Annotated in this window: 223 protein-coding genes and 1 pseudogene (2 of these 224 cut by a window edge); 118 read left to right on the plus strand and 106 right to left on the minus strand. The window is 46.9% G+C overall.

Annotation, left to right across the window (positions count from 1 at the left end; translation table 11 throughout):
- Positions 1 to 141, plus strand: the final stretch of a protein-coding gene (locus LEPBO_RS0102220; protein ID WP_026148359.1) for a hypothetical protein. The gene continues 543 nt to the left of window position 1, outside the view; 141 of the gene's 684 nt are visible here — the last part of the coding sequence; its start codon lies beyond the left edge, outside the window; its stop codon occupies positions 139 to 141.
- A 59-nt stretch (positions 142 to 200) separates the two neighbouring features.
- Here LEPBO_RS0102220 and LEPBO_RS0102225 read toward each other — a convergent pair whose 3' ends face one another.
- The 3 genes from LEPBO_RS0102225 to LEPBO_RS0102235 form a co-directional block, all read right to left on the minus strand.
- A complete protein-coding gene (locus LEPBO_RS0102225; protein ID WP_017285897.1) occupies positions 201 to 1,478 on the minus strand; it encodes a glycosyltransferase family 4 protein in 1,278 nt (425 codons plus the stop codon).
- A gap of 335 nt (positions 1,479 to 1,813) precedes the next feature.
- Entirely contained in the window at positions 1,814 to 2,695 is an 882-nt protein-coding gene (locus LEPBO_RS0102230) for an NAD(P)-dependent oxidoreductase (RefSeq protein ID WP_017285898.1), read from the minus strand.
- Between the two features lie 39 nt (positions 2,696 to 2,734).
- A complete protein-coding gene (locus LEPBO_RS0102235; RefSeq protein WP_017285899.1) occupies positions 2,735 to 3,664 on the minus strand; it encodes an Hpt domain-containing protein in 930 nt (309 codons plus the stop codon).
- 314 nt (positions 3,665 to 3,978) lie between these two features.
- Here LEPBO_RS0102235 and LEPBO_RS39710 point away from each other — a divergent pair, with 314 nt between their 5' ends.
- A complete protein-coding gene (locus LEPBO_RS39710; protein WP_017285900.1) occupies positions 3,979 to 5,013 on the plus strand; it encodes a type IV pilin-like G/H family protein in 1,035 nt (344 codons plus the stop codon).
- A gap of 27 nt (positions 5,014 to 5,040) precedes the next feature.
- Here LEPBO_RS39710 and LEPBO_RS0102245 read toward each other — a convergent pair whose 3' ends face one another.
- Together LEPBO_RS0102245 and LEPBO_RS0102250 are read right to left on the minus strand one after the other, a co-directional pair.
- The gene (locus tag LEPBO_RS0102245) at positions 5,041 to 5,565 is read right to left on the minus strand and encodes a DUF456 domain-containing protein (protein WP_017285901.1); all 525 of its coding nucleotides are present in this window, start codon (positions 5,563 to 5,565) and stop codon (positions 5,041 to 5,043) included.
- Between the two features lie 67 nt (positions 5,566 to 5,632).
- Positions 5,633 to 6,058: a hypothetical protein gene (locus LEPBO_RS0102250; RefSeq protein ID WP_017285902.1), complete on the minus strand. Its 426-nt coding sequence runs from the start codon at positions 6,056 to 6,058 to the stop codon at positions 5,633 to 5,635.
- 130 nt (positions 6,059 to 6,188) lie between these two features.
- Between LEPBO_RS0102250 and LEPBO_RS39715 the strand changes: the two genes are divergently transcribed.
- On the plus strand, positions 6,189 to 6,773 hold the full coding sequence (locus tag LEPBO_RS39715; RefSeq protein WP_017285903.1) for a hypothetical protein: 585 nt from the start codon (positions 6,189 to 6,191) through the stop codon (positions 6,771 to 6,773).
- On the opposite strand, the gene LEPBO_RS0102260 is transcribed toward LEPBO_RS39715, so the two are convergent.
- Positions 6,751 to 7,875, minus strand: a complete 1,125-nt coding sequence (locus LEPBO_RS0102260; protein WP_036045162.1) for an extracellular solute-binding protein — start codon at positions 7,873 to 7,875, stop codon at positions 6,751 to 6,753. The two genes, LEPBO_RS39715 and LEPBO_RS0102260, sit on opposite strands and share 23 nt — an antisense overlap.
- Before the next feature lie 132 nt (positions 7,876 to 8,007).
- On the opposite strand from LEPBO_RS0102260, the gene LEPBO_RS0102265 reads away from it, so the two are divergent.
- The 3 genes from LEPBO_RS0102265 to LEPBO_RS0102275 all read left to right on the plus strand — a co-directional run bounded on the left by LEPBO_RS0102265 (position 8,008) and on the right by LEPBO_RS0102275 (position 12,134).
- Positions 8,008 to 9,837: a DNA/RNA helicase domain-containing protein gene (locus LEPBO_RS0102265; RefSeq protein WP_026148361.1), complete on the plus strand. Its 1,830-nt coding sequence runs from the start codon at positions 8,008 to 8,010 to the stop codon at positions 9,835 to 9,837.
- Between the two features lie 357 nt (positions 9,838 to 10,194).
- Positions 10,195 to 11,439 (plus strand): RNA polymerase sigma factor SigC, encoded by a 1,245-nt coding sequence (gene sigC / locus LEPBO_RS0102270; RefSeq protein WP_017285906.1) that lies wholly within the window; start codon positions 10,195 to 10,197, stop codon positions 11,437 to 11,439.
- A gap of 233 nt (positions 11,440 to 11,672) precedes the next feature.
- Positions 11,673 to 12,134, plus strand: coding sequence for a Fur family transcriptional regulator (locus LEPBO_RS0102275; RefSeq protein WP_017285907.1), 462 nt, complete (start codon positions 11,673 to 11,675; stop codon positions 12,132 to 12,134).
- A 15-nt stretch (positions 12,135 to 12,149) separates the two neighbouring features.
- Here the strand turns inward: LEPBO_RS0102275 and LEPBO_RS0102280 are convergent, their stop codons facing one another.
- Positions 12,150 to 13,211 carry a peptidoglycan-binding domain-containing protein gene (locus LEPBO_RS0102280; protein WP_017285908.1) on the minus strand — a complete coding sequence of 354 codons (1,062 nt, stop codon included), beginning with the start codon at positions 13,209 to 13,211 and terminating at the stop codon, positions 12,150 to 12,152.
- Between the two features lie 215 nt (positions 13,212 to 13,426).
- Between LEPBO_RS0102280 and LEPBO_RS0102285 the strand changes: the two genes are divergently transcribed.
- The 4 genes from LEPBO_RS0102285 (at position 13,427) to LEPBO_RS0102300 (ending at position 16,950) form a co-directional block, all read left to right on the plus strand.
- Positions 13,427 to 14,779: an APC family permease gene (locus tag LEPBO_RS0102285; RefSeq protein ID WP_017285909.1), complete on the plus strand. Its 1,353-nt coding sequence runs from the start codon at positions 13,427 to 13,429 to the stop codon at positions 14,777 to 14,779.
- Between the two features lie 20 nt (positions 14,780 to 14,799).
- Positions 14,800 to 15,411 carry an SAM-dependent methyltransferase gene (locus LEPBO_RS0102290; RefSeq protein WP_017285910.1) on the plus strand — a complete coding sequence of 204 codons (612 nt, stop codon included), beginning with the start codon at positions 14,800 to 14,802 and terminating at the stop codon, positions 15,409 to 15,411.
- A gap of 206 nt (positions 15,412 to 15,617) precedes the next feature.
- Positions 15,618 to 16,574, plus strand: coding sequence for a DUF362 domain-containing protein (locus LEPBO_RS0102295; protein ID WP_017285911.1), 957 nt, complete (start codon positions 15,618 to 15,620; stop codon positions 16,572 to 16,574).
- A gap of 160 nt (positions 16,575 to 16,734) precedes the next feature.
- The gene (locus LEPBO_RS0102300; RefSeq protein WP_017285912.1) at positions 16,735 to 16,950 is read left to right on the plus strand and encodes a hypothetical protein; all 216 of its coding nucleotides are present in this window, start codon (positions 16,735 to 16,737) and stop codon (positions 16,948 to 16,950) included.
- Here LEPBO_RS0102300 and ribD read toward each other — a convergent pair.
- The gene (gene ribD / locus LEPBO_RS0102305; RefSeq protein ID WP_017285913.1) at positions 16,942 to 18,030 is read right to left on the minus strand and encodes a bifunctional diaminohydroxyphosphoribosylaminopyrimidine deaminase/5-amino-6-(5-phosphoribosylamino)uracil reductase RibD; all 1,089 of its coding nucleotides are present in this window, start codon (positions 18,028 to 18,030) and stop codon (positions 16,942 to 16,944) included. The genes LEPBO_RS0102300 and ribD overlap by 9 nt on opposite strands.
- Positions 18,030 to 18,566 carry a hypothetical protein gene (locus tag LEPBO_RS0102310; RefSeq protein ID WP_017285914.1) on the minus strand — a complete coding sequence of 179 codons (537 nt, stop codon included), beginning with the start codon at positions 18,564 to 18,566 and terminating at the stop codon, positions 18,030 to 18,032. Before LEPBO_RS0102310 ends, ribD begins: the two co-directional genes overlap by 1 nt.
- Before the next feature lie 243 nt (positions 18,567 to 18,809).
- On the opposite strand from LEPBO_RS0102310, the gene LEPBO_RS0102315 reads away from it, so the two are divergent.
- Together LEPBO_RS0102315 and LEPBO_RS0102320 are read left to right on the plus strand one after the other, a co-directional pair.
- The gene (locus LEPBO_RS0102315; RefSeq protein WP_017285915.1) at positions 18,810 to 19,052 is read left to right on the plus strand and encodes a hypothetical protein; all 243 of its coding nucleotides are present in this window, start codon (positions 18,810 to 18,812) and stop codon (positions 19,050 to 19,052) included.
- 81 nt (positions 19,053 to 19,133) lie between these two features.
- Entirely contained in the window at positions 19,134 to 19,943 is an 810-nt protein-coding gene (locus tag LEPBO_RS0102320; protein ID WP_017285916.1) for a prepilin peptidase, read from the plus strand.
- Between the two features lie 90 nt (positions 19,944 to 20,033).
- Here the strand turns inward: LEPBO_RS0102320 and LEPBO_RS0102325 are convergent, their stop codons facing one another.
- The 5 genes from LEPBO_RS0102325 to LEPBO_RS0102345 all read right to left on the minus strand — a co-directional run bounded on the left by LEPBO_RS0102325 (position 20,034) and on the right by LEPBO_RS0102345 (position 23,560).
- Positions 20,034 to 20,489, minus strand: coding sequence for an NUDIX domain-containing protein (locus tag LEPBO_RS0102325; RefSeq protein ID WP_017285917.1), 456 nt, complete (start codon positions 20,487 to 20,489; stop codon positions 20,034 to 20,036).
- A gap of 71 nt (positions 20,490 to 20,560) precedes the next feature.
- Complete coding sequence (gene bcp, locus LEPBO_RS0102330; RefSeq protein ID WP_017285918.1) at positions 20,561 to 21,019, minus strand: thioredoxin-dependent thiol peroxidase; 459 nt, start codon at positions 21,017 to 21,019, stop codon at positions 20,561 to 20,563.
- Positions 21,020 to 21,024: 5 nt separating this feature from the next.
- Entirely contained in the window at positions 21,025 to 22,431 is a 1,407-nt protein-coding gene (argH, locus tag LEPBO_RS0102335) for an argininosuccinate lyase (RefSeq protein ID WP_017285919.1), read from the minus strand.
- A 102-nt stretch (positions 22,432 to 22,533) separates the two neighbouring features.
- Complete coding sequence (locus LEPBO_RS35905; protein ID WP_017285920.1) at positions 22,534 to 22,773, minus strand: hypothetical protein; 240 nt, start codon at positions 22,771 to 22,773, stop codon at positions 22,534 to 22,536.
- A gap of 76 nt (positions 22,774 to 22,849) precedes the next feature.
- Positions 22,850 to 23,560: a response regulator gene (locus LEPBO_RS0102345; RefSeq protein WP_017285921.1), complete on the minus strand. Its 711-nt coding sequence runs from the start codon at positions 23,558 to 23,560 to the stop codon at positions 22,850 to 22,852.
- Positions 23,561 to 23,827: 267 nt separating this feature from the next.
- Between LEPBO_RS0102345 and LEPBO_RS0102350 the strand changes: the two genes are divergently transcribed.
- Positions 23,828 to 25,309: a dolichyl-phosphate-mannose--protein mannosyltransferase gene (locus LEPBO_RS0102350; protein ID WP_017285922.1), complete on the plus strand. Its 1,482-nt coding sequence runs from the start codon at positions 23,828 to 23,830 to the stop codon at positions 25,307 to 25,309.
- On the opposite strand, the gene LEPBO_RS0102355 is transcribed toward LEPBO_RS0102350, so the two are convergent.
- From LEPBO_RS0102355 to LEPBO_RS0102370, 4 genes are all read right to left on the minus strand, one after another.
- Positions 25,293 to 25,631: a helix-turn-helix domain-containing protein gene (locus LEPBO_RS0102355; RefSeq protein WP_017285923.1), complete on the minus strand. Its 339-nt coding sequence runs from the start codon at positions 25,629 to 25,631 to the stop codon at positions 25,293 to 25,295. The genes LEPBO_RS0102350 and LEPBO_RS0102355 overlap by 17 nt on opposite strands.
- Positions 25,632 to 25,796: 165 nt before the next feature.
- Complete coding sequence (locus tag LEPBO_RS0102360; protein WP_017285924.1) at positions 25,797 to 26,171, minus strand: hypothetical protein; 375 nt, start codon at positions 26,169 to 26,171, stop codon at positions 25,797 to 25,799.
- Between the two features lie 88 nt (positions 26,172 to 26,259).
- Positions 26,260 to 26,529: a hypothetical protein gene (locus LEPBO_RS0102365; protein ID WP_017285925.1), complete on the minus strand. Its 270-nt coding sequence runs from the start codon at positions 26,527 to 26,529 to the stop codon at positions 26,260 to 26,262.
- A 59-nt stretch (positions 26,530 to 26,588) separates the two neighbouring features.
- The gene (locus tag LEPBO_RS0102370) at positions 26,589 to 26,927 is read right to left on the minus strand and encodes a hypothetical protein (RefSeq protein ID WP_017285926.1); all 339 of its coding nucleotides are present in this window, start codon (positions 26,925 to 26,927) and stop codon (positions 26,589 to 26,591) included.
- 402 nt (positions 26,928 to 27,329) lie between these two features.
- Here LEPBO_RS0102370 and ahcY point away from each other — a divergent pair, with 402 nt between their 5' ends.
- Positions 27,330 to 28,607 (plus strand): adenosylhomocysteinase, encoded by a 1,278-nt coding sequence (gene ahcY, locus LEPBO_RS0102375; RefSeq protein WP_017285927.1) that lies wholly within the window; start codon positions 27,330 to 27,332, stop codon positions 28,605 to 28,607.
- Positions 28,608 to 28,656: 49 nt separating this feature from the next.
- On the opposite strand, the gene LEPBO_RS0102380 is transcribed toward ahcY, so the two are convergent.
- Together LEPBO_RS0102380 and LEPBO_RS0102385 are read right to left on the minus strand one after the other, a co-directional pair.
- Complete coding sequence (locus LEPBO_RS0102380) at positions 28,657 to 29,001, minus strand: HepT-like ribonuclease domain-containing protein (RefSeq protein WP_017285928.1); 345 nt, start codon at positions 28,999 to 29,001, stop codon at positions 28,657 to 28,659.
- Entirely contained in the window at positions 28,991 to 29,326 is a 336-nt protein-coding gene (locus tag LEPBO_RS0102385; RefSeq protein ID WP_017285929.1) for a nucleotidyltransferase family protein, read from the minus strand. The genes LEPBO_RS0102380 and LEPBO_RS0102385 overlap by 11 nt, the downstream gene beginning before the upstream one ends.
- 97 nt (positions 29,327 to 29,423) lie before the next feature.
- Between LEPBO_RS0102385 and LEPBO_RS43260 the strand changes: the two genes are divergently transcribed.
- Entirely contained in the window at positions 29,424 to 30,428 is a 1,005-nt protein-coding gene (locus tag LEPBO_RS43260; protein ID WP_017285930.1) for a GUN4 domain-containing protein, read from the plus strand.
- A 184-nt stretch (positions 30,429 to 30,612) separates the two neighbouring features.
- Here the strand turns inward: LEPBO_RS43260 and LEPBO_RS0102395 are convergent, their stop codons facing one another.
- Together LEPBO_RS0102395 and LEPBO_RS0102400 are read right to left on the minus strand one after the other, a co-directional pair.
- On the minus strand, positions 30,613 to 30,939 hold the full coding sequence (locus tag LEPBO_RS0102395; RefSeq protein WP_017285931.1) for a type II toxin-antitoxin system PemK/MazF family toxin: 327 nt from the start codon (positions 30,937 to 30,939) through the stop codon (positions 30,613 to 30,615).
- Positions 30,927 to 31,190: an AbrB/MazE/SpoVT family DNA-binding domain-containing protein gene (locus LEPBO_RS0102400; protein WP_017285932.1), complete on the minus strand. Its 264-nt coding sequence runs from the start codon at positions 31,188 to 31,190 to the stop codon at positions 30,927 to 30,929. The genes LEPBO_RS0102395 and LEPBO_RS0102400 overlap by 13 nt, the downstream gene beginning before the upstream one ends.
- 124 nt (positions 31,191 to 31,314) lie before the next feature.
- On the opposite strand from LEPBO_RS0102400, the gene LEPBO_RS0102405 reads away from it, so the two are divergent.
- Positions 31,315 to 32,115 carry a mechanosensitive ion channel family protein gene (locus tag LEPBO_RS0102405; RefSeq protein ID WP_017285933.1) on the plus strand — a complete coding sequence of 267 codons (801 nt, stop codon included), beginning with the start codon at positions 31,315 to 31,317 and terminating at the stop codon, positions 32,113 to 32,115.
- A gap of 351 nt (positions 32,116 to 32,466) precedes the next feature.
- Positions 32,467 to 33,312: a 3-deoxy-7-phosphoheptulonate synthase gene (gene aroF / locus LEPBO_RS0102410; protein ID WP_017285934.1), complete on the plus strand. Its 846-nt coding sequence runs from the start codon at positions 32,467 to 32,469 to the stop codon at positions 33,310 to 33,312.
- Between the two features lie 456 nt (positions 33,313 to 33,768).
- On the opposite strand, the gene LEPBO_RS0102415 is transcribed toward aroF, so the two are convergent.
- The gene (locus tag LEPBO_RS0102415) at positions 33,769 to 35,511 is read right to left on the minus strand and encodes an Rqc2 family fibronectin-binding protein (protein WP_017285935.1); all 1,743 of its coding nucleotides are present in this window, start codon (positions 35,509 to 35,511) and stop codon (positions 33,769 to 33,771) included.
- A gap of 60 nt (positions 35,512 to 35,571) precedes the next feature.
- On the opposite strand from LEPBO_RS0102415, the gene remA reads away from it, so the two are divergent.
- Together remA and gmk are read left to right on the plus strand one after the other, a co-directional pair.
- A complete protein-coding gene (gene remA, locus LEPBO_RS35915) occupies positions 35,572 to 35,817 on the plus strand; it encodes an extracellular matrix/biofilm regulator RemA (protein ID WP_017285936.1) in 246 nt (81 codons plus the stop codon).
- Between the two features lie 135 nt (positions 35,818 to 35,952).
- Entirely contained in the window at positions 35,953 to 36,525 is a 573-nt protein-coding gene (gene gmk / locus LEPBO_RS35920) for a guanylate kinase (RefSeq protein WP_017285937.1), read from the plus strand.
- Positions 36,526 to 36,629: 104 nt separating this feature from the next.
- On the opposite strand, the gene LEPBO_RS0102430 is transcribed toward gmk, so the two are convergent.
- Positions 36,630 to 37,154, minus strand: coding sequence for a photosystem I reaction center subunit XI (locus LEPBO_RS0102430; protein WP_017285938.1), 525 nt, complete (start codon positions 37,152 to 37,154; stop codon positions 36,630 to 36,632).
- A 373-nt stretch (positions 37,155 to 37,527) separates the two neighbouring features.
- Between LEPBO_RS0102430 and LEPBO_RS0102435 the strand changes: the two genes are divergently transcribed.
- The 3 genes from LEPBO_RS0102435 to LEPBO_RS0102445 are packed head-to-tail and all read left to right on the plus strand — an operon-like array spanning position 37,528 to position 40,890.
- A complete protein-coding gene (locus tag LEPBO_RS0102435; RefSeq protein WP_017285939.1) occupies positions 37,528 to 37,836 on the plus strand; it encodes a hypothetical protein in 309 nt (102 codons plus the stop codon).
- A 55-nt stretch (positions 37,837 to 37,891) separates the two neighbouring features.
- Entirely contained in the window at positions 37,892 to 39,418 is a 1,527-nt protein-coding gene (locus LEPBO_RS0102440; protein ID WP_017285940.1) for a M16 family metallopeptidase, read from the plus strand.
- A 5-nt stretch (positions 39,419 to 39,423) separates the two neighbouring features.
- Complete coding sequence (locus LEPBO_RS0102445) at positions 39,424 to 40,890, plus strand: M16 family metallopeptidase (protein WP_017285941.1); 1,467 nt, start codon at positions 39,424 to 39,426, stop codon at positions 40,888 to 40,890.
- Positions 40,891 to 41,040: 150 nt separating this feature from the next.
- On the opposite strand, the gene LEPBO_RS0102450 is transcribed toward LEPBO_RS0102445, so the two are convergent.
- Positions 41,041 to 41,394, minus strand: a complete 354-nt coding sequence (locus LEPBO_RS0102450) for a HepT-like ribonuclease domain-containing protein (RefSeq protein ID WP_017285942.1) — start codon at positions 41,392 to 41,394, stop codon at positions 41,041 to 41,043.
- Positions 41,384 to 41,728 carry a nucleotidyltransferase family protein gene (locus LEPBO_RS0102455; protein WP_017285943.1) on the minus strand — a complete coding sequence of 115 codons (345 nt, stop codon included), beginning with the start codon at positions 41,726 to 41,728 and terminating at the stop codon, positions 41,384 to 41,386. The genes LEPBO_RS0102450 and LEPBO_RS0102455 overlap by 11 nt, the downstream gene beginning before the upstream one ends.
- Positions 41,729 to 41,913: 185 nt before the next feature.
- On the opposite strand from LEPBO_RS0102455, the gene LEPBO_RS0102460 reads away from it, so the two are divergent.
- Complete coding sequence (locus LEPBO_RS0102460) at positions 41,914 to 42,786, plus strand: alpha/beta fold hydrolase (protein WP_017285944.1); 873 nt, start codon at positions 41,914 to 41,916, stop codon at positions 42,784 to 42,786.
- Between the two features lie 97 nt (positions 42,787 to 42,883).
- Here LEPBO_RS0102460 and LEPBO_RS0102465 read toward each other — a convergent pair.
- The 4 genes and pseudogenes from LEPBO_RS0102465 to LEPBO_RS0102480 form a co-directional block, all read right to left on the minus strand.
- Positions 42,884 to 43,072, minus strand: a pseudogene (locus tag LEPBO_RS0102465) (NAD(P)H dehydrogenase subunit NdhS); the annotation flags it as partial.
- Positions 43,073 to 43,175: 103 nt separating this feature from the next.
- On the minus strand, positions 43,176 to 44,462 hold the full coding sequence (gene rodA, locus LEPBO_RS0102470; RefSeq protein ID WP_017285946.1) for a rod shape-determining protein RodA: 1,287 nt from the start codon (positions 44,460 to 44,462) through the stop codon (positions 43,176 to 43,178).
- Between the two features lie 12 nt (positions 44,463 to 44,474).
- Positions 44,475 to 45,545 (minus strand): Mrp/NBP35 family ATP-binding protein, encoded by a 1,071-nt coding sequence (locus LEPBO_RS0102475; RefSeq protein ID WP_017285947.1) that lies wholly within the window; start codon positions 45,543 to 45,545, stop codon positions 44,475 to 44,477.
- A 50-nt stretch (positions 45,546 to 45,595) separates the two neighbouring features.
- A complete protein-coding gene (locus LEPBO_RS0102480; RefSeq protein ID WP_017285948.1) occupies positions 45,596 to 46,102 on the minus strand; it encodes a hypothetical protein in 507 nt (168 codons plus the stop codon).
- Between the two features lie 328 nt (positions 46,103 to 46,430).
- Here LEPBO_RS0102480 and hemF point away from each other — a divergent pair, with 328 nt between their 5' ends.
- Both hemF and LEPBO_RS0102490 read left to right on the plus strand, forming a co-directional pair.
- Positions 46,431 to 47,492, plus strand: coding sequence for an oxygen-dependent coproporphyrinogen oxidase (gene hemF / locus LEPBO_RS0102485; RefSeq protein ID WP_017285949.1), 1,062 nt, complete (start codon positions 46,431 to 46,433; stop codon positions 47,490 to 47,492).
- A gap of 192 nt (positions 47,493 to 47,684) precedes the next feature.
- Positions 47,685 to 48,044 carry an STAS domain-containing protein gene (locus tag LEPBO_RS0102490; protein WP_197693294.1) on the plus strand — a complete coding sequence of 120 codons (360 nt, stop codon included), beginning with the start codon at positions 47,685 to 47,687 and terminating at the stop codon, positions 48,042 to 48,044.
- 72 nt (positions 48,045 to 48,116) lie between these two features.
- On the opposite strand, the gene LEPBO_RS0102495 is transcribed toward LEPBO_RS0102490, so the two are convergent.
- Entirely contained in the window at positions 48,117 to 50,309 is a 2,193-nt protein-coding gene (locus LEPBO_RS0102495; RefSeq protein ID WP_017285951.1) for a DEAD/DEAH box helicase, read from the minus strand.
- Between the two features lie 207 nt (positions 50,310 to 50,516).
- Positions 50,517 to 51,122 carry a hypothetical protein gene (locus LEPBO_RS0102500; RefSeq protein ID WP_017285952.1) on the minus strand — a complete coding sequence of 202 codons (606 nt, stop codon included), beginning with the start codon at positions 51,120 to 51,122 and terminating at the stop codon, positions 50,517 to 50,519.
- Between LEPBO_RS0102500 and LEPBO_RS42170 the strand changes: the two genes are divergently transcribed.
- On the plus strand, positions 51,097 to 51,609 hold the full coding sequence (locus tag LEPBO_RS42170; protein WP_144056124.1) for a hypothetical protein: 513 nt from the start codon (positions 51,097 to 51,099) through the stop codon (positions 51,607 to 51,609). The two genes, LEPBO_RS0102500 and LEPBO_RS42170, sit on opposite strands and share 26 nt — an antisense overlap.
- A gap of 173 nt (positions 51,610 to 51,782) precedes the next feature.
- Here LEPBO_RS42170 and LEPBO_RS0102510 read toward each other — a convergent pair whose 3' ends face one another.
- Entirely contained in the window at positions 51,783 to 53,705 is a 1,923-nt protein-coding gene (locus LEPBO_RS0102510; RefSeq protein WP_017285954.1) for a S9 family peptidase, read from the minus strand.
- 236 nt (positions 53,706 to 53,941) lie between these two features.
- Here LEPBO_RS0102510 and LEPBO_RS0102515 point away from each other — a divergent pair, with 236 nt between their 5' ends.
- The 5 genes from LEPBO_RS0102515 (at position 53,942) to LEPBO_RS0102535 (ending at position 58,488) form a co-directional block, all read left to right on the plus strand.
- Positions 53,942 to 54,262 carry an RNA recognition motif domain-containing protein gene (locus tag LEPBO_RS0102515; protein WP_017285955.1) on the plus strand — a complete coding sequence of 107 codons (321 nt, stop codon included), beginning with the start codon at positions 53,942 to 53,944 and terminating at the stop codon, positions 54,260 to 54,262.
- Between the two features lie 70 nt (positions 54,263 to 54,332).
- Positions 54,333 to 54,635: a hypothetical protein gene (locus LEPBO_RS0102520; RefSeq protein WP_017285956.1), complete on the plus strand. Its 303-nt coding sequence runs from the start codon at positions 54,333 to 54,335 to the stop codon at positions 54,633 to 54,635.
- Positions 54,636 to 54,770: 135 nt separating this feature from the next.
- Positions 54,771 to 55,970, plus strand: a complete 1,200-nt coding sequence (locus LEPBO_RS0102525; RefSeq protein WP_017285957.1) for a saccharopine dehydrogenase family protein — start codon at positions 54,771 to 54,773, stop codon at positions 55,968 to 55,970.
- A 3-nt stretch (positions 55,971 to 55,973) separates the two neighbouring features.
- The gene (gene nspC, locus LEPBO_RS0102530) at positions 55,974 to 57,113 is read left to right on the plus strand and encodes a carboxynorspermidine decarboxylase (protein WP_017285958.1); all 1,140 of its coding nucleotides are present in this window, start codon (positions 55,974 to 55,976) and stop codon (positions 57,111 to 57,113) included.
- Positions 57,114 to 57,474: 361 nt separating this feature from the next.
- Positions 57,475 to 58,488: a methyltransferase gene (locus tag LEPBO_RS0102535; protein ID WP_017285959.1), complete on the plus strand. Its 1,014-nt coding sequence runs from the start codon at positions 57,475 to 57,477 to the stop codon at positions 58,486 to 58,488.
- Positions 58,489 to 58,557: 69 nt separating this feature from the next.
- Here LEPBO_RS0102535 and LEPBO_RS0102540 read toward each other — a convergent pair whose 3' ends face one another.
- Positions 58,558 to 59,172, minus strand: coding sequence for a TetR/AcrR family transcriptional regulator (locus LEPBO_RS0102540; protein ID WP_017285960.1), 615 nt, complete (start codon positions 59,170 to 59,172; stop codon positions 58,558 to 58,560).
- 116 nt (positions 59,173 to 59,288) lie between these two features.
- Between LEPBO_RS0102540 and LEPBO_RS0102545 the strand changes: the two genes are divergently transcribed.
- The 3 genes from LEPBO_RS0102545 to LEPBO_RS0102555 all read left to right on the plus strand — a co-directional run bounded on the left by LEPBO_RS0102545 (position 59,289) and on the right by LEPBO_RS0102555 (position 62,203).
- Positions 59,289 to 60,566, plus strand: coding sequence for a glycosyltransferase (locus tag LEPBO_RS0102545; RefSeq protein WP_225885716.1), 1,278 nt, complete (start codon positions 59,289 to 59,291; stop codon positions 60,564 to 60,566).
- Between the two features lie 103 nt (positions 60,567 to 60,669).
- Entirely contained in the window at positions 60,670 to 61,203 is a 534-nt protein-coding gene (locus LEPBO_RS0102550; RefSeq protein ID WP_017285962.1) for a GNAT family N-acetyltransferase, read from the plus strand.
- A 325-nt stretch (positions 61,204 to 61,528) separates the two neighbouring features.
- Positions 61,529 to 62,203 (plus strand): DUF6602 domain-containing protein, encoded by a 675-nt coding sequence (locus LEPBO_RS0102555; RefSeq protein WP_017285963.1) that lies wholly within the window; start codon positions 61,529 to 61,531, stop codon positions 62,201 to 62,203.
- Positions 62,204 to 62,486: 283 nt separating this feature from the next.
- Here the strand turns inward: LEPBO_RS0102555 and LEPBO_RS0102560 are convergent, their stop codons facing one another.
- Entirely contained in the window at positions 62,487 to 63,269 is a 783-nt protein-coding gene (locus LEPBO_RS0102560; RefSeq protein WP_017285964.1) for a pantothenate kinase, read from the minus strand.
- Between the two features lie 115 nt (positions 63,270 to 63,384).
- On the opposite strand from LEPBO_RS0102560, the gene LEPBO_RS0102565 reads away from it, so the two are divergent.
- From LEPBO_RS0102565 to LEPBO_RS0102575, 3 genes are all read left to right on the plus strand, one after another.
- Positions 63,385 to 65,121 carry a diflavin flavoprotein gene (locus LEPBO_RS0102565; protein WP_017285965.1) on the plus strand — a complete coding sequence of 579 codons (1,737 nt, stop codon included), beginning with the start codon at positions 63,385 to 63,387 and terminating at the stop codon, positions 65,119 to 65,121.
- Positions 65,122 to 65,247: 126 nt separating this feature from the next.
- On the plus strand, positions 65,248 to 66,969 hold the full coding sequence (locus tag LEPBO_RS0102570) for a diflavin flavoprotein (protein ID WP_017285966.1): 1,722 nt from the start codon (positions 65,248 to 65,250) through the stop codon (positions 66,967 to 66,969).
- 94 nt (positions 66,970 to 67,063) lie between these two features.
- Positions 67,064 to 68,011 (plus strand): glycosyltransferase family 2 protein, encoded by a 948-nt coding sequence (locus tag LEPBO_RS0102575; RefSeq protein WP_017285967.1) that lies wholly within the window; start codon positions 67,064 to 67,066, stop codon positions 68,009 to 68,011.
- On the opposite strand, the gene LEPBO_RS0102580 is transcribed toward LEPBO_RS0102575, so the two are convergent.
- Together LEPBO_RS0102580 and LEPBO_RS0102585 are read right to left on the minus strand one after the other, a co-directional pair.
- Positions 68,008 to 68,274, minus strand: a complete 267-nt coding sequence (locus LEPBO_RS0102580; RefSeq protein WP_017285968.1) for a DUF3143 domain-containing protein — start codon at positions 68,272 to 68,274, stop codon at positions 68,008 to 68,010. The two genes, LEPBO_RS0102575 and LEPBO_RS0102580, sit on opposite strands and share 4 nt — an antisense overlap.
- A gap of 87 nt (positions 68,275 to 68,361) precedes the next feature.
- Positions 68,362 to 68,994: a J domain-containing protein gene (locus tag LEPBO_RS0102585; protein WP_017285969.1), complete on the minus strand. Its 633-nt coding sequence runs from the start codon at positions 68,992 to 68,994 to the stop codon at positions 68,362 to 68,364.
- A 174-nt stretch (positions 68,995 to 69,168) separates the two neighbouring features.
- Between LEPBO_RS0102585 and LEPBO_RS0102590 the strand changes: the two genes are divergently transcribed.
- Positions 69,169 to 69,789 (plus strand): Crp/Fnr family transcriptional regulator, encoded by a 621-nt coding sequence (locus LEPBO_RS0102590; protein WP_036045169.1) that lies wholly within the window; start codon positions 69,169 to 69,171, stop codon positions 69,787 to 69,789.
- Here LEPBO_RS0102590 and LEPBO_RS44760 read toward each other — a convergent pair.
- Positions 69,783 to 70,961, minus strand: coding sequence for a septal ring lytic transglycosylase RlpA family protein (locus LEPBO_RS44760; protein ID WP_017285971.1), 1,179 nt, complete (start codon positions 70,959 to 70,961; stop codon positions 69,783 to 69,785). The two genes, LEPBO_RS0102590 and LEPBO_RS44760, sit on opposite strands and share 7 nt — an antisense overlap.
- A gap of 199 nt (positions 70,962 to 71,160) precedes the next feature.
- Here LEPBO_RS44760 and LEPBO_RS0102600 point away from each other — a divergent pair, with 199 nt between their 5' ends.
- Genes LEPBO_RS0102600 through crcB form a run of 3 tightly spaced genes read left to right on the plus strand, consistent with a single transcriptional unit; the run spans position 71,161 to position 72,982 of the window.
- On the plus strand, positions 71,161 to 72,045 hold the full coding sequence (locus LEPBO_RS0102600) for a PhzF family phenazine biosynthesis protein (RefSeq protein WP_017285972.1): 885 nt from the start codon (positions 71,161 to 71,163) through the stop codon (positions 72,043 to 72,045).
- 51 nt (positions 72,046 to 72,096) lie between these two features.
- Complete coding sequence (locus tag LEPBO_RS0102605; RefSeq protein WP_017285973.1) at positions 72,097 to 72,567, plus strand: hypothetical protein; 471 nt, start codon at positions 72,097 to 72,099, stop codon at positions 72,565 to 72,567.
- Between the two features lie 31 nt (positions 72,568 to 72,598).
- The gene (gene crcB / locus LEPBO_RS0102610) at positions 72,599 to 72,982 is read left to right on the plus strand and encodes a fluoride efflux transporter CrcB (RefSeq protein ID WP_017285974.1); all 384 of its coding nucleotides are present in this window, start codon (positions 72,599 to 72,601) and stop codon (positions 72,980 to 72,982) included.
- Here crcB and LEPBO_RS0102615 read toward each other — a convergent pair.
- The 3 genes from LEPBO_RS0102615 to LEPBO_RS0102625 all read right to left on the minus strand — a co-directional run bounded on the left by LEPBO_RS0102615 (position 72,974) and on the right by LEPBO_RS0102625 (position 77,321).
- Entirely contained in the window at positions 72,974 to 73,423 is a 450-nt protein-coding gene (locus LEPBO_RS0102615; protein WP_017285975.1) for a ferritin-like domain-containing protein, read from the minus strand. The two genes, crcB and LEPBO_RS0102615, sit on opposite strands and share 9 nt — an antisense overlap.
- A gap of 136 nt (positions 73,424 to 73,559) precedes the next feature.
- Positions 73,560 to 74,942: an oligosaccharide flippase family protein gene (locus tag LEPBO_RS0102620; RefSeq protein ID WP_017285976.1), complete on the minus strand. Its 1,383-nt coding sequence runs from the start codon at positions 74,940 to 74,942 to the stop codon at positions 73,560 to 73,562.
- Between the two features lie 9 nt (positions 74,943 to 74,951).
- Entirely contained in the window at positions 74,952 to 77,321 is a 2,370-nt protein-coding gene (locus tag LEPBO_RS0102625) for a glycoside hydrolase family 9 protein (protein ID WP_017285977.1), read from the minus strand.
- Between the two features lie 401 nt (positions 77,322 to 77,722).
- Between LEPBO_RS0102625 and LEPBO_RS35930 the strand changes: the two genes are divergently transcribed.
- From LEPBO_RS35930 to LEPBO_RS0102645, 4 genes are all read left to right on the plus strand, one after another.
- Positions 77,723 to 78,997: a glycosyltransferase gene (locus LEPBO_RS35930; RefSeq protein ID WP_017285978.1), complete on the plus strand. Its 1,275-nt coding sequence runs from the start codon at positions 77,723 to 77,725 to the stop codon at positions 78,995 to 78,997.
- A gap of 75 nt (positions 78,998 to 79,072) precedes the next feature.
- Positions 79,073 to 79,873 (plus strand): class I SAM-dependent methyltransferase, encoded by an 801-nt coding sequence (locus LEPBO_RS0102635; RefSeq protein WP_017285979.1) that lies wholly within the window; start codon positions 79,073 to 79,075, stop codon positions 79,871 to 79,873.
- Between the two features lie 33 nt (positions 79,874 to 79,906).
- Positions 79,907 to 80,728: a carbohydrate ABC transporter permease gene (locus LEPBO_RS0102640; protein ID WP_017285980.1), complete on the plus strand. Its 822-nt coding sequence runs from the start codon at positions 79,907 to 79,909 to the stop codon at positions 80,726 to 80,728.
- A 56-nt stretch (positions 80,729 to 80,784) separates the two neighbouring features.
- Positions 80,785 to 81,237, plus strand: coding sequence for a MarR family winged helix-turn-helix transcriptional regulator (locus LEPBO_RS0102645; protein WP_017285981.1), 453 nt, complete (start codon positions 80,785 to 80,787; stop codon positions 81,235 to 81,237).
- A gap of 15 nt (positions 81,238 to 81,252) precedes the next feature.
- On the opposite strand, the gene LEPBO_RS0102650 is transcribed toward LEPBO_RS0102645, so the two are convergent.
- Positions 81,253 to 81,873, minus strand: a complete 621-nt coding sequence (locus tag LEPBO_RS0102650; protein WP_017285982.1) for a chromophore lyase CpcT/CpeT — start codon at positions 81,871 to 81,873, stop codon at positions 81,253 to 81,255.
- 7 nt (positions 81,874 to 81,880) lie between these two features.
- On the opposite strand from LEPBO_RS0102650, the gene LEPBO_RS0102655 reads away from it, so the two are divergent.
- A complete protein-coding gene (locus LEPBO_RS0102655) occupies positions 81,881 to 82,840 on the plus strand; it encodes a M48 family metallopeptidase (protein WP_017285983.1) in 960 nt (319 codons plus the stop codon).
- Between the two features lie 112 nt (positions 82,841 to 82,952).
- Positions 82,953 to 84,539, plus strand: coding sequence for a glucose-6-phosphate isomerase (locus LEPBO_RS0102660; RefSeq protein ID WP_017285984.1), 1,587 nt, complete (start codon positions 82,953 to 82,955; stop codon positions 84,537 to 84,539).
- Here the strand turns inward: LEPBO_RS0102660 and csaB are convergent.
- Positions 84,519 to 85,568, minus strand: coding sequence for a polysaccharide pyruvyl transferase CsaB (gene csaB / locus LEPBO_RS0102665; RefSeq protein ID WP_017285985.1), 1,050 nt, complete (start codon positions 85,566 to 85,568; stop codon positions 84,519 to 84,521). The genes LEPBO_RS0102660 and csaB overlap by 21 nt on opposite strands.
- 212 nt (positions 85,569 to 85,780) lie before the next feature.
- On the opposite strand from csaB, the gene LEPBO_RS0102670 reads away from it, so the two are divergent.
- The 4 genes from LEPBO_RS0102670 to tsaB all read left to right on the plus strand — a co-directional run bounded on the left by LEPBO_RS0102670 (position 85,781) and on the right by tsaB (position 87,598).
- Entirely contained in the window at positions 85,781 to 86,206 is a 426-nt protein-coding gene (locus LEPBO_RS0102670; protein ID WP_017285986.1) for a Uma2 family endonuclease, read from the plus strand.
- Positions 86,207 to 86,257: 51 nt separating this feature from the next.
- Positions 86,258 to 86,563: a DUF2499 domain-containing protein gene (locus LEPBO_RS0102675; RefSeq protein WP_017285987.1), complete on the plus strand. Its 306-nt coding sequence runs from the start codon at positions 86,258 to 86,260 to the stop codon at positions 86,561 to 86,563.
- Complete coding sequence (locus tag LEPBO_RS0102680; protein WP_017285988.1) at positions 86,560 to 86,868, plus strand: DUF3593 domain-containing protein; 309 nt, start codon at positions 86,560 to 86,562, stop codon at positions 86,866 to 86,868. The genes LEPBO_RS0102675 and LEPBO_RS0102680 overlap by 4 nt, the downstream gene beginning before the upstream one ends.
- 130 nt (positions 86,869 to 86,998) lie before the next feature.
- A complete protein-coding gene (gene tsaB / locus LEPBO_RS0102685; RefSeq protein WP_017285989.1) occupies positions 86,999 to 87,598 on the plus strand; it encodes a tRNA (adenosine(37)-N6)-threonylcarbamoyltransferase complex dimerization subunit type 1 TsaB in 600 nt (199 codons plus the stop codon).
- On the opposite strand, the gene LEPBO_RS39730 is transcribed toward tsaB, so the two are convergent.
- Positions 87,595 to 88,035, minus strand: a complete 441-nt coding sequence (locus tag LEPBO_RS39730; protein WP_017285990.1) for a hypothetical protein — start codon at positions 88,033 to 88,035, stop codon at positions 87,595 to 87,597. The genes tsaB and LEPBO_RS39730 overlap by 4 nt on opposite strands.
- Positions 88,036 to 88,139: 104 nt before the next feature.
- Between LEPBO_RS39730 and LEPBO_RS0102695 the strand changes: the two genes are divergently transcribed.
- The gene (locus tag LEPBO_RS0102695) at positions 88,140 to 88,610 is read left to right on the plus strand and encodes an ureidoglycolate lyase (protein ID WP_017285991.1); all 471 of its coding nucleotides are present in this window, start codon (positions 88,140 to 88,142) and stop codon (positions 88,608 to 88,610) included.
- Here the strand turns inward: LEPBO_RS0102695 and LEPBO_RS42175 are convergent.
- The 3 genes from LEPBO_RS42175 to LEPBO_RS0102710 form a co-directional block, all read right to left on the minus strand.
- A complete protein-coding gene (locus LEPBO_RS42175) occupies positions 88,603 to 88,875 on the minus strand; it encodes a hypothetical protein (protein WP_144056127.1) in 273 nt (90 codons plus the stop codon). The two genes, LEPBO_RS0102695 and LEPBO_RS42175, sit on opposite strands and share 8 nt — an antisense overlap.
- Positions 88,876 to 89,289: 414 nt before the next feature.
- Positions 89,290 to 91,557 carry a PBP1A family penicillin-binding protein gene (locus tag LEPBO_RS0102705; RefSeq protein WP_017285993.1) on the minus strand — a complete coding sequence of 756 codons (2,268 nt, stop codon included), beginning with the start codon at positions 91,555 to 91,557 and terminating at the stop codon, positions 89,290 to 89,292.
- Between the two features lie 117 nt (positions 91,558 to 91,674).
- Complete coding sequence (locus LEPBO_RS0102710) at positions 91,675 to 91,962, minus strand: YiaA/YiaB family inner membrane protein (protein ID WP_017285994.1); 288 nt, start codon at positions 91,960 to 91,962, stop codon at positions 91,675 to 91,677.
- Between the two features lie 384 nt (positions 91,963 to 92,346).
- Between LEPBO_RS0102710 and LEPBO_RS0102715 the strand changes: the two genes are divergently transcribed.
- The 7 genes from LEPBO_RS0102715 (at position 92,347) to LEPBO_RS0102740 (ending at position 98,434) form a co-directional block, all read left to right on the plus strand.
- Complete coding sequence (locus tag LEPBO_RS0102715; protein WP_017285995.1) at positions 92,347 to 93,687, plus strand: NAD(P)/FAD-dependent oxidoreductase; 1,341 nt, start codon at positions 92,347 to 92,349, stop codon at positions 93,685 to 93,687.
- Positions 93,688 to 93,754: 67 nt separating this feature from the next.
- Entirely contained in the window at positions 93,755 to 94,468 is a 714-nt protein-coding gene (locus LEPBO_RS0102720) for a 16S rRNA (uracil(1498)-N(3))-methyltransferase (RefSeq protein WP_017285996.1), read from the plus strand.
- A gap of 24 nt (positions 94,469 to 94,492) precedes the next feature.
- A complete protein-coding gene (locus tag LEPBO_RS0102725) occupies positions 94,493 to 95,590 on the plus strand; it encodes a tetratricopeptide repeat protein (protein ID WP_017285997.1) in 1,098 nt (365 codons plus the stop codon).
- A gap of 45 nt (positions 95,591 to 95,635) precedes the next feature.
- Positions 95,636 to 95,785 carry a DUF433 domain-containing protein gene (locus tag LEPBO_RS40780; RefSeq protein WP_239741264.1) on the plus strand — a complete coding sequence of 50 codons (150 nt, stop codon included), beginning with the start codon at positions 95,636 to 95,638 and terminating at the stop codon, positions 95,783 to 95,785.
- Between the two features lie 95 nt (positions 95,786 to 95,880).
- A complete protein-coding gene (locus tag LEPBO_RS0102730; RefSeq protein ID WP_017285998.1) occupies positions 95,881 to 97,317 on the plus strand; it encodes a hypothetical protein in 1,437 nt (478 codons plus the stop codon).
- 165 nt (positions 97,318 to 97,482) lie between these two features.
- On the plus strand, positions 97,483 to 97,842 hold the full coding sequence (locus tag LEPBO_RS0102735; RefSeq protein WP_017285999.1) for a helix-turn-helix domain-containing protein: 360 nt from the start codon (positions 97,483 to 97,485) through the stop codon (positions 97,840 to 97,842).
- A 25-nt stretch (positions 97,843 to 97,867) separates the two neighbouring features.
- Positions 97,868 to 98,434 (plus strand): IS630 family transposase, encoded by a 567-nt coding sequence (locus LEPBO_RS0102740; RefSeq protein WP_017286000.1) that lies wholly within the window; start codon positions 97,868 to 97,870, stop codon positions 98,432 to 98,434.
- 50 nt (positions 98,435 to 98,484) lie between these two features.
- Here LEPBO_RS0102740 and LEPBO_RS0102745 read toward each other — a convergent pair whose 3' ends face one another.
- The 6 genes from LEPBO_RS0102745 to prfC all read right to left on the minus strand — a co-directional run bounded on the left by LEPBO_RS0102745 (position 98,485) and on the right by prfC (position 106,650).
- Positions 98,485 to 100,308: a ShlB/FhaC/HecB family hemolysin secretion/activation protein gene (locus tag LEPBO_RS0102745; RefSeq protein ID WP_017286001.1), complete on the minus strand. Its 1,824-nt coding sequence runs from the start codon at positions 100,306 to 100,308 to the stop codon at positions 98,485 to 98,487.
- Between the two features lie 396 nt (positions 100,309 to 100,704).
- Positions 100,705 to 101,583 carry a hypothetical protein gene (locus LEPBO_RS35945; protein ID WP_017286003.1) on the minus strand — a complete coding sequence of 293 codons (879 nt, stop codon included), beginning with the start codon at positions 101,581 to 101,583 and terminating at the stop codon, positions 100,705 to 100,707.
- A 100-nt stretch (positions 101,584 to 101,683) separates the two neighbouring features.
- The gene (locus LEPBO_RS0102760; RefSeq protein ID WP_017286004.1) at positions 101,684 to 102,139 is read right to left on the minus strand and encodes an RNA recognition motif domain-containing protein; all 456 of its coding nucleotides are present in this window, start codon (positions 102,137 to 102,139) and stop codon (positions 101,684 to 101,686) included.
- Positions 102,140 to 102,453: 314 nt separating this feature from the next.
- Positions 102,454 to 102,624, minus strand: coding sequence for a hypothetical protein (locus LEPBO_RS42765; RefSeq protein ID WP_154660819.1), 171 nt, complete (start codon positions 102,622 to 102,624; stop codon positions 102,454 to 102,456).
- A 77-nt stretch (positions 102,625 to 102,701) separates the two neighbouring features.
- Positions 102,702 to 104,891, minus strand: a complete 2,190-nt coding sequence (locus tag LEPBO_RS0102770) for a zinc metalloprotease HtpX (RefSeq protein ID WP_017286006.1) — start codon at positions 104,889 to 104,891, stop codon at positions 102,702 to 102,704.
- Between the two features lie 130 nt (positions 104,892 to 105,021).
- Positions 105,022 to 106,650: a peptide chain release factor 3 gene (prfC, locus tag LEPBO_RS0102775; RefSeq protein ID WP_017286007.1), complete on the minus strand. Its 1,629-nt coding sequence runs from the start codon at positions 106,648 to 106,650 to the stop codon at positions 105,022 to 105,024.
- Positions 106,651 to 106,766: 116 nt separating this feature from the next.
- Between prfC and LEPBO_RS0102780 the strand changes: the two genes are divergently transcribed.
- From LEPBO_RS0102780 to LEPBO_RS0102795, 4 genes are all read left to right on the plus strand, one after another.
- Positions 106,767 to 107,114: a DUF4870 domain-containing protein gene (locus LEPBO_RS0102780; RefSeq protein WP_026148376.1), complete on the plus strand. Its 348-nt coding sequence runs from the start codon at positions 106,767 to 106,769 to the stop codon at positions 107,112 to 107,114.
- A 409-nt stretch (positions 107,115 to 107,523) separates the two neighbouring features.
- The gene (locus LEPBO_RS0102785) at positions 107,524 to 109,674 is read left to right on the plus strand and encodes an FG-GAP repeat domain-containing protein (RefSeq protein ID WP_017286009.1); all 2,151 of its coding nucleotides are present in this window, start codon (positions 107,524 to 107,526) and stop codon (positions 109,672 to 109,674) included.
- Between the two features lie 363 nt (positions 109,675 to 110,037).
- Entirely contained in the window at positions 110,038 to 111,528 is a 1,491-nt protein-coding gene (locus LEPBO_RS0102790) for an MBOAT family O-acyltransferase (RefSeq protein ID WP_017286010.1), read from the plus strand.
- Positions 111,529 to 111,590: 62 nt separating this feature from the next.
- Positions 111,591 to 111,959 (plus strand): phosphomannose isomerase type II C-terminal cupin domain, encoded by a 369-nt coding sequence (locus LEPBO_RS0102795; protein WP_036045191.1) that lies wholly within the window; start codon positions 111,591 to 111,593, stop codon positions 111,957 to 111,959.
- Between the two features lie 84 nt (positions 111,960 to 112,043).
- Here LEPBO_RS0102795 and shc read toward each other — a convergent pair whose 3' ends face one another.
- Positions 112,044 to 114,065, minus strand: coding sequence for a squalene--hopene cyclase (gene shc / locus LEPBO_RS0102800; protein ID WP_017286012.1), 2,022 nt, complete (start codon positions 114,063 to 114,065; stop codon positions 112,044 to 112,046).
- A gap of 223 nt (positions 114,066 to 114,288) precedes the next feature.
- Between shc and LEPBO_RS0102805 the strand changes: the two genes are divergently transcribed.
- On the plus strand, positions 114,289 to 115,410 hold the full coding sequence (locus tag LEPBO_RS0102805; RefSeq protein WP_017286013.1) for a glycosyltransferase: 1,122 nt from the start codon (positions 114,289 to 114,291) through the stop codon (positions 115,408 to 115,410).
- A 75-nt stretch (positions 115,411 to 115,485) separates the two neighbouring features.
- Here the strand turns inward: LEPBO_RS0102805 and LEPBO_RS0102810 are convergent, their stop codons facing one another.
- On the minus strand, positions 115,486 to 116,253 hold the full coding sequence (locus tag LEPBO_RS0102810) for a TIGR00297 family protein (RefSeq protein WP_017286014.1): 768 nt from the start codon (positions 116,251 to 116,253) through the stop codon (positions 115,486 to 115,488).
- 54 nt (positions 116,254 to 116,307) lie between these two features.
- Between LEPBO_RS0102810 and LEPBO_RS0102815 the strand changes: the two genes are divergently transcribed.
- Entirely contained in the window at positions 116,308 to 116,733 is a 426-nt protein-coding gene (locus LEPBO_RS0102815; protein ID WP_017286015.1) for a VOC family protein, read from the plus strand.
- Here the strand turns inward: LEPBO_RS0102815 and LEPBO_RS0102820 are convergent.
- From LEPBO_RS0102820 to LEPBO_RS0102835, 4 genes are all read right to left on the minus strand, one after another.
- The gene (locus tag LEPBO_RS0102820; RefSeq protein ID WP_144056128.1) at positions 116,711 to 117,496 is read right to left on the minus strand and encodes a hypothetical protein; all 786 of its coding nucleotides are present in this window, start codon (positions 117,494 to 117,496) and stop codon (positions 116,711 to 116,713) included. The two genes, LEPBO_RS0102815 and LEPBO_RS0102820, sit on opposite strands and share 23 nt — an antisense overlap.
- Before the next feature lie 386 nt (positions 117,497 to 117,882).
- Entirely contained in the window at positions 117,883 to 118,272 is a 390-nt protein-coding gene (locus LEPBO_RS0102825; RefSeq protein ID WP_017286017.1) for a DUF2267 domain-containing protein, read from the minus strand.
- Positions 118,273 to 118,286: 14 nt separating this feature from the next.
- A complete protein-coding gene (locus LEPBO_RS0102830; protein ID WP_017286018.1) occupies positions 118,287 to 119,462 on the minus strand; it encodes a baeRF3 domain-containing protein in 1,176 nt (391 codons plus the stop codon).
- Between the two features lie 9 nt (positions 119,463 to 119,471).
- A complete protein-coding gene (locus tag LEPBO_RS0102835) occupies positions 119,472 to 119,669 on the minus strand; it encodes a hypothetical protein (protein WP_017286019.1) in 198 nt (65 codons plus the stop codon).
- Positions 119,670 to 119,856: 187 nt separating this feature from the next.
- Between LEPBO_RS0102835 and LEPBO_RS35950 the strand changes: the two genes are divergently transcribed.
- From LEPBO_RS35950 to mnmA, 4 genes are read left to right on the plus strand one after another with little or no spacing between them, the layout of a single operon-like run.
- Positions 119,857 to 121,089 carry an alpha/beta fold hydrolase gene (locus LEPBO_RS35950; RefSeq protein ID WP_017286020.1) on the plus strand — a complete coding sequence of 411 codons (1,233 nt, stop codon included), beginning with the start codon at positions 119,857 to 119,859 and terminating at the stop codon, positions 121,087 to 121,089.
- Between the two features lie 53 nt (positions 121,090 to 121,142).
- Positions 121,143 to 122,957 carry an aspartate kinase gene (locus LEPBO_RS0102845; RefSeq protein ID WP_017286021.1) on the plus strand — a complete coding sequence of 605 codons (1,815 nt, stop codon included), beginning with the start codon at positions 121,143 to 121,145 and terminating at the stop codon, positions 122,955 to 122,957.
- Entirely contained in the window at positions 122,954 to 123,847 is an 894-nt protein-coding gene (locus LEPBO_RS0102850; protein ID WP_017286022.1) for a hypothetical protein, read from the plus strand. Before LEPBO_RS0102845 ends, LEPBO_RS0102850 begins: the two co-directional genes overlap by 4 nt.
- 2 nt (positions 123,848 to 123,849) lie before the next feature.
- On the plus strand, positions 123,850 to 124,968 hold the full coding sequence (gene mnmA, locus LEPBO_RS0102855; protein WP_317135180.1) for a tRNA 2-thiouridine(34) synthase MnmA: 1,119 nt from the start codon (positions 123,850 to 123,852) through the stop codon (positions 124,966 to 124,968).
- Here mnmA and LEPBO_RS0102860 read toward each other — a convergent pair.
- Both LEPBO_RS0102860 and LEPBO_RS0102865 read right to left on the minus strand, forming a co-directional pair.
- Complete coding sequence (locus LEPBO_RS0102860) at positions 124,936 to 125,610, minus strand: M15 family metallopeptidase (protein ID WP_017286024.1); 675 nt, start codon at positions 125,608 to 125,610, stop codon at positions 124,936 to 124,938. The two genes, mnmA and LEPBO_RS0102860, sit on opposite strands and share 33 nt — an antisense overlap.
- A gap of 55 nt (positions 125,611 to 125,665) precedes the next feature.
- Positions 125,666 to 126,322 (minus strand): endonuclease III domain-containing protein, encoded by a 657-nt coding sequence (locus LEPBO_RS0102865; protein ID WP_017286025.1) that lies wholly within the window; start codon positions 126,320 to 126,322, stop codon positions 125,666 to 125,668.
- A 50-nt stretch (positions 126,323 to 126,372) separates the two neighbouring features.
- Here LEPBO_RS0102865 and LEPBO_RS0102870 point away from each other — a divergent pair, with 50 nt between their 5' ends.
- Positions 126,373 to 126,861: a crossover junction endodeoxyribonuclease RuvC gene (locus LEPBO_RS0102870; RefSeq protein ID WP_017286026.1), complete on the plus strand. Its 489-nt coding sequence runs from the start codon at positions 126,373 to 126,375 to the stop codon at positions 126,859 to 126,861.
- 59 nt (positions 126,862 to 126,920) lie between these two features.
- Here LEPBO_RS0102870 and LEPBO_RS0102875 read toward each other — a convergent pair whose 3' ends face one another.
- From LEPBO_RS0102875 to LEPBO_RS0102890, 4 genes are all read right to left on the minus strand, one after another.
- Positions 126,921 to 128,111 carry a M28 family metallopeptidase gene (locus tag LEPBO_RS0102875; protein WP_017286027.1) on the minus strand — a complete coding sequence of 397 codons (1,191 nt, stop codon included), beginning with the start codon at positions 128,109 to 128,111 and terminating at the stop codon, positions 126,921 to 126,923.
- A gap of 91 nt (positions 128,112 to 128,202) precedes the next feature.
- Entirely contained in the window at positions 128,203 to 129,861 is a 1,659-nt protein-coding gene (locus LEPBO_RS0102880; protein ID WP_036044347.1) for an ABC transporter permease, read from the minus strand.
- A gap of 2 nt (positions 129,862 to 129,863) precedes the next feature.
- The gene (locus LEPBO_RS0102885; protein WP_017286029.1) at positions 129,864 to 130,835 is read right to left on the minus strand and encodes an ABC transporter ATP-binding protein; all 972 of its coding nucleotides are present in this window, start codon (positions 130,833 to 130,835) and stop codon (positions 129,864 to 129,866) included.
- Positions 130,836 to 130,953: 118 nt separating this feature from the next.
- Positions 130,954 to 131,292 carry a hypothetical protein gene (locus tag LEPBO_RS0102890; protein WP_017286030.1) on the minus strand — a complete coding sequence of 113 codons (339 nt, stop codon included), beginning with the start codon at positions 131,290 to 131,292 and terminating at the stop codon, positions 130,954 to 130,956.
- 232 nt (positions 131,293 to 131,524) lie between these two features.
- Between LEPBO_RS0102890 and LEPBO_RS0102895 the strand changes: the two genes are divergently transcribed.
- Positions 131,525 to 131,926, plus strand: a complete 402-nt coding sequence (locus LEPBO_RS0102895) for a hypothetical protein (protein WP_017286031.1) — start codon at positions 131,525 to 131,527, stop codon at positions 131,924 to 131,926.
- 63 nt (positions 131,927 to 131,989) lie between these two features.
- Positions 131,990 to 133,393, plus strand: a complete 1,404-nt coding sequence (locus LEPBO_RS0102900; RefSeq protein ID WP_239741266.1) for a RecQ family ATP-dependent DNA helicase — start codon at positions 131,990 to 131,992, stop codon at positions 133,391 to 133,393.
- On the opposite strand, the gene LEPBO_RS0102905 is transcribed toward LEPBO_RS0102900, so the two are convergent.
- The 3 genes from LEPBO_RS0102905 to LEPBO_RS0102915 form a co-directional block, all read right to left on the minus strand.
- Positions 133,390 to 134,007, minus strand: a complete 618-nt coding sequence (locus LEPBO_RS0102905; RefSeq protein WP_017286033.1) for a hypothetical protein — start codon at positions 134,005 to 134,007, stop codon at positions 133,390 to 133,392. The two genes, LEPBO_RS0102900 and LEPBO_RS0102905, sit on opposite strands and share 4 nt — an antisense overlap.
- 30 nt (positions 134,008 to 134,037) lie before the next feature.
- A complete protein-coding gene (locus tag LEPBO_RS0102910; RefSeq protein ID WP_017286034.1) occupies positions 134,038 to 134,790 on the minus strand; it encodes a hypothetical protein in 753 nt (250 codons plus the stop codon).
- 123 nt (positions 134,791 to 134,913) lie between these two features.
- Positions 134,914 to 135,783, minus strand: a complete 870-nt coding sequence (locus LEPBO_RS0102915; RefSeq protein ID WP_017286035.1) for a tRNA (5-methylaminomethyl-2-thiouridine)(34)-methyltransferase MnmD — start codon at positions 135,781 to 135,783, stop codon at positions 134,914 to 134,916.
- Between the two features lie 53 nt (positions 135,784 to 135,836).
- On the opposite strand from LEPBO_RS0102915, the gene LEPBO_RS0102920 reads away from it, so the two are divergent.
- Positions 135,837 to 136,115: a hypothetical protein gene (locus LEPBO_RS0102920; protein ID WP_017286036.1), complete on the plus strand. Its 279-nt coding sequence runs from the start codon at positions 135,837 to 135,839 to the stop codon at positions 136,113 to 136,115.
- 120 nt (positions 136,116 to 136,235) lie between these two features.
- On the opposite strand, the gene LEPBO_RS0102925 is transcribed toward LEPBO_RS0102920, so the two are convergent.
- The 4 genes from LEPBO_RS0102925 to LEPBO_RS0102940 form a co-directional block, all read right to left on the minus strand.
- Positions 136,236 to 137,306 (minus strand): fatty acid desaturase, encoded by a 1,071-nt coding sequence (locus LEPBO_RS0102925; protein ID WP_017286037.1) that lies wholly within the window; start codon positions 137,304 to 137,306, stop codon positions 136,236 to 136,238.
- 220 nt (positions 137,307 to 137,526) lie between these two features.
- Positions 137,527 to 139,746, minus strand: a complete 2,220-nt coding sequence (gene glgP, locus LEPBO_RS0102930; RefSeq protein WP_017286038.1) for an alpha-glucan family phosphorylase — start codon at positions 139,744 to 139,746, stop codon at positions 137,527 to 137,529.
- Between the two features lie 218 nt (positions 139,747 to 139,964).
- Positions 139,965 to 140,225, minus strand: coding sequence for a helix-turn-helix domain-containing protein (locus LEPBO_RS0102935; protein ID WP_017286039.1), 261 nt, complete (start codon positions 140,223 to 140,225; stop codon positions 139,965 to 139,967).
- 326 nt (positions 140,226 to 140,551) lie between these two features.
- The gene (locus tag LEPBO_RS0102940; protein ID WP_017286040.1) at positions 140,552 to 141,208 is read right to left on the minus strand and encodes a cytochrome b N-terminal domain-containing protein; all 657 of its coding nucleotides are present in this window, start codon (positions 141,206 to 141,208) and stop codon (positions 140,552 to 140,554) included.
- Between the two features lie 183 nt (positions 141,209 to 141,391).
- On the opposite strand from LEPBO_RS0102940, the gene LEPBO_RS0102945 reads away from it, so the two are divergent.
- Genes LEPBO_RS0102945 through LEPBO_RS0102955 form a run of 3 tightly spaced genes read left to right on the plus strand, consistent with a single transcriptional unit; the run spans position 141,392 to position 143,220 of the window.
- Positions 141,392 to 142,114, plus strand: a complete 723-nt coding sequence (locus LEPBO_RS0102945; protein WP_017286041.1) for a pyridoxine 5'-phosphate synthase — start codon at positions 141,392 to 141,394, stop codon at positions 142,112 to 142,114.
- A gap of 39 nt (positions 142,115 to 142,153) precedes the next feature.
- Positions 142,154 to 142,480 carry an MgPME-cyclase complex family protein gene (locus tag LEPBO_RS0102950; protein WP_017286042.1) on the plus strand — a complete coding sequence of 109 codons (327 nt, stop codon included), beginning with the start codon at positions 142,154 to 142,156 and terminating at the stop codon, positions 142,478 to 142,480.
- Positions 142,481 to 142,494: 14 nt separating this feature from the next.
- Entirely contained in the window at positions 142,495 to 143,220 is a 726-nt protein-coding gene (locus LEPBO_RS0102955) for a hypothetical protein (protein ID WP_017286043.1), read from the plus strand.
- 20 nt (positions 143,221 to 143,240) lie between these two features.
- On the opposite strand, the gene LEPBO_RS0102960 is transcribed toward LEPBO_RS0102955, so the two are convergent.
- From LEPBO_RS0102960 to LEPBO_RS0102970, 3 genes are read right to left on the minus strand one after another with little or no spacing between them, the layout of a single operon-like run.
- The gene (locus LEPBO_RS0102960) at positions 143,241 to 143,870 is read right to left on the minus strand and encodes a TetR/AcrR family transcriptional regulator (protein WP_017286044.1); all 630 of its coding nucleotides are present in this window, start codon (positions 143,868 to 143,870) and stop codon (positions 143,241 to 143,243) included.
- Between the two features lie 3 nt (positions 143,871 to 143,873).
- Positions 143,874 to 144,182: a type II toxin-antitoxin system RelE/ParE family toxin gene (locus LEPBO_RS0102965; protein WP_017286045.1), complete on the minus strand. Its 309-nt coding sequence runs from the start codon at positions 144,180 to 144,182 to the stop codon at positions 143,874 to 143,876.
- Complete coding sequence (locus tag LEPBO_RS0102970) at positions 144,179 to 144,436, minus strand: ribbon-helix-helix domain-containing protein (RefSeq protein WP_017286046.1); 258 nt, start codon at positions 144,434 to 144,436, stop codon at positions 144,179 to 144,181. The genes LEPBO_RS0102965 and LEPBO_RS0102970 overlap by 4 nt, the downstream gene beginning before the upstream one ends.
- Positions 144,437 to 144,587: 151 nt before the next feature.
- Here LEPBO_RS0102970 and LEPBO_RS45235 point away from each other — a divergent pair, with 151 nt between their 5' ends.
- The 5 genes from LEPBO_RS45235 to LEPBO_RS0102990 all read left to right on the plus strand — a co-directional run bounded on the left by LEPBO_RS45235 (position 144,588) and on the right by LEPBO_RS0102990 (position 147,391).
- Positions 144,588 to 144,809, plus strand: coding sequence for a Rieske 2Fe-2S domain-containing protein (locus tag LEPBO_RS45235; RefSeq protein WP_394374101.1), 222 nt, complete (start codon positions 144,588 to 144,590; stop codon positions 144,807 to 144,809).
- Positions 144,704 to 145,525 carry a Rieske (2Fe-2S) protein gene (locus LEPBO_RS35955; protein WP_394374098.1) on the plus strand — a complete coding sequence of 274 codons (822 nt, stop codon included), beginning with the start codon at positions 144,704 to 144,706 and terminating at the stop codon, positions 145,523 to 145,525. The genes LEPBO_RS45235 and LEPBO_RS35955 overlap by 106 nt, the downstream gene beginning before the upstream one ends.
- 568 nt (positions 145,526 to 146,093) lie before the next feature.
- Positions 146,094 to 146,318, plus strand: a complete 225-nt coding sequence (locus LEPBO_RS0102980; RefSeq protein WP_017286048.1) for a DUF2811 domain-containing protein — start codon at positions 146,094 to 146,096, stop codon at positions 146,316 to 146,318.
- Between the two features lie 51 nt (positions 146,319 to 146,369).
- Positions 146,370 to 147,164, plus strand: a complete 795-nt coding sequence (locus tag LEPBO_RS0102985; protein ID WP_026148383.1) for a RecB family exonuclease — start codon at positions 146,370 to 146,372, stop codon at positions 147,162 to 147,164.
- A gap of 29 nt (positions 147,165 to 147,193) precedes the next feature.
- Entirely contained in the window at positions 147,194 to 147,391 is a 198-nt protein-coding gene (locus LEPBO_RS0102990; protein WP_144056130.1) for a hypothetical protein, read from the plus strand.
- A 62-nt stretch (positions 147,392 to 147,453) separates the two neighbouring features.
- Here the strand turns inward: LEPBO_RS0102990 and LEPBO_RS0102995 are convergent, their stop codons facing one another.
- Positions 147,454 to 148,899: a serine/threonine protein kinase gene (locus tag LEPBO_RS0102995; protein WP_017286050.1), complete on the minus strand. Its 1,446-nt coding sequence runs from the start codon at positions 148,897 to 148,899 to the stop codon at positions 147,454 to 147,456.
- Positions 148,900 to 149,200: 301 nt separating this feature from the next.
- Between LEPBO_RS0102995 and LEPBO_RS0103000 the strand changes: the two genes are divergently transcribed.
- Positions 149,201 to 149,452, plus strand: coding sequence for a hypothetical protein (locus tag LEPBO_RS0103000; protein WP_017286051.1), 252 nt, complete (start codon positions 149,201 to 149,203; stop codon positions 149,450 to 149,452).
- 466 nt (positions 149,453 to 149,918) lie between these two features.
- Entirely contained in the window at positions 149,919 to 153,935 is a 4,017-nt protein-coding gene (locus tag LEPBO_RS35960; protein WP_017286052.1) for a non-ribosomal peptide synthetase, read from the plus strand.
- A gap of 35 nt (positions 153,936 to 153,970) precedes the next feature.
- Here the strand turns inward: LEPBO_RS35960 and LEPBO_RS0103010 are convergent, their stop codons facing one another.
- The 3 genes from LEPBO_RS0103010 to LEPBO_RS42770 all read right to left on the minus strand — a co-directional run bounded on the left by LEPBO_RS0103010 (position 153,971) and on the right by LEPBO_RS42770 (position 156,159).
- On the minus strand, positions 153,971 to 155,050 hold the full coding sequence (locus tag LEPBO_RS0103010; protein ID WP_017286053.1) for a peptidoglycan-binding domain-containing protein: 1,080 nt from the start codon (positions 155,048 to 155,050) through the stop codon (positions 153,971 to 153,973).
- Positions 155,051 to 155,201: 151 nt separating this feature from the next.
- The gene (locus tag LEPBO_RS0103015; protein WP_051077757.1) at positions 155,202 to 155,846 is read right to left on the minus strand and encodes a DUF3318 domain-containing protein; all 645 of its coding nucleotides are present in this window, start codon (positions 155,844 to 155,846) and stop codon (positions 155,202 to 155,204) included.
- A gap of 136 nt (positions 155,847 to 155,982) precedes the next feature.
- The gene (locus LEPBO_RS42770) at positions 155,983 to 156,159 is read right to left on the minus strand and encodes a hypothetical protein (RefSeq protein WP_154660820.1); all 177 of its coding nucleotides are present in this window, start codon (positions 156,157 to 156,159) and stop codon (positions 155,983 to 155,985) included.
- Between the two features lie 368 nt (positions 156,160 to 156,527).
- Here LEPBO_RS42770 and LEPBO_RS0103025 point away from each other — a divergent pair, with 368 nt between their 5' ends.
- Both LEPBO_RS0103025 and mutY read left to right on the plus strand, forming a co-directional pair.
- Complete coding sequence (locus tag LEPBO_RS0103025) at positions 156,528 to 156,851, plus strand: DUF760 domain-containing protein (RefSeq protein WP_017286055.1); 324 nt, start codon at positions 156,528 to 156,530, stop codon at positions 156,849 to 156,851.
- 55 nt (positions 156,852 to 156,906) lie between these two features.
- Positions 156,907 to 157,965 (plus strand): A/G-specific adenine glycosylase, encoded by a 1,059-nt coding sequence (mutY, locus tag LEPBO_RS0103030; protein ID WP_017286056.1) that lies wholly within the window; start codon positions 156,907 to 156,909, stop codon positions 157,963 to 157,965.
- Here mutY and LEPBO_RS0103035 read toward each other — a convergent pair.
- Together LEPBO_RS0103035 and LEPBO_RS0103040 are read right to left on the minus strand one after the other, a co-directional pair.
- Positions 157,942 to 158,667 (minus strand): ABC transporter ATP-binding protein, encoded by a 726-nt coding sequence (locus tag LEPBO_RS0103035; protein WP_017286057.1) that lies wholly within the window; start codon positions 158,665 to 158,667, stop codon positions 157,942 to 157,944. The two genes, mutY and LEPBO_RS0103035, sit on opposite strands and share 24 nt — an antisense overlap.
- A 195-nt stretch (positions 158,668 to 158,862) precedes the next feature.
- Positions 158,863 to 159,090 (minus strand): indolepyruvate ferredoxin oxidoreductase subunit alpha, encoded by a 228-nt coding sequence (locus LEPBO_RS0103040; RefSeq protein WP_017286058.1) that lies wholly within the window; start codon positions 159,088 to 159,090, stop codon positions 158,863 to 158,865.
- A gap of 228 nt (positions 159,091 to 159,318) precedes the next feature.
- On the opposite strand from LEPBO_RS0103040, the gene LEPBO_RS44300 reads away from it, so the two are divergent.
- From LEPBO_RS44300 to LEPBO_RS0103055, 3 genes are all read left to right on the plus strand, one after another.
- The gene (locus LEPBO_RS44300) at positions 159,319 to 159,447 is read left to right on the plus strand and encodes a hypothetical protein (RefSeq protein WP_263970820.1); all 129 of its coding nucleotides are present in this window, start codon (positions 159,319 to 159,321) and stop codon (positions 159,445 to 159,447) included.
- A gap of 46 nt (positions 159,448 to 159,493) precedes the next feature.
- Positions 159,494 to 160,666: a sugar phosphate nucleotidyltransferase gene (locus LEPBO_RS0103050; protein WP_017286060.1), complete on the plus strand. Its 1,173-nt coding sequence runs from the start codon at positions 159,494 to 159,496 to the stop codon at positions 160,664 to 160,666.
- A 194-nt stretch (positions 160,667 to 160,860) separates the two neighbouring features.
- On the plus strand, positions 160,861 to 161,649 hold the full coding sequence (locus LEPBO_RS0103055) for an ion transporter (protein WP_017286061.1): 789 nt from the start codon (positions 160,861 to 160,863) through the stop codon (positions 161,647 to 161,649).
- On the opposite strand, the gene cobS is transcribed toward LEPBO_RS0103055, so the two are convergent.
- Complete coding sequence (cobS, locus tag LEPBO_RS0103060; RefSeq protein WP_017286062.1) at positions 161,623 to 162,345, minus strand: adenosylcobinamide-GDP ribazoletransferase; 723 nt, start codon at positions 162,343 to 162,345, stop codon at positions 161,623 to 161,625. The genes LEPBO_RS0103055 and cobS overlap by 27 nt on opposite strands.
- A gap of 179 nt (positions 162,346 to 162,524) precedes the next feature.
- Here cobS and LEPBO_RS42185 point away from each other — a divergent pair, with 179 nt between their 5' ends.
- Genes LEPBO_RS42185 through leuB form a run of 4 tightly spaced genes read left to right on the plus strand, consistent with a single transcriptional unit; the run spans position 162,525 to position 165,177 of the window.
- Entirely contained in the window at positions 162,525 to 162,980 is a 456-nt protein-coding gene (locus LEPBO_RS42185) for a hypothetical protein (protein WP_017286063.1), read from the plus strand.
- Positions 162,981 to 162,983: 3 nt separating this feature from the next.
- The gene (locus LEPBO_RS0103070) at positions 162,984 to 163,928 is read left to right on the plus strand and encodes a metal ABC transporter solute-binding protein, Zn/Mn family (RefSeq protein WP_017286064.1); all 945 of its coding nucleotides are present in this window, start codon (positions 162,984 to 162,986) and stop codon (positions 163,926 to 163,928) included.
- Entirely contained in the window at positions 163,925 to 164,047 is a 123-nt protein-coding gene (locus tag LEPBO_RS44305; RefSeq protein ID WP_017286065.1) for a hypothetical protein, read from the plus strand. The genes LEPBO_RS0103070 and LEPBO_RS44305 overlap by 4 nt, the downstream gene beginning before the upstream one ends.
- A gap of 50 nt (positions 164,048 to 164,097) precedes the next feature.
- Entirely contained in the window at positions 164,098 to 165,177 is a 1,080-nt protein-coding gene (gene leuB, locus LEPBO_RS0103080) for a 3-isopropylmalate dehydrogenase (RefSeq protein ID WP_017286066.1), read from the plus strand.
- 103 nt (positions 165,178 to 165,280) lie between these two features.
- On the opposite strand, the gene LEPBO_RS0103085 is transcribed toward leuB, so the two are convergent.
- From LEPBO_RS0103085 to LEPBO_RS35970, 5 genes are all read right to left on the minus strand, one after another.
- Positions 165,281 to 165,985 (minus strand): lipoate--protein ligase family protein, encoded by a 705-nt coding sequence (locus LEPBO_RS0103085; protein WP_017286067.1) that lies wholly within the window; start codon positions 165,983 to 165,985, stop codon positions 165,281 to 165,283.
- Between the two features lie 11 nt (positions 165,986 to 165,996).
- Entirely contained in the window at positions 165,997 to 168,756 is a 2,760-nt protein-coding gene (gene treY, locus LEPBO_RS0103090; protein WP_017286068.1) for a malto-oligosyltrehalose synthase, read from the minus strand.
- An 8-nt stretch (positions 168,757 to 168,764) separates the two neighbouring features.
- Positions 168,765 to 170,555, minus strand: a complete 1,791-nt coding sequence (gene treZ / locus LEPBO_RS0103095) for a malto-oligosyltrehalose trehalohydrolase (RefSeq protein WP_017286069.1) — start codon at positions 170,553 to 170,555, stop codon at positions 168,765 to 168,767.
- Positions 170,556 to 170,620: 65 nt separating this feature from the next.
- Positions 170,621 to 173,326 carry an ATP-binding protein gene (locus tag LEPBO_RS39740; RefSeq protein WP_017286070.1) on the minus strand — a complete coding sequence of 902 codons (2,706 nt, stop codon included), beginning with the start codon at positions 173,324 to 173,326 and terminating at the stop codon, positions 170,621 to 170,623.
- Positions 173,323 to 174,513: a hybrid sensor histidine kinase/response regulator gene (locus LEPBO_RS35970; protein WP_017286071.1), complete on the minus strand. Its 1,191-nt coding sequence runs from the start codon at positions 174,511 to 174,513 to the stop codon at positions 173,323 to 173,325. The genes LEPBO_RS39740 and LEPBO_RS35970 overlap by 4 nt, the downstream gene beginning before the upstream one ends.
- A 365-nt stretch (positions 174,514 to 174,878) precedes the next feature.
- On the opposite strand from LEPBO_RS35970, the gene LEPBO_RS0103110 reads away from it, so the two are divergent.
- Positions 174,879 to 177,251, plus strand: a complete 2,373-nt coding sequence (locus LEPBO_RS0103110; RefSeq protein WP_017286072.1) for an endonuclease MutS2 — start codon at positions 174,879 to 174,881, stop codon at positions 177,249 to 177,251.
- Positions 177,252 to 177,898: 647 nt separating this feature from the next.
- The gene (locus LEPBO_RS39745; RefSeq protein WP_081614716.1) at positions 177,899 to 181,348 is read left to right on the plus strand and encodes a PA14 domain-containing protein; all 3,450 of its coding nucleotides are present in this window, start codon (positions 177,899 to 177,901) and stop codon (positions 181,346 to 181,348) included.
- A gap of 101 nt (positions 181,349 to 181,449) precedes the next feature.
- Here the strand turns inward: LEPBO_RS39745 and ilvN are convergent, their stop codons facing one another.
- A complete protein-coding gene (gene ilvN, locus LEPBO_RS0103120; protein ID WP_017286074.1) occupies positions 181,450 to 181,977 on the minus strand; it encodes an acetolactate synthase small subunit in 528 nt (175 codons plus the stop codon).
- A gap of 236 nt (positions 181,978 to 182,213) precedes the next feature.
- Here ilvN and LEPBO_RS0103130 point away from each other — a divergent pair, with 236 nt between their 5' ends.
- On the plus strand, positions 182,214 to 182,591 hold the full coding sequence (locus LEPBO_RS0103130) for a BON domain-containing protein (RefSeq protein ID WP_026148387.1): 378 nt from the start codon (positions 182,214 to 182,216) through the stop codon (positions 182,589 to 182,591).
- Positions 182,592 to 182,641: 50 nt separating this feature from the next.
- Here LEPBO_RS0103130 and LEPBO_RS0103135 read toward each other — a convergent pair whose 3' ends face one another.
- On the minus strand, positions 182,642 to 184,087 hold the full coding sequence (locus tag LEPBO_RS0103135; protein ID WP_197693293.1) for a phosphoglucomutase/phosphomannomutase family protein: 1,446 nt from the start codon (positions 184,085 to 184,087) through the stop codon (positions 182,642 to 182,644).
- A gap of 276 nt (positions 184,088 to 184,363) precedes the next feature.
- On the opposite strand from LEPBO_RS0103135, the gene LEPBO_RS35980 reads away from it, so the two are divergent.
- Both LEPBO_RS35980 and LEPBO_RS0103145 read left to right on the plus strand, forming a co-directional pair.
- Positions 184,364 to 185,521, plus strand: coding sequence for an MFS transporter (locus LEPBO_RS35980; RefSeq protein ID WP_051077759.1), 1,158 nt, complete (start codon positions 184,364 to 184,366; stop codon positions 185,519 to 185,521).
- Between the two features lie 114 nt (positions 185,522 to 185,635).
- Positions 185,636 to 185,920 (plus strand): hypothetical protein, encoded by a 285-nt coding sequence (locus LEPBO_RS0103145; RefSeq protein ID WP_017286078.1) that lies wholly within the window; start codon positions 185,636 to 185,638, stop codon positions 185,918 to 185,920.
- Here LEPBO_RS0103145 and murQ read toward each other — a convergent pair.
- Positions 185,917 to 186,825: an N-acetylmuramic acid 6-phosphate etherase gene (gene murQ / locus LEPBO_RS0103150; protein WP_017286079.1), complete on the minus strand. Its 909-nt coding sequence runs from the start codon at positions 186,823 to 186,825 to the stop codon at positions 185,917 to 185,919. The two genes, LEPBO_RS0103145 and murQ, sit on opposite strands and share 4 nt — an antisense overlap.
- Before the next feature lie 168 nt (positions 186,826 to 186,993).
- Here murQ and LEPBO_RS0103155 point away from each other — a divergent pair, with 168 nt between their 5' ends.
- The gene (locus LEPBO_RS0103155; protein ID WP_017286080.1) at positions 186,994 to 187,338 is read left to right on the plus strand and encodes a hypothetical protein; all 345 of its coding nucleotides are present in this window, start codon (positions 186,994 to 186,996) and stop codon (positions 187,336 to 187,338) included.
- Between the two features lie 82 nt (positions 187,339 to 187,420).
- Here LEPBO_RS0103155 and LEPBO_RS39750 read toward each other — a convergent pair whose 3' ends face one another.
- Together LEPBO_RS39750 and LEPBO_RS0103165 are read right to left on the minus strand one after the other, a co-directional pair.
- Positions 187,421 to 187,828: a hypothetical protein gene (locus tag LEPBO_RS39750; RefSeq protein WP_144056131.1), complete on the minus strand. Its 408-nt coding sequence runs from the start codon at positions 187,826 to 187,828 to the stop codon at positions 187,421 to 187,423.
- Between the two features lie 77 nt (positions 187,829 to 187,905).
- Positions 187,906 to 188,760 (minus strand): transglutaminase family protein, encoded by an 855-nt coding sequence (locus LEPBO_RS0103165; RefSeq protein ID WP_017286082.1) that lies wholly within the window; start codon positions 188,758 to 188,760, stop codon positions 187,906 to 187,908.
- Between the two features lie 362 nt (positions 188,761 to 189,122).
- Here LEPBO_RS0103165 and LEPBO_RS0103170 point away from each other — a divergent pair, with 362 nt between their 5' ends.
- The 3 genes from LEPBO_RS0103170 to ctpC all read left to right on the plus strand — a co-directional run bounded on the left by LEPBO_RS0103170 (position 189,123) and on the right by ctpC (position 192,117).
- The gene (locus tag LEPBO_RS0103170) at positions 189,123 to 189,311 is read left to right on the plus strand and encodes a hypothetical protein (RefSeq protein ID WP_026148388.1); all 189 of its coding nucleotides are present in this window, start codon (positions 189,123 to 189,125) and stop codon (positions 189,309 to 189,311) included.
- Between the two features lie 99 nt (positions 189,312 to 189,410).
- The gene (gene ispG / locus LEPBO_RS0103175) at positions 189,411 to 190,634 is read left to right on the plus strand and encodes a (E)-4-hydroxy-3-methylbut-2-enyl-diphosphate synthase (protein ID WP_017286084.1); all 1,224 of its coding nucleotides are present in this window, start codon (positions 189,411 to 189,413) and stop codon (positions 190,632 to 190,634) included.
- A gap of 199 nt (positions 190,635 to 190,833) precedes the next feature.
- Complete coding sequence (gene ctpC, locus LEPBO_RS0103180) at positions 190,834 to 192,117, plus strand: carboxyl-terminal processing protease CtpC (protein WP_017286085.1); 1,284 nt, start codon at positions 190,834 to 190,836, stop codon at positions 192,115 to 192,117.
- Between the two features lie 35 nt (positions 192,118 to 192,152).
- Here ctpC and LEPBO_RS0103185 read toward each other — a convergent pair whose 3' ends face one another.
- Positions 192,153 to 192,350: a hypothetical protein gene (locus tag LEPBO_RS0103185; protein WP_017286086.1), complete on the minus strand. Its 198-nt coding sequence runs from the start codon at positions 192,348 to 192,350 to the stop codon at positions 192,153 to 192,155.
- A gap of 157 nt (positions 192,351 to 192,507) precedes the next feature.
- Between LEPBO_RS0103185 and LEPBO_RS0103190 the strand changes: the two genes are divergently transcribed.
- From LEPBO_RS0103190 to serS, 6 genes are all read left to right on the plus strand, one after another.
- Positions 192,508 to 193,968: a type IV pilus twitching motility protein PilT gene (locus LEPBO_RS0103190; protein WP_017286087.1), complete on the plus strand. Its 1,461-nt coding sequence runs from the start codon at positions 192,508 to 192,510 to the stop codon at positions 193,966 to 193,968.
- 143 nt (positions 193,969 to 194,111) lie between these two features.
- Positions 194,112 to 195,806 (plus strand): ArnT family glycosyltransferase, encoded by a 1,695-nt coding sequence (locus LEPBO_RS0103195; protein ID WP_144056132.1) that lies wholly within the window; start codon positions 194,112 to 194,114, stop codon positions 195,804 to 195,806.
- A 3-nt stretch (positions 195,807 to 195,809) separates the two neighbouring features.
- The gene (locus LEPBO_RS0103200; RefSeq protein WP_017286089.1) at positions 195,810 to 197,378 is read left to right on the plus strand and encodes an ArnT family glycosyltransferase; all 1,569 of its coding nucleotides are present in this window, start codon (positions 195,810 to 195,812) and stop codon (positions 197,376 to 197,378) included.
- Between the two features lie 264 nt (positions 197,379 to 197,642).
- The gene (locus LEPBO_RS0103205; protein ID WP_144056133.1) at positions 197,643 to 198,188 is read left to right on the plus strand and encodes a CAP domain-containing protein; all 546 of its coding nucleotides are present in this window, start codon (positions 197,643 to 197,645) and stop codon (positions 198,186 to 198,188) included.
- Positions 198,189 to 198,280: 92 nt separating this feature from the next.
- Positions 198,281 to 198,910 (plus strand): ribonuclease H-like domain-containing protein, encoded by a 630-nt coding sequence (locus tag LEPBO_RS0103210; RefSeq protein WP_017286091.1) that lies wholly within the window; start codon positions 198,281 to 198,283, stop codon positions 198,908 to 198,910.
- A gap of 70 nt (positions 198,911 to 198,980) precedes the next feature.
- A complete protein-coding gene (gene serS, locus LEPBO_RS0103215; RefSeq protein WP_017286092.1) occupies positions 198,981 to 200,252 on the plus strand; it encodes a serine--tRNA ligase in 1,272 nt (423 codons plus the stop codon).
- A 7-nt stretch (positions 200,253 to 200,259) separates the two neighbouring features.
- Here serS and LEPBO_RS0103220 read toward each other — a convergent pair whose 3' ends face one another.
- Entirely contained in the window at positions 200,260 to 201,195 is a 936-nt protein-coding gene (locus LEPBO_RS0103220) for a beta-1,6-N-acetylglucosaminyltransferase (protein WP_017286093.1), read from the minus strand.
- A 2-nt stretch (positions 201,196 to 201,197) separates the two neighbouring features.
- Positions 201,198 to 202,064 carry a WecB/TagA/CpsF family glycosyltransferase gene (locus tag LEPBO_RS0103225; RefSeq protein WP_017286094.1) on the minus strand — a complete coding sequence of 289 codons (867 nt, stop codon included), beginning with the start codon at positions 202,062 to 202,064 and terminating at the stop codon, positions 201,198 to 201,200.
- A 533-nt stretch (positions 202,065 to 202,597) separates the two neighbouring features.
- Between LEPBO_RS0103225 and LEPBO_RS0103235 the strand changes: the two genes are divergently transcribed.
- The 7 genes from LEPBO_RS0103235 to LEPBO_RS0103265 are packed head-to-tail and all read left to right on the plus strand — an operon-like array spanning position 202,598 to position 210,445.
- The gene (locus LEPBO_RS0103235; RefSeq protein ID WP_017286096.1) at positions 202,598 to 203,584 is read left to right on the plus strand and encodes a glycosyltransferase family 2 protein; all 987 of its coding nucleotides are present in this window, start codon (positions 202,598 to 202,600) and stop codon (positions 203,582 to 203,584) included.
- Positions 203,581 to 204,999 carry an oligosaccharide flippase family protein gene (locus LEPBO_RS0103240; protein WP_017286097.1) on the plus strand — a complete coding sequence of 473 codons (1,419 nt, stop codon included), beginning with the start codon at positions 203,581 to 203,583 and terminating at the stop codon, positions 204,997 to 204,999. The genes LEPBO_RS0103235 and LEPBO_RS0103240 overlap by 4 nt, the downstream gene beginning before the upstream one ends.
- Positions 205,000 to 205,009: 10 nt before the next feature.
- Positions 205,010 to 205,924: a DUF6625 family protein gene (locus LEPBO_RS35990; protein WP_017286098.1), complete on the plus strand. Its 915-nt coding sequence runs from the start codon at positions 205,010 to 205,012 to the stop codon at positions 205,922 to 205,924.
- Positions 205,925 to 205,928: 4 nt separating this feature from the next.
- Positions 205,929 to 207,053 carry a glycosyltransferase family 4 protein gene (locus tag LEPBO_RS0103250; protein ID WP_017286099.1) on the plus strand — a complete coding sequence of 375 codons (1,125 nt, stop codon included), beginning with the start codon at positions 205,929 to 205,931 and terminating at the stop codon, positions 207,051 to 207,053.
- The gene (locus LEPBO_RS35995) at positions 207,046 to 208,182 is read left to right on the plus strand and encodes a glycosyltransferase family 4 protein (RefSeq protein WP_017286100.1); all 1,137 of its coding nucleotides are present in this window, start codon (positions 207,046 to 207,048) and stop codon (positions 208,180 to 208,182) included. Before LEPBO_RS0103250 ends, LEPBO_RS35995 begins: the two co-directional genes overlap by 8 nt.
- Before the next feature lie 2 nt (positions 208,183 to 208,184).
- Positions 208,185 to 209,366, plus strand: coding sequence for a glycosyltransferase (locus LEPBO_RS0103260; protein ID WP_017286101.1), 1,182 nt, complete (start codon positions 208,185 to 208,187; stop codon positions 209,364 to 209,366).
- Complete coding sequence (locus LEPBO_RS0103265; RefSeq protein WP_017286102.1) at positions 209,363 to 210,445, plus strand: family 43 glycosylhydrolase; 1,083 nt, start codon at positions 209,363 to 209,365, stop codon at positions 210,443 to 210,445. Before LEPBO_RS0103260 ends, LEPBO_RS0103265 begins: the two co-directional genes overlap by 4 nt.
- Here the strand turns inward: LEPBO_RS0103265 and LEPBO_RS0103270 are convergent.
- On the minus strand, positions 210,442 to 211,752 hold the full coding sequence (locus tag LEPBO_RS0103270) for an O-antigen ligase family protein (protein ID WP_017286103.1): 1,311 nt from the start codon (positions 211,750 to 211,752) through the stop codon (positions 210,442 to 210,444). The two genes, LEPBO_RS0103265 and LEPBO_RS0103270, sit on opposite strands and share 4 nt — an antisense overlap.
- A gap of 193 nt (positions 211,753 to 211,945) precedes the next feature.
- Here LEPBO_RS0103270 and LEPBO_RS0103275 point away from each other — a divergent pair, with 193 nt between their 5' ends.
- On the plus strand, positions 211,946 to 213,994 hold the full coding sequence (locus LEPBO_RS0103275) for a GumC family protein (protein WP_017286104.1): 2,049 nt from the start codon (positions 211,946 to 211,948) through the stop codon (positions 213,992 to 213,994).
- On the plus strand, positions 213,960 to 215,378 hold the full coding sequence (locus LEPBO_RS0103280; RefSeq protein ID WP_017286105.1) for a GH39 family glycosyl hydrolase: 1,419 nt from the start codon (positions 213,960 to 213,962) through the stop codon (positions 215,376 to 215,378). Before LEPBO_RS0103275 ends, LEPBO_RS0103280 begins: the two co-directional genes overlap by 35 nt.
- A 23-nt stretch (positions 215,379 to 215,401) precedes the next feature.
- On the opposite strand, the gene LEPBO_RS0103285 is transcribed toward LEPBO_RS0103280, so the two are convergent.
- Together LEPBO_RS0103285 and LEPBO_RS45240 are read right to left on the minus strand one after the other, a co-directional pair.
- The gene (locus LEPBO_RS0103285) at positions 215,402 to 215,668 is read right to left on the minus strand and encodes a hypothetical protein (RefSeq protein ID WP_017286106.1); all 267 of its coding nucleotides are present in this window, start codon (positions 215,666 to 215,668) and stop codon (positions 215,402 to 215,404) included.
- A 73-nt stretch (positions 215,669 to 215,741) separates the two neighbouring features.
- Positions 215,742 to 215,996: a PAAR-like protein gene (locus LEPBO_RS45240; protein WP_081614717.1), complete on the minus strand. Its 255-nt coding sequence runs from the start codon at positions 215,994 to 215,996 to the stop codon at positions 215,742 to 215,744.
- 232 nt (positions 215,997 to 216,228) lie between these two features.
- Between LEPBO_RS45240 and LEPBO_RS45245 the strand changes: the two genes are divergently transcribed.
- Positions 216,229 to 216,810, plus strand: a complete 582-nt coding sequence (locus LEPBO_RS45245; RefSeq protein ID WP_394374102.1) for a sensor histidine kinase — start codon at positions 216,229 to 216,231, stop codon at positions 216,808 to 216,810.
- Positions 216,811 to 216,845: 35 nt separating this feature from the next.
- On the opposite strand, the gene LEPBO_RS36005 is transcribed toward LEPBO_RS45245, so the two are convergent.
- From LEPBO_RS36005 to LEPBO_RS0103320, 6 genes are all read right to left on the minus strand, one after another.
- Entirely contained in the window at positions 216,846 to 217,568 is a 723-nt protein-coding gene (locus LEPBO_RS36005; protein WP_017286108.1) for a sulfite exporter TauE/SafE family protein, read from the minus strand.
- 8 nt (positions 217,569 to 217,576) lie between these two features.
- The gene (locus LEPBO_RS0103300; protein ID WP_017286109.1) at positions 217,577 to 218,647 is read right to left on the minus strand and encodes a YeiH family protein; all 1,071 of its coding nucleotides are present in this window, start codon (positions 218,645 to 218,647) and stop codon (positions 217,577 to 217,579) included.
- 98 nt (positions 218,648 to 218,745) lie between these two features.
- A complete protein-coding gene (locus LEPBO_RS0103305) occupies positions 218,746 to 219,843 on the minus strand; it encodes an Mrp/NBP35 family ATP-binding protein (protein WP_017286110.1) in 1,098 nt (365 codons plus the stop codon).
- On the minus strand, positions 219,836 to 220,804 hold the full coding sequence (locus tag LEPBO_RS0103310) for a HEAT repeat domain-containing protein (protein ID WP_017286111.1): 969 nt from the start codon (positions 220,802 to 220,804) through the stop codon (positions 219,836 to 219,838). Before LEPBO_RS0103310 ends, LEPBO_RS0103305 begins: the two co-directional genes overlap by 8 nt.
- Positions 220,805 to 220,813: 9 nt before the next feature.
- Positions 220,814 to 221,041: a 4Fe-4S dicluster domain-containing protein gene (locus LEPBO_RS0103315; RefSeq protein ID WP_017286112.1), complete on the minus strand. Its 228-nt coding sequence runs from the start codon at positions 221,039 to 221,041 to the stop codon at positions 220,814 to 220,816.
- Positions 221,042 to 221,066: 25 nt separating this feature from the next.
- The gene (locus LEPBO_RS0103320) at positions 221,067 to 222,770 is read right to left on the minus strand and encodes a fumarate reductase/succinate dehydrogenase flavoprotein subunit (RefSeq protein ID WP_026148391.1); all 1,704 of its coding nucleotides are present in this window, start codon (positions 222,768 to 222,770) and stop codon (positions 221,067 to 221,069) included.
- 267 nt (positions 222,771 to 223,037) lie between these two features.
- On the opposite strand from LEPBO_RS0103320, the gene LEPBO_RS0103330 reads away from it, so the two are divergent.
- A complete protein-coding gene (locus LEPBO_RS0103330) occupies positions 223,038 to 224,996 on the plus strand; it encodes a LysR family transcriptional regulator (protein WP_017286115.1) in 1,959 nt (652 codons plus the stop codon).
- A gap of 243 nt (positions 224,997 to 225,239) precedes the next feature.
- Here LEPBO_RS0103330 and LEPBO_RS0103335 read toward each other — a convergent pair whose 3' ends face one another.
- Positions 225,240 to 226,055, minus strand: a complete 816-nt coding sequence (locus LEPBO_RS0103335; protein WP_017286116.1) for an ABC transporter ATP-binding protein — start codon at positions 226,053 to 226,055, stop codon at positions 225,240 to 225,242.
- A 29-nt stretch (positions 226,056 to 226,084) separates the two neighbouring features.
- Positions 226,085 to 226,672 carry the 3' portion of an ABC transporter permease gene (locus LEPBO_RS0103340; protein ID WP_144056136.1) on the minus strand. Its footprint extends 291 nt past the window's final position, so the window shows 588 of its 879 coding nt (coding positions 292–879); its start codon lies beyond the right edge, outside the window; the stop codon is at positions 226,085 to 226,087.

The following is a 226,672-nucleotide window of genomic DNA, read 5'->3' on the forward strand; positions in this document are numbered from 1 at the left end:
GGCTTTCGGGTCTATCTCGTTGCAAAAGATGGCACGCAGTCCTACTATTTGCACATGATCTGGAGCGATCGCGGAACGGCTTATATCCGTGATGATAACTTACTGTCTTATGATCAAATCACAGCAATAGCACAACTATAAAAAATGCCCTCGTTGCTAAAGTGAGGGCATCAAACTATTGGAAATACGTAGCCTAAAAGCTAGCTGCTCGACTTATTGACACTGAACATATAGGCAGGTTTTACGGCAGGCGTTCTCACAACTTTCTCAAACAACGCCTCATATTGATTCAAAGCTTGCTCAAAGGAGTAACGTTCGATCGCATATTGTCTTCCCTGCTTCCCTAGCTTGCTCGTCAGTTCAGGATTGTTGTACAACTCCAAAATCTGATCTGCAAGTGCTTCAGGATTTTCTGGCTCGACAACTACGCCACCGCAACTTTTCTTGATTGCTTTTGCTGCACTGCCAGTACTCGGAACAGAAGCAATGACTGCTCGCCCACTCGCGAGTAATACCTGAGTTTTTGATGGCATGTTAAACGACACTACATTGCGTTTCTGCACAATCAAGCCTACATCAGCCGCAGCGAGCATTTCTGGCAATTTCTCACGCGGTTGAAATGGCAACAGTCTTACATTGTCTGCACCGTGGGCTTCACAATGCTGTCTGAGGTTTTCGATCGCTTTTGGCTCTCCAACAATTGCAAAAGCAATATCACGCTGATGCTTCAAGCGTGCCGCAGCCTCAATCACTGTTTCCAGCCCTTGGGTCAGGGCAATATTACCGGCATAAAGCACAACAAATTTTCCATCTAGCCCGTTCTCTAGCCGAAAAGCATTATTTTCTTTTGATAGCGGGCGAATGAAGCTCGTATCGACCCAGTTTGGAATACAAGTGAGCTTACTGGACGACACACCTTTACCTTCTAAATTCTCAACAAACCCATCTGCAATCACACTGATGGTATGAGCCGTGCGGTAAGCAAACTTCTCCAGCGCTTCAAACACGCGAATCATGGTTCTATTCTTGAGCAGTCCTACATGAACGGCAGCTTCTGGTAAGATATCCTGAACATTCAGCACGATCGGACAGTTGTGGAACCAGCTTAGGAGTGCTGCAGGCACACAGACAGGCAAGGGCGGAACCGTTAGGAGAATGACATCGGGTCGCCAGCCTTTCAGAGCTTGTAGGAAACTCGTGACAACAAAACTACTATCTAGTAAAACACGATCTATTAGACTCGGCTTTGGTTTTACCCACATATAGCTTCGCTGAATGATCACTCCATTACGTTTCTCAGTCATGTAGAGCTTGTCCCGATAACCCTCATAAATCTGACGTTGGGGATAGTTCGGCATTCCAGTGATGACTCTAACTTGATGTCCCCGGCGGACTAAACCTTCCGCGAGTTCTGTCATTAATGGTGCAATTCCAATCGGCTCTGGGTAGTAGTTGTAGGAATAGATCAAAACACGCATAATTTTGGTGAACCCAAACGGCAATGGTCACGATGTGCATAAAACTCAGTCGAACTCAACCTGCTGGAGACTGAAGATGCGCTAGGGGGTCACATATCACCGGCAAGAAACTGTCCTGTGAGTTTCTAGACTTGAAATCGAAGATAAATTTAGGGACGCTAACTCTAGGTTGCCCACAAATGATGACTCGTTACATCGCTTTATAGAAATGCCGAGAATCTAGCGTTGAGATATAAATTTCAGTGAAAAGTCAGGAATGAACCTTTTACGGGGGCGGTCTATATTAAATTTCAACGCTGCGCGCCAATTTCCGGAGAGTGCTGAAAATTATACTTTCAATGAATTTTTGATTCTTCAGGAACAATTACCGAAAACAATGCAGCGTAGTCGAGGTCAGCTAGATTGAGGTCGATCGCAGTTTGTAAAATCTGCTGCACTCCTTCAATAGAAGCCGTATCTAAATTTGACGACTTTGCAGTTTCAACAAACAAGTTCATGTCTTTCTGCAAATGCTTCGTTGGAAAGTTTGGATGTTCAAAATCTCGATCGATCATCCGCTGTAATTTTTTGTCAAATGTCGGCGCATACAAGGCACTCTGCCGCACAATCTGCATAAACGCTTCAACATCAACGTTTTGTCGTAAGACAAGCCCAAGGCTTGCAGCAAATGCACTCGTTAACGAACCAATCAATTGATTCAGTGCCAATTTGACTGTTGCAGCTGAACCGACAGATCCGATCAGAACTGGATTTTCGCCCAAGGTTTGCAGCAAAGGTTTCCATTGTTCAAATTGTTCTGGCTCTGCGCCGACCATGACAATGAGTTTTCCCGATTTTGCTTCAGGAATACTTCCTAGAACTGGCGCTTCTAAATAAGTTCCACCTGCTGCCATCACTTCAAGGCAAATCTCGCGACTTTCATCTGGTGAAATCGTACTCATTTGGATGACAGTCCGATCGCTTAAATCAGCTTGATGTAAAACATCTCGAATGGCTTGGGCATTGGTTAACATCAGCACGACACAATCAGAAGCCGCGATCGCTTCTGCAGGAGTGTGTGCGATCGCGATGCTGCCCTTTGGGTTTACGACTTCAGAGAGCTTTTCTAATTTTGTAGCGGTGCGATTGTAAGCAGTCACGGAATAACCTGCACCGATGAGACGTTGCGCCATTGGTAATCCCATCAACCCGATGCCCAGAAAGCTAACCTTCACCATGAGCGCGACTCCAGACTGTGCCTTTCACAGTCTAATGGACTATTGAATCGCTTTCATCAGGAACTCAGCAATTTCGATCAGTTCCGACTTGTTAAACACGTCAAGCAGAGTCCGAGCTGCCGCTCTCGGTTCGAGTGGAATCGTAACCTGCTGCTTCACGGCTGGAGATGGGGCAGCTTTTGCCGAAGCAGGCTGTGCAGATGCTGGATTGAGCAGTTTTTGCAGATTAGCCGTAATGCTGATTTGCTCGGCTTGACCTAAGAGTAAAAGATCACTCGCTTGTTTGAGGTCTTTAATGACGATGGGGGCAAGAGATGCGTAGGTATTTTTGGGATTTGCGATCGCCCGCTGAGCGGTTTGCAGTAATGTCACCCAGGGTTTTGTGGTACTGCTGACTTGAATCAGACGATTGCAGAGTGCGACGAGCTGCTGGCGACCTTTTTGAGAATCACCTTGTTTGAAAAGCTGCAACATGCCCTTGAGAATCGTTGTAATCTGAGTCGCAGCATTTTGAGGCAGCAGAGTGCCTTTCGAGGGAGAAGCTTTTCCGGTTTTGAGCGCTTCGAGATAAGCCTGCAATTCTCGGAAAGTTGGTTCTGAAGCAGCAACGGCTTGCTGAGCATCTTCTTCACGTAAGCCAAATGGGCTTTGTAAAGCTTCGATTAATTCTTTGAGTGTGTCAAACCCCTTGAAAAAGAGATCTTCGAGACGTTGGTCAATTTTGACCGGATGTTCTTTGAGAATTTTGAAACAATCTTCAAAGTGGTGCGCAGTTCTCTGAATGCTGTCAAAGCCGAGCATTGCTGCCCCACCTTTAACGGAGTGAGCGGCACGAAACAGTTCATTGACCCGCTCTGAATCCGCCATCGTAGCAGCGAGATCGACTAAGCCTTGTTCGATCGTGTCGAGATGTTCTTTTGCTTCTTCGATGAAATAACCGAGAATTTGCTGCTGTTTAACCGATTGCACCGCCCTGCTCCTGAAAGTGACAGATTCCAGTTCGGGAGATTCTCCCTTTACCTTTTCAGTGTTCCCAGGGACGGTAAGAATTCACGTCAAAAATAGGCTAAATTGCTTTTAAGACAATTCTTTGCCGCAATTTTACAAGATGCAAGTTTAATGAAATTATTTCTTCACAATTCCAATTCAGATTTTTTCAAAATCGGTCAGTTCTTATCCTGAAGCATCTACGATTTCAGTGGATAACGCTATGGATTACGGTAAAGTAAAGGCAATTCGTTCGCGGCTCGTTGAGATCTGAAGCTTGAGATTAGTTTGTGTCTATGGAACAGTCGAACCTTTTAGAGCTTGCAAAACAAGGTGAGCCAAGTGCGATCGCAGCGTTGATGAATGCAGTATTGTCTCCCAAAGGCATCACAGCGCGAGCGGGCATTGAGGATGACTGTTTGTGCATTTTTTTAGAGTCTCAAAAGCCGCTGAATCAGGAAACGCTCGTAGCGTTCATTCAGAAGGGATTGATTGAGTTAGGCAATGACTCAATTCGATCAGTACGGGCACAAGGAAAAAGAGCCGGAGATGAGGCATTTGCCTGGACACGTGAGTTTTCCCTGCGATCGACGGAATCAGCTTCGCGAGTTGCAACCTTAACGCCACCGATTGAGGGCGAGCTTCCTGAAATGGAATCCGCAGTTGCGATCGATGACAAAATTGAGGAATCAGCTTCGCGAATTGCAACCTTAACACCACCGATTGAGGACGAGCTTCCTGAAATGGAATCCGCAGTTGCGATCGACGATGAAGAAATTGAGGAAGAAGAAGAAACGCTTTCATTCCGAGGTTGGGTGAAGAAGCGGTGGAGAGTCTATGCACTTCCGGTCGCGTTGGTTGTCATCGGTGGATTTGTCGTGGGTGGAACGACGGCGTTCTGGTCTACCTCGAAGCAACAGGGTTCCAAGTCGGTTGAGGCGGTCATGAAACCGCAAAGTGATTCACCTGAGGCGAAGCAGCAAGAGGCAGAAACCTATCTGAAGGCGATGACAACTGCCCAGGAAAATTTTTACACGCAGAATAATCGCTTTGCGCGTAGCTTAGAAGAATTAGAGCGATCGACGAATGTGATTTCTCAAAGCTATAGTTATGCTTATCGCCTGCGAGTCGGAACAGATTCCGTGATGACTGCTATTCCTCGGGAAGCAAATTTACAGAGTTACATCAGTGTGGTCAGCCTGAGTCCATCGGGAACGACTCGTGTAATTTGCCAATCTCTAAAGCCATCGGTGCAAGCTCCAGAAAAGCCGAAAACAGCAAAAGGCTCTAAGGCTTTAGAGTGTGGAGCGCGATCACAGAAATTGCCTTAAATTGCAAGACTGGCGAGCGTGGTTTTTCTAACCTCCCATCACGGTCGGGAACGTTGTGAAAATGAAGACGGTCACTGCAATAACGGCAAGAACGCCCTGGATGAGATTGCCAACGATCGAACCTACGACAATTCCCAAGCCAGCTTTGACCGCGATCATTAAATCCTTTCGGTAGAGATATTCACCAACGATCGCACCCACCAGAGGACCAAAGAAAATTCCGATGATGGGTCCGAGTGGTCCTCCGATTGGCAAAGTTGGCAAAAAGCCTAAAAATCCGAGCACAAATCCCACGAACGCACCAATCTGTCCCCAATTACTCGCCCCTGCCTTTTTAGCACCCCAGTAGGTTGCGAGAAAATCAATGCCTAAGCTCATCAGAAAGACGAGCACACCCACTGCTAACGCGATCGTAATATCTGAAAATCCTTTAACTGCACCCCAAATGACGATCGCTGCCAAAATGAGACTTGTTCCTGGAATGCCCGGAACGATCGCGCCCACAATGCCAACGAGCATGGCAACGACTAAAACCCAATACAGAGCAACCATCACGAGCGTCCTTTGAGTAAGTAAAAGCTTTTGAGACTACGGTAGCGTATTCAAGCGACAAATTGAATCATCGCCAATAGGGTTTTCCCTTCCAAAACACCCCTAAAATTATACAAATTACGGCATTCATCCCTAGAACCGGAGTCAATAGCTGCGGAAAAATCGAGTCTGGCAAAAACGATCGCAGCCACAGCCACAGTGCCAAACACGGCACTAATGCCCAGAGAACCGAGTTCGTAATTAAAATTCTCCGGCGGAACCAGCGTTCCATGATAGCAACTGCTAATGCTCCAATTCCAACGGCTGCTGCTAATTCGAGCAAAAATCCAAGCGGTGACTGTAGAACTCGTGCAGCAATGGGTCGTAGAGCAGGAGTACTTGCTGCCTGAAAAAACGCCCAATCTAATAAAACTGTAAATCCGATCGTGACAAGTGCAACTTGCAGCAATTCTATCCAAGGAAGATATTTCAACGGGCGGAGCGGATCAAACATAGAATATTGAGGGTTTTAATTTTTAAACAGATAGACTACAACAGATTGAGAGGCACTTTTGCTCAGAGTTCAACGTCGATTAGCCAGCTAGATTGGAACATTTCGTTCAGCTCAATTCGCTCAACTCAATATGACACAGCAACACGTTTTCTCAACTGGCTTACACTACTTCATTCGCATCAGTTTGATGCTGGGTCTAGGGAGTCAAAGTGTTGTCGCAAAACCTGCGCTTGAACCTTCAACCACTCCATTTAATCCGAAGATGATCCAGCAGGGGATGTGTAGCTCTAATATCGCTGGAATTACAGATACAAATATTCAGCAGACAGAATTGACAGAGCCGAGTCTATGGTGGATTCGGGATCAGCTTGCGGCTCAAAATAAATACGGCGATCGCTTAGTCAATGGGTGGCTTGCCTGTCCTGGCATCGAAGAACCCAACCGAGTCGATGTAGTTGTGAATGCTCAGCTTTGGAGTTCGCTGGATTTCTTCGATCGCTATGAGTTCATCCAAAAATTTGGCACAGCGACAACAGGCTATGGCTATAATCTGCGAGTGTTTGATCCGCAAGGCAGCATAGTCGCAGCCTATACCTGTAACTTCAATTCAGAGATTGCGGCAAAAGATGCAGATGAAAGACTTGCTTGTGCTTCTTTTGATAATTTAGCGAGTACGAACTTCTGGTCTCCAACTAAGCCGACCCTCGGATTTTAGCCCAGAGAGAACGGTATTGTTCAATCGTAGCGTCGGGAATGGGTTCTAGAAATTCACTACGAGCAAGGACTTCTGGCTGCGGAACCAGCAGCGGATTTTGCCGAAGTTTTTCTGGAAAAGTATTGGCATCCAATGTGGAAAGCATTGGGGATGCAGCTTGACTGATCAGGGAAAGTTGGGGCGCGATATCGGGCTGCCAACAGAAGTTAATCCAATCTGCAATCGGCGCTTTTGAACTAACCGGAGCAGGACGAACCCACAAGTCAGTAAATAAAGCAGAACCAGACTTGGGGAAAATCGCAGCGATCGTCGGATTACGGTTTACTGCTTGTAGAAAATCAGTAGACCAAGTGACTGCAACCCAGACATCATCCAGGATCAGGGATTGCAAAGCCGTACTAGAACTGTAGGCTCTGGCTTGTCGGTTTAACGCGACTAACTCCGGTTCTAAATTTGGAATTTTATTGAGATCAGCGGTGTTGTAGGATTGACCAAGCTTTTTCAGTGTGAGTCCGATCGTTTCTCTCGGCTGATCGAGTAAGGCAATTCGACCCCGTAAATCTTCGCGCCACAGATCTGCCCAATCTTGAGGCGGCTGGAGATTACGATCGCGGAAAATATCCGTTCGATAAGCAATGACCGTTGCACCCCACCGATAGGGCGCACCCCAAACTTGATTGTCGCGAGTGACAATCTTTTTCCAGCGATCGGGCAGTTGTGCCCAAAGCTGCCAAGCTTTCGGGTCAAGCGGTTGAATGAGGTTTTGGCGAATCGCAGTGGAAAGCCAGTAATCGCCCATTGTGATCAAGTCTGGAATTGGCTCAGAAGACTGACTGATGAAGGGTAAACCGGGTGATGATGTTTGATTACGACTTGGCTTCTGTTTCCAAGCCTGCAAGTCATTAAACAGGTCTTGCAGCTGATTGGCAGGCTTGAAATCGAGCTTGATATCTTGCTTGAGTTGTCTGCGAAACTCGTTTGGAAGCTGGCTTGGAATGGAATTTTTCAGCAATCTCACTCGAAATGCTGAGGGGTCAGAACTGCATCCGCTCAGCGTGGTTCCTAATGCTGCCATTCCTAGTATGAAACTGCGTCGATCCATTTTCCCTAACCCTTCCATCACAGCAATCTTAGACTTTATTTGCCAAGATTGCTGGGAATTCTTTCCATCGCAATCGAGATGCCGTGTTCCCGATTTTTTGCAACAGTAGGGAAAGTTGCGCTCGCAAAAACGATGTCGAATTACGGTTGGATGGGGTCACTTGATGAATTTCTCACCTGTTCTCAAGCAGATTGGCTTGAAACACTCAAAACGAATTATCAAAGGCTCTATCATCAAAATTCAGCCGGAACCCAACAACAGGCTTGGCAAGACTGTGGAGAAATTTTGCGATCGCAATTGTCTGCTCTGACTCGCAAATCCTGGACATTGATTTTTGAATACGAACTGCCGGGTGAAGGCGGTCGTCGTCCTGATTTAGTGATGCTCGGTTTCGGACACATTGTCGTCTTTGAATTCAAACAAAATACTTCAGCCTCCAATGCAGATTGCGATCAAGTTGCTGCCTATGCACGAGACTTATCCGAATATCATCAAGCATCGGCACAACATCCAGTCAGCGCAGTTCTAATTCCCACTCGCTCCGTCAAAGAGAATGCAGCCCGTAACGCAGTTCAAATTCTCAAGCCCACTCAAATTTCAACCTATTTGGAATCCTTACCTGCAAAGCAACCGGAAATCGATCCGACAAGTTGGGTGAATTCAGATTATGCACCCTTGCCTACGGTGATCGAAGCAGCGCGGCGAATTTTTCAGCAAGAGCCATTGCCAAATATCAGACGCGCCCAAAGTGCGGGCATTCCAGAGATACTTGAATTTCTCGATCGCTTAGTGCAGCAAGCCTCAGAGAAAAAAGAACGCCATCTTGTTCTGATCACAGGCGTTCCAGGTTCAGGGAAAACGCTCGTCGGCTTACAGTTCGTCTACCAAACCGATCACAATGCCCTTTTTCTATCTGGAAACCGCCCACTGATTAACGTTCTGCAATATGCTCTCAAAAGCAAAGCCTTCGTTCGAGAAATTCGGAATTTTTATATCCAGCATGAAGCTCGTCGCCAATCTGCCCCTAGAGAGCAAATTATTGTTTTCGATGAAGCTCAAAGGGCTTGGGATAGCGATCGCATGTCCGAAAAATATGGCATTCAAAGTGCTGCTCCTGGTACAGTTCTACGGATCTGTGAACGCACCCCAGATTGGTGTGTACTGGTTGGTTTAATTGGCGAAGGGCAAACGATCCATGTCGGAGAAGAAGGCGGAATCGAGCAATGGAATCAGGGGTTACAAATCTCGATCGAGTCTTGGCAAGTTCACTGTTCACCAGAACACGCAAAATTCTTTGATCAGCCCACTCATACCAATCCCTTGCTGAATCTGACTACTTCTTTGCGATCGCATCTTGCCCAATATGTTCAAACCTGGGTCTCTCATGTTTTAGCCGGTGAGATTGAACAAGCTAGGGCTATCATGCCCTTGATGATTGCAGAAGGATTTGATTGTTACCTGACTCGTGATTTGGAAGTTGCGAAAATTTATTGTCGCGATCGCTACCAGAGTCAACCTGACAAACGCTACGGACTAGTTGCCTCGTCTCGTGCCAAAAATCTCACTCAATATGGCATCCGAAACGACTATCTCTCGACTCAAAGACTCAATGTTGGCGCATGGTATGTCGAACCACCTGATACGGAAACCTCTTGCTGCATGTTTGATCGAGTCGTCACTGAGTTCAGTTGCCAAGGGTTAGAATTAGATCTGCCAATTTTGGGTTGGGGAGACGATTTGATTTGGCAGAACGAGGATTGGAAAACAACAAATCGCCAAAAAAATGTGCAGAATCCCCGACAATTACGCCTCAATAGCTATCGAGTTTTACTTACCCGGGGACGCGACGGATTCATTGTATTTATTCCGCCTGAGAGCAAGATGGACAGTACTTTTGACGCTTTAGAATCAGCCGGATTACAGAGGCTAGATTCGATCCGGATGACCAAACCCGAGTTGTGAAAAAGGTAATGTCATCAATCACACATCATTTTAGCCCCCGTTGAAACGTGATCTGGGTCAAAACACGGAATGATCTCAATCACTTTATATCCCTTTTATCGTCACTATACTGACTCCAACTTGATGACACGGGAAAGTTTTCCTGTGTAAATTCCGAATTGCACCCGCGATCGCGTGTAGTCCCTATCAAGAACTGAGGAGATTGCAGACTGCAATTTTCAAAAACCTGCTCGAATCCAATGTCATCGGTAGTTTCTACGTTTCCTGGAACTTTAAACTCTGTTTCAGAGTCCCGAAGCACGGGAACACTAGCAAAGCAACCAACAGAACGATTTCCACATAGCGCACAAACGGAACATGATGCCAGCAACTTCTTTCTACGCTGATGCAGAGTTTGATCCCTCTACACTAGAGCAACCCTCAACCCTATCAGAAACCGAATTTGATCCCAATGCGGATCTCGCTGAACTTGAAGCGGAACTGGCAGGGCAAATGGAAATGCGCGCCGCTGGACGGAAAACCACTGACTTAGTGAGGCTCTACCTGCAAGAGATCGGCCGCTACCACTTACTTGGACGCGACGAGGAAGTGGCTGAGGCGCAAAAAGTTCAACGCTACATGAAGCTATTAGAACAGCGCAATGATGCCGCTAACAAAGGCAATGATTCTATCCGTCAATTTGTAGACCTAATGGATGCCCGCGATCGCTTGGTGTCCACACTGACCCACCGCCCGTCTCTCGAACGCTGGGCTGCCGAAGCAAATATCGAGGTCGCTAACCTCAAACCTCTCTTGGCAGAAGGCAAACAACATTGGGCACAAGTTGTGAAACTCAGCGTTGCCGAACTCGAGCAAATTCAAAGTCAAGGACTCACTGCGAAGACTCGCATGATCAATGCGAACCTGCGGTTAGTCGTCTCCGTTGCCAAGAAATATCAAAATCGCGGTTTAGAACTCCTAGATTTGATCCAAGAGGGCACACTCGGCTTAGAGCGAGCCGTTGAGAAGTTTGATCCAACCAAAGGCTACCGATTCAGCACCTATGCGTATTGGTGGATTCGGCAAGGCATCACGCGCGCGATCGCCACTCAAAGCCGGACAATCCGCCTGCCCGTCCACATTACGGAAAAGCTGAATAAGATCAAAAAAGCTCAGCGCAAGATTTCTCAAGAAAAGGGGCGAACTGCCACGATCGAAGATATTGCAACAGAGCTAGAAATGACACCGCCTCAAGTTCGGGAAGTGTTGTTGCGAGTTCCGCGGTCTGTATCGCTAGAAACTAAAGTGGGCAAAGAGCGAGACACCGAACTCGGCGACTTGCTGGAAACAGAAGAAGTCACGCCTGAAGAGACGTTGATGCGGGAATCACTGCGCCGAGATTTGCTGCAATTGCTTGCCGATTTAACCACTCGTGAAAGAGATGTGATTCAAATGCGCTTTGGTCTAGGAAGCGATGGACATCCTTATTCTTTAGCAGAGATTGGACGCGCGCTCGAATTGTCTAGAGAGCGAGTGAGACAAATCGAAGCGAAGGCGCTGCAAAAACTTCGTCAACCGAAACGGCGCAATCGCGTTCGGGACTATCTCGAATCGCTGAGCTGAGGAATTGCCCTCGGATTTATGTGCAGCGAAGCCGAAACTCGCTGTACGTAAATCCAATCAATGGGGACTTTCTCAAGACAGATATAGCCATCGACTCCGCTTAGTCAAGCAAGGCAGGCGGGGTAATTTTTTGAAAAAGTTAATTGCAGATTATTTTCAATAAGGCGAACTTGTTGCAAATCGCCTATTATTTTTATATGCTATGATTCTCAAGAAAGGAGGCTTTGTTGACAATGCTAAACGCTCCTGTATATACCAGTGCCTCGCTAAAGGCGGAACTGAATGAAAAAGGATGGCGGCTCACTCCGCAACGTGAAACTATTCTGAATGTTTTTCAAAAGCTTCCTGAAGGTCAACACCTCAGTGCTGAAGATTTGTATCATGAGCTTCAGGAAAAGAATGAGGGAATTAGTTTATCGACGATCTATCGCACGCTGAAATTAATGTCGCGAATGGGAATCCTGCGCGAGCTTGAATTAGCAGAGGGTCACAAGCATTACGAGATTAACCAGCCTTTCCATCATCACCATCATTTGATTTGCGTACGCTGTAATAAAACGATCGAATTCAAAAGTGACCCGATCTTAAAAATCGGTACAAAAGCAGCCCAGAAAGAGGGATACCACATTCTAGACTGCCAGTTAACAATTCACGCCGTTTGTCCGACCTGTCAGCGATCGCTCTTACCGCTCTAAGTTATCGAAAAATCGTTATCGAAAAATTACACGAGCATCGGGAAATCCTTGCGATCGCAAATTTGCGGCAATTCTCTCTGCTGCTTCGGGTGTCGTGTAACGATTCACTTCAGCGTAGTCTCCTAATCGATCCTTGCGAGGAGTAGCACTAGGCGCAATGTTGAGTACCCGACTCCACTCTGTTGTTGTAGGGATCGGAACAATGACCACATAGCGACGAACATTCAGCGAGGCAGAAGATTCTGCACTTTGTCTGATTTGATTCAGCGTTCGTGCATCTGCCTCACCCGTCGTTGCAAGCAGGTTCCTCTGCTGAAAATCTAAGACGGCTGCTTCTGTACTTGCCCCAAAAATACCGTCTACTCGAACTGAATACCCTAATCGGTTGAGTTGTTGTTGGAGTTCGCTCACTTGGGTTCCCCTATCTCCACGCTGTAAGCCTGTTCCGGGTCTGTTCGTCGGGGAGGTAGGCACACTTCCTCGATCTAATACTGCATAAACTGAAGCATCAGCCTCGCCTGTTTCAGGCAATCTGAAGTCTCTCTGAAGCTGAATCACAGCGCTTTGAGTAGCAGAGCCAAATACGCCATCGATCTCGCTGTAATAGTATCCGGCAGCTTGTAATTGCTGTTGTAACTGTTGTACACGTGACCCTCGATCGCCCACTCGTAATCGATCGCCGAACTGATTCTCAAAACCTGTATCGGGATTTACAGTCGTTCCAATCCCCAAAGCGTTATACGTTGATGCACCAACAATTCCATCGGCTTCAATTCCAAATTGTTGCTGGCATCGAATGACCGCTGTTTCGGTCTGATCGCCAAAGTATCCAGTTATGGAACCGTCATAGCAATTTAGCTCTTGTAAGCGATTCTGCAATTCGACCACTGCTTGCCCCGAACTTCCTTTTCTCAGAAGCTCCTGTGCCATTGCGATTTGAGTGAATCCAGCGATCGCGCATCCCATCAACACGCTCAAAATCCGAACGCAGAGGTTCCCAGAACGGATTTGCTTGATCTGCGCGTGGTCTGGGGACTTATTTTCGCCAGCTCGATGCAAGTATGCGATCATTTTCATAATTTTGTGAGCAATTTTCGTGAATGGGAGTAGAATGGGAAATTTTTGCTTCTGAAACTATATTACCCATACCATAGAGTGATCGCTTTTCCTAAGGATGGAGATTGTAGAAAAGCTCTTGATCTCTATCGAAAGTTAGATCGCGTCCGTTCCCTCAGTACATTAAAATCCGGTGCTAAGGTTGCGATAGCAATCATTGTTAATTAGGTGTCGCTATGGGTTTACCCAACTCTTCTGGCTCGATTGCTTCTACTACCCAAGTTGAGTCTGCTAGACCCAAGACTACATTAAATTTGTTTGATGCGATCGCGTTGATTGTTGGGATTGTGATTGGAGCAGGGATTTTTGAAACCCCTGCATTGGTTGCAGCGAATACTGGAACAAATTCGGCTGCTCTGTTGGCGTGGATTGCAGGAGGCGTTGTGTCTCTGATTGGAGCATTGTGCTATGCGGAGCTAGCAACGAATTATCCTCATGTGGGTGGTAATTACTACTACTTACAGCGAGCTTATGGAAACGCGATCGCGTTTCTGTTCGCTTGGGCAAGAATGACGATTGTGCAAACTGGCTCGATTGCTCTCCTTGCTTTTGTTTTTGGTGATTATGCCTCTGAGATTTTTTCGTTGGGTAACTTCTCGACTCCGATCTATGCCGCAGGCGCAATTGTTCTTTTTACTGTGATCAATTTAGCAGGATTGCGCTTGGGCAAGGGAGTACAGAATGCTTTAAGTGCGGCAAAAGTCGTTGGGCTGATCTTAGTTGTCATAATTGGACTCTTCACATCGCCGACTGCTGCACCTGTTGTAACCGAGTCAAAATCCTCACTCAGTTGGGGACTCGCAATGATTCTCGTCTTGCTGTCTTATGGAGGCTGGAATGAAGCCGCCTATATCTCTGCTGAGATTCAGAATCCTCGGCGAAATATTGTGCGATCGCTGCTTTGGAGTATTGGCATTATCACAGCGATCTATGTTGCAATTAATGCAGCTTATCTGCATGGACTCGGCATCAGTGCAATGGCAAACTCGCCTGCGGTAGCAGCAGAACTCATGCGACGAGCATTTGGACAACCTGGAGTTGTGTTTATTAGCGTCCTCGTTGCTATTTCAGCATTAGGAGCGATGAATGCAACGATTTTTACTGGAGCACGGACAAACTATGCTTTGGGACAAGATTTCTCAGTATTTCGGGCTTTAGGAACTTGGCGATCACAGCAGAATACTCCAACCACCGCTCTACTTGTACAAGGCGCAATCTCCTTGTTTTTGATTGGACTAGGAGTACTAACACGCAAGGGTTTTGAAGCAATGGTGGATTATACAGCTCCAGTGTTTTGGTTCTTTTTCTTGCTGGTTGGGATTTCCGTATTTATTTTGCGATCGCAGGAGCCACTTCAGGAAAATGGATTTCGCGTTCCGTTTTATCCCATCACGCCAATCTTGTTCTGTCTAATTTGTGGGTACTTGCTGTATTCGAGCTTGGTGTATGTGAAAACGGGTGCGATCGCAGGCGTAGTTGTTCTAGCATTGGGAATTCCAGTGCTATATCGGCAAAATCAACTTCGATAAAGCTCTAGGAGAACTGAGATATGACGATTAAGACTTTCATGATCACTATCAGTCTTGTCAGTTTGGCATTGACTGGATGTGCTCAAACTTCTACTCCAACTGCAACCCCTGAACCTTCCGCAGCACCGCAACAAGCTCAAGTCGAAGAGTCTCCGCAGCTTGATGTGCCTTACGTGCCTACTCCCACTGAAGTGGTTGATGCCATGCTCAAAGTTGCGAAAGTTGGGAAGAATGATGTGCTGTATGACCTGGGAAGCGGAGATGGTCGGATTCCTATTACCGCAGCAAAACGATTCGGAACTCGTGGATTTGGAGTAGATATCGATCCGCAACGGATTCAAGAAGCAAACGCAAATGCCCAAAAAGAAGGCGTGAGTGATCTGGTGAAGTTTGCTCAGCAAGATTTATTTAAAACAGATCTAAGCAAGGCGACTGTGATTTCGCTCTATCTTTTACCTCGGATCAATCTCGAATTGCGTCCTAAATTATTGCAGTTGAAACCAGGCACACGGATTGTGTCTCATGCTTTTGATATGGGCGATTGGAAACCTGATCAAGTCGTGAACGTTGGCGGAACAACGGTTTATTACTGGGTTGTACCTGAAGAGGTTCCAGCGAATCTGAAAAAATGACGGTTTGGTTTCAGCAGGTTTGCTGATTGATCGTTAGTCTAGCACTGCACTCTAGAATTGCCTTCTTGTCTGCATCCGTTTGCGCTTCCACAAGGTAACTCGACCTCACTCAGTCAGCACTCCCAAAAAATGTGCAAAATTCTGAGCGTGCTTTTGCAATAGGATTTTTCGATCGCGGTTAAAGTAATAAAAAACCTTCTAAGCGTATGAAACCAACCGTTAGTCTGCTGCGTGCTACCTCTTACGATTTAACAGAACTTCGGGCTGCACTCGAAGCATTGCTTGAACCTCTGGGCGGAATCAGCAGCATCGTCAAATCGGGCGATCGCGTTTTACTCAAACCCAATCTCCTGACGGGTGCCCGCCCCGGAAAAGAATGCGTGACGCGTCCTGAGATTGCCTACTGCGTTGCGAAAATGGTGCAGGAAGCAGGTGGAAAGCCATTCTTAGGAGATAGTCCCGCCTTTGGCAGCGCTCTAGGAGTCGCAAAGGCAAGTGGTTATCTCGAACTCACTGAGTCGCTCAATTTACCGATCGTTGAATTCAAAGGCAAACGGTATGAAACAGTTGGTGAAGAATTCAATCATTTATTGCTCTGTAAACAAGCGATCGAAGCGGATGTCGTGATCAATCTACCTAAAGTCAAATCGCACATGCAATTGACTGTCACAATGGGTGTGAAAAATTTATTCGGATGTGTTCCAGGCAAAATGAAAGCTTGGTGGCACATGGAAGCGGGGAAAGATCAATCTCGTTTTGGCACGATGTTAGTTGAGACAGCGCGAACAATCGATCCAGATTTAACGATCGTAGATGGCATCATCGGACACGAAGGTAATGGACCAAGCGGCGGTGAACCAAAAGATTTAGGCGTATTGGGAGCATCGCGTGATATATTTTCTCTTGACCGAGCGATCGTTGACATTCTACAAGTCGATCCCAACACTGTACCGACGATTGTAGCTAGCCAGCGATTAGGACTCTGTTCGGACATTGATGCAATTGACTTTCCACTGCTTCAACCCGTAGATCTACAGATTTCAGATTGGCAGCTTCCTGACAAAATGATGCCCATTGATTTTGGTGCGCCTCGCGTTCTGAAATCAACTTTCAAACATCTGTATATCCGCTTCATCAAAGAACCGATAGCAGCCTACCGCTAATGTGTGAAAGGATGAAGGAAAGTCACAATATTTTCGACTGTCCTGTCGATATACAGGCGCAGAATAATCTTTTAATAACTGTTATTTCAGCTTGTAATGTCTGGCTTTCAGGATAGGCAGATTCAGTATTGTGGAAACAGCAACCTCATCCTTTGTTCCTATGAACCCATCTTTGATTCGTCAACTCTGGGCGCTGGTAGAGACGACCCAAGCCACTCATCTGGTTAACCTAGATGATGCAAACTTGGTGCAGTCTCTTCTGCGCCAAGTGAATACGCAGCAACCCCTCAACTCAGAAGAGAATTCGCTGCTCTCGACTTATGTTTATTCTCGGCTCGCTTTGATTCGGGATTTAGCCTATGAACGCTTAGCCTAAATAGCCTTCGATTAGTAAATCTGATTCGATCGTGCTCCAGGTCACCCGCGTTAACGGAATCGCATCGGTCATCTGATTGAGTCCTAATTCTGCAATCGGCGTTGGTGCGTGCTCTCCACCAATAATTTTCGGCGCAACAAATGCCCATACTTTTTGCACACAACTTTGGCGAATTGCTTGCGCTGCTAGATTTCCACCACATTCCCAAAGCACAGTATTCATTCCGCGATCGTAGAGATTCTCCATCACCGCAGCAGGCGTAGTCGTCTCCAAATTCACAACTTCAACACCTTGCTGGCTCAATTTTTCTTGAATGTCTGAATTGGCATTCAGCCCTGTAAATACGACAGTTCGAGCAATCTCAGTCTTCCAGAGATTCGCCAGTGTTGGTAAATCCAAATTGCGGCTCATGACGACCCGCAAGGGTTGCCACTCTGAAAGTCCATGCGTGGTTAATTCAGGATTATCTTTGCGAACTGTATTGCCACCAATGACGATCGCATCACACTGCGTCCGTAACTGGTGAACACGCCGCCGCGACATTTGCCCAGTCACCCAGCTACTATGACCCGATGTTGCCGCAATTTTTCCATCCAAGGTCATGGCATATTTGAGAATCCCAAACGGGCGACGATTTAAAATTCGATGCACAAAGGCTTCATTTAACGTCTGACATGCTTCTTCTTCAACACCAACCGTGACTTCAATCCCTGCATTCTCAAGCGTTGCAATTCCCTTGCCTGCAACTTGCGGATTCGGGTCAACCATGCCGACGACCACTCGCTTCAGTCCAGCTTTCACGACTGCTTGAGAACAAGGCGGAGTTCGACCAAAGTGATTACAGGGTTCTAGATTGACATAGAGAGTCGCGTTGCGCGATCGCGCACCCGCTTGCTGCAGCGCAAACACCTCAGCGTGAGGCTCTCCCGTTTTCGGATGAAACCCCTCGCCCACAATTTCACCATCTGCCACAATCACACAGCCGACCATGGGATTTGGAGCCGTACGCCCAATTGCTCGCCTCGCCAACTCCAGACACCGCTGCATCATTGCCCGATCGAATTCGTCTGCTGTTGCCATCAATACAAACTACTAGAGGTTGAATAGTGGCTTAAGATTTCTTGTCCCCAGCGCACAAGCCGTTCGGAGCCTTCGATCATCAGCAAATACTGCCCACGATCGAGATGATGTCGATAAATACTCGCCGTCGTTCCTTCACCAAACAGCCCGAATAATGCGCCAATGACTGCGCCAAAAAATCCGCTGACGATCGATAAAGCTGGTACTAAAAATGGCGATTCTAATTCTGTCATCTGAATCAGATCGAACTGGGCAGCAAGAAACAAACCCAATCCAGCGATCGCGCCCAAGGTGCCCAAGATAATGCTGAGAAATCGAGCTTTGCGGATAGCAAGCTGCATCGGTTTAAGCAAACCGACATGTTCGGGATTGCTATAACCCGCGCCCACGATCGCGAGATGTTCGGGCGAAATACCGTGATAATGCAGCAAACGATAGGCTTGAAACACTGAGGCTTCGTCTGGGAAGACCATCACAGCGAGGAAAGTCTGGCGACGAATGAATCCGCTTTTGCGGAGGAACCGAGTAACTGACACTGGAGTAGCTCAGGATTGGCAATGGTATCTCTGAATTCTAAACTGTTGTCATCGCTTTCCTCACTAACCGTTAGGTGAATTTAATCTAATTTCAATGAACTTCGTGAGGAGAACATTACATTTGTGAAGATGAGGAGTAGAGAGTGGCAAGTAGGAAGATACTCAGGCTCAATAAACTAACTTTTTTTGCGCTCCAGTTGCAATTTTTGGCATAGTATACAGTCAATCTCTATGTGACTGAAGATGGATGTTTTGACGAAAGTTGATCAAGAAATGGATGTAGATGATTTTTCAACTTATCTGGATCCGACTCTCATTCAATCGGCGCGACTGATCTATGAAACTTATTTTTCGGTACATCCCGATATCGATCGACCATTAGGGGTCGCGATTAATCGGATTACGCATCGCGGCAAAATTATTTTTTCGGGGAAACCGATTTTGCTGCCTCAAGAATGTTTTGTGCCGTTTGAATTGATTGAGTAAAAATACGAGAATTGAAGGGTTAGGGCGCTGAATTGAATTCGATCGAGTTAAATGAAGTTGCCCTAATACTTGTCTCAAGTGATGGACATTCTCGCAATTCCAGCTTTTCTGATTGTCTTTTTTATCGGTGCATCGATCGGTAGTTTTCTCAATGTGGTCATCTACCGTTTACCTGCTGGTTTATCTTTGATCTATCCGCCTTCGCGCTGTCCGCATTGTCTAACTCGCTTGAGAAAACGCGAGAACATTCCGGTGTTTGGATGGCTCAGACTAAAAGGAAAATGTGGACATTGTAAGAGTCCGATCTCCCCTCGCTACCCATTGATAGAAGCCACAACCGGGATGCTTTTTGTCCTAGTCTTTGCGGTTTTCAATCTTTCGCTGCAAACGCTGGGATTTTGGGCATTTATTAGTTGGCTCTTGGCGCTGTCGATGATCGACTTCGACACCATGCTGTTGCCCAATTCCTTGACGCAATCAGGATTAGTGTTGGGATTGGTGTTTCAAGCGATCGTTGGGTTCTCGATCGCAGGAATACCAGGAGCAATTCAGCATTTTATGACGGGAGTGATTGGAGCAATTGTCGGAATTTGGCTATTGGATGCGATCTCAATTGTGGCATCGATGATGCTCGGACAGACCGCAATGGGAGCAGGTGATTCAAAGCTGATGGCAATGATAGGAGCTTGGTTAGGGTGGAAGCTGTTGTTATTGACGGGTTTCTTGGGTTGTTTGACTGGATCAATTGCTGGACTTTGGGCACTCTCGCTTGGAAAATTGGCGCGGCGGCAAGCGATGCCGTTTGGTCCATTTTTGGCTTTGGGAGCGGGGTTAAGTCTCTTTTGGGGAGAGCAATGGATATCAAGCTATTTGCAACTGTTTCAGATTTAACCTGGAACCGTTCGGATGCAAGCTTCGCGTGCGATCCAACTCATTTCCGCCAGGATTTGAAATCATTGAACTCAGTTTAAATTCCTTGCTTTAGGCGAGCGTAGTGCGTCCTGCAAAGTAATCTTGCAGTTGCTGACCATGGTCATGAGAAAGCTTTCCGGGCGGCAACTGCGAACAATGGAAAGCTTTCACATCCAAGACTTCATTGACATCTTTCGGCTTAAACTTGCCTGTTGCTTCGACCTCAACGACCACACAGATCGAATGCATTCTCGGATCGCGATCGGGAGCCGAATAAATTCCAACTAAGCGGCGAATTTTGGTCAGTTCTAACCCTGTTTCTTCAAATAATTCACGCCGAATCGCCGTTGGTAAATCTTCCCCCCAATCGACAATTCCCCCCGGCAAGCCCCATAAGCCATTGTCACGGCGACGAATCAACACAATGCGATCGTCTGGCAACACCGTAATAATGCTTGTGCCAGTCACAGGATGACGGAAAACCACCCCTAAAACAGTTTGAAAAAAGTGCCACAACCGACTCATAAACTTAGGGAACAGAATTTGTAGGGATGTCTGAGTAATACCCTGAGCACAAAGAAATCTAACGTTGTAGTTCAGGCTAGATCCGCGAGAACTTGAGCCGCATGAAACTCTGGCTTAACTTTGAGGTAGATTTTCTCGATCGTACCATCTGGACTAATCACAAATGTATTCCGGGTAATGCCTAAATACTCTTTACCCATAAATTTCTTTAGACCAAAACTATCGTAAGTCTCCGCAACTTTCCCGCCTTCATCACAAAGTAAGGGGAATGGAAGATTGTGCTTTTTAACAAACTTCGCATGCGATTTTGCATCGTCTGTACTCACCCCTAACACTACGAAGTCTTGAGCTTGATAATCGGCATAGGCATCCCGAAAACCACAAGCTTCTTTGATACAGCCTGGTGTATTATCGCGAGGGTAGAAATATAAGATCACCCGTTTGCCGCGTAAATCCACTAGATTAACGAGATTTCCATCGGTATCAGGGAGTGAAAAATCAGGAGCGCGATCGCCCACTTTCAGCGCCATAGTTGTTACCCTAATCGTTGTTTTGCCGACGCGATCGCCCGTTCAACCTGCTCAAATCCTGTTCCCCCGAAACTATTTCGAGCCGCAACCACTTGAACAGGGGCAATCGCTTCGTAAATATCTTCCTCAAAGGCTGGATGCAATTCCTGCCATTCAGTGAGCGACAGATCTTTGAGCAATTTATTTTCTGCTAAACACGATCGCACGACTTTACCGACCAGATTATATGCCACTCGGAAAGGCACACCTTTTGCCGCTAAATAATCTGCCACGTCTGTCGCGTTAGAAAAGTCCTCAGATACGGCTTGATTTAGCCGCGTCGTCTTAAATTCCAATCCTTCACGGAATAGAATGGTCATCGCTTCTAGACATGCCCGGACTGTTTTCACCGCGTCAAACAAGGCTTCTTTGTCTTCTTGCAAATCCTTGTTGTAAGCGAGAGGTAAGCCTTTCATCAGCACCAACATGCCTTGCAAATGTCCAAACACCCGTCCTGTTTTTCCGCGCACTAATTCTGGAACGTCGGGATTCTTCTTCTGGGGCATGATACTCGAACCCGTCGCACAGCTATCTTTCAGCGCCACAAAACTGAACTCTTGCGATGCCCAGAAAATCACTTCTTCTGATAGGCGGCTAAGATGCACCATGATTAGACTGGCAGCACAGAGAAATTCGATCGCAAAATCTCGATCGCTCACGCCATCTAAACTGTTCTCATACAATCCGCCAAATTCGAGTAACTCAGCAGCATAGTGTCGATCAATCGGAAACGTTGTGCCTGCTAACGCACCTGAACCTAAAGGCGATACATTCACCCGCTGATAAATTTCTCCAAGCCGCGTCCAATCTCGCTGCGCCATCTCAAAATACGCCAGCAAGTGATGCGCCAAACTAATCGGCTGGGCGCGCTGTAAGTGCGTATAACCCGGAATCAGCGTTCTCACATGCTGCTGTGCCAAATCCAGCAAGACGGTTTGAAATTCTCGAAGCTGCTGCTGAATGTCTTGAATTTGCGAGCGCAAGTAGAGCCGGGTATCAGTTCCGACTTGATCATTGCGCGATCGTGCCGTGTGCAACTTCTTGCCAACATCGCCCGTAATCTCGGTCAAGCGCCGCTCCACCGCAAAATGGACATCTTCTGCATCCACTCCGGGTTGAAATTGTCCGGCACGGTATTCTTGGCGGATCTGCTCTAATCCTGTGACAAGTTGCTCACCTTCCGCTTCAGAAATGATGCCGGTCTTTGCCAACATTTTCGCGTGAGCTTGAGATCCGGTGAGATCGTATTCAATTAATTCAATATCAAACCCGATACTGGCGTTAAACTGCGCGATCGCAGGATGCAACGCAGATTCAAAGCGTTGACTCCAGGTTTGGGAGGGTTGAGAGGATTCAGAAGGCTGGGAACTCAAGAGAAATTTTTCTCGCTCGACTGCAAGTTTTAAGCCTACCCTAAACCGCGATCACATGAGGGATGAAGCCCAAATAAAATTTCTTCATCCCCACCCCATTGCTTAGCCAAACGAAGTAAAAGTTTTAGCCAGATAGCCAGCTACGATTCCAATCACGAACGCCCAGACTTGTCCGGTTCTGACGAAGTGATTCCAACTTTTGCTGACATCTCCGGTGATATCAGTCGGTTTGAATTCTTGAGCAAAAATGGTGACATCGATCGATTGCATGGTTTGGAACAGATCGCCGAGATGCGTCGTACTATTCAACCAAGTCGGTAAGTCTAAGATAAAGTGTGCCATGAGTATTTTCTGTACAGCGTGTTTCCTTTCAGCACAGTATTACCACATGGATTTCTAAGCAGAGTCCGAGAAAACGCTAGTTCAGTAAGGGCATGACTGATGTGGCAACGATCGCGGCTTGCGTACGATCCCGCAAATTCAGCCGTCCTAAAATACTCGCAACGTGGTTCTTAACGGTGCCCTCGGAAATGTCAAGAGTTCTTGCAATTTCTCGATTACTTGAGCCTTCTGCGATCAAGCGCAAAACTTGACGTTCGCGGGCGGTCAGCTTGGAAAATCCAGGCGGTAAATTGCTCGAAGACGTGCGGCGCTGAGACGGAACGAAAGGCAAAACATTTGTGGCAGGGGTTTCAATGGGCATCGTTTCTAATTCGATCGCTGGAGCCATTGCTTTCTGTAAAATCCCAGGACTCAGCTGAGTAAATCCCTTATGAGCCGTCCGCACCGCATTTGCCAATTCATCGGGGGACATGTCTTTCAGCAGGTAGCCGTGTGCTCCGACCTGTAAAGCATTGCGCACTGAAATTTCATCATCCGAAGCAGTCAAGACCAAAACCCGCGTGTCTGGACAACGTTCACAAATAGTCTGCGTCGCTGTAATTCCATCCATTCGAGGCATTTTCAAATCCATGAGCACAACATCGGGCAGGAGCGCCTCTGCCTGCTGCACTGCGTCATAGCCGTTATCCACATCCGCAATCACTTGTAGATCGGGTTCTTGATCTAGAAGCGCTTTCAGACCCTCTCGAATCAGGTTCTGATCGTCTGCCAGCAATACGCGAATCATGATAATCGGTTCCTCAACTCAATATTGATTTTCAGGCATAGGGCTTGGATATCCAAGAAATCACGCAGACTCTGAACCAAACCTGGCTGCGATCGCAGATGCTCCTTAGCAAATCAAAGATGTCATGCAAATCGTTCACGAAACTTCACCAAACGTATTTTTTATTATTTGATAGAAGAAATCAAGTCTTTTGTGACAGAAATTTACCAAATCCATTGAGAAATCAGTATGCTGAAAGACTAGAAAAATAGGCTCCAACAAACTGTGATGCGGAAGACTGAGCAACCGATCAAGCCGATTGCATGGTTTCGGCTAGGACTACTTGGAATATTTCTCGTTTCGTTGGGTCTCCGATTTTGGGGACTCGAGCGATTCAATACCCTAGTCTTTGATGAAGTTTACTATGCAAAGTTTGCAAATAACTACCTGACTGGCACAAATTTTTTTGATGGACATCCGCCTTTAAGTAAATATTTGATCGCGATCGGAATTTGGATTGGCAATCAAATCCCGATCGGTCGAGATACTGTTAATTCGCTCACGGGTTCCACACTGAGTACTTGGAGTTACCGCTGGCTAAATGCATTGACAGGCTCATTTATTCCACTGGTTATTGCCGCGATCGCATTCCAGCTGAGCCGCCGCCGAAGCTATGCTCTCGTCGCTGGAAGCCTTGCTGCGATGGACGGTCTATTCTTAGTTGAGTCTCGTTATGCCCTCAATAATGTCTATCTGGTGCTATTCGGATTATTAGGGCAATGGTGTTTGTTATTAAGTTTACGATCGTCCAAAAGATTGAATTTTTCTCTGGTATTATCCGGCGTATTTTTTGCAGCGTCTGCTTCAATCAAATGGAATGGTTTATGGTTCTTGGCAAGCATTTATTTATTGTGGGGAATTGGCTGGAGTTTTCGTGTGATGAATTGGTTTCGTCAAAGCTCAAAAGGAAGTGAACAAATTCCGACCAATTCATTACCGACTTCGTCTCTATATCGCCTTACACAGATTAATTTGTTATATTTTTTACTCTGTTTCGCTGCAATTCCTGCACTCGTTTATTGGCTAATTTGGCTGCCTCATATTCACCTCAATCCAGAGTTTGACTTTCTCGAAGTTCAAAGACAAATTCTGGTTTATCACCAAAGAGTTGGCAGCGGATCAAACATTCATCCTTATTGTTCAACCTGGTACAGTTGGATACCCATGTTGCGTCCTGTTGCGTATTTTTACCAGGTTACCGAGTCTGTCAACGCTCCGATCCCTAGTGGAAACTCGGCATTAGTACTTGAGCCAGGGCGGGTTGTTTACGATGTTCATGCCCTGGGGAATCCGTTTCTTTGGTGGTTTTCGTCGATCGCGATCGCATTTCTCGTTTGGATACTGCTCGAACACTGGAAGATCCTGCCGAGTTTGGCTATCCCCAATGCGCCCAGACTCAGTTTTTTGCCGCCTCAAGAGTTGTGGATTGTCTTATTTTTGCTGATTAGCTATGTAGCGAATCTATTACCCTGGGTTCCTGTATCGAGATGTGTGTTTTTGTATCACTATATGGGTTCATCGGTATATGCCGGGATGGGCTTGGCTTGGCTCGTCGATCGCTGGTTTAGAACCCGCGAATTTCGTGCGATCGGGATTGGTGTGATGGTAATTTGTGCCATCAGTTTTATCTTTTGGATGCCCATCTATCTCGGCTTACCGCTGACCCTAGATGAATACAAATTGCGGATGTGGTTCAGGTCTTGGGTTTAGTCAATCCTTCGATCTCTGACATCAGTTGAGCGATCGAGGATTTAATTTCTGAGATCTCACGACTCAGATGATCTAATCTCACTTCTACGGTCTTCAAATTGATCGGCATCTGCCACATCGAAAATTTTAAGGCTGCCAGAATTTTTTCCACCGTGGCGAAACTCGGCTCATATTGAGGATCGTTTAAAATCCGATTGATCTGCTGAGTGTAGCCTAATGCACTCCCACCATGCTCCTCAGCGATTTTGGCGGAAATCTGACGAATGCTCAGCCCTTGGGTTTTCATCAGTTCCCGAATTACCTCCACCACTCTTTCTTGCATAAAGCCCCACCTTCGATTACGCTATGCTTCTGAGAACTTGAATCAACTGAACGACCTTGCCGCACATGGTAAAGGTCTTTTTTTACGCTGATATATCGTACAGATGTTTCCATAGAAAAGCAGCAGAACGCTGCGTCGCTCTGCTGCCAACCGGGTTTCAATGTCTTACAAACCAACTAACTCACGCGCTTCCAAACCGCTCAACTGTTGCGCGATCGTCAATCGTGCTTCTAACTTGGCGACACTGAACTCGTTCCGCAACCGCTCGAGATGAGCAAATGCATTCGCCTTCTCGGTCGTGGCTCGATTCAGCGCATCCACTGCCCGCTGATACTCGGAATTCACTTGCAGGACTTCAAATCGCCGAGCTTTGCGTTGGTTGTCATTTTTTAGCGCCGTCTCAAACGCCACCACCATATCGGCATTGCCTTCCAATCGAGCAATGTGGTAGCGAATTTCTGCGATATTTTGCTCTAGCTCATTCACATGCTGAGAAGCTTGAGCGATCGCACTGGGATATTGATCTAATCGAAGTTTCATGACTGACATCCTGAAAATAATGAAGTGGTCAGTAGCCATCGGGTCAGAATTTGACACCGACTACGAACAACAGACAGCCTTTCAAGCCTTAAGCGACGAGTTGAGGCACACGAGCCGTTAACTCAGACGGCAATTCGGTCAGAGTCGGGGGAATCAGTTGGGATTGAGGCGCAGCTTGCTCGAGTACCTGCACTTCAATCTTGACGGACACGAGATAAGAACCGGGTTGCTCGCCCACTGCCTGCGCGATCAGTTCTGCAAAACCGGGTCGATCGGCGGTAATTGGGTCACGTAACGAACAACGATCCCATTCATACTTGGCATTCGGATCAAGCTGAAGAATGTAATGCTTCGTCATGGAACAAGAACCTTGAATCACTTGTACTATTGTAGTGCAAAATCGCTACGATTTCAAGCTTAAGCGGCAAGAATTTTACGGCGGAGTTCGGGCAGTTGTTTCTGATCTTTGCGATCCCAATAGGCTAGGCGCTTTGCAATTTCAGTGTCGCCAATGAGCTTAATTTCAAACGGAAACTGAGTCAAAACTTGGCTTTTCTGCACCGAGAATCGATAACCAGAACTGGCAAGCGATTGGGCAAATTTTTGAGCTTGATTCAGCTTGTCAAACCCGAAATAACAAAGACTCAGCGATCGCCGAAACGGAGTGCGCACTACTAAAACTCGACTCGAAAGATATTGTCCAACACGTCCATCTCGCAGCGAGAAAAATCGACCGATCGGGACAAAAGTATTCATAGAAAGGAAAGAATGTGTCGTTCTTCTATTGTAGTTAAATTCCACTACAAAAATTCGCCTGCTTTAGCGCAATTCCCGTCTCACATGGGGCGGTTTATCCCCTCACACCGTGTTTGGTATATATGTACTATATTAGCCGATTTATATGTAAAGTGCACACAGTTCCTAAAGAAAGGTTAAGCTTTCAAAGAAGTCGAGCAAGGCTTTGTAAAGCCCCTAAAAAGCTTTATTGATCACCTTGACTTTAGTGACTTCCCCCTTGACAGTGGGAATGACTTGCTACGTCAGCGATCCATATCTAAGAATTTTTCCGACGAGATGGATTAATTTGAAGCGGCAAGTTAGTTTGTTAAGGGGAATTACACCCCAACTCTGATGTCTCTCTGAAAAAGGAACATTTTCATGACCGCAACACCCGTCCGCTTGAAATACGAAGTCAAAGACCTTGCCCTCGCACCTGCTGGAAAACAGCGGATCGAATGGGCTGGGCGGGAAATGCCCGTCTTGAAGCAGATCCGCGATCGTTTCGCTCAAGAGAAGCCGTTTGAAGGCATTCGACTCGTCGCATGTTGCCATGTCACGACCGAGACTGCAAATCTCGCGATTGCACTCAAAGCTGGTGGAGCTGACGCGATTTTGATCGCAAGTAATCCGCTGTCAACTCAAGACGATGTAGCAGCAAGCTTAGTCGCTGACTACGAAATTCCCGTTTTCGCTATCAAAGGTGAAGACAACGATACCTACCACAAGCACGTGCAAATCGCGCTTGACCACCGTCCTAACCTCATCATTGATGACGGTTGTGATGTCGTTGCAACTTTAGTACAACAACGCAAACACCAACTCGAAGACCTCATTGGAACGACAGAAGAAACCACAACCGGTATCGTCCGTCTTCAAGCGATGTTAAGAGACGGTGCGCTGACGTTCCCGGCAGTAAACGTGAACGATGCTGAAACCAAGCATTTCTTCGATAACCGTTACGGCACAGGTCAATCCACCCTCGACGGTATCATCCGTGCGACCAATATTCTGCTTGCTGGCAAAACGATTGTCGTTGCAGGATACGGCTGGTGCGGTAAGGGAACTGCAAACCGTGCGCGTGGATTAGGCGCAAACGTCATTGTGACGGAAATCAACCCAGTTGCAGCGATCGAAGCTGTGATGGACGGTTTCCAAGTCATGCCAATGGATGAAGCTGCGAAGCGTGGCGATATCTTCATCACCGTGACAGGTAACAAGCACGTGATCAATGGCAGCCACTTCGATGCGATGAAAGATGGCGCGATCGTGTGTAACTCTGGTCACTTCGATATCGAAATCGATCTCGAAGCGTTGAAAGAGCGCTCAACCGAAGTGAAGACCGTTCGGAACTTCACCGAAGAGTACACCCTCAAGAGCGGCAAATCTGTCGTTGTCTTGGGTGAAGGTCGTTTGGTGAACTTGGCTGCCGCTGAAGGACACCCGAGCGCAGTGATGGATATGAGCTTTGCAAACCAAGCCTTGGCAGCAGAGTATCTGGTGCAGAACAAAGGCAAGCTAGAGCCAGGTGTTTACCCGGTTCCGACTGAGTTAGATCAAGAAATTGCTCGCTTGAAATTACAAGCAATGGGCTTCTCGATCGATAGCTTAACCGAGTCGCAAATCGAGTACATCAACTCCTGGACTTCTGGAACCTAATCGTTCCCCACCGTCTAATCTACATTTCAGGTAGGTAGTGTTATGCTGCCTACCTTTCTTGTATCAAGCTTTCGAGTTGTTCGCGAAGGGTTGGCAAAACTGAGACAACGATTCTCCAAACGATTTCTTGGTCAACTTGGTCATAGCGATGAGCAATAACATTCCGAAGCCCGATCGTATTTCTCCAGTCGATTTCAGGATGAGCTTGCTGAAATTCAGTTGAAACCCGACGTGCTGCTTCTCCCAAAATTTCTAGTTCCCGCTCCACCGCTCTTTGAATGAGCAGACTGTCAAGATAACCTGTTTCAGTGAGTCCACTTGTGAATTCTTGAATGTGCTGAATTGCGCGCAACATATCCCAGAGAGAAGCAGTATCTCGATCGTTATTCTGCATAGATGATTCGGTGAGATTGCAGGATATTGGCGCGGCGGTAAGGATTCTGAAGTTCCTTTTTCTGAATTAAGTCAACGCTTCTGCCAAAGAGAGCCTCTAATTCGCGTTGTAAATCCATGAAATCGAAAAGATTCCAGGGATGCTGAGGCGCAAAAGTAATGAGGACATCAACATCACTATTCGGTCGAAAATCTTTTCGCAACACAGAGCCAAATATTGCAAATTCTTGAATCTGCCAGCGCTGACAAAGTTCCGCGATCCTTGCTTGTGTCGTCTGTAAGCGATCGCGCAGAACTGTTTGTAAATCAGGTTGAAGTTCGATCATCGTCCAAATTTTGATCAATGCTCCCCTAGTGTACAAGACTCTTAAAATCACTAAAATTGGACGATAGAATATATCTGCCTGTATGAGATGTTTCAGGATGTCAATCAGTATCTTCTTCTCCTACTCTCACAAGGATGAGGCACTGCGGGATAAAGTCGCGGAGCATTTGAGTGCTTTGAAGCGGAGTAATGTGATTCAGGAATGGCACGATCGATTGATTCCAGCAGGCAGCGAATGGAAAGATGAAATCGATCGTAACTTGAGAACTGCTGACATTATTTTGCTGTTGGTGAGTGCGTCGTTTCTTAGTTCGGACTATTGTTGGAGTGAGGAGCTGAAACGGGCAATGACCCGGCATGAGACTGGGGAAGCTGTTGTGATTCCTGTAATTCTGTGTCCTTGTGATTGGCAAGATACACCTTTTGCAAAATTGCAGATGTTACCGAAAGATGCGAGAGCAGTAACGTTGTGGAGTAATGAGGATGAAGCGCTAACAGACATAGCTCACGGTATTCGAGGTACTGTACAACGGGTTGCTGAACGGAAGCAACTTGAAACAAAAGCAAGCGATCAAAGAACTGAGCCAACGTTAGAAGCGCCTGAAATTCCTCCAGCTATGCAACCTTCATTAGAGAAACAACCAGAATATGACTCGTTATTTGATTACATGCCATTAGGGAAGATGCTGAAAGCTGGTAAATGGAAGCAAGCTGATCAAGAAACACTCCGAGTGATGCTTCAAACTATGGGAAGGCAGAGAGAGGGTTGGTTGCGTGTGGAAGATGTTCAGAAATTCCCCTGTCTAGATTTGCGAATGATCGATCGCCTGTGGTTGAAATACAGCGACGGGAGATTCGGTTTTAGTACGCAAATAAAAATTTGGCAAGAGTGTGGGAGTCCCACAGATTACACACAGGACTGGTGTACTTTTAGCGCGCGAGTCGGTTGGTACATGGCAGAAGGCTTTATTCTTTATCCTAACTGGGTGTTTATAGCTCCTCAAGGACATTTTCCAAGTTTGGCATTCAAAGGCACAATTTGGCGATGGGGAATGTATTCTCTTGCCCAGAGGCTTGCTAGCTGCGGCACACAACAGTTGTAGCATTTAGTTTTTTAGGCTTCGTATTGTGGAGTGTTTTACTTAATTGCGAGAGGAAGAATTGTCGATTCCTGAGCCGATAACACTTTTTGAACATGAGGAAGTGTGAAATCCAGCGATCACACTTCCTCTATCTTCTAACCGCAGAAGAAATTTTTACAGTTTCTGCCTAGCTGATTAAGCCAAGTTAGGCAGCAAAGAGGTCAGCTATCGTATCGAGAAGCGCTCTTTGCTCCTCGCCAATTTGACCCAGAAATTGAACAAGTCGGGTTTTATCTACTGCTCGAATTTGATCTAGGACAATCTGACCCGCTTTGCCTTGAAACTGACAATCAACTCGAAATGGGAAGTTTCGTCTTACAGAAGTTAATGGAGCTATCAAAACCGTTTTGAGTAAACGATTCATCTCATCGGGAGAGACGATTATACAAGGACGGGTCTTCTGAATTTCAGATCCAACAGTTGGATCTAGCTGAACAAGAAACACATCAAAACGACGAACTACCATTGCCATTCGGTTTCGTCCCATTGAGTTGAGGTTTCATCATCCAGCAAGCCTTCATCCCCAGATTTTGCGATTTCTGCATCGATCGCTGCTTCCCATCCAGCACGAGGATGAGATACAGGACGAATAATCAAGCGATTGCCTTCGACTTCGATTTCAACTTCACTTTGAATGCCACTTTGCTCTAGTAACAGCTTCGGAATCCGAATTCCTTGAGAATTACCAAATTTGACAAGTCGAGTCCGAATTGTTCCACTCATAAATTAAAATCACAATGTATATACATTGTGATTACTCAGAACGAAATTTGTCAATAGTGATGCGGGATGCTTCACATTTCTTCTGTAGAATCCTCACTAGATAAGCTAGAGGAGGTAGAAACTCATGACATTCAATGCTCAAACAGTGACATCCCTGAGTGATACCTTGATCAATTTGGCATCTCAAAATCTGCCGAAAGTGATTTGGGCGATCGTGATTCTACTGGTTACTCGTTGGATCGCAGACGCTATTCGACCGATCGGATTTCGCATACTTAAATATGCAGAGCCAACCCTGCAAAAGTTCCTGATTCAAGTCGCATCGATTATGGTTTGGATTGCGGGAACCGTTGCAGCTTTAAATGCAATCGGGATTCAAACGACAACCGTGATTACGATCATTGGTGCAGCAGGTTTAGCCATTGGTTTAGCTTTGCAAAATAGCTTGTCCCACTTTGCGGCAGGCGTGATGTTAGTTAGCTTTCGACCATTTGAAGTCGGAGACTCGATCGAAGGTGCAGGTGTCGCAGGCATGGTTGATAGTATTGGATTGTTTTCGACGACGATCGTGTCGCCTGATAATGTCCGCATTACCGTGCCCAATAGCAATTTATTTAGTGGAACTCTGAAGAATAATACGATTATGGGAACGCGGCGAGTCGATTTGCAGATTAATATTGGTCATCGCGAAATTGACTCGACCATGACGCATCTGTTATCGCTGGTACAACCTCATCCCCTCGTATTGCGCGAACCCCGTCCAACTTGTCACGTCGAGAGCATTACACCTGACGCAACAATTTTGTATTTACGTCCCTGGTGCGCTGCGATTCATCACGAACAAGTGCGATCGGAGATTTTACAACTCGTTCAAGAAGCACTTCAATCCATCCCCGCCAAACAAGCCGCCCAATCGGGTACTTGACGAACCTAAGAAAGCTCTGTTAGGGTTCAAAGTAACAGATTTACAAGCCAACCTAGAGAAATGCAACTCGGCACTTCCTACTTTTACTTTTTTTGGCGATCGGCGGTTCACCCGGCGAGGTAAATCCTCATGAGTCCGTCCGGTGAACCGCAGAGTAACATCTGCGGTTTTTTTATTCTCAAAATCTTCTTTGCAATGACTTATCTCACTTCCTGGTTTTACGGTTTTTACTTTTTTACCCGCAGGCGCTCTGGGTAAGTCATTTGCATGTGTGATTGCAACCCGGAGCCTCAAATCAGGTTCCGGGTTTTTTGTTTGAAGTTCACGAAACCAATTTAAGGAGTTCATTCCATGAAAGACGCTAGATTAGTCCGCAAAACTGAGTCCACTTCCAACTCAATCGTGTCTCTGTCAAATAGTGTTGCCATTGGCGGCGAAGCGATCGTGATTATTGGTGGCCCTTGTGCCGTCGAGAGTTTGGAACAGATGGAAACGATCGCACGGGAATTAAAATCGGCTCCGATTCAAGCATTACGGGGAGGTGTGTACAAGCCACGCACTTCCCCTTATTCTTTCCAGGGTTCTGGTTTAGCTGGACTGGAAATCTTAGCAACCGTTCGTCAGCGCTATGATTTGCCGGTCGTCACAGAAGTCATGGCAATTTCTCAAATTGAAGAGATCGCTCAATATGCTGACATGCTGCAAGTGGGCAGCCGGAATATGCAGAATTTCGATTTGCTCAAGGCTTTGGGACAGACGGATAAGCCGATTCTCCTGAAGCGAGGACTCGCAGCAACGATCGAAGAATTCGTGATGGCAGCCGAGTACATCATGAGCCACGGCAATCCGAATGTCGTGCTGTGTGAGCGAGGAATTCGCAGCTTCGATAACTACACCCGCAATGTTTTGGATTTGGGTGCTGTAGCTGCGTTGAAGCAAATTACGCATTTACCTGTGATTGTTGATCCGAGCCATGCGGCAGGTCGGCGAGAATTGATTGCAGATTTGTCGAGAGCCGCGATCGCGTGTGGAGCAGATGGATTAATCATTGAGTGTCATCCCGAACCTGATCAATCGGTTTCAGATGCACAACAGGCTTTGTCGATCGAGAGCATGATGCAGTTGGTGCAAAGTGTGCAGCCTGTGGCAAAAGCAGTGGGTCGAACCGTCTATGAAGGATGTTTCGCGATCGCTTAGAGTTTTGAGCTTTATGGAACGAGTTGGAGGCGATTGTAAGTTCAAGAAGACTTCTAGATTCCCAAAATGAGAAGACTCCGGGGACAACTGAATCACTCCAGCCGTTGCAAAAGAATCAATAATCTGAGTATTAATTCAGACTCAATAACAAGATCAAAATCAGTCTAATCGCTCAAAGATCGCAATCTGTTGTTACATAACATACAATGATTTTTATCGGATACTGATAAACATAAATAAAGAGCCAACCCCTTGAGAGATCGGCTCTGAATCAACCTGTTGTCGTTTCACATTGGAGAAAACCCATCTGCGCTTTTTCCCAAAATTGCAGCGGGTTCATAGAGTAATAATCCCTATTCGCTTGCTATTGTAACAACATACACAAAACTTTTGTCATGAAACTTCATGGTTCTCGGACATATATCTTCCTGATGACTGATTCTCTCTTTCTAAGATCTAGCTAATCGGTCGGTGCGATATCGCAAATTCTCTACCCTGCTGCGGTTGCCCCCAAATGACCCGCTCCTGTTTATAGATAACGGTTCCAGGCTTTGCGCCCTTCGGTTTATAAACGTGTTTTGGTTCTGTGTAAACTACGGGAACTTGTTCGCTTTGACGGGCACGGCTATGAAACGCGGCTAAATTTGCCGTAAATTGCAGATCTTGTTCATCTGCGATCGCTCCCGGTTCCAGTCTCAACAAAACATGACTGCCCGGAATTTCTTGAGTGTGAAACCACAAATCGTATTCCGTCGCCGTTCGGAACGTGAGTTGATCATTCTGGCGATTATTCCGACCGATCAAAAGCTCAAATCCGCCTGGCGTTTTGTAGCGGTAGGGTTGAGTTTCAGAATCTTGCTGAGTTGTCGCTTTTCGATACTCAGAGCCTTCGAGATAGCCTTCCTGAACTAATTCATCCCGGATCTCTTCGAGCGCTTTCAAATCGTCTGGAGTTTCGTAGCGATCGAATTGCGCGATCGCCGTTTCAATCTCTTCTAAATAAAACATCTCATCTTGAACCGCTTTTAATAAAGGTTCGATCGCGGCACGAGTTCGCTTTAATTTCTGGTGCTGCTTGTAAAGGCTTTGAGCATTCAGAACTGCATTCTTTTCTGGATCGAGTGGGATGGTTACAGGCTCCCCGGTTTCAAAATCGCAAAGCTCGATGGATTGCATACCTGGCTCCCACAGATGTAAATGAGCCATGAGCAAGTCCGCTTGTTGCTTCGCTTGGTCTGCTCGATCTGAGCGGTCTAATCGACTCTCAAATCCTTCTGCTTTGACTCGTAGCTTTCCAAGGACAGCATTTAATCGCTGAGTGATCTGGTGAAGCAGTTGAGTAAAAACCTGCTGATTCAACTGATCGCGATAATAGCGATCGATCATGTTCTGAACGCTCGTTTCTCCCTGACCCCAGAGCACTGTATAGCCGGACGAAGTAAATCCTGGCTGAAAATTCTCAGCTTCAAGCGATTTCAACCAAAATTGCCAACATTCAAATAATCGTTGCCATTCACCGTCAGACATTTCATCAGTTAAGCGATCTGGCTGAATTTCTGCCGCTTTAACCATCGATAAAACCAGCGAAGAACTTAATCCTCGATAAGCTTTGACCAGATTTTTCCGAATTGCACCTGGAACAAGAGCAATTCTCGATTTCCAACGTTCAAAATCTTCTGCCAAACTCGGAGCCGGATCGAGTCGAGCAGGCGGCAACTCATACGGCTGCCCTGTCTGAATCGGACGCACACTCGATTGATTGGAACTCACCTGATGAGCTGCTGTAACAATTGCATTTTCCTGATTCACCAAGATGGCATTGCTATACTGACCCATAATTTCAATATAGAGATGCCATAGCGCAGGCTCCCCAGGACGATGAGCGAACTGCAAATCGATCGCTCTTTCCCAAGGAGAAACAGGCTCGATCGCGACCAAGGCTAATCCACCTAGCTGATGCCGCAATTGCTGACTAAATGTGAATGTATCCGGATCGCGAGGCGGCGGCTCACTCATATGCATCCGGGCTGCCTGCGGATGCCAGGATAGAGTTAACCATCCCCGCTGCTTTAGCGTTCGCAACGCCAATAAAACTGTAAAGCGATCGCGCTGATACGCCTGTTCAAATCTGGCTGGAAGCCACTGCGATCGCAATTCCGCACAGACCGCCATTAGCGTTGTGAAATCAACTGGTTGCATTTTCTACCCCCTCTTATTTTTTCAGTATTGTGAAAAAACAAGTTCTCTCAATTTTTTCTCATGACGGAGATCAAACTCATTAACATCGGCTTTGGCAACATCGTCTCCGCCAGCCGAGTCATCGCGATCGTCAGTCCCGAATCCGCACCCATTAAGCGTATCATCAGCGACGCCCGTACAGGGGAGAAGCTGATCGATGCCACCTATGGACGCAGAACCCGCGCTGTCATTGTCATGGACTCCGGTCACGTCGTCCTTTCAGCGATCCAACCTGAGACAGTTGCGCATCGTTTTTTAGAAGGGTAGAACTAAGAAAACCGTAATTTCCGAGAAAATTTTATTTTTTCCGCCGAATCCTTCATCCTATCAACGAGCGTTGCAAGCTATACTCACAGAATCAGAAAACTGGGAACACTAGCGCATCAAATTAATTAGGCAGCCATGAGCAAGGGTAGACTAATTGTTTTAACAGGGCCAAGCGGAGTCGGAAAAGGAACCTTGCTAAAGTCGCTTCTTCAGCGCCACAAGGACGATCTATTTCTCTCTGTCTCGGCAACCACTCGATCCCCCCGCCCCGGAGAAGTCGATGGCAAAAATTATCACTTTGTCACCCGACCACAATTTGAGCGTATGGTCGCCCAAGGGGAATTTCTCGAATGGGCTGAATTTGCTGGGAATTGTTACGGCACTCCTCGCAAGCCCGTCGAAGAAAAAATCCGATCCGGAAAATGGGTCATTCTCGAAATCGAACTCGATGGCGCTCGCCAAATTCGGCGATCGTTCCCGAGCGCTCTGCAAATCTTCATCGCTCCGCCTTCCATGGTAGAACTCGAAGCTCGCATTCGAGGACGCGCCCAAGATCCTGAAGCCGCAATTTTGCGTCGGCTCCAGAGAGCTTGGGAAGAGATAGAAGCAGCAGGGGAATTTGACATTCAGATTGTCAATGACGATTTAGAGCGGGCGCTGGGCGAAATTGAAATCGCTTTATTCGAGCCAGTTGCAGCTGTCTGCTGAGTCAATTTAGCGCAGCAATTTGTCTCGTGCAGTCAAGTTGACTACACACTACAACAAGTGGGCGATCTTTATGATGCCCACTTAGTTTAACGGGTTAACAGAGTTTACAGACCCGTCCCAAAGTGCTGGAATAAGGCTGTATTGGACAATAAGAAGTAGGTCAGAACCGCGCCGAGAACCCCGCCAAGCAGAAATCCACCTGCGTACTCATTCCAACCGTGCCCAGTTGCGAGTTCTTGGGGCGGGTTAGGAGTAGTAATCGTTGCAGTAGGAGCGGGGGGATTGGTTGCGCCGTAGAGTGAGATGCTCAGGGCTGAAATCAAGAGCAACCCAAATCCGGAGAGCAAGCCAGAGAGCGCTGCCATTGGAGTGTCGCGTAAAGGACCTAGCAAGGTAAAGGGAAGAATAATCCACAGCCCGTGGAAAAAGCCGACTTCTAAGCCGCGACGTTGAGGAGAAAGACCTTGGCGGTAAGCAGGCAGCGCTGAAAGATAGGATTTGACGAGCGGAGAAGAATTGATTGGCGTAGATAGGTTGCCGTCATAAATATCAGCACCGGGAGAAACGACCTCATTATTGCGGGGATCTCTGGGGTCATTCGTTGCTTCAGGATGTCTGAGAACTTGCATAAGAAATAGATCCAGTTTTATAGGGTTCTAGAAGCGATCTTAGAAATGCACCAAGCCAGCTTCATCAGCCTTTAGAAGTGAGGAAAAATCTTTCTTTTGTTAGACCAGTTTCGGACGCTGCGATCGCCGGATATCGATATGTTGCGATCGCTGGAAATCAACTGCAAGATTTGGAATGTAAGGGTTTATAAACCTGTAGCCCGATTTACAGCTTGATTTTTAGCCCCAGTGCAATAATCATTGCAATCTAGTTCACCAAGTTTCTTTATAAAGATTTAAGATTTAGCAACAACTCGCCCCAAACCTAGAAATCCCCCGTATTGTTAGAAGAGTTCAACCTGTTCATTCAAGTTCGTTTCATTGAGGTGAATCTATGTCATTTGGCATCACCATCAGTTATCTAAGGTCGCTATTGCTCGCGGTGTTGCTCAGCTTTCTTACACCGATCGCGTTAATTGGCAGTGCAATCATCATTCTGCTCTGCATTGGATCTGTACCGGGATTGATGTTGTTCGGGCAAGCCTGCGCGACTCAATTGCTCTATTTCCTTGCAACCTTTGGCAATGGCAGTGCTTGGGAAGGTGTCATTGTTATTGGATGCGCGTGTGCTGTGGTCGGTGGTTTGTTTGATACGTACATCTTTACAGTTACGACTTCAACGGATAAGTTCGACGCAAAATAGGTCAATTTTGACGAAACTCTCTAGGATAGAGAACGTGCCTTAAGGGTTTCGTGGAATGAAAAGAATAAGTCGAGCGATCCTGAGCTTTGGATTAGTTTTTCTGTTGAGTTGGCAAAGTGCGCCAGGAATCGGATGGGCGAGAACTCTGCCTCAGACTCAATCGATTCAGCCTTATCTCGATCGAGTCATTCAGAATATTACCGAGTTTAAGTTAGAGAATGGCTTGAAGTTTATTGTTTTGGAGCGGCATCAAGCGCCAGTGGTTTCGTTTCTCACTTATGCCGATGTCGGTGGAGCGGATGAGCCAGAAGGAAAAACTGGCGTTGCCCACTTTTTAGAGCATTTGGCATTTAAAGGAACAACTCGGATTGGAACAAGTGATTACAAAGCCGAGCAGCCACTCCTAGAAAAATTAGATCAGCTAGCAGCAGAGATTAAAGCTGCAAAAGATCAAAAGAAAGATGTCACAGCCCTCCAAGCAGAATTTACTCGCATTGAAGCTGAAGCCACACGGCTAGGGCGACAGAACGAATTAGGGCGAATTGTTGAGCAGGCGGGTGGAGTTGGCTTAAATGCAAATACGTCCGCAGATGCGACTCGCTATTTTTACAGTTTTCCGTCGAATAAGTTAGAGCTTTGGATGTCCTTGGAATCTGAGCGCTTCTTAGACCCAGTGTTTCGAGAGTTTTATCAGGAGAAATCTGTCATCCTCGAAGAAAGACGGCTAAGAACTGAGAATTCTCCGATCGGGCAATTGATCGAAGCCTTCACAGGAAAAGCGTTTACAGTTCATCCTTATCGCCGCCCAGTGATTGGCTATTCACAAGATTTGGTCAATCTGACTCGCCAGGATGTAACGGACTTTTTTAACACGCATTACACTCCGAATAATTTGACGATCGCAATTGTCGGCGATGTCAATCCCACCGAAGTCAAACGTCTCGCTCAAATTTATTTCGGTCGATATAAAGCAAAACCTGCACCGCCAGAAGTCCTTGCAGTCGAGCCACCGCAGACGCAGCAGAAAGAAGTTACCCTCAAGCTGCAATCTCAGCCTTGGTATTTGGAAGGCTATCATCGTCCGGCATTGAACCATCCAGATAATGCCGTCTATGAAACGCTGACATCGATTCTCAGCGACGGACGGACTTCTCGACTCTACAAATCGCTGGTCGAAGAGAAAAAATTAGCATTAGCCGCACAGGGACTAAATGGATTCCCCGGAGATAAATTCCCGAATTTGATTTTGTTCTATGCGTTGACGGCTCCCGGTCGATCGCTCGAAGAAGTGGCATCTGCACTGAGAGCAGAAATTGAGCGCTTAAAAACTCAGCCAGTTTCAGCACAAGAACTCGATCGCGTTAAAACTCAAGCTAGAGCCGGATTACTGCGATCGCTCGATTCTAATATGGGCATGGCTCAGGCATTGTTGGAATACGAGGTGAAAACGGGAAGCTGGCGGAATTTGTTTCAGCAAGTTGATGCGATCGAGAAAATTACTCCTGCGGATATTCAGCGAGTTGCCACCGCAACTTTTACTGATCAAAACCGCACCATTGGTCGAATTTTGCCGCAAGGATAAGCACGATGAAATTATTCCGACTCTCAAGTTTATTTGTTCTTGCCTGTCTGGTTGTTTTGCTGCGGGTTCATCCCGCCGTGGCAGATACGCCCAAGCATTATACAGATCTCAAATTCTCGTCCCCTCCAGAGGTCAAAGTCCCCGACTATACTCAGTTCAAGCTCAAAAATGGCTTAACCGTGTATTTGATGGAAGACCACGAATTGCCTTTAGTGAGTGGAACTGCGATCGTCCGAACTGGGGATCGATTTGAACCTGCAAATCAAGTTGGACTCGGTGAACTGACAGGAATAGTGATGCGCTCTGGCGGCACTCAGAAACGCAGTGCCAATCAGGTGAATCAATTCCTAGAACAACGTGCCGCCAGCATTGAAACGAGTATTTCAACCACGGCTGGAAATGCGAGCTTCAATACGCTGACCGAAGATTTGCCAGAAGTTTTTGATCTGTTTGCAGAAGTGATTCAACAACCTGCTTTTGCAGACAATCAAGTCACGATCGCGAAAGTTCAAGCCCAGGGCGGAATTGCTCGACGCAATGATGACCCGAATAGTATTGCAGGACGAGAGTTTCAGAAATTGATCTACGGTGCTGAGAGTCCTTATGCTCGAATCACTGAGTTTTCAACACTTGCAAACATTACTCGCCAGGATTTAGTCAATTTCTATCAGCGATCGTTCCGCCCGGATCAGATGCTCCTTGGAATAGTGGGAGACTTTGATCCGAAACAAATGCGATCGCTAATCGAAGCAAAGTTTGGAACCTGGAAACCGACAGGTCAAGCGATGCCTCGTCAGCTTCCACAGGTCACTCAAGCCAAGCAAGGCGGCATTTTCTTTGTCAATCAGCCTCAATTGAATCAGAGCTATCTGCAAATTGGACATTTAGGCGGATCGTTGAACAGTCCTGACTATCCGGCTTTAAGCGTGATGGAAGATGTGCTAAGTGGGTTTGGGCGGCGATTGTTTAATGAAGTGCGATCGCGTCAAGGCTTAGCTTACTCAGTGTATGCAAGTTGGGGGGCGCAGTTTGATCATCCGGGTGTGTTTTTAGCAGCGGGAGAAACGCGATCGCAGGCAACCGTGCCATTCATTCAAGCTGTGAAAAAAGAGATTGAACGGATTCGCAAAGAGCCGATTTCACAAGAGGAGCTAGGATTTGCGAAAGATACAGTTTTGAATTCGTTTATCTTTAATTTCCAAGATCCAGCACAGACGCTTTCTCGATTGTTGCGGTATGAGTACTATGGCTATCCCAAGGATTTCATTTTCCAGTACCGTAAAGGCGTAGAAGCGACGACAGTTGCAGATGTACAAAGGGTTGCACAGAAATATTTACAGCCTGAAAAGTTAGTCACGATCGTGGTCGGGAATGAGAAGGAAATTAATCCACCGTTATCGACTTTAGGACAACCTGTAACAGCGGTAGATATTACGATTCCAAAGCCAAATCAGCCTGCGGCAGGTCGATAAAAGTCTGACTGCGGTTTTAGAAAGTGGTTCTAAAGCCTCCCACTCCAAGGTAGTAGTTCATCACAACCAAGCTGATAGGGAGATAGGGGAAAGGTCTGAAATCATAGTTATGGTTACATCACCTCATCTCCCCACTCCCCACTCCGCTCGTTACTGGCTCTCTTCGGGCGGTTCTAGTAGGGGTTCGAGGCGGGTGAGTAAATCAGGGATGCTGGTCTGTGTAATGATCCAAATTGTCTCTAAGTCCACACGATCGTACTGGTGAGCGGCAATATCTCGAAGACCAGCCATGTCGCGCCAAGGAATATCGGGGAACTGCGATCGCAGTTCTGTAGAAACGCGCTTCGTTGCTTCGCCAATGATGATGTAAAAGTAGAGGACTGCCGCTTGCTTTTCTCGATCAGACTGAAACGCTTCAAGGGTCAAAGCCCGCACGGCACGCTGAATTTGTTGAGCAGCATCTACAATATCTAAAATCGCTTCTGCATCGCGATTAGTTGCCATAGATTACCTGTGCCGATTCCAAGATGTTGCGTTTCCGAATCCAGTTTCGGCTTTCCTGAATTGCCTTCTTACTAACGAGATCCACTTTACGTTGAAGCAGGGCTTCGAGTTCATCTTGCATATCTAGCCATTCCGTTAGCCCTTGTTTTGCCGTTGGATGAAACGCTACCAGCACATCGACATCACTTGTATGCGGTTGAAAATCGTCGCGCAGGATAGAGCCAAATAGAGCAAACTCCAGGACATGCCAACGCTGACAGAATTCAGCAATTTGGTCAGGAGAAACGTGCAGCCGCTCACCTAAAATTTTGTCAAAAGCCAGGTTAGAACTCATTGCGATGATGGGGTGTCTGATAGTTTTGGTCGATTCCCAAGCAGGTCGCCTAGTCTTTTATTTCTAGCATTATATGCTCATAGTACATTTTAACCTCTACTTCTCAAACTCTATTGCAAGGTATTGATCATCAGCCGAATGTGAGAGCTAGCTAGAATATATTTGATGCGTTCAAAGCGAGGCTCATGCTGCAATTTCAGCCCCCAGGATTTAGACAGAAGAATACTCAAACTAGCTTAGGAACGATCGCTTACTACACTCAAACTGAAGTGGTAGAAAGATCTCCCATCGTCTTTCTCCATAGCTTCGGTGGCGGTTCCTCGGCTTATGAATGGTCAAAAGTCTATCCAGTATTTGCAAGACAGCATCAAATCATTGCGCCGGATCTTTTAGGTTGGGGAGAGTCAAGTCATCCCGCACGAGATTACCGAGCGGAAGATTATGTATCATCAATCGCTGAATTTCTCCCAAAAGTAACCCGTGAACCTGCAATATTAGTGGCTTCTTCATTGAGTGGTGCATTAGCGATTCGCGTCGCAATTCAGCATCCTGACTTAGTGAAGTCACTGTTTCTGGTGTGTCCATCTGGATTTGATGATTTTGGCGAGGGAGCAGGCAGACGAATTCCCAGAGAGATTATTAATACACCGATTTTAGATCGCGTGATTTATGCGATCGGAGCCACGAATGAATTCGCCGTTCGGAATTTCTTAGAGAATTTCTTGTTTGTGAATCGCGATCGCATTACTCCAGAGATGGTAAATGCCTATCTTGCATCTGCGCGTCAGCCCAATGCAGAGTATGCAGCGTTGGCATTTTTAAGAGGAGATTTGTATTTTGATTTGTCGCGGTACTTGCCGCAATTGACAACGCCAACTGCGATCGTTTGGGGAGAAGAAGCGCAGTTTACCGATGTACGATTAGGACAACAGTTGTCGGACTTGAATGAAAGAGTGCAATCGTTTGAAGTCGTGCCAGACTCAGGCGTATTAGTCGCGTTAGAGCAACCTGCGATCGTGGCTGGACTATTACAAGAATTTTTGAGTGCAGAGAAGTAGGAACTGCACTTTTTCCTGTTGGGAAGCTGCATATTGCAAAAACTCCAAGTTTTCAGAAAACCTGGAGTTCTAAAGAATCTTCAAAAAATTGAGCAGATTACTTTCCTGCCTTTTTCTTCCCAGTTTCAACCACTTCAAGTTCCGACATTCTAAACGTGATTAGTTTATCCCAGTTGCCCCCTTCAAACAGGACTGCAACTTTCCCATCGCTAATCCGCTGTACGAGTCCTTGGAACCCGTAGTAAATATCGTTAACATTCGTCACGCGAACGGCTGAACCTGGTAAAAACATAATTCTGCTTCAATACGTTTCACTATCAGTTTACCGTGGCTCTCGGCTTCCCTGATATTGATTCTCGTCGATGCGATGATCGCACTTTTCCAATTGATTAGAATTTTGACTTCTGTCGAGAGTTCGCCACTGATTCGACTAACCCGATCGCCAAAAAATTCATCAGCAATGCCGCATTCCCGTGGCTTAACCAAGGCAGCGGAATTCCCGTAACAGGCGCAAGATTAATCGTCATGCCGATATTGATCGACACTTGGAAAATAATCATTGAGAACACACCCACGGCAATCAGTGAACCAAACTCATCCTTTGCACTTTGAGCAATAATCAGCAGACGATAACAGATCAGCAGATAAGCGCCCAACACAAAAATCGAACCGACAAAGCCTAATTCCTCACCGATCGCAGTAAAAATAAAGTCTGTATGCTGTTCAGGGACAAACTCTAGCTGGGTTTGAGTGCCATGAAACAATCCTCGTCCGAAAGTTTCTCCAGCCCCGATCGCAATTCGTGACTGAATGACATGATACCCAGCCCCCTGCGGATCTTGATCTGGATCAATCAGCGTCAGAATCCGAGCTTTCTGATAGTCATGCAGCACAAATTGCCACAGCACTTGACCAAGCCCGCCCGCGACCGTATTAATCACAACGGGTACTAAAATCCCGTAAGTCTTCCACGGCAAAGTTCTCCAGGCAACCACCCCAACGAAAGCAATCCACAGTCCTAGCCCCACAATCCCGATCGCGCCTTTTGCCACCAACGTTGTGAACAAAATCGCAGAAATGACTGGAGAAATCAGCAACAATAGCCAGCCCGGATTCGCATTTCCCCAATACAATATCCCGAATGTAATGGCACCAAATACCAGCGATGTGCCTAAGTTAGGCTGTAAAAAGATTAACGCCCAAGGCAAAGCAGCGATCGCCAAAACTTTCAGCATTTGAGGCAACGTCGATGCCGATCGCTGATGCAAAATCGCAGCTAGCGTAATAATAGCGCCCAACTTCGCAAACTCAGACGGCTGAATCCCGAACCCAAAGACATTTAGCCATCGCTGTGCCCCTTTTTCCTCGACTCCCACGACCATTACCAGCAGCAGTGCTACATTGGTCAGACCATAAATCCACCATTTCCAAGCCAGCAGCGCGTCATAACGCAGCCGAGAGATGACGAAGATCAAACAGGTGCCCACACTCCCAATCAGAGCGTGAAACATCCAGTCCCGTCGCTCCGTATGATTCAGTTGCACACTGTGAATCATCAACCCTCCTAAAATAGTCAATGCTAGGACTGCGCCTAACAAAAACCAGTCCATATCTTGCCAGGGTTGAAGCCAAGGTCGGAGCGTAGACGGAATCGGAGACTTTTTCTTGCGAAACATAGAAATTTGAGCTTATGCGAGTGCTGCAACGGATACTTTAGCAGCAATTTGCTGAGCAATCTGTGTCAATGCTTTTGCCGAAGCAGAATCGGGATCGCCAACGACGATCGGAATTCCCTTGTCTCCGCCCTGACGCAGCGGGATTTCCAACGGTACACAGCCCAACAAAGGCACATTTAGCTCCGCCGCAGTCTTTTCGCCTCCGGCTGAACCGAAAATGTCATACTGTCGATCGGGCATGTCCGGCGGAATAAAATAACTCATATTCTCAACGATGCCTAACACTGGGACGTTCAATTGTTGAAACATCTTCAACCCGCGCCGAGAATCCAGTAGCGCAACCGTTTGAGGAGTTGTAACAATCACTGCCCCCGCCATCGGAACCGCTTGCGCCATCGTCAATTGAGCATCTCCAGTTCCCGGAGGCATATCGACGATTAAATAATCGAGATCACCCCACCGAACTTGATAGAGAAACTGACGAATGACACCATTCAACATCGGACCTCGCCAGATCACAGGCTGATCCTTGTCGATCAGAAACCCCATCGAAACTAATTTGACTCCGTGATTGAAGGCAGGTTCGAGAATTTCACCTTGTTCTGTTTGCGTAACTGCAACACCCGATCCTTCAAGCCCTAACATTGTCGGAGCATTCGGTCCATAAATATCGGCATCGATTAACCCGACTTTAGCGCCAGCTTGCGCCAATGCCACTGCAACGTTAACGGCAACTGAGCTTTTCCCAACGCCACCTTTACCACTGGAAATCGCAATAATATTTTTCACACCCTCGATCCCAGTACGATCGGGTAAAGATTTTTGCTGTGGTGTCTCAGCGGTCACTTCGACTTCGACAGATGTCACACCGGGTAAAGTTTTAATCGCCCGCTCACAGTCTTCGACAATAAACTGACGTAACGGACAGGCAGGAGTCGTTAAGACTAATGTGAATCGAACCTTGCCATCGTCGATCGACACATTGCGAATCATGTTCAACGCCACCAAACTTTTTTGGAGTTCAGGGTCTTGAACTGGTTTAAGCACTTCTAAAACGGATTCTGCACTAAGAGTTTCTAGCATGGAGAGATCGAGTCAGGGTTTGATTCGATCTTACCGTTCTACGGATCTCGTTAGAAGTCTAAACAACTGCGTTGATTCGATCGCGGTAATTCTGGCTGTTCCGCCGCATGTGCCAAATCCTCAGCCACTCGTGCCGCATAGGGCTTAATAATTGACCAAATCAATGGCGACAACCACCCCTGCAATGTCACCGAATACGCAATACTCGTGCCCGAAACGGTTGATTTCACTTCGTACTGAATCCGTTCCTCAAGCCCAGGAATTGCCATAATTCTCACACTCAACAATTCTCGCGGATCAACCCGCTCGACAAAAATCCGAATCGGAAACGGTCCCAATCGCGTCACCGCTTCATAAATCAATCCCGGCTTTGCCACCTGCCCTCGCGGAACATTCGTGTGCGAAATCATCGGATGCCACGAGACATCCGCTAAATCGATGACTTTTTTCCAGAGATCATCGACCGACGCTGAACTAATCGCTTGGTACGATCGCGCTAATGTCATTTCGACACGTCGCCGCTTGCGGTAGAAGAATGTCCAAGGAAAGTTCAGCATAATATTCATCTCCTCTAAGGCGAACCTGTACGCTAAAGCCGGGGTGATTGATCTTAGCCAAATTGAGTCCCCGATCGTCATCCTTCTCAAGATGCTGACCGACTTCTTGGGGCAGAAGTCACAGAACGTTATAAACATTTACGATCTCTACTTTCCGCACAGGATGCGCGATTCGCACCTTGTAAATCGGCTCAACTGTTTAGACAGGAACCGTTTCGCGATAGTCTAATTGAACCGTCTAGATTGAGCAATCCTGCTGCTCGAACCTAACGGAACCTTTAAACTTCTTCACCGATAGTAAAGCGATTCGTTCCAGGAACCGACGTTTATGACTGCCTTCTCCACTTCCGACAAGACCGAAACGACTCAAGCGCTACCGCCTCAAGATTCAAGAGAGCGGGTGAGCCAATGGATGAAATCTTTCCAGGATCAAGTTTGTAAAGGCTTAGAAGCCGTTGATGGTGAAGCGACGTTTCGCGAAGATAGTTGGACGAGACCCGAAGGCGGTGGCGGACGATCGCGAGTCATGCGCGAAGGTCGTGTGTTTGAACAAGGCGGAGTCAATTTTTCCGAAGTTTGGGGCAAGGATTTGCCACCCTCGATTTTAGTGCAGCGTCCCGAAGCGAAAGGTCATAGCTTCTATGCGACGGGGACTTCGATGGTACTGCATCCCCGGAATCCTTACATTCCAACCGTGCATCTGAACTATCGTTACTTTGAAGCAGGTCCCGTTTGGTGGTTTGGCGGTGGTATTGATTTAACGCCTTACTATCCCTTTGAAGAAGATGTTATCCATTTTCATCAAACACTAAAACAAGCATGTGACCAGCATCATTCCGAATACTATCCCACCTTCAAACTCTGGTGTGATGAGTACTTCTATTTGAAGCATCGCAATGAAACTCGTGGAGTTGGCGGTATCTTCTTTGACTATCAGGACACTCAAGGCGTTTTGTATCCGATTTTCTATCCAGGTTCGCAAATGGACACCCCTGCCGCACAATACAGTCAACAAGTGGGTGCAGTGCAAGGTCGGACTTGGGAAGATCTGTTTGCGTTTATTCAATCTTGCGGAAATGCGTTTCTGCCTGCATATACGCCGATCGCTGAAAAACGCAAAAATACCGAATATGGCGATCGCGAACGCCAGTTCCAACTCTATCGCCGGGGACGGTACGTCGAGTTTAATCTGGTCTACGATCGCGGCACAATTTTTGGCTTACAGACCAATGGACGCACAGAATCGATTCTGATGTCACTGCCTCCGATGGTGCGGTGGGAATATGGGTATGAACCAGAAGCTGGAAGTCCAGAAGCTCGGTTGTATGACATTTTCTTGAAGCCACAAGATTGGATCAATTGGTCACAAAACGGGGCACACTCAGCTTAATGGTAATTAGCCATTAACATCCATTTGTTAAGCCTTGCATGTCGAGGGAAGCGTTTTTCTAGCGCTTCCCTCTTTTTGCAGAAGGTAATGGTGTTAGCATTTTCCCTGATTTGGGCATAACTGACCTAGAGAATCCCCCCAATCGCTTGCACGAAGCAAGTCCTGATTAATATGGAGCAGAAGTCGATCCTCATGGAGCAAAGAGTATTTAGTACCCCGGATGGCAATACGATCGTCGTATTTAATCCGAGCGGGCGCTTAGATATCACAACAGCGTGGCAGTTCCGCACCAAGCTACAGGACTGTATTGCGAAACAAACAAATCATATTATTGTCAACTTAGGTCAGGTAAATTTTATTGATAGTTCTGGGCTGACTTCGCTAGTAGCAGGGATGCGGGATGCAGATAAAGCACGCGGCAGCTTTAAGCTCTGCAATGTGCATCCAGAGGCAAAACTGGTCTTTGAAGTCACGATGATGGATTCAGTATTTGAGATTTTTGAGAGTGAAGAGGAAGCTCTGGGAACTGCGCCGCAAAAGTTGGCAAGTTAACCCAAGTTAAACGATGACAGATTTTCCGATCAAGGGCTTTCATCTTCAACTCTGCTTTGGTGAAATTGAGTATTACCACTTGGCGATCGCCGTCGTGAGTTCTCCTAGATCCAAATAATCGCTCATGAAGCTTTTTCTGAGCAATTCTGATGGAATGTAAGGATCAAACTTTTGCAGCTTTGGAATCTCATCATCAGGCAGGAGCATATTCGCTTCTAAGCGGCGATTGGCTAACGATCGAATCTCGTGATCCAAAGTCTCTAGCTTGCATTTTCCCAATCGAACGATGAGAAAATAAGGCGATCGCCCTTTAATACTTTTCAAGCCCAAAGCATCTTTCGCATAAAATCGCAAAAATCGCTCTAATGTCCGAAATGGAATCGTTCCTATCCAGGGCAGAATACAGCAAACATCCTCTTCAATCAGTTGGATCGGCTGATGTAAAAAGCCTTTGTATTGCGCTAGCTCTCTTGCTTCTTGGAGTCGCCGTTTCGCACCGGGTTGCAAATAAGGATACATCGTTGACTCTTGCAGCACTTTTCTCATGCGCCGCAACACTCGAGTATGAATCTCGCCCATACTGCCGCGCCATGAGCTAGAAGTCACGGATTTTGTACTAGGAATCACAACGATCGTTTTCTTCTTCGCATTGACCTCAATCACTTCCCAAGTTTTGCCCGCCAGTGAAAAGCGATCACCCTCCAGTGGCGGAACGATGATACTGCCAACTGCTTTGCCATCATGCTTAACGAGATACTCCTCGGTATCCGGGAAAATTGCATAGAACTTGAAATTATTAATGATTTTTTCGGCTGTAATGCCAATGATCAAGCCTCCAGTCGGGGTTTGTTCTAAATGATCAATGTCGATTAAATGCCGTAAGAACAAGCGAAAATCATCTTGAGTGACCGACTGAAAGGGGGGCAATTTGAGAACATTTTGCGCGATCGCACTTGGCGACAATTCTCCTAGCGCTGCCAACGTACTCATTGTTTGGTGATAGAGCAAGCTGAATGGATACTGCATTTCCCGTGCAGGTTCAATCCATTTTTCCTCAATGTAAAGTTGAATAATCGCGATCGCTTGCAACAACTGCCAAGGAATCTGCTCAGGTAAAATTTCCTCGCCGGTCGGCTTGTCTTCTGCACAGACAAATCGCATCTCGGCGGTATCGCCTCTTCGCCCTGATCGACCCAAGCGTTGCAGAAAGCTAGCAACCGAAGCAGGTGCTTCAAGTTGCAAAACGCGATCGAGATGTCCTAAATCGATTCCCATTTCAAACGTCACGGTTGCTGCCGTCACTGCGAGCTTCTCCCCATCCCGCATGGCTTCTTCAGCCGTCTCTCGCAATGCTGCCGAGATACTGCCGTGATGAACGTGATAAATATCCGGTGCGCCTTTCGCCTGGGCAATTTCTCGCAATGCCGCGATCGCTTCTTCGGTTGCAGTCCGCCCATTCGCAAAAATCAGGCTCTTGCGTCCTTCTGTCTGTTGAAACAAATACAAATGATACGGATTAAAGACGCGATCGCGGGTATCTCCTTTTGCCCGGACAACTAAACCCGGATCATAGAAATGTTCGATCGACAACTGAATTTTTCTCGCGGCTCCTTCAATTTTTGGGGTGGTGACAGATGGAGAAGTGTCTGCCCGCAGCCACGCTTCTGCTAAAGAATAATCGCCCAGAGTTGCAGACAGTCCAATTCGACGCGGTTGGTTACCTGTCAGCTTCGCAAGGCGCGAAAGTTGACACAAGATTTGGCAACCGCGATCGCTGCCAATAAATGCGTGAACTTCGTCAATAATCACAAACCGAAGGTCGCCAAATATACGATCGATGTCAGAACTTTTATTGATCAGCAAACTCTCCAAGGATTCAGGCGTAATTTGCAGAATGCCACGCGGATTTGCAAGTAGCTTTTTCTTCCGGCTTTGAGACACATCTCCATGCCATGCCCACACAGGTAAATCCGCGAACCGTAAGAGATCCGTTAATCGATCGAACTGATCATTGATCAAAGCTTTAATCGGACTAATGTAAATTGCACCAACGCTGCGAGATGGATTTTCATGCAGTAACGTCAACGCTGGAAGAAATGCAGCCTCAGTTTTCCCGGATGCTGTACCTGCGGCGATCAGAAGATGCTGATCGGTATCGAATAAAACTCGACATGCTTCTGCTTGAATTGGGCGTAAACTGCTCCAACCTTGTGCGTAAATATACTCCTGAATGAAAGGCGCTAGCCGATAATACGGGTCTTGCATGCTCGATTCCCTCAACACACTACTGAGCCTACTGCACAGCCTACTTTAGCGCCGAATTTCGCCTTTAAGACCTTGATTTTGCATCTTTGTATCCTAACCCTGTGCCAATCTATTATCTGTCTCCCGATTGGTTGAGCCATTTACACATCCTTCGGTACGGTTCGCTTAGTCTGCCGCTTTCCAATTCATGCGGACATTGCTCGACCTCTAGATGTCAGCTGTGTGAATCATCCAGGTGCGTCCTGAATACGAAAGAAGATTTAGCCCCTCTAGCAAATTTCGGAGATCTAACGTGAGCAAACGGAAACAGATTGCTGCTTTTGGTATAGCTGCTGCTGTCTTAGCAGGGTATGCGGTTCCAACGATCGCTGAATCGGTGAAGAAGCCTTCTAACACTGAGTCTGCAACTCCTACGGTAAACCAGACCAGCACGCCTTCAATGACTCCGATCGCAAAGCCGGAAATGCCTTCGATGCCGTCAATCAGTACCACTCCTGCTAATCCAGGTTCAACCCCAGTTATGCCGACCTCGGCTCCTTCGACGATGACTCCTGCATCGACTCCGACCTCCATGCCAACGATGCCAACAACAGAGAAGCCATCTGAGAGTAAGCCGACGCTACCCACAGTCGAGAAGCCTGCTGAATCTGCAACCCCCGCGACCACACCTGTCAGCCCAACTTCAATTCCCTCGACTCCTGGCGCAACGACAACGCCTTCGACTCCGGATACAACAACGCCTGCTCCTGATTCATCGACAACGCCTGCTTCTCCAACAAGCGCTCCGATGACTCCGAGTACGCCTTCGACCACACCGGAATCGACAACTACACCGGATACTACGGTTCCCACTATCCCTTCGACCACACCGGATACCACGGTTCCCACTACCCCTTCGACCACACCGGAATCGACAACTACGCCTACTCAGCCAACTGCTCCGGCTGAACAGTCTTCAACTCCTAGCACGCAACCCATGGCAACGACAACTGTGCTAGAAAGCGAAACGATCACGGGTGTGCAGCAAGTGACTTTACCTGAGAGTGCTAACACAGCAGCGAAGTTTACCTTACCGATCCAAATTGCTGTTGTTCAGGAAGCGAGTGTTACTAGCGATACCCCGATTACTGATAAAATGGCGAAAGATTTGCCAGCTTGGGGCGCAGCCGTGAGTGCTTGCCTGAAAGATAAGCCTGCATTCGTGCGTGTGGTTGATGATCAGACTGCACCGTTTATGGTGGGTGGGTCAGAAGGTAAGATTCGCTTGAATGCGAACAATAAGCCTATCTGTGCTAGCTAGTACAATTTTCGGATTTTAGAGTTTGGCGTGTTCAGTCAATCTGTTCACTTTGAAAGCTGACTCGGTATTCATTTGTCTCCGCTAAGACGTTTTGAGGTTCTACTTGATCAGTAGAACCTCATTTCAGTTTGAAATCAGGGTGCAATCCATCTAAGGCTTGGAAACGTTGAACTTTAGAGGTTGTGAATTGCAACAGGTTCGATCGTATCCGCAGGCGTATAGCCAAATACTCGCGAATAGAAGTAAAACTCGCCATCTAATGCGCGTTTGATATTCTCTGCTTTGCGGAATCCATGTTGTTCTCCTTCAAATAGAACATACGCAACAGGTAAGCCTTTCGCTTTCAAAGCATCGACCATCATTTCAGCTTGATTTGGCGGCACAATCCGATCTTCGTCACCTTGGAAAAAGATGACTGGGCAAGACAAGCGATCGACAGCAGTGATCGGAGAGCGATCGTGATACAAATCAGCCCGTTCTGGATAAGCTCCAATCAAGCCATCTAAATACCGTGATTCAAATTTGTGCGTATCTTCTGCAAGCGCTTTGAGATCGCTTACGCCATAGTAACTTGCACCTGCTTTGAAAGTATTGCGGAAAGTTAGAGCACACAGCGTTGTATAACCGCCTGCACTTCCGCCTGCAATCACTAAGCGATCGCCATCGACTTTACCTTGTTCTGCGAGATACTTTGCTCCATTTGCACAGTCAGCCACATCGACAATTCCCCAAGTCCCTTTGAGTCTTTCTCGATAAGCTCGACCATATCCAGTACTGCCTCCATAGTTCACATCAAGGACAGCAAACCCACGGCTCGTCCAGTACTGAATGCCCAAGTTGAATGAAGCAGAAGTTGCAGCCGTTGGGCCTCCATGACTTTTAACTAACATCGGAGGAAGCTCGCCTTCGGGAGCTTGAAAGTCTTTGTTCTTCGGCGCATAGTAAAGCGCATGAGCCGTGAGATTGTTCTCCGTGGGAAACTCGATCGCTTCTGGAATGGACAAATAGCCTGGATCAATCCTGAGTTCACTGGCTCGTCTGAGAGTTTCAAACTGTTGAGTGTTGAAATCGTATTTGACGATCGCGCTCGGTGCAGTCGATGATCCGCCAACAAAAACCGCATGATCTGGACAAACCTGAACACCTGCAATGCTGGTATAGGGAGATTCAAGATTTTTAAGCTCAAGTGTGTTGAGATCCAGACTCGCCAATCTGCTCATCCCATTCTCGGTATAAGCACAAATAATGTTGTTGCCTGCAAATCCATAGGTAGACATGCCAAACACCCAAAGCGGCAATCCAAATTCAGCAGCTTTTTCGCACAGGGCTTCTACAGTTTGAGTCGTTGGATTCCAGCGGTAAAAATTCCACCAGCCTGTACGATCGCTGACGAAAATCAGATTTCCATCCGGCGACCATTCCGGCTGAAAAATCGCTTCTTCTCGTCCCCCTGCAATTTTTTCAGGCGTTGCTAATGTGCCATCCTCTTGAATTTTCGCTGTCCATAACTCGGTTCCATCCCAAGGCATATCAGGATGATGCCAGCAAATCCAACTCAATCGAGATCCATCCGGACTTAATCGAGGAAACATGTAGAAATCAGATCCCGCGACTAAGGTAGTTTGAGAGTGATCCTTGAGAGAGATGCTCGCGATCGTATTTTCTGCTTCTCGATCTGCATTTTGATGATCCTCTCGAATGCAAATTAAGCGATCGCGTTTTTTGTCTAAAATCACATCTGCGTAGCGAATCGCAGCTTCGGGAGTTAACGCGATCGGTTCCTCTCCAACCCTCTGCTGATACAAGCGCTGGTCAGCAAAATTTGAGAAATAAACTGTCTCATCAATGATTGTGAACGCCCCACCTCCATATTCATGCACTCGGGTACGAGCGTTAAACGCAGTAGGTGTGACCTCGACTGTCTGACCGTTCTCTGAACGTCGAATAATCACATTCCTTCCGCCCTCGGTCGGGCGCGATTCGCTCCAATAGATTGTTTTTCCATCGAGCTTGATTTGACCTAGCCCAATCGCGCCCGCCACAATCAAATCTGAGCTAATCGGGGACTTCCACGCCCCATAAGATGCAACAGCCATAGCCATCTCCGCGACAACATCGAAACTTCTCAAGTGTAATTGAATCAAACGGTCTGCAATAAAGATTCGTGTTACAGTGAGTAATGAGAGGTATTTAGCTCGGCTGATTCAGTTTGTTTTTCCTAGACAGTGACTCGTTCGTTTTCCATTAAAACTTGCAAGTTTGTTAGCGCTAAAGCAGGCACACCCTCCGATACGATTGCCTCGTTCATTTCTGGTTCTGGAGAATTCTTTCAATGTCGATTTATGTAGGTAACCTGTCCTATGAGGTTACACGCGAGGATTTAACTGAGATCTTCGCAGAATACGGATCTGTTAAGCGCGTTCAGCTTCCCGTTGATCGTGAAACTGGACGGATGCGTGGGTTCGGGTTTGTCGAAATGTCTTCGGATGCCGAAGAGGACGCAGCGATCGAGGCACTCGATGGTGCGGAATGGATGGGTCGCGACATGCGCGTCAACAAGGCGAAGCCCCGTGAAGAATCGGGTAGCGGCGGCGGTGGTCGCAGTGGCGGCGGTCGTGGCGGTCGTAGCGGTGGATTCTCGCAGCGCTATTAATTTGATTCGCTAAAATTTAGGTTCCCCTAATGTGTGTGCATTAGGGGAATTTCTTTTGGATTCAAGACAGATGAGAGCAAGAATTGAGTCGGATATTTTGTATCTGCATCACGAAGATGTCCCGCCCTTCAAAAAAGGTGGGTCAATCGTCCGGAATAGTTACTTTTGGGCATTAAAGTCGATCGCAGGTCGAGCCAAACGAGGACGCGACTGGGAATTTGAGCCGGAAGTTTGGTTTGCATTACAACGAATGCTGTTATCGTTCGCAGAATCCGGATACTTAGGATTGTCTGAGACGCTGTTGGAATTTCCAGAAGTCAGTGAAATTCCAGACGAATTGCGATCGATTTCAACGCGCCTATCAGTGGATTGAATGAAATTTCCAGATTGTGTTGTTGATACATAACGACGGACAAGATCCCGTGTAATAATGATGTGTCCAGAAAATCTAGAAGTATCTAGGGGATCGATAATCGCGGACTTCTAAACGAAGCGCAAAGGAGAAAAAATGGCACGAGTGATGGTCGTTGGCGCAGGCGGGGTTGGCAGAGTAGTGGCTCACAAACTTGCTGCACTGGAAGAATTCGAGGAAATTCTGCTTACCAGCCGAACGGTAGAAAGGTGTAACCAGATTGCAGAAAGTATTTCCAGTAGGCATGTCCAAACCGCGCAAGTCGATGCGGATGATGTCTCTCAAACTGTGGCTCTTTTGAAGTCGTTCCGTCCAGATGTCTTGGTGAATGTGGCATTGCCCTATCAAGATCTGGCGTTGATGGATGCTTGCCTGAATGCAGGTGTGCATTATCTTGACACGGCAAATTACGAGCCTCCAGACAATCCGAAATTCGAGTATAGCTGGCAGTGGGCTTATCAAGACCGCTTTTATGATGCCGGACTAACTGCGATTCTAGGCTGTGGCTTTGATCCAGGTGTGACCGGCATTTTTACTGCTCACGCTCTGAAACATCATTTTGATGAGATTCACGAGCTAGATATCGTCGATTGCAATGCCGGTAGCCATGGCAGAGCATTTGCAACGAATTTCAATCCAGAGATTAATATTCGCGAGATTACTCAGCCGGGACGCTATTTTGAAAAAGGCGAATGGATCACGGTTCCGCCTTTATCAATTCATCGCCCTGTTGATTATCCCCATATCGGCGATCGCGAATCTTACTTGCTCTATCACGAAGAACTCGAATCGCTGGTGAAGCACATTCCGACTTTGAAGCGAGCACGGTTCTGGATGACCTTTTCACAGAGCTATATCAACTACCTTCAGGTGCTAGAAACGCTCGGATTAACCCGAATTGATCCGATCGACTATGAAGGGACACCCGTTGTGCCTCTGAAAATGTTGAAGAAGCTGCTTCCTGATCCAGCTTCTCTAGCAGCAACTTATACCGGACAAACCTCGATCGGATGTCACATTCGCGGCATCAAAGATGGTCAAGAAAAGACCTACTACATCTACAACAATTGCGATCATGCTGCGGCTTATCAAGAAGTCGGGGCACAGGCAATTTCCTACACCACAGGCGTTCCGGCAGCGCTAGGTGCTCTCATGGTGGCGAATGGAACTTGGCAAAAGCCAGGTGTGTTCAACGTTGAACAGCTAGATCCTGATCCATTCTTAGCAAAGTTGGGTGACATGGGACTGCCTTGGCATGAAGTCATCGGTCAACCTTCTCCCTTTGAGGCGATCTAACTGATGGAACAAGTCAATGAGGTCTTGGCGAATATTCCTTCGCCCTGCTTTGTGCTGGAAGAGGCAAAGCTGAGACGCAACCTGCAAATTTTCGAGCGGGTTCAGCGAGATGCGCCTGTGAAAGTGTTACTGGCACTGAAAGGCTTTGCGCTGTTTCATAGCTTTCCGATGATTCGCGAAAGTCTATATGGAGCTTCTGCAAGTTCATTGTGGGAAGCGCAACTGGCATCGGAGTTTTTCGGGGGTGCGCTGTGTGTGTACTCGCCTGCTTATCGGGACGAGGACTTACCGGAGTTACTCGCGTCTGCTTCGCATTTGACGTTCAATTCTTTGAGTCAGTGGGAGCGATCGCTCAAATTCCCGCGCAATGCTTCGATCGGGATTCGGATCAATCCGCTCTTTTCTCCTGTGAAAACTGCGCTCTACAATCCTTGTGTGCCAGGATCACGCTTGGGGGTACTACCTGAGCAATTGGGCGATCGCTTACCGGATGGAATTGAGGGGTTTCTCTCGCATAACCTCTGTGAAAGTGATTCGTTTGCTTTGGAGAAAACGCTGCTCAACATTGAGGAACACTATGGTCATTTACTGCCTCAGTTGAAATGGCTCAATCTTGGGGGCGGACATCTGATGACGCATGAAACCTACGATGTCGATCATGCGATCGCAGTTCTGAAAGCTTTCCATGAGAAGTATCCGAACTTGCAATTGATGCTAGAGCCGGGTTCAGCGATCGCTTGGCAGACAGGCTTTTTACTAAGCTCAGTCTTGGATCTGATTCCAATGCCGAACATGACGCATGTGATGTTAGATGTTTCATTCACAGCACATATGCCAGATTGCTTAGAGATGCCTTATCAGCCAGAGATTACTGGAGCCTCTGTGTTGCCAGAAGGACAAACTGGGTATCGCTTAGGTGGTGCTAGCTGTTTGGCTGGAGATTTCTTGGGAGATTATCAGTTTGATCGACCTTTAGAGGTTGGAGATCGCTTATTGTTCCAGGACATGATGCACTACACCATGGTTAAAACAACAATGTTTAACGGGGTAACGCATCCATCGATCGGTTGTCTCAAACAAGATGGTTCGTTTGAATTGTGGCGAACGTTTGGGTATGAGGACTATCGATCTCGAATGGGCTAGTTCATAATTAGGTTAGTTCATAAGATAAGCACTCCAAGTTTTTGAAAGACTTGGAGTGCTTTTGTTAGTAAGCGAGAGGCAATCTTAGCAATCTACTAGTTTTTTGTGAGAGCGCTAAACTTCCGCCGATCGCATGACTTGTTGCAGGGATGAAGCTCCCCAATATTTCATTCATTCTGAGACAGACGAACTTTTTTGAGCGCTAAGCGCTTCGAGAAGAAATCCTTAAATTGTCTGTCTAATCGGCTGTCGAAAGGTATGATTCGGAACAATCGTTCGTCTGTACAAGTTGGGTAAATCTATCGTAAATAGTAAACAAAAATAATATCTGAGCGCGACTTTTGAGTTTTAGGAGAACAGCATGAGTGAACAACCAAGTCCAGAGAAAATCTTGCAAACAGGGCTAGCTTTCTGGGCATCAAAGACGCTGTTGAGTGCTATCGAAATCGACCTATTTACTAAACTGGCAGATGGTGCCAAGCCATTTGACGTAATCAGAGATCTGGTAGGGTTGCACCCACGCTCGGCGCGTGACTTCCTCGATGCGTTAGTCGCGCTTGGCTTCCTGGAACGCACAGGCGATCTCTACTCGAATACGATCGAGACCAATCTATTCCTCGATCGAACCAAGCCATCCTACGTCGGAGGGATACTAGAGATGGCGAATCACCGCTTGTATCCCTTCTGGGGTCATCTAACTGACGCCCTTCGCACTGGGCAACCGCAAAACGAATATCGGACAGGTGATCCTAGCCTGTTTGAAACCCTCTATGCCGACCCAGACCGCTTGAAGGAATTTCTTTCTGCGATGACAGGAGTGAGCCGGGGTTCCAATGTAGCGATCGCACAACGCTTTCCCTGGAAAGACTACCGCACCTTCGTAGATGTAGGCACAGCCCAAGGTGATTTAGCAGTTCAGATCGCAAAAGCAAACCCGCATTTACAGGGTTTCGGATTCGACTTGCCCCAGGTTGCTCCTTTCTTTGAAGAGTACAGCACGACATCAGGGGTAGCAGACCGTTTGTCGTTTGTGCCAGGTGATTTTTTCCAGCACGATCTGCCCAAAGCTGACGTAGTACTGATGGGGCATATTCTGCACGACTGGGATCTACCGACGAAGAAAATGCTGATTGCAAAAGCATTCGATGCTGTTCCATCTGGAGGTGCTCTCGTCGTATATGAAGCACTCATTGATGACGATCGCTCAAAGAATGCCTTTGGTTTGATGATGAGCCTGAACATGCTAATCGAAACACCGGGTGGCTTCGACTACACAGGTGCTAACTGCTCTGGATGGATGAAAGAAGCTGGTTTTTCTCAGATCCGGGTTGAGCATTTAGTTGGCCCAGATTCGATGGTGATTGGGATTAAATAGCAGAAAATGGCTGCCCAATACTTTTATGTTAAAAGCCATCTGTTGAAGCAAATCTTGAATCTACTCTGGTCAACTTTTGACTAAATATGCTGACAACATCAGCGTTAGTTCTTGTTCCAATTCCCCAGTTTTGAGCAACTCAGGATGATCGATCATCGCCCCATAAATCAAGGCTCGGATCGTGCGCTCGACCATAAAAACTGCTAACTCTAGATTCTTGGGTCGAAGCTGATCAGAGCGTTGTGCGAGAAATGATTGCAGCAGATTTTCTATCTTTGCCTGATCTAAGCGTTTCATCACTTCACTGTGGGGAATCTGTTCATGCAAAACGCGATGAAGCTTAGGGTTCACAGCATGAGCCGCCAATGCTGCTTTAATAATTTGTCGCAGCACTTCTGGAATTGTGCGATCGCTGAGTCCTTCTAAATGCTGCTTTGCTAATTGCACCATTTCATTAGCATGCTGCTCCGCTAAAGCAAAAATCAAAGCTTCCTTATTCGGAAAGTATTGGTACAGCGAGCCGATACTCACACCAGCCCGTTCAGCCACCCGATTCGTCGTCAGTTGGTTATACCCGTTTTCCGTCAAAATGTGAGCCGTTGCCGAGAGAATCGCTTCAACAGTGACTTGCGATCGCTCTTGTTTGGGTTGTTTACGTGGGGTTGCAGGAGGCTTAGGAGACATCGGTAGGGCTTCTCGAAATGCGAGTTGTCAGAGGAGTGCGATCGCCCATAAAATTATGAGTAATTACTCACATTTTACAAGCAAGTTCTACAGCAAGCAATGAAAAGAGAGAGTCAATGATGCGAATTATGATTATGGCGATGGGAAGTCGAGGCGATGTTCAGCCCTACGTTGCTTTGGGCAAGGGGCTGAAAACCGCAGGACACAGCGTTCGACTTGCCACGCATGAAAACTTTGAATCGTTAGTCAATTCATATGAGCTAGAGTTCTATCCGCTTAAGGGCAACGTCCAAGCTTTTCTAGAAGACCCCGCGAACCGTCAGTTGCTAGAAAGCGGGAATTTTCTGGCGATTAATGCACGTACAGCGAAAGCTTCTCAACGAGCCGCGATCGATTGGGCAGAGGGCGGATTGGTCGCGGCTCAGGGAATGGATCTGCTAGTTGCAGGCGTAGGCGGACTCTTCCTCGGTGTTTCCCTTGCTGAGAAGCTGAAGATCCCGTTGCTTCAGGCATACATCTTTCCTTTTACGCCGACTCAAGCCTTTCCCGCTGTTTTGTTTCCTCAATCTATTGCTAAATTTGGCGGAACTGTCAATCGACTGTCGCATCATGTCTTTCGACAGATCATGTGGCAGGGAGCGCGGACAGGGGATGGATTAGCACGACAACAAGTGCTAGAGTTGCCCGCTGCCCCATTTTGGGGAAATTATCATTCGGTTCATCTTCAGCGTTATCCCATCCTGTATGGGTTAAGTCCATCTGTGATTGCGAAACCCTCGGATTGGCAGAATACTCATATGACTGGCTATTGGTTCTTAGATGAGCCTCCCAATTGGTCTCCACCTCTCGCTTTACTAGAGTTTCTGCAAAATGGTTCTCCCCCTGTGTTTATTGGATTTGGGAGTATGGTGAGTCGAAATCCAGAAGAAACAGCAGATCTAGTCTTACAAGCGATCGCACTTACGGGACAACGTGCTATCTTGCAATCGGGTTGGCGGGGTCTGGGTAAGCGTGATTTGCCAGATACGGTTTTTATGGTGGATTCAATTCCCCATTCTTGGCTTTTTCCACGTGTCGCGGCTGTCGTTCATCATGGGGGGGCGGGAACAACAGCCGCTGGACTCAGAGCAGGGATTCCGACCATTGTGATTCCGTTCTTTGGCGATCAGCCTTTTTGGGGGCATCGCATTGCAGAATTAGGCATAGGGACAGCACCGATTCCTCGTAAAGACCTCACTGCTGAAAGATTGGCAAAAGTAATTCAGCAGGTTATGAGTGATTCAGCAATGCGCCAACGTGCTGCCGATCTAGGAGCAAAGATTCAAGCTGAAGATGGAGTTGCTCATGCAGTCGCGATCGTACAAGAGCTAGAAAAGTGTGGAGCTTTTCTATGACGACGACACTGGAGAAACCTAGCGCTGAAATTCTGAGTTGAGTCTGCACTGCCCTTGCCTATCTAGTAAGCTGTGAGTTGAGTCTGGAACTTGGGCATGTGCTATGAAACCACCACAAACTCTAGAAACGAAGCGATTATGCTTGAGACAGCCAATACCTGAAGATGCAGGATTGATATTTGAGCAATACGCACAAGACCCAGAGGTAACGAAGTATCTGAGTTGGCAACCTCATCAGTCTATTAGAGAGACCGATGAGTTCATCGATCGATGTATTTCGGTTTGGGCGAATCACTCTGCATTTCCTTATGTACTGATCTGCAAGCAAGATGCCCAACTGATTGGGATGATAGAAATTCGCATTAATCAGTACAAAGCAGATTTAGGATATGTTCTTGCAAGGTCAGAATGGGGTAAAGGGTATACAACAGAAGCGATGCAAGCACTGACGAATTGGGCATTAGCACAGAATGAGATCTATCGAGTCTGGGCTTTCTGTGATGTTGAAAATCCTGCATCGGCACGAGTGATGGAGAAAGTTGGAATGCAGAGAGAAGGGGTTTTGAAGCGATGGTTCATTCACCCAAATGTTTCTAAAGAGCCACGAGACTGTTATTGCTATGCAATTAGTAAGTAAGTTCCAAAAGAAAATGGTGAACGATCGTAGTAATTGATCAGCAATGCTTTTACAGCGATCTCTGAACTCAGAGAACTTCCGCCAGTCGAATGACTTGTCGCAGGGGTGAAGCGCCCTAATATCTCATTCACTTTGGAGCAGACAAACTTTTTTCTTGAATTTGATGTCTGTTGTACTGTTCCAAGCTATAGTTTGAAGCTAAGCCGAAATCTTTATCGCTAGCTAACAGAACTGTTAGCGCAACAAATAGAGTCTCCTCACTTCGTTGATAGTTCTCTCATCGCTACATAGCAAACGCTAATCTATAAAATTGCCCTCAGGTCAAATGCACTCAGTTCTTTATTCTCGTTTACAAGCAATACGACAGGCGTTGGTAGCTGCCCATCAAGATGGAGGTCCAAGTGCTATTTCGGGATACGTTCGTGAGCAAACCATTAGACAACTAATCCTTCCAAGTCTACCTATCAAATATCGCAGCACAACCGGACAGATTATCGATCAATATGGAGGAAAGACTGGACAACTTGATGTGATTATCGAAAACAGTATGTTTCCAAGCATTGCAGCACCTTCCATTGCCGATGTGAGGCTTGTGCTAGCAGAAGGTGTCAGTTCTGTTATCGAGATCAAGTCAACTTTACCCTCGCAATGGGAACAGGTTTTGTCCACAAGAGACAAGCTATACCCCATACAGCGGAGATATCGAGTGGAAAGCATCGCGCGAGGTCAAGTACCTGAGCGGATTCCGTTATTCATCATTGCGTACCAAGGATGGAACCAGTTAGAAACACTGAGATCCAAAATTAATGAGGAGGGCATTGATGGTATCCTCGTACTCCAACCACTGCCTCTGTTTGCAGGACGCTTATATGATGACGTTTGTACCGCAACTGAGGAAAATGCCCTTTGGGCTTTCATCTGTGCGCTACACTTTCGCGCTACACAAATACTTGATGCTACTTGTGACCTTTTTGCGTATGGTCGCGGGATCACGGAATAGCAAGACTGATGGAAGGTGTTACTTGAAGCTTTCAATTTGTTCAGCAGCTATTTCTGCTCTTTTCACTAAATCTATGCGGTCAAATTGCTGGTTCCTATGACAACGAATGACGCTGAGTTACAAGCTAAAGCTCGAAATATTCTAGATAGGATCGCCTTTACTCCCTGAGTAGTACCAACCATTAAGCTGTAAGTTTATTAGTCTTCCTGCATATTCAGGTATTTATGCGATCCGGTACAAAATAGATGGGTTGCTCTGTATCGGTAAGGACAAACCGCATTCTCTAAAGCATTTTCTGATGATTCCGAAGCGATCGCATTCCCCAAAACACCAAATCTAAATCAACCTGAACCTGTTCCAACTCCAAGAATTGAGCAATCAAATTTGCATCTCCTCCCGTTAACACGATCGCGCTTTCTCCCACCTGTCGATGCCAATCGGCAATAAAATCTCGGATACCTGCTAAGAGAATGTGCAAAATCCCACTCTCGATCGCGCAAACTGTATTGGTTGCCCAACGATTCGGCAACGTTGCAACTTGCTCGATCGTAGGTAATGCTGCTGTGTGATTTCCTAACGCTTGAAATTGCAACCGCACGCCAGGCGCGATCGCACCTCCAACCAATTGATTGTTCTCATTCGCCCCTGTAAAGGTCAGCGCTGTCCCGCAATCGATTACCAGCACTGGACTCCCATAAACTTGAATTGCACCCCAAAGCGCTAAAGCTCGATCGATACCCAAAGTTGGATAAAGCTGCTGAATCGGAACATCTTGCAATTGAATTGAATACAGTTGAGGATAATCAGACCAGTAATTGGATTGCTTCGCAACAACAGACGCGATCCATAGCTCGCAGTCAATATCATTCCGTGGCTTTGATTGATTAGTAAAATTAATCAGATGTGATATACGATTAGAAGGAAAATAAGGCAATAAATCCTGTGTTTTCTCGACAATATGCGGGGTATCCCATTTTGCTTGAATCTGATCATTTTTGAATACAGCCCAGTGCAGCCGGGAATTGCCGATATTGAGCGCAAGCCATTCACGATCGATTAGATTCATTTATAGGTATCCTTGCTTATTAAAACTTTACAAACTGAGTTATAACGAGAGAGAATTGAAACAGATTAAGAAAATTGTTTTACCGTTAACATATTGTTCGTAGGGAGATTGGTATATGGTCGCTTCTGCTTCTCGCCCCGCTCGATCAAGAGTGCGCCTCACAACTGAAATCGCTGAAATTGCTCCTGAGACAACGACGATCCGCTGTTTAGACTGGGATCGCGATCGCTTCGACATCGAATTCTCACTCGAAAACGGTACAACCTACAACTCTTTTCTGATTAAAGGTGAGAAAGTCGCGCTCGTTGATACCTCTCACGCCAAATTTCAAGAACTCTATTTAGACGCACTGAATGAGTTGATCGATCCGAAGGAAATTGATTATCTCATCATCAGCCACACTGAACCGGATCACAGCGGCTTAGTCCGCGATGTCTTAGCGCTCAACCCTGAGATTACGGTGATTGGGGCAAAGGTGGCGATTCAGTTTTTAGAAGGACTCGTGCATCAGTCTTTCAAGAGCAAGATTGTTAAAAGTGGCGATCGCTTAGATCTCGGCAACGGTCACGAACTCGAATTCGTCTCTGCTCCGAATCTGCATTGGCCTGACACCATTTTTACTTACGACCACAAAACCCAGACGCTTTTTACCTGTGATGCATTTGGGATGCACTTCTGCGACGATCACACCTACGACGAAGATTTAGAAATTCTCGAAGCTGAATTTCGTCTGTACTACGATTGCTTGATGGCTCCGAACGCTCGATCGGTACTTGGTGCCATCAAACGCATCAGCGAATTGCCAGAATTCACCACGATCGCGACTGGTCACGGCCCGCTGCTGCGCTACAACATTGCAGAATTAGTTGGACGCTACAAAGATTGGAGTCAGAGCCAAGCGAAAGCAACCACAACCGTTGGGTTGTTTTATGTTTCCGGGTATGGGTATGGCGATCGCATTGCCCAAGCGATCGCAGCCGGAATCACGAAAACAGGCGTTGCGGTTGAAATGATGGATCTGCGAGTTGCAGAACCTCAAGACGTGCGGGAATTGGTTGAATTATCCAGCGCGGTCGTGCTAGGCATGGCTCCTCAAGTGGGCGAAATTGCAGAAAACGCGCAGGCAGCACTGGGAACTATTCTGGCAGCGGCGAACTCCAAACAGAACTTTGGATTATTTGAAGTCGGGGGCGGAAACGATGAAGCCGTTTACCCGATTCGCAACCAGTTCCGTGAAATTGGATTAACTGAGAAGTTCGAGCCGATCAAGATTGAAGTCGAACCCACCGAAGCAATTTATCAGCTTTGCGAAGAATCTGGAACCGACTTAGGACAATGGCTAACGCGCGATCGCACCGTCAAACAGATGAAAGCGCTCGATACCGAGTTAGATAAAGCCCTCGGTCGGATTAGCGGCGGTTTGTACATCATCACGGCGAAAAAGGGCGACATCTCTAGTGCGATGTTGGCTTCTTGGGTTGCTCAAGCGAGTTCTGAGCCGTTAGGAGTCTCGATCGCGGTTGCCAAAGATCGAGCAATTGAATCGTTCCTGCATGTCGGCGATCGCTTTGTGCTGAATGCGCTCGAAGAGGGCAAGTATCAGACCTTGATGAAGCATTTCCTAAAGCGATTTGCCCCAGGAGCCGATCGCTTTGCTGATGTCGCAAACTATCCCGCGACCAATGGTTCACCAATTCTTGCGGATGCCTTGGCATACATGGAATGCGAAGTCGTCAGCCGAATGGAATGTAGCGATCACTGGATTGTTTACAGTACCGTGACTGCTGGACGAGTTGCGAAAGCAGATTCGCTGACAGCGGTTCATCATCGGAAAGTTGGAAACCACTATTAATTTTAGTGGGGAGTGGGGAGTAGGGAGTAAGTTAGTTTGCGCCTCAGGGTTCAAAGAACAAAAAATTCTTATCGTCTCCCCACTCCCTACCCCCCACTCCCTACCCCCTAACCCTTGATTTGTCCTATGGTTCAACCTCGATCGCGAGATGTCCAAGTTGCCGAAATTGCCCAAAATACGCGCGTCTTACGATCTCGCACTTGGGATCGTCTCAAGTTTGAAGTCGAATACGCGCGACAAAAAGGCACAACCGCGAATAGCTATCTCATTCAGGCTGAGAAAAGTGCCCTGATTGATCCGCCCGGAGAATCCTTCACCGATATTTTTCTGAAAGAACTCCACGATCATCAATACTTTCAAAAGCTGGATTACGTGATTCTCGGTCACGTGAACTCCAATCGGATTGAGACTATCAAGCGACTGCTGGAAATTGCGCCACAGATTACGATCGTGTGCTCTAAACCTGCGGTCAATACTCTGAAAGCGGCGTTTCCCAATCAAGAACTCAACCTCTACGCAGTTCGAGGGGAAGAAGTGCTCGATCTCGGAAAAGGGCATGAATTGCAGTTTGCATTTACACCCACTCCACGCTGGGTCGATGGAATCTGCACCTACGATCCAGCGACTCGAATTCTCTATACAGACAAGTTCTTTGGCGCTCACGTTTGCGATGATCCGATCTTCGATGAGAACTGGAAAAAACTCGATGACGATCGACATTACTACTTCGATTGTCTACATGCAGCTCAGTCCAAACAAGTTGAAGATGCGATCGACAAACTCTCCCGCTTTCGTCCCAAATGGTATGGAGTCGGTCATGGCCCGATTGTTCGCTACAGCCAAAGCCGCCTAAAACTTGAATATCTCGAATGGTGCGAGCAGCAAGAAACTCAAGAACTCTCTGTCGCCCTGCTTTACACTTCCGCCTATGGCAATACCGCAACGGTCGCTCACGCGATCGCGAAAGGCTTAACCGATACTGAAATCAACGTCGAATCGATCAATTGTGAACTCGCTGATCCAGCAGAGATTACAGCCGCGATCGAGCAATGTGATGGCTTTGTCATCGGCTCTCCAACCCTCGGCGGACATGCCCCCACTCAAATGCAAACTGCATTAGGTTTAGTCCTTTCTACTGCTTCTAAGACCAAGATTGCGGGCGTATTTGGGTCGTATGGTTGGAGTGGAGAAGCGATCGACTTACTCGAAAGCAAACTTCAAGATGCTGGATTTGCCTTTGGATTTGACACCATTCGCGTCAAGTTCAAGCCGACTGAGGAAGACTTACAGCACTGTGAAAAGGCAGGGACAGAATTCGCTCAGGCATTGAAGAAAGCGAAAAAAGCGCGTGCGCCTCGTCAAGTTGTTGCAGAAGTTCAAAGCGATCGTACTGAGCAAGCTTTAGGTCGTGTCATTGGGTCATTATGCGTCATTACCGCAAATCAGGGAGAAACGCCGTTTGGAATTCTCACTTCTTGGGTTTCGCAAGCGACTTTTACACCACCTGGTGTGACGATCGCGGTTCCGAAAGGTCGGGCTGAGGGTGTGCTCGATCAAGCTGAAACGCCGTTTGTTCTGAACATTCTGAGAGAAGGTCGAAATGTCAGACGGAATTTCATCAAGATGACTGCCCCCGGAGAAGATCGCTTTGCTGAATTAAGTACGGAAACTGCGGCAAACGGCTGTGTCGTGTTACTCGATGCACTCGCCTATCTAGAGTGCAAGATCCAAAACCGAATGGACTGCGGCGATCATTGGTTACTGTACGCGACTGTCGAGAATGGCAAAGTCCTCGAAACGACGGGAATGACTGCGATTCAGCATCGTAAGTCTGCGACTGCCTATTAAGGTGGGGAAGTAGGGGAATGGGAAGTCCCCACTCCCTCTGATATTCACGCCCCGATCGTGTCCATATTGAATGGGAACCCACCTCCCTTTCGATATGCCCAAAATTAGCATCTGTATTCCCACCTATAATCGCGCCCACCTTTTGCCGGATGCGATCGACAGTGTTTTTGCACAAACGATTGCCGATTGGGAGTTGATCATCTGTGACGATGGCTCAAAAGATGCCACGCCAGAAGTGTTATCGCGCTATCACGACCCCCGAATTCGATACATCCGGCATTCTCGCAATGTTGGCAAAAGTAACAACATGCGATCGGGCTTTGAAATCGCAACCGGAACGTATTTTATTAAATTCGACGATGACGATCGCTTAACGCCTGAGTTCTTAGAGAAAACAAGTGAAATTCTCGATCGCAATTCAACGATCGATTTTGTCGGAACTGACCATTGGATCATCGATTCCAAAGGGCAGAGAGACCATGCTTTTAGCGATCAGAACTCTCACAAATGGGGCAGAACAGAACTATCCGAAGGCATTCCCGATAACCTACTCGCAACAGTCTTCGTCAAACAAAGTTTTCAAATTGGGGCAACGCTGTTTAGAACACAAGCATTGCATGAGGTAGACTACATGCGCCCCAACATTCAAAACTGCGAAGATAATGATTTGTTCGTCAGATTAGCCTTAGAGGGAAAGCAAGGATACTACTTACCTCAACGCCTCATGGAATACCGTGTTCATGCGGAACAGCAAGGCATCGATCGCGCCATTCCTTATCTCAAAGACAAGCTTACCTATCTCAACAATTTTGAATTCCCTGATTCAGGTTTAGAGAAAATTCGGCGATCGCGGCTCGCTGAAACTCAATTGCTGCTTGGATTGCGTCTGATCGAAGTCGGCGAAACCGCAACCGGACGAAACTTAGTGCGATCGGGCAAGTTCGCTTCAATTTCTAAAGCCTATACGGGTTTAGCCCTATCGCTCTTGCCCAAATCGCTGCGACAAACTGCCTTCCAAGGACTGCGCAAACTTAAGCCCTAAGGACCACCAAATACCGCATCCTCAACATCTTGACGACTGAGCGAATATTTGAACGATCGCTGAATATCACGCCCCTCAATGTTGAGATATCGCACGCTCAGTTGATCGACATCTAACATCAGTTCAGCCTGCCATTTTGGGCGTTCGATCGTCCAGCAGTGAAGTTCCTGGCTATCTTGTTCGCAGCCCATATCAGACAGCCATTCTTCGATCGCAGGCAGCGGATGATTGTAAAGCGGAGTGTCGGCAGAAGGTAAAGCCATAGCTAGAGTAATTTCACCTGTAAGGATTTGGGGTATATCTCATTTCTATCAACGATTGGCTCATTCCTCAATTCAAAGCCAAGTTCTCTAAGACACTGGCGGATTGGATGGCTCAGTCTTTTGCTCAATCTCTGTGGTCAATGCAGAGTTCAATGCAGAATTTTCAGATGCAGTCTCCGGCGACGGTAGAAGTTCTTGTGCAGGTGTCTCTTGAACTGGCTGCACTTCTTCTACAATTTCTTTCACTGTGAAATGTTGAGCCGTGAGTGGCTGAAATGCTTGATCACCGCGAGTAATGCCGATCATAATCGCCAAAATCAAACATCCAACAAACGTTACACCCAGGATGAATAGCGCAAACAATTCGCCCGGAGATAAAGGTCGATCCGTTGCATCCAAATACGCTGAAGACTTTGGTTCAGGCTGATTCGGTTTGTGCAGGCTCGGCAACGGGCGCACCACAACTACCCGCGAATATCCAATTGCGCGATCGTATGCTGTACGACGCTCCGGATTGCTCAAGGTCGCGTATGCTTCATTTAAGCGCTGAAACTTCCTCGTTGCGATCGCGGTCGGCAGTTCCGTCGTATCCGGATGATAAAGCTTACTCAGTTCCCGATACGCCTGACGAATCTCCCGCACCGAAGTCGAAGGATGCAGCCCTAACAACGCATAATGATTTGGCTCGTTTCCTGAATCAGATCGTTTTTCCTCTGCCACTGGCTCGTCCTTCAAAGCATTAGGACTATTATTGTCGCCCTAGCAAAACTCTGCAAGACTTTCGCGGTTTTGGAGTGTGCTGCAAATCTTAACCCAATCCAAACCCAGGGATTACCTGCCCTTGATCTTCAAAGACTACAGTGAATGGCGGGCTTTCAAGATGGAGCAGAGTTCATGATTCAATCGTTCGCACCACCACAGATTGAGCTACCCGATTCAAGACGACTTTTAGAACAACTTTACCGAGAACGAACCCTTCAACCCTTCCGAAGCGGTCAGAGAATTCCATTGCGCCCTGATCAGATTTGGGTGACTTGTCGCGGTGTGGTCGTGATCAACACCTTGCATCCGACAGGCGATGAAGCACTCCTCAGTATCGTGACTCCTTCGATGCCCTTTGGATTACCGCTGACCTGGATTACACCCTATCAAGCGATCGCATTAACCGATGTCGATCTGCTGCCCTTGACGATCGCAGAAGTCGAACGCTCTCCTGCACTCTGTCAAGGACTGTTTCGCCATCTCAGCCGCCGACTTCAACAATCAGAAGCTTTTTTGGCGCTATCGGGCTGCCGTCGCGTTGAAGAACGCCTGAAACAGTTACTGATTCTGCTCCAGCATGAAATCGGGCAGCCGACTCAACGCGGCACCCGATTCACAATTCGCCTGACGCATCAGCAATTAGCCAACGCGATCGGCACAACTCGTGTGACCGTTACTCGATTACTCGGTCAATTGAAACAAGCTGGCTGGCTCTCGATCGACACCAAGCGCCACATCATTTTGCATCAATAGCCTGTCACCAAGCGCGCCACCTGCTGCGGGGGTTTGTTGATGGGAGTCCGAGCGACGACCGCCGACTGCATGACTACCGCTTCGATCGGGACAACGCCCCGCTCTTCGCCATTGATGATGGCAGCAGCGCGCTTCGACAAATCGAGAACGCGATTGTCAAAATACGGACCGCGATCGTTGACCCGCACGACAATGCTCTTGCCGTTGAGTTGATTCGTCACTTTGAGAAATGTCCCCAAAGGCAAGGTCGGATGTGCCGCCGTCAGATCGTTTTGATCGAAAATTTCCCCATTTGCCGTCTGGCGACCGTGAAAATAGGGTCCATACCAGGATGCCATGCCATCGATAAACTGCTGGGTTGGCTCTAATCCATACATCTGGGCTTGGGCATCTGCTAAAGCCAAGCTAGGTTGCCCCAGTGCGATGCGGAGATTGTTTGCCCATTCGATCGCGATCATTTCCGCTGGACGACCAGTTTGGGCAGCAATCTGATCCGTAATCGTCAAGAGGCTGCGATCGCCGAACTTCAACCTTGGCTGACCCAATTCCATTGCAGCCCGCACCTTTGAAGCATCGAAATTCGGAGTCGTCATCATTCGACGTAACTCTTTTCTAAACAGTTCTGCGGTCGAACGATCGCGAACCGTTGCAATTTGGCAGCCCTTGAGCCAGATTTGATAGCCTCCAATCGAATCAGACGAGCCAATTTGCCAGGTTGGACATTGCCAAAATCCCAGTTTCGGGAGAATAGGAGGATTTTCGCCGAGCAGCGCTCCGTCATAGCCCACTTCAACGATCGCAATCGCTCTGTCCATCTGTTTCGAGTCAGCCACGACTGGCAACTGATCAAACACAGACTGCATTGCATCGATAAACTGCGTTACCGGATGAATCGTATTGAGATTTGGAGCAATTTCTGAATTAAAGACGAGTGTCTCGACTGTGCTCAACCAGGTTTGGGAAGTGGAAGTTTCTGAGCGATCGAGCGAGACAGAAGAAGTAGCAGAAGAAGTAGGGGATGTTCCGAGTACCAGCGGTTGAAGCGAAGAAGAAGGTAGCACGGTAGAATGGCACGCGCGGCTGTTACACAGAACATGGGTGAGAAATTTGGGCGTTTCTAGTAGCTTCGTCCCAAAACTCGGGATTCCACTAAACCATGAAGCGACCCACATAAGTCCGAGTATCAACATTTTTGGTTATTTGTGATGAGGTTAAATCTCAAGATTGTATTTAGCAATACACTTTTACCAAGGGTTATTATAAAGTTCTCGCGACACAAAATGGATTATCCCCAAGGCGTAATTTCACTAGGCTAGCTGCCTTTTTTGGCTTAATCGTGTACCTTTTGGCACATTCCCATAACTTAAAACTATGCCATTACCGTTCTATATCGTAGATGTATTTGCTGAACACAAATTTGCAGGCAATCAACTTGCTGTTTTTCGAGCTAGTACCCAACTCACTACCGAGGAAATGCAGGCGATTGCAAAGGAAATGAACTATTCTGAAACGACCTTTATTCTGTCTGAAAGTCCGCAATCAGAAGGCTATAACGTGAGGATTTTTACACCAGAGCAGGAGTTGCCATTTGCGGGGCATCCCACGCTTGGCACTGCGTTCGTTTTGCAACAGATGATTATCCAAGATTCAGTATCAATCGTGAGATTAAATTTGCAAGTTGGGCAGATTCCAGTGACGATCGAGTATGCCGATCAGTCCATTGACATGCTTTGGATGCAGCAGAATCAACCTACGTTTGGTATGGGTCTAGATCGTGCTGAAGTTGCATCTATCCTAGGACTGAGTTTAGATCAAATTGACGATCGGTTTGCGATCGAAACCGTCTCGACTGGCGTTCCATTCTTGATCGTGCCGCTGAAAACTCAAGACGCTTTGCAACAGGCGAAAGTGAACAAAGATTTATTTTTCCAACGCATCAAGACGATGGACGCGAAAGCAATCCTTGTATTTTGCCCTGAGCCACTCAATGCAGCCAATCAACTGAGCGTACGCGTCTTTGCCGATGGGTTAGGCATTCCTGAAGATCCGGCAACAGGCAGTGCGAATGGATGCCTTGCCGCATATTTAGTCCAACATGCCTACTTTGGGCAAACGGAGATTGATATTCGAGTCGAACAAGGGTATATGATCGGACGACCTTCAGTGTTGTTCTTACGAGCTAGCCAGGAAAATCAGACCTTTGATATTTCTGTGGGCGGCAAAACAATTTTGGTCGCAAAAGGTGAATTTGTTTAAATTGCCCGTTTCTCGATACCCTAGAAAGAGCCTGAATCCTACTGATGTAATATGGATAAACCTCTAGATCCAGACCAATCGATCGAGCTTGCGACTCGCATCAAGAGTAAAGCCAAATCAAGTTTTCAAAATGCCTCGAAAGCAGTTTCAGTCGTCGATGGCGCATTGTATGTGCAGGGCTTTGTAGCTTGTGTTGGTGCGCCCTATAAACCGATCGAGCATGGCTGGTTAGAGTTAAGCGATCGCATTCTCGATCCGTCTTTGCCACATCTCAACCGCAAGCCTGAACACATTCACTACTATCCTGCTCAAAAATTAACAGCTAAACAGTTGAGAAAAGCTTTAGAAGAAGCGCAAGAGGACTATCCAGAAGATGATCCACTGCCGATTTATGGATCAACCCCGTATGAATATTACGGAGATTTGATGCTAGGTGGCAAAGAGTACACTCAAGCCTACGAAGCTGCCGTTGCAAAATGTGCAGAACTGAATCCACGCAAAAATCAAAACGCTCAAAACTAGCTCGCAGTCCATCATCTACAAATCTATAATCGTGAACGTTTCTTCTGCGATCGCTATTAGTCTGGGTGCAATTCCAGGTGCGCTCAGCCGTTACTATCTCACCTTATGGTTTGGGCGGGTGTTTGGGGTGCAATTTCCCTATGGAACCTTTTTCATCAACATTACTGGGGCAATGCTGATGGGATTTTTTGTGGCGTATTTTCTCGATCGTGGCATCGGTACACCAGAGCTAAGGCTATTTTTTGCGGTCGGATTTCTCGGCTCTTACACGACATTTTCGACTTACGCACTCGAAACCTCAGTGCTGGTCAAATCTGGCAATCATAGCCTTGCTTTACTGTACTGGCTAGGAAGCGCCGCAATTGGCTATCTCGGGTTAGAGTTCGGCAGCTTCCTGGCACGTAGACTAAGCTAAATTCGGATGAAAATCGCGCAGCATCTTCTTCAATTCCATGCCGTGCAATTCTTCCTGTCCAATCATTCCGCGTGTAAATTCTTCTAAATAAATGCTGGCATCCTCAACAACATCCAGCAGTTGTTTGTATAGATTCAAGGCATTCGTTTCATGGTTCAAACTTTCCAGCAAAATATCATAGACCGAGTGCTTATCGGTTTCTTCGATCGTGGCAATTCGCAAACTCGGATGTCCCTCTAATCCCGTCAGAATCTCCCCAACTTGCTGAGCATGTAGCAGGGATTCACTCGCTTGGGCTTTTAGAAATTGCACGATCGGAATCCGATTGGGTCCTGTCACCATGAGAGCATAGTGCGTATACCGAACAACTCCCGCCAATTCTGCTTCCATAATGGAATTGAGTAAGTAAGTTGTTTTGTCGAGATCAAGATCTTTCATCATGGACGAACTCTGTAAAAGATTAGGATCTCACACCTTAACAGCAATTCTGATTCATTTAGGCATTTTTAATCTCTAAGGTTGTCTTTGGTTGTTTTGCAAAGTAACCCTCTCCTAAATGATCAAAGGCTGTACTTTATTAAGACCCTTGCAAAAGCACATGAATTGGGACACCTAAACCCAATGAGTATCGCAGCAAAAGCAAGAGAGAAAGCGTCGTTACAAAGAAAGCCGTACAATAAACATCCTGCGTCGTACACGATAGCTTTTCTTGCTTCAACCCGTAAAGATTCACCACATACAACGGAAAATCACTCATCGCCACAACCACGATCGCACCGAGTTCACCAAATTGAGAAAATGCTAACGGCATCCCTAAGCCCACGATGCTCAGTCGAGCAAAATTACTTTGCGCCGAATACATCGGCTTGTTAATTGCCACTAAAGTCGGGCTAGTCGTATAGAACAGAATCGAAAACCAAATTCCAGAACACAGAATTGGCATCATCCAAGTTGCATCCTGGTATTGCTCCCAATGCTTATTTCGCCCTTGATACAGCAGCATAATGAACCAATCGCTGCACACCGTCAATCCGGCTAGAAAGACTGCTGTACCCACCAAAAGTAACCATCTTTGTTTCACAATTTTGGCGCGAAGCTGCAATCGCGACAAATCCAACTGCTTCGAGATGGTGGGAAAGATCACCTTTACACTCAATTCTTGAATCACACTCCGCGGAATACTCGCTAACGTGTAAGCGATCGTATATACCCCCAACCTCTCAAACGAGAGGAGCTTTGCCAAAATAAAGCGATCGGCTTGATCCGCTAAAAACATCATCGACGATGCCACCGCAATCCATTTTCCAAAATTCTGAATTTCTTTGAGAATCTCTTTATCAAACCGAAAGCGATTGTGATGTTTACGATTGACGAAATGGCTCGCCACCATGTTAATTGCCGAGCTAGCAACACCTCCGATTGCCAATGACCAGACAGACGGATGCCACCAACACAGCAAGACCAAAATCAGAAGCGTCACGATAGTAATGCTCATGTCATAGAGCATGATCTTCTTGATTTCGATATGGCGCTCCCAAGTCAGCACCGCGGTCGAAGCTGCCCCCTCTAAGACCGCTGTAAAGCCGGTAATGGGCAACAGAAACAGGAGTTGCCCCTGCGGATCTTGGGCTTGATAAAGTTGAGCGATTGGGTAGGCGAGCAAAATACTAATCGCCCAAATTTGAAAGCCGCGAATCACTTTCAATGACCAAGCAGTATCAAGAAACAGGGGGTCATCACCGCGCTTATTGCTAATAATGCTCTGCGTAATCCCATAGTCGGAAAATAGCTCGATTCCGATTCTGATCGTGTTGACCAGAGCCATAAGACCAAAATACTCTGGCACCAATAAGCGCGTCAGAATCAGATTGCTGCCTAGCCTGAGAATTTGTTGACTACCGTAACCCGCAATTGTCCAGAATGCTCCCCTGAGCGCCACTTTCTTGAGTGAGTTGGTCATATGTTTGCTCTAGTCGTTCCTAGCAGTATGGGCAGCTAAATAGCCCCAGAGATAAGCGGTCGGAGAAATGGACTGCATCACCGTAAATTCTGTCGCCATCGGAAACAGAAAAATATCAAAATACGATTCAGTGGCGGGCCAGTCCATCGGGGCAGGGAACAGAACATCTTTGAATAGGTCGATCGTCCAGGTCTTACTATAAAACACTGGGTCATACGGACCGTATACGGTAATGCCAGGCGGCGGTTCAATGCCCCGCACGCGCTGGTCAATGAGCAACGGATTGCGCGGAGTGCGGTATCCGACTCCTGTCGTGTAGGACATGTTATCGGGATTTGCGCCCAGTGAAAACTGAGTTGCGAGCACGCTCGATCGTAGATATTTCGGATTTTGACTTAAGTAATGAGCGCGAACCAAAGACACTGCTTTCGGCGCACCAAGACCATTTCCCCACCCGATCGGATGCATCGGCATTTCTTTTGACCATTTGAAAGCAGTTTGCTCGCCCACGGCTAATGCAGTATCCGCATCCCGCACTAGGGCATTATTCGCATTTTTCTGAACGGTTGCATCGACTAATTCTCTCGGCATTCGCGCATACAAGAACGCCGCATCGCGCTGATCATGTTCATCCCAGACGATCACATCCTGGGCGGGATCTTTGAAGACGGTCGTTTGTAGAAAGATCTGATGCCAGGAGCCACTGCCTGTTAGTTGATAAAGTTCTAGCGCGGCTAAGTTACGACTGTCACGAACGGGTTTCGGCATTGAAGTTCCACTTGAAACCCGTTCTGCATATGCCATCGCTCGCAGGGCACTCTCTTGATAAGTTTTTGCGAGTTGGGCATCTCTAGACTTGAGCCAGTGCGCGGCTCGCGCGGCAACGCCTGCATAGAGGTAGCTTGACCAGGCATCCGGAGCATAGGCATAAATTTTGTAAGACTCTTGCCAGCTTCCTTCCCCTAAACGCGGATCGCGCTGGGATTGGATGCCGCCGCGAATTCCACCGTCAGGCGTTTGGAGGCGGCGGAAGAAGTCGATCGTCCAAAGGGCTTCATTGACCACATCGGGTAAGCGGTCTTTGGATTCTGGGATGTTGAGCGAGACGCGATCGAAGTAGTTCGGAAAGAGTTCTGCCAATTCAAGCATGTGCCGCGAGACTTCGACATGTTGAATCCGGCGATCCCAATCGCCCGCATCAAAATAGCCGCCCCAAGCATCCGGGACAGTTTGCTTCGTTTCACCTGCCGCGAGTGCTTTGGGATATTCTGCGGTGCCGATGCCTTGATCAACTTGAGAAATTGGCGTTTTGGATTGATACACAACCGTGCCGTCTTGCGGATGGAACGCCCGCGGGCGCGTCCATTGGGTATAGGGTGCTGTTAAGGCAATGCCGCTGCGTTGATGATAAAGTCCACGGGCTGAGGTGGAGAAGGCGTTTTTCCAAACATCGGGTCGAATCTCAAAAGAACCAGAACACCCGATCGCTTCGACGCAAACTCGATATTTCCCAGGAGTTTGCAGAGCGGTGAAATCCATCATGTACACGTTGGTATTCGTGTAATTGCGCGATCGCGGATCTTCATTTTCCTGACTCGTGCGCGAGAGTTGAGTCTTCCCGGTAAAGGCTTTGCGATTCGTCTGCTCATCAATCACAGCAAAGGGCAGACCTGCACCATATTCCAGCCGTCCCCCATTTCCGAGCCAAGTTGAGAGAAACGCCACCTTGGCGGTTTCTTTCGGAGTGAATCCGACGTGTGAAACATGCACCGCTTCACTTCGCGTCCGATTTGGCTCAAATTTAAACGAGACAGTTTCAACACTGCTGCCTGGAAAGTTGATCTGATAAGTCTTTCCAGCTTTCAGCGCGCTCGGAAGTTTCAGATACATCGTATGCAGCATCGGAAATTCAAATTTCCATTGACCGACGCGTGCCATGTCGGTTGGTTTAGATTTGCGATAGACCGCGGTTGGATTAAGATTTGCCGAATAGGTGGAGTCTTCTTGGGAAGTAATCCGGTAGCTGGTCATGCGATCCGCCCATTGGGAATCAAACGGAGACGGGACAAATTGATCAAATGGATATAAGATGTTGCGCTGTTTGCCCACTAAAGACCCGATCGCTTTACCGTTGCGAATCACCCAATCTTCGTCCACCGGACGAGGTTGCTCAATGCGATCGCCCGCTTGGGGTTTGTAGGGAGTCTGTTGAGCGTGAATGATCTTTCCGGTTTCAATCCGAATTGCCAAAAGGTCAGGCTTGACTAAGTAAGCCTGATTCACTTTAATCTGAGGGCGGTTGCCTGCATCGACACCCGAAACATTACAGCCGGTCAACGCTAGACCTAACCCTAGTGGAATCAAGGATTGAAGCTTCATAAAATTACGCTTTCCGCAAATCTCCCTATCTATTCTGCAATCCAATCTCACCCAGAACCGTAAGTTTATGGAAACCTTGCGGAATTTGATCAAGTGTTTAAAGAAACAATTTTCTCTCGCCCGATTTAAGCAATTTTCACTAGGCAGGACACTAGAATTTAATTGGATTTCAGGAGAATAAGAAGACGCTTCACAATTGTGTTGTTTCTATGAAGCTCTCCTGCACAAAGGTTCAGTAGTTATACTTATTGACTGTTGCAGACCATAGAATTGCGGAGCAATTTAGCCAAAAGTCCGGGTTCACCCACCTTTTGACATAATTTGTTCACAGTTTGTTCACAAATGCAATTCGCTACTTGACCCAATTCTTGACTTTATTGTAGGCAGGGGATTTTTACGCTATGGATACTAGTTTGTTACTCGTCGTTCCCGTTCCGTTCCGAGTCGTGGACGGACGCTATGGGTTGGATGAGCAAACTTGTGACGGCTTGATTCGGTGGGTTGAGCATTTTGGTCGTGTTGTGATGGCAGCGCCAGTTTTGCCAGAGGCAGAAGCACAGGAACTTTCTAAAACCGAAACTTGGAGAGCGATCGAGGATTTGCCTTGTGCCGACCAGATTGAATTAGTGCCTTTACCATTTGCCTATAAACCAATTATTTACGTGCGTCAGTATCGGAAGATCCGTAATCTCCTGCGAGAAAAGATTCAAGAATGCCAACTGCTCTGCTTTGCGCCTGCGGTTTGGATTGGAGATTGGGCAACGGTCGCCTGCCAGGAGGCAGTTCGGCTCAATCGGTCTTATGCCGTGTGGGCAGATCGGGTCGAGTATGAAGTGACCCGACGACTGCTGAAAGAAGAAACGCTGAAGATCAGAGTCAAGGAAACGCTAACCTTGCCGTTGACGCAGAAATATGTGCAGCAGGCAATTCGACAGGCGGAGATTGGATTGTTTCAAGGACAAGACTGTTTTACCGCTTATTCTCCTTTAAATCCGAATTCCTATTGCGTCTATGACATTCACACGCAGAAATCCGATCAGATTAGCGCAGCGCAATTAGCAGAAAAGCTCGATCGACTCAAGCGCAATCAACCGCTAAAAATTTGCTATGTCGGTCGTGCGGTCGAGATGAAAGGGGCATTTGATTGGGTGACGATCATTCACCAGTTGCATCAGCGGGGGCTGCAGCTTGAAGCAACTTGGCTTGGTGATGGGCATTTGCTCGATCAGATGAAGCAGATGGCGATCGAGTTAGGCATCGCCGATCTGATCACGTTTGGTGGATTTGTCAGCGATCGCGCTCAGATGTTAGAAACCATGCATCAGAATGATGTGTTTATGTTCTGCCACAAAACGCCGGAATCGCCGCGCTGTCTGGTAGAAGCGTTAGTTTCTGGCTTGCCGATTGTTGGGTATGACAGTCCTTATCCACGCGGCTTGGTCGCTCAATACGGCGGCGGGATTTTCACCCCATTGAATAATCCAACCGCCTTAGCTGATCAGATTGTGGCATTGGATCGCGATCGCGAAAAGCTCTGTGAACTTGTTCAGCAAGCGGCAAAATCTGGAACCCTTTACGATGAGGCAACGGTCTTTGAGCATCGCAGTAATTTGATCAAGCAGTATGTGGTTCCGGGCAGTTTAGCAACGAAGCGAGAGGTTGCAACTGTGGGTTGAATCTTCCCGCAATCGTAAAGCGGCGATCTCATTCCCGCCACAGTACAATAAAGCGAACTTCATCGCTTGGCATTCATGAAGGAAGATTTCTTAAGTCGAGAACAGGAATTTCACGATCAGTGGGCAAGTACGATCGATGTCGATGGCATTCGAGTTTCGGACTATTTCGAGGCATGTACGGCTCCTGAAAATCGCTTTATTCTCAGAAAGCTTGGGGATGTACGCGGGAAGTTGCTGCTCGATCTTGGCTGTGGCGCAGGTGAGAATAGCGTGTATTTTGCCAAACTGGGAGCGCGGTGTGTTGCCGCAGATTATTCGCCGGGAATGGTGGATGTGGCGCTGCAATTGGCTGAGAAAAATGGCGTGAAAATTGAAGGGCGCGTCGTGAATGCAATGGCGATCGATTTTCCTGACAATACCTTCGATATTGTTTATGCCTCGAATCTCTTACATCACATTCCCGATCCGAAAATTACCCTGCGAGAAATGCATCGAATTCTCAAACCTGGCGGCAAGGCTTGTTTTTGGGATCCGCTGCGGCATAATCCGGTGATTAATGTCTATCGTCGCATGGCAACAGAAGTGCGGACAGAGGACGAAACACCTTTAGATATTGGCATTGTCAACTTTATTCGATCGCTTTATGCCAAAACCGATTTCGACACCTTTTGGATTGCAACGCTCTGGATTTTCTTGCAGTTTTATCTGATCGAACGCGTGAATCCCAATCAAGAACGGTATTGGAAGAAAATTATTCTCGAACAAGCTCGATTAGAGAAAACCTACTTGCGATTGGAAAAATTAGACAAGATTCTGAAAAAATTGCCGTTGATGAAGCGGATGGCTTGGAATTTAGCAGTGGTGGCAACGAAGTAATATAAAATCGACGATCAGTTTGCGGGGGAACTTATGCGGATTGGTCGATCGATATTAACCTACGGATTATTAAGCGCGATCGCAGTTCTGATGCTGATTCCGCTCGTTTGGCTCATCAGCACAGCGTTCAAGTCTCCGACTGAAGATATTTTTCAATTTCCGCCGCGCTTTATTCCGGTCAAACCGACGCTTGAGAATTTCGTTACCGTTTGGAATAGTAATCCATTCGGACGATATCTGTTCAATAGCACGTTGGTTTCTGTGTTGACGGTTGGATTGAATTTACTATTCTGCTCATTGGCAGCTTATCCATTAGCACGATTGAATTTTGCTGGACGAGAAGTGATTTTCAGCGCGATCGTCGCAACGATTCTGATTCCATTTCAGATTGTGATGATTCCGCTGTATGTTTTAGCCGTCAATTTAGAGCTGAGAAATACTTATCTCGGCATTATTTTTCCGGCGATCGCGTCTGCATTCGGAATTTTTCTATTACGTCAGGCTTTTCAAGGTGTGCCTAAAGAACTCGAAGAAGCCGCGCGCATGGATGGCTGCTCAGAATTAGGAATTTGGTGGCATGTGATGATTCCCTCGATTCGTCCGGCTTTAGTCACGTTGGCGATTTTTGTCTTTATCGGATCGTGGAGTGATTTCTTGTGGCCGCTGTTGATCCTCGATCGACCTGAATTTTTCACGCTGCCACTGGGAGTCTCAAATCTTGCGGGAACGTTCACACTCGACTGGCGCTTAATTGCCGCAGGATCCGTCATCTCGATTTTGCCGATTCTGATTTTCTTCTTGGTGATGCAGCGCTATATCGTTCCGACGGAAGCCGGAAGCGGGGTGAAAGGATAGTTCTAATTAAAACAGTTTGATGTAAAATAGTAACTGAACCCTGATAAAGCATTGCTGTGAACGTTGAGCTTGATTCTAAAACCGCTGCAAAACAGCCCTTCTACCCTACTGTGCGCGAACTCGCAACCACTTACCAGACCTTCTGTGCCTACGACGAAGCCCATATCCGAGAAACAGGACTGACCCCACCTCAGTTCGATGTGATTTGCACGCTCGGCAATACATCCGGCATGTTCATGAATCAGTTAGCTGAGAAAACTTTAGTCACAAAAGGCACCTTAACCGGAATCGTCGATCGCTTAGAACAAAAAGGACTGGTTCGGCGAGAAGTTCCACCGGAAAATCGGCGCTGTTTTTTGATTGTGCTAACTCCAGAAGGCGAGCAATTATTTGAGCAGATTTTTCCGCAACATACGCTTTATCTAAAAGAACGATTCGATCGCTTAAGTCCTAGCGAATTGAAAGAGATCCAAACTGCTCTCAGTCGTCTGAAGTCAATTTTTCAGTAATTGCGAGGTGAGTGTTCATTCATACGATCGCAGTTTTTCAAACTCATATGCGCCCATTAATGCCCCCCAAATCGCCTGTTGCGTTTCGGGATTAATGCCTTTGTCGTAGCTCAAAAAGCGATCGCGCATCGCTTCAAATCCCAAGGAAACTTGAATCACAGTGCCCTGTAGCGAAAACTTGCAGCAAGTGTCAGGCGGTGCCGCCGCAACAAAACGTCCCGCTGATTCACTCACCTGCAAAACGCACCCGGGAAGTCGTTCGATCTCCGATTCGCTCAAGCCTTCGAGAAGTTCCGGGTGTTGTCCGGCTCCTCGCACTAAACTTGGATCTTTAAATTGATAATACTGAACCGTGATTGCACCTGCGGTTTCTTGCAGTCTCAACAATCGCTGTCGATAAGGCTGATCCAATTTCAAAACGTTCGCTTGTTCTGCAAAAATCGTGACGCTATCTTCGGTAAAAAGCTTGACCGGACGCTGCCATAGTCGCAAATGCACAAACCAGATTGGACTTTCAATCGCCTGAGCACGATTGTCAAATTCTCCTGCAAGGTACTCTGCCAGCGTTGAAAGCACGTTAATTTCCTGGTTTCTCTCTCGATCGATTTCGCTACGATAAATACGATCGCTTAGCACAGTTATTATGCCAAACTATCCCGGAATTTCGAGTGAAGCCTTTCGTCATCCGCTCGATCGCCAAGCTGAAGATGCCTTGAGACGTGTCCCCGGTTTCGATCTCGTCGCTCGTAAATTTGTTGAATTTATCTATGAACGTCCTCGCTACATCTATTTGATGGGAAATTCGATTCAAGTCGGAGCGAGACAATTCTCTTCGGTCTACCAAATCTTTCGCGAATGCCTGCAAAGTTTAGACATTTCACCAGAACCCGCTTTGTTCGTCTCGCAATCGCCCGTCGTCAACGCCTATGCCTTGGGACAAGAACGCCCTTGTGTCGTGTTGAATTCTGAATTGCTGGATTTATTGAGTGAGACAGAATTGCGATCGGTGATCGCTCACGAATTAGGGCACTTAAAATGCGGACACACCACCCTGATGCAAATGGCAACCTGGGCATATTTTGCGATCGCGGGTCTGTCTGAATTGACCTTTGGACTGAGCAGTCTGATTAGCACAGGCTTACTGATGGCATTTTATGAATGGTTGAGAAAAGCAGAACTTTCTGCCGATCGTGCGTCTCTTCTCGTCATGGACGATTTGAACCTGACTCTCACAGGCATGATGCGTCTAGCAGGCGGCTCTAAAAAATATGCGCACGAAATGAACCTCGATGAATTGATCAAACAGAGCGATCGCTATCAAGCCTTAGACGAGGATCAACTGAACCAATTCTATAAATTTTCGCTCTATAACGATTTATCAAGCGGCGTATTTCAATCACATCCATTCACGATCGAGCGGATTCGCTTTTTGCAAGAGTGGGCAACTTCTTCCGAATTCCAAAATATCCGTCAAGGCAATTATGTGCGAGTGGGCGCAGAAGGTTCAGTCGAAACAGAACCCCGAACCGAAGAAGCCGACCGTCTGAAACGCGAAATCGAAGAATTACAAAGAGAAATCGATCGCTTGAAGCGACCAGACTAAAAAATTCTCTCCCCCACTCCCCAATTTTCCTTAAATCTTCCCTATCGTCTACTCCTGACCACCCCACCCCTTATAAACTAATCATCAGAGCTACAAATTGAGGGCTACGGGTATGACTGCTTCTGCACTTTGGCAACGCTATCAAGACTGGCTGTATTATCACGAGGGGTTAGACTTCTATCTCGATATCAGCCGAATGCGGTTTGACGATCGCTTTGTAGAAACGATGCTGCCAAAATTCGAGCACGCTTTTGCTCAGATGAAAGACCTCGAAGCAGGCGCGATCGCGAATCCAGACGAAAATCGTATGGTCGGACATTACTGGCTGAGAAATTCCGACCTTGCCCCGAATGCGGATCTGAAAAAAGATATCGTCGAAACGATTCAGCAAATCGAATCGTTCACGCACGATGTTCATTCTGGTGCAATCCATCCCCCGAGTGCCACCAAATTTACCGATGTCTTATCGATCGGGATTGGGGGATCAGCGCTCGGTCCTCAATTTGTAGCCGAAGCCTTGAGTGCGGATGCGCCTGCAATGGCAATCCATTTTATCGATAACACTGATCCCGCCGGAATCGATCGCGTCTTAGCCAAATTGGGCGATCGCTTAAGCACGACTCTGGTCGTTGTGATTTCTAAATCCGGTGGCACTCCAGAGCCTCGGAACGGCATGCTAGAAGTTCAGAACGCCTTCCAAGAAAAAGGGTTGGATTTTAGCAAGCAAGCGATCGCAATCACCGGAACAGGCAGCAATCTCGACCAATTAGCAAAATCCGAAGGCTGGATCACTACCTTCCCGATGCACGATTGGGTGGGCGGTCGAACATCAGAACTCTCAGCCGTTGGACTGGTTCCCGCAGCCCTGCAAGGCATCAACATTCACGAAATGCTAGAAGGCGCGAAAGAAATGGATATCGCCACGCGCATTCCTGATCTCAAATCCAATCCAGCGGCACTGCTCGCGCTTTGCTGGTACTTTTCCGGCGATGGCAAAGGCAAAAAAGATATGGTGGTCTTGCCGTACAAAGACAGCTTGCTCTTGTTCAGCCGCTATCTTCAGCAGCTAGTCATGGAATCCTTGGGCAAAGAAAAGGATCTCGATGGCAATGTGGTGCATCAAGGCATCGCAGTCTATGGCAACAAAGGCACAACCGATCAGCACGCTTATGTTCAACAACTGCGGGAGGGTGTGCCGAATTTCTTTCTCACCTTTATTGAAGTTTTGAAAGATCGATCGAGTGCTTCGATCGAAGTTGAACCTGGTGTTACTTCGGGCGATTATCTTTCTGGATTGCTCCAAGGAACTCGTAAAGCTTTGTATGAAAATGAACGGGATTCCATCACTTTAACGATTCCAGAAGTGACCCCGCGAATGGTTGGAGCTTTGATTGCGTTATACGATCGGGCTGTGGGTCTATACGGATTTTTAGTCAATATCAATTCATACCATCAACCAGGTGTAGAAGCAGGTAAGAAAGCTGCTGCGGTTGTTTTGGATGTTCAAAGCAAGGTGATGGAAGCCCTCAAAAAAGAGAACACACCAATTCCACTTGCAACTTTGGCACTCAATGCAGGTGTGCCAGATGATGTTGAATCCGTTTACAAAATTGTGCGACATTTAGCGGCGAACAATCGTGGCATCACTCTTCATGGTGATCCTGCGAAACCGGGAAGCCTAACGGTCAGCGCTACCTAACACTTCTTCAAGAATAGTTTGATGAAAGAAAGCTCGATCGACTAAGGAATGAATTTGATTCTCTGAGAGTGAGTCGCCATTGGCATAAAGCTCGAGCCATAGGTGACTCAACTCATTTGGATCTGTTGGCAAACCTGCGATCGCACATCCTGCCATCTCTAGATCGCTCATGAGTTGAGTCACTTTCGGGTCGTAGCTTAGTCCAAAACAGCGACAGCCTTCTGACGCTGCCATGATCAAGGCATGTAGTCGCATCGCGATCGTCATTTCCACGCCTCGAAACACGCCTTTTAATTCTTGCGGGTGTTTGATCTGCAAAATATGACTAACTTCGGGAAGTGCTTCATGCAGCGATTGAGCGAGGGCAAAATCTTGGCTCGCTTGAAACGGCAGAAGTAATAGACACGTCTGCGTCGCTTTTTGAAAATCAATCAATGCACGGGTGAAAACTGCAATTCGCTCTGGCGTGAGATGTTTGTGCGATCGCAAATTCACTGCTACTCGCGGCGCAGGTAAATTCCATAAGCCCTCAACTGGAGTCGATTCCATTGCCCAAACGGGATCAGGCGCAAGAGTGAAAGGAATTTGCCACTGATTCAATAAAGCAGCCGAAGCCTGATCTCGAACGCTGACTTTTGTGCAACGTTGAAACGTCGATTTTGTAAAACCTTTGACCCACGATCGCTGAAGCGGCCCAATTCCCTGTGCCCAAGCGATCGTTTTCAACCCCATGAACTGCGCTAAGCGCATCAAACCACCGTAATAGATGGGATTCATTGCACTGGTGGAATCCTGCATCAAACTGCCGCCGCCCCAGATAAAGGCTTGCGATCGTCGTAATGCGCTGAATACTTCTGGAAAAGATTTGCGATGACAGCTTTCGACACCGTAGCGATCGCGCGTCTGAGCCGGATCGCCGGAAAGCACGATCGGCTCAACCTGTTTCGGGAGAAGTTGCAGAAGCGAAGCGAGCAAGGCTTCATCCCCAGCATTTCCCATGCCATAGTAGCCGCATAAAACAACACGCATATTCGGAGCCTAAGAGCTTCTAGAATTAGACAGGATCACTTTACGACTTTTATGACGGCTCTCTCAATTCCCACCTAGATTATTTGGATGATTCATCTCTCAAGCCCAATCAAGTCGTTTTCTACACCATCAAAAAGTCGTTGCGCTCGCGGAAATGATGCAGTGAAGCGATCGACCCGTTCATTCCTGAGTTGGCGATCGTCGGAATCGCTATGATGATGCAATATTCCAAATCATCAGCACGTTGGGGAATTGACCTTCCAGAACTGCGCTGCACCTTTGGAGACCGCTCAATCGTGCCTGATATTGCAGTCTTTACTTGGAATCGAATTCCTTTAGATGAGGAGGGAGATATTGCGAACACGTTCAATGCTGCTCCTGATTGGACAATTGAGATTCTTTCTCCCGACCAAAATCAATCGAAGGTCACAGCAAATAGTTTGCACTGTCTGAAGTTTGGCTGCCAAATGGGCTGGCTCATTGATCCCAAATTGAAATCAGTTTTTGCCTATCCATCCGGTCAACAACCCGACTTTCTTCAGGAACCAGAACATTTGCTACCCGTTCCTGCTTTTATGTCAAACTTGCAGCTAACTGTCGGCGATTTGTTTAGCTGGCTGAAACTCGCAATTTCTTAAATTAGCGAGGCTCGAAACCTCTAGAATTGAACGAGTGTCTCTCACTCTACTATGACGGCTCTCTCAATTCCCACTTGGATTATTCACGTTTCCAGCGTCATCGAATGGATTGCAGCAATTTGGCTGATTTGGCGATATGCCGAAGTAAGTGGCGATTTGGTTTGGCGATCGCTCTCTTTTGGAATGTTGCCTGCACTCGTCAGCGCAATGTGCGCTTGTACCTGGCATTTCTTTGACAATCCACCTGCGCTCGATTGGCTCGTTACCCTTCAAGCAGCGATGACCGTCGTTGGAAACTGTACCTGTTGTGCAGCGGGCTGGTGGATTTGGCGCTCTACTCAAAATTCGGAATCATGATTTCTAAAGAAACGCTTTTTGCAATGTCGCTGTTTCCCTACTTGGGGTTTTTGTGGTTTTTAACGCGATCGGGTAAAACGCCTCGACTCGCCCTGATTGGCTTTTACATGACACTTGTATTTGTTGCGATCACAATTCCAGCGGGAATTTATGCCAAGATTCATTACGGCAAGCAGCTTGCAGATGTAGATTGGCTACATGGCAGTGCAGAGTCTTTTCTCACGTTGTCAAACATTTTAGTGGTTTTGGGATTTCGCCAAGCTTTGATTGCGAAAAAGCCACCCGTTCAAGAAGAGTCGAATTAAAACCAGTTCGTAGGCATGAGGTTCTGACTTCGCTCAACCTACGAAAGCTACTGAAGCCGAACATTCTTTACTGAAGCGAGTGTGGAACGAAGTCGCAACGCATTCTCTCGATTGATCCATCCCTTCCCTTATGCCAAACTTTGCCCTTGCAATTCATACCAGTAGTCCTGATTTAGGACTCGCGATCGCTTCTCTCTCAGGTGAATCTCGATTGTCGGTTCAACCCCTAGGACGCGACCTATCAAGTCTATTACACACCCATCTAGTCGAATTTCTCGCCCCTCAAACCTGGCAAGATTTAGCCTTTATTGCCGTGGCGATCGGGCCGGGAGGCTTTACGGGAACTCGAATCGGTGTAGTGCTAGCTCGCACTTTAGCCCAACAGTTAGAAATTCCCCTGTTCGGGGTTTCGAGTTTGGCAGCCGTTGCATCAGGTCACACAGGCACGATCGCGCTACAGATGCCTGCTCAGCGAGGTGAACTCCACACAGCAATCTACCGAAATGGCGAAGCAATTCAATCGGATGCCGTGATGACAACTGAGCAATGGAGAGATGCTCTGGATCAGCATTCCATCGATCGCCGAATTGAGGTCGGTTCAGAACAAGGGCAGTATGTTGAGGGAATCTTAGAGATCGCGCTGCAACAGTGGCAAAAAGGGGAGCGCCCCCATTGGTCAGAAGCGCTCCCCTACTACGGTCAACATCCAGTTGCAATCAAAGCAAATTAGTTCGAGCGATCGAGACTCTCTTGCAATGCATCGCCACTGCGCTCTGCCGTATCCGGATACACTTGTCCGAAATCTTTCACGGCTTCCTTCGTTTCCTCAGCAATCCGCTTCACCCGTTGTCCAAGATTACCCTCAGTTTCACGAGCTTCGCGATTCCATTCACCCGTCGTTTTAGGACGATCGCTGTTATTGCTATCCAAGTCGCGATTGATCTTCTGCATCATTTGCTTTGCGCCCGGTTGAGCCTCAGCACTCGATGCTCCTTTCCCTTCATAGATCGTTCTTTGCTTAGCACTGGGGCTATCCGGCGCACCTGGAGAATAGGATGGATCGGCTGCATGAGCTGCCTGCATCGGTGCAATTACAGCAATTCCTACAATAAAAATCACCAATACAATTCGGCGAATTTCGCGCACAACTCGGTTTAATCTATTCATCAGTCATATCCTCAACATTGACGACGTATGAATCCTAGAAGGAATGAATTCCCTCGATCGTCAATCCCAAGAAAGGTTCACCATAAACCGTTGGAAAGAGATCAATGCAGCTTCAAGCAAATCTGATTACCCCTGAAAGCTTCCGCCCCTTTGGACAAGTGATTCAAGCCTCTGTCGATGGCAAAACTTTCGATCGAGAAGATGCCCAACTTCACCTGCAAAATGGCATCCCCCGGTTCTACATTATGCGATTGCAGCATCGGGGGAGAACGTTTCATAAAATCACCCGTCATCAGCAATGCACGCAGTGTCTCGGCGCTTTAGAAGGCAGAGAATGGCTAATCGCCGTCGCACCTCCATCTGAAGCCGCTGCACCCGCGATCGCAGATCTGACTGCCTTCCGAATTCCCGGCAATTGTTTCATCAAGCTCGATCTCGGAACCTGGCATGCCGGACCTTACTTCGATAGCGATGTCGTTGACTTTTACAATCTCGAACTTAGCGACACCAATCTCGTCGATCACGACACCTGCGATTTGAAATCGACCTATGGAACTGAATTTGAGATTATTTGAGCCGAATTCCGGTCGTTTCAACCCCGATCGCGCCCTCGGCTCGCAGAGCAATCCAGACCAATCTCGCCAGCATGTGATCGTCTGCCACACTCCCGAGCAGAACCACAATCTTGCCGCGTTGCGTGACTCTGACACCTTCTAGCTCCTCAGAAGAAAATTCAGCTTGAAAAGCCTGTAAAACTCGTTTTGCTAAACCACTGTGGTCATATTCGCCAGTCAGACCGACTCGCTCAGGTGGAATTTTACTTAAAAGGGAGGATGTCATAGTTTCACAAAAAAATTGGGAATCACACGATTCGGACAAGGTGTCGATCGACAAAAATGATTGAACTTGCGCCCTGATCTTAGTCATCTCAGTCTGGTAGTAGGGGAGAGCCAGTGTTTTCACACTTGACAACATTAAAGGTTTCACAAAGTTTTTAGACAATCTACCTTCAGGTAGAGGTTTTTCTACTGAAATAATAATTAAAAACGCCTGAAATTGAGCCAATTTCAGATTCAAATGGCAATTTCTCTACACAATTGACTAAATCGCCAATAGATGAAATTTATCTGTCCGTATTTCTTCGGAGCTATCCAATTCAAGATTCGTGAAGCTGAAATGAGCATGGACGCGATCCCCGAACACTTCGGAACATCCTGCTCTTGCGATCGATCCTCCTTTCAGCCTATGAAAATTTCACCGTACAACTTGTCGCATGTAATCGCCCCAGAGTTTTGCCGCTAAGCCACTATTTCCGTCAGTCGGCTTATTATCGTCGTTTCCGAGCCAAACCCCCGTGACAATCTTCTGACTGGGGACATAGCCAATAAACCAGAGATCTTTGTTGTCGTTGGTGGTTCCCGTTTTGCCCACTTCGCCAAGCCCGATCGCCGCACTGCGCCCCGTGCCTGATTGCACAACCCCACGCAGCAATGTTGTCATCGTATTGGCGACTTCAGGCTGGATCACTTGTGCATTATTCTCACTATCTTGATCCGCCTGATAAATCACTCGACACGTCGAGATATCTTGACGATTTTGACAATCCCCACTATCGATAATGCGTTTAATCGTATGCGGACGATTCCGAACGCCTTCGTTTGCCAAGACTCCAAACGCGCTGGTCATTTCCAAAGGAGTCGTTTCACTCTGTCCTAAGACTAAACCCGGAACGGCTTTCAAGGTGGATTGCACGCCCATGCGCTGTGCCATCTGCACCACTTTATCTAAGCCCACATCTTGAGCCACTCGCAGCGCAACAACATTCAACGATTGAGCCATACCCGTATAGAAATCCCCACCGCCTGAACATCCCGCAAAAGTCTGTCCTCCCCAGTTTAGAGGCGCACAAGAGTAGGTGGTTCCGGGAGAAATGCCTTGTTCTAGGGCAGCGGCGTAAGCAAAAATTTTGAAGGTTGATCCGGGTTGACGTAGGGCTTGAGTCACGCGGTTAAATTGACTTTCTTGATAATCCACACCGCCGACCAGTGCCAGGACTGCTCCGGTTTTCGCATCGATCGTCACCACTGCGCCTTGAGAATATCCAGCACTCGCTCCGTTCGTTTCAACGCTATTTTTTAGACTGCGCTCAGCAGCGGCTTGCATTTTACGATCGAGTCCTGTTTCAACAATGAAATTCCCCTCTCTCGCCAATCTCCCGCCGAGCAAAGAATCCAGTTCATCAAACACTGCACTGTAGAAATAAGGCGCAATTGATCCCTGCAATTCTTGCCGTGCTTTTGGACTAATTTCGATCCGCGATCGACGAGCACGATCGGCTTCTTCTTGAGACACCATGCCTTGTTGTGCCATCCGTTCCAACACGCGATCGCGATATTCAACTGCCGCTTTGTAGTTGGTCACTGGGTTAAAACTGTTCGGCGCAGGCAAAATTCCCACCAGTGTGGCGGCTTCGGATAACGTTAAATCTTTAGACGCTTTACCAAAGTAGAACTGAGCCGCATCTTCAAATCCGTAAATCCCGCTGCCCAGATAAACTCGGTTCAAATACATTCTGAGCAGAAAGTTTTTGCTATAAACGGTTTCGAGTTTGAGTGAGACGATCGCTTCTCGAATCTTCCGAGCCGCCGAATCTTGCCGTCCCACGTAATCTGGAAAAACACTTCTCGCAAGTTGCTGAGTGATCGTACTTCCGCCTTCTCGAATCTCGCCGCCTCGAACGTTCGTAACGACCGCGCGAAGTGTCCCGATCGGATCGACCCCAAAATGCCAGTAATAGCGAGAATCTTCAGACGCCATAACGGCTCTCGGCAAGTAGGGCGAAAACTCCGAGAGATTTTGAATTTCAATATGTCGATCGGTTCTTGGTGTCCGCAAAGGTTGACCATCTCGCGAATTCACCACGACTGGTCCTTGAACCGATTCGGGCAACGGATAGACAGAAAATCTTTGCCACTCAAAGGCGATCGCTAACGTTGCGATCGCGCTCAACCCACTTATCCCAAACAATCCATATCGAACTGCTTTTAGATACCAGGGCAAGGGGTCTTTATATTGGACTCGAACGGCTGCCGCAAGTTCAGGCGGCCCAAGCGTAATAATGTCTCCGTTGTAAAGAATCGTCGATTTCAGCTTGCGTTTGCCGCGATACATGCCATTCGTTGACCCTTCATCGCGAATCACAAATCTCGATCGTGTAGGCAATCCTAAAAATTTCCGTTTGCGATCGCGCTTAATCACCGCATGAACTTGGCTGACCACGGGATTGCGCACCACAATATCGCAAGACTTAGAACTGCGCCCCACCGTATAGCGATCGCCCAAAAGCGGAAAAACTTGTGCTTTTGGAGCGTCAGCATCTTGAATCAACAGCTCTGGCACTCGCGCATTTGGCTTCAACTTCAGCTTAGAAAAGTCGATCCGCGTGAAGGTGGTCTTCACAGCTTGAGTGAGCGTGCCGAGGACGGTTTGGGAACGGCGAGGGGGCAGAGGCGGTTGAGTCATGCGGGGCGGGATCGGTAAGAACTGACAATATTCTAGTCAAAGTAGGGAGTGGGGAGTGGGGAGTGGGGGAAAACTGCCTCCCACTTTTCCAACTCTCTTCCTCTATTTCCTACTTAACTACTTATTGAAGGGATCGTGTTCCGCTAACATTCGTTCTAATTTCGCTTCATCGACTCGTGAAATGATTCGTTTCGCTTCGTGCATATCGCGAGTCGTCTTTGCCACGCTAAAGGTAGATGCCACTGTGAAAATCGTTCCCATGCCGATGTAACCTTTCACCCAGCCATCAACCGGGAGATAACAAATCCCGATCGTCGTCGCTGACAGTGAAATCACAAACGATGCCCAAGACTGAAAAATCCAAGCGCTGCTGTGAGCTTGAGTGGAACTATCATACTTTTGCATGGTGACCTCTAAATTCAAGAACGGTTTTGATGTCTCTAACGGTAGTGTTTAATTCGGATACGTAGGATAAAAAATAGGACACTCTCTAATTCGTCCTGTTTCGCCTTAAGAAGTCCGTAGAAGATGAAAGAAGCGACTCGAATCATCAAGACATTGTGACGAAATAGTAAAATATCCCAATTTCAGTTACAATTTGTCACAAATTTACGAACGGGCTAATTACACTTGAGTAGAGATCGGGCATTTTTGAACGAGGAGCGAGGGACAGCGATCGATGAGTTAGACACACGTTTTTATTACGGATTTTTGGCTCTTCGGATTGTTTCTGCCGTTCAGAGTGCGCTTTACGTAACTGCCTTCCCACATCAGCATTGTTGACAACCTATGGAACCTGTGACAACACCGCCCAAGCATCGTGTGGTTATTATCGGGGGTGGATTTGGGGGCTTATATGCCGCTCAAAGCCTCAACCGCGCCGATGTTGAAGTAACGCTCATTGATAAACGCAATTTTCATCTGTTCCAACCGCTCCTCTATCAAGTTGCGACTGGGACACTTTCGCCAGCGGACATTTCTTCACCGCTGCGCTCTGTGCTCAGCCGTCAGAAAAATGCTCGCGTTTTGATGGAAGAAGCGATCGATATTGATCCTGAGAATCATCAAGTTGTGACTCGACGTGGCACGATTCCTTACGACAGCTTAATCGTGGCAACGGGTGCAAGCCATCACTACTTTGGCAATGACCAATGGAAAGACGATGCACCGGGTCTGAAGACGGTCGAAGATGCAGTCGAAATGCGTCGCCGGATTTTCTCGGCATTTGAAGCAGCCGAGAAAGAGACTGATCCCGAAAAGCGCCGATCGCTGCTGACCTTTATGGTCGTGGGTGCGGGTCCAACCGGAGTTGAGATTGCAGGCGCGATCGCAGAACTTGCAAAAGAAACGCTGAAGAATGATTTTCGGAGCATCGATACGACAGAAGCTCAAATTCTGCTCGTTGAAGGCTTGGATCGAGTTTTGCCTCCGTATCCGGCTGATTTGTCGGTCAAAGCGGCTGAATCCCTTGAAAAACTAGGGGTAACGGTGCGGACGAAGACCAAGGTGATCAACATCGATGGCGAAACCGTGACGTTGGAATACAACGACGAGCGGGAAGTAATTTCTGCCAAGACGATCATTTGGGCGGCTGGGGTGAAAGCCTCAGGCGTAGGTCGAGTGATTTCTGATCGGACTGGGGCATCACTCGATCGCGCTGGTCGGGTGATGGTTGAGCCGGATATGAGTGTTCCGAATCATCCAAATATCTTCGTGATTGGCGATTTAGCACACTGGGCAGATTCAGAAGGCAAACCGTTGCCTGGGATTGCCCCCGTCGCAATGCAAGCAGGAAAATTTGTTGCCAAATTGATCAAGGCGCGAGTCGAGAATAAAACACTACCCGTGTTTAAATACCAAGACTTGGGCAGCCTTGCAGTCATTGCACAAAATAAAGCCGTTGCGAATGTCGGCGGATTCCACCTGTCGGGATTCATCGCCTGGTTTATTTGGATTGTGGCACACGTTTACTTCCTGATCGAGTTTGATAATAAGCTCGTCGTGATGATTCAGTGGGCGTGGAACTATATCACTCGGGCACGCGGGGCGCGGATTATTACAGGAGGGGTTCCAACACCTATAGAAGCTCCACCTGCAAGACCCAGACAAGAAACTCCGGTCGAGGTGTAACCCGATCGATTGATAATAAACAGGCACTCGGTTTTAACCCTGTGCCTGTTTTTTTGTGTTTGTTCAGATGTCCCAACTCCAAAGGCTAGTGATTGTTGAATCTCAGGTCAAAGGTTCAATCGTTGCTTTATCTTCAGAACAGCAGCATTATCTTCAACGCGTGTTGAGATTGAAAAATGGCGATCGCTTTATTGCACTCGATGGCAAAGGTCAAACTTGGGCTGCCATTCTAGAATCAGATCAAGCCACATTGATTGAATCAATTCACGCATCATCAGAGCTAACAGTCTCGGTCACGTTGATGTTAGCGCTGCCGAAAACCGGATTTGATGACGTAGTTCGACAAGTAACCGAACTCGGTGTCAGTTGTATCGTGCCCGTGATCAGCGATCGCACGTTACTCAATCCCAGTGGTAATAAACTCGATCGCTGGCGGCGCATTGCTCAAGAAGCTGCTGAACAATCCGAGCGGCAAATTGTGCCCACGATTTTAGAACCGTTGCCCTTCAAAACTGCATTAGATCTGCAAGCTGATTCAAAATATCTCTGTGCCGAGCGCGGCTCCTCTCAGCATTTACTCAATTGTGAGTTGGGCAAATCGGTCATGATCGCGATCGGCTGTGAAGGCGGTTGGACAGCGCAAGAAATTGAACTGGCGATCGCAAAACAATATCAGCCTGTCACATTAGGAAAACGCATTTTAAGAGCAGTCACGGCTCCGGTCACAGCCCTTTCTCTGATTGCCGGAATGGTAGAAAGCCGCGCTGCGAGTGAAGACTAGAAGAGCAGATTTTCGCATTAATGTATGTCGCTGGATCAAATTGCTGCGGCGTTCGATCGTCGAGATTACAATCTTGCCGCTCGTTTGCTAAAAGAATTCCTCAAAGAATCACCTCAAAACCCTTGGGGGCATATCTACAAAGCGCGTTTGTACGAAGTGTCAGAACATTTTGAAAATGCAACAGCAATCTACCAGCAACTGTTGAAAAGTGTCACACATCCGAAAATTGTGTCTCACGCGCGGCAAGGACTGCAACGCATTGAAGCGCGATTACAAGTCAAACGTCAACAAGCGATCGCGGCCGCCAAATCTGATCCTCAAAATACAGAACCGGGCTTATTGATTCTTGAAGCGATCGCGCCGGAAATTCGTGCTCAAGCGGCAAAAGCTCTGGCTCAAATCATGAATTTGGATGTGTACACGGCTCGATTGCACCTACCAAATCGCGGTTGGAAGATTTATCGCTTAGGTGCGATCGGAGAAATGAATCTCTACACCGAACAACTCAGAACCGCGAATATTCCGGCATTCTGCGTAACTGAGGTCGATTTACAACAGGTTTCAGTCTTTGAAGTGCAGTATTTTGAAGACTATGCGCCTCAAGCGATCGTGGTTTGTCAAAATCAGCAAGGACAACTAGGCTCACTGAGCTTTGATTGGTCAGAAGTGAGTCAGCGAGTTGAGGGACAGTTACCGATTCTAGAAAATGTAACCGATGTCATCCTAGGCAGAGAAGTTAAACGACGCAGTAAAGCAGAAACGTTGGACTATCTGCAAGTGTATGATCTGCATCTACCAAAGCGTCGTTGTATTCTGCGCATGTGTGATTGGCGCTATCAGTTTGATCAAGGGATTGAATTTGGCGCAATGGGAGATGCCACGATCGAACTTGATCAAGCGATGAATCGCCAGCACTGGAATAGCTTGAAAAACTTCCTAAATGAGCAGCTTCTCAAACAGCCGTTATGGGCAGATTTTAGTAGCTTTGGAGAAACCGCGATCGAGTTTCCAATGTTGCTCGAAAGGTTGCCTGCTCATGTGCAAGAGTACGATCACGCCCTTTGGAGTTCCGCCTTTCATCTCTATAGCAGTCTTGCTTTTAATCGTGATGCTCACCGATAGAGTGTGTGACAAAACTCAAAGCTAAGATAATGATGAACCATTGCGGTGCTTCCCATAAAGTTAGATCGTATTACCAGTAATCCGAAGCGGATGAATGGACAACCCTGCATTCGTAATCTCCGCCTTACTGTTCGTCGGGTAATCGAGCTACTGGCAATTTATCCCGATCGAGAAGAACTCAACATTAACCATTAACACCTACTGTCTAGCTCTCTATAACAAAGACTGGGATTACGTTATAGAAAAACGTAATGAGGGAATTTTGAGGAAATCATGCAGAAACTGCGATTATGAATTCCCAATCCAACCTGACAGCACTTGCCCAACAAGGTGATACAACTACGGCAATTGCAACTCTGATCAATCAGCATCTTCACCCACAACAGATTGAAGCAAAGACAGTATTGAAAGATCGTTGTTTAAAGATTGTCCTTGAAGGCGCACAGACTCCTGATCAGCAGACATCAGTAGAATTCATTCGTCAAGAGATTGCCAAATTGCAGAATTCTGAGATTGCGATCGTCAAAGTTTTTGGCAAGCAAGCAGACGAAGAGTTTCCTGACTGGCAGGAAGAATTTCAGATCGCTTCAAAACCAAGCACTTCAATGTTTGGATCAATGTTTGGCGCGATCGCAAGTGCAGCAAGTGCTGTCACTGAAACAGCGACCCAAGTCGGAGGAAGCGTAACTGGAGCAGTGGTTGGAACCGCAGGGGCGATTGGGAATGCGGCAACTCAAACCGGGCAAGCGATAGCAACTGGCGCAGTTGGGGCAGGTGGCGCAATCGCCAATACAGTCATGCAAGCTCCAGCAAGTGTGGGCTATCTCGTTGATGTCGTGAGTGATAGCCCTTTGCTGAAAGAAGCAACCAAAGTGTTAAAGATGGATTTGGTGCTGGCATCCATTAGCCAAGTCGATGTTGTCCGAGCAGAGGCGCACGTTGCACATCTCAAAGAGAAATATCCAAACGAAAAGCCTTACAACATTGCTCATCGAATCATAGTAGAGAAATCAATCTACGCTGGGGGCACAGGCTTAGCCAGTAGCTTAGTACCTGGAGCCGCAGCTGCGGTCTTTGTTGTCGATTTAGCAGCAACCATGGCTTTGCAAGCGGAGATGGTCTATCAGATAGCCTGTGCATATGGAATGGATCTGAAAGCATCGGAACGGAAAGGTGAAGTTGTAACGATTTTCGGGTTAGCACTTGGTGGACAACATGCGATTAAAGCTGGATTAGGTTTGCTGCGGAATGTACCCGTTGCGGGAGCAGCGATCGGAGCAAGCAGCAATGCCGTGATGCTTTATGCGTTAGGTCATGCAGCCTGTCAGTTTTATGAGGCAAAAATTAGTCAAACAGCCCTGCCACCAACATTAGAAGACTTTCAATCCGCAGGTGAAGCATATCTAAAAGAAGGGATGGCTCAAGAAGTCATCATGGATCAGATTTTGGTGCATCTAATGGTTGCTGGGCAGCCGAACACAACCTGGCAACAGATTTTTCCAGACCTGAAGCAAATGAATTTTAGTCCCGCTTCTAACGAAGCGATCGCAGCCAATTTACACTCTCCACCTTCTCTAGAGACTTTGCTTGATCAAGTCAATCAGGATTTTGCTGTTTCTCTGCTCGCGCAATGTCAGAAAATTGCTCAGCTAGACGGTGTGGTCACTGCTGAAGAGGCAGAAATTATTGATCGAATCAATGAGAAATTCAAAGCTGAACTCTTCTAAATTTGCGAAGTATAAGTCTTGACTTCTTTGCTAAACGCCTCTACTCCCTAATGGTGATAGAGGCGTTCTCAGTTGTATATCTGCAAACAGCGATTCACTTACAGCGGTTTCTGATTGGGTCTGCCACAGAATGGGCACCTTAGCAGCAGTCATGAGGAATGAGCAATGCCTGCTGCCTACTCGGTCGATTTACGCCAACGCATTCTGGATGCTTACGAGGCGAAAGAAGGAAGTCAACGCCAACTGGCAAAACGGTTCAAGGTCAGCTTGTCGTTTGTGCGAGACTTGATGCGCCACTACCGAGAGCAGAAGACGGTGCAACCTAAACCGCATGGGGGTGGAGCCGTCGCAAAAATCGGTGTGAAGGAGCAAGCCCTGATTGCCGACTGGTTGAAACAGCAACCTGACCTTGTGTTGTGGGAATTGTGTGAGCGACTCGAACAAGAATGTGCTGTTCAAGTCGGCATCTCGACGATGTGGCGAGTGCTGGAGCAGATGAACCTGAGCGTCAAAAAAAACATTTAGGGCAACTGAAGCCGAAACAAAGCGAGTGCAAGCGCTACGTTTTGCATTCCGACATTGGAGCTTCAGCATTGACCTTCGCAATCTGGTCTTTGTCGATGAAGCAGGCATTCATTTGGGCATGACCCAAATGAATGGTCGTGCTGCGAAGGGAGAGCGAGTGCATGATGTCCGTCCACGCAATGTTGGACAAAACATCTCGTTGACTGGTGCCATTGGACTAGAAGGACTCATTGCGACAATGACGATTCTGGGTAGTGTCAATACCGAGGTCTTTGTCGTCTACTTGCTCGAAGTGTTGATCCCGCAACTTTGGGTCGGAGCAATTGTGGTCATGGATAATCTTCCTGTGCATCATGCTCAACGAGTTCGGCAAGCGATTGAATCTGCTGGCGCACAACTTGTCTTCCTGCCACCTTATTCTCCAGACTTATCTCCGATTGAGTGGTGTTGGTCGAAACTCAAGCAGTTACTACGCTCTGCTAAAGCCCGATCTTTGGAAGCTCTCAATCAAGCTTTGACTGAGATTGTGACTGAAAAAATCTCGGAGGAGGATGCAATCGCTTGGTTCGCTCATTGTGGCTTATTCATTTAGAAACCGCTGTAAAAAAAGCCTAATCTTCAGAGATTAGGCTTTGAGGCAAATTAGAACGGAGTATAGTTAACTGAGAAGTAGAGTCCTTTCTCTTGTAGCGATCGCTTATCGCCCCCAGAAGACGTAATTGGAATCCCCCAATCCAGTCGAACCGACATACGATCGCTCTGTCGCCAAATCAATCCTAGCCCTGCACCTAAGAGCGTATTGGATTCAGGATTTGCGCTGCCAATGTTCCAGCCTGTGCCTAAATCAATGAAAGGAGCCAGTTGGAAAGTTCCGAGATTACGCGATCGGGCAATCGGAAACCGAAACTCAGCCGACAACAATGCCCCACTATCCGTTAACAGTGCATCTTGACGGAAGCCGCGCACCGTCATTTGCCCACCCAAGCCAAACTGCTCCAGCGGCAGCATCGAATCGCCCGAAAGTTGCACATCACCCCGAACTAAGAACAAGGTTTCAGGTGCAACTTGTCTCAGCCATTGACCTTGCCCCCGCCAAGAAAAGAAGCGACTATCAGGAGCGTTCTCGTTCACGGTCGCATTCAGCCAGTTGAGTCCTAAGCTAAACTGCGATCGCAACGCAAATACATGCTGCGTACTCCGCTGTGTATACTCCTGGAAAAATCGCAGTGCAGAAACTTTCGTGCGTCCCTCTGAGTCTGCACCCGGAGACAGTGGAAAGCCACCGATGCCATCTAACCCGAGTTCTGTTTGGCTTTCTTGACGAGAGAAAACCAATCCGATCGCTAAATCTTTAGTAGGACGTTGAAGCAACGGTTGACGAAACCCAAATTCGTAATATCGCGATTTTGATTGAATATCAAGAACACTAAAAGGTTCTTCAATCACATTGTTACGACCGGAGCCATAGCTAAACCAGAGTGCCCCATTCCGGGCATTGACTGGGACTGTATAGTTTAAATCGATCGTATTACTGCCTCGCGTATTAGAGTAGCCAAACGTCAGCGCATCACCGAAACCTAGTAGATTACCTTCTCGCAGTTCTAACTTACGGCGGAAACTGCCAACACTAGGAGAGCGACCATTATCAAATGAAGTGCTAACGCTAAAACTATCTGCCTCTTGGACATCTACTTGCAGTAAGTTTGTGCCCGGGCGAACTCCCGATTGTAAATCCGCAGAAACGTTACTGATTCGTGGATCGAGACGAAGCTGCTGAAGATTTTCGAGCAAGCGAGCAACATTAAGCGGCGCACCTGCACCAAGCTGAATTCGCTTGCGAATGTAGTCTGCGTTTAATCGGTGGTTTCCATTGACTTTGACATCTTCGAGCGTCCCTTCCACAACTTGAACCTTGACAACCCCGTCTTCCATTGTTTGGGGTTCGATCAATGCGCCAGTGGTAGTGTATCCGCGATCCGTATAGAGCTTGGTGATGGCTGCTCGTGCTTGGAGCAGATCCGTAAAGGTAAGATCTCGCCCGACATAAGGAGCTGTTGCGGATTGGAAATCTTCGGGTTTGAAGATTGTGCTGCCTGTGATGTCAAAGCGATCGACTCGGAAAGTTGCAGTTGCAGTTTCGGTCGATTCTAGCTCTGGAAGCTTGGGTGCAGGGAGCACTTCAGGAGCCGACAATTCTGATGAGGATGTAGTTGAAGATGTAGTTTCGGATTCAGTCGAAGATGTAGTTGAAGGTGCAGTCGAAGATTTGGATTCGGTCGAACCTTCAGCAGGAATCTCAGCTTTAAGCTTTTCAAGATTTCTAGGGCGGGATGCTACGTTACCAACGTAAACGGCAAGGCTATCCGGTACATTTGCCAGAGCAATATCTTGGAAGCTTAAACCTGCCAAAGTCAGTACGCCCAGAAAATTCAAAGAAGCAAGCGTCCAGGGGGATTGGGAAGACATAGTAGTAACCTAAAGATGATCGACGGCGAAGCTGTTACCGGGATAGAAGTAGTATTCCCAGGAATAAAAGTCGGAAATCAACTCAAGGCTTTTACGCTACGATCGATTCCACAAATCCTCATCGGCAGGGAGTCTATACCACTAGAAAACCTTCCTGAGTCGAACGGTGGAAGGTTTAACTGTGTAATATTTTGTAAGTTTTTTAGGAAATTTCGGGGGCAGCGATGATGTTTTACCCGAAGACGAATCTGATTTTTAGGGCGAAGATTGATCCACGATCGAAGATTTTCGTTGACCAACGAGTTACAATCGTCGTATACGGGTAATTTCGCTTCGAGGCGGCTTTAACTCCTGAAATTCCTCAAACATTCCAAAGTCAACGCAATGAATTGGAATTCAATTCTTTGGATTTGATCCCACAATCGCCCGAAAATCCCGTTCCAGCGCGGTGATTTTATTTTGAGCTAGCCGACCTGCCAAAGTCGTTTTCGGCAATTGATCTAATGCATCGATTGCTGATCGCCAATCTGCTAAGGCTCTGGCTCGATCGTTGCCTAACGCGCCATTATCGATCATCCGAATCGACTCAGCTAACCTCTGATTACTCTGCTCAAACCGAGTCTGAGCATTCTTCTCCTGAAATAGCTTTGCCTCCATGCGAGCGACCGTTTGACGGGCTACTCGAAACTCATCCGTCGTAAAACTACATCCTGCCGCATTACAGTAATCCTCCGGATCTTCTAGCAGGGAAACTGGCAATTGATCTAAATGCGTCTGTGCAGCTTTGACTTTTTCAGCCCCGAATTCGTGATCTTCAAACGCAGTGGCTTGGTTTACCAGTTGATCTGCCTGCTCGATGAGCGCGATCGCGCTTCGATAGTGATGATGCATCGACATGTGAGTCGGCGCTAGTAAAAACGGAGCCTCTTTCAAAACGACGTTCCGAATCCCCGGAATCGGTAAATTGGCAACGCCGACCGTCCCTGCACCCAATACGAGCAACGCCGTTCCAAACTTCAGTCTCGCCCAAAATTTAGAGGCAGGACGATTAATCTTGGCTGCTTGAGAGAAAACTTTCGGATTCGCTTGAGGAATCAAATCACTGATCGCAGCTTGTAACTCTGATTCCATCACAGGACTGCCAGTTTGTTGGCGCAGCTTTTCCAAACGACGAAGGGCAAGTTCAGCTTGAACTTGCCCAATCCCATTAGCACCAAGACACCGACGAATTTCGGTCTGGAGGAGGTTAAATGCACGATCGTTCAAACGCTTCATTTCAAGCTAAAACCAAACCAATACAGGCTTTAGAATTCCCGCCCAGAAGCGATTGAAACGCAAGAAGAAATGACGCTAATCCTGGATCAGCGTCACTGACTTAAGAGTTGGTAGCTTGAGTCGCCAACATCTGTTTGAGTTTTTCCAACTCTTGTGCCCAACGTGGATCAGGTTGAACCGAATCCGAATCGCCAGCAGGAGTCGTCGAACGGCGAGCTTTGTTATTGTTATTGCCGCCTTTACTGCGTTTTGCCGAAGATCCACCAGCATTTGAAGCTGCTGCTTCAGGTTCATCTGCCTTATCTTTGGTACGAGGCAACGCTTTCTCAATCTTGATCGCGTTGTCTTTGATGCTGACTCCGTTGTATTTCTCGATGAATTGATCTGCCAACTCATCAGTTTTGACGGTGACGAAGCCGAAGCCACGACATTTACCCGTTTTACGATCGGTGATCAGCTTTGCCGTAACGCCTTCCCCTGCATCCGCAAATGCAGCTTCGAGGTCTTGACGGCTTAAATCTTCGGGTAAATTACCCACATATAAACGAACTGACATATCGAGACACCTCCAGACTTGGAATCCGAATTAAGAGAGCGCTAGGGCAACATTCATCTAAACTAACACTCTGCCGTGATGGGCGAAGGATACGGCTGAATGACATTTCCGTTACCTCCCGCAGCCAACTTTGCCGCAAGTTACGATCTTACCGAAAACCTCTTCCGATGGGATTCAAACTGAACCCGGAAAGTTTAGGAATAACCGATCGCACTCAGTAGACTTAGTGATCACTAGAGGATTACAGGATCAGTAACAAGGTTACTGTGTCCCTTCAGGAGATGCGCCACTCTTAAAGGTATCATGCTCGTCTGTCAGATTCGAGTAGATGCTGCAATTTCCCTCTTGAGTTCTATGCCTTCTTGGTAGATTGTGCCGGACTGCTCCATATTAAAAACCAGCCGATTGAAACGATCGACTGGTTCAGCTTGCTGTGTTGGGAGGAGAAAACCTGTTACCGAGAGTTTGAAGGGTCGATTTTGCATTCGACCTAGCCACATTCGGCGAGTTGAACTCCTTGCTACGAAATGTAACAGTTTTGTCGGGGAATTGCAACAATTCTTTACAGAATTTGCAGCAGTCCAAGTAGAATCGTAGCCATCGCGATCGCAACTGACCAAGTTTGATGCCCGCTTCGCAAGAGCGATCGACTATGCAGTGTTTCAACGTCAACCGAAGGCGTGGCATTCCGACGCAGCCAGCCCGTCACAACTACAGGTTGTCCGATTGGAAACCGATAGAAGAGATTGCCGATCGCGCCAAATTGCGAGCAGTAATTCAAGGGAATTAAACCGGATTCAGTTTGCAAAATTAGATCTTGTCCAAGTTGATTGCGAGTGCCAGTACGCCCGATTAATCTTCCTTCAAGACGAATTTTCGGGCTATCAATTGGAGTGAGCGTTGGCTGAGTCAGAAAGCGAATGAGATGAGTTTGTTCGGTCTGAGATTCAGGAAAAAATCGATTAAATCGCACTAGCATTCCTAGACCGAAGCCGATGAGTGAAAAGGCAGTAAATAAGCTATAGTCACTCGCAAGCCAATTGAGTTGATAAATGCCACGGCTATGGAGGAGATAAGCAATACTCCATAAGAGTAGTGCGATCACATTGCCGAGCATCAGTCCTAACCAAGGTGCAAGCTCAACAAGATTTCGCTTGCGATTCTCGACGACAGAAGAATCAATTTCAAACTCGGGTGTGATGTGCCATTCCTGACAATAATTCATGAGTTGATTGAGGCGAATTCCCAAGAGCGAATGGGACTGATTCAGCATAAGTTCAATGCGATTTCGATTCGCTTGTTCCCATTGAAATAGGGTAGAGATCGGAAGATGCTTGAATAAGCTGGCGAGTGTAGTAGCGCTGCGATAGCTGATTGGACTAAGTAACTCAAAGCTTTCTAGCACAGCAGGAGTTCGCTTTTCGTGCTGAATTGTTTCGTCAGTCGCGATCGCAATTTTGACTAGGGCGCGAGCTAATGCATTTGGATTGCCCGTTAAATTGCAAGCTTGGCGATCGCTATAGACAATTCGTTGTCTAGATAGCCACAATCCTGAGTAACGAAAAAGCGAAAAGAATCCATATGAAAGTGCAGAAATGATCGAAGCTACCGCACTTAAAACTTGAAACAATTTAGTTGAAAAAGCATTTTGAATCCGAATAGCTTTCAGTGAATCGCTCGCGATCGCGCACTGTTGATACAAGATGTAAGGAATTTGTAGCGCAACTGCAATCAGCGACATCCAGATAAAATCCCATTGAGCAATATGACCTAATTCATATCCATAAATTGCAGCAATTTCTTCTTCAGTTAAACTGTCGAATAATCCTTGACTCACGACAATTCGAGCGAATTTACGAAAACAGCCATAAGTAAAAGAGATTGGCGCTTGAGTTGGCAAAATCCCGAGTTTTGGCATCGGAACTTTTTGCTGTTGAGAAAAGCGTTGAAGTAATCGGTAAGATTCCGCACTATAACGAGTCAGTGCAGCAGTAGACAGAGGCTTGAGTCCATAAAACTGCTTCAGAATCGCATCTAAAATCCACGGGGAGGCAATGAAGGCAATGACGAGACTCAAACCTAAGCCTAGTGCAGGAACTTCGCCCTCTGGAATGAGTGGACTCAGATTTAACCATCGCTGCACCCGAAACCAAAACCAAGACGCTGCGATCGCGGCTGACCAGACCCCGTAGAGTGTGAGAAAAAGCATCACGACTGTGCCCATTTCTGCCCATTGCAGACGAGCAGGATTCAGGCGGCGCAAGGGTTGCCAGCGTTGTGCGCGTCCGGCATTTTGCCAAACATGCTGAGTTTTTTCGGGTTGAGCCAGCGCGGCTTGAGACGATGCGCTGCTAGATTCCTGGGTTTCCTGAATCGGCTGAACTTGCTGAATCGGCTGAGCTTGCTGCACTCGTTTTCGCCGCGTTTTCTGTTTCGGCTCGATCGGAACAAATCCTGTTTCGACAGGCGTGAGTTTAGCGATCGTTTGAGTTGCCCAAGCCCGTGCTTGTTCGTTCTGGCTGTGCTGGAGTTCTTGACAGAGTGCGATCGCGCTTTCGGTCTGTCCACTCTGGATTTTGGCTCGAATGATGCCAATTCGCGCCTTTAACGCATCAGGTTGATCGAGATCCGATGCAGATGCCAGAAATTCTGAAAGTTGCGCGATCGCGCCTGGGTAATTTTCGCTCTGAAGCGCTGCCAATCCTGCTTCTAGCCCTTCTAAACGAGAAGCCGATTCCGGAAAAGAAGACATAGTAGGATTCCCTAAAATACAGCGTTCTTAGAGTACCCAGGTAAAAATTTAAATTTCGGCTCGTGGCTTAGTCAGATGAAGGGGTGGAGAGTGGGGAGTAGGGAACATTCCCCCCCCTTCCTACTCCCTACTAAATCTCCACAGGTTGCTGCCCCGACACCACAGGCGCGATCGCACTCAATTTCAATTCCGGATGATCACCTTGCAATTGCTGACAATTCCACTCATTGCGGAAAAGCAACACAGGACGCTGCCAACTGTCCTTCACCGTGACCGTATTGAAAATTCGCCCGACTTTTTCGAGCGCTTCCCAGCCACCCTCTACCCAGCGAGCAACCGTGTAGGGCAAATATTCAACCGTTGTCTCCACGCCGTATTCATTCTGCAATCTGAATTGCACGACTTCCATTTGAAGCTGTCCGACGGCTGCGAGAATGGGATCTCGTTTTGCTTCATCGGCTGAATACATGATCTGAACGGCTCCTTCTTCCCGGAGTTCTGACACTCCTTTGCGGAATTGCTTGAACTTCGACGGGTTGGGATTTCTCAAATACGCAAATAATTCTGGCGAAAAGCAAGGAATCCCTTCGTATTCGAGCTTTTGACCGTTGTAAATCGTGTCACCGATCGCGAAAACGCCGGGATTATTTAAACCAATCACATCACCTGGATATGCCTCTTCAATGACTTCTCGATCTTGAGCAAATAGCTTTTGAGGACGAGACAATCGCACAGTTTTTCCAGTTCGAGCATGGCTGACGACCATATCTTTTTCAAACTTGCCCGAACAGACTCGCACAAAGGCAACGCGATCTCGGTGTTTCGGGTCCATATTCGCTTGCAGCTTGAAGACAAAACCCGAGAACTCCGGATAAGTGGGTTCAATTTCACCTTTTGTGCTCGTATGTCCACCGGGCTTCAAAGCGTAATCTAAGAACGAATTCAAGAATAGTTCAACCCCAAAATTCGTCATGGCACTTCCGAAAAAGAGCGGCGTCATTTGCCCTTTGTGAATTGCTTCTAGGTCAAATTCAGACCCAATTTCTTCGACTAATTCCAGTTCGTCTTTGAATTGGTAATACAGATCTTTCTCTAGCAGATCCTCAATATTCGGATCGCCCAAATCGATAACAGTATCGACCGCTTCACGGCTCCCATGTTTGCTGCGCTCGAATAAATGAATCTTGCGCGATCGCCGATCGAATACTCCTTTAAATTGATCGCCCATGCCGATTGGGTAATTCACAGCATAGGTTTGCATCCCCAGTTCTTGCTCGATTTCGTCCATCAGTTCAATCGGACTCCGACCCGGACGATCGAGCTTATTGACAAAGGTAAAGATCGGCAGCGATCGCATGCGACAGACTTCAAACAACTTGCGCGTCTGCGGTTCTAGACCTTTAGCTGCGTCGATCAACATCACGGCATTGTCCGCCGCCGCTAAGGTGCGATACGTGTCTTCACTAAAATCTTGGTGCCCTGGCGTATCGAGCAGATTGATCTGACACTGCTGATATTCAAATTGCAGCACAGTTGAGGTGATCGAAATACCCCGTTGTTGCTCCATCGCCATCCAGTCTGAAGTCGCATGACGTTGGGCACGACGAGCCTTCACCGCACCCGCTTCATGAATCGCACCTCCATACAGCAACAGCTTTTCGGTCAGCGTCGTTTTCCCAGCGTCGGGGTGAGAAATAATCGCAAAATTTCGTCGCCGTTCTACGGCTTCCTGCAATTCGGACTGAAGTTCGATCGACATGCTAGTGGCTCAGAGTTAGAGTGCGGGCAATCCCAATTCATAACGATATCTTAAAGCTAACAGCAAATTCGGTGGGATTGTCGCTAGATTCAAAAGCATCGAGTTTGATTCTCCTCATGCAATCCATCGGACAACAAAAACTTCTCTCCGCACTGTGTCACGGATCAATTTTCTTTAGTGCCACCCTCGTTTCCATCGGGATTCCTATCGCAATTTTGCTGATCACGGACGACTGGGTCATTAAAGACAATGCCCGTGAAGCACTGAATTTTCATATCAATTTATACGCATATGGGATTTTAGCAGGCTTGCTCGCTGCCACCGTTATTGGTATCCCGATTGCGATGGTTATCGGCATTGGACTTTTGATCTGTAGTTGGCTGTTTCCGATTTTGGCGATCGTCAAGGTGATTGAGCGACCTGAACAACCGTATAGATATCCATTTATCTTGAGACTGCTGTAACTTTACGTACGCTTTGCATTTACTTTGTGAAAGCTTGATGAAACCGACCGTTTAATCTCGGAGCTTTCCCCATAAAATAGTCGCCAGGGTTCAGGAAATCTACCACTCAGGATTGAGCTTGTCAGAGACGAGTAAATTTTAAGCGCGATCGCACGTAGAGGCGATCTTGCTCAAAGCCTATTTGAGGGTTGAGAAATACGGTGGCTAAAGTGTTCGAGCGGTTCGTCTACCCGGGTTGGGGCAAAATTTCGTGTGGAAACTCTCAGCAGCGGGAGGGACAACAATGAGTCTCGATCGTTCTTTGAGTACAGAGGCAATGATCCTTGGTTCAGATTCTATTCTAGAAAGGATATTATCGAGCCGAGCGACTCGATCCATCTACGCGAGAGCTAGCAGTTTTAACACTACAGTGACAACTAATCTGCTGGCACGCAATGTGACAACAGGCGCAAATCAGATTTGGTCGATCACAAGTTCAAGCCCAGTCGTGCGGAATGATTTACCGACTGAAGCCGATGCGAATTGGCAAGTTGCAGGAATCGCAGACTTCAATCGAGATGGGCAACAAGATCTCCTGTGGCGGAATTTTCGCACGGGAGCAATGCGAATCTGGCAGTTGGAGAATGGCACTGCTCAGACGATCGCACTAGATCCCGTCATTGACCTCAATTCGCGTGTTGCAGGATTAGCTGACTTTAATAATGACGGCTCCGTTGATATTCTCTGGCAGAATACTGAGAGTGGAGAAACTTCACTTTGGCTGTTGAATAATACAGCGATCGCACAGAAAACAGGGATCGCTTCAACGGGACCAGGGGGCTGGCGAATTCAGGGCATTACTGATCTGAATCTCGATCGCTCTCCGGATCTAATTTGGTATGACCTCAATACCGGACAAACCGCAGTCTGGACCCTCAACAATGGGGTTTTCGCCCAGGGATTGTATCTTGATCCTGCGCCTAGCTTGGATTGGAAAATTGCGGGCATTGGAGATTTTAACGGCGATCGCTTTTCGGATTTGGTCTGGCGGAATGAGACAACCGGGGAGACGCAGTTTTGGCTCTACAACGGCATACAGCGCGTTCAAACCACAGCAGGACGATCGCTCAGTTCTGATTGGCAATCGCTGAGTAGAACGGATCTCAATGGGGATGGAACAACCGATTTACTCTGGCGCAATTCATCAACTGGAGAATTATTAGGTTGGTTTGTCAGAAATGGCAGTGTAGCCGATGCCACAACCGTCTTCACAGAACCGAATCTAGATTGGCAACCGACCTCGACTCTCGAGCGCTCTGCTTCGCTCTTGGTCACGCCGACAACTTCAACGTCACGCACAGGCACACTGACCAGTGGCGGAACAATTGCGACCGCCGAGAATCAAGCTCCAATCTTTTCGCGCAGCGATCGCGTCGATGCTGGCAACACGAGCGATTTTTACCGCTTCACGATTGGTCAATCTGGAATCTTCACCGCGAGTTTGACGGGACTCACGGGCGATTCAGATATCCGGTTGATTCAGGATGTAAATAGCAATGGCGTGATCGATAGCGGCGAAATTCTCGCTTGGCAATGGGAACGCGGCACAGCGGCAGAATCGATTCGTCGATTTATCAATCCTGGGACTTACCTTGTAGAAGTTCTAAGCTACCGAAATCAAGCAGCGAATTACACCGTTTCGAGTAATTTTACGGCTGCTGCTAGTGATGATCAGCAGTTTCGGATTGCGCTGACGTTCGCCGATTCTCTAGCTGGATTAAATTCCGCTGCACGTGATGCAATTAATCAAGCAGCAAGGTTCTGGGAAGGAGTGATTCTCAATCGCACAGGCATTACGCGATCGAATACGTTAGACATTGCATTAACGGGTGAAAATCTTGTTGCCCAAGATGGCACTGCTGATACTGGCACATTGGCATTATCCGGACCAACGCTCACGCTAGACTCAGCAAATAATCTCGTGATTACCCGCGGCGCGAGTACGCTCAATACTCGGAAGATTGCTGAATTCAATGCAAATCCGATTTATTTACGCGACATCATGATTCATGAGTTGGCTCACGTCTTCGGATTTGGGACAATTTGGGAGCCGCTTGAATTTGCCTACTCAGACGGAACGCGGGTTAGAGCAGGTCAGACTTGGATCGATCGCACCAGTGCCACGTATCGCGCCAACAGTTATGCAGGAGCAGCCTATGGCGATTTGTTAGGCACGGGCACTGCAACTGCGGTTCCGATCGAGCCACAGGTCTTTTTCCACTGGGATGAGCGGCGGTTTGATATCGAGTTGATGACTCCGTTTGCGGAATCTCCGGGAGTCGCAATGCCAATGAGCAGCCTAACTTTGGGAGCGTTACGCGATTTGGGATGGAGCGTGAATTTTGGCGCAATTCAACCTTATGCGCTGCCCAATCTTGCCAGTGTAACGGCGAGCACGTCGCCGAATCCGGGTGGAGCAGCTCTGTTGAGCTACAAATGCGGCTGTAGAGGCTGTTTAGCAGCCGTACGGACAGAGATTCTCTCGCCTAGGTTGTCTGATCAGATTCAGGCAACGGCTTAAACCCCTGTTTAAAGCAAAATTGCCTTAAAACAAAACTGCCCCGAACTCAAATTGAGTTGCAGGGCATAGGGACAGTTAAACGCTAAGCCTATTATGGTCAGGAGTTAGCGAGATCTTCGGGAAACGAGGGACGGTTGTTGGAGTGTCCATTGAAGCGATCGTGATCGCTTCAATGGACACACACTTATAGATACCAGTGTGGGCTGGAGTCCTGAGATATACTTCTGCATCGTTGGTTTGATGTTTTTAGATCACCCTTGATATCTTTAAGAGCAGCGATTCAGCTGCTTTTTTCTTGCTTTGAACTACAGGTTTGACAGTACACTAGACGCGATCGAGTTCTTTTTTCCGCGCTAGTCGTCTATGCAATTTCTCTCGCCCCTGTACGCCATTTTCTTGCTTTGTGTGATCGGAGTGTACTGGTCGGCACGTTCAACCTGGTTGAGATCTTGGTTAATCTTTCTCGCCAGTTTAGTGTTTTATGCGTCACTTCAAGCCCAGTATATTCCGCTGTTGCTGGTCGCGACAGTGATTAACTATTGGCTAGGGAGGGCGATGGGAGTGCCGCCAGATTGGCGAATTGAAGATTGGCAGTTTGCTCAAGCTGACTGGAATCAGCGACGGTTGCGCGTGCTGTGCGCGGGGATTTTTCTCAATGTCCTGTTGCTCGTAGGATTTAAGTATGTGCCGTTTGTGTTTGGAACGATCGGAGAAATCTTAGATATTCCAACGATTCAACAAACTGCAAACTGGACAGATATTCACCTCATTGCACCTTTTGGGCTGAGCTTTTTCTGTTTTGAATGTATTGCGTATTTAGTCGATGTGTATCGGGGAGCGCCTGCGGCTCAAGGGTTTCTCGATTTTGCAGCCTATAAGCTGTTTTTTGCCAAGTTGATTTCTGGCCCGATTACGCGCTATCACCCGTTTGTCGGACAGATCCAGGCAGTTCAAGCACCTCAAATGCCGCAAATTACAGAAGGGCTTTGGCTAATTGCCTGTGGAGCGATTAAGAAAGGATTAGTGGCAGATCGCTTAAATGTCCTCGTCAATTTAAGTTTTGACAATATTCAACGCGCAGGAAGTGCAGATCTGTGGTTAGCAATTATTGCGTATGGGTTCCAGCTTTATCTCGATTTTAGTGGCTACGTGGATGTAGCACGCGGAAGTGCATTGCTCCTCGGGATCAAACTTCCAGAGAATTTTAATTTTCCTTATCTGACGACAAGCCTGGCTGATTTTTGGCGACGTTGGCACATGACCTTGGGCGATTGGTTGCGCAATTACCTTTATTTTCCCTTGGGTGGATCGCGGCGCGGATTGTTTCGGACTTGTTTGAATTTGCTGATTGTGATGACGATCGCGGGAATTTGGCACGGAGCAGCGTGGGGATTTTTGGCGTGGGGTGTGATTCATGGAATTGGACTCGCCATCCACCGATTGAATGTCGCGATCGCAAAACAATTCACCTGGATTTCAGCAGCTTGGTCAAGTTTGCCTGGGATGTTAGTCGCTTGGGCGTTGACTCAATCGTTGGTCTTCATTTCGTGGATCTTTTTCCGGTTGCCGAATGTCGATTCTGCGTTGAAGGTGGTAGAGCGACTTTGGGGCTATTCGGCGGATGTACAATATGCTCAAAAAGTTTATACAGAAGCAGTTGGGTTGAATCCGCCTCAGATTGTCATGATCTTGAGCGCGATCGCGTTGATCATGGTCTTCGCTTATCTGTTACAGCGCAGCTTGAAGTTGAATTTAACTTGGCATTTGAAGCTTTTGCTAGTTCCCCTGTGTTGGTACGTGGTATGGCAACTTGCTCCAGAAGCAGGTACGCAATACATTTACTTTGATTTCTAATTCATTCGGATTTAGGAGGATTTTCTTGCATGATGGAGAGTGGAGTAACTGAAGTTTCTGCTATGAAAACTGAAGAAACAGCTAGCCCGGCAGAGGTAACAGAGATTCGGGCTTGGGGAACGGTGACGGTTTTAGAAGAATCGAAGCGATATCGAATTAATCGAATTGAGATTAAGCCGGGAGCACATATTAGTACTCAGATGCATTACCATCGCAGTGAACATTGGATTGTCGTGTCTGGGACAGCCCGAGTGATCTGTGGTGGAGAAGAGAAGGTATTAATGCAGAAACAATCCACTTATGTCCCAATGGCAACGCCACATCGGGTGGATAATCCGGGAGTGATTCCGCTCGTGATGATCGAGGTGCAGAATGGGGAGTATTTGGGTGAGGACGATATTGTTCGGTTTGAGAAAGATCCGAATTCTTGAGGAGATGGGGAATGGGGAAAACCTAACTCAGAGCGTTCCCTACTCCCCACTCTTTTCCACGCATTCACAACTCAAACAGAATCGCTATAGCTCTTGTCCTCCAGCTTGAACTGTATCCACTTCTTTAACTTTCAGATTCAGCGGTACTTTCAAACTCGATCGCTGTTTTAAACTGGTCTGATAGCGACCGAGAGCTGTTAAGGGGAAGTGCTGCTGATAGAGATGATATTTCAGGTAGAAATGACCCGGAAATCCAGTGCCTGTGAACCAATCTTCATTCCAGGCTCCATCTTGCTGAGTGCTAATTAGATAAGCGACTCCCTTATCGATCGCTTCCCATTCATAGTCGCCTGTTCCATCGCCTGCTGCAAGTAATCCAATTAATGCCCAAGCGGTTTGAGAGGCAGTACTCGCTCCTTGTCCTTTTAGCGCTGGATTCTTATAACTTTCGCAAGTTTCGCCCCAACCTCCATCGGGATTCTGAACACTCACAATCCAATTAGCACCGCGCTGAATACTTCGCCAATGCGTATTCGGAGCAACTTTTGCGAGGGCAGCTAAAACACCACTGGTTCCATAGAGATAGTTCACGCCCCAACGTCCAAACCACGAGCCATCTTTTTCTTGTTCGAGGGTGAGATAGCGCAGAGCACGATCGAGCTTTTCTGGAGTAATGGCAACTCCTAACTCTGGCTCAATCTGCCCCAACATTTCCAGCACTCTCGCAGTCACATCAGCAGTGTTCGGATCAATCATTGCTCTGAGATCGCCATAAGGAACCTCATTGATCCAGTCTTGATCGTTATCGAGATCAAAAGCCGCCCAGCCCCCCGGTTTACACTGCATTGTGCTGATCCACTCGACGCAACGAGCGATCGCTTGTCGCTTTAAACCTTGATTCGGCATGTGGATCAAGTCGAGTGCCATCACCACAACAGCCGAATCGTCTACGTCTGGGTAGAATCGATTCTCAAATTCAAACGCCCAGGCTCCGGGCTTGCCTTGAGTGTTTTTAACCGCCCAATCTCCGTAACTGAGAATTTGTTTTTCGAGCAACCATTCTCCTGCTTTGACCAGTGTTGGATCATCTGGAGCTACCCCAGATTCGATCAGAGATCGTACAACTAATCCAGTGTCCCAAACCGGAGAAACACAAGGCTGAATTCGATAGCTATTCTCTTCTTCGATCGCAAAATGATCGATCGCATTCATGCCTCTGACCACGTAGGGATCATTGACGTCATATCCTAAGCACCGTAATGCAATCAGAGAATTGAGCATCGCGGGAATAATTCCGCCCCAGTCTCCGGTTGCTTCTTGCCGTTCAAGTACCCATTTTTCGGCAGCTTTAATTCCTTCTTCTCGTAGTGGGACAAGATTCCAATCTTCTGCAAATTTGAAAGCTCGATCGAGATCGAGAAATAAATCTGTCCAATCTGATTTTCTGGGCAATTCATATTTGACGTTGTGCACGCCTTCAACGTAAAGCTCATCGAGCGTGATGGTTGGATTTGTGATGAATACAGGCTTACGATCAAACGCGATCAATAGGGGTACAGTACTGCCCCGCGCCCAGCTAGACATCTCGTAGATACTGAACGTATGCCCCGAAAATAGCGGCTCCGATCCAAACGGATTTGGAACCTCAATTTTCAGTGATGGCAGCAGCATAATCCAAGCTGGAATGGAGGGAATGCCTCGCCAGTCGTAGCATCCAATCAACGCTAAATGGAATTTCGTGAAAATGCGAGTTTTGCTAATTCCGCCGCGTGCCAGGATAAATTCTTTTGCCTTGATCAAAGCGGAATCAGTTGCCGGAACTTCTAATAACCGGAGTGCCATGTACGTCTCAACGGTGGTACTGAGATCGCCGCCGTCGCCGTAATACAGTTCCCAGCCTCCATGTTCTCGTTGTTGCGATCGCAAGTATTGCTCAGCTTTCTGCAATGGTCGCTCTTGATCGGTGCCCCAAATCTTATGCAGCAGAATCGTTTCTGCGGTGATGGTCACATTCGATTCGAGTTCTGCCCACCAATAGCCTTCTGGTTTTTGTAACGACAGTAGATATTGCTGACTGGCTTCGATCGCATTTTCTAGCGCTGACATCTTAGATACTCCTCACACCAACCCAAACCTTATCATCTGCATCGGCTTCTCTGCCAGACTGTGCTGATTGCACTGATCTTGTTTTTTGTTCTAGAGTAAATCCTCTTGAATTTCCACTTTACCTTGACGATGTATTGGGAATTTAAGGTAACGTTTTCATCGACGCGAAGAAATGCCATTTCCAGCGCTCCGCTAAAATTCGTGCCTTCATGGTGAGCTTGACATGTCTGATATCGTTCTTGGGATTTCGATCGTGAGTTTCTTGATTTGGGTCTATTTGCTAGCGTTCAGAGGTCAGTTTTGGCAGATGGATCAGCGGTTGCCAACAGGTGAAATTCAGAATGCGTCGGTTTGTGTGGTGATTCCAGCGCGCAATGAGGCGGATATGCTGCCGCTGACGTTACGATCGCTTTTGACACAGGATTTTTCAGGCTCTCTCACGATTTTTCTCGTCGATGATCACAGTACAGATGGCACGGCAGAAATTGCGCGATCGACGGCTGAAGAATGCAATCAATCTGCTCGGTTGCAGATCATTCCAGCTCAGCCTTTGCTGAGTGGCTGGACAGGGAAGCTTTGGGCGGTGCAGCAGGGAATTGAACGAGCAATAGAGCTAAAGCCGGACTACATTTTGCTGACGGACGCAGATATTCAACATGATTCAGGGAATGTGCGGGATTTAGTGAGTTGGGCGATGGCAGACGATCGAGAGTTAGTTTCTCTGATGGTGCGCTTGCGCTGTGTGAGTATTTGGGAAAAGCTATTAATTCCAGCGTTTGTGTTCTTTTTTGCCAAGTTGTATCCGTTTCGCTGGGCGAATGATCCGGCTCGAACGCTAGCGGCAGCGGCAGGAGGCTGTAGTTTGATTCGACGCGAGGCGTTGGAGCGAATTGGTGGAATGTATGCAATTCGGCAGGCGTTAATTGATGATTGCGCTTTGGCAGATGCGATTAAGGCAAGTGGAACGAGGCGGATTTGGCTCGGACTCACGCGATCGACAATTAGCCTTCGTCCTTACGATTCGCTCGATACGATTTGGAAAATGGTCGCTCGAACGGCTTATACCCAATTGAACTATTCGCCAATCTTGCTGGTTGGATCGGTGCTGGGAATGGGTTTGGTTTACCTTGCACCGATTCTTGTGCTGAATTGGATCGGGTTAGTGACGTATGTGTTGATGTCGATCGCTTATTTTCCGATCGTGCGATTTTATCGCTGTCCCGCTTGGTCTGCCTTTTGTTTGCCTGCGATCGCGTTTCTGTATACCTTAATGACGATCGACTCTGCACTCCAACATTGGCAAGGTAAAGGCGGAGCCTGGAAAGGTCGCACCTATGGCACATAAAATCTTGCAATCCTAACCCATTCCGAAAAATCAGAGGTATTGACGACGTTAAGCTAGTGCTAAGGATCGGTCAGTTTAGCGAGGCAGGAGCAATCCGATCGCGATCGCAACAATCGCCCCAATCAATGTATTCAAAATATTTACGACATCATGCGTTAGAAATGGGACTTTATCCTCGATCGTCGCTCCGATCAAACTTTCAATCGTCGTGGCTACAAAAGCCGCGATCGCACAAATTCCAATGCCAATCGGACTGATTAATCCTAGCGACCAGCCGACGATTGCGATCGCAACCGATCCCACAACTCCTGAGATCGTGCCTTCCAAACTCACCGCGCCTTCTGTTCCACGGGGGACGGGTTTTAATGTCGTAATTAAGAAAGTTCTCTGCCCGTAAGCCTTACCAATCTCAGTTCCACAAGTATCAGAAAGCTTGGTGCAAAAACTCGCGACATATCCCAATGCCAAGAGTGGAATGAAATCGATCGCGAACTGCGTCACATTTAAACCCAACACCAATAAGGCACAAATCGCCCCGACTAGCGCCGATCCCCAAACATTTCCTGCCCCTCTTGCACCCGATCGCGCTTCTGCAATCCCCAACGCTTCTTTCTGCGCCTTGCCAACGAATGTTACGCCTGAACCAACTAGAAAATAAAAGACGACCAGTAAGTAACCTCGCCAGCCCAAACATCCCCAAACAATCACACCTAAAATCCAAGCATTGACAATGCCGCCCGGAGTTAGAAGCTTCTTAGGTGCGATCGCTAGCAGTCCTAACAAAACCGCATTCAGCACGATCGCGATCAGCCAATCTGTCATCGAAGGAATTGCTGGAGGCATACGCACAGAAAAAATTCGCCATAATTGATTCTGACATCAACGAGCGGCGAAATCATGAATTCAGTGCTATTTCATCTCGCCTTTCCAGTGCGGGATATTCCCACGACAAAGGCTTACTATGTGGACGGTTTAGGCTGCGGTTTAGGGCGAGAAAATGATCAAGCTGCGATTTTGAATTTATATGATCACCAGTTGGTTGCCCATGTGACGCATGACGAAATTGCTCCACAAAAAGGGATTTATCCGCGTCACTTTGGGCTGATTTTTACCAACAAATCCGATTGGCAAGCGTTGCTCGATCGCGCTCAGCAAAAACAACTCTCGTTCTATCAACAACCGAAACACCGCTTTGTGGGTATGCCGCTTGAACATTCCACCTTTTTTCTGATTGATCCCTTTGGCAATTTGATGGAATACAAACACTACACTGACCCGACTGCCATTTTCGGCGGCGATCTTAATCAGATTGGCGATCGCTGATTGCTTGAGGCAGGGCTTTCATCTGCGATCGACGTTTGAGCCAGAACAGTCCCGGCAAAATGACTAAAGCTGCAAACATAGGAGGTTCTGGGACTGTGGCTGTGGCATCGGTTCGAGTGATGCCGCGTACCGTCAACTGGGTTTCAGGCTCAAAGTGCCGCTGATAAAACCCGGCGATTTCGACCCCGAATCCACTGTCGAAGATAGAGTCAATGTGGATGAAGTCGCTACTGCGAACCAGATTAAAGGGATTGTTTGCGGATAAGCTTGCTTCAAATGAATCAATCAAATTCTCACCATTGAAGATGCCGAACGCGACAAGACTATTTGCGCTGGCGTACTCTCCTGGTTCAGTGGCAAATGCGATCGCAGCAAGTGCAGCCTCAAAATCGAACTGAAAACAGCCACATTGCGTATCAAAGTTAATTTCAGTAAAGGATGAGCTTTCAGCAGTTGCAAAATAGTTTGATCCCATCCCTGTGGCGAATGCTTCTGAGAATTGATCTAATTCGTCTACGGTTGTGAGTGCATCTGCGGGAGCCTCAGCGAACGCGCCAGAGCCAGGAGATGAAATTGTCTTGGTGGAAGTTGTGATCCCTGAGTTGAGGTTATTTCCCTGCCAGGTAAAGTTGTTCAGGAGTAAACTGCTGCTGGATGCTGCAAGACTTGCCGCTTGGCTTGGTGCAATAGCGATCGTGGAACTTATCACGATCGGGGCTGTCAACATCAAGCCCTGCATAACGGTTTGGATAGTGAATTTCATTGAGCAACGCTCCTAATCATGGATCAAGTTTGAGAAGCACTCTTCTGCAGCAAGGGAGGGTAGGAGGTCAATACTGAGGGGAAATTACGGTCGTGTAATGTCTGAAAAAATAAATATTACGTGCAACTCTACTGAGTTTCTTAAGTAACATCAGGTACTTTGAAATCTGCTCTACAGTAATTTCATAAAGTTGAAGTGTAAATTAACACAATCCAAATATAAGAGTTGTGAGTAATCCGTAACGCTACTGAGAAATCTTCAAGGGGTTGAGCATCGATTTGGAGAAGGTGCAGGCTGAGAATAAGAGCGTCTTCACTGGAATGATTTCAACATGAAAAATGGGAGGCATAGATATGCCTCCCACTGCATCTGAAAATGAGGAAGTTCTAAGAATTTGCGATCGCAGCAAACAATTCGTCGTAATCTTTGGCAAATCCGAGGCGCACATCTGAAAATTCTCCCGAACTCACAGCTTGGCGCAGCACAGACATCACTGCCGTCGCATGACTTTGTGCAACATCCGCATCTACGCCTTCGCGCTCTGCAATTCGGCGATAGAATTCATCAACTTTGAAATGCTCTCCCATTTGTCCTTCACGCCCGCGCAGACAGTCTCCCAATTCTTTGGGAAGCTGTGCCGCTAGATGGCTAGCTTCATCTCCGAGTAATCTTTCTCGCATTGTTTCTAACGTTGCTTTTGTTGCTTGAATTGCACCTTCTCGAGATTCAAATGATGCCGACTCTTTTACTGCTCGAATGAACTGATCGTAATTCATCAATTAGTCTCCAATTAGTAACGAAACACTGCCGCGATCGGCGCAGGGGCAGGCATCACATCTGGCTCCACTGCATAGACTATTCCTCCATTGATCAATGTCTGAATTGCCGCTGCATCTAGTAAGTCCTCGTCTCCTACTTCAGCATTGGTATGAATTTGGATCTCATTGGCATTCGGATCAAATCTGCCCCACTTCTGCACGCCGACTGCAACAAACAATCGATCGACTCGCCCATAGTAAGCTGCCGGAACAGTCTCTTCGAGCTTGGTCGAGATCAATTCTGTGTTTGATAAGTCGTGATAATCATGCGCTGCTTGTTCTTGTGCCTGCAAGAAGTAAGGCTCCACGATCGACCAAACTTGCTGATGCAACTCGGCGATTGCAGTGTCTTTGACATTTCCGGTAATGCCTTCTTCGATCAGATGGGGATAAGTATTTGCTTCCCGGTAAATCGGCATTAAATACTCCACACAAGCAAGCACTAAAGGCGATCGCTTGCCATTGAGAAAATCGTGCAAAGCACTATCGATCGCGTGAAAAAACTGACCATAGTCTTTTTTCACATCATCTTGCTCAGGCGCACCTTGCCCATGAAACACACCTGTTCCAGCCGATGAATTATTGTAATTCGCGGCTCCACTCGTCGTGCCAATGCGGAATTGTCCTCGCGGTTCATTGTCGTCATACTGCAAGACTTCATCCATCGACTGCGGCAAGTTGGGAACATTGATTTCCCGGAGATGGTAGCGATCGCCTTCAAACAATTTCACTTGCTTCTGGCTGAGTTCGAGCACATAAAATGTCCCGTCTCCCGTAAGCAGCGGCAAAAGCGGCTTGAGATGAAATTGATCCGTGACCACAACTAGCTCAGACAAATCGAGGGGCACTTTGTAGTAACGGAAAAAATCATCCGTGATGAACAGTGCAAGACCCGAATCTTGTTGCTGCCAAAAATCGTCTTCCGACTCAATCAGGTCAGTCACGGGGCGCAAAAAATCATTGGCTTCGTCCTCAGAGAGTCCGTTGTCCTGTAATTTTTGCAGCGCTTCTCGAAAAAGGTTCTTAAATCGAATTTCATTTTGTCGAGTCTCAGTTCCAGCGACAACGGTTGGCAGGTAAATCGAAACGCACCAACTCTTTGATCGCTCAACTAATCCTTTCACTTCCTCGATCGTTAAAACACTCACGACAATCTCCTATGATTTTTCTTGATTCTCTTGAGGTGCTTTCTCTGTAGGTCTTTCTAAAGCTGCTTCATTCACCGGAGTTATTTCTTGATCATCCCGACTGTAATCTGGTTCAGTCGGTGTATCTCCAGGATTAGTATCAATCAGCCCGTTTTGATTCGTGTTGGTTTTCGTTGGGCTACTTCTATGGCTATATGAATCAGGCATAGCTATGTTCCTCATCGGTTCTTCTTTCCATTCAACTAATGTTTGAAGGGGCGAAATCTGTCGGAGGAAAGGTTAGCCGTTGTTAAGATGCACCTTGAGATTTTCGTAGAGCACTCACTTCAATAGAGGAAACTTTGGCGATCGCGTTCCACAGTAAAGGAACTGTTCTGTAGAAGACACAGATTCTATGTTTTGCCAAACCACTGAACGCCAATTTACCCTAGAGGACTTTCAGCCATTTCTGGATCAGTTCAAAATTGACTTGTGGGAGTTTGGAATTCTGGCTTGGCTGCTGGCGATCGTTGATCGTACCTTTGCCCTCTTTTCGGGTGGATTTCCCTCTGCTGTCGAACTGATTCAACTCTTTGTCACAACCTTAATGGCAATGGGGTGGGCATTGCTGAGTCCTCGATCCGAGGAATTGGCGCTTCGACTGACCGAATTCTTTCAGCCCGTTTTTTCTGATCTACACTCGGTCAAATCTGTACCCTCGATCGCGCAATTGCGGAAACTGGGCTATCAGCAAACGTTCTTCTGGCACAACTGGAAAATCAATCATTCCGTGATTCCCAATCCTAGAAGTCAAGTGCCTGTGATCTTTGTGCATGGCTTTGGTGGCTCGATCGGGCATTGGCGGCAGAATATGTCTGTGCTGGCAAAACATCATAGTGTTTATGCGATCGACTTATTAGGCTTTGGCGCGTCTGATAAGCCTGATATTGATTACTCGATCGAGCTTTGGGTCGAACAGCTTCATGATTTCTGGCGGACTTGCGTTGATAAGCCGGTCGTCTTAGTTGGAAATTCGATCGGGTCGCTCATCTGCTCTGTCACAGCTAGAAAATATCCTGAAATGGTGCGCGGCATTGCGATGATTAGCTTGCCTGATCCCGCAAGTCAGCACGAGATTATTCCTGCGATCATGCGTCCATTGGTCAGACTCATTCAAGCGATTTTTGCTTCTTCTTGGGTCTTATATCCTTTGTTTTACTTACTCAGACACCCGAAGATTATTCGCCGTTGGGTGATGTTAGCATACGCGGGTCGAGAAGCAGTCACCGATGAATTGCTAGAAATTCTATCCAAGCCTGCTCATGAGCGCGATTCTGCGCGGGCATTTTGTGCCATTCTCAAAGCGATGACTCATCCAAAATTTAGTCCGAATCTGCAATCGATTCTCAGCAATATTCGCGCACCGTTACTGCTCCTATGGGGCAAACAAGACCGGATGATTCCGATCAAATCAGCGCAGCAATTTCTTACCTACAATCCGCACCTGCAACTCATCGAATTAGAAGATGCCGGACACTGCGCCCATGATGAATGCCCAGAGCGAGTTAACGCTGAATTGATGCAGTGGATTCAAGCACAAGTCCTCACCCCTGACCCGATCAAAAATTCTCGCCGTTCCCTGCAATAAGAGCGATAAAATCAAACTGATGATGCAAGGCGAAGCTTTGGGAGTGGGGACACATGGCGTTAATTGTGCAGAAATATGGGGGAACTTCGGTCGGAACGGTCGAACGAATTCAAGCCGTCGCGCAACGAGTGAAGAAAACCGTTGAAGCTGGAAATTCTGTGGTGGTCGTCGTTTCAGCGATGGGAAAAACGACGGATGGATTAGTCAAACTGGCAAACGATATTTCTGCCACTCCGAATCGTCGAGAGATGGATATGCTGCTGTCCACTGGAGAGCAAGTGTCGATCGCGCTTTTGAGTATGGCACTCCACGAAGCCGGACAGCCCGCCGTTTCGCTCACAGGTGCGCAGGTTGGAATCATTACCGAAACGCATCATACCCGCGCCCGAATTCTGAAAATTGCTACCGATCGCTTAGAACGCCATCTCAATCAAGGCGAAGTGGTCGTTGTTGCAGGCTTTCAAGGCATCAGCAGTACTGAAAATTGGGAAATTACAACGCTGGGTCGAGGCGGGTCTGACACATCAGCCGTTGCCTTGGCTGCTGCTCTCAGAGCTGATTTCTGTGAGATTTACACCGACGTTCCAGGCATTCTCACCGCCGATCCCCGATTGGTTGAAGACGCGCAACTGATGACGGAGATTACCTGCGATGAAATGTTAGAACTCGCGAGCCTGGGGGCGAAAGTTCTGCATCCGCGTGCTGTTGAAATTGCTCGAAACTACGGCATTCCCTTAGTCGTGCGATCGAGTTGGACAGATGATCCTGGAACCTGGGTGAGATCGCCTCAACCGCAGCCGCGCCCGCTCGAAGGTTTAGAAATTGCTCGTCCGGTTGATGCAGTTGAATTCGACACCGATCAAGCTAAAGTTGCCTTGCTTCGAGTTCCCGATCGTCCGGGTGTTGCCGCGAAATTGTTTGGCGAGATTGCCTCGCAAAAACTGGATGTCGATCTGATTATTCAATCGATTCACGAAGGAAATACGAATGATATTGCCTTCACAGTGGTCAAAAACTCTCTGACTCGGGCTGAAGCGGTTGCCAGCGCAATTATTCCGGCTCTAACCGCAGGCTATGCGATCAATCCAGAATCCGCTCCTGACGTGATGATTGAGCAAAATATTGCCAAAGTTACGATCGCGGGAGCAGGCATGATTGGTCGTCCGGGGATTGCCGCTCAAATGTTTTCAACTTTGGCAGAGGCTGGAATCAATATTCAAATGATTTCAACGTCTGAAGTGAAAGTCAGTTGTGTGGTGGATGAAGTGGATTGCGATCGCGCAATTTCTGCCCTCTGCCAAGTCTTTGAAATCTCACAATCTGGAGTCAAAGCATCGGCACAAGCTGCACCGAGTTCTGCTGCTGCTGTGCGAGGGGTTGCGTTAGATGTGAAGCAGGCACAAGTTGCAGTCCGCTACATTCCCGATCGTCCGGGCATGGCGGCAAAAATCTTCCAGCTTCTTGCCGGTCAGAACATCAGCGTCGATATGATCATTCAATCGCAGCGCTGCCGCATGGTGAATGGTGTGATGACACGTGATATTGCCTTTACCGTGGCGCAAATGGATGCGGATGCAGCGAAACAAACGCTTGAAGCTGCGCGATCGGAAATTGGCTATGGCGAGGTTGTGGTCGATAGCGCGATCGCAAAAGTCAGCATTGTCGGCTCTGGAATGGTCGGACAGCCCGGAGTTGCCGCTCGAATGTTCGAGGCACTCTTCAAGCACGAAATCAACATCCAAATGATTGCGACTTCTGAAATTAAAGTCAGTTGTGTCGTGTCAGAAGACCAAGGTGTGAAAGCACTGCAAGCGATTCATGCCGCATTTGAACTGGCAGGAACTCAGAGAATTCAAGTCTCTGCATGACCCAAACGCCTCACGATCATTTTGCCAAGGCGTATTTGGAAGAACTGCTTTCTCCGATCGGGCAAGTCACACCCAATCTCCCAATTAAGGCGGAAACTCGCTACGCCGATATCTGGTTCGTTCCTGAATCCGTCGAGGAATCTGAACGAGCCTACCTCGGCTTACTTGGAAAGCTGACCACTACGCCTTGTTTGATCGAACCCTTCCGAAATCCTGCTGACGAAGACCAAATTCTCGACTGCGTGGGCAAACTCATTTCCCTCCGTCGAGAACTGCTCCGCAAAGCCAACCGCGAAAAACGAACGATTCCCCCAGAGTTCATGCCTCGGCTTTGGATTCTGGTTCCTTCTGCTTCTGTCGAACTGCGTCGTGAATTTGGAGCCAATCGCCGAAAACGGACCTGGGAAAGTGGCATCTATCATCACCCAAATGCTTATCGCACTGGGTTAATTGTCCTGCATCAACTTCCACAGACTCCGGATACTTTATGGCTTCGGATTCTCGGTCGTGGACGATCGCAGAAAAAAGCGATTCAGGAATTCAATGCTCTGCCAGATGATCACCGAATGAAAGAGATCGTTCTGGAATTGTTAACTGAATGGCGCACTATGATAGAGCTACGGCGAAATCTGACTGAAGACGAGGAGGAACTATTTATGAATTTGTCCCCAATCTATCTACAGCGCAGACAGGAATGGAGAGAAGAAGGACGAGAGGAGGAACGTCGATCGACGATCGAGAGTCTGCTCATGTCGCGGTTTAACGCTCTAGATTCAGAACTGGCTGGAATTGTCGATCGGATTGCAACCTTGCCTCCGAACGAATTTACGCCAATCCTCTTATCCGCGTCACGAGAAGAATTGCTGCGTCAGTTTTCAACGATTAATTGAATGTGCCGAATCCCCGAATCTCACAGCAAAATGTTAGCCTAGAAGGGATTTTTGATGATGACACTCCGATGAACAAAGTTGTGGTAGGTCTATCCGGTGGGGTGGACAGTTCTGTTGCTGCTGCCACGTTGCACGATCAAGGCTATGACGTGGTGGGGCTGACCCTTTGGTTGATGAAAGGGAAAGGTCAGTGCTGCTCAGAAGGCATGGTCGATGCTGCAAAACTTTGTGAGGAGTTGGGCATCCCGCATCACATTGTCGATAGTCGGGATGTGTTTCAAGAAAACATCGTAGATTATCTAGTTGCAGGATATGGCGAAGGCATTACGCCCTTGCCTTGTTCGCAGTGCAATAAAGCCGTGAAATTTACTCCGATGCTGAAGTATGCGCGGGAAACCTTGGGAATCGAGAAAATCGCCACAGGTCACTATGCGCGAATTCGATTCGATGAAACGACTGGACGATATCAGTTGCTAAGAGCGATCGACCGATCCAAAGATCAGTCCTATTTCCTCTACGATCTCGATCAAACCGTCCTGTCTCAAGTGCTGTTCCCCTTGGGTGAGAAGCACAAAACTGAAACGCGCCAAATTGCGGCGGGCTTTGGATTGCACACTGCCGATAAGCCAGAAAGTCAAGATCTCTGTCTTGTCGAAGCGAATGGCTCAATGCAGGCATTTCTCGATAAATACATTGCGCCTCGCCAAGGCGAAATTGTCGATCAATCGGGTAAAGTTCTCGGTCAGCATGAAGGGGTGCATCACTATACGATCGGGCAACGCAAAGGTTTAGGAATCGCGCACAGTGAACCTCTCTATGTGATCGGGTTGGATGCGGTGATGAATCGTGTGATTGTCGGAGAACGATCGCAGGCGCAAAACCCTGAATGTAATGTCTCGCGGATTAATTGGGTGTCGATCGCTCAACCAACAGCCCCAATTAAAGCAGAAGTACAAATTCGCTATCGCTCAACCGCGACTCCTGCAACGGTGATTCCTTTAGAAGGAAACCGCGTGCGAATTGTGTTTGATGAACCGCAATTTAGTATTACACCCGGTCAGGCGGCAGTTTGGTACGACGGTGAAGTGCTACTTGGCGGTGGAATTATTGAGCGCAGTTGAAGGAATGGTGCTAAACGGGATATCTCGAATTGCGTAATTCTGCCAGCCTTTTGCGTCAAAGTGCCACCATTCAGTAGAGAGCGGGATAAACCCCGCTTTCACCATCGCGTCTTCGAGCGTTTGACGATTTTTGAGCACGTTTGCGGGCAGATTTTTATAGCTGCGAGACGCTCGATCGCTAAAATCATCAAATCCGGTCGGCATTGGTAATTCGTTTCCAGCGCGATCGACGAGCGTAAGATCAACTGCCATCCCCCGATTATGGCGCGATCCATAGGCTGGATTTGCCACAAAGCGATCGTCCGGTTTGATCGCCCAAAGTGCTCTTTGAATCGCTAAAGGGCGGTAGCAATCGTATACTTTTAACCCTAATCCTTGTGCTTCTAAAGCGGTTTGCACTTGGGATAACTGTTGTGCCGCTGCCGCGCGTAAAATACATCGCGCTTCAGGGTAAAGCTTTTGTTTGACAAAGTTATTTGTTGTTGCGTAGCGAATGTCGAGCGCAATCCGGGGATTAATCGATCGAATGTCAACGAGAACTGTTGGATTGAGTTGAACTGCTCCAACTGGGTTGTGAAGGAACAGCGCGATCGTCAAAGCGACAACGAACGTAAATAGAAATTGAATTCGAGAAACTTGCATGGCGAGGGCATAACCAACTAATTGATATGGATTCAGCGATCGTACTCAGAGTTCCCTACGGCTGAATGATTTGTTCACACCATTCAAGCACCGGGCAGGTCGCACAGTGAGGGCGTTTTCCAGTACAAATGTGTTTACCAAATGGAACCAGCAGTTGATTGATCTCGATCCAGTATTGTTTTGGCAACTTTGCTGTCAGCGCGATCGTGGTTTTTTCTGGCGTTTTAGTTTGCACGTATCCCCAGCGATTCGTAATTCGATGCACATGTGTATCGACGCTGATATAAGGCTGATGACAGGCAATTCCTAGTGCCAGATGCGCGCATTTCACCCCAATTCCTTTGAACTTGAGTAATACGTCTAAATCGGCTGGAAGTTCCCCCTGGTACTCTGTGAGAATTTGCTGGGCGATCGTATGAATCTGCTGGGCTTTTTGCTCTGGGTAGGTACAGTCTTGAATTAAGGTTTGGATTTCTGCGATCGACAATTGTGCGATCGTTTCAGGGGTGCGCGCTCGATCAAATAATCGCCGCGAAACGGGTAAACTCACCTCGTCGTAAGTCCGAACAGAAATCAAACAGCTAATCAATTGCTCAAACAACGATTGATAGCCATCTTCGTAGAGTTCAAACATGGCAGCTTTGGGAAATTCTTGCACTGCCTCACGAATTCGAGCTATGACCTGCTCGATCTCAAACGGTTGTTTCGACATGTTTTGATAGTGCGGGTGTATTATGGAAGCCGATAGTCCATCGAACCATAATGCTCACATTACAAGGCAAAGTTATTTTAGGAATCGACCCTGCGATCGCAACGATCGGGTATGGTGCAATTCAAGATGATCACGTCATCGATTACGGGGTCATTAAAACAGCCTCGACTTCGCTCATTTACGATCGCTTAAAGCAGATTCACGACGACATTCGCGAACTGTGTGAGTTGATCAAACCCGATGCAGTCGCTTTAGAAATGCCGTTTTTTACGCGTGAGACAACCTCTGCAAATAAGGTACTGCGCGCCTTAGGAGTGATTGAACTTGCTTTGGGAGAATATGGGCTAAATGAGCCAATTTTTTTACATCAATCGCAAGTGAAGGCTTCCGTTGCCAAATATGGCGCACAGAAATCAGAGATGCAGCAAGCGGTGATGATGATTTTTGGGTTATCTGAAATTCCTAAGCCAGATGATGCAGCAGATGGCTTAGCGATCGCGTTTGCTGCCCAATCGGGTGCGCGGGCAAATGTGAAATAGCTGCACAAAGGTCGAGGTTTCGATGGTACGCCTTTAGCAAAGTCGCAATTAGACAACGATTATTTGAGCAACTGCGAAATAATTTTACTAGCAGCTTGCTGAGTTTCTTTGAGTAAGCGCGGATCGACACTTTTATCACTCGGCGAATGGTAGTTTGGGTCTTTGCCTCGGAAAAAGAACAAGGTTGGAACTGCTTTTGCCTGAAAAGAAGCATGATCACTTCTGCCAAATCGACTCGATCTCACTTCTTCGCGCGTTGATTGCGTCGCTACCGCGCTTAAGGCTCCTGAACCATCAATCAATAAGCGATCGTTCACGCCAACCATGTCAAAATTGATCATTCCTTTCAAGCTCTTGAGCACCGCCGAGTCTAGTTGCTCGACAAACGCCTCTGAACCTTTCAGTCCATCTTCTTCGCCGTCAAAGTTGATAAACCAAATTTGCTGCGCTTCAGTAGACTGAGCAAACTGACGTGCTAATGCCAAAATCACCGCAGTTCCAGAGGCATTATCATTGGCTCCGGGCGAGTTTTCTACTGAATCAAAATGTCCACCAATGATCAACTTGGGCTGCCTCACATCCGGCAAATGAGCAATGATATTGCGTCCGACTGCATTCGGGCGAGATTGCACATTCAGTGTTGCTTGTGCTTCAGTCGGTTGGGCGAGTAAGGGTGCACCATCTTTTCCAGAAATCGCGGCAGCAGGAATTGGAGAAGGTTGCATCAACATGCCGCGAACATTATCAGATTGGTTATTCACAATCACAATCCCGATCGCGCCTGCTGCTGCCGCATGATCAATCTTCTGAGCAAATGTCAGCCCTCCACCCCGTCGAACCAGCGCGATCGCGCCTTTGACATTCACGGTTTGAAAGTCTTCAGATGTTCCATAATTTGGAACTATAACGAGCTTTCCAGAAGGATGACCCGATCGCGATCGCACCATTGCCCAAACTCGAATCGCAGTTCCATTGACGGTCAAATCAGAGCCGACATCTGCAAATTTCGGATAGCTGAAGGGTTGGATTTCAACTTGATAGCCTGCTTTGCGATACTCATTGACCAAAAATTCGCTAGCTCGTTCAGCAGCAGGCGATCCTGTGACCCGCGCTCCCATTTTGACTAAAGCTTGTACATCCGCAGTGAGTAAATCCGTTGCAAAATTTGGACTTCTCAAACTGAGGGAAAGCACGATCGTGAAAATTGCGATCGCAAGATTGAGCAAGGTGCGTCGCGACCTGAAAAGCATAGATACCTTATGAAGTTTGCGGAGTGGAGAGTGGGGGGATGGGGAGAAATAAATCAGACTCAGATTGCTGCTCCCTATCTCCCCAGCAGAGCTATTGCGCTGAACCACTGGGTTGCAGTCTAGCAAATCGATCTTTCATTTCAGAAGCACCAATTTGACGAACTTGGCGAGCAATCAGTGCATTAATTCCAGCAATGAAACTGAGTTGACCTAGCAGCGCGCTCAAAACTGCGAGGGGAGATACAACCTCGGGAGATACACTCCAAAGAAAAGGCGATGTGAGGAGCACAATGTCTCTAAGCGGGATCGAAATTAATCCTCTAGAAGAGAGGAGCGCAGCGAATGCAGGCGGAATCAAGAGCAAGATGGTAATCAACGCGATCGCAATAAAATTCCGTTTGGACGTTTTCTGAATGACCAGCCATTGCATGATTGCAGCATAAAGTGCAAGCGTTGTGAGGCTAATCAAGACCAAAAGTGCATTGGGTTGTGTGCCATTCCAGATTCGATCAGTTCCAAATGTGGAGATGCCAAGCCAAAGAATTCCAGCGATCGCTAAATTCACCATCATTGCAAGTCCGGCTGGGCTGTGGTCATGAAACAACAGATCTTTCAAAAGTGACGATCGCGGCGATTGAGTGTGACGGTATCGCGCCCAATCCATGACCGTCTGACGTTGGGGGGAGAGAATTGCAGCCAAAGGTAGAAAAATCAGCAGATTCAGGACAATTGGGAGCAAGACGGTTCCGAATGCTTGGGGTGCATCAGTGCCCTTACTCACATACGTTTGAAAGCTCAGACCTAGCACTAAGCTTTGCAGATAAAAGACTAATCCATAGCTTTGACGCTTGTGCAAAATTGTGGTGCTAGGTTGATGGAAACATCGCGCTAAGCCTTGCCACACCCATCCATTGAGAATCGCAATATTCAAAAGCGTAAACAGATGTGCGATCGCTGTATTGTTGCTAATTGGTAAGCTAAACCAAAACCAACTTGAATCAGGAGAAGTGATATATAAAATTGGCGCTGTTAGTAAGGTTTTCCAGACCGTTTCTGAATTCCACATGATGTATCCTGGAACAAAAATAGCTCCAACCATCAACACATAGAAGACGGTCACACCTAGCGCCTGAGCAGATCGCTTGAGAGTCGATTTACTAAAAAAGCCAAAGAGCAAAGTAAAGCTAAAAATCAGATATGAGCCTGCTGCTAGCATCATGTAGAAACTGGGCAAAAAGCTGAGATTTCCCGCTCTTGAGGTGACAAAAATATGTAAAGGCAGCAGAGATGCGATCGCACAATACACCAAAATCGGAACACCCAAGATTTTACCGAGTAAAATGCTTGATGCCGATCGTGGACTTAATCGAACAAAATCAAGCGTGCCTTGACGTTCCTCATTTTGCAAATCGCTGAGTAAAAAATACGTTCCTGAAAGCATTAAGACAAAGGGAATACAGGTATGCAACGCTTGTGCAAAGTGCTGCCACCACAGCATCCAATCAATCGCGAAAGTCTTGGCAGAAACATTCTCGGTGCAACCTTGAATAAACTCACCGCCGACCATGTGCCCACAGTAGGGATTATATTGATAGGCTTCTGGGGTTGGAAGTTGACCATAAAACCAGAGAAAGACGAGCACTTGAGCCACGATCGAGAGTGCGCCCACGATTAGAATATTGCGCCAAGTGAGCCGCCCTTTCAGTTCTCGTAAAAGTTGGGGGTTGAGATTACCAATTTGATCCAGCATAGTCATGATGCCTGTTGATGTCCAAGTTTGAGAAAAATCGTTTCGAGGTCTTCCTGTGTGCAGTGAAACTCGGTCAGCGGAATTCCGGCTTGAATCAGAGATCGTAGTAAGTCAGCACTATCCTCCTGATTTCCAGAAAACGCGACTTTGAGTTGAGTCTCTGAGACAGGTTCAACAGATTGAATGAAGGGTGAATGTTTAAGTTCTCGTGTGAGATCATCTAATGATCCTAAAGTTGAGAGCAGAATTTGCTGCTGACTCAGACGAGCATATAAATCTTGAAGCGATGCACTCTCCACAAGATAACCTAATTCCATCATGCCGATCGACGTACACAGTTCTGCTAGATCGCTCAACACATGTGAAGAAATCAGAATTGTCATGCCTGCGGATTGTAAGGTTTTAATAATTTCTCGAAACTGCATTCGAGCGATGGGATCAAGCCCTGAAACTGGCTCATCCAGAAGTAAAATCATCGGCTCATGCAAGACGGTTCGCGCCAAGCCTAAGCGCTGTTTCATCCCCCGTGAGAGCGTTGAGATCGGAGCCTTGTGCTTGTGAGTCAGTTGAACGAGTTCGAGCACTTCGTAGAGTCTTCGGGAGCGTCGCGGTTCACGCAGTCGATATAGCCGTGCAAAATAATCTAAATAATCCCAGACATTCAGGTCGTCATAGAGCGGAAAGTCGTCGGGAAGATAACCGAGATAGCGCTTAATCTCAGCAGTGTTATGGCGATCGTAGCGCTGACCGTTGAAATGAATTTCGCCGATCGTGGGTTCTTCGATCAGCGCCAGCATCCGAATTAAGGTGGTCTTTCCGGCTCCGTTCGGTCCGATTAATCCGTAGACATCGCCGCTCGCAATGTCGAGATGGACATCACTCACGACGGGACGACGATCGAATCGTTTCGTTAAAGATTGTGTAGAAATTGCCAGCGATCGCTGAATCGGCGCAGAGAGTTGCGGACTTGCCATACGTCAACGTAAGTCATTTGAACGATAGCTTAACCTCAGAATTTTCAGATGCGGAATTTCTTTACAAAAAACGGGAGCATAATTATGCTCCCGTTAATTTTAAATCAGAAGAATTTGTCTATTTGCTAATAAATTCTTTAACACAACCCTGAACAATCATATCCATCTCCGCAGGTGCAGGTTTGCCAGCGCCTAAATCCGCATCAATTTTCGCAAACTGCTCAAAGGTATACTGTTCTTGAAGGGCGTCGATGCTGCAAGCGCAAATTTGTTGCATAACTTCAGCCGGAATTCCTTTGCTGCTGCCTTGTTCAGTACAAGTGCTCGTGAAAGCTGCGACTGTTTCAGCCGGATAAGCCGTTGCATTTTCCGCGTTTGCCTTGTGCATCGGTGCAAATGATGCGGTCATCAAACCTAGAGCAATCACGAAGCGAGAGAGAGATTGGGAAGCGCGCATAGTTTTGAGATTGAGTAAAGATATTTCCGCATCGTCAATGCGGTGACCTTAAGATTCCCAAATCGCAAATGCGGTGACCTTGAGACTCTCGATATTCCAGCAGAAGCTTAATAAATCGCTTGCCTGTATGAACTTTTGATAGAGTTTTTGGGGTGCGAATCGGCGGCTGAGGCTTACTCCACGATCGCGTGAATATGCCAAGATGAAGACAGTGTTTACCAGAGTTTGCCGGATGTCTTTGACTGAGTTTGATGCGACGCTACAACGCTTGGGACAAGTCCGTTTCGCGCTCTTACGGCTGCATAAAGCCCTATTGGATGGAGAGCGGATGGGCTATGAGCAAGAACATGGACGAGTCACGAATACTGAGTTTTTTCGCTTAGTGCTGGAAGACCAGCGGTTTGCTTGGTTACGACCGATTTCGCAGTTCATTGTGCAGATTGATGAAGCGTTGGATGCGAAAGAACCGATCACGATGGAGCAAGCAAGCGAATTGTTAGCGCAGACAAAACAGCTTCTTCGTCCCGCTGTAACGGGATCGAACCTTGAGCAGAAGTATGACCAAGCGATTCAACGTGATCCCGATATTGCATTTCTACATGCAGAAATGATGAATATGTTGGTCGGTAACTAATGCTACTTTTGTCTTAGCGATCGTGTAGCTGAAGCTGGGTAAACTGAGTCGCCTTCTCAGTTCTTGCCTCAGTTATCTATGCTTTTACACGATCGCTTAAAACAGTTCTGGGGCTATTCTGAATTTCGTCCGCCTCAAGGTGAGATTGTTCAAACAATCTTGAATAATCAAGATGCGATGATTGTTCTCCCGACAGGCGGGGGTAAATCTCTATGTTTTCAACTGCCAGCAGTGATGCGATCTGGATTAACGATCGTGGTATCTCCTCTCGTCGCTTTAATGGAGAATCAAGTTCAAGATTTGCAACAGCGCCGAATTCCAGCCGCATTGATACATAGTGAACTTCCAGCCGCAGAGCGTAAGCGGATTTTGAGCACGATCGCACGTTACCGTTTGCTTTATCTTTCTCCTGAAACGTTACTCAGCGCATCTGTTTGGCAACGATTGCTCGAAGTTAAAATTAACACGCTAATTGTTGATGAAGCGCATTGTTTAACCCAGTGGGGTGAGACATTTCGACCCGTTTACTATCGGCTTGGGGCGGTTCGAGCAGCCTTATCACACAATCGCGATCGTATTGCGATCGCAGCTTTCACTGCCACTGCGAATTCCTTAGCTCAAGCAACGATTGAACGAATTTTACAACTTGAAAAGCCGCAAATCTTCCGGCTCAGTCCGTATCGAGCAAATTTGAATCTGCAAATTCAATCGGTTTCGACTCCGCGACAGCGCAGACAGAAATTACTAGCCGTGATCAATTCGCAGATGGGATCGGGTTTAGTTTATGTGCGATCGCGAAGCGAAAGTGAGGAGCTTGCAGAATGGCTCACACAACAAGGGCATCGAACCGGGGCATATCATGCTGGATTGAAATCCATCGATCGCCGATGCATTGAACAGGATTGGATCAGCGATCGCTTAAGGTTCGTCATTTGTACCTGTGCATTTGGCATGGGCATTGACAAAGCTGAAACTCGTTGGGTGGTGCATTATCATGCGCCGTTTCTGATGAGTGAGTATGTGCAAGAAATTGGGCGGGCAGGGAGAGATGGAAAAAAAGCGACAGCAGTTCTCCTCAAAAGCAGCTGGCTTGATTCAGAGGATCGCCAACGTTGGCAATTCTTTGCAACTCAAGAGCAAAATCAAATTCAGAAGGCTCAAACGTTAATTCAAAAGCTTCCGCAGCAGGGCAATGTCGATCAGGTGTCGAGAGAGTTCAAAGGAGCCGCGATCGCACTTTCTCTGCTTTACAGTGCTCAGCAGTTAGTTTGGACTGATCCATTTCACTATCAAATTCAATCGAGGCGAAGGCTAGCACAGGCTTCAAGCCTCAATTCTACTCAGTCGATGCAGAACTATCTGAAGACAAAGGACTGTCGATGGCAGTTTATTTTAAGGTCATTTGGCTTCGAGCAAGATGCTTTGAATTTTACTTGTGGTCACTGCGATCGCTGTCAACAAAATTAAGCGGTAATCTGTTTCAAGATTGCTAAAACCTTGTAAAGATCATTGCCAGGATTTAGCAGAGAATAGGTTGCAGAAAAACCGTAGGTTGGAGCTTCTTGCTGGAGCAATTTTACAAACAAAAACTCACCACCATTTGTCATCAAAGCATATCCGGGTTGCTCTGGTTGAGGTCGAGCAAGTAAATAAGATAATGCTTGTGGAATCGCAGCTTGCACTGAAAATCGTGATCGCTTAGACTCAACGACTAGAATCCAAAGCTGATTCCGAACAATCAACGTATCGATCCGCCCAATGAGCGCCATGCCATTGTCATCCGTTTCTTGAATTTCGATGCTGACTTCGGAATCGATCGTGAAAGGGAAGCGATAAAATCCAGCTTGATCCAAGAGTGGTGAGACCACGACCATTTTTACGGTTTCTTCGTTCAGAGACTGTACTTCGAGTTGACTGAGATAATTTTGCTGAACGCGATCGAGCGCAGTTTGTTCTGCTGATGTGATTTCTGGGACAGAGGCTAACTTTGCCCTGAAGAAATCAGGGTCAGTTGACCGCACAATTCCGAAGCGATCGCGCAACTGTGCAAGACTAACTTCATTCGCGATCAGTGTGATCATACGATTCCTGCATCAACAATTATGCCGATTTTATCGCATTTGCAGGGGTTGGGCGTTGGGTGCGAACACATTGGTACGATCGAAATTCTCGATCGCAATCCGAACATAAGCAGAAATCCATTTGAAGTGGTTTGCAGTACTCAGAGGAATAGAGACTTTACTAAATAAAATGACAGCAAAAAGGTTTCCAGAAGGTAACATTCCTCCAAATCCTAGAACGGACTGTACTTTGTAAGGAAGTACAAACTGCATTTGAGCTGGAATATGAGGACTCCCGACTGCATCAGCAACATAAAACACATTAAATGCTTTGTTTGATGCTTTTGTGATTAAAGTGGGTGCAGTATCAATCACCGCACTTACTTCTAGTCCAAACTGCTGAATCAATTGCAAAATCATCGGCGCGCGGTAGACAAAATCTTCATCGATTAATGGAATGGCTTGATGTCCAGTCGATTCTTGACGATCGTTCCAGTACGGTTCATCGCCTGCTGTTGCAAGCAAAGTCAAACACTTTGTCGCCCGCATCACAGAGCGACCTTTCAAAATAGCTTGAGCTGCTTCTTGCAGGTCTGGACTTAAATCGCCGTATGGATGTGTTTTGAAAAATCGAACTAGAGTGCAAGCACTTTCGCCAGTTCGCGGATCTACTAGATTTTCATACAGATATCGAACGATACGATTTGCGGTTTCTTCCATACTATGCGATCGTTCTTCCATGTTGCGAAGTTTAATCGCACAGTGATTCATATCTTCCTTCGTGAAAGCTGCTAGATTGTACATCGAAGGTTACCTACTCAATAACTGTCTAACTTTGGTCTGTATTTTTTCATACTTCAAAGTTGCGTAAGCTATTGCCGGATACTTTTCGGATGGATTTTTACACAGCTAACAAGTGAAGAGAATCTATCGAATGTTCCATCGCCGCCGCCAGCTTGAGGTTGATTCGCTCTGGTTGGATTGCTGTTCTTTTGCATGTCGCTCTAAGATTGCTTCGGCTGAATCTTGTAAAGTGCGATCGCGATAGGGCACAGCGGCGCGGGTATTTAAATGCTCTTGCTCCATTTGCGATAGAGGATGCAAGGTTTCGGCTGTCCAAGCCGCGATCGTGCCTTGTGACCATTCATGCGGTAAATGTAATTCACCAAGCGGAATCGTGCCAATTTTTAAGCCTGCTGCGATTAAGGCAGTGCGTACCGATGCCGATCGGGAATAGGTTGCAAGCTTCCCCGTTAGGGCTAAAGCGCGCGCAACGAGTTGGAAAAACTCGATCGTCCACAATTGTGGACATTTTCGGGGAGAAAATGGATCAAAAAAAATCGCGTCTGCTTGAAAATCAGAGAGGTGCTGAATCGTTTGTCTTGCATCTCCAATCAGTAATTTTGCTTTGATATCATCTTGGATACATTCATGGTTATGTGCTAATTGTTTGAGAATTGTTTGTACTTCAGGCGACCAGTATTCGAGTAGCTGGGGATGCGTTGCGCCAATGGGAACGGTTGCATCTCGTTCTAAAGCGTAAACTTCAATGATGCAGTTTGGATTGACTTTGTGAATGACTTCGATCGCTGCTGCTGTGTTGTAGCCTAGTCCGTAGCAGACATCTAAGAGTTTGACGGTGGATTGTTCTGCTGTTTTATGAAGCTCGATCGCATCTGAGAATTTCTGAAATGCTTCTGTTTTTGCACCTTGATAGCTATGAAATGCTTCGCCAAATTCTTCTGAGAAGAAGGTAAATGAGCCATCTTGAGTCAATTGCGGAATCCAGGCATCCATGAGACTTTCAGAAATTGTAGACTAGATTCTAGCATCTGTAAGTGAGAGGTTGAATGGTGTTTAAGGTTGTGACTCGAAATGTCGATCGAGACTTCGATCGCTGGATTGATGCGCTGGACTTTGCCAAGTCGCTGATGCCAGACTGCAAGTGGTTTCAGGATGTGCGGATTTTTGAGAAAGGGAATTTAGTTTGGGTCTATAGTCGATCGCATAAATTTCCGCAGTTTGTGGGAGCAGGAGTCTACGATCGTTTAGCTAAACGATTTTTGATTGAGACTCTAGAATCCGAGAATGCTCTAGAAGCTGCTGAAGATGAGGATGCTTCTACCTAAAATTTATAGGATTTTAGCGTGGGTATAGGTGGCTTTAGACCCTCAAAAATCTGAATTCAATAAAAAAGCCGGATTTGAAACAAACAAATCCAGCTCATCTTAAATTGCACTTACGATTAATTACCGAACATGCGGAGACTGATAATAGATCTTGGAGCCATTATCTGCTACAAAATGACAAGCTAGATAAGACTTAAAGAAGCTTTTCCAAATCGGCTCACTTGACTTGCGGTAGTAACTTCCTAGCAAAGGCTTAATTGCTTCTGTTGCTTCTTGGAGCTTATAGTGCGGCATGTTTGAAAAGATGTGATGAGCTACATGCGTGCCAATGTCATGATGAATTGGGTTAAAGATGCCATAGTCTCTATCGATCGTGGATAAAGCACCTTTCAAGAAGTACCAATCATCACCCCGATACCAAGGAATATCATCTTCAGTGTGATGTAAGAAGGTAACTAAATCTAACCACATCACAAACACTACATATCCACCAAGATAGTACTTCAGCAAAAACAAGAAGCCAAACTGGAATGTTAATGCTGCAAGAAAACCAATCATTGCTAGCCAGCAAATTGTACTGACAATGATGTCATTGCGTTCCGAAGGCTTAAACAAGGGGCTATCCGGCATGAAGTGAGAGCCTTGTTTGCCAGGCGAGCGACGAAACAAGTACAACGGATATGCAATCAACGGCAAGTAGAACCGCATCAGCTTTTCTAGAAATCCCATTTCTGCATACTTCGATTCGGTCACAGGATACCAGCTTTCATCTGTGTCGATGTTGCCTGTATTCGAGTGGTGCGTCCGATGGCTGATTCTCCAACCATGAAATGGGACAAGAATCGGAGAATGCGACAAATGTCCAATGAGATTATTCAACCATTTGTGCTTGGAAAATGACCCATGTCCACAGTCATGTCCAACTACAAATAATGCCCAGAACATTGTGCCCTGAGCAAACCAAAAGATGGGAAAGAATAACCAAGAATCGAGATATGCTGCGATCGCAATCAGCCCTGCAATGATTCCAATGTCGAGGAAAAAGTAGGACAGCGATCGCGCTGTTGAAGGTTCAAAACAATGGTCTGGAATCGCGTCTCTTACGTCTTTTAGAGTGAATGGAAGGTCTTGAGACCGCGTAGCCGGAGTCTTGATTGAGAAAGCATCAGATGGACTGGGGTAAACTTGCACGATTTCTTTTTACGAAACAATAGTAGGTAGCTCGGCTATTTTACAGCCTTGTCGGGGGATATGTAACGGTATGTTTCGCAAATTAAGTGAGATTTCTTCCTCGGTATAGACAGATTTGACGTGAGCAATCCCTGAACAAATTGCCACGAATAAGACTCCACCCAATTACTTGGAACTAGGTGGAGTCAAAATTCAGCGATCGCCAAATTTAACTTTGAACTTAAGTTTGAGGTACTTTCGCCAAAGTCAACGGCACATCAGACTTCACGCCCGGCGCATAAACCTGCGCGACATAGTCTGCAATCATCCGATGCGTGTTGAATGCAGGGCAATTCGTCTTAATCGATGCTTTCATCATCTGCACCCAACCATGTGGAACCCCATTCTCATCCTGCTCGTAGTAGAGCGGAATGATTTGATTTTCCAACAGATCATAGAGTGAGTCAGAATCGATCTTATCTTGGAGAACTTGATCGCTCGTGTGAGCATCTTCTCCGATCGCCCAACCGTTCAAGGCTTTACCATTGGCATCGGTCAAGTAGCCTTCACACCACCAACCATCGAGCACGCTGCAATTTAGACCGCCATTGAAGCAGACCTTTTGACCACTCGTTCCCGAAGCTTCTAACGGACGACGCGGATTGTTAAGCCAAACATCGACACCCTGGACTAATTTCCGAGCGGTGTGCATGTCATAGTCTTCGATGAAAGCAACGCGATCGCGAACATTCTGATGAGTCTTACACCATTCCATGATTCGCTGAATGATTCGCTTACCTTCTTCATCAGCCGGGTGAGCTTTACCCGAGAAAATGATCTGAACAGGCTTCTCATCGTTGCTAAAGATTTGTAGCGCCTTTTCTACATTTCTAAGCAGCAAATCACCCCGCTTGTAAGGGCTGAAGCGCCGCGCAAATCCGATCGTGAGGATCTTCGGATCAAGTAAATGCTGCGTTGCTTCGACTTGGCTCCAATCTTCGCCTCGGTTCTGCCGTGAATTTCTCACTTTCTGGCGCGTATGAGCAACGAGACGCTCTTTGAGGATTTGATGTCTCCACCAAATTTCTTCATCGGGCGCATTGTCGATCTTTGCCCAAGTTTGGGGATCAAGTACTTTCGTTGTCCAATCTTCGCCCAAGTACTGGTTGTACAAGTCTGCCATCATTGCAGAAGTCCAGGTTCCAGCATGAACGCCATTGGTGATGTAGCCGATCGGAACATTGTCTTCGCTCTTTTCTGGGTAAAGCACTGTCCACATTTTGCGGGAAACGTCGCCATGCAATTCGCTGACTCCGTTTGCCGATCGACAAAGCCGCAAGGCTAAAACAGTCATGCCAAACGGTTCCCAAGGATCGCCTAAGCGACGTGCGCCCAAGGCAAGGAATTGTTCACGAGACAGTCCTAATTCTCCCCAGTATTTTGCGAAGAAAGAATCCATCAAGTCGGCGGAGAAGACATCGTGCCCCGCTGGAACGGGCGTGTGCGTTGTGAAAACGCAGCGATCGCGCACGCCTTTCTCAATGTCGTAGAAGGATTTTCCAGTTTTCAGGATTTCCTGACGACAGACTTCTAGTAGACAGAACGCCGCGTGACCTTCATTCAAGTGATAAACCGCAGGCTCGATCCCCACAGTTTTTAACGCCCGAACGCCCCCAATGCCCAGAATAACTTCTTGAGCGATCCGGGTTTCTTGGTTGCCACCGTACAAGTGCCCAGTCAGCCAGCGATCGATGGGATCGTTATCTTCTCGATCGGTATCCATCAAGAACAAGCTGACTCGTCCAACTTGCGCTTTCCAGATTTGCACTTTCACATGGCGATGCCGCACGAGAACTTCAAATACCAAGGGCTGGTCGTTCTCATCTTTCAGCAATTGCAGCGGTAGCCGCTCGAAGGGATTGTTGATGTAGTAATCTTCCTGCCAGCCGCTTTGATTGAGCTTTTGACGGAAGTAGCCTTGACGGTAAAGTAAGCCGACGGCAACCAGCGGAACCCCTAAATCTGAAGCAGATTTCAAGTGATCCCCAGCGAGAATTCCCAGACCACCGGAATAGATTTGGAGCGATTCGTGTAAGCCAAACTCTGCACAGAAATAAGCGATCGGGTTCTGAGCCGTAATTTGTGGAGCGACGCGGCTTGACCAAGTATCACTCGATGCCATGTATTGCGTGAACTGCTCTGACAATTTCTTCAGCCGTGCCATGTAGTTTGGCTCAACCGTCAATTGGGTCAAGCGATCGAAACTCACGGTTTCGAGCAGCACGATTGGGTTATGTCCGCAGCGCTCCCATTCGTCGGGATTGATCGACTGGAACAGCGAAATCATATCTGGAGTCCAGCACCACCAGTAGTTGTATGCGATTTCCGCCAAAGGCTTCAAGGCTTGGGGTAAACGCGCACTCAGTCTGTCAGCCGGATTGACAGTTGAAGTATAAGTCATAGATTTGAAGATCTCTTTGCTTTCTTAGAACGATAGGAATCGAAGTTCTGGGGCGTTTTTGCAGCTTAATCTGGGTTCCCAGAAGCTTCGTATGTGTTCCTGGACAGCGCGAAGTTACGCACTGTGAAACGGCGATCGTGTGTTTTGGATTGTACCCCGTTGAACATCAGACCTGGCTTATCGTTTTGTAGCATTATTTATCGGGATGCAACGACGAATTACAGATTGTCTTCAGGCTCTGGTGCAGATGGCGGCGCTTGACGCTCTAGATACAAATCGATAAAGTCTTCGGCTGCGGTGGTGTTAAGCTCTCGCAAGGCTTTAATCACATGCGTCACAGCTTCGGCAAGGGGATCACTGATCTCGTTGACCCACTGATGAACAGTCGATCGATTGATCCCCATCGTGACCGCCAATCGGTTTTGGCTAATCCCGTAGGTTGAGAGTACTTGTCTTAGTGCCTTTCCTGCTTTTCCCATGTTGCAGATCTTGGCAAAGCCAATCGCGTTCGTAAATGGTTGTAGTAACCAACATGCGTTGATTACATAGTCTCTGATGACGAGATTGATACTACGTTAGGTTTCTGTACTGTTGTGAAGAATTGTTATGAATTAAAGACGGGGCGGGTCATCGAATGGATTTTGATAAATTTGGGGACGAAGTGCGAAATTTTGCCCTCAAAATCGTTAAATTTTATTGAATTCAAATCTTGACCTGTATTGAGAATGAAGATAAGAAGAAAAAAGTAAAGGGCAGTTCAGAAAGCTGCCCTTTGTTGAAGATGAAAGCGAAATCGAAGTTTAATTTAAATCGAAACTTGTGCTGAACTAGGTTCAGCGATCGCTTCAACTTCCTGGGGCACAGGCTGGACTGCGGGCATTTCGCTCTGCATTTCTCGTTCTTGGAAGACTAAGCCTGTCAAATGGACGATCGACAATCCAAGCGCGGCTAGTGAAACGACATAGCTGTGCAGCGTGTACATATGAGCAACCGTCAAACTGCCGACACTGCCACCTGTCAAAATTTCACGCAGAGTTGCGCCAATGAATGGGATCGCTTCAATGGTTCCCAATTCGATTTTCAACCGCCAGAATCCGATCTGATTCCAGTTCAAAATCATGGCTGTCCAACTGAGTCCGATCGCACTTAAGGTAAAAAGAATTCCACTGACCCAAGCTGTCAGCCAACTGCGACGAAATCGCTCTCCCAAAAACATGACGAAAATCTGAATCAGACCGACTACAATCACAAGATTTCCAGACAGATTGTGCAGGGTGTGAACGAGCCAACCAAAAGGAATGGTCTGATCAATGGCTTGTAACGAGTCGTAAGCTGCACCCGCTGCAGGTTGGTAGTAAAACGCAATCAGAATTCCAGAGGTCGCAGCGAGAAGCGTTAACGTTACGATCGACACTGCAAGAATCGTGGATAACCGTCGCAGAATGAAGGCTGGAGTAAGCATGACGGAAATTCGTAATATGTATAGTTCTGTTAACTAAATTGTAACGAAGTCTCTCAGAATCGGAAATGATTCTTAATGTATTTGATAAAAATTCCCCTCCACTGTCCAGAATTCAGTATTTTTCCATCGCAGCAACTCGGTCGGACGCGATAAAATCATTGCCTGAAGCTTTGGGACAGAACATTGCCTACTCTCGGTGTCAACATTGACCATATCGCGACCATTCGCCAAGCCCGCCGTACTGTCGAACCCGATCCCGTCGCAGCGGCAGTTTTAGCAGAACTTGCAGGTGCAGATGGCATTACCGTCCATTTGCGAGAAGATCGCCGTCACATTCAGGATCACGATGTCCGTCTGCTCCGCCAAACCGTGCGAACGCATTTGAATTTAGAAATGGCAGCTACCGATGAAATGGTGGCGATCGCGCTCGATATCAAGCCCGACTACGTGACCCTCGTTCCCGAAAAACGTGAGGAAGTGACGACTGAAGGCGGACTCGATATCGCGGGGCAACTGAACCGGATGACGGATGTTGTGAGTGCCTTACAAAGTTCTGGCATTCCAGTCAGTTTATTTATCGATGCGGAACACGACCAAATTGATGCTGCGGCTGAAACTGGGGCGAAATTTATCGAATTGCATACCGGACAATATGCCGGGTCTTACTCAGAAGAGGGACAGGCGAAGGAATTGGAGATTTTGGCTCAGGGATGTGAAATCGCGATCGCTGCCGGATTGCGGATTAATGCGGGACATGGATTGACCTATTGGAACGTTTACCCGATCGCGCGACTCCCTGGCATGGAAGAATTGAATATTGGACATACGATCATTAGTCGAGCTGTTCTCGTTGGATTTGAACGAGCGGTGAGAGAAATGAAACAAGCAATTCGTGGGCAACTTTAACGCCTGTCCTGACCCTTTTGAACTTAAGAACAGACCATCATGACAACCTACTATTACGTTTTAGCCAGCCAAAAATTCCTGTTACAAGAAGAACCGATCGAAGAAGTTCTCAAAGAACGGTATCGCGACTATGCAGAAAAGAACCGAGAAATTGATTTCTGGGTGATCAAAGAACCCGCGTTTCTTGAAGCACCAGAAATGGCAGAAAACAAAGCAAAATGTCCTCGTCCGGCAGTCGCGATCGTCTCGACCAAGAAACAATTTATTACATGGCTCAAGCTGCGACTAGAATATGTCATCACTGGAGAGTTCCAGCAATCGGAAACCATTCCCGAACCCCTGGCATCTCTTGAACCTGTCCCTTAAACCCGGAAATTTCTATGCCCCAGATGCCCTTTCAAACTGTTTTTAAAGCGATCGCCGGAATGACACTTGTATTGAATGTGATTCCGCCTGCTTCTGCCCAACTTGCAAATTGCCAAGCGCCGCGATCAAATGAGCCTCTTCTTCTGGTTGTGACGCGCACTCCTGAAGCCCAAGCGCGCCTCCGAAGTGTAATTTCTCGGGATGCAGAAGTCTCAGTTTGTAATTACTTTGGCGAAACAGTGACGCGCATCGGGGGCTACCGAGATACGGATACAGCGAATTCTTGGGCAGGTTACCTCAACGAGACGGTGAAACTTCGGACGTTTGTAGCGCTACCCGCAGGTGGGCAAGTTGCCAGTCAGCCAGAAGTTCCAGTCCAAGCGATCGATCTCTCTAGAGAGCCTGTACGGACTGCAACGCTTTCTCCTGAGCCGATTAATCCCAATCCATCGGGTTACAATCCTCGGGCTTTGGAAGACGGATTTGCGGTGATTGTAAATCACTATAATCGCCCTGAAGTTGCTGCTCAAATGCAGCAAGTTTTGAATCGCAATATTGGTCTCGTTTCGTTTGAGCAGCGTCCATTTCTGCTAGCTGTCCACACGCGCGATCGCGGTAGTGCGGATCGCATTATGCAAATTCTCAACGATCGCGGATTTGCCGCCATGCTCGTGAGCGGTCGCCGCTTAACCTTGCTGACTCCAGTCGTACAGACAGATTCTGCGATCGGGGGACGATAAGTAGATCAAGCCGTATTTGCTTACGGCTTTTTGATCGCGGCTAAAACAAACGCGATTGCGGCTTCTGTATGCTTTTCAACCTTCTCAGGACTTAAGCGATCGACATCTGGCGTTAAATGCTGCCAATTTTCTTGCACTGTGAAGTAGAAAATGCAAACGCCTAGAATGTGAGTCAACATCAACATTGGATCATCAACAGGGCGAAAATCACCGGATTCGATGCCTCGTTCTAGAACTTTGATCACGCGTTCAAATATGCCTGACCAGTTTCCTTGCTTGAAATAAAGTCCTTGATTTTGGCTTGCTTCTTGAAACCACAGCATTTGTCGATAAGGATTGCGAAATTCGTTTGCGATCGCGACTCGAATAATAAAAGTAATCGCATCTTCAGGCGATAAATGATCGAGTTCTAACTGTTCTACAAACTGCTGATTTTCTTCCATGGGGCGCTGTAGAACGGCGCGATAAAGTCCTTCTTTATTTTCAAAATAGTAATGAATCATCGCGGTCGTAATCTTGGCTTGTTTTGCGATTGCGCTAATTCTTGCTCCTTTCAATCCATGCCGAGAAAACTCAATTTCTGCTGCATCTAGAATTTGCTTTTGAGTGATTTCTGCATCTCGAAATTGCCGTTTTTGAGATTGTGCCATCCATCACTCCTGCCATGATTCAGGAAATTGTGCTTCTAAATCTTGGCGACCATGCAGAATTCTAACCACTTCAACTAATTCATCCGTAACGATGTAGAGAACGATGTAATCGTTCAGTAAACCGCCTCGTAAAGTGGGCGCGAGATATCCATAGCTTTTCCCGATATTTGGAAAGCTAACAATATTGCGACATTTTCGCTCAAATTCGTCTACGAATTTCTCACCAGCGTCAATGCTACGTTCAAGGAAATAATCCAAAATGCGGTTAAGGTCTCGACTCGCAGCAGGAGCAATCTGATAGCGGCGAGTCATTCTCTTGTACCACGAGCTTTAGCGATTTTGTCTCTCAGTTGCGCGATCACAACTTCGCCATCAACGCCTTCGCCTCTGTGCAATTCTGCGAGTCCAACTTGGACATCTTCACGTGCATCTTTAAGCCATCGATCATACTGTTCTCTCTTCTCTAACAGCTTAAATGCAGCATCAACTACCTCATCGGCATTCTTATACTGTCCAGATTCAACTCTCGCTTGAATAAATTCTTGCTGTTCAGAGTTCAATGCCATGGCCATCATCTCGACTTACACTTTCTCATCATGATACAGCGATCATTAGTTGACTTTTCTAGACCGGATTTCTAAACTAACTAAAAAATTAATTAATTAAAATCTCATGAACATGCTGCAAGGATCGCCTTGGTTGCTGGTTCATCGATCGATGCTGAAGTCAAATCAGCCGAAAAAGGTATCGCTGTACGGTCGGGATTATGTCCTCTGGCAAGACTACAAAGGCGAAATTCATGCCTTGTCCAATGCTTGCCCAACATGGGTGCAATGCTGTCTGAAGGCTGGTGCGTGGCGAAATCTGATGGCAGTAGTACGATTGCTTGTCCTTTGCATGCACTGGAATTTGATCAGACTGGCTCAACGGTGCTACTAGGTTCTAATAAAGCAACGAAATCATTGTTAAAACCGCTGGAATTGATCATTCAGGGAGATTTGATTTGGTCTTATGGCGGAGTGGAGCCGAAAATGCCAATTCCAAATGTCTTGAATGAGTTTGCAGCAAAGTATGAATTTGCTGGAGTTGCAGGAGAGTGCAGTGTCAAAACAGATTTGCTCAGCATGTTGTTAAACATGCACGATTACAACCATCAAAATGGAACGCATCGACCTTTATTTGAGATTGAACGGATTGACTTTAAGCGGTTCATTGATCAACGCTTGCATTCTCATTCGTACTATGACATGCCAAGAGCTCAACCCAAGTGGCAAGACCTTCTCAAAAATCCTGCGTTACTCGAAATGCCAAAAGTCATTCGGGCACATTTAGAAAACTACTTTCCAGCGATCGTGATCTTTCATGGTGAAGCACCCATCGGAACCATTAAACAGTGTCATATCTTTGTGCCTGAATTTGAGACGCACACACGAACTTATGTCTTAGCTTATGGCAGATTCAAAAATCCTGTGTTTCGATTGTTGAAAAACAATGTTCTGAAATTCGCTGCAACCGTTGTCGAACAAGATGCAGATATTTTGGGCAAACTCTACGCTGACAGTCCGCAACATATCAAACTCAACAATGAAGTTGGTATGGACTGGGTAAGACGCAATTTTGCCAACTTTTCAGAGATGACAAATTCCAGATCTTAGCTGCTAAAACGGAAATGGAACGATCAATTTTGCATGGTTCCCGGATCAAAAGTCGATCTCTCAGCCCTAAGTCTAAGATCTGAAAATCTTTACAAAACTTTACAATTAATTTGATTTTCCCCACGCTCTCCACAGACAATCCACAAGTTTTCAAGTTCTTTTCCACACTTTTTCCACACCAAACTGAAAGTTTTCCACAGGAGATCGAGCTAAGATCGGCATTTTTCGGCGAACTGTGGATAAGTCATCGAATCCGGCGAACTGGGCTGAAAATCGCTCAATTTTGTGAAGCCATGTAACGAAAAAATGGCTGAAACACCGATTCTGCCGTTCAGTAACTTTGATCTAACCGACGAGCTTAACTTTTCTTGATGTTGATCTTCTTGCAGCGATCGCGCAGAATGTAGCGACTAACCGAAGAGCGCACAGCCGCACCGAAACACACGATTTCCACAACGCACATTTGAGAGGGGAAATCAAGCAGGGGGTCGGACTGGCGTAAGTTTCTGATGCAAATTTTCAGAAAAACGGATAGTTTCTTCACTCGTTTCACTTCTTGAGGTTTGATATGGATAGCAACATTAGTCTTTTCGTTGAAATTCCTGAAGCTCTGCATCAATCGTTTCAAACCTTTCTTGATACCCGTCCTGACTGGGATCAAGATCGGGTGATGTCGGCGGCATTGTCATTGTTCTTGTTGCAAAACCGTCCTGCAAACGAGCGTCAGAACGATCGACAAACCGCACGGATCTATCTCGATTCGATTTTCAAGCGTCCGGTTGAGCAACTCTAGTTCAATCTTTCAGTTTCGTGTTTTCAGCTTTTAACCTTGTTTGCCTTAGCCATGCCTTATCAGATTTCTGCCACAAAACTTCAGGCATATAGTCGCTGTCCTTATGCGTACTATTTGCGGTACGAGCGACGACTGACGAGTAACGATTTTTTCGGTTCAGCCGCATTGGGAACAGCGTTGCATCAAGCCTTAGCAATGGTTCATCGGGATTGGCACTACCACGATTCAGTCCCGGATCAAGCATGGGTGCTACGCTGTTGGGATGAAGCCTCCGAAGGCCTAACGACCAATCAGTTTGAAGATGGTCGATCGATGTTGGAGAACTACTATGAGACGTTCATCCAAAATCAGCCTTCGTTGCGTAAACCATTAGCGGTTGAAGGACGAATTCAAGCTTTTCTGCAAGTAGAAAGTCTCGAGTTTTGCATTACGGGACGCTACGATCGCATTGACTATCTCGACGATGGTTTAGAGCTAATCGATTACAAGTCCAGCCGGGAGTTGAAAGTGCCGGAATCTGATGAAATGGATTTGCAGATCGGATTGTATTACCTGGCGTTGGAGCAGACCTACCACCAAAATCTGAAGTACTTAAGCTTATTGTTTCTGAGATCGGCTGAGAAGGTTCGCTTTAAGGCAACTGATCGCCACAAGAAGCAAGTACAGGCTGTGATTTCAGATTTAGCTGTGCGCCTGCGTCAAGACCAGACGTGGGAACCAACACCCGGTAAACAATGCGATCGCTGTGCGTATTCTCGCTATTGTTCAGCTGTGAATCTTGATCCGGCTCCGTTGCCGACGACAGCTAGCGCATCTCCCGAATTGCAGCTAGCTCTCGGTCTGTAAGTTATTCCCTGTTGATGGTAGTTAGTACGATGAATCGCTTTATTACTTACGCTAGGAAGGCTACTAGCGCACCGCTTCTCATTTCAATTTATCGAGATGATTGGACTTACAGTGGGTACCGCGCGATCGCTTGGGCAAATGTTCGAGTTGTTCGGGCTGCTAAGGCGACCCGTCAAGTTACGCAGGATAAGATTACTGATCGTCCGAGAATTCGGAAGTTTAGTTAGAGCTATCAGGTGGCTGTTATTCAATGCCTCTACTGGTGTACATAGCAAATTTGCTAGGGTGCTCAGTGAGCAACAGCATCGATTTGTAGCTCGTATTGAACTGGGGTTGTACTTGTTGGTGCAACAATCAATTCATAGATTCCCGATCGCTGAATCTTTCCACTCCAGGTCGATTGGTTAGAGTTTTTAATGAGCGATGCTTCTGCTGAGAACATCCAAATTGCGATTTGACCCGCAGGTGCTTTTAGGCTTAGCTCAATAGTCTGCCCTTGTTTGAATTGCGATCGGTAAACTTTACCTACTCCCTGTTTGAGTGTTCCACTCATTTGAGATGAGATCAGTTCAGATTTAGCTTGCTTTGTCTGATCGAATGCGATCGCATACCAAACTTGTCCGAAAGTTCTTGGATTGAGCATCTTACCTTGCTGGTCAGGGAAAAGTGCGACAAACTGCGCATCGGTGAGTGTTTCAATAGCGCGATTGCTAAGGTTAACACTTCGCTTAGATTGCCAAGCATCATAGTTTACTCTCTTGTAAGTTCCCATCCCTCTACGAGCTTCTTTGCTGAGTAGCTCTAGTTGCTTGAGGAGTGCTTCTGAAGATTGAGAAGTTTCTTCGCTCAGTTGAGAAAGCAACTGCTGTGAAACGTTCAAGCGTTTAGAACGTTGCGCCACTGTTTCAGGTGGTGTTGAGTCGGCTTTTATTGCGATCGGAGGTGTGACGAGTTCAGGCTGTAAATTAGATAAGTGATTGATCAAGCGATATGCAGAAATTGCTGCTAGCCCGATCAACACAAAAGTAAAAACAATTGAAGCAATATCTTTCTGATCAGGTGTAAACAATGCTTGCATCACTTTTGCAGCAGAAGAATAGCGTTGATGATCAGACAACATTCGATCGAGAACTTTTACAATGCGCGGATCAACCGATTCCCAATCCTGCCATTCCCATTGTCCTGTCGCTTCATTATAGAGATCTTTGGGTTCGCATCCGGTTAAGAGCACGATTGCGATTACTGCTAAGTAGTAAAGATCCTGATCAAATGTTTCCGCAAAATGAGCTTGTGTAAATTCTGTCAAAATCAGCGAACCATCTTCACGCTGAATGATTGAATTGAGTGAAATACTACAGTGAGCAATTTTCAGACGGTACAGCGATCGCAAAATCGACAAGACTTGTTTCAAAAAACGCATCACTTCCGTTTCAGAAAAGATGCGCTGCTGTTCTAATAATTCTCGATACGAGCGTCCTTCAATATAATTTCGGATTAAATAGGCTCGATCAAAATCGACGATCGCATCTTGATATTGCGCCACATGCCGCAGGTTTAATTTGGTCAGAATCTCCTGAAGCTCATTCAAATCTGTCGTCGTTTCTTCTAAAACATAAAGCTTATTCGTCGTTTGATCGATCGCCAAATACACCCAGCCTACTGTTCCTAGGTAAAGCAACTTGAGAATGGAATAGCGATCGACTAAAACAGATTCAATAGACAATGGTGTTCGCATCGCAAATCATCTTGTCCAGGATTGAAGCCTAGACAAATATCAGTATTTATGTACTAAGCTAACACGGCTTTTTAAAAAAGTGATTATAAAAAAATCATGAAGCGGATCTGTTATTAAATAAAAACGCTGAGGCACTCTACAAATAAGGAAGTTACGTAACGATCTCAATGCCCTCGTGAGCGTGAATTGCTGTCCGAATACGATGACGAGATATTAGCGTAAGTTCTGTAACTTACATATCAGGTGGTCTTCTTACATGCGTCCTATTTCTTTGTCTGACTCCCGCCCCAAGATCAGCACGATGCCACGTCCCCAGACTGAAGCAACGGCTTATCTCAATCTGTACAAACTATCGATCGAGAAAAAGCGTCTCCAGTGTGAACTGGATTCGATTGAACAACGTCGTCATCGTATTCAAAAGCGCCTGTCTTTCCTCGAAAGCCAAGTTGCTGAGATGCAGCAATCCGCTCAAGTGTCTACTCCCAAGTTGGTCTCTGTTGAGAAAAATTCTGCTCCCGATTCAGCTTTGAACATGCTGTTTCTTGAGTACTAAGGTTTGAAGTCTGAGATTTGCTGCTGCGCGATCGAATGGAAGATTCGATCGCGTTTTTTGCGTCACTATTCTAAATTTGAGACTCATTTCTATCGCGTTGACATAAGATCACTTCCAATTTTCTACTCTTTAAGTCGGACGCATCTTGATGAAGAGCTGAAAATAATTATTCAAAATTGGTAAAGAAACGACCGAACCTAAATAAGACTCAGTGAAGAAGAACAGAACTTACGTAAGTATCACTTCCTGCGTGTAATAAATTACTGATGTTCCACTTATCGTAAATCCTCGCTGCTGCTCATCGACTGATTCCTCAGTGATAACACGTATTTTGCGAGCGATTTTACAAACTGCTCAGAACTCAGACATTGACAAGTTCAACCTGCTTTTATTTGCCGTTTCTGCTTAGCCCGCTCATGTCTGATCGGGTGAGACAGCGCAAGTTGACCCCTATCCGGAAAATGCGATGTTTACAGCGAAAGCTAGTCAAACCTACCCAGCTTCTTCAATTTCAATCTCTCCCTCTGCCCACACTAAAAATCATTCCGTTGATCAACCTAGAGTTTCCCATGTCGAAGCAACTTACGCGCTCTCTTCAATTCAGCAGGGTATGTTGTTTCATCACCGATACGAACCGAATTCTGGCGTAGATATTGAACAAGTGGTTTGCAGGCTACAAGAGAATCTGGAGGTTGATCGCTTCGCCCGAGCATGGCAGCAACTAATCGATCGACATCCCATTCTCAGAACTCGCTTCGGTTGGAACGCACAAAATGAGCCGATCCAGCAAGTCCTAGCAGTCGATGAAATCACGATCCAGTACCACGATTGGCGATCAAACACAGCAGATCAGCAAATTCGGAAATTCAAAGCATTTCTACGCTGCGATCGCCAAAATGGATTTGATTTCTCTGGGTCATTAATGCGATTTGTGCTTTTCCAAACCGCCCCTGATGTGTATCAGTTCGTTTGGACATTCCATCACATTCTGTTAGATGGGAGATCGATCACGCAGATTCTGCAAGAAGTCTTTGCTCTGTACGATAATCCAGCACAACCGCTTCCTGCACGTCGCTCTTATCAAGATTACATTGAGCAGCTTCATCAGCAAGACTGGTCGCATTCCAAATCGTATTGGCAAGACTTGCTCAAGGGATTCACAACTCCGACTCCTTTACTGCATGCTCCATCACTGCATCAAACACAGACCCAATCTGGGCATGGAACTGCTCGATTAAACTGCTCGATCTCATTGACAGCACAACTGAAATCATTCGCTCAGCAACATCACATCACGCCAAATACTCTAGTTCAAGCTGCTTGGGCATTACTCTTACATCGCTATAGCAATGAAACATCTATTGTTTTTGGAGTAACAAGAGCTTGTCGCCGATCTTTACTTCCCGATGGCGACTCGATCATTGGATTAATGATGAATACGCTGCCTGTGCGCGTAGAGATTACAGACGAAACAACGGTTTTACCTTGGCTACAAGCACTGCGATCGCAACATCTTGCTGTCCGTCCTCATGAAAATACACCTTTGTCTCTGGTGCAGGATTGGAGTGATGTCCCCCGTGGAACAGGATTGTTTGAAAGTATTGTCGTCTTTGAACATGAGAACTTCAACGATCGCCTGAAACAAGATAAACACCGCTCCTTTAAGCTGATTGAACAACCTTCATTTCCATTAGTCTTAATTGCAAGTTTAGGAACAGCTTTAGAGTTACAGATTTCTTACGATCGAGCAAGATTTACCCCTGAGACGATCAAACGCATGTTAGATCATCTTCAGGTGCTCTTGCATGGAATGATTGCCAATCCGCAGCAATCCTTGTCCGACCTGCCGCTAATTACGGCTGCTGAACGCCATCAACTGTTGTTTGATTGGAATGCAACGGCTGCAGACTATCAAGCGCAGCAATGCTTACATCAACTTTTCGAGGCACAGGTTGAAAAAACACCCAATGCGATCGCAACAGTCTTCCGACAACAATCGCTAACTTATGCTGAGCTGAATCAGCAAGCAAATCAGATTGCTCACTATCTACGATCGCTAGGAGTCGGGGCTGGACAGTTTGTCGCAGTCTTTCTCGATCGCGGCTTGGAAATGATTCCTACGCTGCTTGGTATTCTCAAAGCTGGAGCTGCTTATATTCCATTAGAAACAAGTTTCCCACCTGCTCGAATCGAATGGATTCTGGAATCGCTGGCTGTTCAAGTTGTCATCACTCAAGTGCGCTACGTTGCAATACTTGAGTCATTGTATTTGCGGAATTTACAGCATCTTGTTTGTTTAGATGTGAACTATCCAGTTTTTTCAGATGTCAAAGTTTCCACACAAGCAGACATTCAACAATCCTCGATCGAGAATTTGCCGCTGCATTGTACTTCTGAAGATACAGCCTATGTAATTTTTACTTCTGGTTCAACTGGGACGCCAAAAGGTGTTGTGGTCAAGCATCAGCCTGTGATCAATTTGATCGAATGGGTGAATCGCACCTTTAATGTAAATCATCAAGATCGAGTTTTATTCATTACTTCCCTCTGCTTTGATCTCTCGGTCTATGACATCTTTGGATTGCTTGCAGCAGGCGGCTCGATTCAAATTGCTTCGAGTGATGATGTGCGCGATCCTCAAGTATTGATCAATCTTCTCAAAACAGAGCCAATTACGTTTTGGGATTCTGCTCCGCCAGCATTACAGCAGCTTTCATCGTTTTTCCCCTCCCTGCTCGATGGTCCCTCTTCACTGCGGCTTGTGTTTATGAGTGGAGATTGGATTCCAGTGACGCTCCCAACTGCATTGCAAACGACATTTCCAGGTGTTGAAGTCGTGTCATTGGGCGGTGCAACAGAAGCAACAGTTTGGTCGAACTACTATCGCATCGATCGCGTTGAACCGCACTGGAAAAGTATTCCTTATGGGAAACCGATTCAGAATGCTCAGTACTATGTTTTAGATGCCAAGTTAAACCCTTGCCCAATTGGCGTGACAGGTGAACTGTACATTGCAGGAGATTGCTTGGCAGTTGGCTACACTGATCCGGTTAAAACCGAAGAACGCTTTCTGCCAAACCCATTTGTGCCCGGTACAAAAATCTATCGAACTGGAGATCTCGCCCGTTTCTTTGAAGATGGCAATATCGAATTTTTGGGACGCATTGATCATCAAGTCAAAGTACGAGGCTATCGAATTGAGCTAGGTGAGATTGAAGGTGTGCTTTCACAACATCGATCGATTACCGATGCGATCGTCATGGCACGAGAAGATCAACCTGGAGACAAACGTCTCGTCGCGTATATTGTGGCTCAAGCCAAACTTGATGCAAATGACGTTCGACAACATCTGCGCGAGAAGCTGCCAGAGTACATGGTTCCGTCTGCGATCGTATTTTTAGATGCAATTCCTTTGACTCAAAATGGGAAGGTCGATCGACGAGCTTTGCCCATGCCGGAAGCCGTTCGGGTTGAGCGTAATGATGTCATTGAACTCACTCAGAATCCACTGGAACGGCAGTTAATGTTCATGTGGGAAAAAGCATTGGACATTCAACCGATCGCGACCACGGACAATTTCTTTGATTTAGGGGGCAACTCTATTACGGCGGTGAAGCTGATCAACCAGATGGAAAAAGCATTTGGGCGACAGTTTTCTGTTGCTGCATTATTTCAAGCGCCTACGATCGCCCAATTTGCCGAAATTATCCGAGATGGACAAGAAATCGATCCCTGGGCAATTATCGAAATCAATCCGTTGAATGGGAAAAAACCACCGCTCTTCTGGTGTCAGAACTATGGCGATTTACTTCCGCATCTTGATCCGGAGCAGCCATTTTTTGCGCTGGAATCTGGCTATCAGCAAGTCACAAGCCCAGAGACTCATATTAAAGATTGGGCGGCAGGTTATGTCGATCGCATTCGGGATATTCAGCCTGAAGGACCGTATTTTATTGGAGGCTATTGTTTTGGGGGCTATGTTGCCTTAGAGATTGCTCAAATGTTGCGATCGCAGGGTCAAGAGGTTGCACTCTTGATTTTAGTAGAAACCTTTGGACCGGGTGTCCCTCAATATCAGCACCAAAAACTTACGGCACGCAATGTAGTTCTTTACACAACTAGTATTCGCCGTCGCATTCTCGGAGCCTTCGATCGACATTGGCACGCGATCGAAGATCAAAAAATCGCTCAGAAAACCGGGGGTCGAGTAGTGAAAGTCAATTTACCCCCTGCTAAACCCATTCAACGTGCTGTTCAAAGTTATGAGATACAGCCTTACTCTGGGCGGGTTGTGATGTTTGAGGCAGCATTGAGTTCGCTCAAGTCGAGATTAGCTCCAAGAGCCTTCTGGGACAATATTTTCAAGGGGGACTTCTCGATCGAGCGGGTCAGCGGAACGCACCACACTGTGGTGTATCACAACAATGGGCGCGATCTGATGCAGCGGATTCAAGCCTACCTGGAGCAATATCGCCTCAAGTGAAGTCCGATCCGCCGATGGGGAATCTTGCAGACTCGTTAAAATCCGTCCACTGACCAGTGCGGCGGATCGTACTCTAATTTGTACACCCCAAACGTTGCCCCAACCTCCCAGAGTGTGGCATTCTGACTTGCATCTCCGGTTCCTGGAACAGTCACCATTTGTCCATTCCCATTTTGCATTCGTAGTGGGGGCTTCCAAGTGACGATCCAATCGATCGCTAAAGCCTGAGTATGTCGAGACTGGAGTGCGGCTGGATTGCCTCCAATGCCAAATGCGTTCACCATGTCTCGTGCCGCTTGGTAAGATGCCGCATCCGTGTAATGCACCCAATCAATATCAACTCCCACCATCGGCGGCACATCCCACGGAGCAAAGTCTCGATTGTTCAATTGCACCGCATAGTGCATCATGTAAGCCCGCTGAGGGGGTCGGTAGGTATTCGTAACTTCGATCTCTGCTCCTGCATCTTTCAGCGCTTTTTCAAATGCGCGCACTCTTTGACGGAATGGAGATGCCAAATCATCGATCGACTGACTCGCGGGAAAAAATCGTACCCATTGCGCCCCGCTTAGCCTCGCTCTCTGCCGTCGAGCATACTCTGTCAGAATTGCTAGCCCCGGCGCATAATCGCTACCTAGCTTCTGTTTTGTTGCGGCTGAAAGCGTAGCATCTAATCGAGGTCGAAAATTCACATCCAAAATTTTGTAGGCTTCGGTCATGCCTTTCGTACTACCTAGCCCAAAATTTCCATCTAAGGTTAAAGCTGGATTGAGCCGCCCAATGACATTAAGGCTCCGCTGTAAATCCCGCACTTCTGCTGCACCGTAGTTCAAATAACTCAGCAACATGGCTGCGCTTAGATCGGCGACGCGATAGATAAATCCTTGACTCAGCGCTTTGGTATAGGTCGCATTGCCCACAATTCCATCGGCGATTAAACCGTTCTTTTGCTGGTAATCTTTTGTAACTCGATCGCTCACACTACCGAAGCCATTATCGACAGCCCCGATCGGGAAATTTTGATCTTGTAAAAATCGCTGCCATGCACCAACGGCTGCCCCAGTCGAGCCACGCTGAATCACGGGTAATCTTAAAGCATTGATATTAAATGCCATACTCTCTCCTGAAACCAATGCAGGCGTTTGTAAATCGCCTCGCGATCCATCATACTGAGCGGCTGAAAAAAAGGATGTAACGGTTGGTCAAAATACGTTACATCCTTGAAGGATTGATTCTTTTGTGGGGGAATAGGGAGATAGAAGATCCCTAAAAATCTGCCGGAGCTGCCGATCGCATCTTCGCTTTCGCTTTTGCTGCACTCTTCTTCAGTGCATCCAGACGCGCCTGATATTTTGCGCGCTGTCTTTTTTTGGGAGTTTGATCAATTAAAGTCTTTAACGCGCTGCCCAAACTCTTGTAGGCATTCGGCAAAGTGTAGCCGAAGCGAGTTGCTAATTGGATAGCGCGCTCGTCGGCTTCGATCGCTTCTTTGACATTCTTCTCGCTGTTGTTCTTCTGATAGAGTCGCCAGCCAGCAACCCCCGATAATCCCATCGCTAACAGCAATAACAATCCATCTTGTACCCACAGTTCCCCGACTGCGCCGCCAAGTCCGATCGCTAATGCTGCCATCTCCCAACCGTCTTTCGGGATCGTGTCCGCTTGAACTCGCGCGACTTCATGCCAAAACAAGAGATTTCGTTGGTCGATCGCCAACTGATCCCATTTCGGCATATCAATTTGGATCTCGATCTCATCCCGACCGATTTCCTCACAGGTGATCAGTGGAGGATTGACCGCGGTCGTTGTTTCGATCGTGACCCAACTCTGCAATTCCGGGGGTAGCAGGGTCTTCAAGCGACGTAACTCGCTCATGTCGGCTCTAGCGGACGAGGTTGCATAAGATGTCATGGACTTCAGCCTCAGAATGAACGCCTATCCTCATAATATTGCGATCTTAGCGATTCTACGGAGGATGGGTATAGGTGAATTCATTCTGCCTGATAAAAGTCTTATCAAGCAAGTCGTGCGAACCGAATCTTTTCAATTAATTCGATAGTTTGGTGGGTATGGGTTGGGGACTCTCTGGCGCGTAGTGGGAAATGACCACGATCGGTAAAATCAACGTAATCAATGCGATCGCAGTTCCAACAAGATTGACAACAAAATTGGCAGATACGGGATGCGATCGTTTCGGAGCGGTAGCCTCACTACCTATGTGCATAGAGCGTTTTAACCAACTCAATAAGGTTCAGCAGGAAAGCCCTGATTCTTTCCTAGTTAACCCAGGTCAGAGAAATACATTTCACTGTATGAATAATTTTAGCTAATTTTTCCCAGGTTTCTGTTGCTCATAAACAATCCTGATAACTCTCATGTAGCAACGGATACATAATGCTGTTTTGGGTGAATCTTGCAAGGATTTTTGTCTACCTCGGGGTAGATGCTGGTTGAGCGATCGAGTTTCTACTCTCAACATCGTTATTTCCGAACTTGGGCTGTACGGTTCTACTGACTGTGGCACAGCAAGTGCTTTGCTAAAGTAAGGTTAATCGAGATTGAAATTTGATCCTCAGTTGCGAGGTACAGACTGTGAACGATACTTCTAATCAACTTCCTGAGTTTCTTCAAGGTGCGGGCGATGCTAGCGGTAAGCTGCTTCAATATGTACAGTCGCTTGAGCCTGAAACGATCGCTCAACTTTCTAAGCCGTCCTCACCTGAAGTGCTGCAAGTGATGGAGCGCAACATTATCGGGCTGTTGGGCGGTCTGCCTCCTGAAAGTTTTGATGTGATGATTACGACGAACCGCGAGTCTTTAGGCAGATTGCTCGCGTCGGCAATGATGAGCGGATACTTCCTGAAAAGCGCTGAACAGCGGTTGGCATTGGAAAAATCATGGTCAGATGTCCAATAAGAAATCGATAAAGTCCTCTAGCTCGGCAGGGAGTTTCTCTCTGCCGAATTTTTTGGTGTCTGAATTGCGATCGCGCTTACTGGATTGGTATGCAACATCGGGGCGTTCTCTCCCTTGGCGCGAGACACGAGATCCTTATCGGATCTGGATTTCGGAAATTATGCTTCAGCAGACTCAGGTGAAAACGGTGATCCCGTATTTCGATCGCTGGATACAACAATTTCCTTCAGTGCAGAGTCTTGCTGATGCTGAATTGCAAACAGTGCTAAAAGCTTGGGAAGGTTTAGGCTACTATGCTCGCGCTCGCAATCTGCATCGGGCGGCAAAGCAAATTGCTGAAACTGGGTTTCCAACTGATTTGGATAGCATCCAAGCACTGCCTGGAATTGGACGAACGACCGCAGGGGGAATTCTCAGTGCGGCGTTTGATCAACCGATTTCGATTCTCGATGGCAATGTCAAACGAGTTTTAGCGCGACTGATTGCATTAGACAAGGTTCCAAATAAGGCTTTGACGCAACTCTGGGCGATTTCCGATCAATTGATTGATCCCGAAAACGGGCGTGATTTTAACCAAGCATTGATGGACTTAGGGGCAACGGTTTGCACACCGAAAAATCCAGCCTGTTTGGTTTGTCCTTGGCGATCGCACTGCAAGGCTTACAATCTAGGAGTTCAGTCGGAGCTACCTATGTCAGAAACTCGTACAGCGATTCCTCATAAAGTTATTGGTGTTGCGGTGATTTGGAAGGATCAGCGCATTTTAATCGATCGCCGAAAACCCGAAGGCTTACTCGGGGGATTGTGGGAATTTCCGGGCGGAAAGTTAGAACCCGGAGAAACGATCGAGGAATGTATTCAGCGAGAAATTCGAGAAGAATTAGCGATCGACATTGCAGTAGGCGAACAACTTATCGTCGTTGATCATACCTACACTCATTTTCGAGTCACCTTGAATGTGCATCACTGTCAATATTTAGCAGGCGAACCCCAAGCGATCGAATGTGATGAGATTCGCTGGGTCGCTGTTGATGAATTATCAGACTATCCTTTCCCGAAAGCGAACATCAAAATTATCGAGGCGCTGCGCTCAGTGAGCTTTTCCGGCTCCTAGATAAAGTTCCGCCACTTTGGGATTGTTTAATAACTCAGAGCCTGCGCCTTCAAAGCGATCGCGTCCTGCTTCTAAAACGTAGCCGCGATCTGCCATTTCTAGAGCTTTCCGGGCATTTTGCTCGACCAGTACGATCGCCGTTCCATCGCGATTAATTTGGCGAATCTGCTCAAAAACGCTATTGACGAGAATGGGAGACAATGCTGCTGAAGGTTCATCGAGCAACAGCAAACTCGGTTTCAGCATCAGCGCTTTTCCCATCGCTAACATCTGCCGCTCTCCGCCCGATAGGGTTCCTGCCCGTTGTTTCCGGCGTTCTGCGAGGCGAGGGAATCGCATATAGATTTCATCTTTGAGCGGCTGTAAAGGCTCATCTCGGACAAATGCACCCATTTCCAAATTTTCTTCGATCGACAACGACGGAAATACATTTGCGATTTGGGGAACGTAACACATGCCTTGGCGGACGATCTGATCCGATCGCAAGCCAGTAATATTCTGACCTTTGAAATGAATGCTGCCCGTATGGGGAGTCAGCAAACCGAACACGGTTTTTGCCAGCGTTGACTTTCCGGCTCCATTCGGTCCAATAATCGCCACCAATTCACCCGGATACACCCGCATGTTTGCGCCTTGCAAAATGTCGAGATCTTTTACATAGCCTGCGTGAACATTTTGGACATCAAGAATTGGCGAGGTCATAAGAACCGAAATGCGGAAGGATCAATTAGCAACTCTAACATCCTTCGGCATTCGCGGAAGTTTGCAGATGACTTGAGGGCTTGTGGCAGTCCTAAATTGGGTGGGGAGTAGGGAGTAGGGGGTAATTTTTTCTACTCCCCACTCCCCACTCTTTTAGCCTTTACAACTCAAACATTGCGCGGTTTGAATTGCCGCTTACTGCGGTGTAGATTGCAGATCAGGGCGTTCTTCGGGCAAGATCGCGCCTTCAACCGGACAGACTTGGAGACAGATCCCGCAATCAATACAGGTCGTGAAATCAATCCAGTACCAATCTGTGCCTTTTGTATTTTTGCCAGGCCCTTCATGAATGCAGGCAACTGGACAAGCATCGACGCAATCGGCAACGCCTTCGCAGATATTTGTAACGATCGTATGAGACACAGTGTTCTTCTCTCTGAGCAAATCGACAGGTAGGACGGTTGTCCCGGATATCTATTCTCGTACACTTGTCACGCTTATGGGGCGAATCTGCATCGGATTCTCAGGCTTAGAAATCATCCGTACTGATAGATTCCGGAAGCTATCAGCGATAATGCAAGAATGTCAGCGATCGGTCAACTGTATGCTTCATCGCATCTTGATAGAAACTGTCTTTCAGATGAATTCAAGATGAACTTGGGTACGTTAGGGTTGACATTGGGACGGTCTGGCACAAACCTCTGGGGAGTGATCGTGCTCCAGCGAGTGGACTGGCTTGATTTAAGTCCGAATCAGGCAGCAAATTGTCCAGTTTGTTAAGCGATCGTATGAAAATTGATGGCGTAGGGTTGGAGAATAACGATTTATGAAAGCCATGATTCTGGCAGCCGGAAAGGGCACGAGAGTTCGACCGATTACCTATACGACTCCGAAACCCATGATTCCGATCCTGCAAAAGCCTGTAATGGAATTTTTATTGGAGTTGCTCCGGCAACACGGCTTCGACCAAATCATGGTCAATGTGAGCCACCTTGCCCATGAAATTGAGAATTATTTCCGCGATGGGCAACGCTTCGGCGTCGAGATTGCCTATTCGTTTGAAGGCAGTATTGTCGATGGTGAATTGATCGGGGAAGCGCTCGGCTCTGCGGGCGGAATGAAGAAGATTCAAGACTTTTCGCCGTTTTTTGATGATACGTTTGTGGTCTTGTGTGGCGATGCGTTGATTGATCTCGACTTGACTGCGGCAGTGAAGTGGCATCGAGAAAAAGGATCGATCGCAACCATTATCTCCAAGCCTGTTCCGCGCGAAGAAGTATCGAGCTATGGCGTAGTCGTTACAGATGAATCTGGCAAGATTAAGGCGTTTCAGGAGAAGCCTTCGGTTGAAGAAGCACTGAGTACGAATATCAATACTGGAATCTATATTTTCGAGCCGGAAATTTTTAACTATATTCCTTCCAATCAGGAATACGACATTGGGGGCGAACTGTTCCCGAAACTCGTCGAAATGGATGCGCCGTTCTATGCGCTGCCGATGGAGTTTGAGTGGGTTGATATTGGGAAGGTTCCAGACTACTGGCATGCCATTCGCAGCGTGCTGCAAGGCGAAGTGAAAAATGTTCCGATTCCGGGCAAGGAAGTTGCACCGGGCGTTTATACGGGTCTGAATGTCTGTGTGAACTGGGACAAAGTGGATATTCAAGGTCCCGTTTATATTGGCAGTATGACCTGCATTGAGGACGGGGCAAAGATTGTCGGTCCGGCGATGATTGGACCAAACTGCTGGGTGTGCAGCGGAGCGACGGTCGATAATAGTGTGATTTTCGATTATTCGCGGTTAGGACCGGGCGTGCGTTTGGTCGATAAATTGGTGTTTGGTCGGTATTGTGTTGATAAGACGGGAGCGACGATCGATGTGCAAGCTGCATCGCTCGATTGGCTGATTACGGATGCACGACATCAGTTTCCCAGTCATCCGACCGAGGAGCATCGCGCGATCGCGGAACTGCTGAATGTTGGCAAAGGTGCGCTTTGATCCTTGGTTGATCATTGAAAACCTTGCACGGCTCAATGCTGAAATTTAAGTCACAATGGCTGATGTTGAATAATTTTCTCAGGTCACAAATTTGATTCTCCTGCTTCTCTCTGAAATTTGGAAGCTCGGAAGATCTGCGAAAATGTGTAACCGAAAAAAAATATTCAGCATCAGTTTCAGCATTTTTGATGACTATGATGCAGTTGCGTGAGAAAGTCGCTTTCTATTTAGAAGATATTGAGACACCTTTAGGGCGAGCCGTCACGCTTTTTATTACAGCACTTGTTTTAGTCTCTTCGGGCATTTTCGTCGCTCAGACTTATTCAATTCCGAGCGAAATTCGAGAAGCACTTTCGGAAATTGAGAACATAATTCTTGCGATCTTTGTGATTGAATACGGCTTAAGAATATGGTGTGCAGAAAAGAAATTAGAATTTATATTTAGTCTTTATTCAATAATTGATTTATTGTCGATCGCTCCTTTCTTGATCGGCGCAAATGCAGGTTATTTAAGACTATTTCGCTGGTTCCGAATCTTGAGACTGATTCGGTTTATTCAAGGGAAAACAATTTTCGGTTATGTCAGCAGTGAAGACAGCGCAATTTACACGCGAATTCTATTTACTGTTTTCTCAATTATTTTTGTTTATTCTGGCTTAATTTACCAAGTCGAACACACCTTAAATCCGCAGTTTTCAACTTTCCTGAATGCAGTTTATTTTTCAATCTCGACTATCTCAACTGCAGGACTGGGCGATATTACACCTGTTTCTCAAACTGGGCGGCTTCTCACGATTTCGATGATTCTCACAGGGCTAATTTTAGTGCCTTGGCAGCTTGGGGAGTTGATCAAACGCCTCGTCAAAACAACGAATCAAATTGAAACAGTTTGCTCAAAGTGTGGGTTAGCGTCTCACGATTCTGATGCAAATTTCTGCAAAAAATGTGGGACTCAATTACAGCATAGTCAACGTGCAGAGTAATAGAGCCTCTGTCCATTCGACGATCGCTCCATATGTATCTCCGGTCTGACCGCCTAATTTCCGATTGAGCAAAGCTCCGACTGCAACAGCGATCGCGCTACCGATCACCATGCCCGGACGCACCATCAAGCTGAATCCCATCAAAATCAGCAACGTCGGAACCGCTTCCCAAATTGACTCAATCGCTTCTTTATGAAATGCACCTTTTCCAGTGGGTTTGAGATAGGGATATTTCGCGATCGCGACCAACTGTCCCCAACGTCCCCAGCCTGCAACCGCCATTAAAATCCAAACTCGACCCGTTGCAATTTCGCTCAATGCCACAGTTTTGAGCAATAACAAAATCACAGCAGTCATCGCACCAAACGCGCCCGTAGCGCTATCTGCCATCACTTCTAAACGGCGCTCAGGATTCATCACGGCGAGTCCGTCGGCAGTATCCATTGCGCCATCGAGATGCAATCCGCCTGTAATCGCCACCCAAGCTGCAACATCGATCGCGCTGCGGGTCAATACCGGCATCCCGAGCCAAGCCAAACCCCAATCTAAACCGCCGATCAATCCACCAATTGTCAATCCGACCAAAGGCGAGAATCTTGCAATCCCCCGAAACTCTAAGTTGGCAGAGACTGGAAGCGGCAAACATGTATAAAAGGTAAGCGCTGCAAGGCATTGACTTAATACTTTCGTAAACATTGTTCAGAATTAATTTACATAACGTAAACTTCTAATACCTTCTGGCAGGATCGCATTTGCGATTTACAGCCATAATTGCTTTAGGAAGCATCTAACTGAAGTTACAGATCGAGCCTGGTTTCATTTGCCTGATTTGGTTTGTTGAGTGCGACCCAACCCCCATCGACTATGTTGCTGTCATGAGTCACGATTCACTTTCCCGCCCATCTCGAATTCCCGCTCCCTGTATTATCGATGACGGCACGATCGTCGATAAGCAAGATATGCAACGGGTGTTGACTGATCTTAATCGGGTTCGCTACATCCACATTCAAGACGGCAAAACCAGAAGCGAAGGAGAAGGCTGTGTCCTAGAAGTTTTTGCCGATCCGCATCGCGCGACCATGGTTGCGAATCATGCGCTATATCTCAATGTCCATAGTTTTGACTATTTGCAATTGAGCAAGCTTGAAGCGGACTCCTATTTTGATTTAATTCAAGACGATCGCCAACTGCGCTTAATTCCTTTGTCGAATCCGATGCAGGAGCAATCGAATCGCGGCATTAATGTGGCAGAACTTGAGGCAATGGTTGCTGAAGTATTGTCTGCTAGCCTAGATGTGCAGATTGACGACGAAGAAAATTTTTCGCTTTAGTGTATGAGAACTTCCGGTCGGCGGCAGTTTAACGCCTTGTTGGTAAGCAGTCTTGTAGCAACGTGGCTACATGGGTGTGGTCAATCAGAACGTCCCGCAAATCAAAAACCGCGCGTCGTTTCGACGAGTACAATTTTGACGGATTTGGCAACAGCGATCGCAACTGAAGCGATTGAGGTCATCGGCATTCTCAAACCCGGAGCCGATCCCCATACGTATGAGCCTGTTCCGGCTGACACCGCAGCAATGGAGAAGGCGGACTTAATTCTCTACAACGGGTATAACTTAGAGCCGGGCCTAATTCGTTTGATGAAGGCGGCAGGTGCCAATGTCAAACAAGTTGCGATCGGGGAAGTTGTGCCGCCGTTGCAACTCGAAAAAGAAGGTCAGAAAGTTCCAGATCCCCATGTGTGGGGAGACGTTCAGAATGTGGCAAAAATGGCTGCTGCAATTCGAGATGCGTTGATTCCACTGGCGCAGAACGATCGAGACAAAATCACTCAAAATGCCGATCGCTTAATTGCTGATCTGAATCGATTAGATACTTGGATCAAGCAGCAGGTGCAAACCATTCCGGCGCAGAGTCGGCGGTTGGTGACGACGCATGATGCGTTTCAGTATTATGGCAAAGCTTACAACTTAACGATCATGGGCACTTTAATCGGCATCAGTACCGAAGAACAGCCGAGCGCGCAAACTGTGCAAAAACTGGTGCAGGTGATTAAGTCTGCTCGTGTTCCTGCCATTTTTGCAGAAACTACGATTAATCCTGCCTTGATTCAAACAGTGGCACAAGAAGCGGGCGTGAAACTGGCTCCAAACCAGTTGTATTCTGACTCAATTGGAGCGCGGGGTAGTGAGGGCGAGACTTATATCAAAATGATGGCAGCGAATACAACGACGATCGTTGAAGCACTGGGCGGGAAAATCACGCCGTTTAAACCATGAATGATGAAATCGTTTCGTTTCTGATTGGTGCGGGTGTTCTGATTCTGTATCTTATCTTTTCTGCTTGGACAGAAATGGGGACAAAAAATCCTTGGAAAAAAGATCAATCTGACAAGTAGTTGATGGTCTTGCGATATGATACTTTGCGCTACTCCTTTAAACGCGCACTATGACACAGCACTATCGCATCACGCTTCTACCCGGTGATGGCATCGGCCCTGAGATTATGGCAGTTGCCGTTCGGGTCTTAAAAACGATCTCTGAAAAATTTGATCTCAGCTTTGAGTTTCAAGAGGCACTGATTGGTGGAGCAGCGATCGATGCGACTGGAGAACCTTTACCCGCTGCAACTCTAGAAACTTGTAAGAAAAGTGATGCGGTTTTACTCGCTGCGATCGGGGGCTACAAGTGGGATACTTTACCCCGCCATTTACGCCCTGAAACTGGATTATTAGGATTACGATCGGGCTTACACCTTTTCGCAAATCTACGTCCTGCCACGATTTTGCCGCAATTGATTGATGCTTCTACTTTGAAGCGGGAAATCGTTGAAGGCGTTGACATTATGGTTGTGCGCGAATTAACGGGCGGAATTTACTTTGGTCAACCTAGAGGTATTTTCACAACGGAGACGGGTGAGAAACGAGGCGTGAATACGATGGCGTATACCGAATCGGAAATCGATCGCATTGGTCGAGTGGCGTTTGAAACGGCGCAAAAGCGATCGAAGCGGTTATGTTCAGTCGATAAAGCAAATGTCTTGGAAGTGTCGCAACTTTGGCGCGATCGCATGACTGCTCTAGCGATTGAATATCCCGATGTTGAACTGTCGCATTTGTATGTTGACAATGCTGCGATGCAGTTAGTTCGCGCGCCAAAGCAGTTTGATACGATTGTTACTAGCAATTTATTTGGCGATATTCTCTCTGATGCCGCAGCAATGCTGACGGGCAGTATCGGAATGTTGCCTTCTGCAAGTTTAGGAGCTTCAGCACCAGGGGTTTATGAGCCTGTGCATGGTTCTGCGCCTGACATTGCTGGACAGGATAAAGCGAACCCACTCGCTCAAGTTTTGAGTGCTGCAATGATGTTGCGCTATAGCTTTAATCAACCGGATGCGGCAACTCATATTGAGCAAGCTGTGCTGAAGGTGCTAGACCAAGGCTATCGGACTGGCGACATTATGTCTGAAGGAAATACGCTGGTGGGATGTCAGGCGATCGGGGATGCGCTGGTAGCTGCGCTGTAGTCTGTAGTAAGTTACTGCGATCTGATAGGAAGTAGGGAAATAGGGAGTAGGGAGATAGGAAGCAATCTGAGCTAAGTTCTCCCCATTCCCCCACTCTGGCTTCTCACGTCGTCAGGATCTCAGACCATTCGGAATCGGTAAGAGGTTGCACTACAAAATCGATGTTGAAGTGTTCTCTTGCAGCTTTACTTAGCGTATTTATCAGAGTTTCGATCGTCATTTCCACATCAATCACATCAATCTCTTGTTCAAACACTTGAGCAAACAATTTTGCATCCGGTTTAATCCGCATTGAGCCATGCTGCAAGATCGTGTTATCTCTTCTCAGTTGAGCGCTACCAATCAATTTCACGCCATTTTTAGTTACTAGATCGGCTCCAGTCGCAGTGCCAAAGCAATTTGGATTGTGAATGTAGCCGCGCCCTGCTTCGCCGTACTGGAGTTCAATTCCTAGCTGCTTCCATCCTTGGATCAAAAACTCACAAATCGCTTGATATGCCTGCATTCGATTGCTGCCGAGTCCAGACGTAATCACGGCATAAGTTAGATCTCCCTGATGTAAAACGGCTCTGCCTCCACTAGGACGACGAACTAGCTCGATCGCTTGTCCTTGCCAAGTTAAAGACTTCCAAAATTCAGGAAATTGACGCTGATGATAGCCTAAGGAAATCGCAGCAGGCGACCAAGTATAGAAGCGTAGAGTTGGTGGATGATGGTGCGTTCGATGTTGTTCGAGTAACCAGGTATCGATCGCCATTTGCACTTGTCCCGAAGCCTCGATGCAAGGAATGAGCCGCCATTTATCCACACCAACCTCTTCTAATCATGTAGTAATGCGATCGAGCAATACTTCAAGATATCTTTGACGAATACAGCTTCTCCATTATGTTCGATATCGGCGATCGCATCTCGCCAACTTGTTCCCGGAAGTGAGATCGCAGTATCTTCCCAAATTTCCGCGATCGGGAGTTGTTCGACTTGAATCAAGTGACTGAAGAATCGAGGAGCAATGGTGACGATCGTTTTTTCTGAATCTTTTCTGGCAAATGCAATAATGTGATTTTTGAATTTGCCAGTTACCTCAAGGGGAAGGTAATCGCCGTTGAGAAAAGTCGAAGCATACTGATTCCGAAGTTTGAGAACTTGGGTAATGAGAAACTGCTTGATTTGTCCAGTTTGACGGGTTGCGAGTAGTTTCTGAATCAGAGACAAACGATCGGTCGAGGCTTGAATCTCATCGAGAAAAGATGCGCGTAGCTCAAAGTCAACCGGGCGACGATTGTCTGGATCGACTAAACTTAAATCCCACAGTTCAGCTCCTTGATAAATATCGGGAATCCCTGGTGAAGTCAGCTTAATCAAGGTTTGAGACAGTGAATTAAACAGTCCGTAGTGCGCGATTTTTTGTTGGAAGGGCAGAAACTCTGTGAGAAAGCGATCGCTGTTCAAAATAGCTTTGACAAAATTTGAGCAAGCTTCTTCGTAAGGTTGATTCGGTCGTAGCCAAGCAGTATGGACTTTTGCTTCTCGAATCGATTTGATTGCACATTGTTCGATGCGATCGACAAATCCAGGCATCTCGCTTTCCTGAAATGGATATGCCCCTAAAATCGTTTGATAGAAAGCATATTCGTCATTTGCAGAAGGCATATGACCTCTTTTGCCGCGCACTTTATGCTCTGAATTCAGATCGCGCCATTTCTGTAGTTGAGCTTGCCACTCATCCGGAATTTCGGATAGCACATTGAGGCGGGCGCGAATGTCTTCACCTCGCTTCGTATCATGGGTCGAACTTGCATTCATGGCAGTATGCCAATGCTGTTGGCGATACTGATTGAACTGATGGAATTCTGCTGCACTAATGCCAAAGCGACCTGGATCGCCTCCGACTTCGTTGAGTGAAATTAAGCGATTGTAGACATAGAATGCTGTGTCTTCAACACCTTTCGCCATCAGTGGCCCAGTGTACTGTTGTACACGCATAGCAAAGTAAAGCCATTTGTCTTTGTCGGTTTGAATCAGTGAGTTGTCATAGTCAAGTAGTAGTACTTTTTCAAGGAAATCTAGCTCTTTTTGCGAGAAGGGTGCGTTTTCTCTCGCAGTCTCGATCGCTGTTTGAATATACGTGCGATCCGATTCGGATACGCCTGCCTCGGTTGTATAAGTTCGATAGATTGAAAACTGAGTGAGAACTTCGGCGATCGCTCGTTTTAAGCCGTTAATTGTGAAATCATTTCCATAGCGATCTTTGAGCGAAATATCTTTCAAAAGTGCTGCTAAATTATCAAGATCTCCAGCTAGATTCTTATCGAGAATTAAATGTTTCTTCTCAAGAGCGACTTGCTCAAAATCAAGCGATCGCTCTTGAATCATCTGATAAATTTTGTCAAATTCTTTCTCGTTCTCAACATCGCAGAAAACGCTATTGAGATAGTTCAAATAGTCATAGCCTGAAGTACCTTGAATATTCCAATTCTTCGGGATATCTTCTCCAGGCTGCAAAATTTTCTCTGCGACAATATAAGCTTCTGGATTCTTTTCTTTCAGGCGATCTAAATACTCTTTGGGATTATATAATCCGTCAATATGATCAATTCTTAACCCTGTAAATTTGCCCTGTTCTACCATCTGGCTGAGGAAATTATGCGTCTCGTTAAAGACTTTTAGCTCTTCAACTTTGACAGAAATCAATTCGTTGACTGTGAAGAATCTCCGGTAGTTAATCTCTTCTGCGCCAACTTTCCAATAAGACAAGCGGAAGAACTGTTCAGAAAGTAGTTTGTCTAAGAGATCCACGCTTCGAGGATTTCCAGCTTCTCCGTTAAAGAATCGAATATTGTCATCGATAAAAGCTTTGACTTCTGAATTGCTTTCATACAACTCCCAAAGCATTCCTTTGACAAATTCGGATTGGTCTTGTCGCTGCTTGCCGCCTGATTCAGATGGCAAACTTCTCAATACAAACAGAACAGCTAGAAGTTTGACAAAATCGGGATGTCTTCGACCTAGAGATTTTGCGAGTTTCCCTAAGTTGCTTGCTATAAAAGTTGAATAGGATTCAAGCTTGAGCGGAATCTTTAAGCTGTAGTAATTTACAGTTAAACCGTTTTGATCGTATTGAATTTGAATATCGCCATTTTCTAGACAAGACCCATAAAAATCTCCAAGCAAAGGCGCTAAGATTGGCTCTTGGCTACTTCCAAACGGCGAATTCCAAGCCAAATCAAAATACTGTACGTAATCTGAATCTGAGCCATTCTCTAAAACATCCATCAAATAGAGATTGTTAGCATCATACGACATATGATTCGGCACGATATCTTGCAGCCATCCGAGTTGGTAAGACTGAAGCTTTGAAACTAATTGATCAAAGGCTGCTTGTCCTCCTAGCTCAGGATTAATCTGGGTTGGATCAACGACATCGTATCCGTGAGTGCTACCAGATTTTGCTTTGAAGATCGGTGAGGCGTATAGCTCAGTAATGCCGAGTTTTGCTAGGTATCCAACAATTTTCTCAGCCGATTTGAATGGAAACTCTGAGCTAAATTGAATTCGATAAGTTGAGTTTGGAATTCGCATATTATCCTCTAGTACCGCTCATACACGACAAAGCTTTGCGATCGCACAGTTCCGCTTTCTCCCTCTTGCCCCTTCTCTGGTGCAAGCGAACCTGCTCCCATCCACTCTTGATCTGCTGAATTGAGCACAGTTCGCCATTGTCCTACTGGAAACTCAAACACTTGGTCGCTCTGATTGAAGTTAAAAACGCAAATCACATCTTGCCGCTCTAGCCAAACCAGCTTTTTATCCTCCTCAGCACAAGCCGAAACTGAAGCGCGATCGCGCTTTACGAGTGCAGGATGCGATCGCCGCAGTTTCAACAATCTTTGATAGAACGTCCAAAGAACTTTGTGTTTGCCTTGCTGATGTCGCTCCCACTGCAACTTACAAACTTGAAATGTTTCGGGAGCTTCTGGATCAGGCGGTTCACCCTCAAGATGAAATGCCGCAAATTCAGCCTTTCTACCACGTCGAACCGCTTGAATTAGCTCAGGATCAGAATGGCTGACAAAGTAAGTAAACGGAACTTCCTCACCATACTCCTCACCCATAAACAGCAGTGGAATATAAGGCGAAAGTAACACAGCCCCCGCAGCTAATTTCAAACCTTCAAACGAAATCAACTGAGACAATCGCTCTCCGTGCATTTGATTCCCAATTTGATCATGGTTCTGAATGCAGACTACAAATTGTGTCATCGGACAATCCAGCGCAGGCGCACCATGAAACCGAAATCGATGAGGTGCATACTTCCAATCGTATACAAACGTGTTGCGATAAGCTTTTGCTAAGTCCTCGCAAGTTCCAAAATCTTGATAGTAACCAATGTCAGTTCCCGTGAGTAATGCATGTAATGCATGGTGAAAATCATCGCTCCACTGAGCATCTAAGCCATACCCGTTTGCACTCTTCGATCGAATTAACTTCACATCATTCAAATCGCTCTCAGCGATCAGGTATAGCTTGCGGTTTTGTTGTTGTGAAAGTTCTTCAACTCGATCAGCTAATTCTGCTAAAAAGTGCCGCGCACCCATATCATAGATAGCTTGGACTGCATCAAGCCTCAAAGCATCAATATGAAACTCTCTCAGCCAATACAGTGCATTCTCTAAGAAGTAACTCCGCACACAATGGCTGTAAGCATTATCAAAGTTGATTGCGCTTCCCCAAGGTGTTTTGTAAGTCTCCGTAAAGTAGTCACCAAACTGATTAATGTAAGCTCCTTCAGGACCAAAGTGGTTATAAACAACATCGAGGACGACGGAAATCCCATGCTGATGACAGGCATTGACTAGCTTTTTTAAGCTGTTCGCATCACCATACGAATTCTGAATAGCATAAGGATAAGTGCCGTCATAGCCCCAGTTGCGATCGCCCGGAAATTGAGAGATCGGCATAATCTCGATCGCGCTCACTCCCAATTCTTTCAAAGTCTGCAATCGTGGAATGATCGCCTCAAAGGTTCCTTCTGGTGTAAAAGCGCCGACATGTAACTCGTAAATAACAAAATCTTCGAGCTTGATTCCCTGCCATTGCGAATCCTGCCACTCAAAACGGTGATCGACAACTGCCGATGCTCCATGCACGCCAGAGGGTTGAAATTGCGAAGCCGGGTCAGGAAAGGTTCCACTCTGAAGTCGATAGCGATATTCAGCACCCGGCTTGATTCCCGAAACGATCGTGCTCCAATATCCATCATCTTGTCGCTGCATTTCAACAGATCGATCGGATAACTCCAAAGTTACTGTTTTCGATCGAGGACACCAAACTGTGAATTCACAGCGATCGTCGCCCAAGTACCAAGCGCCTACTTTCATATTTCAAAAAAATATTAAACCCGCTTTGCCAACAGTACTCGATTCGCTCTGAGCGCCAATCTATCTCAAGTCAGAGTGCGAGGAAGAGATTGTCGCAAGCAGACTGTAAACGTTGTACAACCTGGAACACTATCAAATGAAATAGTTCCAGAGTGTTTTTCGATCAATTGCTGCACGATCGATAACCCTAAGCCATTTCCTTCTCCGATGGGTCTTGTGGTAAAGAATGGCGAGAAGATACGATCGTGAATTTCTAGGGGAATGCCCGCTCCCGTATCGGTTACGGCAACTTGAATCCCATTCGAGATAGAAGTGACTCTGATCGTTAATGTGCCTTGATAATTCATCGCTTGAATGCCATTGTGGATCAGATTCATCCAGACCTGATTCAATTCATCCGCATAAGCTTGGATTAAAGTAACTTCTTCATAGTATCGGACAACTTCTACGCCTCGCTTGAGTTGATTGCGGTAGAGCGTTAATGCAGTTTCGATGCTATCAATGACGTTAACAAGAATAGGCTGGCTATCTGCGTTCTGTCGCGCATAGGTTTTCAGCGCGCGAACAGCAGTTGCAGCTTGATTTGATGCGATCGCAAGTGTCTGTAAGCTGCGCTTCGCGATCATAAATTGATAAGCAGCATTTAGAATCGCATCGCGATCGCGCTCTTGCAAAAGAACAATGAACAATTCAATGCGATCGTACACTCCAATATCGATTAACGTATCTGCAATGATATCTGCTGGTTTAATTTGATAGCTCTCAAGTTGTTGGCTCAGGGCACGTTTTAGCTGACGCTTCTCGCGACTGGATAAGCGAGCAAATGTTGGAGCCGTTTCAGCAGCGTGGTCAAGCAAACTAAAAAAGTCTTGCTGACGTTGTACTGAAAGCTGCTGTAAAAATGTGGGCAATGCTTCTAACTCAGTTTGCATAAAGCCCGAAAGTGTCTCAATTGAAGATTGGATCGCACTCAATGGCGTGTTCATTTCATGTGCAACTCCAGCCACTAATTGTCCCAAAGCAGCAAGCTTTTCAGATTCAATCAGCTTTGCTTGTGTCGATCGCAATTCATCTAAGGTTTGTTTAAGTTCGTCATGGCTTTGTTGGAGTTGTTGCTCAGCACGCTTGCGATCAGTAACATTTCTCGATATCCAAATCACGGTCTGATGATCAATCGGAGAAATGCTCGCATCAGACCAAACTACTTCACCCTCGATCTCTAGCGTGTATTCAATATCGACAGTTTTCTGAGTATCGAGCGCCTGATGAATGTGCTGGAGAAAGTGATCGGCAATGTCCTGGGGAAAGACTTCATGAAGCGTTCGTCCAATCCGTGATTCGATTGGTTTATAGAAAATCTGCTGTGCGCGTTTTGCTGGAACTTTGAGATGTCGTCCATCGCGATCGAAGATAAAAATTAGCTGATCCATTGCTGCAAAGACGGCTCGTAATTCTGCATTAATTTTCTGGCGTTCTTCGACTTCTTGTTCCAGTTGGTGCGTCCGCGCTCGAACTTTCTCTTCCAAAGTGTGCGCATACTCTTCAAGTTGGGATTGCGATCGTTGAATCTCTTGGCTCATCAAATTAAACGATCGCGCAAGTCCGACGAACTCTCGAGCACCTCGGATTTTAACAATTTGATCAAACTCTCCTTTGGCAATGTTCTGGCTTGCTTCGCTTAACTGCTGCACTGGACGAGAAAGCCATCGTGCGGTGAGAATGCTCGTCACGATCGCAGTGGCTAACGCAGCTAGGCAAAGCCAGAGCATCATCCGCTGATTCGCCTCCACTTGCCCCAAAAAACTCGATTGTGGAACCATGATCACAATCAACCAATCCAAACCGTACTGATCCGAAAAAGGAGCGAGATAAACGTAATGCAGATCATGGTCGAATTGCAGCGTTAGAAGCTGCGGAGCGTGACTCTTAATCTGCTGCCCATAGCGCTGGCGTAGCATTTCGGCAGTCCTGCGGATCAGAGGATCTTGTACTGTGATCGAATCGATTCGTCGGCGTTCTGAGTCGAAAAGTAGCTCGTTTGAAGACGTAGCAATCAGCTTGCTGTTCCGCTCCATAATCAGAATTCGGCTCTGTGAATTCGGTTGAATGCTGCTCAAAAATTCATGAATGCCAGCTAGCAAAAAATCGGCTCCTAGCGCGCCTCGAAATTGCTGAGCCTCATAGACGGGACGTACAAAACTAATGCCGAGCATGGGTGGGGTATCATCAAAGGCATAGATCTCTGTCCAGCCTGTTGTACCGCTCTGCGCGAGTTGATACCAGGGACGAATTCGCGGATCATAGAGCCGCTTTAGCACAACTTTTTGCGGATTGCCTTGGGCATCGAGTTCAAATGATTTTAACCGTTGTTGGCGATCGCTATAGCCATATCGAAATTGACGATCGCCATATCGTCGAAGTTCGCTGTACTCGCCTTGGGCTGACCCAAAATAGAGGTAGGCGAGGTTTTGGAACAGGTTACTTTGCTGAAAGAGATAACGATTCCAAGTGGAGAGGCGATCGAGCTTCAGAGTTCCATTCTGAATGGCATTCGCATTGAGTTGAGTCGCAAGCGGTGGTGCTGCTGTATAAGTTGTTAGATAGTCAGCAATGCGATCGCTTCTTTCCTGAACGACCTGCTTTGCGAGTTCCTGGACAGAGGCTTGGCTGTTGCGAAACGAGAAATAGCTAATTAACCCTACAACACTCAGAATGTGAGCAATCAACGCAAGAATTAAGACATTCTGGAGTGAAGGATGAGGACGGTTCATGATGTGGGTAGAGTGAACCAGAATTTTGCACCTTGGTCAACTGCACTGATGACTCCAATTTCGCCGCCATGTGCCTGAATGATTTGCCGACAGAGGTAAAGCCCTAACCCAATCCCAAGCGATCGCCGATTGCGACTCCCCTGCTGATAGCGTTCAAACATCAAGTCACAGTCTTGCTGGGGAATGCCAACGCCATTGTCTTCAATCATACATTTGAGTATATGATTTTCAACAGTCGTAGAGATGCTTAAGGAAATCCCTGGTGCATTGTGTTTCAAAGAATTCGTAATCAGATTCTCGAACACTCGCCGCAGTTGAAATTCGTCAGCATAAACCGTGGATTCGGATGAGATTGTATGCGCGATCGTCACTTGATTTTCAGTCAAAATTGGCTCTAAATCCAAAATGATCTCATCTACAAAGGCTGCAAGTTTGATGGCTTGACGATCGAGCCTCATGCCATGTTCGCTAAGCTGTACTGCTAATAGAGAGTCAAGCAACTTGAGTTGACGCTGAGTGCTTTCAACCATGCGATCGAGCATGGATCGGGATAGCTGTACCGGATCATCAAGTTGTTTTTTCAAACGCTGAAAGACTAACATGCTGCCGATCAGAGGCGTTTTGAGATCATGACTGACCGCATGTAGAAACTCATCTTTGAGCGTGTTGAGTTTTTCTAGTTCCTGCATTTTTTGCTGAAGTTCTTCCGTGCGCTCTTGAATTTGTTGCTCTAAATAAGAATTGATCGCACGTAATTTTTCAGTCTGTGTTTCTAATTTTCGATCTTGCAAATAAGATTGAACTGCTTCGACGATCGTTAAGCTAATATCTTCTGGTGTCCAGGGTTTCGAGATGTAGCGATAGAGTCTAGCACTCCGCAAAGCCTGACTGACTGCTTCTAGATCAGCCTGCCCGCTAATCATCACATTGAGAGTTCGAGGCGAGCGATCGTGGATTTGTTTGAGCAGTTGATCGCCGTTCAGCCCTGGCATAATGTAATCTGCAAGTACTAAAGCGACTTCGTATTCTTTGCTGTTTTGCAGTTCATCAAATAGTTCTAATGCTTCTTCTCCGCCTTCTGCCGTCTCGATTAAGCAGTTCTCGCCGAGCACCCGTTTTAATTCGATTTTGAGAGTTTCTAGTACTAATGGTTCGTCATCTACACAGATAATTACAGGTTTGCTCATGGGGGTCTGCCTCAATCGATGTCATGGCTCAATCTGAAATTTTGGGCGACTTGAAATTTTGGGCGACTTGCAGAATTTGATTATAACGGACTGCACGGTCTGACTAAAGTTCAGCACAATGACGATCGATAATTGTTTCAGGGAAAATTCGGGCAGCGAGTTGCGACTGCGCTGCACTTGTCAGGCTTAAATTTTGCTCAAATCGTGGAGTTTGAGTGTTAAGCGTCGTTTAGTGCGATCGCGCGCGATGAGATTTCACGGCAATTCCCTGATTTTTCGATAGAGTTCTGGCTAGGGCGCTATTTCTGTCTCTGCGAAGCTTCTACAATAGAGAGTTGTAGCTTTCATCATTTTTGTCCCTAACCTTGATTCAAACTGAGACTCTAGAACTTTTAGAATGGTCACGCCTCTGTCAACAGTTGGCAACGTTTGCCTCGACCAAGCTAGGCGCGATCGTTCTGCGTGCGCTGAAAATTCCAACCACTCAATCTGAAACCGAACATCTGCTTGCCCAAACCAAAGAAATTTATGATTTAGAAACTCAACTCACGACTGGGCTAAGTTTTGAAGGGATTGAAGACATTGGAGATTCACTGGAACGGGCATCTTTGCAGGGGATCTTGTCTGGGGTCGAACTCTTGACGATCGCAACGACACTTTCGGGTGCGAGAACGCTCAGACGCACGATCGACAATCAGGATGGCTACCCGATTCTGAGCGAATTAGTGGCAGAGTTGCGCACCTATCCTGAAATTGAACAGGAAATTTATCGTTGTCTCAATGACGATGGTAAAGTCAGCGAACGCGCGAGTCCAAAATTGGCAGGAATTCGATCGCAGCAAAAACAAGTTCGCGATCGCGTTTACGAAATGCTGCAACGTACTATGCAGCGCCAATCGACTGCGGTGCAAGAACAAGTGATTACTCAGCGCGACGGGCGATTTGTCATTCCCGTCAAAGCGACTCACAAAGAGGCAATTCCTGGCATTGTGCATGATGTCTCGATGAGTGGCGCAACCTTTTACATTGAGCCGCATCCGACGGTGCAACTCAATAATCAACTGCGTCAATTACTGCGCCAAGAACAAGCCGAAGAAGAAACGGTTCGGAGAGTTCTGACCGAGCAAGTTGCGATCGCAAAAGATGACTTAGAACGATTACTCGCCATTTGTACAACATTGGATTTGGCAACGGCACGAGCGCGCTATAGCTTCTGGCTCAAAGCAAATCCACCGCGTTTTACAGAAAATACGATCGTGCTTCGGCAGCTCCGTCATCCGCTCCTAGTTTGGCAAAATCAGCACGAACAAGGTCGCGATGTCATTCCTGTCGATCTCGTGATTCAACCTCAGATTCGAGTCGTCGCGATTACAGGCCCCAATACAGGCGGTAAAACGGTCACCCTCAAAACGCTAGGTTTAGCAGTGCTGATGGCAAAAGTTGGGCTATTTGTTCCAGCCCGCGAACCCGTCGAACTGCCTTGGTTTGAGCAAGTTTTAGCAGATATTGGAGACGAACAATCTTTAGAGCAAAGTCTTTCGACTTTCTCTGGGCATATTCGCCGCATTAGTCGAATTTTAGAGGCATTGAAGGAGCGATCGCATTCTTTAGTGCTGCTCGATGAAGTCGGAGCCGGAACTGATCCGACAGAAGGCAGTGCCCTCGCGATCGCGTTGCTCAAATATCTTGCAGATCACGCGCAGCTTTCAATTGCGACCACGCACTTTGGCGAACTCAAAGCTTTGAAATATCAAGACGATCGCTTTGAAAATGCGTCAGTCGAGTTTGACGATGTTTCGCTGTCTCCCACCTATCGACTGCTTTGGGGAATTCCAGGACGATCCAACGCCTTAGCGATCGCGCGGCGGCTCGGCTTGAACTCGGAAGTGATTGAAAACGCACAAACTCAAGTCGGTGGCGCGACGGAAGATGTCAACCAAGTGATTGCAGGACTCGAAGCGCAACGTCGGGCGCAAGAAGCGAAAGCGAAAGAAGCCGCAGACCTGCTTCAGCAAGCAGAACGCTTTTATACAGAAGTATCGGCAAAAGCAGAAAATCTGCGCGATCGCGAACGTGGCTTGCAGCAAGCGCAAGAACGAGCCGTACAAGATGCGATCGCGCAAGCCAAAACCGAAATCGCGAAAGTGATTCGCAAACTTCAGCAAGGCAATGCCACGGCTCAAGATGCCCAACAAGCAACCGATGCCCTGAATCGCCTCTCGGATAAGCATCTACCTTCGCGCCAGCAACCCGCGAAACCCAAACCCGGCTATCGTCCGCAAGTGGGAGATCGCATTCGCATTCCTCGCTTAGGTCAAACTGCAGAAGTGCTGGAACTTGCAGGAGATGAGGAGCTAATTGTGCGCTTCGGCATCATGAAAATGACCGTTCCCGTGACGGATATTGAGTCTCTCACAGGCGAAAAAGTGACGAAGCCTCAACCTGAACCCAAGCCAAAGTCTGCTCCTTCTCCTCAACCTGCGGTTTCCATGCCTGCAGTTCGTACCGATCGCAATACGTTTGACATCCGAGGCAGCCGGGTCGCAGATGCAGAAATTGTGCTTGATAAAGCAATTTCAGAAGCTCGAACGCCGATTTGGATTATTCACGGACATGGCACAGGTAAGCTCCGTCAAGGGGTTCACGACTTTCTGAAACAGCATCCGCGAGTCCAAAGATTTGAGCTTGCTGATCGTGCAGATGGTGGAACCGGAGTGACGATCGCTTACCCTGGGTAAGTGGATTCCACAGTCAACTTCACTCAGACGAAACGGTAACATCGCCCAGTTTTAGCTTTCTTAGGATCTAACTAATTTGCGTAAAGATACTGAGCAATAGCTTGGTTTTGCCGATAAATCCTGCTAAAACTGGGCAGTTCCGCATAAAAAAGCCGTGTAAACACAGATGCAGAATTTAAAATTTCGTTAAAGTTAAGTGAAAGCGCTTACAGTATTCTTTCTGGAATGCTAATGTCAGGAAACGAGCATCATCAGGAATTACCTCACTGTTTTTGCAAACTGGTTTTGTAAACAGGTGATAGAAGATTAACCGAGCGCCACCTATCTAGTCGCGTCTCACCATTTGAAGTCAGCACTACTACCCTTTCGTTTCAGAGTCTTACCCAATCTGAAGCTCATTGATTGTGCGATCTAACCTTCAGGGGCATCCGAACAACGTTTTTCGTTGCTTCGTAAAATGCACGATCGCAGTTTTTAGCAGAAATTCACCCTGGCTCAGACTAAGAGCATGGATGGTGGAACCACTCAGGATGGCTAAAACTGAGTGAGCTTCCGGCTGTCTAGCTTTAGCTTGTCTAAACTTCGGGCGATGCGATCGCGGCGTTTCACAAAGCGACTTTTACTATCGTTTTCATGCACGAAACGAAATGCAGAACCTTTTAAATTCCTCAAGTGTGTTCGATCTCAATTCATCTCCTGTCGGCAGTCGTCCCTGGTTTGACTCGGCTAGTTCCCTCTCTCAATCAAATGCTTCTCGCATCGTCTTCATCGATTCCGCGATCGCGCAAGCACATACGCTTGCCTCTAGCGTTATAGATGGCACAAAAATTGTCCTGCTCGACTCGCACAAAGACGGCATTGATCAAATTAGCCAAGTGCTGGCTAGCTATCAAAATGTCGAAAGTGTCTATATCGCCTCACATGGCAGTATCAACAGCCTCAGCCTTGGCAATGCGACCCTTGATCTTGCAACCATCACGACCTATCAAGATCGCCTTTCAACTTGGGCAACTTCACTGGCTCCGAATGCAGACATCTTGCTCTATGGCTGTAACGTTGCTCTCGGAGACCCTGCTCTAATTCAGCAACTGAGTCAGATCACAGGAGCTGATGTCGCTGCTTCTACAGATGCGACTGGAAATCTAGCTAGCGGGGGCAACTGGATACTGGAAGCTCAGACTGGAGCGATCGAATCACCGTTGCCGTTTGATCTCGATCGCCTAGCTGGCTACACTAGCTTGCTTGAAACCGGGAATGGGCTATTCGGACAGTACTTCGATAACATCGATTTTACAAATCTGCGGCTGACTCGTACCGATGCTACGGTTAATTTCAATTGGGGATCTGGTTCTCCTGATCCCTTGATCGGAGCGGATACCTTCTCCATCCGATGGACTGGACAGATTCTCGCACCCGTCACTGGAACTTATACCTTCTTTACGACCACCGATGATGGGAATCGTCTCTTCATCAACGGGCAGCAAGTGATCAATAACTACCGAGATCAAGCCGCAACCGAACGCAGTGGAACGATCAATCTCGTGGCAGGGCAGCGCTATAACATCGCGATGGACTACTACGAAAATGGTGGACTTGCCTCTGCCCGACTACAGTGGTCAGCACCTGGTATTACAAAACAGGTTGTCCCTCAATCACAACTGTTTAGCACCGCTCTACCTCCGGTTCAACCAGGTACAGGGAATGGACTACAAGGTGAATACTTCGATAACATCGATTTTACGAACTTAAGAGTTACCCGCACAGATGCTACGGTTAACTTTAACTGGGGAACGGGGTCTCCTGCTCCGTCGATCGCAGCCGACACCTTCTCAGTCCGATGGACAGGGCAAGTGCAGCCGCTTTATAGCGATACCTACACGTTTTTTACGACCACGGATGATGGTGTTCGCCTCTTCGTCAATAATCAATTAGTCATTGATAGTTTCATCGACCAAGCCGCAATTGAGCGCACAGGCACGATCGCACTGCAAGCGGGACTGCGATACGATATTCGCATGGAGTACTATGAGCGCGGTGGAAGGGCTTCTGCGCTGCTCGGTTGGTTGAGTCCCAATCAAGTGCGCCAAATTATCCCGCAGGCTCAGCTTTACAGCGGTCGAGTGACTGTCAATCCAGGGACGATCGTGATTGGAACGAATGCGGTGACAGTGGATGAAAGTGCAGGTACAGCAGCAATTCGCGTCGATCGCATCAATGGGAGTGACGGGGTTGCTACCGTTCGATACACGACTGCCAACGGGTCAGGAGCCAACGCTGCGATCGCGGGACAAGATTACACCTTAACTGAAGGAATCTTGACCTTCGCCGCAGGTGAAACCAGCAAAATCGTTACAATTCCCATTCTGAACGATGCGACGACTGAAGCAACCGAAGAATTCGGGTTTGGCTTGGGTGAAACAACGGGTGCAGCACTCGGAACAAATCGCACTGCTTTGATCCAAATTATTGATGATGATGCAGTTGATTCAAGCTATGCCTTTTCTAGTGAAAACTTTAATGTCAACGAGAATGCTGGAGCGGTCACCATTACTGTGCAGCGAAGTGGTAACACGACCGTAGCAGGTAGCGTGAACTATGCAACCAGTAATGGAACTGCAACGGCAGGTGCAGACTATACGACGAGCATTGGTACACTCAATTTTGCAGCAGGTCAGACCAACCAGACGTTTACCGTCCCAATCACAGAGGATACAGAAGGAGAACGGAATGAAACGTTTAACATCATTTTGAGCAATCCGTCTGCTGGCATCTTGGGAACTCAGCAAACGGCAACGGTGACGATCGCAGATAATGATCCGGGTAGTTTCGCTCGTGAAGCAGTGATCACTGGATTGTCTCAACCGACCGCGTTTGATTGGACACCGGGTGGTGAGTACCTGTTCATTGCTCAGAAGAATGGGGTAGTGCGAGTCGCTCGCAATGGTGTATTGCAACAAACTCCAGCCGTTGACATTTCTGCGATCGTCAATAGTCCGCGCGATCGTGGATTACTGGGTCTTGCAGTGCATCCCCAATTCTTTAGCGGTAGTCCATACGTCTACCTGCTTTATTCTTACGATCCACCTGAAACGGCTTCACAGACTGATCCAGAAGCAGTTCGAGATGGAGTTGGCAACCGAGCTTCTCGCTTGGGTCGATTTACTGCCACGATTACCAATGGCATTGTCTCGATCAATCCAGCCAGTGAAGTGGTGATTCTGGGTAAAAATAGCACCTGGCAGAATATCAGTCGCCCTGATGAGAATAGTACGAACAACTTCAACATTCCTGAGTCGGGTCGCAATTCTGATGGAACCTTTGTTCAGGACTTTTTGAACCTCGATAGTGAATCTCATGCGATCGGCACAGTCAAGTTTGGTACGGATGGGTTCTTGTATGTCAGTAATGGGGATGGTGCGTCTTACAATGCGGTTGATCCAAGAGCGGTCAGAACACTCAACATCGATAGTCTGTCCGGCAAGATTCTCCGCATTGATCCCATCACTGGCAATGCACCTGCTTCCAATCCGTTCTACGATGGCAATCCCCAAAGTAATCGATCGAAGGTTTGGCAATTGGGCTTGAGAAATCCCTTCCGATTTACGATCAATCGCCAGAACGGACAGCCCTATATTGGGGATGTAGGCTGGACGAAGTGGGAAGAAGTCAATACGGGCGGTCCCGGCGCAAATTTTGGCTGGGTTGCTTATGAAGGAGGCAATGGTACGAGTAATCGAACCGGAGGCTATCAGGATCTCCCAAGTGTCCAAGCCTTCTACGCTGGCCCTCAAACTGGATTAACGGCTCCGATTTACGCTTATCAACACTTTGGTAGCGGTGGCAATGCGATCGCAGTTGGAGATTTCTACACTGGAAATACTTTCCCATCGATCTATGACAACAACTTATTCATCACAGACTTGAGTAAAGGAACCGTCGATGCTCTAGTCTTTGATGCGAATGGTGTGGTGGTTGGACAGCGACGATTTGCCAGTGGGGTGTTTGGCTTGGCGCAGATTACAACAGGTTCAGATGGCAACTTGTACTATGCAAGTCTTGGATCGGGCGAGATAGGACGGTGGCGACCGATTGGTTAACGCTTGATCTGTCCAGAAAAAAGGGCTGAAGTAATTTTCAGCCCTTTTTCTCTGCAAAGACGACTAAATTTTTGATGTCATTGTTCGAGCATCAATGGCGATCAAGGCATCGATACCTTAGCTTCCAACGATTTGAGGAATTCCGTATTCACACCGGATTCACGGCTGAGAGCAATCTTGCCAGTTCGGGCGATTTCTCGTAACCCAAATTTCTGTAAAACCTGAACGATCGCCACCATTTTCCCTGGATCACCCACGACTTCCAGCGTCAAAGAATCTTCAGCCACATCGACCACCCGCGCCCGGAAAATCTGCGCTAATTCGACAATCTCCGATCGCGTCGAACTGCCTGCATTGACTTTGAGCAACATCAATTCGCGTTCAACACAAGGCACTTCTGTAATGTCTTGCACTTTAATGACATTAATCAGCTTATAAAGCTGTTTCGTCAACTGTTCGATAATGCGATCGTCTCCCGGCACGACCATCGTAATCCGAGATACTCCCATCTGTTCGGCAGGACCGACTGCCAGACTTTCAATATTAAAGCCACGACGAGCAAACAGACCTGCAATCCGAGTCAAAACCCCCGCTTCATCTTCTACCAACACCGAGAGCGTGTGCTTCATTTCTGTGTTCCGAATAACATTCAGTCCTTATTATGGTGCAACGTAGACTCCCACTTGTCCACAGCATAGAAAAAGAAATTCTGAAAAAAGTTGAGTTGAGAGAATTTCTTCGCTATGGTGAAAAGCGATCAAATTGCCACTTCAATGTCCTGCAATCCTTCCCTGGAGCGATGAACATTCTAGTGTTGCGATTGTTCAATCCACTGTGAAAGTCAAAAAAATTAGGAGCCGCTGTTATGGGTTGGTTACAAAGAATGTTTGGGCTGGAGAAGCCCGCAAATCCTGAGCAGGCAGTCATGGGTCAGCCTGCCCCTGATGCTGCAGCTTCTGCTCCTCCAGACGCAGGAGTGTCGGCAGGCGATACGATTCCGCCGGAGCGGGTCGGCTTAAATGGCGAATATGACCAGAGCGGTTTGGCGAAGCGCGTCGCGTTAGCTTTCGACCAAGATAGCCAGCTTGATGATGTGAATACGCTTTGGGTAGCGCAGTTGGGAACAACTGTAGTGCTGAAAGGCAGTGTTCCAAGTCAAGATATCTTGAACAAGATGATCGAAGTTGCGAATGGGGTCAATGGCGCAAGCGCTGTTGATACGAATCAAGTTCAAGTCGGTTAAATTTGGAGAGAAGTCGGAGCTTTTTGAAGACTCCGACTTCTGCATTTCAACTAACTTGCCCAGTCTTTTGCCCAGTTCAGAGTTTGGTGAACTTGCTCAAGTGAGGCTGCTTCACAATAAAGTCTCAAGACTGGCTCAGTTCCACTAAAGCGAATCAGCAGCCAGCTTTGATCTTCCAGTCGGAACTTATAGCCATCATCGGTTTGACAACTGACGACTGCTTTTCCAGCGATCGCTTGTGGAGGCTGCGTTTGCAACTGCTCTAACAATTTAGCCCGAACCTCCATACTGGCAAGCGGCAGATCAATGCGATCGTATTCTGCGAAAAATCCCGTTTTCTCTTGCAATTGACGATAAAGCTCGCCGAGATCCGTTCCGGTTTGGACAACCGTTTCCAGCACGTACAGTGCCGAGAGTAAAGCATCGCGTTCCGGAATGTGATGACCATAGCCAATGCCACCGGATTCTTCACCGCCGAGCAAGACTTGGGTTTCTAACATGCGATCGGCGATGTATTTATACCCGATCGGAGTCTCATAGACTGGCAGATCGTAGAGTTTTGCAACGAGTGGCATCAAATCAGAACCGCTGACCGTTTTGACAAATTCGCCTGTGAAGCCTTTCTGAATCAGATGCCCCAGCAGGATCGGAATGAGAATTTGAGAACTGAGGAAGTTGCCTTTTGCGTCAACGGCTCCGACGCGATCGGCATCGCCATCAAACACCAAGCCAACGGCTAAACTGTTGCCGTCAAACTCGCGAATTGTTTTCAAAATCTTGGGCAGATATTTCGGCAGAGGTTCAGGGGCGCCCCCTTCAAATAACGGATCGCGATCGCTGTTAATTTCTTGAATCTCAACGCCTAAGAGTCGTGCGAGTCCAGTTGCCGCTGCGCCATGCATGACATCGGCAAACACAGTCACTTTGCCTTGCTCGATCGCAGTTTTAATCGCATCTGTGTCCACCAGCGATCGCAGTCCTTCACAGTAGCTTTCCCAAGGGTCGAAAGTACTGAAACTTCCAGGTTGAGCACTGGGCAGGGGTTCGCCTTTGGCTAACAGGGCTTCGATTCGCTTGGTCACTTCTGGTGGTACTGATCCCCCATGCGCGCTTTTCACTTTTAGACCGGAATAGTTTCCGGGATTGTGGCTGGCAGTAATGACGATCGCACCTAAAGCATTCAATTTTTTTGCTGCCCAGCTAAAGGCTGGAGTCGGAGCAAAGCTTTCCGAGAACAGAATGTCAAATCCTGCTTTGCGAATGGATTCTGCGGCACTGCGAGCAAATTCTTCGGACAGAAAACGGCGATCATATCCCACAATTACGGTATTGCTGCCTGTCTCTGCACCATACACTTCTGAGAGAACTTGAGCCGCAATCGGAGCGACGCTCATGACGCGATCGAATGTAAAATCGGCAGCAATCACGCCGCGCCAGCCATCTGTACCAAACTGAATCGGGTTAATCGTTGTAATTGTCATTGGCGCGTGTGCCATGATTGCACTTCTCCTCAACTCACAGAACAAATAAGGGCTTGGGACAAGACCAGTTTAACGGGGATAGTCTAGACTCAAGCGAGTTTTTCGATCGTTCCCCTGTTTCTTTACAGACGATCACGGAGATTACAGGATGGTTTTGGTTATTAATGTGACAGGTTGAAGGTGGGGAGTGGAGAGTAGGGAGTGGAAAGGCGATTGTGCCCGACAATGCAGAGAAAGCTTTAGCATGTTTTACATCTCTCTACCCCCTACTCCCCACTCCCCACCTCATCCATGCACTCTTCCCACGTTTGGCTAATGGCGATCGCATCTGGCGCAACGGTTGCCAATCTCTATTACAATCAGCCCCTTTTAGCGATGATTGCGGCTCAGTTTAACGAATCGGCTGAGGCAGTTGGCGCGATTCCGATGTGGACGCAGATTGGCTATGCCATGGGCATTTTATTAATCGTGCCCTTGGGCGATCGTCTGGAGCGACGGCGGTTAATTGTGACCATGACAGGAATCACTGCGATCGCGCTTCTAGTTGCGGCGGTTTCGCCGAATTTAATCGGATTGAATTTGGCAAGTTTCGCGATCGGAGCGAGTGCAGTTTCGGCGCAAATCCTGGTGCCATTTGCTGCACAGTTATGTGAACCTGCACAACGCGGCAAAGTGATTGGCATGGTGATGAGTGGGTTATTTGTCGGAATTTTGATGGCGCGGATGGTGAGTGGCATTGTTGGAGCGAAATATGGATGGCAAGTGATGTATGAATCTGCATCCGGGATGATGGTGTTACTTGCGATCGTGCTTGCGAAAAGCTTGCCGCGCTCTCGATCAACCTTGGCATTAAGCTATCCGAACTTACTCCGATCCATGCTCGATTTGCTCATTCATCAGCCGATTTTGCAGAGTTCGGCTTGGATTGGGGCGATGTCATTTGCGGCATTTAGCGCATTTTGGAGTACGTTAGTTTTTTTACTGAGAGAGCCACCGTATCAGTTTGGCAGCGATGTTGCAGGATTGTTTGGATTAACTGGCATTTCTGGAGCTTTAGCCGCACCAGTCGTAGGAAGAATCGCCGATCGTCGCAGTTCAAGTTTTACGTTGACCTTGGGAATTTCCATAACCATTGCTTCATTCTTAGTATTTTGGAGTTTGCAGGCTCTGTTACTCGGATTAATGCTTGGTGTCGTGTTAATTGAGTTGGGAGTCCAGACGACGCAAATCTCCAATCAAACGACGATTTATCAGCTTCCTGTAGAATTTCATAGCCGCTTGAACGCCATCTATATCATGCTGTACTTTGTCGGCGGTGCGATCGGGTCAAAACTAGGCACATCTGCCTGGAATGATTGGCAGTGGAATGGGGTCTGTGCAGTCGGTTTGGGGTTGATGCTAGTCGCATGTGCAGGTGCATTTTGGCGCAAGCGATGCATCAAAGCGTAAGTCGCCATCATCCAAACTCATCCGATAGGGGGTATCGCCCTGTTTTGCCTGGGAACACTGAGTGATACATTGTTCTTCGGTTCATCTACGTGCGATCGCACACCCGGTTAGACTATGACGAGATCTTTTGCAGCGATGGTTGGGCTAATCTGCTTATTCTTAGGTTCGTGTGGTTTCTTAGTAACGGCTTCTGATTGTTCTGGTTCGATTCGAGCAGGCGTAACTAGCATTATGATGTCCGCTCTAGCTTGGGGCTATTTGAAGCAAGCCAATGAAAAACCTGTTGGATTTTGGCTGAATTTGTACCGCACTGGCGTGGTGATTGCCAGTGCGATCGTGCTTTTTGCGATTGGGCGGATCATTGGTGCGCTGCAAGGAGTTGGCTGCGCAGTGGGCTAAGCCAAACTCTTGACGGCAGCCCTTAAGTTGCCTTGATGTTCTTTTAGTACGCGATCGCTGTCTGTTTTTGAGAGTCCTGTCCAATGCATCATCAGGGCTGTTTTTACAGAGCGATCGCTTTTTTCTAGTAATTCTGCTGCTTGGTCGCGATCGAGATCGGTTAAATCGCTCAAGATTCTTAAAGCGCGATCGTGCAATTTCGTGTTTGTCACAGCGACATCAATCATGCGATTTCCGTAGACTTTGCCGAGTCGAACCATCGTTCCAGTGGAAAGAATATTCAGAGCTAGCTTCGTGACTGTTCCAGATTTCAATCGAGTTGAACCTGCGAGTACTTCCGCTCCAACGAGCAAGCGAATATCGACATCGACATCAATTTGCACCTGTTCTTTTGGCACACAGGCAATAAAAATTGTGGTTGCTCCGCGCTTTCGACCTTCTGCAATGGCTCCATGTACATAAGGCGTTGTTCCACCTGCTGCAATTCCGACCACGACATCCAGTGCGCTGACAGTGCGATCGGCGATCGCCTCTGCACCTTGATCTGCTAAATCTTCTAGTCCTTCTGAACTTCGCACAAGTGCATCGGCTCCTCCTGCAATGATGCCTTGTACCATTTCTGGCGGGGTACAAAAGGTGGGAGGACATTCTGCTGCATCGAGCACCCCTAAGCGTCCACTGGTTCCAGCCCCGACATAAAAGAGCCGTCCACCTTGGCGCAGCTTCTCAGCCGTGAGATCGATCGCTTTTGCAAGTTCTGCGCGGGCTTGAGCGATCGCATGAATCGTTTTTGCATCTTCTTGATTAAAGACATCGACAATCTCGATCGAAGAAAGCTGATCTAAATTGGCACTGGCTGGATTGACTTGCTCAGTGAGTAAGTGTCCTCGTTGTTGAAGCTGCATAGAAGTTCCGAGAAAAACGCAACCCGTATTTTACCGTTGTGCGGTAGGTGTTTGCGATGCAGATCCAGAACGCCAGCGTTTACTAATCAATCTAGAACGAAAGAATTATCAGGATTTTCATGCTGAGAGAGTGAAGTGAGTGATATCTCTTGAGCGACTCAATCCCCTATGCGTTTATCCCGGCTTCGACGATCGCGAGTCTATCTTTCTCTTGCTTGCATTCCCATCAATCTCTTGATCTGGCAAAGTTGGGAAACCGTAGATATTGCACTCTGGCAAACTTGGCGCGTGCCAACGCAGGATGAACGCCTTCGGTGGTTTTTGATCACTCAGGCTTCTCCCCTGCTGTTTGTGTTTCTGGGACTCGCGGGAATTGGGTTTGCTGCCTGGGGTGCAATGACTGAACGAGTTTTTCAAAATCGCTGGTGGCTTTCACTGCTCGCAGGACTGAGCAATAGTGCAATTTTTTTAGTTGGTTTAGCGATCGTGCTGTTCAAGTACATCATTCACTAACAACGGGGCTGAAAAGCGAATTTTTAAGCTGCCCCCACTCCGAAAATTTGAAGGTTCAGACTCTAAATCATCACCAAGGCTTTTAGCGCTTCGAGGGGCGATACAGTGCAATCACTTCCTCCACACTGGGATTTCCTTTCCCCTGCCCCCGAACTAAGACGATCGGCGCATCCTGCTGCATGACTTCATTCAGGCGCATCATGCCAGCAATATCACTGGGATTAGTGAAACCAATTGACTCAGTGCGTCGATGCGGAATTCCAGCTTCAGCTAATTTTGCGGCAAGGGATCGAGTTCGTTTTCCACGCGCAGTATTACAATCTGGACCAATCACCAAAACCTCATTGAAATCGGCTCCATCCGGCATGACCACAGGCACAAATCCTGACTTTGAGCTTGCAGCGTACTTGCCTGAAGTGGCATGACTCAAAAGATGCGTTGCACCCAACCCCAAAACACCAACCATCAGCATTAGTTTGAGAAACTGCATAGGAATTGCATCGGTGAGAATTTCTTCATTCTCGCCAGGAAATCCAGGGTAATGGTGCGATCGCAATCACATCAAAATCACATCAAATCCGCAATTCTCTGAATTTGCAGCGTATAGTCCATCGTCGATTGCACTCCGCCCGATCGCGTAACTTTTCCTACAATTGGTGCAGCATATTCCGGGATCGCACTTGCCGCGACTGCGATATGACGATCGCTCACTGCTAGTCCATGCGTGGGATCATACCCTCGCCAACCTGCACCCGGTAAATACACCTCAGCCCAAGCATGGAGATGGCGATCAGGATGATCCTCGTCTCCTTCTTGATATCCGCTGACAAATCGTGCGGCTAATCCAATCGATCGACAAACTTCGATAAATAAAACCGTCAAATCTCGACATGATCCCTTCTTCTGCGTCCAAGTCAATCCAGGTGGATAAGGATTGCCAGTCTCGCGAATCACATATTCACAATTGGTATAAATCTGCTGAGTCAATTCATAAAGAAATTGAGTGACCTGATTGCTAGAACGTTCGGCGATTTCATACGCCAGTTGCAGCGCGATCGCATCAGTCGCTCCTAAGTAAGGCTGAAGCTGCTTAAACAGTGAAGTTGGATAATCGATTGGCAAACTCATCGCCCAAGGCTCCAATAAATAATTAAAAGGATTTGCTTGATGCGTCTGAGTTTGCGACACGATTTGAACTGTCAAAGAACCTGTGAGTTCAGGTGAGAACCAGACTTTGATCAAAGTGTTGCCATCGAGATCGCTTAATTCTGATTGTGCGATCGGGATTGGCATAACTTGCATCGAAAACAATTTGAGTGACTGCCATCCATCCGAACGCGGTCGTAACCGAATCAGATGAGGTTGCAAAATGACGGGATCGCTATAGGTATAAGTCGTCGAATGTGAAATTTGGTAAAGCACAGGCAGCTAGAAATTAAGGGAAAAATTTGCAATTCATTCTGAACTCATCTTCCGGATCAGCGGGGTTTGAATGGCAACCAGTAGACATCAAAAATATTATCTTCACGATCACGGGAACTTCACGATCGCGAGAGCCGTCTACATTGCTCGAGCCTAATCCTGCTCTAGCTTAGCGCGATTGAGCGACCCGGAAATTTGTTCAGCGTGTACCGTTTTTTTGTGAAATATCCTTTAAGATCTTAGAGACGATGGCTCCGCAGGTTACGCCTCTAAAGTCTTGCATAACGCTAGTCTGTTCGTCCCTATCTTTATCTACTAACTGAATCTCACTTTGTTTACCTGTGGCTGTTTGGGGTGTTCCTATGGCACTAATTCGTGATGTTGTTCAACAAGCACTATCGACTGGACTCCTTTCGATTGAAGCCGAGAATCAACTGCGGCTTCTGCTCTCATCAAAATACGATCGTGAAGACTTTCATGCCTTCATGACATTACAAAATGCGACCATGACTGGCTCCGTGAAACAAGAATCTCGCCTGTTTCGAGGTTAAACTCAGCCAAATGGTTCCTTTCTATGGCAATCTGAAAGACAGAAACTCCCCCAGAGTGAGTTCTGTCTTTTTTGCTGTCGAGCCATTCTTCAGAGCGTTATGCAAACTCTCCCCAACCCGATCGCGTCAGCGACTCCTACCTCTCAGACTCTAACGGATACCACTATTCATCGGCGCAAAACTCGCTCTGTCCCCGTGGGCAGTATCTCGATCGGCAGTGATCATCCGGTCGCAGTACAGTCCATGATCAACGAAGACACCCTCGATATTGACGGCTCGGTCGCCGCAATTCGTCGCCTCCACGAAATTGGGTGCGAAATTGTTCGGGTGACGGTTCCGAGCATGGCACATGCGAAAGCGATGGAAGAAATTCGCGATCGCCTCTACAAAACCTACCAACCTGTGCCGCTCGTTGCTGATGTCCACCACAATGGGATGAAAATTGCGCTCGAAGTCGCGAAATACGTCGATAACGTGCGGATCAATCCAGGACTCTACGTTTTTGAAAAGCCGAAAACCAGCGAATATACTCAAGCTGAATTTGATGCGATCGGCGAGAAGATCCGCGAAACGCTCGAACCCCTCGTCATTTCCCTACGAGATCAAAACAAATCGATGCGAATCGGAGTCAATCACGGTTCGCTAGCAGAAAGAATGCTGTTCACCTATGGCGATACGCCTGAAGGCATGGTCGAATCTGCTCTAGAATTCATTCGGATCTGCGAATCGCTGAATTTCTATAACATTGAACTTTCGCTCAAAGCCTCGAAAGTTCCGGTCATGCTTGCCGCAAACCGTCTAATGGTGCAGCGCATGAATGCGGAAGGCATGGCGTATCCCTTGCATTTGGGAGTGACCGAAGCAGGTGATGGCGAATACGGGCGCATCAAATCGACCGCAGGTATTGGCACACTACTTGCTGAAGGTATCGGCGACACGATTCGAGTTTCTCTCACCGAAGCGCCTGAGAAAGAAATTCCAGTCTGCTACGGAATTCTGCAAGCGTTAGGATTGCGGCGCACGATGGTTGAGTATGTTGCCTGCCCATCTTGCGGGCGTACCCTGTTTAACCTAGAAGAAGTTCTACAAAAAGTCCGCGAAGCAACGAGTCATCTCACCGGACTAAATATTGCAGTCATGGGCTGTATTGTGAACGGTCCAGGTGAAATGGCAGATGCGGACTATGGATATGTCGGCAAACAAGCAGGCTATATTTCCCTATACCGAGGACGCGAGGAAATTAAAAAAGTCCCAGAAGACCAAGGGGTTGCGGAATTGATCAATCTCATCAAATCGGATGGGAAATGGGTGGAACCCAAGTAGGGAGCAGGGGGTAGGGAATAGGGGTAAAAAACTTCTCTCACTCCCCACCTCCCCACTCCCCACTTTTCCCTCCCCCGCGCTTTCTCCGCAAAACTTAATGACAAAAACTGGGCAATTATTACGGATTGCCCCTGAATGCCTGTGTTAAATTGGGCATAACCTTTTTTGTCACTTCTCCAGAATTTAAGCAGGTATAGTCATGACGAAACGCGCGCTTGTCTTAGGTGCAACGGCTGCCGCCGTAACAGCAGTGACCATCACCGGAGCCGGAATTCATTTGAACAAAGGACAAGCGTTCTTCCGGGACAGTCCCAAAGAACTCGTGGATGAGGTCTGGCAGGTCATCGATCGCAACTACGTCGATGCCACCTTCAACCAAGTGGACTGGAAAGCCATCCGTAGCCAATATCTCAACCGCAATTACAAAGACAAAGAGGAAGCCTATAAATCGATCCGCGAAATGCTGAAGCGCCTGGGAGATCCCTATACCCGCTTCATGGACCCGACTGAATTCCGAAATATGCAGATCGACACCTCTGGTGAATTGACCGGAGTCGGAATCCAACTGGCAGCGGACGAGAAAACGAAGAAACTTACGGTCATTTCCCCGATCGAAGGGAGTCCCGCCTCGGCTGCCGGAATCGCTGCGAAAGACATCATCACCAAAATTGATGGCAAAAGCACCGAAGGGATGGACGTGAACAAGGCAGTGACCTTGATTCGTGGACCTGTCAATACCCAAGTCAAACTCACCGTTCAGCGCGGAACTCAACAACTCGAGTTCAATCTAAAACGCGCCAAAATCGAAATTCATCCTGTGCGCGCCAGCGTTCAACAAAGTCCGACTGGCAAAGTCGGATACATCCGTCTCGTTCAGTTCAGTGCAAATGCCGCTCCTGAAATGCGAGCCGCCATTCAAAAACTGGAAAAAGACAATGTGACAGGTTACATTCTCGATTTGAGATCCAATCCGGGGGGTCTGCTGTATGCCAGTGTTGATATTGCTCGGATGTGGATTCAAGAAGGTGGAATCGTCTCAACCGTCGATCGCAAAGGCATTTCCGATAAAGAAGATGCCAATCGTCGGGCTTTAACCGACAAACCGCTGGTTGTCTTAGTCGATGGCGGCTCAGCCAGTGCCAGCGAAATTCTCTCGGGTGCAATCCAAGACAACAAACGCGGTACGATCGTTGGAACAAAAACCTTTGGGAAAGGCTTAGTTCAGTCGGTTCGCAGTCTCGGAGATGGCTCTGGAATGGCGGTGACGATCGCAAAATATCTCACTCCGAATGGACGAGATATCAACAAACATGGCATCGATCCGGATGTCGTCGTGGAACTGAACGAGCAGCAAAGACAAGCCCTAGTCCGCGATCGCGACAAGATTGGGACAACGAGCGATCCGCAATACGTTAAAGCCTTGCAAGTCTTGAATCAAGCGGTGAGCGCCAAACAAGGCACCCGCGCTCAGACCAAGAACTAGACCAAGAACGAGTTAAAGGGAGGCTCGCCCGCCCTCTAACTCGGCTGGCACTTTCCAGATCGAATTAATCCAACGCGACGCGCAATCGCTTCTCCCTCTGAGGCAAACGGACCCCACTGTTCTGTGACCTCAGAGGGATTTGTCGTTTGTTGAGTCTCAAACTCATCCTGGGTCAAAATCTCACAATGAGCATTCGATCGCTTCACCACATACCAACGCGCAGATTCACTCATTCGCCACCCCACTTGATACTCGTTTACACCATCTGGGAACGCTTACTCATGTTAGAGGTCTGGCATCGCCGTGAAAAGGCTAAAACCGTAAAGATTTTATCCAAATCCTGTCGCCTCCAACCTGCTCACCCCTCAGGGATTTTATCAACGTAGGGATATGTCATCAGAAATTCAGAATCCGTTCGCAATGCCCACTGAAGTAACTGCACCGCGCCGTGAAGTTGCCCCACCGCCTGCCGCTCCCCGAACTCCCCCTGCGCCGCCCCCTGCGATGCGGACGATGCCGAATTTGATGACTGAGGTGACTGAAGCCGCTTCTAGAATCAATAGCACGACTGCAACTCAACCGAGTACGGATGTGACTGAACCGAATGCAGCTGCCACTCCAACCTTTGCAATGCCTGCGGCGAGCACTTCCACTGCCCCGGCTGCCCCCCAGCCGATTCCAGCAAGCTCGCCTTCTGTTCCTATTTCCGCAGGGACAACTCCGCCGCCCACATTAGGACACCGTCCGACGACTCCCCCGACCGCACCCAACACCCGCCGCTCTAGCAATGGGTCGCCAACGCTTGAGCACATTATTCGTACTGCTTATGACAAGGGCTTTTCAGATATTCACTTAGGTGTGGGTGAAGTGCCTCGCTTTCGTAACCGAGGTGAAATCGATACGACAGATTGGCCTGAGACAGATAAACCAACGTTTATGAGTTGGTTAGGTGAGGTTTTGACTGAGGCAGAAATCAGTCAGTTTGAAGAAACCTTAGATTTCGACGGTGCAACGCAATACGAATTTGCGCGGGTTCGGATTAATATTTTCGACTCGTTACATGGACCTGCGATGGTGCTGCGTTTGATCCCGCTGAAAATCTTGACGATGGAGCAGTTAAACTTGCCTCCGGTGTTTAAAGATGTTTGTCATTATCACAAAGGGTTGATCTTGATTACGGGTCCGACTGGCTCCGGTAAATCGACCACGATGGCAGCGATGATCGACTACATCAATAAGGAGATGCCGAAGAACATTATTACGATCGAAGACCCGATCGAGTTTGTTCACAAGAGCCGCAAATCCTTGATCAAACACCGAGAAGTCGGAATGCACACGCGCAAGTTTGACAACGCGCTCAAAGCTGCACTGCGGGAAGATCCAGATATTATCCTCGTCGGTGAAATGCGTGATAAAGAAACCGTCAACACTGCCCTAAAAGCGGCGCAAACGGGTCACTTAGTCATGGGAACCTTGCACACGAATAGTGCGGTGAAAACGATCGAGCGGGTGCTCAGTCTCTACCAACCGAACGAGCAGCCGACGATGCGGGTGGCACTTGCTGAATCGCTGGTGGCGGTGATTGCTCAAGGCTTGTGTCGGACAACGGATGGAAAGCGGGCTGCATTCCATGACATTCTGATCAATACGGATGCGATTCGAGACTATATCCGGAAGGGTGAACTGGATGAAATCGAAGCGATTATTCCTCGCTGCGGATTTGACGGCATGTGTACGATGAATCAATCGTTGTACAAACTTTACGAGAACGGTCAAATTACCGAAGAAGTGGCGCTCGAAATGTCGCCGAAGCAGAACGAAATGGCACAAATGCTACGTGGTCGCGTGTAGAACAGCGCCCCGATTTACACAATCCGAAAAGCCCTCTTGTCATTGCCAAGGTACAAGGGGGCTTCTCGTTTGCCTGAATTTTGGTTGTTTCAGGGGGTCATTCCATGCCAAACTACCGGATGATTTGCTCTCGGACTCGACACATGAACAATCAGGTTGATGCGCCCAAAAAAGAACGATCGCGGTTTTTAATCGGTTCGATCTTGTGGATTCTTGCGTTAGGTGGAATAGCATTTTTCTATCAACTCGGAAGTATTGGGTTAGTCGATGAAACAGAACCGCTATTTGTCGAAGCCGCTCGGCAAATGACGGTGACAGGCAATTGGATTACGCCATATTTTAATCAGGTAACTCGGTTTGATAAGCCGCCTTTAATTTACTGGTGGATGGCGATCGCATTTCAAACGCTCGGAGTCAATGAATGGGCAGCCCGATTGCCGTCCGCGATCGCAGGTACGATTCTGACCGGATTTTGCTTTTATATTTTGAAACGATTTGTTCCGTCGAAGATTGCGCCATTTTTGGGATCGGGGATCGTTGCGCTGAATCTGATCACGCTATTTTTTGGGCGCTTGGGATACTCAGATATGTTGCTGAGTGCCTGTTTTGGTGGATCGCTCTTTGCGTTCTTTCTGGGATACGCCTCGAATCGGCGATGGTATTGGGCGTTTTATGCGCTCATGGGGTTTGCTGTGTTGACCAAGGGACCTGTTGGGGTCGTCTTGCCGAGTGCGATCGTGATTCTGTTTCTACTGTGGGTCGGTCAACTGCGCTCAGTGCTTCGCGAAATGAAGCCTCTGTTGGGGACGGGATTATTTTTATTGGTCAGTATGCCTTGGTATGCGTTGGCATATTGGCAGAATGGGAATGCGTTTATTGATTCATTTTTTGGGGTGCATAATGTTGAGCGCTTTACCTCAGTGGTCAATCAGCATTCGGGAGCATGGTATTACCATCTTGTGATTGTGCTGGTTGGGTTTTTCCCTTGGTCACTGTGTTTGCCCGCTGCGATTATCAATATTCTCAAATCAAAATGGCGAGAAAAGCCGCGCTCAGAACAGCTTGGATTGTTCGCGCTGGTTTGGTTTTCGGTGGTGCTGATCTTTTTTACGATCGCAGTCACGAAATACATTACTTACACGTTGCCGCTCTATCCTGCAGCTGCGATTCTCGTGACGTTGTGGTATGTGCATCATTTCTCCCAACCCAAACAATCTTGGGGCTTAAAACTCACGGTCTATCTCAGCGTGATTGTCTCGATCTCCTTTGGGATTTGCGCGTTTTATAGTCCCAGTTGGCTCGATGATGATCCATCCATGCCGGATCTGGGATTCAAAATTCAGCAGGCTGGATTACAGCACGTTGCTGCCTCGATTTGGATCACTGTCGCGATCGTGGGGTTAATTTTGGCACTCCGTTACCAATTACGCTGGTTTTGGGCGGTGAATTTGATTGGGATGGCAGCATTTATCTGGTTCTTTGTGACTCCTGCCGTGGGTGTGATTGACTCAGTTCGGCAGTTACCGTTGCGGCAGATTGCTCAAGCGACAGTTGAAGATAAGCTGCCTAATGAACCGATTGTGATGGCAACAGATGCTTTTGAGAAACCGAGTTTAGTCTTCTATACGCAAAACCCGATTACGTTTATTAATCGTGCCCGGTTGATTCAACCTTATCTAGAAGAATTGCGCCGAGATGGAAAAACCGAATCGATCGCGATGATTACAACTCCGACAGCATTAAAGGGTAGCGGGATGAAACCAAATCAATATCGCTTTCTTCAACAATACAGTAACTATCAACTGGTGCGCGTTCCAATTCGTCCCTCGAAGAAATAAGTTATGCAAAAGTGGTGGTCAGATCAGACTCTCCAGAAAGTCGTTTGGATTTTATTAGCAGGGTTTTTGTTTCGGAGTTTTATTGCGTTTTGGTTGCCGCCAGGATTCGATGAAGCGTATTACTATCTATACACTTTGCATCCGGCACTGAGTTATTTTGATCATCCTCCACTGGTTGCTTTGGTAACTGCGATCGGGATTTGGCTGACCGGAGATGTGTCTCAATTCAGTATTCGCGTCGGCAGTCTCTTATTATTTCCGGCGACTTTGTATTTTTTATATCGCGCAACGGTTCAGTTATTTTCAGTGCGGGTTGGATTGATTACGTTAGCGATCGCGTCAGTGATTCCAATTTTTCAACTCGGATTTGGGACGTTTACGCTCCCAGATTCGCCGTTGATGTTTTTCTGGGCATTGACTTTGTGGGTTGGCGCGATCGAGTTTTTTCCAAAACAGAGTGAATATCAACCGACCTATCGCGTTGCCTTGATCGGACTTTTAGTGGGGCTGGCTTGTCTTGGCAAATATCATGGCTTTCTATTAGGGTTCGGACTGCTCGGTTTCTGTATCACAAGCCGAAAGCACTGGGTCGTTTTTCGATCGCCTTGGACAATTTTGAGTTTTGTCTTATTTCTGGCAGCATTCTCACCTGTGCTGTATTGGAATGCTCAACATGACTGGGTATCATTTCGATTCCAAAGCGATCGTAGTATTCCCGATCGCGCTTACAATCCATTGCAAGCATTGAATGTTGCCATGATGGCAGCGCTATATCTTTTTCCAACGTTTGGACTTCCACTTTGGTTTGTGAGTATTCGAGAAATCGTCTCAGTATTAAAGTCAGGATTTACGAAATCAATTCACTCATTTATTCTGTGGAATTCTGCACCTGTATTTTTGATTTTTACTTTTATTGGCGGTTATCAGCAGATTTTACCTGGCTGGACAATGCCAGGATTCTTTTCGGTAACGCCGCTGCTCGGAGCATATGCTGCACATTGGCAACCCAAAATACTGAGACGCTGGCTGAATGGATCGACGATTGCGATCGGCACGCTGTTACTGATTGCTTTATCGCACATTGCGATCGGCACCCTCCAAAAGCCAGGGCAGTTTTCCTTCATGGGTGGCGTTGTTCCACCGCAAGAGGATGCTTCCATTCAATTGATTGATGTTGGACAACTCCGCCGCGAATTTTCTAAATCGCCGCAACTCTTAGCGGCTCTGAAAGACGCTGATTTTATGTTCAGCAATCGCTTCCATTTAGCGGGACACATGGCAATGGCACTGACTCCGATTTATGGAACTCCGATCACGTGTTTCGATAAACGAGACATGCGCGGATTTGCGTTTTGGTCAACTCCAACGCAATGGATCGGTGGAGATGCGCTTTACCTGACTTCTAACGATTTTCAAACGAAGAGAGACTCCTCTGTAGAGTTTTCTCCGTATTTCCAGACGTTCACCAAGTTAGGAGAAGTCTCTTTACGGCGTGGGGGCGTGATTGTCGATCGTATTCACGTCTTTCAAGGGAAAAACCTGCTGAAACCGTTTCCTCGCCCTAAAGAGTAGGTTCACTAGATAAGCGAATTTCACACATGTGAATTCAGCCATTTCGCTTGAATTATTCACGATAAGTTTATTTTCACTAAAGTTAAATGATGGAATTAGAAACTTTTTTTTGACAGAATTGACAGACCTCAAACCCCTGCATCACGGGGGGTATACAATTTCCTACGTAGTTTGTCACATCAAATCGTATCGAAGATTACTTGCGATAATCCCAAATTCGCGTTAGTGTCTTCATCGTGACTTCATACGTAGGAGAGAGACGTAATGCTGAACTGCACCTCCAGCAAAACCGTACGGAATTTGGTGATGTCGATCGGAATTTTGACAGCATCGTTCAGTCATGGAGGAGTTCGAGCAGGAACCGTCCCGATTCAAGTTGCCAGCATTCGAGAAGCAGATTTCCAAATCGCGCAGGCAAGTTTGATTGCTGAAATGGAGCAAGAGATTTTGCGTCGCATCAATCAACATCGTGCCAGGAAAGGGTTGTCCGCATTATCTTGGAGTTCGGATATCGCTCATCAAGCGCGATCGCATAGTCGCAATATGGCGAAAAAAATTGTCTCATTTGGGCATCAAGGCTTTTCTGAGCGCTCAAAAGCGATTAACAACTCTATTCAGTCTCAACGCACCGCAGAGAATGTCGCTTGGGTCGCAAGCCGACGTGATCCAGCAGGACAAGCGATCGAAGCTTGGTTGAAAAGCCCGAAACACCTGCAAAATATTGAAGGTAACTTCAGTATGACGGGCATCGGTATTAGTATTAGTTCGAGTGGCGAGTACTATTTCACCCAAGATTTCGCGCAGAAATGATGCTGGTTTGCATCGTGGGTCTAGGTTTCAGTTCGGCTGAACTCGCCAGCATCGTAGTGTAGAATGAGCGCTTGTGTTTAGTGCTTTAGCTTATGCAGCCGCGTGAATTTCAGATCTGCGATCGTGATCTTTCTTCGGAACTTTTACAGCGTTATCGGTCTGCGAGTGCGATCGCAGTGGATACCGAAACGATGGGGCTTCTACCGCACCGCGATCGTCTGTGCTTAGTGCAGATCTGTGATGAAAACGATCAGGTTGCAGTGGTGAGAATTGAGCGGGGACAAAAAGAGGCTCCGAATCTCAAACAACTGTTTGAAGCGGCAGAAATTACGAAGATTTTCCATTTTGCTCGGTTTGATATCACAGCATTGCGATATCACTTAGGAATTGATGTCAATCCGATTTTTTGTACTAAGCTTGCCAGTAAGCTGATTCGCACTTATTCGCCTCGTCATGGGCTGAAAGACTTAGTTCAGGAATTGACAGGAGTAGAACTCGACAAAAGCGCTCAGAGTTCGGATTGGGGCAATGCAATGAACTTATCAGAAGCTCAGTTGCGATACGCTGCCAATGATGTTCGATATTTGATCGAAGCGCGGCAGAAATTGATTGCCATGTTGGAGCGTGAAGAACGGCTGGAGCTGGCAGAAGCTTGTTTTCGATGTTTGCCGACATTTGCTCAGCTCGATATTTTGCAGTATCAGAGTGTATTCGACCATTGAGCAGATGCCGAGGTATCCTAATGGGGGGCAGATTTGCCTCTAAAAATTCTGTTGTTTTGGATGTGGTGTCGTGCTTGACCTAAAGCTAATTCGTGAAAATCCTGATCTCGTGCAGACGAAGCTCAATCAGCGAGGGGGATCTTATGATCTTTCGACGATCGTGTCGCTGGATCAGCAGCGTCGTGAGTTAGAGGTTGAGCGATCGCAGTTGCAGGCGCGCAGTAATGAGGTTGGTAAATTAGTCGGACAGAAGATCAAAGCTGACCCGAAAAGTGATGAGGTTCAGGCATTGCGAGAAGAAGGCAATGCACTCAAAGCAAAACTGAGTGAGTTAGAACCAAGAGAGAAAGCAATTCGAGAACAGATCGAAACTCAATTGTTAGGGTTTCCGAATTTGCCGAGTGACACGACTCCGATCGGCAAAGATGAAACGGAAAATGTTGAGGTTCGACGTTGGGGCGACGAGTTCAAACCGTCGATCGCAGTTCTGCCTCATTACGAGATTGCTGAAAAGCTCGGAATTATCAATACTGAACGCGCTACGAAGATTGCTCAGACGCGATTTGTCGTGCTGATGGGTGCAGGTGCGGCATTAGAGCGAGCGTTGATTCAATTTATGCTGAATCAGCAAATTGCCGCAGGCTATGTGGAGATTTTGCCGCCTGTGTTGATCAATTCGCGATCGATGACTGCGACCGGACAGTTGCCGAAGTTCTCAGAAGAGAGCTTCAAATGTGCAGACGATGATTTGTGGCTAGCTCCGACAGCGGAAGTTCCCGTGACCAATTTGTATCGGGATGAGATTCTGTCAGCCGAACAGTTACCGATCTATCACTGTGCTTATACGCCTTGTTTTCGTCGAGAAGCGGGGAGCTATGGTCGAGATACGCGCGGATTGATTCGACTGCATCAATTTAACAAAGTCGAGCTAGTAAAACTGGTGCAGCCTGAGACTTCTGAGCAAGAGCATCAAAGCTTAGTACGAAATGCAGAGGCGATTCTGGAAGCCTTAAAGTTGCCCTATCGCACGATCGAGCTTTGTACAGGAGACTTAGGATTTGGAGCGGCGAAGTGCTTTGATTTAGAGGTTTGGCTGCCGTCTTCGGGCACGTACCGCGAGATTTCTAGCTGCTCGAATTTCAAAGACTTTCAGGCGCGACGCGGGAATATCCGATTTAAAGAAGCGGGGCAAAAAGGTACTCAGTTTGTGCATACGCTGAATGGATCAGGACTCGCGATCGGGCGAACGATGGCGGCAGTCTTGGAGAACTATCAGCAGGCGGATGGAACTGTACGAGTGCCGGATGTCTTGCAGCCTTATTTGGGACGTGAGGTTTTGTAGATCGGATTTAGATTCTTATAGGTGCGATCGCGGTATCGATTAAATCAAGAACATCGCGATCGACTGCCAGATCAAATTTGCGCGCAAAATCAGCCTGACTGTTCATCAACGCTGGAAAATCAGTAGATTGGAGAATCTTAGGATGACCGTTCCGGGTTTGAGAAAAATCAAAATATCGTCTACTATCGTTGCAAAGTTTGAATTTCTGACTGTTGACTAATATTGTTTGAATAAAGCATTCATCAGGAATTGCTACTCCCTTGTAGTAGTCAACGATATCAGGATTGAGTTGAACGTACTGGTGGAGATATTCCACACATGGTCTAGACAGCGTACAAAGAAATGAGCCGCCATAACATACAAAATGTTGGTTGAATGGCGATGAAGTCCTTAAGCCTAACGTAATTCCATAAGAGAAATTTACTCGAAAAAAAGGTTGGAGATAGTTCAGGAGTTTGACGGGCTTAAGAACTTCTTTCTGCCACTCTGCTAGATCGCGGCTCAAAGTTCGATATTGGTAGTGATAGCGAGAATAGCCTTCATTCCTTTTCCACGGGCTGTGCTTTGAGAAAACCTCAAAGTGATGGACAAAACCATCGTAATCACTGTGAGATAAAGATTTCTCAACTTCAGCAAGCGGTCGGATCGGATAGTCTTGACCGGATAGATTGATCAACCAGCTAAAATCACTTCCAGAAGCGAGTAACCATGAGATCGCATCCAGATAACTCTGGACAATCTCAAAGCTTCCTCTGCCTCCGCGTGATGGAATCACGTCAACATTCGGTAAATCCTCAAATGTCGATCGCGGCAAATCGCAGTTTGTAAAGTCATGACTGATCAAGATCTGAGCAGTTGGACTCAATGATTTAATGCGGCGAACCAAGCGTTCAACCTGTTCAGGTGATTTATGGGTTTGGAGAAGGTAGCAAACTCTCATCATTTCTAATCCAGCGATAAACGAACTGGAACTTCTGAACTTCCATGAATTGAAGGCTCTCTAGACCGTGTAATTGGCTCCATCGGCTGTACTTTTGGGAAAAACGAATGGGTTTTTGCCAAAGCAATATGGAACAAAAATGCAGGATTACCCAGTAAATAGCGGGTTGCTAGACGCTTAGGCTCCTGGCAGAGACGATATAGCCATTCCAAGCCTAGATTCGAGATCATCGGTGGACAGTTTGGAACAATTCCCGCTAGGCGATCGATGACTGCACCTCCTAGCATCATGACATTTACATTCAACCGCTCCCGATTGAGTTGAATCCAATTCTCTTGAGTAGGCATTCCCATGCCTACGACTAAAATCTTTGGCTTCACGTGATTGATCTGTCTGATGACTTGTTCGTTTTCTTGGGCGTTCTGCATGTCAAAGTAGCCGTGATGACCATTGATGATCACATTGGGATATTGCTGTTTGACTTGCGCGATCGCGGCATTTAAGCATTCAGGCTTCGCGCCTAAGAGGAAAATTGAAAAACCATGTTGGTTGCAGTGAGCTAATACCTTTGGCATCAGAAGACTATAAGAAGCTCGGTATTCCAAAGGCAATTTTACTCCCATCCAGCAAATAGCTTTGAGAATACCCATACTATCGCAATGGGCGATTTCAGCACTTTGGAGAAAGTGATGAAACCAAGGAAGCTGCATGGATAAATTGAAGCTATGCACATTGTAGTTTGCGACAGTTAGCTTCCTTCCTTCAATACAAGCAATATGGATCGCATCGACGATCGCGGAAACTGTCATAAACGTAATTCGTCGTCCTAGTAAATCAACAGTCAAATTCGGAGGACTTTCTAGCTGATACATTTTATTTGCCTAGTTGTATAGATGCTTAGATGAATCCGCCCAATTTCGTCCAATAGCGATTGTAGCTAGCTCAGATTACAAGAGATGCTTCGTCTTCCAAGATGCTCTAGCCGAGTTTAAGTTCCTGAGTTTAAGTTCCTTTGGTAATGAATTCTAATCAGGTGATTAATCTCAATCACAGTCGCCAGACTTGCAACGAATGGTAAGAATCTCTAAATTCTAAGTTCATCTCTCAAAAGTAATAGATATCGATTTTCGACTCTGTGTAGCTGCTTCAGATGCTTGCTTAAGTCATGATTAGCAAGTTGTTCAGCAACTTGCACATAATTTTTCTGTTGTGTAGAGATCAACATAAAACTAAGGTTAATGTGTGAGCTTAGATGACTCTTTCTACCTTTAGAAAGAGTTACATAACGTTTCTTTTGCTTATACCTATAGGCTGTATTGGTTTACTACCTGGAAAGCTTTGTTGCGATTTTTACCAATCAATCTGAATGTTCAGGTTGCATGATGCCAAATGTAGGGAGTTTTCCATGAGTACTTATCCTAGAGTCAGCGTTGTGATTCCGGCTTACAATGTTCGCTCTTATCTTGAAGATGCTCTTATTTCCTTGGAGCACCAATCTTTTCAAGCATTTGAAGCGATCGTAGTCGATGATGGTTCAACCGATGGAACTGCCGACTTAGTTGAGCAATTTTGCCAGCGTGATCCCCGTTTTCGCTTAGTGACAAAGCCGAATGGGGGACTTTCATCTGCTCGCAATTATGGGATTCGTCAGGCGCAAGCAGAGTATATTGCAATGTTGGATGGTGACGATCGCTATGAGCCAGATAAACTAGCAAATCATGTGGCAAGGCTTGATCGTGATCTCCAGATTGGAGTCGTCTATAGTGCTTCAAAAATCATTCGCGATGATGGACAACAAAGCTGGATGTCTTTGAGCGGAAAGCCGATTTTTTCAGATGCTCTCGTCTCACTATTGTGCAAAAATTTCATCGGAAATGGCTCCAATGCGATGTTTCGTCGGGCTTTAGTCGATGAGGTGGGAGAGTTTGATGAAACATTGCGGAGTTCTGAGGATCTGGATTTCTGGCTTCGAGTTGCAGCAACACGGCGATGGCGATTTTATCGAGAATCTCAGGCTCTTTGTTGTTACCGGGTACGTCCTTCTGGATTGTCTTTTAACGTGGCACAGATGCAGCGATCGCATGAGCAAGTTCTTCAAGCTGCTTACCTGCGATCTCCGGAACAGATTGAACCTTGGTTGCCAACGGCTTATGCCTATATGTATCGCTTGCTGGCTCGATTAGCGCTGACAGGCGGCGATACAAAGCAGGCTCAGCAGTTGATGCAGCAAGCTTGGGATTGCGATCGCTCGATCTTTTATCGAGATCCGCGATCGCTGTTGACGTTACTTGCTGTGAAGCTCGCGCCGATTGCGAAACAACTGATTGAGCGATCTCTGGGTAAGTCACAGCGTTTAGATATTGCAAAATCTATTCAGAGCAGAGAACTATGAAGACAGTCTCATTGCTCAGAGGTGGATTGTGGATTACTTATGCAACGTTTGTGACTCGAATTTTTGTCTTTTTGAGTAATTTGGTCTTGGCGCGATTGCTTCAGCCTTCAGACTTTGGTGTGATTGGGATCGCCTATGTTTTTTGGTCATTTTTCACGCTATTTACTCAAGACACAGCAGGAGCTTTCATTATCTACAAGGGAGTCGATAATCCTAAGTACGTGAATACGACTTACACGATTAGCTTAGGAGTAGGTCTGGGATTAGGTCTGCTCATGGCGATCAGTTCACCTTGGGTTGCGAGCTTTTTTAATGAACCTGCTTTAGTTGGCATCCTGATTGTCTTTGCATTCAATTTACTTTTATCTTCTGCGACCTATGTTTATTCGGGCGTAATGACGCGGCGAATGCAGTATCAGGCACTCGCAAATATTAGTCTGGCAAACTCAATCACACGACTACTCTGTACGACTGGGGCGGCTCTATTAGGGTTAGGGTACTGGTCTTTCGTGATTGGAGATACGATTTCCTGGATCGTCAATGCGCTGTTAACGCGGTATTACTCTAGGCATCGATTTCGGCTCCAAATTGATCCTGAAATTCGATCTGAAGTGCTGACGTTTTGCTTCGGTTCAGTGGGCGCAAGTTTGGGATTCTATCTCAGCTTTAATGCGGATAATTTTACGGTCGGAAAAGTATTAGGTAATGCGAGTTTGGGGTACTACAATCTTGCTTATCAGCTATCGATGACACTCTCAGGAATTTCCAGCGCGTTGCTGAACCAATTGGGAATGCCTGTTTTTGCTCAATTACCGATCGACAAACAAGAGAATGCTTTGTTTAAGGTAGTTGAGCAAATTGCTTTTTTGACGGCTCCGATTTATGCGCTGATTTTCTTAATTCTTGATCCCTCAGTTGTGACGCTCATTTTTGGTTCTCAATGGATTCCAATATGTACCGTGCTACCGGGGTTACTTTTTTATGCTTACTTTCGTGTCGTGAATTCGCCGCTCTATTCTATGCTCGTTGCTAAAGGTCGTCCGGATCTCAATGCTAGAGTCAGCCTTCAAATTGCTCCGCTTGCAGTTCTGAGCTTTATTGCAGGTGCTTATCAAGGGGGGATTATTGGCGTAAGCATAGCTGTGGCAGCGGTACTTGGAATTCTTTGGACACTTTATTACTGGTGGATTGCTTGCAAGCATCTCCATTGGTCAATGAGTCGCTTTCTTCGCCCTTGCTTTATCCCGATTCTGCTGAGTATTCCAGGGCTGGCAATTTCATTTCATCTGCCTTTCATAGTTAAGCCATTTACTTTTCTATTTGCGTATCTTGTCTGTATTCAGGTTGTCGCTCCTCAGCAAATCGTTCAATATCAAGCATTAATTCATAAACTATACGATCGCTTATTTCACTAACTTAAGCACAATGAAGAAGATTATTTTTCTGATGCCTTATTTTGGTTGTTTTCCTGAATGGTTTGATTTGTATCTCGAATCATGCCGCTGGAATCCAACGATCGATTGGCTTTTCTTCACAGATTGTGGAGTTCCCGAAAATGCTCCAGCAAACGTGCGATTTATTCAAATGAGCTTTCAAGCCTATCAACAGCTTGTTTGCGATCGCTTAAATATTAGTTTTCAAACTCATTCTGCCTATACCGTGTGTAATCTTCGTCCTGCGTATGGCTTGATTCATCAGGAGCATATTGCTGGATATGATTACTTTGGCTTTGGGGATATTGATGTCATTTATGGCAATCTCCGAGCTTTTTATACAGATGCAGTGCTTAACTACAATACGATTTCGACGCACAGCGATCGAGTTTCTGGGCATCTATTTTTGATCAAGAATAATGAGTATTGGGTGAATGCTTTTCGCAGGATACCGGATTGGCAAAACCTGATGAGTCAGCCGATCAATGTGCCGATGGATGAGGGTTACTTTACAAAGCAATTGCTTGGGCGCAAACGGCTGCCCAGTTTCTTACGCCGTTTGTGGGGAATTGTTGACCCGGATAAGCGTCACCATCTGTTTCAAGAGCGCTTTAGTACGGTCTTATCTGATCGACCTTGGATGAATGGAACGTATGATTATCCGACTCAGTGGTTTTGGCATCGAGGCAAATTAACGGTCGAAACGGGTGAAGAGTTAATGTACTTACATTTTATGAATTGGAAATCCAGCCGATACTTGCGAAAACGGTATGGTGAGCAAGCTGCTTGGGAAGACCTCTCTCAACTGGTTGACCCAAACTTAACGGATTTAAGCCAAGGCTTTTGTATTAGCCCGTTGGGATTTACTCCGATTGAATCGACAGCCCCTATTGCGATCGCACTTTAAAACAATGGTGATACATCATCTTCTCGTCACAGGTGAATCGATATTTCTCGATCGGCATCAATGTCTATTCAAAGCCTTATCGAGTCATTTTGAGCAGCTTAGTTTTTCTCCGAGACAGAGCGAATGGTATGAAGCCAGACTACCTAGAACACTCTTGAAAAGTCTACTAACACTAAGGACAGGCTCTTTAAGCAAAGCAAATGCAGTCTTTCAGAAAAACAGCACTGCATTTATTCTCAAATCACGACATACTGAGCGAACGATTCAACGATTACAGCCAAAGCCTGATTTTGTACTCCAGATCTTCGGAACGTATAGTCCGGTTTGGGATGCTGGCAATATTCCCTATGCCATGTTTCTTGACTACACTGCGGCGCTGGCTGAGCGAAATTGGTCTAGCTGGGCAACATTTTTAAGCGATCGCACCAGAACTGCTTGGTTTGAGTGCGAACGGTCAGCCTACAGCCGAGCCGAGCATATCTTTAGCATGAGCCAAGTTGTGAAAACATCGCTGATTGAAGAGTATGGAATTCCTGAAAACAAAGTCACAGTCGTCGGTTCGTCAGGCGATTTTCAAGTTCCTGATGTTCGAGAAAAAGCGATCGGAAGTCAGCAAATTCTCTTTAATGGATCAGATTTTGAGCGCAAGGGTGGAGATTTAGTCCTCGCTGCTTTTCGCCAGGTTAGGAAAGCTTTGCCAAACTCGAAGCTTGTTGTGATTGGTCGAAAACTATCAATTGAGGAACCCGGAGTTGAGAATCCAGGACATATTGCCGATCGTGCAGAAATTCGTCGATTATTTCTGAACACAGATTTAGTCGTTGCTCCTGCCTACTGTGATCCCTTCCCAACTTTTTTGATGGAAGCCATGAACTATGGTATTCCCTGTGTTGTGTCCAATCGAGACGGAATGCCCGAAATTGTCGATCACGAAATCAATGGGATCGTGCTTCAGCATTTGACTTCTGAGCATTTAGCAAAGCATCTGATTGATCTGCTCACAAATCCTGCTGTGCTTTTATCAATGTCTCAAGCAGCGCAGATGAAAGTTCGGACTCAATTGAACTGGAATGCGATCGCGAAAACCATAGCGCAGACTCTAAAATCTGAGGCATATGATTATGTTTAACTTTGGCTTTGTCATAGAACACATGCTAGGGCATGTCACACACTATCAGAATCTAAAACACTGGGTCACACAAGATAGCACTGTACGTCCGGTTTGGATGCCGATCGAGGCGGGAAAAAATGATCTATGGAAACATCTGCCGATGATTCGTAACAACTGGTCGCTCCAGTCTAGTCTTCGTGCCCGTGATGCGATTCGAGCGGCTCAGCCTTTAGATGCCCTATTTTTGCATACTCAAACCGTATCTTTATTCGCATCTTCATTTGCACAGCAGATTCCAACCATTATTTCTACAGATGCTACACCGCTCAACTATGACACTGTTGCCGCAGGATATCAGCATAAAGTTGGGGGACATTCCTTACTAGAACGTCAGAAATTTTTGTGGAATCGCCATTCTTATCATGCTGCTACTGCTCTGATTACATTCTGTCACTGGGCAAAAGACTCTCTGATCAAAGATTATGATGTACCTGCTGAGAAAGTCACCGTGATCTCATCTGGGATCGACTTAGAACAATGGCATTTTCAGCGAAATCAAACGATCGATAGTCCTGTACGTTTGCTATTTGTAGGAGGAGATTTTACTCGTAAAGGAGGACATACGCTGATTGAAGCTTTTCGCAGTGGGCTGGAGGGTTGCACGCTAGATATTGTCACCCAAGATGCACAAGTTGCTGAGGATCTATCAGGCGTTGAGCGAGTCAAGGTCTATCAGAATTTGGGGGCGAATAGTTCAAAACTCAAGGAATTGTATGCTAAAGCAGATATGTTTGTCTTGCCGACTCAGGCTGACTGCTATCCCAATGTAATTATGGAAGCAATGGCGGCAGGCTTACCGATTGTTACCACTGATGTTGGCGCGATCGGTGAACAGGTAGACAACGGAGTGAATGGACTGCTTGTGCCGATCTCAGATGTCAGTGCTTTGGTGACGGCACTTAAGGTTTTGATTGATGATCCATTGAAACGACGAGCGATGTCGATCGCGAGTCGTCAGCTAGCAATAGAACGATTTGATGGTCGCCGCAACTATAACCAGATTTTAGCCTTGATGAAAAATTTAACTCAGGAGCATCAAGCTTCTAAACGGTTGTCTTCTCCAAAAAATCTCTTGGTGCGTTTCTAATTATGGTGGTCAATCATTTAGCAAGTTCTTCTGAAATTCAGGTTAAGCAGCGAGTTAGAGTAAAGCCCGATGTTGCAATTTTTTTGCGAGGGCTATATGGTGGCGGTGCTGAAAAAGCAATGCTGAATCTTGCTCGTGGATTTATCGATCGTGGATTACAAGTTGATCTCGTGCTTGCTAGAGCCGCGGGAGTGTATTTAGAACAAGTCCAGCCTGAGATTCGAGTTGTGGATCTCAAAGCAGAATGGATGCCATCAAGTTTGCCAAAACTCACTCGCTATCTCCAGCAGACTCATCCCACGACAATGCTCGCCGCTTTGCATTATCCCTGTGAAATTGCTTTGTGGGCAAAACGGCTCGCAAGAGTTTCAACGCGCATCATTGTGTCAGAGCATAATCATCTTTCGCTTGAAGCACAGCGCATTCCTCAACGATCGGTGCAATTCACTCCGACTGCTGCGAGACTATTTTATCCTTGGGCAGATGGAATCGTTGCCGTTTCGCAAGGCGTTGCAGACGATCTCGCTGAGATTACTCGACTCAATCGCGATCGCATTCAAGTCGTCTACAATCCGATCGTGTTACCTGAATTGTTCACGCAAGCGCAAGAACCTGTAACACATCCTTGGTTTAAGCCTGATCAACCTCCTGTCGTTCTAGCGGTAGGTCGGCTCTATCCACAAAAAGATTTTTCGACCTTGATTCATGCCTTCGCTCAAGTTCGACGGATTCGACCGGCTCGGCTTGTGATTCTGGGGGATGGTCCTGAACGAGAGCGTCTGACCACGTTAGTAGAAGAACTGGGATTAACCGAGGATGTCGCTTTACTGGGGTTTGTACAAAATCCCTATGCATATATGGCAAAAGCGGCTGTGTTTGTGCTGTCTTCTGCTTGGGAAGGGTTAGGCAATGTTTTAGTAGAAGCGTTGGCAGTTGGAACGCCTGTGGTTTCGACAAACTGCGAGAGTGGCCCGGCTGAGATTTTAGCGCAAGGAAAGTATGGTGTGCTGACTCCAGTGGGAGACGATTCCGCGATCGCATCAGCAATCATTCAGACCCTATCAAGCCCGGCTCGACAGGTTGATCCCCAATGGTTGAAGCAGTTCACATTAGAAACTTGTACGCAACAGTATTTAGACGTTTTGGGTATTTGTGATTATTCTTCACCCACAAAAACAGTATGAAATTCAATAGTACCTTGTATCAAACCACAGCACAGCTAGTCGGTCAGTTGCCAAAAGGTCGATCGAAGGCGTTAGGTGCTTTATTTTCACTTTGGAATAGTCATCCGAGCTGGGATCCTTGGCTGCTCAAAGATGGAGATGTCTATCGACTTTTTTACTTGTTAGGTTCGAGTAAATCGGGACCTTGGTGGCTAGAAGGCAAAATATGCGGTGCAATTTCAACGGACTTAGAACAATGGCAAGACTTGGGAACTGTGCTAGAAGTCAGCCCTGAGCATTCCTGGGAAGCTGGAAGAATGCTGGCGGGTTGCGCGCTCAAAGAAAATGGGATCTACTATCTTTTTTATTCAGCCGCCGGAGAGGGTGCTGAGATTATGAATGAAGGGATTGGGTTAGCGACTTCAAGGGATGGCATACACTGGCAACGTAGCCCTCGCGAATTGGTGAAACCCGATGCGAATCATCGTTGGTACGGACAGTATAAGCGAAGCCTAGGAGGTTGTGACTATGATCATTATCAGTGGCGCGATCCCTATGTGGTGAAAGATGAGCAGACTGGGCTTTACTATATGTTTATCTGTGCTTATCGCAAAGAAGGCGGGAAAGGTGCATATCGAGGATGTGTTGGCTTAGCTGTTGCTGATCGCATTGATGGATCGTATGAACTGCTGCCGCCTGCGGCAACTCCTACGATCGAAGGAACTCAAGAGTCTCCTTTTTATGAAATGGAGCGCCCGCAAGTCATTTATAGAAATGGTCAGTATCATCTGTTTTTCTCTTGCTGGACAACTTGGTTAAATCCTAAGTGGTTGGGCACGGTCGATCGCGCACAAATTACCGATTCTTCGCTGTACTGGTATGTTGCTGATCAGATTACAGGACCTTATCGCCCTGTTAGCCAGACTCCAGTTGTGAGTGGAAGTTCTCGATCGGGAATTTATGGAACGAACTTTTTTTCGGCTCCAGATGCGCCGGATGAATTTATTGCTTATGGTTGGTACTGCAAACGCATGACACTAGCCATTTCCCCGTTTGTTCGGGTCATATGGAATCAAGATTCGATCCGCTTGTCGATCTAACCTTCTCCAGATATCTGCTCCCAACTCGTCAAATTTGCCTGATGGGGTTGTACTTCATGCAAGACAGCCCCTAACCAAACGAAAAAGAACCAGAGATTAACTGCCATCCAACTGAGCGGAGTGGCATTACAAGAGATGTAGAGTGCAATCAAACTAGCAAATGCCCATTTACAGCCAAAATGACCGTTTACTGCTGGCGTATAAGTTGCGAAAAGCGTCAGAATCATTGCAGCGATCAAAGCAATGAAGCCGAAAATTCCGTTTAGATAAAGCACAGCCGCATAAGTCGAGAAGGAGCCAAGACCAATATAGCTATCTTCATATAAATGCGCTCTACCTCGAATGACTCCCCAGCCGATCCAGGGCGATTCTTGCCAAGCTTCGAGTGTTTTGCGAACGACCAAAGCTCGTTCTTGCGAAGAGTTTGCGCGAGCTTGCGTAAATCCTTCCATTGGCTTGCGGAAGAGTTCTTCGATCGTCAGTCCCCAAATACTAGACATCATTAGCGTCAGAGCCGTACTCCAGAGCGACAACTGGCGAAATAATCCATTTTCAAAGCAGGTTCCGATAAAAAGCGCGATCGGTAAACACAGCCATGCGCTCCGACTGGCGCTCACAATTAACGCTGCAACTGCACCGAGTAAGGCGACATAGCGAAGTCGACGATCGCGTTCGCCTAAACAAATCAAAAAGCATAAAACAGCGCAGAGTCCCAGAATGGGAGGATCAGGCGTATACAGAACTGTTCTGGGTAATGGAATACCTAAAAAGCTTGAAAAATGAGCAAACATTACTCGCAAACTTCCTTTGTCGCCTGGCAGAATGCGTGCAAGTGGCGGCAGATAACCGTTCCCGCCAATTCTGAGGAACAGCATAGCAATTTGAATCGCGATCGCAACCAAATAGCCCGAAGACATCCAAGCGATCGCTCTAGTGACAACCTCAACGCGGACTTGGCTAAAAAAGGGTAATGCTAGACAGGCAAAAATCAAAAAATAGCTTTTGAGAAAGGTGACAACGGCTGCTGCTGCCACTTGTAGGTTAAAGCCCATCTCGTTGATCCCCAAGGCTGCTGTCCAAAGCATCACGATCGACATCACGAACCAAGACCAAACATACACCGGAAAAGGTCTTTGAATGAGTTGATCCCAGCTAAAGTGAATTGCGAATAAGGTTAAGACAACAGCAGGATAAAAGAGCGGCTGAATTCCCATTAACCACCACAGTGGAGTCAGGATAATTGTCCAATAGATGATGCGCTCTGAACGTGATAAAGCATAAATCTGATGTTGGAGTTTGAGGAGCATCTCTCTCTACTGCACGCAATTTCTGAGGTACGTTAGCTTTAAATTCACTCTCGGACATCAATCGATCGGTAGAGAGAACTGACAGGTAACGCTAATTTAGTTCTACCTATTTATGTATTTGCAATTGATCGAAGGTGAATAAAATAATGTAGCTTGAATTCCTCATACCCGCAGTTGTTTAGGAGCGGTCTGAATGAAAAAAATAGCGCTCATTGCTTCTAGACATTGGAAGGCTTTGCTTGGTCTGAATGCAGTTGTAATATTCGGGACTTTAGGAGCGATGTTGACCACTCCTAAAGTTTGGACTGCTCAGGCGCAACTGATTCTGCCTTCCTCGAATGGAGGCAACCTTGATGCCAACTTGGGAACTTTAGGGTCTTACCGTAACAGTGATCCGAGCTTTTCACCTCAAGTCAATCCCCTGAAAATTCAAGAGGCAATTCTCACCAGTGATGCGATTCTTGAAAAGGCTTGGGCAGCTGATCCTGAGAGAGATGCAGCGAATAAACCTCGCAATTATGGACAATTCTTTGAAGTGACTTCGCTCGAACAAACGAGCGTCATGCTGCTCTCTGTCACAGGCTCAAGTCCCGATATCGCCAAGCAGCGCGCAGAAGCAATTCTCAATGCCTATCGGCAGCGTCTGAGCGAGCTTCGTCAGGCGAATAACAATACACGCGATGGCTTTAGCCAGAAACAGCTTGAACAAGCTCAACGCAGATTAACTGAAGCGCAGACTGCTCTAGCACAATTCAAACAATCGACAGGATTGGTAAATAACGAAGAACAAACGAAAGGGCTAGTTGGAACGATCAATACTTTAGAAGCGGCACAGGCACAGGTTCAGGCGGAATCTCAAGCGACTCGCGATCGCGCAAATACTCTCGCGACTCGATTAAATCTTTCGCCTACTGACGCAGTTCAAGCCTTAGGATTAGACCAAAACGAAGATTATAAAGAGCTTCGCAGTAAGCTCACTGAAGTTGAGTCTACGCTGGGCAAATTGCGATCGACATTCACAGATCGCAGCCCTCAAGTACAAAGAGCGATCGTAGAGCGGGACACTTTGCGGAACCAGCTTCAGCAGTATGTTGGGCAAGCCGCAGGTCGAATTTCTGCCAATACAGATTTTACAACTGGGGCGGAAGGACGGAATACCTTAATTGAACAATTAGTGTTAGCTGAAACGAATGCGAATGGACAACAACGACAAGCAGAACAACTCCAGCAACAAATTGATCAGCGGCAAAAAATCCTCAATCAATTGCCTGCAAATCAAGCAAAACTCAATGCTTTACAGCGACAGGCAGATGTTGCGGAAGGAGTTTATAAAGGGCTAGTTGCACAGACACAACAATCAAATATTGATGCTTTTAATGCGTATCCAAATATTCAGGAGTTAAACGCACCCTTTGTTGATGCTAAACCATCGAGTCCAAAGAAATCTCTGATAGCAATTAATGCGCTTCTTGCTTCTGTCATTGGGAGCATTGCACTAATATTGTTGCTCGAAGCTCGCAATCCATTGCTGACTCCCAAAGATTTGCAGGCTCTAAAATTTTCGCTTGTTGCTCGTATTCCCAAACTAAAGCGACTGGCAATAGAGCCGAATTCAAGCTTTGAAGGTGAGATCGAGTTTCAGCGAGTAGCGTCAGCGATTAGTCTTCAACCGCTGAAAGGGATACGACTGTTAATTGCAAGTGCGATAACGGGTGAGGGAAAAACGACAGTAGCACTGCAACTTGCTCATGCTTTAACCGAACTCGGATTTCGAGTGCTGCTGGTTGACGGAGATTTTCGTAAAGCTCAGTTAAGTCATCAACTTGGTTACTTGAGCGATCGCTCAGTTGGAGATCAAGTCATTTCGTTGCAACCTAATCTCGATTTTGTGCCAACGATGCCTCAGACTGGCAAGATTGTCGATTTAGTCAAACGGGGACGATTTGAACGTTACTTGGCAGTGGCGGAATCTCAGAAAGACTATGATTATGTATTAGTAGACAGCGCTCCAGTCAGCTCAACCAGTGAAACTGCACTAATGGCTGCGATCGTGCCTTATGTTCTTTTTGTCGTTCGCCCAGGAATTAGCGCTCGAAATGTTGTGAATAATAGTTTAGAGCAGTTAACGCAACACCATGCTAAACTGCTAGGCTTGGTGATCAATGGTGTCGAAGTTCAAGGTCATGCCTATTCGTATCACTCTAATCATGATGATCCTCGTCCATATCGATTATCAAATTGATTCTTTTCAGCAGTCTACTCAAAGCGTCAGTCTCATGAGCCAAAACCAGAACATCGCGACTGTCGATTGGAGTAAGAGCCAGGCAGCGAGTACGAATTTGGGGTATGGCTTAAATGCGTATCAAGGTTTTCGACCTGAGAGTTTTAGCACTTCGGCTTATCAAAGTAATATGTCTGTGATGAATCCGGGTTTGATTCGGTTTCATAATAGCAGCATGTTGCAAGACTCTAGCACACCGGATGGGCTGATCGATACGGCTCGTCGAGTTTGGGATGCGAAGAAAGTAAAAGCTGCTTTAGTGGCTTCATTTTCGTCTTTTAAGCGGGAACAACCGCAACGGATGATTAATATTCCGACTTGGCCAGATTGGATGGATGCGGATCGGGACGGATTTCTCGATCGCAATCAGTTTGATAACTATGCAAAGCTGTGCGCTGATTTGGTCAAAATTGTCAACCAAGATGCTCAATTGAAAGTACAGTATTGGGAAGTGACGAATGAGAAGGATGATCACTACTTTACTCAGTTCTATACAGAGAGTGGCTGGGGTGGGTTGAAGGATGCAGCGAAGCCCGATCGCGTCAATGAACTGGTCACGATTTATAACAAAACTGCGATCGCGATGAAACAAGCAGACCCGACAATTCAAGTGGGCGGGATCGGTCTAGCACGCCCCGATCTGCAACCGTTTTATGTTCCGTTCATCAAGGGAACTGCAAATCATCTTGATTTTTTTACTTATCACTTTTACGCAACGGGAAGTGCTTCTACCTCAGACCAAGATGTGTTTCAGACCACTCGCGCGATTGGCGACTACACTCGCACGATTGTACAAACGCTGCAAAATGCAAGCCCAAATCGCACGATTCCAGCCATGTTGGGTGAATATAACATTAGCTGGACATGGGAAACTCGCGATCCCCGCATGATCAATCATAAAGGGGTTGTGTTTGATGCGTTAACGATGGTCAGTGCCCTCTCAAATGGTGCGACTGCAACCTTGACTTGGAACGAGAAAGATGGCGTTTACGGCAAAATGGACGATAGCAGTCAGATGCGTCTGGGAGGCAAATTCTTACAATTGTTGAATCAATTCATGATTGGCGATCGCGTCTCGACAAAAACTGCTCCTGACAGCGCTATTACGACTTTTGCTGTGAATAATGCTGCTTTGGGATACAAGTCTTACTTGCTGATTAACTCCTCAAATGATTTGCAGCAAGTTCAACTCGATTTTGCCGGATGGCAGCCCACTCAATCGACGTTAGAGACATATACGATCTCGGCTTCAGGCTATCTCAACAAAACTGTTAACTGGTCGGAACTTAACAGTGGATTTGCGATGCCTGCTAGCTCTGTGATGTTATTCACATTTACAAAATAATGCGATCGCATTATTTTGAGTTGCTATTTTGATTTGCGCTTTGACTTTGGAGGCGTGCGATGTTCGCCAAAGTATTTCTCGCTGCGATAGCGTAGCCAGACTCTCAGAACTTGCGGAATTTTCTCTTTCTGCTCTTTCGTCAACGTGTTGTAAAGTGCCAAGGCACGTTCTCGTTCTCCTCGACAAGCAGCATTATTATGAGCATCCCAATAGCTACGAGCGACCCGAATTCGGCGACAGACTTCTTTGATCAATGCCTCGCCAGTTAAAGGTTCTTCTTGCTTTGTCATCTTTTTTGATCAGAATGTACTCTAATCATTCTAGTAGGAATGAAGTCGAATCCCCCCACTCCCCACTCCCCACCTATGCAATATTTACTTTAAACTGCCCAGGAGTATTAATCTTGATAATGCCTCCAAATGCACAGTTACAGATTGCCGTGTTCGGGAGAGCAGGGATTTTGCCAATTTTTACTTTAATAGCACCAGGTGACCAAGGGCTGACAATTGCAGGGATACAAGGCATGGGTGTCAGGACTCCAAAAGCAGCAGCAGTTGCAGCAGCTACGGCTGGATTTGCGATCGAACTACACATGGCAAACGGCAAAATATTCGCCATTGGGATATTGTCGAAAATTGTTGCGGCGAGCGGAGTTGCTCACGAGATTAATAATCCAGTTGGTTTTCTCAAAGGCAATATCCAACCTGCCCTAGATTACATCAGTGATTTATTTGGACTCATTGATCTTTATCAGGAAAGAACTTCTCCCCCTGATCCAGTCATTCAAGCAGAAATCGATGAGATCGACTTAGAGTATATTCGCGAGGATCTTCCCAAGTTGATTAGCTCAATGAGAGAAGGCATAGAACGAATCCGGAATATTAGTACCAGTTTACGAACCTTCTCCCGCGCTGATCAAGATCATAAAGTTCCTTTTGATATTCATTCAGGGCTTGATAGCACTCTGCTGATTTTGAAACATCGATTAAAAGCAGATGATCGCCGTCCAGAGATCAAAATTATTCAAGAATATGGTCAGTTGCCCGCGGTTGATTGCTATCCAGGTCAGTTGAATCAGGTGTTTATGAATTTGCTGGCGAACGCGATCGATGCTTTAGAAGATAGCAATAAGGGACGGAGCTACGAAGAAATTCAAGCTCATCCGAATCAAATCGGTATTTACACAACAGTTGTGGATGATCAATCAATCAAGATTCGTATCTGTGATAATGGCGTAGGAATGGATGACGCGACTCAGCAAAAAATCTTTGACCATCTATTCACAACAAAAGAAGTGGGAAGAGGAACAGGTTTAGGGCTGGAAATTGCACGACAGATTATCGTGGAAAAACACGGTGGTTCGATCAAGGTTCGTTCAACGGTAGGACAAGGGACAGAATTTACGATCGTACTTCCCATTCACGAGAAGTAGCCTCTATCAAATCTGTTGGGGTGAACTTATAAAAGCTACAGTATAAATATGTAGCCAACTGTAATCAATAAGCTAAAAATTATACGATTAAACATCGGCTGTGGAATGAGACGATTAATTTTGCCACCGACATAGATGCCAATGATAATTCCGGGAATTGACCATAGAAACAAACGCCAAACTTGCGGAGTCCATAGTCCTGCAAATCCGTGACCTGCGATCGTAGCAATTCCTGAAAACAGAAAATAGCATTGCATTGTTGCTCTAAAATAGCTGGCTGACCAACGACGCATCACGCCGTAAACCGCGATCGGGAGTCCATTAATGTTGTAAGCGCCTCCTAAAACGCCCGCAACCAATCCAAAGAAAACGGCATAGCGTTCATGGTGAAGCTGCGGAAACTTAGGAGAAATAAGATTAAACAGCCCATACAAGATGAGAATGATTCCTAGCCCAAGCTTGACTGTTTTTTCAGGCGCATACTGTAATAGAAGTAATCCAAAGGGAACTCCGATTACTGTACTAATGATGAGCCTCCAAGCTGATTTGAGATCAATGCTATCCTGATCAAAAATTAGAATCAGTGAACTAATAATAAACCCTGTCAATGCGACAATGGGAGTTGCTGTTCGCAAACTCATAATCATGCCTAGTAGCGGCATTGCTAAAAGCGCATCACCAAACCCGATCGCAGAACGAATTGAAGTACAGACAAACAGGATTGATGCTGTTGCGATCGTTAAATCAGTAAGGTTCATGCAAAAGACTAATAAAGGATCTGAATCAATCCATAGCTAGAGATTGAAATGAATAACCAGGATAGCGCGCCTAAATACAAAGGTTTTAGTCCAATCTTTTGAATCTGATTTAATCTTGTTTCTAATCCCATTGCTGCCATTGAGATGGTTAAGAGCAACTGATTGACTTGTCCTGTCATCGTTTTTATTTGCTGTGGGATTAAGTTCAAGCTATTCAGAAGAATCAAAAGCATAAAATAAACGACAAACCAAGGAATGGCAATTCGTGATTTTGATTGAGGAGCTTTAGAAATTGCTCCAAGCATGAGCATCATCGGAACGAGCCAAAGGACTCTTGACAGTTTTGAAATACTAGCAATCTCGCCACTGACTGAATCTACTTGAAAAGCCGCTGCAAGCACTTGGGCAACTTCATGAATTGAAACTCCACACCATAATCCAAATGCTTCTGGTGTTAAGTTCAATTGCCCAGAGAGTAATGGATACAAAAGCATCGATATTGTTCCAAACAAGGTGACGATCGCAATTGCATACGTGATATCTTCATCTCCACTCTCGGTCGTTGTACTTGTCGCAATCACAGCAGAAGCACCACAAATCGAAGTACCAGCAGCAATGAGGCGAGTTAAGCTAGGACTCACGCCTAAGTGTTGTCCAGCCCAACAGGTAAACCAAAATGTACTCAATAAGGTTGTGATGATGATGAGTAACCCCGTGATGCCCACAGATAAAACCTGCGATAGGCTGAGTTGAACACCGAGCAGAATGACTGCAAATCGCAGAATTCTTCTCATAGCAAAGTGAATCCCTGCTTGGCGTTTCGGCGCTACGCCAATTGTATTTTGGATGAAAATGCCTAGAAGAATTGCCAGAATGAGAGGGCTGAAGAGAGTGAAGCCGGGTATCAATCGGATCAGATAAGCGATCGCTGTCAAGCCACAAACGAGCCATACTCCAGATTGGATCTTTACTAGGCTTATTTTGATTTGAGCAATTGCCTGAGAGAAAACATCACCTTGAAATGCTGTGACGATTTTTATTGCTGCGAACGGTTTAATATTATTTGTTTTGTGCCGCATTACTTTGATTCAATTGACTGATGCAATTCAACAGAAATTCGCCTTGCTTTCGGGTAAGATTGCCAACAAAGCAAGGCAGTTACAGATTGGAAATCAACTCAGCATAGAATTGCGTCTGCTAATTTGTGGATTGAGCAGAATGTTTTGTCAAGTGCTGAAGCGATGTTGAGAAAGACTTGCCCAACAAATGATGTTGGATCAGTCAAGGTTACGGGTCTTCCAGAGTCACCCGCCGCACAAATTCGAGCCTCAATCGGAACTTGTCCCAGTAGAGGAGTTTGCAGTTCTTCTGCAAGTTGTTGTCCCCCACCACTGCCGAAAATCGGAGTCGGCTCACCACAATGCCCACAGCGCAAATAGCTCATGTTTTCAATGATGCCGAGTACTGGAATTCCGACTCGACGAAACATATGAATACTGCGGCGAACATCTGCGATCGCGACTTGCTGCGGTGTGGTGACGAGTAATACGCCACAGATGGGACTCTCTTGAACGATCGTGATTTGAGCATCTCCTGTCCCGGGTGGTAAATCAATCAGCAGGTAGTCTAGATCGCCCCATTCCACATCTTGGATAAACTGAGTGATGACCTTGTGCAGCACAGGTCCGCGCCATGCTAGCGGATGATCGGGTTCTGCTAGAAGCCCAACTGACATGACTTTGATACCGTGGGCTTCTAAAGGCAGAAATCGCGTTCCTTCAGCAGTTTCGATCGTCTTCACCTCAGAATGTCCCAATCCCAACATCTGTGGAATATTTGGACCATAGATATCTGCATCCAGCAGCCCGACTTTTGCGCCTTGTAGGCTTAGCGCGATCGCAAGATTGACAGAAGTGGTTGATTTTCCAACTCCACCTTTACCACTCGAAATCGCTAATGTCGTTCTCACGCCTGGAATCGTGCAGAGTTGAACATAACTCTTCTTACACCAAGTGAGTTGTGAAAGCACAGTCTCAATCTGATGTTTCAAATCGTGCTGATGCTTTCCAACATACAGCCGCAGGTAAACATAGTTATCCACCACTCTGAGATTACGAACCATGCCTAAACTCACAATATTGTTGTTGAGAACAGGTTCAATAATGGTTTTGAGCAGTTTAGTCACCGCTTGTTGGCGTGCTTCAGCAATCAGATCAGGTGGATCTGTTTCGGGAAGGTCATGAGTCGTCTGGAAGGGAGAACGATGATTAGGCATTAGAGGGTTCTTGTAACGCTTCTTGAATGGTCTGAATGGCGCGTTGAGCAAAGATGCAGACATCGCGATCGGGGTCGTCGAGCGATTGCTGCAACGGATTGAGAGCCGCTTTATTTTTCAAAATGCCAAGCGCGATCGCAGCATCTCGTCGGACATCTGAATATTCGTCAGCGAGTGCTTGAATGAACAGAGGAAGAGAGCGATCATCTGGAATTTTCTGCAAGGCTTGCAAGCTGAATTTGCGAACTTGCCAATGATCATCTTTTAAGGCAGCTTCTAGAGGCGCGATCGCGGTTTTGTCTGCATGAATTGCAAGAGATTTTGCTGCATTGCGCCGAACTTCCCAATCTGGATCGTGAGTCAATGCTTCACAGAGACGAGGAACAACTTGCTCATCACTGAGATGTCCCAGCGTTAAAGCTGTTGCCCGTCGAACACTTTCATCCGAATCGGACAATAGCGCTAATGCAGGTTGACAGCGTTCGACTTGGTTGAGGTAGCGCAATGTTGTCACCGCAGATTCTCGCAAAGCTGGATCGGGAGATTCAAAAAAAGGCAACACATACGGCAAGGATTGAGCGTCATGAATCTTCCGCAACAGGAAGAGAGTATTCAATTGCAGGTTTAGATCATCTCGCAGTAAAGCATCTAGGAGCAGCAATAAATGATCTGGAGCAATCAGTTCACCTAATGCCGATCGCGCTTCGTCTCGGATTTCTTCATCTGGAGACGCGAGACATTCAATCAAGGCTGGAACGGCTGCTGGATTTGCAAGTTCCCAGAGTACAGTCACTGCTAACTTTTGGACGAGTAGACTTTCATCTGTTAGGGCTTCGATCAACGGGGTTAGAGCCTCTTCGTCTCCAAGATGCTGTAAGGTTTTGAGCGCAACTAGTCGATTTTCAACTTGTGGCGATCGCAGCATTTCTAACCAAGGAGCAAGTTCAGAATTCGTGTCCATTACTTTCCTCTAGCGCAACAGGAATGGAATTTGAACAGTAATCGCGTTGGTCGGGCATTCCTTTTCACAAGGTAAGCAGAACCAGCACTCGTCATACTTCATATAAGCTTTGCCTGTTTCAGGGTCTTTGGCTAAGACATCAAGCGGACAGACTTCAATGCAGGCGACACATTTTTCAAGGCATTTTGACTCATCGACAATGACTGGAACATCGATTCTTTGAATTGCTAAAGCCATCGCAATTTACACTCTTCTAAATAACTTAACGAACAGCTACGTCGTACACTTCGGTTTCAACATTGACATCTACGATGTAAGGCTCGATCGGACGTTTGAATAACACCATGTCACCCGCATCATCTTTTTTCAGATGCACGTGGCAGAACCATTCATCATTGTTCTTGTCTGGATAGTCTGCTCGATAGTGATACAGTCCCCAGCGACTTTCACGGCGATAGAGGGAAGCTCTTGCTGCCATTTCTGCACAGTCGCGAATAAAGTGAACTTCCATACAGCGCATCAATTCATGCGGATCACGAGCACCCATTAGCTCTAATGTGTCGTGGTAGCGCACAAAATTGCTGAGTCCAAGCTCCATGCGATTGGCTGATTTAGGCGGCTGGAGATAGTCATTGACGAGCCGACGCAGCTTATATTCAACCTGGGTATGTGGTACTCCGTTGGGTCGATCGAGCGGCGCATAGATTCTTGCTTTTTCGGCAGCGAGAAACTCTGGATCAGGGTCGAGATGATCGAGATTCTGACAATATTCAACGGCATGTTCTCCAGCAATGCGTCCAAAGACAAACGCACCGATCATATAGTTGTGCGGGACGCTTGCCATGTCGCCTGCTGCATATAGTCCGGGAACTGAAGTTTCAGCCCGCTCATTCACCCAGACTCCAGAAGCACTATGACCGCTACACAGTCCAATTTCAGAGATATTCATTTCGACGCCATGAGTGCGATAGTTTTCACCTCGCCCTTGATGGAATCTGCCTCGGCTCGGACGCTCATTTGCCCAGAGGATTGACTCAATTTCAGAAATTGTATTTTCATCTAAATGAGTCATTTTGAGTTGAATTGGACCTTTGCCAGAGTTTAGCTCTTTCCAAACTTCTAGCATCATTTGACCGCTCCAATAGTCGCAGCTAATAAAGCGATGTCCTTGTGCATTAGCTGTGTAAGCTCCAAATGGGCTTGCAACGTAAGCACAAGCAGGACCATTGTAGTCTTTCATCAACGGATTGATTTGAAAACATTCAATGTTACTCAGTTCTGCTCCGGCGTGATATGCCATCGAGTAACCGTCGCCTGCATTGGTTGGATTTTCGTAGGTTCCATACAGATAGCCAGAAGCAGGTAAGCCTAAGCGCCCGCAAGCGCCCGTGCAAAGGATGACAGCTTTTGCTTGAATGACGACAAAATCTCCATTGCGAACATCAAGACCGACTGCACCGATCGCACGTCCATCGCGAACGAGAACCCGAGTTGCCATGACTCGATTTGTGACTTGGGCTTTGTGACGTTTAACTTGACGCGCCAGAATCGTTTTTAAATCTTTTCCTTCTGGCATCGGCAAAACGTATTTACCCACGCGATGCACTTGTTTGAGGTCGTAATCTCCTTGAGCATCTTTCTGAAATTTTACGCCCCATTTTTCGAGTTCTTGAATGACAGAAAAGCCAAGTTTTCCAGTTTGATAAACAGCGTTCTGATTGAGAATGCCATCATTCGCGATCGTAATTTCTCGCACATATTGTTCTGGAGTCGAATTTCCAGGAATGACGGCAGTATTGACTCCATCCATTCCCATTGCAATCGCGCCACTGCGACGGATATTTGCTTTTTCTAGAACGAGTACCTCACCTTCGGGATTGGCTTGCTTTGCTTTGATGGCAGCCATGGTTCCAGCCGTTCCACCCCCAATCACCAGCACATCCGTCTTCATCCATTGAGTATTCACTCAAAAAGCCTCCTGATTGATGAACAGAATTTTAGTCTTACGCTGAAAACTGTCTCAAGCACTACAGAAAAAATCAGCGAAAACGACTTGATTAGAAACATCTTTGATCCAGAAGAAGTTTGCCTGAAAAAAGATGTGATTGAATCAACTGTTTTCATTGTGCAGCACGATTTTGAATTTCTTTATTGCAGTATTTTATGAACCAATAAATGAATTGAATTGATCAATTTGATATGATCAACAAACACCCTATGAGGTTGTAAAGCGATGGAAGTTTATCAGATTCGAGTTTTTCTAGAAGTAGCTCGTTACCTGAGTTTTACCGAGGCAGCCGATGCGCTGAATTTAACTCAGCCTGCCGTGAGCGCTAAAATCAAATCGTTAGAGTCAGAATTAGGAACTTCGCTGTTTTACCGTTTAGGGCGCAAGATTCAACTGACAGAAGTTGGGGAATTCTTGTTTGAAGAAGGTGCAAAACTAATTCAGATTGAAAATCAACTCATTCAGAAAATTGAAGATATTAAAAAAGGAAAATGTGGCAGTCTAAAAATCGGCTGCACAATGGCACTTGCTGAAGGTTGGTTGCCTAATATTGTGTTTGAATATCGACAGCAATATCCGAGTATTCAAGTTCAGTGTCTAGTGTTTGAATCTGCTGAATTGCTCTATCAAGCGATGACGAGCCAGACAGTAGATGTGGGGATTTCTGATGTCAATTTTGAAGAGTTTTCTGAACTTTCAACTACTGCGATCGACAAAATTTCTTATCACGTCTTTGTCTCTCATCATCATCCCTTAGCAAAACAGCGCTGGATGAGTTTAGCTGATCTGAGAAAGTATCCTTGGGCATTGCTTCCTGCAGGCACACCGAGCCGTTTAGTCCTGGACTCACGATTGTCTGAGTTAGGACATACGCTGGATGGATTTCTCCGATTTGAAACCGTGGATACGATGAGCTTGATGCGAACCTACATGATGCAGGGGAACTATCTCGGCTTCGCAACTAACTTTGATTTTCAACCAGAGTGTGAATTAGGGACGATGACAGCAATTTCGCTTCAGGAGTTTGCTTTATCTGGCTCAGTTTACCTGGTCGTGCCTCGACGCTTAAACCAAGCGAACACAGTGGATTCATCGAGTCGGCGATCGCGCAATCTCAATCCGACTCAAAAGCTCATCAACCTGCTACAAGCTAAGACAAGTCCTGCTGTTTCTGCCTCGAACGTTGTTCGTTTACGATCGCCGAGTTTTGTGCGTCGCAGTCAGTCTTCTTCACGGTCTGAAGTGCTAACTCTTTCGATCGGAGTACAAAACGGGACAATTCCTGCGATCACAGCAGGCTTAATCATGCAAAGGTTGGGGCTGCTCGAACATTTCCTGCCCCAAGAAGGACGATATAGTTCGATTCAGTATCAGATTCAGTGGCAAGATTTCTCAACCGGAGCGCCAATTGTCGATGGCTTGCGATCTCGACAACTGAATATTGGTGTGCTCGGTGACTATCCCTTGCTCTTAAGTGCTGAAGATACAGTTCAGAATACTCGCCTGATTAGCTTTGTCTCGACTAATCCCGATGGGTCGTGTAATGCGGTTGTGGTTCCCCATCGTTCTCACCTTCACAGCGTCGATGACCTACGTGGACGAGCGATCGCAGTTCCCCTTCGGTCTTCTGCACATGGCATGGTGCTGCGATCGCTGAATGCGACTCGACTTTTAGATCAAGTCAATTTAATCCCTTTTCAGCAACAGGCTGACCAATTCGAGTTTTCTGAACAATACGCGGATGGCTATGCTCACTTTGCACCATTTCACGACATCGCTTGTCGTCGCGGACAGTTCCGCTACCTCGAAGGGTGCAATTCCGAAGCGTTACCTGCTTTCTATGGTGTAGTAGTCACGAATGAATTGGCTGACCAGTATCCAGAAGTCGCGATCGCGTATCTTCGGGCATTATCCGCAGCCCAATATTGGTACGACACAACGCCAAGTGCGCCAGCTTTAGTCGCAAAATGGACGCATCTTGATCCAGAAGTGATTGTTCAAATTTTGAGCAGTTCGTATCAGAAAACTCAGCCGGGACGGTTTTTCTCAGAGATGCAGATTCGTCCTGACTGGCTGAGATTACACATTGATCAACTGAGTCAGATTCCAGGCAACCAGCATTTACAAGCGATTAACTTAAATCAATGGATTCATGCAGACTTTTTGCAGCAGATTAGAGCATAGCAATACTTGGAACTGATCTCGCGATCGACATCGCAGCTAAACAAGCTATACCCGTCTCTGTTGGTTAAGAGTGCGTCAGGCATCTGTCTGTTTAGCTGCAAATTCGATTCACCAATCGAGTGTTCGGATTGGCTGAGTTCAAGCTGCTTAGAGAATGTTTTAAAAGTAATCGTTGAGACGCATTCACCCGTCCCGGAATGGCAACGTGAGCGAAGAGTCTGTTTATACCTTTAAAGCATTCTCTTAGCTTAGCTCCATGCTTTTCAAGGTTTCTTCTCGAATGAGTTCAAAAACCTCGCGATTTAACTGTAAAAATTCTGAAGTCACCATGATATCGATATGTCTCGGTCGTTCTAGAGGCACATCTACAATTTGCTTAATCCGCCCTGGATTCACGCCCATGACGAAAATACGATCGCTCAAGAACACCGCTTCTTCAATGTCATGCGTCACAAAAATCACAGTTGCTTTCAACTCGCTCCAAATGTCGAGCAGAAGCTCTTGCATCATATGTCGGGTCTGCGCGTCTAATGCTGCAAAGGGTTCATCCATTAACAGTACAGAAGGAGAGTTCACCAAAGCACGGATAATACTTGCCCGCTGCTGCATTCCTCCTGATAGTTGGTAAGGATAAGAGTTGCGATGCTTATACAACCCCACACGATTGAGATAGTAGTTGACAATCTCTTTGCGCTTTGCCGCAGGAATGCCTTGAATCTTCAGTCCAAATTCCACATTCTGGAAGGTCGTCTTCCACGGTAAGAGTGAATACTGCTGAAATACAAATCCGCGATCGGCTCCGGGACGCACAATCCGTTTGCGATCAACCGTAACAGAACCGCTGTAAGGTTTAATAAATCCAGCGATCGCATTGAGAATCGTCGATTTTCCGCATCCGGATGGACCAAGCAAACAGACAAATTCGCCTGGCGCGATCGTAAAGTCGATCGACTCTAAGACCGGAATTAACTGTCCTTTTCGTTGAAAACAAATTGATAGATCCTCGACCTCCACAAGTCCTTTGAGTGCTTGTTGCGGAGTTCCTTGCTCGATTAACATTGTCACACTTACTATCCTCTAAATATGAATTAGTTGGCGTTCCCTTTCTTCGTGACGCGCCAGGGCATTAAGACATGGGTCAGTCGATCCACTGCATAAGAACTCAGTGACCCCATCAATCCGATCAGCAGCATTCCCATCACAATCGGAGGATAGTTAGAAGTCACATAAGACTCCCAGGTCAGATAACCAATCCCAAACCGTCCTGCCAAAATTTCAGCCGTGACTAGACAGAACCAAGAATTTCCCATGCCAATCACTAAGCCACTTGCAATGCTAGGCATGGCTCCCGGAATCACAATGTCTTTGAAGACTTGCCATTGTCTCGCGCCTAAGCATTGTCCAACGCGCAACAATAGTAAATCAGTGCCTTCAACGCCTTTGATTGTGCTAATCAAAATTGGGAAGAATGCGCCGATAAAAGTAATGTAGACCATTCCCGACTCTGCATCGGGAAACATCAGAATCGCCAGTGGAATCCAAGCAACCGCAGGAATGGGACGGAGGATCTCTAACGGCAAAAACACAAGGTCTTCGATCTTTTGAAACCAGCCAATCACAATTCCTAAGCTAATGCCCAGCACGACTGCGATCGCATAGCCCAAGAGTACCCTCAG

It is taken from the genome of Leptolyngbya boryana PCC 6306 (assembly GCF_000353285.1).
Lineage (GTDB): Bacteria > Cyanobacteriota > Cyanobacteriia > Leptolyngbyales > Leptolyngbyaceae > Leptolyngbya > Leptolyngbya boryana.

What these genes read in the sequence shown, in the direction of transcription:
- LEPBO_RS0102225 (WP_017285897.1), bottom strand. Translation starts at nt 1,478, where the DNA reads ATGCGTGTTTTGATCTATTCCTACAACTACTACCCAGAGCCGATTGGA.
- LEPBO_RS0102230 (WP_017285898.1), bottom strand. Translation starts at nt 2,695, where the DNA reads ATGGTGAAGGTTAGCTTTCTGGGCATCGGGTTGATGGGATTACCAATG.
- LEPBO_RS39710 (WP_017285900.1), top strand. Translation starts at nt 3,979, where the DNA reads ATGGAACAGTCGAACCTTTTAGAGCTTGCAAAACAAGGTGAGCCAAGT.
- LEPBO_RS0102245 (WP_017285901.1), bottom strand. Translation starts at nt 5,565, where the DNA reads ATGGTTGCTCTGTATTGGGTTTTAGTCGTTGCCATGCTCGTTGGCATT.
- LEPBO_RS0102250 (WP_017285902.1), bottom strand. Translation starts at nt 6,058, where the DNA reads ATGTTTGATCCGCTCCGCCCGTTGAAATATCTTCCTTGGATAGAATTG.
- LEPBO_RS39715 (WP_017285903.1), top strand. Translation starts at nt 6,189, where the DNA reads ATGACACAGCAACACGTTTTCTCAACTGGCTTACACTACTTCATTCGC.
- LEPBO_RS0102260 (WP_036045162.1), bottom strand. Translation starts at nt 7,875, where the DNA reads ATGGATCGACGCAGTTTCATACTAGGAATGGCAGCATTAGGAACCACG.
- LEPBO_RS0102265 (WP_026148361.1), top strand. Translation starts at nt 8,008, where the DNA reads ATGTCGAATTACGGTTGGATGGGGTCACTTGATGAATTTCTCACCTGT.
- sigC (WP_017285906.1), top strand. Translation starts at nt 10,195, where the DNA reads ATGATGCCAGCAACTTCTTTCTACGCTGATGCAGAGTTTGATCCCTCT.
- LEPBO_RS0102275 (WP_017285907.1), top strand. Translation starts at nt 11,673, where the DNA reads ATGCTAAACGCTCCTGTATATACCAGTGCCTCGCTAAAGGCGGAACTG.
- LEPBO_RS0102280 (WP_017285908.1), bottom strand. Translation starts at nt 13,211, where the DNA reads ATGAAAATGATCGCATACTTGCATCGAGCTGGCGAAAATAAGTCCCCA.
- LEPBO_RS0102285 (WP_017285909.1), top strand. Translation starts at nt 13,427, where the DNA reads ATGGGTTTACCCAACTCTTCTGGCTCGATTGCTTCTACTACCCAAGTT.
- LEPBO_RS0102290 (WP_017285910.1), top strand. Translation starts at nt 14,800, where the DNA reads ATGACGATTAAGACTTTCATGATCACTATCAGTCTTGTCAGTTTGGCA.
- LEPBO_RS0102295 (WP_017285911.1), top strand. Translation starts at nt 15,618, where the DNA reads ATGAAACCAACCGTTAGTCTGCTGCGTGCTACCTCTTACGATTTAACA.
- LEPBO_RS0102300 (WP_017285912.1), top strand. Translation starts at nt 16,735, where the DNA reads ATGAACCCATCTTTGATTCGTCAACTCTGGGCGCTGGTAGAGACGACC.
- ribD (WP_017285913.1), bottom strand. Translation starts at nt 18,030, where the DNA reads ATGGCAACAGCAGACGAATTCGATCGGGCAATGATGCAGCGGTGTCTG.
- LEPBO_RS0102315 (WP_017285915.1), top strand. Translation starts at nt 18,810, where the DNA reads ATGGATGTTTTGACGAAAGTTGATCAAGAAATGGATGTAGATGATTTT.
- LEPBO_RS0102320 (WP_017285916.1), top strand. Translation starts at nt 19,134, where the DNA reads ATGGACATTCTCGCAATTCCAGCTTTTCTGATTGTCTTTTTTATCGGT.
- LEPBO_RS0102325 (WP_017285917.1), bottom strand. Translation starts at nt 20,489, where the DNA reads ATGAGTCGGTTGTGGCACTTTTTTCAAACTGTTTTAGGGGTGGTTTTC.
- bcp (WP_017285918.1), bottom strand. Translation starts at nt 21,019, where the DNA reads ATGGCGCTGAAAGTGGGCGATCGCGCTCCTGATTTTTCACTCCCTGAT.
- LEPBO_RS35905 (WP_017285920.1), bottom strand. Translation starts at nt 22,773, where the DNA reads ATGGCACACTTTATCTTAGACTTACCGACTTGGTTGAATAGTACGACG.
- LEPBO_RS0102345 (WP_017285921.1), bottom strand. Translation starts at nt 23,560, where the DNA reads ATGATTCGCGTATTGCTGGCAGACGATCAGAACCTGATTCGAGAGGGT.
- LEPBO_RS0102350 (WP_017285922.1), top strand. Translation starts at nt 23,828, where the DNA reads ATGCGGAAGACTGAGCAACCGATCAAGCCGATTGCATGGTTTCGGCTA.
- LEPBO_RS0102355 (WP_017285923.1), bottom strand. Translation starts at nt 25,631, where the DNA reads ATGCAAGAAAGAGTGGTGGAGGTAATTCGGGAACTGATGAAAACCCAA.
- LEPBO_RS0102360 (WP_017285924.1), bottom strand. Translation starts at nt 26,171, where the DNA reads ATGAAACTTCGATTAGATCAATATCCCAGTGCGATCGCTCAAGCTTCT.
- LEPBO_RS0102365 (WP_017285925.1), bottom strand. Translation starts at nt 26,529, where the DNA reads ATGACGAAGCATTACATTCTTCAGCTTGATCCGAATGCCAAGTATGAA.
- LEPBO_RS0102370 (WP_017285926.1), bottom strand. Translation starts at nt 26,927, where the DNA reads ATGAATACTTTTGTCCCGATCGGTCGATTTTTCTCGCTGCGAGATGGA.
- ahcY (WP_017285927.1), top strand. Translation starts at nt 27,330, where the DNA reads ATGACCGCAACACCCGTCCGCTTGAAATACGAAGTCAAAGACCTTGCC.
- LEPBO_RS0102380 (WP_017285928.1), bottom strand. Translation starts at nt 29,001, where the DNA reads ATGCAGAATAACGATCGAGATACTGCTTCTCTCTGGGATATGTTGCGC.
- LEPBO_RS0102385 (WP_017285929.1), bottom strand. Translation starts at nt 29,326, where the DNA reads ATGATCGAACTTCAACCTGATTTACAAACAGTTCTGCGCGATCGCTTA.
- LEPBO_RS43260 (WP_017285930.1), top strand. Translation starts at nt 29,424, where the DNA reads ATGTCAATCAGTATCTTCTTCTCCTACTCTCACAAGGATGAGGCACTG.
- LEPBO_RS0102395 (WP_017285931.1), bottom strand. Translation starts at nt 30,939, where the DNA reads ATGGCAATGGTAGTTCGTCGTTTTGATGTGTTTCTTGTTCAGCTAGAT.
- LEPBO_RS0102400 (WP_017285932.1), bottom strand. Translation starts at nt 31,190, where the DNA reads ATGAGTGGAACAATTCGGACTCGACTTGTCAAATTTGGTAATTCTCAA.
- LEPBO_RS0102405 (WP_017285933.1), top strand. Translation starts at nt 31,315, where the DNA reads ATGACATTCAATGCTCAAACAGTGACATCCCTGAGTGATACCTTGATC.
- aroF (WP_017285934.1), top strand. Translation starts at nt 32,467, where the DNA reads ATGAAAGACGCTAGATTAGTCCGCAAAACTGAGTCCACTTCCAACTCA.
- LEPBO_RS0102415 (WP_017285935.1), bottom strand. Translation starts at nt 35,511, where the DNA reads ATGCAACCAGTTGATTTCACAACGCTAATGGCGGTCTGTGCGGAATTG.
- remA (WP_017285936.1), top strand. Translation starts at nt 35,572, where the DNA reads ATGACGGAGATCAAACTCATTAACATCGGCTTTGGCAACATCGTCTCC.
- gmk (WP_017285937.1), top strand. Translation starts at nt 35,953, where the DNA reads ATGAGCAAGGGTAGACTAATTGTTTTAACAGGGCCAAGCGGAGTCGGA.
- LEPBO_RS0102430 (WP_017285938.1), bottom strand. Translation starts at nt 37,154, where the DNA reads ATGCAAGTTCTCAGACATCCTGAAGCAACGAATGACCCCAGAGATCCC.
- LEPBO_RS0102435 (WP_017285939.1), top strand. Translation starts at nt 37,528, where the DNA reads ATGTCATTTGGCATCACCATCAGTTATCTAAGGTCGCTATTGCTCGCG.
- LEPBO_RS0102440 (WP_017285940.1), top strand. Translation starts at nt 37,892, where the DNA reads ATGAAAAGAATAAGTCGAGCGATCCTGAGCTTTGGATTAGTTTTTCTG.
- LEPBO_RS0102445 (WP_017285941.1), top strand. Translation starts at nt 39,424, where the DNA reads ATGAAATTATTCCGACTCTCAAGTTTATTTGTTCTTGCCTGTCTGGTT.
- LEPBO_RS0102450 (WP_017285942.1), bottom strand. Translation starts at nt 41,394, where the DNA reads ATGGCAACTAATCGCGATGCAGAAGCGATTTTAGATATTGTAGATGCT.
- LEPBO_RS0102455 (WP_017285943.1), bottom strand. Translation starts at nt 41,728, where the DNA reads ATGAGTTCTAACCTGGCTTTTGACAAAATTTTAGGTGAGCGGCTGCAC.
- LEPBO_RS0102460 (WP_017285944.1), top strand. Translation starts at nt 41,914, where the DNA reads ATGCTGCAATTTCAGCCCCCAGGATTTAGACAGAAGAATACTCAAACT.
- rodA (WP_017285946.1), bottom strand. Translation starts at nt 44,462, where the DNA reads ATGTTTCGCAAGAAAAAGTCTCCGATTCCGTCTACGCTCCGACCTTGG.
- LEPBO_RS0102475 (WP_017285947.1), bottom strand. Translation starts at nt 45,545, where the DNA reads ATGCTAGAAACTCTTAGTGCAGAATCCGTTTTAGAAGTGCTTAAACCA.
- LEPBO_RS0102480 (WP_017285948.1), bottom strand. Translation starts at nt 46,102, where the DNA reads ATGCTGAACTTTCCTTGGACATTCTTCTACCGCAAGCGGCGACGTGTC.
- hemF (WP_017285949.1), top strand. Translation starts at nt 46,431, where the DNA reads ATGACTGCCTTCTCCACTTCCGACAAGACCGAAACGACTCAAGCGCTA.
- LEPBO_RS0102490 (WP_197693294.1), top strand. Translation starts at nt 47,685, where the DNA reads ATGGAGCAAAGAGTATTTAGTACCCCGGATGGCAATACGATCGTCGTA.
- LEPBO_RS0102495 (WP_017285951.1), bottom strand. Translation starts at nt 50,309, where the DNA reads ATGCAAGACCCGTATTATCGGCTAGCGCCTTTCATTCAGGAGTATATT.
- LEPBO_RS42170 (WP_144056124.1), top strand. Translation starts at nt 51,097, where the DNA reads ATGACTCCGAGTACGCCTTCGACCACACCGGAATCGACAACTACACCG.
- LEPBO_RS0102510 (WP_017285954.1), bottom strand. Translation starts at nt 53,705, where the DNA reads ATGGCTGTTGCATCTTATGGGGCGTGGAAGTCCCCGATTAGCTCAGAT.
- LEPBO_RS0102515 (WP_017285955.1), top strand. Translation starts at nt 53,942, where the DNA reads ATGTCGATTTATGTAGGTAACCTGTCCTATGAGGTTACACGCGAGGAT.
- LEPBO_RS0102520 (WP_017285956.1), top strand. Translation starts at nt 54,333, where the DNA reads ATGAGAGCAAGAATTGAGTCGGATATTTTGTATCTGCATCACGAAGAT.
- LEPBO_RS0102525 (WP_017285957.1), top strand. Translation starts at nt 54,771, where the DNA reads ATGGCACGAGTGATGGTCGTTGGCGCAGGCGGGGTTGGCAGAGTAGTG.
- nspC (WP_017285958.1), top strand. Translation starts at nt 55,974, where the DNA reads ATGGAACAAGTCAATGAGGTCTTGGCGAATATTCCTTCGCCCTGCTTT.
- LEPBO_RS0102535 (WP_017285959.1), top strand. Translation starts at nt 57,475, where the DNA reads ATGAGTGAACAACCAAGTCCAGAGAAAATCTTGCAAACAGGGCTAGCT.
- LEPBO_RS0102540 (WP_017285960.1), bottom strand. Translation starts at nt 59,172, where the DNA reads ATGTCTCCTAAGCCTCCTGCAACCCCACGTAAACAACCCAAACAAGAG.
- LEPBO_RS0102545 (WP_225885716.1), top strand. Translation starts at nt 59,289, where the DNA reads ATGATGCGAATTATGATTATGGCGATGGGAAGTCGAGGCGATGTTCAG.
- LEPBO_RS0102550 (WP_017285962.1), top strand. Translation starts at nt 60,670, where the DNA reads ATGAAACCACCACAAACTCTAGAAACGAAGCGATTATGCTTGAGACAG.
- LEPBO_RS0102555 (WP_017285963.1), top strand. Translation starts at nt 61,529, where the DNA reads ATGCACTCAGTTCTTTATTCTCGTTTACAAGCAATACGACAGGCGTTG.
- LEPBO_RS0102560 (WP_017285964.1), bottom strand. Translation starts at nt 63,269, where the DNA reads ATGAATCTAATCGATCGTGAATGGCTTGCGCTCAATATCGGCAATTCC.
- LEPBO_RS0102565 (WP_017285965.1), top strand. Translation starts at nt 63,385, where the DNA reads ATGGTCGCTTCTGCTTCTCGCCCCGCTCGATCAAGAGTGCGCCTCACA.
- LEPBO_RS0102570 (WP_017285966.1), top strand. Translation starts at nt 65,248, where the DNA reads ATGGTTCAACCTCGATCGCGAGATGTCCAAGTTGCCGAAATTGCCCAA.
- LEPBO_RS0102575 (WP_017285967.1), top strand. Translation starts at nt 67,064, where the DNA reads ATGCCCAAAATTAGCATCTGTATTCCCACCTATAATCGCGCCCACCTT.
- LEPBO_RS0102580 (WP_017285968.1), bottom strand. Translation starts at nt 68,274, where the DNA reads ATGGCTTTACCTTCTGCCGACACTCCGCTTTACAATCATCCGCTGCCT.
- LEPBO_RS0102590 (WP_036045169.1), top strand. Translation starts at nt 69,169, where the DNA reads ATGATTCAATCGTTCGCACCACCACAGATTGAGCTACCCGATTCAAGA.
- LEPBO_RS44760 (WP_017285971.1), bottom strand. Translation starts at nt 70,961, where the DNA reads ATGTGGGTCGCTTCATGGTTTAGTGGAATCCCGAGTTTTGGGACGAAG.
- LEPBO_RS0102600 (WP_017285972.1), top strand. Translation starts at nt 71,161, where the DNA reads ATGCCATTACCGTTCTATATCGTAGATGTATTTGCTGAACACAAATTT.
- LEPBO_RS0102605 (WP_017285973.1), top strand. Translation starts at nt 72,097, where the DNA reads ATGGATAAACCTCTAGATCCAGACCAATCGATCGAGCTTGCGACTCGC.
- LEPBO_RS0102615 (WP_017285975.1), bottom strand. Translation starts at nt 73,423, where the DNA reads ATGATGAAAGATCTTGATCTCGACAAAACAACTTACTTACTCAATTCC.
- LEPBO_RS0102620 (WP_017285976.1), bottom strand. Translation starts at nt 74,942, where the DNA reads ATGACCAACTCACTCAAGAAAGTGGCGCTCAGGGGAGCATTCTGGACA.
- LEPBO_RS0102625 (WP_017285977.1), bottom strand. Translation starts at nt 77,321, where the DNA reads ATGAAGCTTCAATCCTTGATTCCACTAGGGTTAGGTCTAGCGTTGACC.
- LEPBO_RS35930 (WP_017285978.1), top strand. Translation starts at nt 77,723, where the DNA reads ATGGATACTAGTTTGTTACTCGTCGTTCCCGTTCCGTTCCGAGTCGTG.
- LEPBO_RS0102635 (WP_017285979.1), top strand. Translation starts at nt 79,073, where the DNA reads ATGAAGGAAGATTTCTTAAGTCGAGAACAGGAATTTCACGATCAGTGG.
- LEPBO_RS0102640 (WP_017285980.1), top strand. Translation starts at nt 79,907, where the DNA reads ATGCGGATTGGTCGATCGATATTAACCTACGGATTATTAAGCGCGATC.
- LEPBO_RS0102655 (WP_017285983.1), top strand. Translation starts at nt 81,881, where the DNA reads ATGCCAAACTATCCCGGAATTTCGAGTGAAGCCTTTCGTCATCCGCTC.
- LEPBO_RS0102660 (WP_017285984.1), top strand. Translation starts at nt 82,953, where the DNA reads ATGACTGCTTCTGCACTTTGGCAACGCTATCAAGACTGGCTGTATTAT.
- csaB (WP_017285985.1), bottom strand. Translation starts at nt 85,568, where the DNA reads ATGCGTGTTGTTTTATGCGGCTACTATGGCATGGGAAATGCTGGGGAT.
- LEPBO_RS0102670 (WP_017285986.1), top strand. Translation starts at nt 85,781, where the DNA reads ATGATGATGCAATATTCCAAATCATCAGCACGTTGGGGAATTGACCTT.
- LEPBO_RS0102675 (WP_017285987.1), top strand. Translation starts at nt 86,258, where the DNA reads ATGACGGCTCTCTCAATTCCCACTTGGATTATTCACGTTTCCAGCGTC.
- LEPBO_RS0102680 (WP_017285988.1), top strand. Translation starts at nt 86,560, where the DNA reads ATGATTTCTAAAGAAACGCTTTTTGCAATGTCGCTGTTTCCCTACTTG.
- tsaB (WP_017285989.1), top strand. Translation starts at nt 86,999, where the DNA reads ATGCCAAACTTTGCCCTTGCAATTCATACCAGTAGTCCTGATTTAGGA.
- LEPBO_RS39730 (WP_017285990.1), bottom strand. Translation starts at nt 88,035, where the DNA reads ATGAATAGATTAAACCGAGTTGTGCGCGAAATTCGCCGAATTGTATTG.
- LEPBO_RS0102695 (WP_017285991.1), top strand. Translation starts at nt 88,140, where the DNA reads ATGCAGCTTCAAGCAAATCTGATTACCCCTGAAAGCTTCCGCCCCTTT.
- LEPBO_RS42175 (WP_144056127.1), bottom strand. Translation starts at nt 88,875, where the DNA reads ATGACATCCTCCCTTTTAAGTAAAATTCCACCTGAGCGAGTCGGTCTG.
- LEPBO_RS0102705 (WP_017285993.1), bottom strand. Translation starts at nt 91,557, where the DNA reads ATGACTCAACCGCCTCTGCCCCCTCGCCGTTCCCAAACCGTCCTCGGC.
- LEPBO_RS0102710 (WP_017285994.1), bottom strand. Translation starts at nt 91,962, where the DNA reads ATGCAAAAGTATGATAGTTCCACTCAAGCTCACAGCAGCGCTTGGATT.
- LEPBO_RS0102715 (WP_017285995.1), top strand. Translation starts at nt 92,347, where the DNA reads ATGGAACCTGTGACAACACCGCCCAAGCATCGTGTGGTTATTATCGGG.
- LEPBO_RS0102720 (WP_017285996.1), top strand. Translation starts at nt 93,755, where the DNA reads ATGTCCCAACTCCAAAGGCTAGTGATTGTTGAATCTCAGGTCAAAGGT.
- LEPBO_RS0102725 (WP_017285997.1), top strand. Translation starts at nt 94,493, where the DNA reads ATGTCGCTGGATCAAATTGCTGCGGCGTTCGATCGTCGAGATTACAAT.
- LEPBO_RS0102730 (WP_017285998.1), top strand. Translation starts at nt 95,881, where the DNA reads ATGAATTCCCAATCCAACCTGACAGCACTTGCCCAACAAGGTGATACA.
- LEPBO_RS0102735 (WP_017285999.1), top strand. Translation starts at nt 97,483, where the DNA reads ATGCCTGCTGCCTACTCGGTCGATTTACGCCAACGCATTCTGGATGCT.
- LEPBO_RS0102745 (WP_017286001.1), bottom strand. Translation starts at nt 100,308, where the DNA reads ATGTCTTCCCAATCCCCCTGGACGCTTGCTTCTTTGAATTTTCTGGGC.
- LEPBO_RS35945 (WP_017286003.1), bottom strand. Translation starts at nt 101,583, where the DNA reads ATGAAGCGTTTGAACGATCGTGCATTTAACCTCCTCCAGACCGAAATT.
- LEPBO_RS0102760 (WP_017286004.1), bottom strand. Translation starts at nt 102,139, where the DNA reads ATGTCAGTTCGTTTATATGTGGGTAATTTACCCGAAGATTTAAGCCGT.
- LEPBO_RS42765 (WP_154660819.1), bottom strand. Translation starts at nt 102,624, where the DNA reads ATGCAAAATCGACCCTTCAAACTCTCGGTAACAGGTTTTCTCCTCCCA.
- LEPBO_RS0102770 (WP_017286006.1), bottom strand. Translation starts at nt 104,891, where the DNA reads ATGTCTTCTTTTCCGGAATCGGCTTCTCGTTTAGAAGGGCTAGAAGCA.
- prfC (WP_017286007.1), bottom strand. Translation starts at nt 106,650, where the DNA reads ATGTCGATCGAACTTCAGTCCGAATTGCAGGAAGCCGTAGAACGGCGA.
- LEPBO_RS0102780 (WP_026148376.1), top strand. Translation starts at nt 106,767, where the DNA reads ATGCAATCCATCGGACAACAAAAACTTCTCTCCGCACTGTGTCACGGA.
- LEPBO_RS0102790 (WP_017286010.1), top strand. Translation starts at nt 110,038, where the DNA reads ATGCAATTTCTCTCGCCCCTGTACGCCATTTTCTTGCTTTGTGTGATC.
- LEPBO_RS0102795 (WP_036045191.1), top strand. Translation starts at nt 111,591, where the DNA reads ATGAAAACTGAAGAAACAGCTAGCCCGGCAGAGGTAACAGAGATTCGG.
- shc (WP_017286012.1), bottom strand. Translation starts at nt 114,065, where the DNA reads ATGTCAGCGCTAGAAAATGCGATCGAAGCCAGTCAGCAATATCTACTG.
- LEPBO_RS0102805 (WP_017286013.1), top strand. Translation starts at nt 114,289, where the DNA reads ATGTCTGATATCGTTCTTGGGATTTCGATCGTGAGTTTCTTGATTTGG.
- LEPBO_RS0102810 (WP_017286014.1), bottom strand. Translation starts at nt 116,253, where the DNA reads ATGCCTCCAGCAATTCCTTCGATGACAGATTGGCTGATCGCGATCGTG.
- LEPBO_RS0102815 (WP_017286015.1), top strand. Translation starts at nt 116,308, where the DNA reads ATGAATTCAGTGCTATTTCATCTCGCCTTTCCAGTGCGGGATATTCCC.
- LEPBO_RS0102820 (WP_144056128.1), bottom strand. Translation starts at nt 117,496, where the DNA reads ATGAAATTCACTATCCAAACCGTTATGCAGGGCTTGATGTTGACAGCC.
- LEPBO_RS0102825 (WP_017286017.1), bottom strand. Translation starts at nt 118,272, where the DNA reads ATGAATTACGATCAGTTCATTCGAGCAGTAAAAGAGTCGGCATCATTT.
- LEPBO_RS0102835 (WP_017286019.1), bottom strand. Translation starts at nt 119,669, where the DNA reads ATGCCTGATTCATATAGCCATAGAAGTAGCCCAACGAAAACCAACACG.
- LEPBO_RS35950 (WP_017286020.1), top strand. Translation starts at nt 119,857, where the DNA reads ATGTTTTGCCAAACCACTGAACGCCAATTTACCCTAGAGGACTTTCAG.
- LEPBO_RS0102845 (WP_017286021.1), top strand. Translation starts at nt 121,143, where the DNA reads ATGGCGTTAATTGTGCAGAAATATGGGGGAACTTCGGTCGGAACGGTC.
- LEPBO_RS0102850 (WP_017286022.1), top strand. Translation starts at nt 122,954, where the DNA reads ATGACCCAAACGCCTCACGATCATTTTGCCAAGGCGTATTTGGAAGAA.
- LEPBO_RS0102860 (WP_017286024.1), bottom strand. Translation starts at nt 125,610, where the DNA reads ATGCAAGTTTCTCGAATTCAATTTCTATTTACGTTCGTTGTCGCTTTG.
- LEPBO_RS0102865 (WP_017286025.1), bottom strand. Translation starts at nt 126,322, where the DNA reads ATGTCGAAACAACCGTTTGAGATCGAGCAGGTCATAGCTCGAATTCGT.
- LEPBO_RS0102870 (WP_017286026.1), top strand. Translation starts at nt 126,373, where the DNA reads ATGCTCACATTACAAGGCAAAGTTATTTTAGGAATCGACCCTGCGATC.
- LEPBO_RS0102875 (WP_017286027.1), bottom strand. Translation starts at nt 128,111, where the DNA reads ATGCTTTTCAGGTCGCGACGCACCTTGCTCAATCTTGCGATCGCAATT.
- LEPBO_RS0102880 (WP_036044347.1), bottom strand. Translation starts at nt 129,861, where the DNA reads ATGCTGGATCAAATTGGTAATCTCAACCCCCAACTTTTACGAGAACTG.
- LEPBO_RS0102885 (WP_017286029.1), bottom strand. Translation starts at nt 130,835, where the DNA reads ATGGCAAGTCCGCAACTCTCTGCGCCGATTCAGCGATCGCTGGCAATT.
- LEPBO_RS0102890 (WP_017286030.1), bottom strand. Translation starts at nt 131,292, where the DNA reads ATGCGCGCTTCCCAATCTCTCTCTCGCTTCGTGATTGCTCTAGGTTTG.
- LEPBO_RS0102895 (WP_017286031.1), top strand. Translation starts at nt 131,525, where the DNA reads ATGTCTTTGACTGAGTTTGATGCGACGCTACAACGCTTGGGACAAGTC.
- LEPBO_RS0102905 (WP_017286033.1), bottom strand. Translation starts at nt 134,007, where the DNA reads ATGATCACACTGATCGCGAATGAAGTTAGTCTTGCACAGTTGCGCGAT.
- LEPBO_RS0102910 (WP_017286034.1), bottom strand. Translation starts at nt 134,790, where the DNA reads ATGTACAATCTAGCAGCTTTCACGAAGGAAGATATGAATCACTGTGCG.
- LEPBO_RS0102915 (WP_017286035.1), bottom strand. Translation starts at nt 135,783, where the DNA reads ATGGATGCCTGGATTCCGCAATTGACTCAAGATGGCTCATTTACCTTC.
- LEPBO_RS0102920 (WP_017286036.1), top strand. Translation starts at nt 135,837, where the DNA reads ATGGTGTTTAAGGTTGTGACTCGAAATGTCGATCGAGACTTCGATCGC.
- glgP (WP_017286038.1), bottom strand. Translation starts at nt 139,746, where the DNA reads ATGACTTATACTTCAACTGTCAATCCGGCTGACAGACTGAGTGCGCGT.
- LEPBO_RS0102935 (WP_017286039.1), bottom strand. Translation starts at nt 140,225, where the DNA reads ATGGGAAAAGCAGGAAAGGCACTAAGACAAGTACTCTCAACCTACGGG.
- LEPBO_RS0102940 (WP_017286040.1), bottom strand. Translation starts at nt 141,208, where the DNA reads ATGCTTACTCCAGCCTTCATTCTGCGACGGTTATCCACGATTCTTGCA.
- LEPBO_RS0102950 (WP_017286042.1), top strand. Translation starts at nt 142,154, where the DNA reads ATGACAACCTACTATTACGTTTTAGCCAGCCAAAAATTCCTGTTACAA.
- LEPBO_RS0102955 (WP_017286043.1), top strand. Translation starts at nt 142,495, where the DNA reads ATGCCCCAGATGCCCTTTCAAACTGTTTTTAAAGCGATCGCCGGAATG.
- LEPBO_RS0102960 (WP_017286044.1), bottom strand. Translation starts at nt 143,870, where the DNA reads ATGGCACAATCTCAAAAACGGCAATTTCGAGATGCAGAAATCACTCAA.
- LEPBO_RS0102965 (WP_017286045.1), bottom strand. Translation starts at nt 144,182, where the DNA reads ATGACTCGCCGCTATCAGATTGCTCCTGCTGCGAGTCGAGACCTTAAC.
- LEPBO_RS0102970 (WP_017286046.1), bottom strand. Translation starts at nt 144,436, where the DNA reads ATGGCATTGAACTCTGAACAGCAAGAATTTATTCAAGCGAGAGTTGAA.
- LEPBO_RS45235 (WP_394374101.1), top strand. Translation starts at nt 144,588, where the DNA reads ATGCTGAAGTCAAATCAGCCGAAAAAGGTATCGCTGTACGGTCGGGAT.
- LEPBO_RS35955 (WP_394374098.1), top strand. Translation starts at nt 144,704, where the DNA reads ATGCTGTCTGAAGGCTGGTGCGTGGCGAAATCTGATGGCAGTAGTACG.
- LEPBO_RS0102980 (WP_017286048.1), top strand. Translation starts at nt 146,094, where the DNA reads ATGGATAGCAACATTAGTCTTTTCGTTGAAATTCCTGAAGCTCTGCAT.
- LEPBO_RS0102985 (WP_026148383.1), top strand. Translation starts at nt 146,370, where the DNA reads ATGCCTTATCAGATTTCTGCCACAAAACTTCAGGCATATAGTCGCTGT.
- LEPBO_RS0102990 (WP_144056130.1), top strand. Translation starts at nt 147,194, where the DNA reads ATGAATCGCTTTATTACTTACGCTAGGAAGGCTACTAGCGCACCGCTT.
- LEPBO_RS0102995 (WP_017286050.1), bottom strand. Translation starts at nt 148,899, where the DNA reads ATGCGAACACCATTGTCTATTGAATCTGTTTTAGTCGATCGCTATTCC.
- LEPBO_RS0103000 (WP_017286051.1), top strand. Translation starts at nt 149,201, where the DNA reads ATGCCACGTCCCCAGACTGAAGCAACGGCTTATCTCAATCTGTACAAA.
- LEPBO_RS35960 (WP_017286052.1), top strand. Translation starts at nt 149,919, where the DNA reads ATGTTTACAGCGAAAGCTAGTCAAACCTACCCAGCTTCTTCAATTTCA.
- LEPBO_RS0103010 (WP_017286053.1), bottom strand. Translation starts at nt 155,050, where the DNA reads ATGGCATTTAATATCAATGCTTTAAGATTACCCGTGATTCAGCGTGGC.
- LEPBO_RS0103015 (WP_051077757.1), bottom strand. Translation starts at nt 155,846, where the DNA reads ATGACATCTTATGCAACCTCGTCCGCTAGAGCCGACATGAGCGAGTTA.
- LEPBO_RS42770 (WP_154660820.1), bottom strand. Translation starts at nt 156,159, where the DNA reads ATGCACATAGGTAGTGAGGCTACCGCTCCGAAACGATCGCATCCCGTA.
- LEPBO_RS0103035 (WP_017286057.1), bottom strand. Translation starts at nt 158,667, where the DNA reads ATGACCTCGCCAATTCTTGATGTCCAAAATGTTCACGCAGGCTATGTA.
- LEPBO_RS44300 (WP_263970820.1), top strand. Translation starts at nt 159,319, where the DNA reads ATGAACTTGGGTACGTTAGGGTTGACATTGGGACGGTCTGGCACAAAC.
- LEPBO_RS0103050 (WP_017286060.1), top strand. Translation starts at nt 159,494, where the DNA reads ATGAAAGCCATGATTCTGGCAGCCGGAAAGGGCACGAGAGTTCGACCG.
- LEPBO_RS0103055 (WP_017286061.1), top strand. Translation starts at nt 160,861, where the DNA reads ATGATGCAGTTGCGTGAGAAAGTCGCTTTCTATTTAGAAGATATTGAG.
- cobS (WP_017286062.1), bottom strand. Translation starts at nt 162,345, where the DNA reads ATGTTTACGAAAGTATTAAGTCAATGCCTTGCAGCGCTTACCTTTTAT.
- LEPBO_RS42185 (WP_017286063.1), top strand. Translation starts at nt 162,525, where the DNA reads ATGAGTCACGATTCACTTTCCCGCCCATCTCGAATTCCCGCTCCCTGT.
- LEPBO_RS0103070 (WP_017286064.1), top strand. Translation starts at nt 162,984, where the DNA reads ATGAGAACTTCCGGTCGGCGGCAGTTTAACGCCTTGTTGGTAAGCAGT.
- LEPBO_RS44305 (WP_017286065.1), top strand. Translation starts at nt 163,925, where the DNA reads ATGAATGATGAAATCGTTTCGTTTCTGATTGGTGCGGGTGTTCTGATT.
- leuB (WP_017286066.1), top strand. Translation starts at nt 164,098, where the DNA reads ATGACACAGCACTATCGCATCACGCTTCTACCCGGTGATGGCATCGGC.
- treY (WP_017286068.1), bottom strand. Translation starts at nt 168,756, where the DNA reads ATGCGAATTCCAAACTCAACTTATCGAATTCAATTTAGCTCAGAGTTT.
- treZ (WP_017286069.1), bottom strand. Translation starts at nt 170,555, where the DNA reads ATGAAAGTAGGCGCTTGGTACTTGGGCGACGATCGCTGTGAATTCACA.
- LEPBO_RS39740 (WP_017286070.1), bottom strand. Translation starts at nt 173,326, where the DNA reads ATGAACCGTCCTCATCCTTCACTCCAGAATGTCTTAATTCTTGCGTTG.
- LEPBO_RS35970 (WP_017286071.1), bottom strand. Translation starts at nt 174,513, where the DNA reads ATGAGCAAACCTGTAATTATCTGTGTAGATGACGAACCATTAGTACTA.
- LEPBO_RS39745 (WP_081614716.1), top strand. Translation starts at nt 177,899, where the DNA reads ATGCAGAACCTTTTAAATTCCTCAAGTGTGTTCGATCTCAATTCATCT.
- ilvN (WP_017286074.1), bottom strand. Translation starts at nt 181,977, where the DNA reads ATGAAGCACACGCTCTCGGTGTTGGTAGAAGATGAAGCGGGGGTTTTG.
- LEPBO_RS0103130 (WP_026148387.1), top strand. Translation starts at nt 182,214, where the DNA reads ATGGGTTGGTTACAAAGAATGTTTGGGCTGGAGAAGCCCGCAAATCCT.
- LEPBO_RS0103135 (WP_197693293.1), bottom strand. Translation starts at nt 184,087, where the DNA reads ATGGCACACGCGCCAATGACAATTACAACGATTAACCCGATTCAGTTT.
- LEPBO_RS35980 (WP_051077759.1), top strand. Translation starts at nt 184,364, where the DNA reads ATGCACTCTTCCCACGTTTGGCTAATGGCGATCGCATCTGGCGCAACG.
- LEPBO_RS0103145 (WP_017286078.1), top strand. Translation starts at nt 185,636, where the DNA reads ATGACGAGATCTTTTGCAGCGATGGTTGGGCTAATCTGCTTATTCTTA.
- murQ (WP_017286079.1), bottom strand. Translation starts at nt 186,825, where the DNA reads ATGCAGCTTCAACAACGAGGACACTTACTCACTGAGCAAGTCAATCCA.
- LEPBO_RS0103155 (WP_017286080.1), top strand. Translation starts at nt 186,994, where the DNA reads ATGCGTTTATCCCGGCTTCGACGATCGCGAGTCTATCTTTCTCTTGCT.
- LEPBO_RS39750 (WP_144056131.1), bottom strand. Translation starts at nt 187,828, where the DNA reads ATGCAGTTTCTCAAACTAATGCTGATGGTTGGTGTTTTGGGGTTGGGT.
- LEPBO_RS0103170 (WP_026148388.1), top strand. Translation starts at nt 189,123, where the DNA reads ATGGCACTAATTCGTGATGTTGTTCAACAAGCACTATCGACTGGACTC.
- ispG (WP_017286084.1), top strand. Translation starts at nt 189,411, where the DNA reads ATGCAAACTCTCCCCAACCCGATCGCGTCAGCGACTCCTACCTCTCAG.
- ctpC (WP_017286085.1), top strand. Translation starts at nt 190,834, where the DNA reads ATGACGAAACGCGCGCTTGTCTTAGGTGCAACGGCTGCCGCCGTAACA.
- LEPBO_RS0103185 (WP_017286086.1), bottom strand. Translation starts at nt 192,350, where the DNA reads ATGAGTGAATCTGCGCGTTGGTATGTGGTGAAGCGATCGAATGCTCAT.
- LEPBO_RS0103190 (WP_017286087.1), top strand. Translation starts at nt 192,508, where the DNA reads ATGTCATCAGAAATTCAGAATCCGTTCGCAATGCCCACTGAAGTAACT.
- LEPBO_RS0103195 (WP_144056132.1), top strand. Translation starts at nt 194,112, where the DNA reads ATGAACAATCAGGTTGATGCGCCCAAAAAAGAACGATCGCGGTTTTTA.
- LEPBO_RS0103200 (WP_017286089.1), top strand. Translation starts at nt 195,810, where the DNA reads ATGCAAAAGTGGTGGTCAGATCAGACTCTCCAGAAAGTCGTTTGGATT.
- LEPBO_RS0103205 (WP_144056133.1), top strand. Translation starts at nt 197,643, where the DNA reads ATGCTGAACTGCACCTCCAGCAAAACCGTACGGAATTTGGTGATGTCG.
- LEPBO_RS0103210 (WP_017286091.1), top strand. Translation starts at nt 198,281, where the DNA reads ATGCAGCCGCGTGAATTTCAGATCTGCGATCGTGATCTTTCTTCGGAA.
- LEPBO_RS0103220 (WP_017286093.1), bottom strand. Translation starts at nt 201,195, where the DNA reads ATGATGAGAGTTTGCTACCTTCTCCAAACCCATAAATCACCTGAACAG.
- LEPBO_RS0103225 (WP_017286094.1), bottom strand. Translation starts at nt 202,064, where the DNA reads ATGTATCAGCTAGAAAGTCCTCCGAATTTGACTGTTGATTTACTAGGA.
- LEPBO_RS0103235 (WP_017286096.1), top strand. Translation starts at nt 202,598, where the DNA reads ATGAGTACTTATCCTAGAGTCAGCGTTGTGATTCCGGCTTACAATGTT.
- LEPBO_RS0103240 (WP_017286097.1), top strand. Translation starts at nt 203,581, where the DNA reads ATGAAGACAGTCTCATTGCTCAGAGGTGGATTGTGGATTACTTATGCA.
- LEPBO_RS35990 (WP_017286098.1), top strand. Translation starts at nt 205,010, where the DNA reads ATGAAGAAGATTATTTTTCTGATGCCTTATTTTGGTTGTTTTCCTGAA.
- LEPBO_RS0103250 (WP_017286099.1), top strand. Translation starts at nt 205,929, where the DNA reads ATGGTGATACATCATCTTCTCGTCACAGGTGAATCGATATTTCTCGAT.
- LEPBO_RS35995 (WP_017286100.1), top strand. Translation starts at nt 207,046, where the DNA reads ATGTTTAACTTTGGCTTTGTCATAGAACACATGCTAGGGCATGTCACA.
- LEPBO_RS0103260 (WP_017286101.1), top strand. Translation starts at nt 208,185, where the DNA reads ATGGTGGTCAATCATTTAGCAAGTTCTTCTGAAATTCAGGTTAAGCAG.
- LEPBO_RS0103265 (WP_017286102.1), top strand. Translation starts at nt 209,363, where the DNA reads ATGAAATTCAATAGTACCTTGTATCAAACCACAGCACAGCTAGTCGGT.
- LEPBO_RS0103270 (WP_017286103.1), bottom strand. Translation starts at nt 211,752, where the DNA reads ATGCTCCTCAAACTCCAACATCAGATTTATGCTTTATCACGTTCAGAG.
- LEPBO_RS0103275 (WP_017286104.1), top strand. Translation starts at nt 211,946, where the DNA reads ATGAAAAAAATAGCGCTCATTGCTTCTAGACATTGGAAGGCTTTGCTT.
- LEPBO_RS0103280 (WP_017286105.1), top strand. Translation starts at nt 213,960, where the DNA reads ATGATGATCCTCGTCCATATCGATTATCAAATTGATTCTTTTCAGCAG.
- LEPBO_RS0103285 (WP_017286106.1), bottom strand. Translation starts at nt 215,668, where the DNA reads ATGACAAAGCAAGAAGAACCTTTAACTGGCGAGGCATTGATCAAAGAA.
- LEPBO_RS45240 (WP_081614717.1), bottom strand. Translation starts at nt 215,996, where the DNA reads ATGGCGAATATTTTGCCGTTTGCCATGTGTAGTTCGATCGCAAATCCA.
- LEPBO_RS45245 (WP_394374102.1), top strand. Translation starts at nt 216,229, where the DNA reads ATGAGAGAAGGCATAGAACGAATCCGGAATATTAGTACCAGTTTACGA.
- LEPBO_RS36005 (WP_017286108.1), bottom strand. Translation starts at nt 217,568, where the DNA reads ATGAACCTTACTGATTTAACGATCGCAACAGCATCAATCCTGTTTGTC.
- LEPBO_RS0103300 (WP_017286109.1), bottom strand. Translation starts at nt 218,647, where the DNA reads ATGCGGCACAAAACAAATAATATTAAACCGTTCGCAGCAATAAAAATC.
- LEPBO_RS0103305 (WP_017286110.1), bottom strand. Translation starts at nt 219,843, where the DNA reads ATGCCTAATCATCGTTCTCCCTTCCAGACGACTCATGACCTTCCCGAA.
- LEPBO_RS0103310 (WP_017286111.1), bottom strand. Translation starts at nt 220,804, where the DNA reads ATGGACACGAATTCTGAACTTGCTCCTTGGTTAGAAATGCTGCGATCG.
- LEPBO_RS0103315 (WP_017286112.1), bottom strand. Translation starts at nt 221,041, where the DNA reads ATGGCTTTAGCAATTCAAAGAATCGATGTTCCAGTCATTGTCGATGAG.
- LEPBO_RS0103330 (WP_017286115.1), top strand. Translation starts at nt 223,038, where the DNA reads ATGGAAGTTTATCAGATTCGAGTTTTTCTAGAAGTAGCTCGTTACCTG.
- LEPBO_RS0103335 (WP_017286116.1), bottom strand. Translation starts at nt 226,055, where the DNA reads ATGTTAATCGAGCAAGGAACTCCGCAACAAGCACTCAAAGGACTTGTG.